The organism is Colwellia hornerae (assembly GCF_007954355.1).
Lineage (GTDB): Bacteria > Pseudomonadota > Gammaproteobacteria > Enterobacterales > Alteromonadaceae > Colwellia_A > Colwellia_A hornerae.
In genome coordinates this window covers 57,672-260,213 of record NZ_VOLR01000003.1, presented here as the reverse complement: position 1 = coordinate 260,213, position 202,542 = coordinate 57,672, and the positions used below count along the sequence as shown (strand labels likewise).

Genomic DNA, 202,542 nt, shown 5'->3' with positions numbered 1-202,542 from the left:
AAACGCTTTTGGGTTTTTTACGTACCAACCATTTGAACCAACAACCGTGTGCTGGCTGTTGATATCGTAACCAACAATTGAGGATAATAGCTGCTTAGCTGCCTTACATTCAACTTCTTGAGTGAGTGAAACGCTCCATTTCCCATGCGATAACTGGACGGTTACTGTTTTGATTTTACTCGCTAATTTACGATGCTGAACAATGTTGACTTTGCCAACTTTCGGAATGCTGATAGCGCCATTTTCGATGCGGATGCAGTTTGAATTATTTACACATCTAAAGCTGTCATTGTGCAATTTTTTCTGTTTAAAACTGACCTTAAAAGTCGGGAATTTCTGCAACCGACCTTTAGTAAAAGCGTTCTTTAAAGCGGTTTCTAAATCTCGCGCTACTTGTTGTGCCGCCGCAGAATCAAAGGCTTTCAACCAAGAAAACTCGTCGAATTTCTTTAAGTCCTTAATCAATTTTGCCATTTCAGCATAAAACAAAAAAGTTTTATCGTACTGATATCGACGCATATTTTCAGACAACAATAAGTTCCACAGCCCACGAGCATAAGAGCCAAACTCAATAAGTTTAGCTTCCTGTTCCTGCGAGGGCTTTACCCTAAAATTGTATCTGAGCGTTTTTTTCATATACTGTATAGACTACTGTGCAAGTAGATTTTGTCAAATGGAATATCAAACTAATTCTCACTGCAAGTATCTAATAGTCCTCCATTTAATTCTTGTGGTTAAATATCGAAAACAATGACTACAAGGGGAAGTTGGCGATTTTGTAAAGCTTAAAATTATTGAAATTGCATCGCGCTCAGAGTTTGATGTGGAGGAAAGTGAAGTAGACAAAGATCATATTCATATTTTGTTGACGATATCGCCGACCATTTGTGCAGCCAGCTATATTCGCAGAATTAAGCAGTCCCCCCCCCAAAGTCTTTGTGGTAAGTTCGCTTGGCTTAAAAAGCAATTTTGGAGCGAAAAAACCTGTTGGTCTGACGGATACTTTGTTTGTTCAGTCGGCAACGCATCAGCAGAAACAGTTCGTAAATACATTCAAGAACAAGGTTAGTTTATCGATTCATCCCACCGACGCCGCTCCGCGTCGATCAGCGGGTTTTCTCGACAGATTCGATAATTGTGAAGCTAGATACTTTGAAGTTAAATATTGTGAAGTTAAGAACTGACAGCTACTGATGAATTTAAAGTACCTATATTGTTGTTCACTCCTGTAATTTATCAAGCACTAGCTATATTCGATTGTGTTAAATTAGGCTACCCTGTTAACTGTTATGACAGAAAATAAACCGTGGATTAATGGACATCAACGATTAATAGTCATTAACATATTTTCTACTTTGGTTAAAAAAGTAACTATGGCAAGGGAGCCTAAGTGCGATTTCTTAAATTTATCTTAATTGCTGTTATCACCTTACTGATTATTTTCACTATCACTTATAGTGCTAGAGTTTCAGTCATCAATCACTTCATAAAGACGCAACTCAATTCAGACAAGATAGCGGTGACTTGCCTAGATCTAAGTCTTGCCAGTAATATCGCCATCAGTGTCAACAAGCTATGTTTACAAACCCCAAAGGCTAATATTCAAATTGTAGACATGAGAGTGGAATGGCAACTTTCCCCTGCCCTTAAAATAACCGATATTGATATAAGGTTGGCAGAGGTTAAAGCTATAGAGCATTTATTTTTAAAGAAAGATGATGCTTTTTCAAGTGATGAGGAAAAAAACCAAAGCTTAGGCCAATTTTTGACCTTAAGTTTACAGCCTTATCTAAAGCAACTTAAGCAGTTACATTTACCGATAAAAACAAATATCGCCAAACTATCCTACTTACCCTTTACTGCCAGCAACCAAGCTAAAACAGTATATATTGCGAATGTATCAACATTAGCTAACAGCTTGTCTTTTTCATTAAAAACACCTGACAACATAGAGTTTATTAGTGCAAGTTTGAACCAAGAAAAAGAAGGTTTTTCAATTGCGTTCTCAAGTAAATTAAATTTACTAAAAAGCTTTGTTAGCGATCACCAATTACCGATAACACCCGCCTTAGAAAATGACTTATTAGCTAGCGAGGTTTCAGGTAATCTCAATGCGCTAATCAAATATCAAGCCAATTCAATTAGTCTACAAAATCAAATGACTGACGTTTCAATAAGTTCTGATAACGGCATTGGCAATAGCGGCGCGTTTAAGCTGTCAGGTGCACTGAATTTCAACAGTCAATTTGATTTAACCGACAACGACAAGATAAAAGTCGCACTAACATTTTTTAAAAAAAATGAAATCTTATTGGAATATAGTCAATCACTGCTATTAGCAAAGTTAACCAAAGCAGGACTACCGTCAACAATACTAGCAACATTTGAAAATAACCCGTTAACGCACTTAATTGTAAAGCCACAAGGGGAGCTATTAATAACCTTGAACGATAATAAGGGCTACCTTAGTGAACTTGAAATAAGCGCTTTTAGCGGTGCACGACCTCATCAAATAAAACTTGATAATATTACCTTTACCTTACCTACCCCCAAAATACCTTACACATTAGCAGTAGAAAGTTTTTTAATTGATAGTCAGCTGAAGTTAGTTAATATAGCGAAATTTACCCCTGAGCCTGTTGTTTTACACTTAGTCGGTTCACTAAATAAAGCCAAACAAACCACCACGATTAATTTAACAGCAGACTCTTCTATTACCTTAAATACTATTACTGTCCTTACGAAAAAGACTGCGGATAAAAAGAACAATCAACAGAACAAAAACATTACCACAATAGCGCCAACTACACAGAAAGCTAAAACACTGTTGACCTTAAAAAAATTAACAACAAAGTTGAAGGGTAGCGTAGAGTTATTAGAGGACAACCATCTAAACATTAAACTAAAAGTCGATAACCAAGCTTCACAACTGAATATTCCTAAAAAAATCAAGATAACTTCGTTTAATCTTTTTAGTGAAATCAACGGCAGCTTTGACAATATTCAGCTTCATGCTCAAGCCATTGCTGACGGAGTGAACCTGGGCAGCATTGTTTTTACTGGCTCAGTCAAGTCACCTAAAGTAGTCATTGCCGCCAAAAATTTACAACTCACCGATTTATTAGCGTTGAATATTCAATTGCCAACTGAAGTTGAATTGATTGATGGCCTATTAGATTACAATATTTCGGGTCAAATAAACGCTTTAAACAACATTGAAAACACGCCATTTAACGTTTCGGTGGCAATTACCTCACTCAGTGGTGAAATCAATGGCATTTGGTTGCAGGAGCTCAATTGGCAACAACATTTTTCCTTAATCGCAGGAAAAATAACGACTCAACCCAGTGCTAAAGAAAACCTAACAGTTGAGTTAATTGAAACTGTCACCCCTATTTCAAAGCTATCAATTAACACCAACTGGACATTCAATAAAAGCTTTAAGCTTTCAGCCAAAAAACTTAAAGCTAATGTTTTAGGAGGCAGTTTCTTTATTCCAAATATACAATGGCCTGTTACACATGGTCATTCAGTTAATGTTCAGCTAAGTAGTATAGACTTAGAGCAAGTATTAGCATTAGATGAGAAACAAGGGATTGTTGTAACGGGTCACATATCAGGCCAACTTCCCGTTACTTTTGATGGCGATAAATATATTATTGAAAAAGGTGAGTTACATAATACGAGCAACGGACTGATACAGGTCATTGACAACCCAGCCGTAGCAGAGCTTAAAGCAAACAATAGTCAACTAAAACTAGCGTTTGATGCACTACAAAACTTGCATTATCATCAGCTTTCTTCTGCAGTATCAATGGCAGACGACGGTTACATGCAGTTAAATACGGTAATAAAAGGTCGCAATCCAGATATTGATAACGATGTAAATTTAAATTTGAATTTGAGTTATGACTTGCTTGGTTTACTTGAATCATTATCAATAACACAACGTTTTGAAGAAAGTCTTATCAAAGGTTTACAAAAAAATAAGGAGTAAGTATGAGTAAAGTACTAATCGTAGTATGCACTGTTTTCATCATAAGTGCCTGCACACATAAAATAGAAGTTAGCGCAAAAGAGCCAATCACCATTAATTTGAATTTAAAAATTGATCATGAAATAAAGGTGAAGGTAGATAAAGAACTAGACGACATATTCAGTGCTGAAAGCGACATATTTTAGGGAGATACCATGAAAAATTTAACGAAGAAATTTATAAAGAAATTAAGCTGTGCTCTATTGGTCTCTACTATGGCCTTTTCCGCTTGGGCTATTTCACTTGACGATGCAAAGCAACAAGGCTTAGTTGGTGAAATGTCTAATGGTTACTTAGGTCTGGTTATAGATAGCCCCGACGCTAAAAACTTAGTCACCAGTGTTAACGAAAAGCGCAAAAGTATTTATATGAATTTAGCACGCGCTAATAAAATCACCATGCAACAAGTTACCGCATTAGCGGGTAAAAAAGCTTATGATAAAACTCAACCAGGCCACTTTATCCAAAATAGCGCAGGGCTATGGGTTAAAAAATAGATAGAATAAAACCTAAAACTAGTATTGCCCGTGGATAAATAGCGGAGACCAATATTTTTAATTAAGAACATTTTTATGTGCCACAAAGTTAATCAATTAAAGTTCTGTTACTGATGGTAATTAGACATTGCCTTATCTTGAAAAATAAAAAACCTTAACAGCAATGTTAAGGTTTTTTATTCTATATTTTACAGTAACCGCCATAAAAACAAAAAAAACACACAAAAAACACAATGACACTCACTTTAAATTACACAGCCAAAAAACACAGACACTCACTTTAATTCACACAACATAGATATTTTAATAAATGAGCTGCTATCGAAACTCATATCGATTTTTAATAGTTTGAAAATGTACTAAAAACAGTTTTTCAACTTCATTTTCCTTGAATCATCGATATTTAGGCAATATTCATCAGCAGCAAGAACCTGATTAATAATCTGAAGATATTTTGATAGGTTAACTATTTAAGAAAATAGTTGGTTACAATGACTCAAGTTTTGTCGTCGCTTTAACTGTTTATGCTCACAGTAGTCACTCAGTGCAATTTCATGACCAATGGCACCGTGGAACTGGGTATTAAATTCAGTGGTGATTATTAACCAATTTTCAGCGGATATGTTTAATCGATTGAGAATTGCAGGTTGGCTTTCTTCTATGAAACCACATGTACCTTCTCTCATGCATCGACCTGTTAACTCAATTAATTTAAGATAATCTTTGAGTTCAAAAGGTAAACCTTTTGGCATACCCTTTATTGGATTACCAATAAAGGGTAATAGCGTGCTCGGTTGTTTGCTTTTTATTGCCTGCTCACATCGATGTTTGACACTCGTATGTTCTGAATTTTCTGGTGTTTCTGCTGCATTAGCTCGAATAGGATTTAAATCAACATATGCCATACAAGACGCAAGAGCAGCTTCGTCTAATAGCGCTTGTGATTTAAATCTACCTTCCCAGAATCTACCTGTGCAGTTATCTTCTTGATTAGCGGCCCTGGCAATACCCTCGTTAATATAACCCATAAACCAACTAATTTTCATGAGCCGTTTTCGATAAACTTCAGCTGTTGACTTAACTATATCAAGTAATGGCTTTGCTAAAGCTTCACCTTGACAATATTGCTTGGTCAGTAAAGTCCCTTTGTATAGAGTATGCCAACGTTCAAGCACTTCTATCATGCTCCATTGCTTAGCTTTGGCCTCATCAATAAATACTACTACATGATAATGGTTACTCATTACAGCATAAGCACAGACATCGATAGCGAATACTTGCGTAAGAAAATGAAGTTTGTCTTCTACCCAGCTTCGACGGTGCTCATAGCTTTGGCCTGAATATTTATCTTCACCACACAAGAAAGCCCGACGAACACAACGAGCTACACAATGATAATAAGGGGTGTCTTCTAAGCTAATTTGTTGCTTCCTTGGCGTTGCCATCATTCATCCTAAATAACAGAGCTACGTTATTTTAGTTTAGTGCAGAGACTGTTATTGTTCAATTTTAGGTGGATTTCAATTTTAAGTGAGTGTCTGCTTAGGTATTTATTTCAAGTGAGCTTCAACTTTAAGTGAGTGTCTTTGTTCTGATTTAAAGTGAGTGTCTTTGTTCTGGATTATATTAGGTGGATTTCAATTTTAAGTGAGTGTCTACCTAGGTAGTGATTTTAAGTGAGTGCCTGCCTAGGTATTTGGGTGAGTGTCTTTGTTCTGATTTTTTTTAATATGCTTGTATAAGTTTATTTTTTGGTATACAAATCACAATAATCGTCTTTTTGCACTCTACGATGAGAGAAAAGTATGATTAATACCAATATTAATTAGGAATATAAATGGAAGCAAATAGCGTTACCGTCCGTCATTTAACATTACAAGATATGACAGAACTTCGCCAGGCGAGTGAATCAGTTTACCTTAACAAAGAATTAGCAACTTGGAATGAACCCACGGTTAAAGCCTTATTAACTAAATTTCCAGAGGGGCAAATCTGTGTAGTTGTTGATGGCATTGTGGTCGGTTGTGCCTTTTCATTAATCATTGAATATGCTGATTTTGGTGATGAACATACTTATTCTGAAATAACTAGCAATATGACCTTTGATAATCATGATCCTAAAGGTGATTCTTTATATGGAATAGAGGTCTTTATTCACCCTGATTATCGCGGTTTACGATTGGCTAGACGCTTGTATGATGCTCGTAAGGAGCTTTGTGAAAACTTGAATTTACGCGCTATTGTAGCGGGTGGTCGTATGCCAAACTATGCGCAACATTCAGATAAAATGAGCGCTAAACAGTATATTGAAAAAGTAAAAATCAAAGAATTATATGATCCAGTCTTAAGTTTTCAGCTTGCCAATGATTTTTATGTCCGCAAGTTATTGACCGGTTACTTATCGGGCGATAGAGAATCAATGGAGTATGCCACGTTACTTGAATGGCCTAATATTTTTTATACTAAATCGGTAAAACTGATCAACGCCCCACGCTCAGAGGTTCGTTTAGGTTTAGTGCAATGGCAAATGCGTTCAATGAAAAGCATTGATGATTTATTTGAACAAATGGAATTTTATGTTGATGCAGTATCCGATTATAAAAGTGATTTCGTGCTGTTTCCTGAGTTGTTCAATGCGCCTTTGATGGCTGAATTTAACCATTTGCGTTTAACCGAGAGTATTCGCAGACTATCGGAATATACCGAACAAATTCGCGATAAGTTTATCGAATTTGCCATTAGTTACAATATTAATATAATTACCGGTAGTATGCCGTTTTTTGTTGATGGCAGTCTTTATAACTCAGGTTTCTTGTGTCGTCGTGATGGTTCATGGGAACGTTATGACAAAATTCATTTAACGCCAGCAGAAGTGCGTAGTTGGTCTATGGTCGGTGGTAAAAACCTGAAAGTGTTTGATACTGACTGTGGCAAAATTGGCATTATGATTTGTTATGATGTTGAATTCCCAGAGTACTCGAGAATACTTGCCGACCAAGGGATGAATATCTTGTTTGTACCGTTCTTAACCGACACCCAGAATGGCTACACGCGTGTACGTCACTGTGCTATGGCAAGAGCGATTGAAAATGAATGTTATGTGGCTATTGCTGGCGCGGTAGGTAATTTGCCGAAAGTGAATAATATGGATATTCAATATGCCCAATCGGCGGTCTTTACGCCGTCTGATTTTGCTTTTCCAACAACGGGGATTAAAGCAGAAGCGACACCTAACTCAGAAATGACTGTTATCGTAGACGTAAATCTAGATTTATTAAAACAGTTACATAGTCATGGCGCTGTGCATACCATGCGTGATAGACGCCATGATTTGTATAGTATTACCCAACATAAAAAAGAGTAGTAGGTCATTTTTATAAACAATTAAATATATATACCTGCTAAGAATTTGCGGGGTCGGCGCACCGAAATCGAATATCGACATCAGTGCACTAGCCCCGCAAATTAAATCCCCCTACCAATTGCTAACACTAATTTGTCTGCTGAGTTGAATTATTAACGCCACTCATCAATAATAATTGTTACCTATCATTATTTTTTTTGTTGGACATTAAGCGGCTGTTAAATTCTAATTCGCCCTAATTACCCATGAAGAATTGCCATTCTATTATTAAGTAGAATAAGTAAAGGAAAATCAATGAACAAAGATAATCTTGCTCACGCTCGCGCGCACTATAACGTACGTCATTGGAGTCAGGGCTATTTCGGTATTAATGATGCTGGAAATGTATATGTTGCGCCAAAATTTGAGCGTCAAGATCACACAGTAGATTTAATCAATATCGCTAAAATGATTGAAGATAAAGGCTTAACACTACCTGCATTAGTGCGTTTCCCGCAAATAATTCATCATCGCATTCACAGTTTATGTGAAGCCTTCAATAAAGCGATAGAAGACTATGATTATCAGGAAAAATATTTATTAGTTTATCCTATTAAAGTCAATCAACAGCGTGAAGTTGTTGATGAAATTTTGGCGAGCCAAAATAATAAAGAGTCCACACAACTTGGTCTTGAAGCAGGCAGTAAAGCAGAATTATTAGCTGTTTTAGCTATGGCGCAAAAAGTTTCATCGGTTATTGTTTGTAACGGCTATAAAGACCGAGAATATGTGCGCTTAGCGTTAATTGGCGAAAAGTTAGGCCATAAAGTTCATATCGTTTTAGAAAAAATGTCTGAATTAGAAATGATTTTAACCGAAGCAAAAAAACTCAATGTAGAGCCTCGCTTGGGCATACGTGTGCGTTTAGCCTCTCAAGGCAAAGGTAAATGGCAAGCCAGTGGTGGTGAAAAATCAAAGTTTGGTTTGTCAGCTTCACAAGTCCTTAACGTTGTAAAAGTCCTTAAAGCAGAAAACATGCTTGACGCGTTAAAACTTGTGCATTTTCACTTAGGCTCGCAAATAGCTAATATAAGAGACGTTAGGTTAGGCGTTAGTGAAGCCTCGAGGTTTTATTGTGAGCTGCGCAATCTTGGCGCAGGTATTTTATGCATGGATGTAGGTGGTGGTTTGGCGATTGACTATGATGGTACACGTAGCCAATCACATAATTCAATGAACTACAGCGTTGCTGAGTACGCTAATAACATCGTCCATACTATTGGTGATATTTGTAAAAGTTATCATCAACCTATGCCAATGATTATTTCGGAATCAGGTCGAGCATTAACCGCACATCATGCGGTACTTATCTCTAATGTTATTGGCACTGAGTCTTATGAACCAGAAAACATCATCGCGCCGACGCCTGATGAATCTATTTTATTAAGTAATATGTGGCGTTCGTTAGCGCAATTAAATGATCGTAATGATGATCGCGCCCTTATTGAAATTTATCATGACACCCAAAGTGATTTAGCTGAAGTACACAACCAGTTTTCGATGGGGTTATTAAATTTAACGCAACGTGCTTGGGCTGAGCAAATTAACTTACGGGTTTGTTATGAATTAAATCAGTTAATGGATGGTAAGAATCGTTTTCATCGCCCAATAATGGATGATTTAACAGAAAAACTTGCCGATAAATTTTTTGTTAACTTTTCTTTATTTCAATCATTACCGGATGCATGGGGTATTGATCAGGTTTTTCCTGTTTTACCCTTAAGTAACTTGGAAAAGTCACATGAAAAACGAGCAGTGTTATTAGACATTACTTGTGATTCAGATGGCACTATCGACCACTATGTTGACGGACAAGGTATTGAAAGCACATTACCGGTGCCGGCATGGACAGAAGATGAGCCTTATTTACTGGGATTTTTCTTAGTCGGTGCTTATCAAGAAATTTTGGGTGATATGCATAATTTGTTCGGTGATACCCACAGTGCAGTTGTGTTTATCAATGACGACGGTGAAGCAGAAATAACGGAAATTAATGAAGGTGATACGGTCGAAGATATGCTGAACTATGTGCATTTAGATGCCGAATTATTTAAAAAAACCTATGCCGAGCTTATCGATGCTAGATTATCAAAAAGCGAAGGTGAAGCAATTTTTAAAGAGTTAGTTGATGGCTTACAAGGCTACACCTACCTTGAAGATTTGTAGAGATTAAGCACAATGAAAAATATTTTCAATCAAGTTGATGAGTCAATTTACTCAAATGCGATGACATTTTTACGTCAGCCTTTGGTGCAAAACCCCATTGAGTCGGCTGCTGATATTGTTGTTTTAGGCTTACCATATGACATGGCCACCACCGGGCGCTCAGGCGCTCGTATGGGTCCTACTGCTATTAGACAAGCTTCTATTAATTTAGCTTGGGAAGGTAAGCGATTCCCTTGGCCTTTTAGCTTATTAAAACACTGTAAAATCATTGATGCTGGCGACTTGGTGTTTTCTCCTGGAGACTCTGCACATTTTTGTACGCAAGTTGAAACGGCTGTAGGTCAGTTACTTGATGCAGACAAAACCATTTTATCGCTAGGCGGCGATCATTTTGTTACTTTGCCGATACTGCGGGCTTATGCGAAAAAATTTGGCACCATGGCACTGATACATTTCGATGCGCATACCGATACTTATAGCAATGGCAGTTGTTATGACCATGGCACTATGTTTTATCATGCGCCTAAAGAAAACCTGATAGATAAAGAAAAATCTATTCAGGTGGGTATTCGCACAAATTACAAAGAAAAAGATCATGGTTTTTCTGTCATTAATGCCATGCAAGCTAATGATATGAGTGTCATTGAGATCATCACATTAATTAAAGATAGGGTTGGCGATACGCCTGTTTACCTGACCTTTGATATTGATTGCTTAGATCCCGCCTTTGCTCCTGGTACTGGCACGCCGGTATGTGGCGGTTTAACCACGGATAAAGTATTGAAAATATTGCGAGGTTTAGAGGGTATTAATCTAGTTGGTATGGACGTAGTTGAAGTCGCTCCGTCTTATGATCACAGTGAAGTAACCGCATTAGCCGCTGCAACAATAGCGTTAGAATTGGCACATATTTGGACCGCTAAGCATAAGCTTGTATAACAAAGCACTTAAAGTTACTTTTACTCAATAACTTAAGTGCTTACTAACTTAAAACCAACATTAAAAAATTAAATATTAACAATAAAAATTGGCGAGTTAGCTCGCCAAACTTTTCAACTCTTGAACAACAAACAAAACAATTTCAATAGCAATTAACACAATAATAATCCATTCTAAAAATGATGAATGTTGATGCTTTTGTTCAGCCGCTAACATTTCAAATAGTTCATGAATGGTCGATAGCTTTTTAGACAATAACTCCACGCGTTGATGAATATCCATATAACGCGCCATACGTTCATAAGTCGCTTCATATTCAGGGTATTCCCAAATAAAATCTGGGGTATCAAGTAATCCATAATGTAAAATAATATCGCTTTTAGTACTCAGTAGCGTACCTCTAATTTTAGCTATGTCTTTTTGGCTAATCGATATTTTACCCAACTTAGCCAATTCTTCAGGAATATGAGAATAATCCATTATTTTATTTTGCGCTTGCAGTTCAAATTCCATCAACTTGTTAGATTGCGCTAACGCATGGCTTATCGCCAGACGTGTCAACGGATCGTTATCCGGTAGTACTATGGTATCTTTTTTAATGATCAGTTCATTAGAAAAAGTAAAGCGTAAATGTTCTTCAATATTTTCAATATAGGTGGTGTTGTCACTCTTGAGTCGATTGATTAACGCTTGGCGTTCACCTGCGGCTACCGCCCAAAAAACCACTACACCATAGTCAAATATCCAATACTCTCCTGTTGCCACGATTATTTGTACAGCGTCTCTATAACGAGTGCCGCCTTCAAAAAATCGTTTATCTATATTCGACTTTTCTGATAAAAAATTATCGCCAAAGTTATAAACTGATAATTTATCATCACTAAAAGTGATTTTATTATCTGCCATTAAGTTACCCATGATGACCTTAATAAGTGGTTGTGTTGCATTGTTTTATACGATTTAAATTTTATTAAAAAAATGTAGTAGCAACCGTTCAACAGAAACTGTAGTCATGAACAGTTAACTTACTAAATTTGCTAGATTCTGCGCTGTTAATAGAAATACTCAATATCAATTTTTTAATCAGCCTGATAAAAAAATTGATATCGTTTAGTTGTTGATAGCCGCATATAATAGCGACAATCCTTACCCCGTTTTAGTTTGTATTTTAGCTTCACAACAGATAAAAAAGGCTTAAAACTAAGCAGAAGACGCTAGCGTAATGAATATCGCGACTTGGCCGTTTTATAAGGATGGTTAACGCTGGAAATATTATTGCACTTGAAGAAAGAGAGATTTTACTTAGGCTTGAATGTAGCAGCAACCCTATTGCTACTGCACTTTATAAAAAATTAAATTTGAACGTTTACTTGTAGAGAAATGACTATACACCGGCATTATTCTTTAACTTATTTAAGTCTTCCCCTTGTGCCTCTGATTTCATTTTTGCTCATTTTTTTTAAAATTTCATTTTCAATATCAATCCCTTGCCAATGAGAAATGTCTAGCACTCTTAGGATGATATCGGCAAGTTCTTCACCAAAAGCATCACTAGGTTTTTCGTGCCGACATTCATTTATCGCTTCACCCACTTCAGATGCAACAAGTGCCAGCGCTTCTAACGTTGTTTTATTATGCCAGCCCATTTTTTCTACCCAAAGATAGTTCTTTTCTGCTATTTCGTTAATCTTCATTTTGTTCACTTAAGATGTTTCATTGATAGCTAATTTACTATGATATCTAACAGTGTGCATTGTAAAAATAAATATTTTTATTATTAATAAAAATCCATAGCCGAAATAACTAAGATAATTGGGGACGTTCATTTTTCCACAAAACCTAAATATCATACTAAACTTATTTTTCTTTGCTCGTGCTCATCTAAAAAATTAATCGCTCGCTACTCTTTAGCATAGCTATTATTGTTTAAGTATTAAAACAAAAATCAAACCATAGCGACAAGAGAGATAATAAAGTTTACTGGTATTATCGCTCAGTTAAGAAAGCCATTAATGCCCTTATCCTTTAACGATATCTTTGGCCTTGTTCGGCGATTTACAGCGATTGGGCAACTTTTTTTATTATGTCATTACATCTTATTCGCAAGTCAATTGCTATCCGATGCGGGCACATCACACACTCGTATGGCTTTGGCTATGGCATAACTTGGTGTAAAATAACAGCTAGATTACTAGCTGTGATGCTTTTTAAGCCCAATATTATAAGTAAAGAGTTATGTTTTTAGCTTTGCTTGCTCTTGATAGTGCTTAAGTATCGGTAGCCAATAGCCCAAGCCCCACAGCATAGTTTGTCGAAAATTCATTTCTGACTTAGTGTGATTTTTAAAGTTAGCTCTCATCGTAAAAAACTCAATAAAGTGCACTAAAAGAACAATAATAGCTAAGGCCAGCAGATAAAACTGATATTCTGCAGGCAGAGGTGATAGCGATAATAGACCTAGCAAGGCTAATATCCATAAAGCTGTAAGTGACATTTTAAGCATAACTATAATGGTGCTGAGCATTTTTATCCCCTTCATTAACTGATTAACATCATCTCTGCCGCTTTTTCTGCGATAGCCATGGTCGGTGCATTGGTATTACCACTGATAAGCGTTGGCATAATAGAGGCATCAATAACCCTAAGGTTAGCAATACCGTGAACTTTCAATTCATTATTAACCACAGCCATTTCATCGTTCCCCATTTTACAGGTACCCACCGGATGATAAACTAAACCTAAGCGCTCTTTGGTTTTAGCAAAAATTTGTTCATCACTTTCAAAAGCATTTCCTGGATGCATTTCATTATCATAATGCTCTGCTAATGCCGGTGCGGTTAATATTTTACGCAATTGACGCATACCATTAATTAATACCGCTTTGTCTTTACCGTTCACATCAGAGAAAAAGTTAAAATCTATCTCTGGCGCATCTTGATAGTTAGCTGACAATAACGATACGGTTCCGGTACTTTCTGGGCGCAAAATACAAACATGACATGAAAAGCCATGTTGTGATAACAACCTCAAGTCTCTGCCATTATCATCAAATAACAAAGGCAACATATGTAATTGAATATCAGGTCTGTCTTCATTGTTATTCGATTTAATAAAGCCGCCCGCTTCTAGAATGCTATTAGCAAGTTTACCTTTTTTACTGGTGATATATTTAAGGGTATCTGGGAGCATTTTTAGCAAACCAGTAACTGACAGTGTAAAACCGTCTGTTTTTTTACTTTTAACTAAGACACAGGCGTCAACATGCTCTCGTAAGTTTTTGCCAACACCTTTCAATTGATGCAAACACGCTATACCGTGCTGGGCAAGTTCACTTTTATCACCGATGCCTGATAACATTAATAGCTGTGGTGAAGCGATACTACCGCCACTTAACACTACTTCTTTGTTAGCGGTTAATACTCTTTTTATACCTTTAATATAAACTTCAACGCCATAGGCTGCTTTACCTTTTAGCAGCACTTTGCTTACCTGGGCACCAGTGAATACCGTAAGGTTAGGTCGAGACATGACCGGCAGTAAATACGCATGAGCGGCAGAGCATCGTTTACCATTTTTTATTGTGCACTGGTAATAGCCAACTCCTTCTTGGTCACTGCCATTAAAGTCATCGGTCACTTTAAAACCAGCCTGTTGGCTTGCTGTGATATAACGCTTACTAATCTCATAAAAAACTGGCCGTGAAGTAACGTGTAAGGGTCCTTTACTACCATGAAACTCACTTTCGCCAAGACTATTGCTTTCTGATTTTTTAAAATAAGGCAAGATATCACTAAATGCCCAGCCCTCATTACCGAGTGCGGCCCAATGATCATAGTCTTGCTTTTGTCCGCGTATATAAAGCATGGCATTGGTCGCTGAGCTGCCGCCTAAACCTCTACCACGTGGAACAAAAAGGGGTTTGCCATGACGAATATCATTCTTAGCTTTGGCATTAAAGCTCCAATTGAATTTTTTCAAAAACATAAAGGCTGAAAATGCCCCCGGCGTATTGACTAACATACTATTGTTATCGGTGCCGGCTTCTAATAAACAAACAGTGAACTTACCATTTTCAGTTAATCGATTCGCTAGTACGCAACCTGCTGAGCCTCCACCAACAATAATATAGTCAAATTCATTGCCGATATTTTTTTGAATATTCATAATAAAGCGCTCTTAATTTATTTTTATATTATTACGGAGTAACAATATTGAACCAAAAAGGAAAGTCATCCATCATCATCAACAATTGACCAAATACTTTGCCATTTCCATCGAGCTGCATCTTGCCTGATTTAACCAGTTGCCCAAATGATTGTTGCTTTAACAACAAAAGATTTAAGTCTTTGCGATTGATAGTAACGGTTAAGTCGGCTTGTACCGCTTGAATATTTTCAATGTTATTCAAATGAGCATTGCTCAACTCAACTAAGAATTTTTCATTACGGTCGGGGAAGACAAAATTAATTTTAAAGTGGTGCTCCAATGCTTTATCGGTGTTTAAACGCACCCCCAGAAAATCAAAAATTAATTCACTGCTCATCGATTTGATCATATCAGGGCCAGCTTTTGTAGCTTTGGCTGTTTTAGGTATGCCGTGGCGCAGTTCAAAGGCAGCAGCCAAATAACTATTACGCCAACCGGCATTCTCAGCTTGATAACCCAATTGCTCTAACGTGTCAGCTTGAAGATGTTTTGCTTGTTCATTTTCTGGCTGAGCAAAAATCAAATGATTAAGCAATTCAGCCACCCAGCGATATTCACCATTATTAAAGGCTTTATTCGCTTGAGATAATACCGGTTGTGCGCCGCCCATTAATTCAATATATTTGACGGAAGACTCTCCCGGACTCAATTTATTAAGGTTGGCGGGATTTGCATCATAAAAGCCTAAGTATTTATTAATAATACCTCTGACATTATGAGAGTAAGAACCATGGTAACCACGGTTATACCATTGATGCGCTAAGACATCCGGAACCGCTAGTTGGTTATGTATCTCATTAATGGTGACACCCTTATTAGCAAGATTTAAGGTTTTATCATGTAAGTATCCATACATATCACGCTGTTTTTCTAAGACTTCAATAATGTATTCTTTGCCCCACCTTGGCCAAGAATGCGAAGCAAACATCACTTCACTGTCATAAGCAAAACGGTATATCACTTTATTGATAAACTTACTCCACGCTTGTGAATCACGTACTTCAGCACCACGTAAGGTATAAATATTATGTAATGTGCCGGTGACATTTTCAGCCAACCAAAGGGTTTTAAACTGTGGAAAATAGGTATTCATTTCTGCCGGTGACTCTGTGCCTGGCGTGTTTTGCATGACCATTTCAATACCATCAATAATCAGGGTCTCTTCATCGGCCAATATTTCTCTACTCGGTGCAATTAAATCGATATAACCTGTCGATAGCCCTTTACCAATCGCGGCGTCGACTTGGCCTTTAGCCCCTTTAGCAAGGGCATTACCATATTGATAAGTAGCACGGCGGGTCATCGCATTACCCGCTAATATATTCTCTTTAATGGCATGTTCCATAAAGCCTCGGGGGGCGATAATTTGCACTTGCCCGGAATCAACTTGCGCTTGACTGACAACGCCTTTAATACCACCAAAGTGATCGGCATGGGCGTGACTATAAATAACCGCCTTTACCGGGAATTGGCCCAGCTCTGCCGTTACTAATTTAAAGGCCGCTTTAGAGGTCGCCGCAGTAAGTAAGGGATCAAAAATAATCCAACCGCTGTCACCTTTAATAAAGGTAATGTTGGCAAGGTCATAACCTCTAACTTGATAAATACGTTCGGTAACTTTATATAAGCCATAAGCCATATTTAGCTTAGCTTGACGTAATAAACTGGGATTAACGGTATTGATATTATTGTTATCAAGTAAAAATTGATAATTACCTAGCTCCCAAACAACATTGCCCTGTTCATCTTTGATGAGTAATTTTTCTGGTCGTTTGATTAAGCCTTTTTCAGCTAAAGAGAAATCGAGTTTATCGCTAAAAGGTAGGTTTTCTAATAATTTATTTTGGTGAGCAAGAGTATATTTACTGGCGGGTTTTAACGCAGTATCGGCATAAGTAGAACCTATCGAAATGAACAGCAAGCAATATAAAAATCCAAAAAATGATAGACGTCGCTTTAACATGCGTTTTCTTCCTTAACATTTAACTAAAAAGCTGATTAATATTTACTAACATTGATGAAAAACAATGCATTAAAACATATTAACCAGCTAGCTTTACTTTAGATGAATTAACGACCTAAGCGTCTTAATGCTGAAGTAGAAAAATCTTTTCTTTTAACTTTTTCTCCCCAGACCATAAAGGTTGGCTCTTCATTACTTAAACCGGTAACTAAGTATCGTCCAGAGTTTAAGTCATGTAAGGTTTCAGCAACCATCCACGGTGTATCAACATCATAAAATTGAATGTTATGTGCTTCCGATAATTTCCATAACTCGCCGCGGCCATCATATTGATCAATAACAGATGCGCCCCAAGTATCTTCATCAATAAAGAAGGTACGTTTTGCATAAATATGTCTAGCACCTTCTTTTAATGTCGCCTCTACTTGCCAAACACGGTGTAGCTCATATCTTAAGTGCGCGGCATTCAGGTGACCTTTTTCTATGATGTCTTCATATTTGGCGTTTGTATCAAGTAAGTTATAAGAGTTGTATGGAATATAAAGCTCTTTTTTACCGATTAATTTCCAGTTATAACGATCTGGTGCACCATTGTACATATCGTAGTTATCGGTCGCTCTTAAGCCGTCCGTTCCAGCACCTGGTCCGTCATAGGCCACATTAGGTGCACGACGCACACGACGTTGACCTGCGTTGTAAACCCAAGCTTTACGGGCTTCTTTAACTTGATCGATTGTTTCATGAACCAATAATGCTGTGCCCGTTAAGCGCGATGGTGCGGTAATTTGTTGTAAATAATAAAACAAAATATTGGCATCTTTATTATCATCACGACCACCTTGTAAAAATTCTGGCCACACTAATTGATCATTCATTTTAACCGGTACAAATGAACCATTGGCTTGCACTGGAATAGTCGTTAAAAAGCGTTTAGCCGTGCCGCCTCGATAACGGGTTATATGGTTCCAAATAACCTCGGAACCATTTTCAGCAAGCGGAAAAGGGATGGTTGTTTTAAAATTAGCAATACCATTGCCTGACTGCACTAATTCAGCTGTAGTGGCATTTTTCTTAACAATGTCATAAAGCTCATTTGAGTAGGCTGCGGTTCTTCTCGTTTTATAAATAGGCATTTTATAGTCTGCATATTTTTCAAACATATTGATTTGACCCGCGCTTAAATTAGCTTGGTAATCGCTAAAGTTCGCGCTAGTAATTTCAAACAAAACTTTATCTTCAGTAAAAGGGTTAGCCGGACGGCCTGAATCTGCACTTTTTGTGGTATTTTTACTGTTTAACCCTCCGGTCCATGCGGGAATCGTTCCGGCAGCATTTGCCGCCATTTCAGCACCTAAAGGTGTTAAAGTTTTACCTAATTGCTCTGCTTTTTCTGAAGTTACTTTTGCAAATACAGCGCTGGTGGCTAGTGATAACATCAGTAAACTTGCTGTTGTAATATATTTTTTCATCATAATTCTCTTAATGTTTTGTAATATAATTAATATGAAATGCCAAATGACAGCGAGACGAGATCTTTATCTTCTAAATTACTGTGACTACCACCTGAATAGTTGTTGTAACCTAACGTCATGGTATATTTTTGTTGATAGGAAGCTTCTAAAGAAAAGCCTAAGTTTTTACGACCTTCATGGAATTGCTGGCCCGGGTCTGGCGAATAACCACTGACATCATGCGCCCAAAAAACGCTAGGTTTTAATGATATACCGGCATAAACATCGCTATAATTAAATATCGCTTTCATTCGATAGCCCCATGCATTGTCACTCACAAAACCATCAGCTCGACAATCACCTGACAAGGCACCGGCAGCCACTAAGTTAGTACAATTAAAACCACCACCGACATCAAAGTCACCTAAACCAAACACTGAATTACGGCCATAATGTTGGTCTGAATCTTCAACACCATCGGTTAAAATCACCCCGACTTCGGCTATAACGGTAATACGAGAAGCACCCAAGGTATTTTCAAAAAATTGAATAGCCGTCATTTGCAATTGAGTAACATCAAATTCATCCCAACCTTTTACTTGTTCGCCATAGCCAACAGCAGTAACCCTTGGGCTAAAGCGTAACACTGGTGATTCAGATAACGCGCCATTTAAGATCTCAGGACCACTAATTTGAATAGGCGTATCCGGCTTATAAGAAATTTCACCTGATAAGGCCACGCCGCCAACATTAGTGGCAAAGCTGAGCCCATAAAACTTTAAATCTTCAGGAAACTCAATATTGTAACCGGGATTGAGTGCGGCTAAAGCCCCCCCTGTTGGGTCTAATACTTTAGGAACAAAAACCGGTGTTGGGCTTCCCGTTGCTAAAGGCACACGGGTACGAATAGCATTAATAAGAGGGACACGTGAGTGAATGTTCATGTAGTAAAAGCCAAACTCGGTGTCATTTAACTCTTCTGCATAATAACGCGCCGCAACACCATATTGACCACCATCATCGGGCTCTACATCAGCTTGTCGTTCTGCAGCAAAACCAGCTGACAAACCCGCTTGATCTCCAAAGGGTCCAACAGAAACAAAGTCACAGCCACTTGCCGCAAAGTCTGCGCCAGAGAAATAAGTACCACAGCCATCAATTTGGGTTTTTTCCCATTCATATTGATAAAAGGCTTCGATACTTAATTTTTCGGTTAAACCTAAATTACCGTACAGCATACCAACCGGTAAAATACCTTCTTTTAAGGTTGCTCCTGGGCGACGTAATGCGGGAACATCAAAAGGATTAGATGAGTTCATTCCCCCTTGAATAAAGGTACTTTCACCCCAGCTTACCACTTGACGACCCAAACGAACGTCGAGTGGAGATTCGCCTAAATCAAATGAACCATAGATATAAGCATCAAGTAAGGTGATCCCCGAAAATTTAGTATTGTTTTCGAAGCCATCATCGCTAAGTGGAGTATTGGGCGTGTAGCCATTATTAGAATTACCATGAAGAACGTCGCCATCCTTAAGCGCATAATCATACCAATATTTAAAACGTACAAAAGCGCCAAAATCACCTTGGCTTAACTGTAGATCATGCACGCCTTTAATTATTTTTGAATACGCATCATGCTTAGCGTAATTTAAATTGCCATCATCTGTGGTTGATGTAAAACCAGTACCACCATTAGTTTTACCAATAAAACGAGGGTCGGCATCCCCTAACCGCCAACTTGCACCAATATCTAGTTGTGAGTTGATTTGCAGTAGGATGTCATTGTCTTCACCAAAGTTAAAGTCTGCGGCGTGCGAAGATGATGCACCCAGCGCCATAGCAACAACCAGAGCTATTGGTTTGATTTTACGGTTATTATTTAGCATATTATTCGCCTGTTATTATCGTTGTAATAGGTAATGTAATATTTCTTCCACGATCACATTACGCCAATCAATAGATTAATATTTCGCTAAATGTGCCAACCTATTGTCATTTCGTGCAAAACCCGTACAGTGGTACAACTTCAAGAGGTTAGGCAACGCAATGCAAGATTATTATTCAACATTAACCGGCTGGATGATCCCTATATCAAGGGCTATGGAGGCACATGGCATTGATGCCGTTCAGGCATTAGATGAATGTAATATTTCTTTAGACGCTGTAAGTGATCAAGAATCTCGTATTGCTGCAGAGAAATTCTCTTTACTCATTGAGTACTGTAATAAAAAACTAGCTCGTCATGATTTTTCTATTTTAGTTGCTAAGCAATTTCACCCAGGAATATTTCATGCTCTGGGTTATGCCATGATGTCTTCGAATACTTTACACGATGCATTAGAGCGTATAGCCCATTACAAAAGAGTTGTTTCAAACTCTTGTCAACTCATTAACCATGAGGTCAATGAACAATTGGTCTTTGAAATGAACATTTTTACTTATGAGTCAACCAACAGACCGGTTTTATCACAAGAAATCGTTGAGACTTTTTTAGCCACTATTGTTCGCTTTTCCCGGGAACTTGTTACATTAAAATTTGCGCCTGAAAAGGTCTGTTTTGCTTACCCTAAGCCGAGCTATGACTTATCTTATCTAGCAGTTTTCTTTAATTGTGAAATAGAATTTGATAGTCACCACACCGCCATTATATTTAATCTTAAACAAACAAAAGAAAAATTAATGTGCGGTAATCCCTTGATAACCCATAGCCATGAGAAAATGCTCGATGAGTTTATGGCAAGAGTCGATAAGAGTGATTTAACTCATGTTATCAAAAATAAAATTTTTGAATTATTACCCCTTGGTGCGCCATCACAAACTGAAATAGCCGAATATCTAGGGATGAGCTTACGTAATTTGCAGCGTAAGTTACATGACCAAGGCACAAGTTATAAAGAAATATTAGAGAGTACTCGCAAAAAATTAGCCATGAATTACATTGTTCAGAAACATTTAAGTCTCAGTGAAATTGGCTATTTGGTTGGTTTTTCAAGTGTTGGCAACTTTAATCGCGCTTTTAAACGATGGACAAATCAAACACCTGGTGATTACCGACACAAGAACAAAGCATAATAAAGGCGTATTTACTCTCCTTTATTCGCCTTTAAATCAATAACAAAACATCCCGTGTTGCAAAGATAATCATTTGGCACGTTTAACACCTCTCAAGTCAGCATTGTTCATTAATACTAATAAGCATAACTTTTTACTTATTAGGTTTTCTATGCGCACACCTTATATTGCCTTTCGCATAACAAGTGTAATGCTTGTTACTTTGCTTGGTTCATTACTGACTCTGGCTCAAGCAAAAAACTCCGCAGATTTATTAGCATTACCCGCCCAAAAAAGCGCTTTGGCAAGTCAAAGTGTATTAATGGCGATGACGCCAAACAATGGCAGTGTGCTGGTGGTTGGTGAACGTGGCCATATTATCAATTGGCAAAGTAGCAGCAGTTGGCAACAGCAACAGTCTCCTGTCAGTGTTGCTATCACTGGGGTAACAATATTATCTGACGGCAGTAAAATAGCCGTGGGCCATGATGGTGTTATTCTCAAAGCCAAGAGCGACAGCACGAATTGGCAGAAAGTATTTACCGGTGTTGAATTAACCAAACTCAAAATAGAACAAGTAAAACAACAATATCAAGACTTACAACAGTTGATAAAGCAAACGCAAGATGAAGATGAACTTGAGGAATTAACTTACCAACTAGAAGATTTAGCCTTTGCGATTGAAGATAACCAGTTAGAATTAACATCCGGGCCAAATAAACCCCTGCTTTCTGTTACTCAAACCTCAAACGATATCTTATTTGCCTGTGGCGCCTACGGTACTCTCCTCACGAGTACAGACAAAGGAGAAACGTGGCAGTTAATCAATAATCAACTTGATAATCCTGACAATTATCACCTTAATGCGGTAATAGCGACAGTAGATAATGAACTCTATATTGTTGGTGAAAATGGCCTCGGCTTTAAATCTAATGATTTGGGACAAACTTGGTCAGTAATGACACTCCCCTATTCTGGTAGCTTATTTGGCATTATCGCTAACACCCGTAATCTTGATAAAAGAGCAGCTAACGGTAGTCATTTCATTGATAGCCAAACACAACTTGTCGCGTTTGGCTTGCAAGGAAACTTGATGATATCCCTTGATGGTGGCGCACATTGGCAGCATGAAAAATTACCTAATGGTATCAGCTTACTTGGCGGTAACTTCTCTAAACAGGGCAGCGCTTACTTAGTGGGACATGGCGGTTTAATTGTTAGTTTTTTGCCGGAAAACCTAGCGTTATTAAACATTAAAAAGCACCCTTCAGGCGCGGCATTCTCTAGTATTTTAGTTAAAGAAAACTCATTAATTCTTGCTGGTCAATTCGGCATTACCCAATGGCCAATTAAGGAATAGGGAACAACTTATGTCTACTGATAAATCGACACATACACCGAGCAAGTTAGCACAAAAAATAGAGCACTTTGTTTTTAGTCATCGCGCACTCTTGATGACGATAATCGTTATTTGTATCACCTTGTTAACCCTGCAAGCAATTAAAGTTAAACCTGAAGCTAGCTTCACTAAAATGATCCCTGGCTCGCACACTTATGTTAATAATTTTTTAACCTACAAAAAAGAACTCGCTGATTTAGGTAATGTCATTCGAATTGTGGTTGAAAACAAAAAAGGAGATATTTTCAACGCTGACTTTCAACAAACCTTAAAGCAAGTAACCGATGAAGTTTTCTATATCCCGGGGATCAGCCGAGATGGTTTAAAGTCATTATGGACACCCAATGTTCGCTGGCAAGAAGTCACTGAAGAAGGCTTTGTCGGCGGTGCGGTAATTCCTGATGGCTATAATGGCTCAACAAAAATGATTGACCGCGTTAAAGCTAACGTTTTTAAGTCGGGACAAATTGGTGTACTGGTCGCTAATAACTTTCAATCCGCTATTATTTTAGCACCATTACAAGACATTAATCCTGAAACAGGCTTACCACTGGACTACCGAGAGTTATCAAGCGTTTTAGAAGAGAAAATAAGAGACAAATACAGTAGTGACGATGTCACGATACGCATTGTTGGCTTTGCAAAAGTTGTTGGTGATTTAATCGATGGCGCCTTACAAGTTGTTGCTTTTTTTGTCTTGGCCGTTGTTATTACTTTTGTACTACTTTGGCTTTATTCGCGTTGTTTACGTAGCACAATATCTGTGCTGGTATTTTCAATATTTGCCGTGTTTTGTCAATTAGGTATTTTAAATTTACTGGGCTTTGGCATTAATCCTTATTCTATGTTGGTGCCTTTTTTAGTGTTTGCTATTGGTGTCAGTCATGGCGTACAGATTATTAATTCTATTATTCACCATAGCGTAACCGGCGCAGGCAAAATTGACGCTGCCAAGCTTGCTTTTCGCTCACTCTATATTGCTGGCATTACCGCTTTAGTCAGTGATGCTATCGGTTTTACCACCTTAATGGTCATTGACATAGAGGTGATACGAGAGTTAGCCATCGCTGCCAGTATTGGTGTTGCAATCATTATTGTTACTAATTTAATCGCCTTGCCGATATTAATGAGTTATATCGGCGTTTCTCCAGCGGGCCTAAAATATGCACAAAAGTCAGCTCACAAAACCGGTATAGTTGAAAGTTTATTTAAAAACTTTGCTAAGCCTCCATTAGCAAAAGTAGCTTTAGCGGTTGGGCTAGGCTGTTTAATACTTGGTTTGTATTTTTCACAATCAATGAAAATTGGTGATTTAGATGCCGGCGCTCCAGAGTTAAGACCTGATTCTCGCTATAACCTTGATAATGCTTATATTGTTGATAATTACAGCACCAGCACAGACTTATTTGTCATTATGGTCAAAACAGAGATCGAGCAGTGTGCTCAATATCAAACCTTGGTTTGGGTCGATCAATTCCAATGGCAATTACGCAATGTCGCGGGTGTTCAAGCGGTTAAGTCCGTCGCCGATGTTTCAAAATTTGGACTGTTTGGCATGAATGAAGGTTCTTTAAAATGGTATGGCTTAAACCGTAATCAATTAATGACCAATGCTTCATTGTCTAAAACACCACAAGGATTGATGAATAAAGACTGCTCTATGGTGCCAGTGCTGGTTTTTCTCAAAGACCATAAAGCACAAACTCTTGATAATGTTGTTAAAGCAGTAGAAAAGTTTAATCAAGAAAATCAAATTGATGGTATAGAATTTTTAATGGCTGCAGGCAATGCTGGCATAGAATCAGCGACCAATATGGTTATCGAAGAAGCACAAACTGAAATGCTCGTTTGGGTCTATGCCATTGTTATTATTATCTGTTTAATTACTTTTAGAAGTGGTCGCATTGTAATTTGTATCATTACTCCACTGATATTAACTAGCATTATGAGCCAAGGTTTAATGGGCGTATTAGGCATTGGCGTAAAAGTAGCCACTTTACCCGTTATTGCTTTAGGTGTCGGTATCGGTGTTGATTACGGTATTTATATATTTAGTAAAGTTAAAGAAGCGCTCGGCCAAGGTAAGTCATTATACATGACCTATCGCTACGCCTTAAATCAAACCGGTAAAGCCGTTGCCTTTACAGGGATAACCTTAGCTATTGGTGTTGCTACTTGGGTATTTTCACCGATAAAATTTCAGGCAGATATGGGTATATTACTGACCTTTATGTTTATTTTTAACATGTTAGGCGCTCTAACGCTGATCCCCGCAATTGCATGGTTACTCAATATAGGCTCTCACAGGAGTAAGAAATAATGACAACAATAACAACACAACTAGCACTAGAAGATGCATTTTTACAGCAAAAGCAATATTTTGCTAACCACACTTACCCAAGCTATGACCAGCGTGTGAGTGACTTGAAAAAATTAAAAGCCTTGATGATAAATAATCAACAAGCCTTTATTGATGCTATGAGTGATGATTTTGGTCATCGCAGTACCGAAGATACAAAGATTGGCGATATTCTCACCACTGTCATGGGTATTAATTACAGTATTAAACACCTAAAGCAATGGATGAAACCTGAAAAAAAGCATATTGGTATATTATTTCAACCGGCAAAGGGTGAAGTGGTTTATCAACCTAAAGGTGTTATTGGTATTATAGCGCCATGGAATTATCCAGTTTTTCTAGCCTTTGGCCCCTTAACGGCTGCCTTAGCTGCCGGTGATACCGCAATGATAAAAATGAGTGAGTACACCCCAAAAACGAATCACTTATTAGCAAAGCTGATCACCGAAACCTTTCCTGTTGAACAAGTCGCCATTGTTTGCGGCGAAGCTGCCATGGCTGCGTCATTTTCAAAGTTAGTTTTTGATCATTTATTTTTCACCGGCTCTACCGGCGTTGGTAAATTAGTGATGAAAGCCGCTGCTGAAAATTTAGTCCCAGTCACCTTAGAGTTAGGTGGTAAATCACCGACGATTATTGATGACGATATAGATATAAAAACCGCTGTCAGTCGATTGATTCTTGGAAAAACCCTCAATTCTGGACAAACCTGTGTCGCCCCTGATTATGTATTCTGCCCAGAAAATAAAGTAGCTGAATTGACCCAGGCTTTTCAAATGTACTATCAAAGTATGTACCCTAAAGTTCAAGGTAATGAAGACTGCACCGCTATAATTAACCCGGCCCAAAAGGCCCGCATTGATGGTTTACTCGCTAATGCTAGTGAGCAAGGCGCTACTGTTACGTCCTTACAACCAGAAAGTGATCAGACTCAATCAAGAAAAATGCCGTTAACCTTATTGACTAATGTCAGCGACGATATGACCGTAATGCAGCAAGAAATTTTCGGCCCGCTACTACCAATAATAGGTTATAAAGACGTAAGCGAAGCGATAGACTATATTAACAGTAAGCCTCGTCCACTTGCCTTATATATTTGTAGTTTTAACAAGTCATTTCAGCAACAAATTTTATTAAATACCCATGCAGGTGGCGTTTGCATTAATGATGCAGCATTCCATGTTGCTATTGATGATCTACCTTTTGGAGGCATAGGTGCATCGGGTATGGGGCAATACCATGGTAGTGAAGGTTTTAAAACTTTTTCTCATGGGAAGTCAGTATTATCGCGAGGAAAAATAAGCTTAGGATCGTTATTATTTCCACCTTTTGGTAAGAGAATTCATAAGATTTTATTTGCGTTATTTATACGCTAATTAATTAAAATTAATTTTACAATGTTAATCGCTTTACTTGTGTTAACTATTACTTTTTAAACTCAAAACAACGCGTTACTTAAGGAAATCACATGACTAAACCTTGGCTGATAAATTATCCAAAAAACGTCGCTCAGCAAGTTGATTTAAATCGCTATAGCTCTTTATTAGCGTTATTTCACCAGACCACCGCTAAATATAAGCGACAAACCGCTTTTAGTAATTTTGATGCTGAACTCACTTTTGAGCAAGTCGATAAACTGTCTCGCGACTTTGCTGCTTTTTTACAAAGTAAATTAAACATAGCTAAAGGCGAACGTGTCGCGCTGATGTGCCCAAATACTTTAGCTTTTCCAATTGCAATGTGGGGCATTATTCGTGTTGGCGGGGTGCAGGTAAATGTTAATCCTATGTACACCGCACGAGAACTTAAGCACCAACTTAATGATGCACAAGTCGACACTATTATTATATTTTCACCCTCAACAAAAATGCTCGCTGATATTATTGATACTACCGACATTAAAAATGTAATTACGGTTAACTTAGACGATCTCGTTAATAAAGGCTTACCTTGTCAACCGGTTGATCCGCGTTTAACGCCAACAGTTCGCTTTACTGATGCCTTAACTCAAGGAGAAAACCTCGCCTTGGCTGAACCGACACTCTGCCAAGCTGATTTATTATTCTTACAGTATACCGGCGGAACTACTGGCTTATCTAAAGGCGCTATGCTTAGCCATGGCAATTTAATTGCTAATATTTTACAATTCGAAGAGTTTGCTAAAAATCATATTCATTACGGTAACGACGTTGTTATTACCGCCATCCCGATGTACCACATCTTTGCGTTGATGGCGAATACACTCAGCTACTTTTACTTTGGCGCCAAAAACGTTTTAGTGACTAATCCTCGAGATATGGTCAGTTTTGTAGACATATGGAAAAACACCGACGCAACCATGTTTACCGGAGTAAATACCTTATTTAATGGTTTATTACATACACCGGGCTTTGATCAAGTTGATTTTTCAGCATTAAAACTTTCTTTGGGCGGTGGCGCAGCAGTGCAACAAGCCGTTGCCGATAAATGGCAGCAAGTTACCGGCGCTAGGTTGCATGAAGGCTATGGTTTATCTGAGACTTCACCTGTTTTATCATTAAACTTTGGCACTACTATTGATAACGAAACCGTCTATATACCAGGGATTGGCGTGCCGTTACCTAATACAGATATTTCTATTCGAGACGATGATGGCAATATAGTATCGCAAGGCGAATCGGGTGAACTATGTGCTAAGGGTCCACAAGTTATGCAAGGTTATTGGAACAATGCGCAAGCAAGCGATGAATGTATGACCCAAGATGGTTATTTTAAAACGGGCGATGTCGGTATACTTGACGACAAAGGTTTCTTTCATATTGTTGACCGTAAAAAAGATATGATTAATGTCTCTGGTTTTAATGTTTATCCTAATGAAATTGAAGCTGAAGTGGCTAAAATGGCTGGCATAGTAGAATCAGCTTGTATTGGCGTAGACGATGATAAAACTGGCGAAGCGGTTAAGCTTTTTGTTGTAAAAGAAGATGAAAAAATCACCGAACAAGATGTTATTAATTTCTGTCGCCAAGGACTAACGGCCTATAAAACCCCTAAACATGTCATTTTTATCAATGAAATTCCTAAATCAAGTGTCGGCAAGTTATTACGCAGAGAGTTAAGATAAGATTGAGCATAGAATACCGTTTTATGTTCAGCACAAATTTATCACAACCACTGTAATAAATGATTTTTGAGTTAAATCTAGTTTGGGTATTAACAAAAATAAATGCTTAATACCCAATTTTTACAAAAAACGGCTAATGATGTGAATAGACTATGTTGAACATATTGCGAAAATTATAAGTAGTCAAATTAAGGACTTTTTTACACAACAAGTATGCAAAGTCATTAATTTATAGTTAAAGAAAGTCAACTCTCGGCGAGCAAAATTACAACTAGATTTCCCCCGATAAATTCAGCTTGGTTAGTCTGCTAAAAATGCTCGAATCAGCCTGCTATCTATTTAATCTATTGGCTTTAAAGCCAGCTTAATAGACGTATTAACTCACAGCCCCATCGAAATTTTAAAGTGAATCCTTCCCCCAAAAACGAGCCTAAATAAAAGCGATACTTAGAGAAAATATTTTTTAAAATAATAATACTCATTGACCTGTGAAATAAATCATGTCGAATTTCGCCCAGATAATCCATTGATTAAAATAAATAATTATGTATTATGTGTTTTGAAAGAAGCAAGGAATGCTCAAAGACTAGTTATGTTGATGGCCCCCCCTTGTCATAATTTGTTAATTAAATGGAGTTTCAAATGTTAAGAAAAAGTCTTACTGCGGCTGTAATAGCCCTGTCTCTTATTGCTGGTTGTAGCAGCTTATCTAATGAACAAAAAGCCAACGTAGATCGCGATGTCGAAGTCGAGCGTATTATTGCTGAGATTGATACTGTTGGTTATGAAGTTGTCCAAGTGTCTCCTGGTATTGATGAGTTTTTAAATGGCTTATCAGCTTTCGTAAAACAGCAAAGAAATGTTTCAGTGCAATATCGTGAAGTTGTCAAACAACATCGCGATGTCACCAGTTTTCTAGCTGCAAATGAAGGTAAAACTGATGAGGAGCTATTAGCTGAAGCTAAAATATTTGATCTTGGCACTAAAACTGATGAAGACAAAATCGGCAATAAATTAGCCGCCTACACTTCGGCTACTGAAACGATTTCAGAAGAAAATTCTCAATTGACTATTGAACTCGTTAAGCAAAGTGTTCAATTGGGTTATTTAGTTACCCAATACGGTACTCAAATAGCACAAGCTGCTGCTATCAATGCCACTATGGGTTATTTTAAAGATGATGATGATGACGAAGAGCTAACTGTTGCCACTGCAGTTATTCGGGCTAAAGATCAAATTTCATTGCTTAATGAAATTAATGGTTTGATTCAAGCCGATCAAGAAGTTGCTGATAGCCTTAATAAACTACAAGAGCAGTTGGATGCGCGCGGTTAATTTATTACTGCTACTAGTAATATTCTCAATTTCGGCTAAGGCAGCAGTCTGGCCGAGTTGGGTCTATCAATCTAACTGTAGTGAAGAATATTTTTGCGGTGTAGGTATTGCTGAAAATGAAGTAATGGCAAAAAAGTTTGCTTTTGACGATTTAAGCCAGCAACTCCAAGCAAATGTTAGTTCACAATCGATTGTTTCTATTCAAAAGAAAGACAATAGAAATAGCTACACATTGTCGCAGCAAATTAAATTGACCACCGAGTCTATTCCATTAAATTTAGTTTCGATAGCTGAAAAAACATTTAAAAATAATCAAACAGCATTGTTAATTAAACTATCTAAGCAGCAGTTTTATAATAACTTAGCTTCTCGGGTTAGCACGTTTTTTGACAATATCACTACATCTTCTCAATTGCACCTACAACCTTTATGGCAACAGCGGGTGTGGGCTGTAAGACAATTAGCTCAACAATCAAGCGTTGAAAACAACCTTATTTTACTCAGTTCAATAAATGAAGAAAAAACCCTCTCGTCTGGTATCTGGCAGAAGTTTAAACAATGGCAGCAATTAATTTCAGCATTAAAAAATAAAGCGATCATTGAAGTACAAGCCCCTATCGAACTTGGCGTTATAAATACGAGTATCAACTTAAGTTTAACGGGTGGCGCGGGTACAGTTTATTGGTTACAACCCTCGATTAAAAGCAAGTCAGCAAGAGACGGTAATGAGTACGTCGTTGAGGTTGTGCTTTCTGTAGAGCTACTCGAAAGCGAACCTCCTTATCGTGTTTTATTTACCAATAGGCTTAAAAATCAACATCGTGCCTCTTCACCTAACATAGCAAAACAGCGAGCAATTGAAGCTATTGCACAATTAATTGAATCCTCAAAAGGTCAGGTTTTGTTCAGCAAAAGTGGCCAACAGAGTACAAAGGAATACCTATAACATGTTAAAAAAGATCCTAGTTAGTGCCATAGTCACAACATTAATTGTCGGCTGTCAAAGCACAGGACCAAGTAATCAAACCAACAAAGTAACAGTCAAAAATAAAGCATCAAATGCCAGTATTGCCAAAAGTGCTTATGATTTCGCTGATGATGATATTACCGTGCCTGCCTATTTTGATACTCAAGGATTGGAGCGATGCACTTTTGATATTCAAAAAGAAAGTGATGGCTGTCCATTAAAAAAACCCATTGTAAGAATTTATTTTGATAACAATGATGTTGCAGGGCAAGGGAAAGGTGTAGAGCATTTAAAGGAGGTTAACAATCTAAAGTTAGTACAAATGCTTGAAAATCAATTAGCTGGATTAAGTCGTTTTAGAATTATTACCCGTGACGACCAAGTAATAGGACAAGAGCAAGAAACATATTTAGCTGAGCAAGGCGCGTCGGCTTATGCAAAACGAGCGGCTAGTCAAAGAATTTTAGCACCTGATTTTGTCGTAAAAATTGATACGACTAAGACAGTTGACACTTTTTATGCTCAATCTTCAGGTGTTATGGATTATACCCTTGAAATGACTGCAGCGGTAATTGACCCCTTCACTAAAGAGAAAATGTCACATCCAAATATTGGTAAAATTCGGGTTAAATCAGCTGATGTTGTTAAAAGTAAAGATGAGTTAAATGTGGTTATTGTTAGTGGTCGCTATTATAGCGGTTTTAACTTTGCTGACCCCCAAGTAGTACAGGCAATGATGTCCGATATGGCAAGCCGTGGTTTTGATATTTTTTTAACCCGAATGTTAAGTGAAATGCCAGCAACAGCTCAAGTGTTAGGGATAAAAGGCGACCGACTTAGCTTAGACCGTGGCCAAAATGCAGGCGTGTTAGTTGATGAAACTATGATTGTGTTTCAATATGAAGCAGGTTTTGTTGAACCGATTGGTGTTGCAACTGTAACGCCATCAAAGCAAAGCGCTAGTGGTAAGATTGTTAAATGGAAAAATAGTAAATTAGCTGATTCAATTAAAAAACAAGCTGGGTCTGGTATTTTCAGACCAGGTAATGGTGTGAAAATTTTTGCTGTATCTGTTGGTACTCCAGCAAACTTTCTTGAGAATAGAACGTGAGAAAACTAATTCTATCATCTCTGTTACTTAGCTTTGCCAGTTATGGTGACGTTATGGTTTTAGATAACGGTGATATTAGCACCTCTGCTTGTGCATATGGGCGAGGACAAGCCGCGATAACACAAGCTCAAAATTCTGCGGCAGCTGAACTTAGCCGATTTATTAAAGGCAATAAAACACTTGAGTTTGGTGATGACAGTGAAAGTTTTGAGTCAAGCCTTGCACAAGTGTATAGCAACTCACGCGACACCATACTCGAAGGTCTGAATAGTGGCAGAATGCAATTTACTATTGGCCAGCCATATTTACAAGGTAGTGATACCTGCTTAGTAGTAGCTGTTAACGTAAAAAAATCGCTGAGTAGTTCAAATACTCCCGACTCATTAGAGTGGCAAGATGATAGTTCAACTGTCACGGTAACCGTTATTGGTGAAGGTTGGTCTAAGGCAGGCGACTCTGCTCGACAACGTGCTGAACAAGATGCGCTGCGCAGAGCTATTTCTCGTGTAGTTGGCATCTACCTTAGCCAAAACTCAGTTCAATCATCTCAAACCATTATGCAAATTAGTAACAATGAGGAACATAATGCATTAAGAGATTTAATGAGTCAGCAAATGTCTAGCCGAAGCGCCGGTCTGGTTAAGTCATGGCAACCTTTAGCATCAAAGAAACTTTCAAAAGATGGCTTGCAAGTGACCTTACAGGTAGTCGTTGAAAAGTCACCATTGATCGCGCAATCAAATGATTTTCTTGATCAAATCGGTTCGCCAAGAGTTAAGGTAATTGCCGACGATAACTTTGAACCTATTTTAAAAACTTGGCTTTCAGAGCAAGGCATTGAAACAGGCTCTGGCGCTAGTTTACAGGTTATTGCTAAACATAAGTTACGAGGCCCTGCTAACAGTAAACGTTTGTCATTAACCATTGAGGTGCGCGATTTAGCAAATAATCTTTATGGTAAATGGGATAATGATCCAAGTTTGGTTGCTTTACCCGACTCAGAACATCTCTTAGATGATTTAACCCGAGTGACTTTTGAAATGCCTGAACAGTTGAAAACTCTGCAACAGGCAATGAGTAAAGCCTTCATCAACGTCGTAAGTCAAGGTGGTTTGGTTCGTGAAATAAAAATTCGTTCAAGCTATCTCTCTCAGCCAGAAAAATTACACGCGGTTATTTCCACCATAGGTGGGGTAAAGGATGTTGCGATTTTCACGAAAAATAAATACTTAGTTGCTAGTCTTCGTTACCCAGGAGACACCAGAGAATTAGCTTTAATACTGCAAAATTCTTTAGCGGCTATTAGCACACCATCATTTCCAAATGGACAGGTCATAGATGACCAAACAATATTATTTAATTAAAGGAATATTATGAAATTTACAATACTTACTTTGGCATTAGCTTTATCTCTACCCACTTTAGCTAGCGATGATTTTGATTTAACAGACCTTATTCCAGCAAAACCGGGACAAAGTATTCCAAATGCGGATACGGTAACGGTGAAAGGCGATGTAGTGGTTGGCACTGATGACGTCGCTGCGGTTGCCGTCGCGTATCAGGCATTGATCGAAGAGGAAGAAGATGGCATAAAAATGATTAAAGTCGGCTCTGGGATGGGCATTCTTTCAGTGGGAAGTGCAAGTTACCAAACTTTTAATAATAATAATGCCAGCTTACTTTCAAAACGTGGTGCTTATAACAAAGCCTTTTTAATTGCCAAAAAACAGTTTGTTGCCAATATGAAAGGCGTTTCTCTAGCTTGTTCTAATATGGTTTCAGTAAGTATGGACGTTATTGACAGTGGTAATGAAAGTATGGCGAACACTGCGGACGCTCAGCAAGAAGCTTGTGTTGAAAGTGTTTCTGGCTCTTTAGCTGGCTATGTTACTTTTGATGTAGACGATAATATTGAAGAGAATTTGGTACGTGTTAGCTTAATTTCTACGCCAAAAACGCGTGCTCAAATTAGACATCAAGCAGGAGCTGTTGCAGTAACTACAGCACCAAATGAAATTTTCAAGCATATTATCAGTGATCTAAAAAGTGGTATTTTACCGCCAGTAGGTGCCAAGGTTTTAACTAATCCTGAAACTAATGAAAATTATGTTATGGGTTTTGGCTCTGCCATTGTCAGAAGTAACAAAAATAAGTCAGTTGCCAGGAAGCTTAAAACGGTTGCAAAACGCCAATCTGAGACGCGTGCTCGTGCAGCGTTGCTAGGTACTTTAAAAGGAGAGCAAGTTTATTGGGATGGCAGCTTTGATGAAAAGCAAATAGATAAAAACACTCAATTTGATTACGACCCTGAAACGTTAGACCCATCACAAGTATCCGTCCTTGATGAAGAGCAATCAACATTTATTAACCAACTTAAAACAACAGATGATTATAAAACGCTAACAGCAGGAACACTTCCTCCTGGTGTTTCAACCAAAAGTTTTGTTTCTACTGACGGTAATTGGCAATACACTGTGGCAATTTACGCACCTAGCCTAGAAAAAACCGCTCGTGAGGCAAATAAAGAAATGAATGCAACGAGTAGAAACCGAGTTAAGTCAACTCACAAAATCAATGCTAATGGTGGCCTTAATGAAAAGGGTAAAAATACCAAAGCAGCGTCTGGCCAGGTAAGTAAATCAGGCGATTTATAATGCTCTTTGCAGCAATGCTGTCGGTATCAGTTGTGGCGACTTCCGCCGCAACTGTTCACCACACTCCCTCTTTTAAAGTGGTAAATCAAGCCGAGAGTGCTCAAGTATTTCCATTAAACACCGAGCTGCCTTTTCGGCTGTGGAAGAAAGCCTGTCATAGGGCTTTATCATATCCTCTGAGGGTTGAAAAACAGCAGCAATTAGCTAAACAATTAAACTTAACGTTACCCGATAAAATTAATTACGCCACGAGTCATTTAAGTAATTACCAAGAAAAAAGAATTGAGGGAGGCTTAAGCTGTAGTGGTCTGGTAACAGAAACTAAGCCTGACTTGAATAAGGCAATGTTAGCACTGATCAACGCTTGGTGGGCTCTAGAGCAAGGTGAGACTAAATTTTTAAAACCTTTATTACAGCTTTCAATGGCGAACTTGGCCACTAGAAATGACTCTATCATATTAATAGCGAGCCAAACCGGTGGTAAAAAAGGAAAAGAAATTTTCGAGCAACAAGCTAATGATATAAATTTATTGTTAAATGCAAGCAAAGCCGCACTTGCAAGCTTTTGGCTTGAGCAGGGCAATTATCAACCGGCAATCGATATGCTGGCAAATTGTGATAGTAAGACCTGCTATCAACTACAACGTAAAGTAAATATGCAAAAGGAATTAAAAGATGAACAAACAGCTGACGATTTGGCTAGCTATTTTTAGTTTACTACCGCAGTTATCTTTTGCCCGCGATAACGAAGCGTCATTAGAATTTAAGCGATACTTAGCAAAGCAAGAGCAAGATTTTTCTGATTATAAAAAAACAATAGACAAAGAATTCGCGCAATTTGTTGAAGTATGGAAATCAGCTGAAGATGAGTATCGAGAAAAAATTTCAAAAAAATGGCACAAGCCATTATTACCAGGAAAAAAACAATGGGTCGATTATTCTGATGACTTAAACCAACGTACCACGGTTAATTTTGATTCAGGTGCTATAACAGTCGAAGTTCGTCAATCTTTAACGTCGCAACAGATCACTGTATTAGCGAATAAAACCATCTCAAATCTCACTAATATATCACTATCTGATACATTAGCCCGAGATCCGATCGTGCAATCGGTTAATAAAAAATTAACTAAAGATAATAAGAAATTAGCTATCGCCAAAAAGTCTCCTCCCTTATTAGCTAAAAAATATATTGGTGAATTGGGCACAATTTCGAGTAAAAGTGATCAAGATATAACCACCATCACTATTCCATTAAAACCAAGCTTACTTAATGATAATGCTCAACGTTATTATCCATTAGCACAACAGCAGGCTATAAAATGGAAAATACCAGCCTCATTGATCCTTGCTATTATCCACACAGAGTCGAGTTTTAATCCTCTCGCTCGCTCACACGTCCCCGCTTTTGGCTTAATGCAAATTGTGCCTGGGAGTGCAGGTAAAGATGTTACTGAGTTTTTAAATGGAAAAACAACGCTACTGCGACCTGAATATTTATATAGCGCCGAACAAAATATTGAAGCTGGCAGTGTCTACCTTCATTTACTGATGTCTCGCTATTTTAAAGGGGTAAAAGACAATAAAAACAGACTCTACATGGCAATTGCTGGTTACAACACCGGGCCGGGTAATGTAGCAAAAGCACTTAGTAATACCACCTCGTTGAAAAGAGCAACTCAATCAGCTAATCAACAATCATCACAACAATTATATTTTAATTTAATTGATAATTTGCCACATCAAGAAACGGTTAACTATTTAAAAAAAGTACTTAAAAGAACTTCTTATTACAACAATTTACTTGCCAAGGAATCAATATGAAAAAAACATCAATAGTGGCCATTTGCTTATTAATAGGCGCTTGTAGTAGTACCAATGAGTCAACGTCTATTATGCTAGAATCAACAGATTCTGTGCCAGCTTGGGTCTTAAATCCTAATGTCGATAATGCCTTAGCTGCGGCATCTTGTGTGCCATGGTCGGGCAACTTATCAATTGATAAAGCTCAAAGCTTAGCGATGGGACGTGCGGAAATATCACAACAAATTAATCTCAAAGTCAGTGTTCTTGATAAAATGTATCAGCGCAAGCTAGAAACAGATGGTAAGCAAAATACTGGTGGCACATTTGAGCAAGTATCTAAGCAAATTTCACAGCAAACGCTTGTGAATACTAAAGCGGACAAAGTAGAGTTTGCAAAAATAGATGGTAAAAAACAATTGTGTACTTTAGTGACATTGTCTGAGGCTAAAAGTGATTTGTTATTTGAAAAACTAGTCAGTAAGTCAGGGAATAATATTGACCCCACCTCTAAAGCGGCTCTTTATGAGGAGTTTAGAGCAAAAAAGGCATCTGAGGAACTTGAGGTCGAGTTACAAAAATTAAACGCTCAAGGCTAATTTTGTAAAAAAAACAGCCTAATTAGCTAATAATTAGGCTGTTATTCTTAATGATGATGTAAGGTATTTAAACTCGTTAACATTATTCTCCCTCGACATCAGATACTTGAACATTAACTTTTTATCTAAATCAATTTCAAACAATCAATACGTTTATGACTTAAGGCGTCGTGCTGCTAATCCTATTATACCTAAAGCAAAAATAGCTAAACTGGTCGGCTCTGGCACTCTATTCATCACGACATTATCCATTATGCCGAAAAGACGACTGGTACTTAACATCGAGATGCTAATTTTATCAACCATGATCCCCTTTAAGTTCATTGCTTCTTCTGTTGATAATTGTTTATTCCATTTTGAGGTAGTCGTTTTGTAATTGTCCTCTGCTTGAAAGACATTACCTAGCCAACCTGTAACAATGACATAGTCACCCTGATTATAGAATGAGCCAATATCAAGCTGTTCAAACGTAAATAAGCCGTTAGTTGAGAAATACCAAGTTGATGGTACTAGTGAGCCGCCATCAGAAAAAGCGGTATTCCCAGTATTTAATCCTTGGTTTACAATCTTTGTATCGACCCCCATAGCACTTATATTAAAGCCGTTTTCACTACCTTGACTAAAATTACGTTCAGGGAAACTTTCAAAATCAATAGTAATTAACGATGCCGAGGCAACATTAACTAAACAACTACACGCGAAGATAAAGCTTGTGATGCTGGATATTATAAATTTAGTTTTCATCTGATATTCCTATTTAATCCCAAAAAATAATATTAATGAGTAATGCTAAAAAAGATAATTCATCAAGGTATTGTGCTACTAAAAAATGCCAATCTAATACTTGTATCTATTTTGATAATAGTCGGTAATTAAAGCCTATCTGATGCTAGCCGATAGGCTTTATTTACCTTAATACTCAGTCTATAGGTAGTTATTAAAAAAACGTGTCGCGGCTACCGCGTAATCAGCGCGGCTGACGTGTTGATTACCGTTAAAGCTCGCCGTTATAGTCGGGGCTAAATCATAAGTACCCTGTTCAACGTCAAAGCTTGCAGCTAGTATCCCTAAGTCTAAGGCTAATTGTACGTAACCTTTCATTTCATCTGGAATATCAGCTTGGTCTGCTATCGCTATACGTTGTTCGCCATAAATAGCGGTAATCTCACCGGTAAAGCTTGTTGCAACCGATTGTAAAGCCAGTGACTGTACAAAAGAATAAGCTAACTCGTTGCGATTAACTAAGCCTTGTGGATTAAAATGAGTACCATTCGTCAACATTACTGCCTGTTGATCTTGTGCACCATTTCGTAAAGCGGCACCCTTTTCACTAGCCGCGTTAATAGCAGCAGTGTAAGTAGTATTTCCTGTGACATCAGCAAATGAGCTTGTTGTTGCCAAATTTGATTGACGAATACCGGCACCTAAGCTTAAAAAATCAGCTAGGTCTTGACGGGTAAGGTTATTATCTGGTTCAAAACCTGCCGTATTGGCATCGACTAATTCTTCACTAACAGCGAATTCAATAAACGCTTTAGCCGGGTGGTTGGTTAAGTCATCAAGACCGACATAACCATCAGTTTTTATAATCTTAATCGTTACGTCAATATCACCCGGTACCGCATAACCATTAGTTAATCCGCTAGGGTCAAGTGCAACACCAGAAAGGCTACCAATACCCCCTGCTTTAAGTATCCAATCACCTGCTTCAGCTGGCGCTGTCACTGCAATGTTTTGACCTAAAACGGGTAAAGCGATACTTGAACCATAACGTTTGCCAGAAGGACTAGTCAAGGTAAGTGCTACTGTATTATCATCAATGTTTGCTCGAACCATTACCATAGAAGCTTCGGCACTGACGGGCACAATAACACCGTTATTATCGCCAACAGGACTAAACGGCACAGTCTCAGCATATTCTGCCTGTACTGAGGTTAACGCTTTAGCATTAAAATCTCGGTTGAGTTTCGTTGTTTTGCCAAAAGCTAAACGTTCATCAACGATTGATTGCACTGCCGCGTAGGCATTGACATAACCGGCGCCGGCTTCCCATGTTTCTCGACCAGGCATATTGGTTGCTGTATCTTGAAGAATTAACTTAACTTCACGCCATGTAAGGCTGGGGTCAGCTTCTAACATTAAGGCAACAACACCAGCAACATGTGGCGCTGACATTGATGTACCACTCATAGAAGTATAATAAGGCACGTGATTTGCTGCCATTACATCGCTATCATCGCCAACACTCAAGGCACTTAAGCTTGATAATGAAGCACGAGTTGAAATAATATCAACACCCGGCGCAGTAACAGTAGGACGGTCTTCCCACTGAAAGAGCTCATCATCAACCGTAACTTCGCCGCCTTTACCTTTAACACCACGTGAACTAAAGTCAGCTAACTTACCGTCTTTATCACCTGCTGCTACGGTAATAACCCAAGGTGCTTTTTTAAAGTTACCGGTGATTGTCGCTTCGCCGCTACCCGAATTACCGGCAGAGAAAACAACAATAATACCCGCATCTGATAACGATTTAGTCACTACGTTAGTTGGATGATCAGGGTTAAAGTCAGTACCTGTATCACTGGTACTTCCAAAAGAGTTTGAAATAACGCGAATGTTGTAATCATGTTTATGCGTCATAGCGTAATCAAAGCCACCGATCGTGTCTAAAATAAATAAACCCGCACCTGAGCCATAACCAATAATTTTTGCGCCAGGTGCAACACCTTGATATTTACCGCTCGACATCGCACCATTGCCGCCAATAATACCCGCTACATGAGAACCATGACCGCCAGCAATATCACTGTTCGCAGTATCTTCTTGGTAAGTTATCGGTAAAATATCTGATAACGAGTGTAGGTTAGTTTGTGCTAATACGTTTTGAACAACATGGTTAGGAAACTTAATGTCGCTGTGTGTGCCATCGACACCAGAGTCATTAACCACAACCCCGATACCACGTCCTGAATATGGCATACCGTTACTGCGTAAAGAACGGTCATCACGTAAACGGTCAACACCGGTAATTTGTGTTGCGCGTTCATTTTCGAATGATAAAGGCGCGTTGTAGTAAACAGAGCGTACTTCATTTGATTTATAAATAGCTTCTATTTGCGCCTTCGTTGCCGTTATGCCGACAATTGGAAACTGCTTAAAGCTTACGCCGCCAATAACACCCGTTGATTCAATAACATTTAGCTGTTGTGCATTAATAGCACCTTTACCTTCGAACGTAACGATGACATTAAAAACATCATGTACTTCAGCCGTGGCCATAAAACCTTTTAATTCAGGTCCAATAGATTTAGCGGCAATATTGAGTGACATGAAAGTTAAGCCAGCACCGATAAGGCCAGCGATTAATATTTTATTTTTTAATGGTGTTTTTAGCATGGGAATAAACCTTATATGTTTTGATACATCGAGCATGCCAAACATTAAGGTTTAAAATAATCAGGTAAAACCCCTACAAGGAAGAGGTAAATATACCTTGTTTATAGCAGTAGGTTGTTTTTGGCCGCATAACGGACCAATTCAGCTGCGTTAGCAACGTTTAATTTATCGAGCACTTTACCGCGATGGTTTTCTGCTGTTTTAACACTTATATCTAATGAACGGGCAATTTCTTTGGTGGTTTTACCTTCGATAATCAAATGAAATACTTCACGTTCACGATTTGTCAGGTTTTTGTAGGGGTCTTGCCAATTTTCTGCCGGTTGGTTGTATTGTGACGCCAACACACTTGCCGCATATTGGCTGTAATAGGTTTTTCCAGCCGCTAATGCTTTTACCGCATCAATGAGTTCGTCACTCGCACTGTCTTTTAATAAGTAACCAGAAGCACCCGCTCTAACCATATGAATGACATACTCTTGCTCTTCATGCATAGTTAGCACTAACACTTTTGTGTCTGGCAGTTGACCATTTAAGCGTTTAACCGCTTCCATACCGTTTAATCCTGGCATGCTAATATCGATAACGATGACGGTGGGTTTTAATTCCAGCGCTTTACTCACCGCTTCAAGTCCGTCGGCTGCTTCGGCAACCACTTGAATGCAATCATCTTTACTAAGTAAACTGACCAGACCATGACGTAAAATTGTATGATCGTCTGCAATAAGAACACGGATCATCAGCCATTCCTCCCCGTTACCAAAATCTTTATTTCACAGCCTTGTCCTGGCTGCGATATTATCGTTAATTGACCGCCAAAAGCACTTATTCTATCGCGCATTGCTCCTAAGCCAAAGCCCTCAGGACTAGCTTCTTGATCGGCTTTCATCCCGATACCGTCATCTTTTATTTTAATCATTAACAGATTATCAGTTGCAATTAAATTAAGAGTAATGGTTTGTGCTTGTGCATGCTTAATCGCGTTGGTCAACGCTTCTTGTATCACTCGAAACGCCAGCGTTTGGGTATCACTATCTAAAATACTGTCAACTTGATGATGAAAATCAATGGTGGCTTTTTCGGGTTCGGCCATAATACGCACTAACCAATCAAGGGCAGGAATAAGCCCAAGATCATCTAAAATTCTTGGTCGCATTAAGCGAGAAATCACTCGGGTATCTGATAAAGCTTGGCGAGCAAGATCAATACTTTCATCAAGCGCTATACTCTCATCCCCTTTTTTAACTTGCTTAAGCTGATTAATCAAAGCGGTCAGCAGCTGTCCGACCCCATCATGTAATTCTCGAGCGATATGCTTGCGTTCATCTTCTTGCACTCGCCAAACGCGTTTTGCCAAACCACGCATTTGTTCATTACCTGAATAAAGCTGTTGTGAAATTTGTTTTTGCTTTTCATTAAGTTGGTCAACCATTTTAGCAATATTGGCATTATTGGTCATGGCGTGATAACTCCATTAATGAATCATTTAGTTCAAAATAATCTTGAGTTTCTATGAATTTACCGGAGAATTCCGGAGGTAAATTAGCCTTAAGATGCGTCAATTTTTTAGTCACTTTTTTATAATATTTTGTTGGGTCTTGTTTATTAACAATTGCCAATTGGGCACGCAAACGATCAAATTGAAAACTACGCCAATAATCCCCCATTTTTCTTAATAGAATATCGGCTGATCGTAAGGTGCCTTTTAAATCAAGCCAAGCACCGGCAAAATATTGCTGTATAGCTAAAAGCTCTAAATATTCAATATACTGATATTGCTGAAGGCTAAAATCAACGTTAGCTAGTGGTGTTAAATAAACATTAATATCCTTTTTTCCTAAGCGTAATGCTTGCTTTGCTTCATACATTAACTGACGAATATAGATAGATTGATGGGCGTGATCTAAGACCAAATTGTTTTCATTACGAATTAAAGAGGCTGAGACACTATTTTTGGTATGACTCTTTAAGAATTGAAATTTTGCTTGGTGTTCTTTATTACCATTTGTCGAGACGATATCACTAATGTTAGCCAAATGCTTAATAGCTTGCTCTTGATCGCCAAGCTGTAATGACCAATCGGCTAACCATAGACCAAATTCAGCCATAGCTCTAACGTCATTAGCTTTTACCGCCGCTTGATAAGTTGCCGTTAACTCTTCAATGCTTGCATAAAAGTTACCTTGTAAAAAAGCCAGTTTCGTTAAGTAGCTGCGCGACACGATCGACTCTTCGGTAATGTTGAGCTTTTCAGCATCGGTTAAGGTATTGTTAAATAGGTGATAGGCATTACGCCAGTTTCCCTTGGCTAACTCCATCTGACCCAAGTTTTGTCGCACATGGATAATGCCAATGGGAAATTGTATTTGCTGGTACAACTGCTCTGATTGACGCCAATAAACTAAGGCATGTTCTGGGTCAAGCAACATAAAATAAGTAAAGCCAATATTATTCATGCTCTCGGCCTGGAGCATTAAGTTATTGAGTTCAACGCGAATATTTAACGCATGACGATAGTTTTCTAGGGCAGTTTGATAGGAAGCTTGCTCTTCAGCCAATTTTCCTAACTCATTATAGGTATTAGATAGCCCCTCTTGATCGTCTAACGTCTGATAGATAGCTAAACTTTCTGTTAAGTACTGTTCAGTCTGTTGGTATTGACCAACCGCTAAATGCATAGCGGCTAAGTTAGTCATGGTGGTTGCTGCATCGGCTAAGTTACTCAGCTGCTTTCTAATTTTTAACGATTGTTGATAATAATCAAAGGCAAGTTCCGTTTCTCCTAGCTGTTCATAAACCACACCAAAGGCATTGAGAGCCTCGCCTTCTTGAACGCGATTTTTTAGCTTTTTAGCGGTGACCAGTGCCTTAACAAAATATTCATTTAACGCTTTTTCGAAGTCACCTTGTAAAAATGCCACTCGACCTAACATAAACCATGCACTAGGATGGTTGGGATCAATTTTTACCACGTCTTGTAATAAGGCTTCCATTTTCTTATGTTGTTCAATAAAAAAATAAAACTCTGATAGCATCATCTTAAGTTCAGTGTTGTAAGGAAATGCATTTACTAGGGTTAAATAATCGGCTTGCGCTTGCTCGACTTTACCCGCTAAGTCATTTAAGCGGGCACTCGCTAGCTTTGCCGTATAAGAATTAGCGGCGCTTAATGCTATCGCCTGGCTATAAGCCTGTTCTGCTTCCATAAATAAACCTATTGTTAGGTTTAATTCGCCTTGTTGCAGCCAGGTTTGCGCCGAACTCGGTTCTCGCGCTAATATTTGTTTTAACGCTTGCTGCGCTTGTTCAAATTCACCCTTTAAAATAAGTGCTTTAATAGGAAATAAATCAACCAGAGGATTTTCTTCAATATCAATGGTTTTATCGGCATTGACTTCTATGTCTAAACGCTGCGTAAATTTATCGACAAAATGACGAGTAACTTCTTGCCAATCTTTCTCGTTATAAGGCTCTTTTATTAGGGTTTCACGTTGAATGTTATAACCGTCGACAGAAACCAATTGAAACTGAATTTCTTTAGCCTCAGAGCCGGCAATGAATGTTTGTGGGCTAATCAGCACGTCAATTTGCAGTAAGTCAGATATCAACTCCATATTAGCGTCGTCAATGGGTGGCGTAATACCTAGTTGTGCTAACAGCTGGCTTAATCTCGCTTGCTCAATCACCCGTAAGTTTTTAATATCGGTTAATTGGTAATTCAAATAGTTAGCGAAAGTTTGATCAAATACGCCCGTTTGTGTCTGCAAAGGTAATATCGCCACTGCGTAATGATCTACCGCATTGGCTTTAATCGGCGTTTGTCGACTGGTAAACAAAACAACAGCGATGATAAAAAATAAGATCATCGACGTAACCGTCACAATTAAACGCTGCTTGCTGATAGGTTGGTTATCTTTTTCTGCTAATAGACTAATATATTTATTCTGCGCTTGGGCAATATTATCGGGTCGGGATGCTGGATGCGGAGAGATTAAGGTCAATAACCAGGGTTTTAAAAAGTTAAACTCTTCTTTAACAGCCTTAAATTTTGGTTTATCTAACAACTTAGTCTGTAAAATCTCATCAATCGAATGGCCACTAAACGGTAAGCAATGACAACATAACTGAAAGATCACCACACCTGCGGCATACAAATCAGTGGTTAAATTTATTTTACCGGTTTGTAAATACTCAGGCGGCGCATAATAAGGTGTACCTGAAACACGATCAGCGTTACTTTCTTTATTAAAAGCAGATAAGCCAAAATCAGCAATAAAGAGCCGACCTGATTCATCTAACATGATATTTTCAGGCTTAATATCTTTATGAGTAACCCCCGCTTTTTCAGCAAAGGCTAAGCCATCTAATAATTGCTCAATAATTTGATAGGTTTGGTCAATAGTGAGTGATTTCGATGCGATAGCTTCTTCTAAACTGCTGCCCGAAATCCAATCCATGGTTAAGAAATGAACGTCTTCGTCTTGGTAGTATTCATGAACACGGATAATATTGGGGTGACTTAGTTGACGAACCAATAATAATTCTTTTTTAAAATCAGCAATGGTTTGCTTATCTTGACTCAGCGATTTATTAAGGACTTTGATGGCGATAAAGGTGTCAAGCTGCTTATCATAGGCACGGTAAACAAAGCCGTAACGGCCTTGTCCTTGTAGACTTTCAATTTCAAAACGACCAACAAGGCATTCTCCAGCAGCGAGCGGCTTAGACAATGGTATTATTTGGGTCGCATTTAGCTGATCATCATCGCTATTTATTAACTTGGGTGCTTTAGGATCGCTCATACAGCCTTTTTACTAATGATGTGGTATTAGTGGCACAAATTAAGCAAACTATAATCTTTATCGCTAGATGTCCGTATCGAGTTGTCATTAAGAATTAGTTGCAATGAATCAATAGATTGTTGCAGCAACATCGCCTGAACGGTTGCTTCGAGTTGTTGGCTCATACTGCTTAAAATTTCTATATCCAACTCGGTGAGCACTTTATCAGACATTTTGCTGTCGGTATAAACAATTCCCACTACTTTCTTATCATAAAATAATGGAATGCAGGCTAATGCAGCAATTTGTTTCAGTTCGATGCTTTTACGAGCACTTAACAGCTCATGACATGAAACATCCATGGCAACAACGTTTTGTCCGCTTTCAAAACAACGAGTTATCGCGCCAACACTGCCTTCAAATTGTGATAGTTTAAAATCATCTCGTTGCATACCATGGGCAATACTGACATTGAGTGATGCTAGCGTATCGCCAAGCAAGACAATACCGCGTTGAGTACCGGTTAACATGATGATATTTTGCAACTGTTCAGAGAGATTTTGTTTTAAATGCTCGGTCAACGGGATTGCAGTGGGCGCTTGGCTGCTCGACAACCGCCAGGCATTATGAGTCATTATCGCATCAACTTGTTTTGACGACTTAGTTTCAAAGAGGCAGTCAAGCTCACCAATAGAAATAATCGCGTCATCATTTAAAGTGGAATGGGTTATCGCTATGCCATTAACTTTAGTGCCATTGCGACTGCGCTCATCATCAAGCTGCCAAATTTCGTTCAAGTGCGCAACTTTGGCATGCTGACGAGATACAGTTGGGTGATCGAGCAACAGCTCACATTCGTGAGAACGTCCTAAACGGTAACCATTATCTTCATAAAGAAAACTTTCCATCGCTGGTTGGTCCGGATAACAAATCGTAATTTTAGCTGGCATGAGATCACCCTTAATTGAACACTATTTTGTCGACGTTATTTGATTAATCGCAAGCTGAATCGTAAGGTATTGGCATAAGCCATTAGCTCACCAGCAACGTTATGAATATCACGACTTGAACGCCAAACATCGGGAATATTTATGCCTTTATTATCATTAATACGGCGATTAAAGTCATTAATTTTGCTACTCGCCATATGATAATTAGTCGACAAGATAAGTTGATTAATTTCATTTACATCTTGCAATAGCATGGCGTGAACCGCGGCATTTATTTTTGGTGAAAAGTTATTGAGTGCCATTTGTAAATCGTTAAATTTTTGGCTAATTACAACTAACGGTGCACGTAAGTCGGCAACAATAATAAATTGTGAGAAACGCCCCGTTGAACCACGTGTTCTGTAGCTACCTGCCCCCATAGTCATGGTGATATCTTTAAATTCACCATTAAGTGGTGCCTTAAAGAATCGTAGTGGTGTGCCAGCGGTATATTCTAAGTTATGAGTGTGTAAATCCACAGTCGCTAAGCCTGAAAATGAAAAACCACTGTTTGCCAATGGCTCAATCGTGATCATCATTGGAAATGCTGCTGATGGGGAAATATTTAAGTCATCGGGTAAACGATCAATAAAATCTAATGAGGTAACGTCGATAATTTCTGCTGTTAGCCCTAAACTCTCTTTCGTTAGGCCAACTGCATTTTCAAATTGTAAGGTCATATCGGCAGAAATGTTGCCCGGCAAGTGGATAACGGCTTCAACCTTATTACCTTGAACATTGACTGACACCGGTTCAGAAGCGAATGATACCGTACTCACCAATATAGCTGTTGATGTTAGTACTAAAGTAAGTAGCTTTTTTATATGTAACATATTTTTTCCTCTGGGTAGTAACCTGACAATGTCATCAAATTATTTTTACATTTCTTTACATTTTTTTACTTTACAATCTTTTACATTTTTTTACATATCAGACTTAACTAGAACCTACGTTGATCTACACAAATTAGCAAGTTGTATGGCTTTTTAATAACAACAAAACCAAGCCTGGTCGGGTTGGTTTTGTTATCAATGTTAAAAATACAAATATTAAGTGTTAACAGTTATTTACGTAAGTAACTGTCATATAATCGACTAATGATAACGGCATAGTCACCACGTTTAACAGCACTTGCTGGTTCAAAGTAAGCAACAACAGTTGGCGATAGGTCATAAGGTCCTTGTTCAATCGCGAAACGAACCCCGATTAATGACATATCTATTGCAGCCTGCACGTAACCTTTTAGCTCAGTAGCAACCTCGCTTGAGTCCATAATAGCAATACGCTCACCGTTATATTCGACGGTTATTTCACCACTAAAGTCTTTTACTTGTGTTGCTAATCCCAGCGCCTGTACCAGTGAATAAGCTAACTCTTGTTTATTCACCTTAGCATGTGGTTGAAAACTATCACCATTAGAGATCATCACCGGTGCTTGGTTTTGTACTCGGTCCTTAAGTGCAGACCCCGTTTCAGTGACAGCGTCAACAAAAGGCGCATATCTCGCATTAACATCAGTAAAGACGGTTTTATTATCATTTAAAAAGCCACGTTGTTGTCTAATTGACATCCCCATGACTAAATATTGCGCCAGCTCTTTGCGTCTTAATTTAGCATCCGGGCGATAAGTCTGATCATTTTTACTATCAACTAAGCGCTCACTGACCGCAAATTCAATTGCTTTTTCTGCCGGATGACCGGCAATGTCGTTTAACCCTTCGTAGCCACCTGAGGTTAAAATCGAAATTTCACCTTCGATATATTCAGGGATACCAGGACCATTAGTGGTACCTGTTGGATCAGCTTGTACACCTGATAAAGAAGTGATACCAAAGGCAGATAATTTCCATTCTCCGGTTTGTGCTGGTGCAGAAACTCGCATGGTGCTGCTCAGCACAGGCGTTGTTAAGTTACCAAAATAGACGGTACCGTCTGGAGCTTCCAATTTAAGTTTAACCAGATTGGCCAGTGTTTCAGAGGAAGCACTTATCCATGCTGCATCATCTTGAACGTTAAATACATGGACTTCAGGTTCACCTGCTGGGGTAAATAAAACGCTAAATGGCTCAGGCGCTTCATCATCGATGATTATCGCATTGGCATTAAAAGTATTAAGGTTATTAACCGTCACTCTATTTTGCTCATCATAAGCTAAGGCACCCGCTACTGCAGCATAAGCATTGACATGGCCCGCGCCTACTTCCCAAGATTGGTAACCTGGCATATTAGTGGCTGTTTCTTGGAGGATAGTTTTTATTTGTAAATTGGTTAAATCGGGATTAGCTTCCCACATCAAGGCAATAATACCGGCAACATGTGGCGCTGCCATCGAAGTACCAGAAATTCTTGTGTAAAAAGGTAAGTATTCGTTTTCAATCACGCCAACATCGTCGGCACCACCATTAGAAGCAAGATTAGTTTTAGCACGAGTCGAAATAATATCAACACCGGGTGCAACGATAGTGACTTCGTTCTTATAAGTCCAAGTTGAGCCATCAGGCATAGTAAAATCGCCTGTTTCGCCACGTTTACCGCGCGATGAAAAGTCGATTAAATCGCCTTGCTTAGTGCTAGCTCCTACCGACATACCCCATGGGATTTGTGCGTATGGGTTGTGCGTGTCTTCGCCTGAGCCACTATTACCGGCAGCAAATACTGAAATAACACCCAATCTGTGAGCTTTATATGACGCTAAAGATATTGGACCTGCAGGGGCGTATTTACCGCTAGAACCCCAAGAGTTACTCATCACTCGAATAGGGGAGTTAAAGTCAAAAACATGGGTAGTGGCATAGTCATAACCGCCCAACGCATCTAAAATAGAAAGGCCCGCACCTGAGCCATAACCGATGATGTCTGCACCGGGTGCTGCACCTTGGTATTTACCGTCAGAGTGAGTGCCCCAACCGCCAACAGTACCGGCACAATGGGTACCATGACCAACATTTAAATCGGTGTTACGTTGACCTTCTAGCCACATACCATCGACGCCGGTTAATGACAGCGCCTGCGCATGGGTAACGCCCTGCACATTTTCTATAACTTTAACGCCGTACTCCAAATCATCTAATGTTGCATCAATACCCGAGTCATTAACAATAACAGTAACGCCCTTGCCGGTGTATTTTATGCCATTTTTGCTATCGAATGTGCTAGATTGCAGCTTTTCTACACCGGTTATCTGACGTGCTTCAGCGTTGTAATATTCTAATGAACGGTTAGCGAAGACCGAACGAACACCTGGCATTGTTGCCAAGTGATTAATTTGATTTGCGTTTGCCATCACACCAATAATAGGCAGTGATTTAAACTGTACACCTTGCGTTAAACCAAGGTTTAATAAGCTTTGCAACTGGGTAGTTGTTAATGCATCAAGTTGATCATAGGAAACAACCACCATAGCGCTGTCGGTTACGGTCATATTTTGTAATTGTTGCTCTAATTGAGAGCCAATGACTGCCGCTGCGGTTGCACTTAGACTGATACCTGCGATTGACATGGTTAATGCCATGTTCTTTATTATTGTCTTCATACTTTGTATCTACCCGTCTTTAAAAGTGTATTTTATTTACCCTTTCATTTGACGGGAATTTAACCACTAAAACCATCAGGATCAGCCCCTAGTTTATACAGGGGAAAACCCCTAGATATAAATTTACCCAGATAACTAATCAAGGAGATTTAAGCCAATATTGTTATTTAAAAACAGCCTTTTTATACACTATTATCAATCCTAACTGACCCGGTAATAACTTACTTAATAGCGCGTCTTATGTTTTAGACAACAAACCACTGCGCCTGAAATAACAATCGCTTTTTATGGTTGATAGCATCGATGTGATGTTTGGTTCAAGCCTTGTACTGATAAGGAGCCTAATATCATGACTGTTTTATTGACTCTTTGTTAAAGGTGGATGCTAAATATGAGTGCCCATTAATGATGCACTAATGACTTACTCTTTTTTTGCACTCTATGGGTGCGTAATCGTCATTGTGTTGTGCACTAAAAATAATCGACACAAGATAAATAACAATAAAAGCTTTTAAAACAATGCGCTATATAAATTAATAATGATGGCATTACATTTGCTCTAGATAACTCAATCAATTATCAGTATTAAATAAGTTTGCTTATTTAATAGGAAAAATTTTAGGAGTTGTTACATGAGCGGACAAGAAAGTCTCAATATATTTTCATTCAAAGGTAAGATGAAAGCGTTACATATGAGTTGGATAGCGTTTTTCATTACCTTTGCTGTTTGGTTTAACTTTGCTCCCTTAGTATCAGTTATTGCTGATTCATTAGGGCTAACAAAAGCTGAAATAAAAACATTAATGTTATTAAACGTAGCGTTAACCATTCCAGCGCGTGTTGTTATTGGTATGCTCACCGATAAATACGGTCCGCGCTTAACATTCGCGGTGTTGCTTGGCGTGTGTAGTATTCCTTGTTTTATGTTTGCGCTTGCAGATACCTTTGAACAAGCGGCACTTTCGCGCTTCTTAATAGGTTTTATTGGTGCAGGTTTTGTTATCGGTATCCGTATGGTGTCTGAATGGTTTCCCGCCAACGAATTAGGCATGGCTGAAGGCATTTATGGTGGTTGGGGTAACTTTGGTTCAGCGGCGGCTGCCATGTCATTACCTACACTCGCGTTGGCCTTTGGTGGTGAAGACGGCTGGAGGTACGCGGTTGCTTTTACCGGTGCATTAAGCTTGATTTTCAGTGTTATCTGGTATCAAAACGTAACCGATACACCTAAGGGGTCAACGTACTTTAAGCCTAAGCAAACAGGGGCAATGGAAGTTACCTCAACGGGCGATTTCTTCTTATTACTCATTATGAAAATTCCTATGTATGGCGCTTTAGCTTTACTCACCTGGAAATTATCACCTGCTGGTGTCAGTTTATTAACAGAACAAAGTGCCGTCATTGCCTACATTAGCTTAGTGGTTTTATTTGCCATTGAATTAAAACAAACCATTAAAGTAAATGGTCACTTATTTTCAACACCGGTTGAAGAAATTCATCGTTACCCGTTCAAACAAGTGGCGGTATTAAATGTACTTTATTTTGCAACTTTCGGTTCAGAGTTAGCCGTTGTTTCGATGTTACCGTTATTCTTCGCCGAAACATTCGAATTAAACATGGTTTACGCCGCGATGTTAGCCTCAACTTATGCATTTATGAATTTAATGTCTCGCCCCGGTGGCGGTTGGTTATCAGACAAATTTGGCCGAAAGAAAACCTTATTAATTTTAACAGCGGGTTTAGCCGCAGGTTATTATGCCATGTCAGAAATTACTGGAGAATGGCCATTAGCCTTAGCGGTAGTAACGGCAATGGCTTGTTCATTCTTCGTACAAGCGGGTGAAGGTGCCGTATTTGCAGCAGTTCCATTAATTAAACGTCGTTTAACCGGGCAAATTGCTGGTATGACTGGCGCTTATGGTAACGTGGGGGCAGTGGTTTACTTAACTGTATTAACCATGGTTGATTACTCGACATTCTTTATGGTGATTGCCGCTACCGCTGTGGTAGGCTTTATTACATTACTCTTTATGAAAGAGCCCAAAGGCACCATGACTGAAGTACATGAAGATGGCACGATTGAACTAATTAATGTCGGTCACTAAGCTAAGATGACTACCGAACAGCAAACGGCCCAAAGCGCAGTTGTAGATTTACAATTGTGTTTTGGTGGTTTTTCTTATAAAGGTTTAAAAGCAGAAAACCAAGATGCTTTCGCTGCTATTATTCCGACACAACAAGAACTACGTGCTAAAGGTGCGGTTGTTGCCATTGCTGATGGAGTATCAAGCGCGAGTAAAGCCGCTGAAGCTTCACAGCTGGCGGTCACTCAATTTATTCAAGAGTATCTTGCTACGCCCGAAACATGGTCGACACAAAAATCTGCCGCTAAAGTATTAACCAGTTTAAATAACTGGTTGTATTCACAAAGCGGATTTGTTGATGCTTTAGTTAATCAAGACTCTCCCCAATGGCTAACGACTTTTTCAGCACTTATTGCAAAATCAACCACAGCTTATATCTTTCATGTTGGCGATACCCGTATAACAAAATATCGCCATCAACAATTAGAAGTGATAACCCGTGATCATAATCGTAAACAAATAGGACAACGGGATTTATTAACCCGCGCATTAGGTGCTGATAGCCATTTAGAAGTTGATGTCTATCAAGTAGATTTACAGGCAGGTGATTTATTTATGCTGAGTTGTGATGGTATTCATGACTATGTCAGCAAAGCTATTTTTAAAACACTTTTTGATGGATTACCGTTATCACCAGCTAAGTCTGACTTAGAAGCACTTTCTGAAAAAATTGTTGAAACCGCACTTGAGCGTGGTAGTCATGACAATGTTACCTGTTTGCTGGTTTATATTGACGCGGTACCCAATCGTAAACTCGCGGAAATTGAACGCGACTTGAGTTCAAAAGCTATTCCGCCGGCATTAAAAGTTGGGCAACAGCTTGATGATTACCTTGTTAAAAAAGTGATACACGCCAGCATTCGTTCACACTTGTATTTAGTCATCGATGTAAAAACAAGCAAACCTTATGTGTTAAAAGCCCCGTCTACTAATTTTTCAGACGACGCCATTTATTTGCAAGGTTTTATGCGCGAAGCTTGGGTCGGTGAACGCATTAAGCACGTTAACGTTATGCGTGTATTACCCGGTAAACAAGACAGCCAGTTTTTATACCATGTCTGTGAATATATTAAAGGACAAACCTTAGGTGAATGGTTACATGACAATCCTAAACCTAGCATTGCACAAGTCCGCGATATAATGAAACAAGTGATCGGTGCATTACGATCCTTTCAACGTTTAGATTTAGTGCACCGCGACTTAAAACCCGACAACATTATGATCGATGAATATGGTCAAATTAAATTGATTGATTACGGCACTGTATTTGTCGCTTCGCTTGATGAAAACCAAGAAACAATAAAAGAACAAGTGCCGCACGGTTCTTTAAATTATATTGCGCCTGAAACCTTATTGCATATGCAAGCTGACTATCAAAGTGACCTATTTTCATTGGGGGTTATTTGTTATGAAATGTTATCAGGTGAACTTCCTTACAAGCCGATGCAGCGCGCTGAAGTCACTATTAAAAATTATAGCGATATGCAGTATCGTAGCATTAAACAGTTCCGAGCAGAGTTACCCTTGTGGTTAGATCTAAGCCTTCAAAAAGCAACAGCGGCAGACCCAAAACAGCGTTATCGAGCCTTTTCAGAATTTTTTAGTGATTTAAATAAACCTAGCGCATCTGCCGTTGAAGCATACAATAATCAACCTTGGTTACAACGTGACCCGGTATTGTTTTGGCAATCAATAGCAGCGTTATTGTTTATTGGGCTCGTGGTATCTTTAGTTAATTAACGCGTTACACAGTAACACTGTTAATTCATTAGCTTGCTACTCATCAGCTTGCTATTCATCAGCTTGACGCACACCCGTGGTGCGTTAACGTCGTCACTGTAGTGCAAACCCTCTAACTTCATCTTTATCAAAAACGCTATCCAATTGAATTTATTGTGAAAATTCAATTGGTTCGTTTTTTGCAAATAACAAAGCATTATCTAATTCTGCTAATACAGCAGTAATTTAAAGAAGTAGGATTGCAAAAAAATGAGCAGACAACCTCAGAAGATCGTCGTCGTTGGTAATGGCATGGTTGGCCATCACTTTGTTGATGAAATGGCTAAACATGCTGGCTATGAAATTACCGTATTATCAGCTGAAGATCGTTTAGCTTATGACCGTGTTCACTTATCAGAGTACTTTTCTGGAAAAACTGCTGATGATTTAGCCATGACTACGCCAGCATATTACAACGAAATAGGCGTTAAGTTTTTCACTAACGCGAAAGTCACTGATATTGATAAAGCGGCAAAAATCGTTACCACTGAAACCGGTGACACTTTCGCTTACGACAAATTAGTTATGGCAACCGGTTCATACCCCTTTGTTCCACCTATTCCTGGTAAAGAGCGCGACCATTGTTTGGTTTACCGAACTATTCAAGATTTAGAAGATATTCAAGCGTCAGCTAAAGCCGGTAAAGTTGGTGTGGTGGTTGGTGGTGGTTTGTTAGGTTTAGAAGCCGCTAACGCCCTTAAAGAACTCGGCTTGCAGACACACGTAGTAGAGTTTGCGCCACAATTGATGGGCGTGCAATTAGACAAAGACGGCGGCGCTTTACTTCGTTCAATGATCGAGGGCATTGGTGTTCAAGTCCATACACAAAAAGCCACCAATGAAATTGTCGACGGTGAAACATGTGTTCACCGGATGAATTTTGCCGATGGAACCCATTTAGAAACTGACGTTATCTTATTCTCAGCGGGTATTCGCCCCTATGATAATTTAGCACGTGAGTTTGATTTAGCGGTTGGCGAGCGTGGCGGTATTGTCGTTGATAACAATTGTAAAACCTCTGACAAAAATATTTACGCTATTGGTGAGTGTGCTTTGTGGAATAACTTTATTTTTGGTTTAGTGGCGCCAGGTTACACTATGGCTAAAGTAACTGCCGATAATATTATTGGCGGTGAGCAGCAATTTACCGGTGCGGATATGAGCACTAAATTAAAGTTAATGGGCATGGACGTAGGTTCAATCGGCGACGCTCATGGACGTACTCAAGGTTGTAAAAGCTACGTCTATTCAAACCAACCTGACCAAATTTATAAAAAAATAGTGGTCAGTGCAAATGGTAAAGAATTAATAGGCGCTGTTTTAGTCGGTGATACCAGTGAATACGATACCTTATTGCAATACGCATTAAATGGCATTGAATTACCAGAGAACCCCGACGGTTTAATTTTACCCACTTCAGGTGAAAAACCCACTTTAGGCGTCGACGCTTTACCTAATACCGCCACTATCTGTTCATGTTTGAATGTCACCAAAGGCGATATTATTGCTGCTATTGATTGTGGCGCCGTTGATGTCGGTGAAGTTAAGTCTTCAACAAAAGCAGGAACAGGCTGTGGTGGTTGTGCCGCCTTATTGAAAAAAGTAACAGACCACGAATTAGAAAAACGTGGTGTTGAAATCAACACTGACCTTTGTGAACATTTTGCTTACAGCCGTGTTGAGCTATTTCACATTGTTAAAGCAGAGCAAATAAAAACCTTTGACGTATTAATAGAAAAGCATGGTTCAGGCTTAGGTTGTGAAATTTGTAAACCTGCAGCAGCGTCTATTCTCGCTTCGGTATGGAACGATTATATATTAAAAGCAGACCATGTATCACTGCAAGACACCAACGATGTCTTCCTAGGTAACATGCAAAAAGATGGCACTTATTCTGTCGTTCCCCGTATGCCTGGCGGTGAAGTAACCCCAGATAAATTAATTGTTATTGGTGAAGTCGCTAAAGAATATAAGCTCTATACCAAAGTCACGGGGGGCCAACGTATCGATTTATTTGGCGCGCGTGTTGATCAATTACCAGCAATTTGGAAACGCTTAATTGATGCTGGCATGGAAACAGGTCACGCTTACGGTAAATCGTTACGTACGGTTAAATCTTGTGTTGGCAGCACTTGGTGTCGTTATGGCCAACAAGATAGCATGGCTATGGCCATTTTCTTAGAAGACCGTTATAAGGGTTTGCGTTCTCCTCATAAAATTAAGTTTGCTGTTTCGGGTTGTACACGTGAATGTGCTGAAGCACAAAGTAAAGACATTGGTATTATTGCCACTGAAAACGGCTGGAACTTATACGTTAGCGGCAATGGCGGGATGAAGCCTCGCCACGGTGACTTATTCGCGACTGATTTAGATGATGAAACTTTAGTAAAATATATTGATCGTTACTTAATGTTTTATGTACGCACCGCAGATCGGCTAACGCGCACATCCGTGTGGTTAGAGAACTTAGCAGGTGGTTTAGCCTACATGGAAAAAATAGTGAAAGACGATCACTTAGGTATTAATGCTGAATTAGAAAAGCAAATGCAAAATGTCGTTGATACCTATCAATGTGAGTGGAAAACAACCATCGAAAGTACCGAACAATTGAAACGTTTCCGTCAGTTTGTTAACTCAGACACTGTCGATGGCAATATCGAGTTTGTTACTGAGCGTGATCAAATTCGACCTGCTCAAGGTGATGAGAAAAAATACGGTGTTCAAATTCAAGCCGTTGATTTAACACTTGCATAAGAAACGTTTACCCATAAGGAAAGTAAAATGACCACAGAAAATACCTGGCAAACCATCTGCCCAACCAGTGACTTAATTAAAAATTCAGGTGTTTGTGCCATATTAGCCAATCAAGAGCAAGTAGCCCTATTTCAAGTCGGTGACGATACCATTTATGCGGTTGCTAACTTTGATCCTTTTGGCAAAGCGAATGTTTTATATCGTGGTTTAATTGGTGAAACTAAAGGTGATGTCTACGTTGCCTCCCCCTTATTAAAACAGCGCTTTGTTTTAAATACCGGAGCCTGTTTAGATGATGGTACCTTAGCGATTAAAACCTATCAAACACGCATTACTGATGGAAAATTAGAAATATTCGGTTAAGTCTTTACTCTTATCGATTTTACCATCCCAGCTTAAGTGACTAAGCTGGGATTTTTGTTTTTAGTGATGTCGAGATACGCGTATCAAGGGATTTGATCACGTTAATCACTCCGAAAGTTTTATCGAGAGTCCGATTTTAAGCGCTGCTCAACAATGGCTTTATTGATCGTGTTTTTTGTAATAAGAGGCGCGCATAAAAGCTAAATTGAAAACCATCAATCATACGCTAGTGATCAATGTAGCGTGCTTGAAGCTGATGACGATAAATAAAAATCAGTGCGCTCAATATTGAATACCAAAGGGGATGACTTTATTGATACTTAGACTCTATTCGTTATTTTTATTTTGGTGCAAGCGTGCATCATAATCTAACAAAAAATAGTTTTAAGAAATCGATAAAAAACCTAAGCCACTGATATAAAATAACTTTATATACTGGCATAAAACCTGCTGTATCGTTCAATAAGATAATATTTTATTTCTTTGATTAAATAAAATTAACAGAACACACCTTATTGTTATTGAACAGGCACGAATATCACTCACTATTCATAGCAATATTTAACAAATAACAACCATAAATGTAGCCGACGTTTAAAAAAATCAAGGAATAAACCATGCCATCAGTTCGTCAACTTTCAACATTTACTGCATTGATTTTAATCGCAGCTTCAAGTGTTTCAGCTAGTGCAAATAGTGAGAGTGACAATGAAGCTAAAACCAGCATCGATTTTAACTTGCGCTACGAAGCAGTTGCCCAAGACAACGCTTTAAAAGATGCCGGCGCATTAACGTTAAGAACCCGATTAAATTACACCAGTGCTAACTACCATGGTTTTACCGGCGTGGTTGAATTTGAAGACTCACGCCAAGTAGCTGGTATTAAAAACTATAACGATACCTTAGGTAACAATACGCCGTATGCGGTTGTTGCCGATCCAGAAACTACGGAACTAGACCAGGCGTTTGTGCAATACCAACAAGATAAAATTATCGCTAAAGTCGGTCGACAAGTTATCACCTTAGATAACCATCGTTATCTTGGTCATGTTGGCTGGCGTCAAGATAGACAAACATTTGATGCAGTAACACTAGATTATACGCCAGTAGATCATCTAAAAATAAGCTATAGCTACATTAATAAACGCAACCGTATTTTTGCACAAATAAAAGATCTGCACTCAAAAGATCATCTACTTAATATTGCTTATAAAACAGACTATGGGCTGCTAACCGCTTACAGCTATCTTTTAGACGTTGATGAAGGCGCGACCAAGGGGGTAGATACTTTTGGACTGCGTTTAAACGCTAATAAGAATAAATTTACATACTTTGCTGAATATGCCAGACAAAGTGCTGACACTAGTTCCACTAACTATTCGACAAGCTATATGGCCATAGAAGGCGGTTATAGCTTTGATGCTGTAGCCGTTAAATTAGGCGCTGAAGTACTGGGTAGTGATGAGGCAATGTATGGTTTTTCAACACCGCTAGCGACACTGCATAAATTCAATGGTTGGGCCGATCAGTTTTTACTCACCCCAAAAGAGGGCTTGGTTGATATATATGCCTCTATTGCCGGTAAAGTCTTTAATGGTAGTTGGACCCTTGCCGTACATGATTACTCTGCTGATAAAGCCACTGACACAGTTGACGATTTAGGTCGTGAAGTCAATGTGGTTTACACCAAGAAATTCGCTAAAAATTATACAGCCGGCATAAAGTACGCGACTTACTCTGCAGGCGATTCAGCGATAGGTAAAGTCGACACAGATAAATTTTGGCTATGGCTTAGTGCTAAGTTTTAGCTCACCAAAGATAACTTATGATGATAACGCTCAGCATATTAGTTAAGCATTATCAAAAATTACAACCCGATATACCCGCGCCACTTCAAGGTGCAGGTTTCAGCAGGTAAATAAAATTAGCTCAAGTAATCAAAAAAATATAGCAAAACAAAAAGTGGTCGTGGTTGGTAACGGCATGGTAGGTCACCATTTTGTTGAGCAATTAGTTCAACTCAGCGCGGCCGACCCAGCCATAGAGATAACTGTTTTGTCGGCAGAGTCACGCCTTGCTTATGACCGTGTTCACCTTTCAGCATACTTTAGCGGTAAAACAGCTGAAGATCTCGCCATGACTGACGAAAAAACCTATCAAGATTGGCGAGTAAATTTTCAAACTCATGCCAAAGTCGTAGACATCGATCGGGTCAGTAAGCATGTTGTTACACAAAACGGTCAAGTGATCGCTTATGACAAACTTATTTTAGCAACGGGCTCTTATCCTTTTGTACCGCCTATACCTGGAAAAGATCGCGAGCATTGTTTAGTTTATCGCACCATAGATGACTTAGATAAGATTCAAGCCAGCGCAAAGGTCAGTAAAGTAGGAGTCGTTATTGGCGGTGGTTTACTTGGCCTTGAAGCTGCAAATGCGCTAAGTCACTTAGGCTTAAAAACCCATGTGGTTGAATTTACGCCACAATTAATGGCAGTGCAAATTGATGCTGGTGGCGGTCGGTTATTAAAAGAAAAAATTGAAGCCTTGGGTGTTGAGGTGCATACATCAAAAGCCACCAGCGTAATTGAAGACGGCGAAACCTGTCATTACAAGCTGTGTTTTAGTGATAATACTGTGCTAGAAACTGACCTTATTTTATTCTCCGCAGGTATTCGCCCTTATGACAATCTAGCTAAATCATTCGCGCTTGAAATGGGTGAAAGAGGCGGTATTGTCATTAATAACCACTGTCAGACCTCTGATGAAAATATCTATGCGATTGGCGAATGTGCGCTTTGGAACAACTTTATTTTTGGTTTAGTTGCTCCGGGTTACCAGATGGCTAAAGTGGCGGCACAACAGATCATCGGTGAACAAGCGATGTTTACTGGTGCTGATATGAGTACCAAGTTAAAACTCATGGGTGTTGAGGTAGGTTCAATAGGTGACGCACATGGAAAAACACCTGGGGCAATAACCTATACCTATCAAAACCAACCGGCGGGCGTTTACAAGAAAATGGTTATCTCTAGTGACAAAAGAAAAATGCTTGGCGCGGTATTAATTGGTGATACCCGTGAATACGACACGTTATTGCAATATATGCTTAATGCCATAGATTTACCTGCATCACCCGAAACGCTGATATTACCTTCATCAGGAGAAAAGCCTACCTTAGATGTTGGTGCACTGCCCAATACGGCTATTATTTGCTTATGTCATCACGTAACTAAAGGCGACATTATCGACTCAATTGATCAAGGAGCGAGTACTGTTGACGATATTAAAGCCTGTACTAAAGCCAGTACAGGCTGTGGTAGCTGTAGTGTTTTATTGAAGCGTGTCGCTGACCTAGCGTTTGAAAAACTTGGTGTTGAAGCGAAAATAGACATAGGTGAAAGTGTCTTTTAATACCATGTAAAAATAAATAAAACTGTCCAAACACCCAATATAAAGCGGGTTACACCTAGCATCATTCTCTGTTTTAAAGGTAAATTTTATGAGTTGTTCTCAATCGCCATATATAGTTCAATCGACTTGTGCATACTGTGGTGTAGGTTGTGGTATTGATATTACCGTTAACAATGGCAAGGCCAGCGCATTAGTCGGCACAGTAGAGCACCCAGCCAACTTTGGACAACTGTGCGTTAAAGGCACCAATTTATTAGCCACCACCGATTTAACCAACCGCCTGCTTGAACCACAAATAAATAACCAAACGGTTGATTGGCCAACGGCGACCCAGCATGTTGCCGATAAATTTGCACAAATAATCAAAGAACATGGCCCTGACGCTGTCGCTTTTTATGTCTCAGGACAACTGCTGACTGAAGATTATTATATCGCGAATAAATTAATGAAAGGCTATATCGGCTCTGCCAACATTGATACCAATTCACGCCTTTGCATGTCTTCGGCGGTTGCCGCTTATAAACGCAGTTTTGGTGAAGACGTTGTGCCCTGTAGCTATGACGATTTAGACAGTACAGAACTGTTATTAATTACTGGCTCTAATGCCGCTTGGACTCATCCGGTATTATTTCAACGCATTGAACGTGCTAAAAAACGTAACCCCGCAATGAAAATTGTGGTTATTGACCCGCGTAAAACCGCAACCTGTCAAATTGCAGATTACTTTTTACCGATAAAACCAGGCACTGATGTTGCATTTTTTAACGGCCTGTTAAATTATTTAAGCGATAATAATGGCTTAAACCGCGACTATATTACAAAACATACTCAAGGTTTCGAACAAGCCGCCTTGGCGGCAAAAAAATGGTCACTGGCTGAAGTATCAGCGTACTGTGATGTGGATCAAAAAACCCTTGCACGTGTCTATCAACTATTTGCCCGCACTGAAAAAGTACTGAGCTTTTATTCAATGGGCATTAATCAGTCAAATTCAGGTACTGATAAATGCCAAAGCATTATTAATTGTCATTTAGCCACAGGTAAAATAGCCAAAGACGGTTGTGGGCCTTTTTCTATTACAGGTCAACCCAATGCCATGGGCGGGAGAGAGGTCGGTGGTTTATCTAATCAATTAGCCTCACATATGGATATTGAAAACCCTGAACACCGCTCAACCGTACAAGGTTTTTGGCAATCGCCTACTATCGCTAATAAAGCAGGCTATAAAGCGATTGATCTGTTTGACGCTATCGATGACGGTAAAGTAAAAGCGGTCTGGATAATGGCGACTAATCCGATGGTAAGCTTGCCCGATGGTAACAAAATAGCACGAGCATTAAATAAATGTGAATTTGTTGTGGTCTCTGACTGTGCTGAAAACAATGATACTTTAGATTTTGCCGATGTAAAACTACCGGCAACGCCATGGCTAGAAAAAAACGGTACAGTAACCAACTCAGAACGCCGAATTTCGCGTCAAACTAATGCCATCGCCCCGAGCGGAGCAGCAAAGCACGACTGGAAAATTATTGCAGACGTTGCCAAGGCCATGGGTTTTTCAGGCTTTGACTATTCACACGTTAGTGAGATTTTTAGAGAGTTCGCTCAATTGTCAGGTTTTGAAAATAATGGCAAACGTGTTTTTGATATCTCTGCATTCTCAGCCATTACTCCACGACAATATGACCGTTTAAAGCCTCTACAATGGCCCGTTAACGACACTTACCCTGAAGGTAAAAAACGTGTTTATGAAGACGGACAGTTTTCTACCCCTTCTGGTAAGGCACTCTTTTTTCCTATTACACCGCGCCAGCCCACTCAAAAATTATCCGCTAAATTCCCCTTGAGGTTAAACAGTGGTCGATTAAGAGATCAATGGCATACGATGTCCCGCACCGGTAAATCCGCTCAGCTCACCGCTCATACCGATAAATGTTACCTCTATATTAATCCTGATGACGCGGCACGATTAAACATAGTTAACGATGAAATAGTCAATATTACTTCAAGTGTTGGACAAGCAGCGGTGCATGCAAAGTTAGATAAAAACCAGCGCCTTAATGAATGCTTTATGCCGATTCATTGGAATAAACAATTTGCGTCTAGTGCAAATGTGAGTAACTTATATGCGAGCATTACCGACCCTCTTTCTGGTCAAGCTGAAATTAAACACGGGGCTATTGCATTAAGCAAAACAGACTTTACCCAGTTTGGCCAACTTCATCTGAGTGAAGAGTTTATCGTACAAAGCCAAATGGATAATGACTTTTGGAGCAAAGCACGCACCCATTATGGTATCAGCTATCAATTTGCAAACTCTCAACGTGAGAATGATCTTTTAAATTGGTGCCAAACAAGTAGCCATATATCCGGTGAGTGGTACCAATTTAGCCAAGGAGACACCTCTTACGTTATCTGTTTACAAGCCAATAAATTAGTTTTTTTATGTTATGTCTCAACAACACAGCCCAAGATCGAAAGCGCATGGCTTAACTATGTTTTTAGTCAGTCATCTCTAAGTGAAGCCGATATTAAATCTTTATTAGCTGGGACTTCAAGTGAAGAGTTCGCCAAAGGTAAACAAATTTGTAGCTGTTTTAATATTGGTGAAAAAGACATTGAAGGCGCAATTAAAGGCGGCTGTAGTTCTGTTGAACAATTAGGAGAGACATTAAAATGTGGCACAAACTGTGGTTCATGTAAATCAGAGTTAGCGGCATTACTCAGTGAACATCACATCGATAAAGCCAGCTTAATTAACAGCACTTGGGTAGAATAATGGATAGCGCTTGCCAGTAAATGTAAAGCTTGCGAGCATTGGCAGATTATAATATGACATTTTAGCTATTATTAGATAAAATGTCGGCAGACTAAAATAAACTGGCGATGGTCAGTTGTGCCTAAATATGAAATATAATGTCAATTCAAACACCTGCTAAACGCCCTAATACCTTTTTAGAGCTCCTTTATAACATTGCTATTCCATCGATTATTTTAATGAAATTTTCGGCAGATGAATATTTAGGCACTGTACCTGCATTAATTATCGCCTTATTATTTCCACTCGGTTATGGCTTGTATGATTTTATTAAAAACAAGTCGATGAATTTTATTTCATTGTTGGGATTTTTCAGTACCTTGTTAACCGGTGGCATAGGGTTATTTGAACTGGACGTAGAATGGTTAGCTATCAAAGAAGCCGCCATCCCATCTGTTATCGGCTTAGTTGTACTGGTATCTGGCTTTTGGGGAAAACCCTTAATTGCCAAAATATTATTAAACCCGCTGTTGTTTAATTTAGATTTGATCTATCAAACGCTAGCAAGCAAAAACAAAACTGATGAATTTAAAGCAAGAATTCAGTGGGCAAATCACCTTTTATCTTCGACCTTTGTTTTTTCTGCCACGATGAATTACCTCTTGGCTAAATGGATTGTCGTTAGTCCGGCAGGTACAGTAGCGTTTAATGAGCAGCTTGGCGAAATGACCCTGTTAAGTTATCCGGTCATTGCGATACCTTCAATGGTGATGCTGATTGCGATTATGTTTTATGTGGTCAGAAGTACCATGAAATTAACTGAGTTAAAGCTAGATAAAATATTGAATGGTGAGAACTAATCATAAAATTTTCCCTTCGTTACTAAAGTGGTTAGTCCGGTATAAATCGTTAAAATTTATATCGGTAACCTGCCCTTAAAGCAAATATATCAAATGATTTGCCCGTCAACACTTAGATCTTTTCTTTTATTATTAATCCTTAAGACAACTAGGTAGCAGTTCAAACCACCGCCCTCATCAATACTACTGATATTTTACTCACTTAAAAGAAGTCAGTCACTGGCGTTACTCAGAGCAACTTCATTGGTAAAATGATGTTATTTCACTATATTTACCGCCCTATAAGCGTTTATACTTTGTCATTCTTAAAGCTTTATTTGGATTTAACATGATTGATTTTCGCTCTGACACCGTAACTAGACCTTCTTTAAAAATGCGTGAGGCCATGTCTCAGGCTGAGGTCGGTGATGATGTTTATGGTGATGACCCAACAGTTAACGAGTTAGAGCTATGGTCAGCGAAACGTCATGGCTTTGAAGCAGCACTCTTTTGTAGCTCAGGAACACAAGCAAATCTACTCGCCTTAATGGCACACTGTCAGCGTGGCGACGAGTATTTATGTGGCCAACAAGCCCATAACTACAAATTTGAAGGTGGCGGCGCGGCGGTACTTGGTTCGATTCAACCACAACCAATAGAGAATGAGAAAGATGGCAGTCTTTGCTTAACTAAGCTTGCTCAGGCAATTAAGCCAGATGATTCACATTTTGCTCGCACAAAACTGGTCAGCATTGAAAATACCATTAATGGCAAAGTACTGCCGTTACACTATTTAGCAGAGCTGCGCGAGTTTGTTAACAAGCATCAGTTGAGTTTGCATTTAGACGGCGCACGAGTATATAACGCTGCGACCGCATTAAACGTAGATATTACTGAGATAGCCCAATACTTTGATACCATGTCAGTCTGTTTATCTAAAGGCTTAGGCGCCCCTATTGGCTCATTATTACTAGGCTCCACGCAAGTGATAAAGCAGGCGAGAAGATGGCGAAAAGTACTGGGTGGCGGTATGCGTCAAGCCGGGATCCTCTGCGCTGCAGCTAAAATTGCGTTAACTGAAAATGTTGAAAAACTTAGCATTGACCACGAAAATGCTTATTACTTGGCACAGCAACTTAATAGTATTACCGGCTTTAGTGTTAACGTTGAGCAAGTCACCACTAATATGGTTTTTGTAAAAGTCGATAGTTCAATCGATATTAATGCCGTTGCTCGCGCGTTAAAAACACAAGACATTATAATATCTCCCAGTCAAAACATGCGCTTGGTGACCCATTTAGATATTAGTAAAACCGATATTGATATCTTTATTTCAACATTAAAATATCAATTAATTAACATAAAGTAAGTTTTTTATCTAAAAAGTAAATATTGTGCGATCCGCATTAGATTATTTTGCTTAATTATCTATACTCGAAATATCAAATAAATTATATGCGAAAAATCAAATGGATAAGTCTCGTAGAAGCGTGATTAAAAAAATTGCCTTAGGCGGCGCGGCAACGATAGCGATTGCCAAAGCGCCCTATGTCTTTGCCCGTAATAAAGTGACCTTACGCATATTAGGTACGCATGTAACATTACAAGAAGAGTTACGACAAAAAGCCATGGAAGACCTAGGGATCAATTTGATATTTGAGCCTAAAGGCAGCGCTGCCGTTTTACAAAAAGCATCTATGTTTCCGCAGTCATTTGATCTCTATGAACAATGGTCAAATAGTATTAATGTGCTTTGGCGCTCTGGTGCTATTCAATCGATAGACAAAAGAAGAATTACCCACTGGGATGAAATCAATAACTTAAGCAAAACGGGTAAAATAACCCAGTCGGCGAAACTGGGCGACGGCGATGCTCCTTATAAAATATTACATGTGCAAAAAAACAACCAATTAGGTGAAAACCATACTAACGATATAAGTTTCTTACCTTATGTGCATAATGTTGACTCTTTTGGCTACAACACTGATTTTATTAAAAAAGGTATACCTTATGAAACCGAAAGTTGGGGCTGGCTATTAGATGAAAAATACAGTGGTCGTGTCGGTATTATCAACGCACCTACCATAGGTCTTTTTGACTTAGCACTTGCCGCACAAGCTAAGAACCTGATGTCATTTAATAATATTGGCGCGATGACCAAACCAGAATTAGACAAGCTATTTGGCATATTAATAAGCTTGAAACAAGCGGGACATTTTAGTGGTTTATGGACTTCGGTGCCTGAGTCGATTCAATTTATGAAGTCGGGTCGTGTGGTAATAGAGAGTATGTTTTCTCCTGCGGTAGCATCATTAAACGGGATGAATGTCCCCGTAACTTACGCATCTCCTAAAGAGGGTTACCGCGGTTGGCACGGAGTTATGTGTTTATCTAAGGCAACAACCGGCAAGGTAAAAGACGCAGCATATGATTACATGAATTGGTGGCTGTCTGGTTGGCCAGGCGCTTACATTGCCAGACAAGGCTATTATATTTCAAACCCCGATCGTGCTGCTCGCTATCTTTCTCCGCAAGAGTGGGATTATTGGTATGACGGAAAACCCGCCGCAATCGATTTAAGAGGTACTGATAATAAAGTATCTGTTTATAAAGGAAATATTCGTCGTGGCGGCAGTTATGAAAAAAGATTTAGCAATGTAGCTGTTTGGAATACCGTGATGCCAACCTATGATTATAGCCTGCAAAAGTGGTATGAGTTTATCAATGCCTAAACAATCAAACTTTCATGCCAATGTAATAAGTATTGAAACTCAATGGTGTCAGCAATGTTTCGCAGCTTAAAAGCACAATTAATTTTTTCACTCACCATTATTATTTTACTTTTTATTGGTCAAGAGACTGTTTCGTATCAAAGCCAAAAACTTTTTGTCACTGGCTTAACCTCTAATCAGGAGATAGTTGATACTGTCGTTCAAGTTAAAACATTAGAAAAAGATGTCTTAGATTTGCAGCGAAATGTGCTTATTTACAAAGAAAATCAAGCGCCATCAGTGTTAAAACGATTAAATGATATTATGAGTTCGGTCACGCGTAAATTAGATATAACGTCACTCTTTATCAATAGATATAACATTGGCACCAATCAACAAGTCGCGATAGAGAGTATGCGTAATCACTTAAAAGCTTACCGAGAAAACTTTGATTCTGTTGTCTTACTCATCGACAAAAAAAGTGAATTATTTAATAAAACCATAGTGACCCAGCTAAACCATCTGACTAGCATTACCGCTGAAGCCTCTAATGGTATACACCTTAATCAATCTATTCAAAACGCTGACCTGACAACCAAAAGACTTGGTGATCTAACCTCAGCCTTACAACTTGCTGCTTATCAATACTTTATACTACCTAATACTGAAAATATTATGAATTTTCAGCACATTTTTAGCCAAGTAGAAAGTACCGCAGCACCACTAAATATCAATGGCTTTACTTCAACATTAACCACTTTATCTAGTGACTTTAAGTTATTGACACAAGTAACCCGAAATTATAATTACTTAGTCAATGTGGTTATGTCTGGCTCTGCCAACGAATTTTTATATTTAGCAAAAAATTTAAGTGAAGTTGCCTTAACACATCTCAACTCAAGTAACGCCCACCTTAATACTCTAGTTGACGAGTCTATTGTTCGTGGCAATATTATGTTTATTCTTGGGATTTTTCTCACCAGTCTTATCACTGTCTATATTTTAAAAAGACTTATATTTCCAATAGAAAAAGTGACCCAAGTTTTTGATGCGCTTGCCGAAAACAAAATAATTAATGAACAGTTTGAACTTAACGTTAATCGAGCAGATGAAATAGGTCATTTAATGAAGTCGGCGTCGATATTTCAATTAAAAAATCAGCAAACCAATGACTTATTAATACAATCACAACAATTAAATCAACAGCTGGTTTTATCACAAAAAAAGGCTGAACAGGCAACCAAAGCAAAAAGTATGTTTTTAGCTAATATGAGCCACGAAATTAGAACGCCAATGAATGGCGTGGTCGGTATGCTCAGTTTATTATCTAACACGCCGTTAAACGATGAACAAAAAGAATATATTAATCTGGTAAATTCGAGTTCTGAATCCTTATTGACCTTAATTAATAGTATTTTAGACTACTCAAAAATTGAATCAGGCAAACTAGAAATAGAAAGTATTCATTTTAATATTGCTGACATTATTAACGAAGTCGTCATAATAATGAATGCGCTTGCCGAAAAAAAATCATTAGCACTCAACATTAAATCGATGTCGCTCTGTCAAGAGACAGTCATTGGCGATCCTACTCGGCTTAAACAAATACTGATTAATCTTATTAGTAATGCTATTAAGTTTACCGAGCAAGGCAGTATTGACCTTGAAGTTGAACTGATAGTTATAGACAAAGAAAAACTCAACTTTTCCTGTAAAGTCAGTGATAGCGGCATAGGTCTTTCCAAGGAGCAGCAACAAAATATTTTTACTCCCTTTTCTCAGGCCGATAATTCAACCACCCGAAAATATGGTGGTACCGGTTTAGGTTTAACGATTGTAAAACAGTTATGTGAATTGATGTCTGGAGATATAAAAATAAATAGCACATTAGATAAAGGCAGCTGCTTTGCCTTTAATTTAGTTTATGGTAAACCTGAAAATGATATTGCTGATAGTACTGATAAAAACGTAGCGATTAAAAACGTTAACTTATCTTTTAAAAAAATACTCTTGGTGGAAGACAACAGAATTAATCAAATCGTTGCGACTAAAATTCTCAGTAAATTAAAGTTAACCGCTGATATAGCAGTAAACGGGATTAACGCGCTAGAAAAACTCAACTCAACTAGCTACGACTTAATTTTGATGGATTGCCAGATGCCTGAAATGGATGGCTATCAAACAACTGAGGCTATCCGAGCCGGTCAGGCAGGGAAAGAGCACCAAGATATCGCTATTATTGCTATGACGGCTAATGCCATGAAAGGCGATAAAGAAAAGTGTCTCAGTGCCGGTATGAACGACTATTTAGCCAAGCCGATAGACATTATTAAATTACAGCAAAAACTTACCAATTGGATACCAAGCTAACTGCCATAAAAGCGATATCGGCACGCGTTAGCTTAAATAAATGATTTTAAGCTAACGCCATAGCTGTCGAAGAATTGTATTTTATTGATTAGAGAAGTCGCTGAATTTTCGAACCGAAACCCTTTATGTAAATTAGTCCGTTTTAAGACTACATCTCAACTTTATTTTGTGCATAATAGCGCCTCTGCCCTTTTAACATCCAAACCATTATATGAAAAAAAACATTGTTGATTTACAAGGTAAGCTCAACGCATTGCTGCATTCTTACCGTGATAGCTTTGTCGAGGGTGCAGTAGCCGATTATATTCCTGCTCTTGCCAGTGTAGAACCTGACTTTGCCGGCATAGCAGTCGCTACCATTGACGGAAAAACAGTTGGCGCTGGTGATTATCAGCACGCTTTTTCTATTCAAAGTATTTCAAAAATATTTGGTTTAGTGATGGCCATGAATCGCCTAGGTGATTCTTTGTGGCAACGGGTAAGAATGGAGCCTTCTGGTCAACCTTTCAATTCTATTATTCAGTTGGAGTGGGAAAAAGGTATTCCCAGAAACCCGGTAATAAATGCCGGTGCTTTATTAGTGGCTGACGTATTAACCAGCCATTATTCGGCAAGTAAGTTAGCTTTCTTAGGCTTTGTCAGGAAGCTGGCAAATAACGAAGATATTCGTGTTGATCTCGACGTTTATCAATCTGAGTTCACTCATGGTAATCGTAATGCCGCCCTAGCCTACTTAATGAAAAGCTTTGGTAATATTGAAGCCGAGATTCCTGATGTACTCAGCCATTATTTTACCCAATGTTCAATCGCCATGAGCTGCGAGCAGCTCGCACAGAGTTTACTTTTTTTAGCTAATAAAGGTATCGACCCATTAACAAAACAGGTTATCTGTAGCCCGAAAGATGCCCACCGCGTTAATGCGATATTATCAACCAGTGGTATGTATGATCAATCTGGTGAGTTCGCTTTTTCTGTTGGTTTACCGGCTAAAAGTGGTGTAGGTGGTGGTTTAATTGCTATTGTGCCAAATTATGGCGTGATCTGTACATGGAGCCCACCGTTAAACAGTTTTGGTAATTCGGTGGTTGGTATGAAGTTAGTAGAAGGTATTGCAGAAGAATTAGGCTTGTCTATTTACCATTAATCGCTGACATCAGCTATTTGTGTCTTAACTACCGACATTAACTAAAAGCAGCACGTTTCTAGTTAAAAACGCCTGCTCAAAAGTAACTTGTTTTGCCAGTATTTAATTATTGTTGAAAACGATAAACAGCACCTAAAGATAAAATTTGTGAAAGTTCATCTAATGCCGTGCGTGACTCAATAATTAATTGTGGGTCTCGTAAATCATCTATCACTAGTTTGTCACGATAATGACGATTAACCCAAGTCACTAGTCGGTTATACAATGCTGGTGTTAGCAAGCAGTCAGGATTAACCCCAAGTAACTCCTGCTCGGTGAGCGCAACTCTTAAGCGTAAACATGCTGGACCTCCACCATTTTTCATACTTTCATTTACATCAAAAAATTCAAGATGATTTATTGGGTTATCACCGGCAATTAATGTTTGTAGATAATCATTAACCTGACTATTTTCCTGACAATGCCTAGGGGCAATAATAGCCATAGAATTATCAGCTAAGGTGACAATTTGAGTATTAAACAAATAAGTATTAACCGCGGCTTCAATCGACACTTGCTCGGTTGAAACTTCAAGAAAGTGCAGTTTTTCACCACTATACTTTCGAGTAACTTCGGCTTTGAATGCTGCCGTATTTAAATAGGCTTGTTCATGGTAAAGAAAAACATTCTGGTTACCGACCGCAATCACGTCATTATGAAAAACACCTTGATCGATAATAGCGGGGTTTTGTTGAACAAAAACAGCTTTATCTTCACAAAGACCATGTAATCTTGCGATCGCCTGACTCGCCTCCAACGTTTGACGAGCAGGAAACTTAACGGGTGCTGGTTTATTTCGATTAAAAGCATAACGACCATAAGTAAAGATCTCTATACCAGCATCTCCATAGCCTTCGCATAATCGCGTATGGTTAGCAGCGCCTTCATCACCAAAGTGTTCATTATCGTTAAGGTGCTGATGATGCTGAAAATACTTATCATCGTTGAACATAGCTTTAAGGATTTTACTGGTCGTTTCAGGTTCGAGGGAGCGATGAAACTTATTGGCTAAATTAGCTGAGGTAAAATGTACTTTTTTATCAATGGTATCGGCTGATGGTGAAACGGTTGCTGCATTGGCTGTCCACATCGTTGATGCAGAGCAACAAGCGGCGAGTAGTGTTGGCGAAGCTTTATAAGCTGCTGACAATATTTGCGCATCGCTGCCGTGAAAGCCCAATCTTTTAAGCGTATAGAGGTCAGGACGTTCTTGAGGGGCAAATACCCCTTGTTTTAAGCCCATATCATGCAACGCTTTCATTTTTTTCAAACCTTGCAAGGCTGCTTCTTTAGGGTTTGAGCTGTTATTCGTATTTGATAATGAGGCAACATTCCCCTCAGAAAGCCCCGCATAATTATGAGTTGGGCCCACTAAACCATCGAAATTCACTTCAAAACTTTTCATTATTACCTCAACCTTTTAATCGTTTTTTTAATTTTTTTAACAATATAATAAGATACGCACCAATCAAAATATTGATCATCAATATGTAAAGTTTTTATACTAACGTTTAATTTATCGATAGTAACGGCGGTATTAACTGAACATACCCTGCAACGATATATAATGTAAGTGAAGCGCGTAAGTTATAAACATCAAAAGGGCTTATAAACCTAGTAACACTTATTAATTGTATAAAAATTGATAGATGAAAAAAGTTAATCTATCAGATGAATTTATCTCGCTTGCTGTGACTGACCAATCAATTTACCATTCATTTGTATTTTGAATCTTCCCCGATTCTTAAATAGTACTGCTTATATTGTTTCATTTTAAGGACATCATTTGATGTCCTTTTTTTTTAGCTTTTTTTAGCTAAGCAATAAAATAAGCAGACTTTCCTTTAATGGCTTTTACTTACTGTACCTAACGAATAAATGTCCAACGAATGAGCAGTATTATCTCATTTTATTTTACAGGTGAAAAAAATTGCTCCATCGAATGAATTTATCTCATTTGCTGTGCCTGAGAAATAAATTTACGATGCAGTTGTTTGTTGAGTCGCTCTAATAATAATTTATAGATTCTTTAAAAACACCTGTTTGTATTGGTAAACTGCTATATTTAAGGACATCATTGATGTCCTTTTTTTCTGCTTTAAACTCTATAAATAGATTGTTCTTATCGTGCAAATGATCCAAAGTGGTGCATTTTAAAAATAGCCACTATTTTACTAAAGCAATATAATTAATATTATCAAGTAGTTAAGTTTCGGCATAACTATTGCTGTTGCCATTTGTCTTCATCAATTTATTTTACTCACATGCCTATTCAAACACCCATACGTGGTTTACGGTCATTCTGCGTGGCTTCAAAATGTTTAAGCTTCAAACATGCCGCCGCACAATTGTTTTTAACGCCTTCAGCGGTTAGCCATCAAATAAAACAGCTAGAGGAACAATTAGGTTTTGACCTCTTTAAAAGAGGAACACGTTCAATAGAACTAACCAGTTCAGGGAAACAGTTTTATCAGTCTATTCAACCGATAATTCATCAGCTTGAATCAACAATTTCGGAGTTCACTCACAATCAACAAAATAAAACTATTGTCATTAGTTTGCCTGAATTTTTTGCCAGTGAGTTATTTATTCCCCAGTTAAGTACATGGTCTGAAAAAAACCCAGAAATAAACTTACAATTAGAAACGATAAAATCAGGCAGCGAACCCTCGCAACTCGCTGACTTATCTATAGTCTTAGCGAATGGCAAGCCAAATGCGAGTATTGTTCATGAATTATTCCCTGTGCGTTATACCCCAGCTTGTAATAAAAGACTTTATAAAAAACTTAAAAGCATGGGGACTTTGGCATTAAAAAATACTCCACTGATTTTACATCGCTCTCGTCCTTGGTCATGGCATCAATGGGCCGACAACGTCAATATTGATGATTTTGATCCAAAACAAATTATACAGTTTGACAGTATGTTTGGCGTTGCACGAGCCGCTCAACAAGGAATGGGCATAGCATTAGTGCCTCTTCCGATCAGTAAAACATGGTTTACTGAGCAGTTATTAGTCAAACTCTTCGATGAAGAGCTCAACACTAATGACAAATACTATCTAATCCAACATGAAAATATGGAAAATAAAACTGAGCTAACTTTATTTGCTAATTGGGTGAAAGAAACCTTCGCCAATGACAACGAATAACGAATAACGATGCTAATGACAGATGAAATTTATTCACTCAATACGTTGATTTTAATCGTTTGTCTGGCGAGATGAAAATTTCTATAGTAGACCTGCATCAACCAGATGCGCTTTTAAATAGAGAGAAAAAAATGAAAACTACATTAGCTTTATTAACCCCGTTATTGATAACTTTACTAATAAGTAATCCTGTATCAGCCTTTGAAAGTGACATCGCATTAAAAGTTGCGGTAGTTAAAGATGCCGCAGGTACTCAAGACATTGTTAAAGGCAACTTTAATAAAAGCATTAACAAACTCACCAAACGCCATCAAGATGAAAGTTCGTATAATAGTCATATGAGTTTATGTGTTGCCTATTTGCAAGCTGATAATGCAAAGCAGTCAGAGTCAGCATGCACTGCTGCAATCGACAGCATTGAAGCCATGAACTTAACTAACACCAATGGACTTTACCTTAAGTCATTAAGTTACAGTAATCGTGGTATTTCAAGGTACAAGAACAATAATATTAGCGGTGCCCTAGCAGATTTAAACCAAGCGATATTAATTGATAAAAACACAATTACCTTAGGTAACTTAAAAATTATCAAGCAAAAAGCATATCGGTTAGCATCACTTTCAGAAACCTCACCACTGATTGCAGATTAATCAATAACTTAACACTATTTTTTAGGAAATATATTATGATCAAACGAATGCTAGACAGCGTTTCATCTTTTGCGACTTTAATTGTTAACATCAAACACTTATCTGTGAGTCAGTGGGATATTGAAGAAACAGAAAACAGCCAAGATTTTAACGAAATTCGACAACCAAGGTAAATGAATGGCTTATTTAATAAACGGTAGCAGCGCAACCATAAATCGCTAAATATTTAAGGATATCAATAGCGTTGCTACTTTTACACCCAGCTTACTAATAATATAAACACCAGTAGCTTAACCCTATTCGACTGACTACTCCCCCTGAATAATATTTATCATCAAAGTAGAGTTTAATGAATTATATAAGTGTAATAGATAGATATCATGAATATCACAATGCTATTCATGAATTGATGGCGTCAATCGTTGCCGGTGCATTTGATGAAAACTTTTTTAAAGACGAAATCCTCCTAAAAAATTCAATGAACTGGCTAACTAAACATTACCCTTTTATTGAGTTGATGTTTACTTTAGATCGCGATGGCGTTCAAAGTAGTCAAAATATTGCTAAGCATAATAATATCAATAAAAGTATGGCCGAAGGCCTTGGCATAGACCGCTCTTATCGCCCCTATTATATAAAGGCAGATAAAAATAATACCATCATAGTTACTGAACCTTACTTATCAACCTCTAGCCATAATCTCTGTATTTCTACCTCAATGAAATATGCTAATAAAAATGGCGATGTTATTGGTGTATTGGTGATTGATATTAACTTAGCGCAAGCCATTGAATTTTTAATGGGTGATGTAAAAAGAAAAAAATTCCATCCTTTTTTCGTCAGTGTCTATTCATGTATTGTCGTTGGACTATTCTTTATTGTCGGTATTCTTTTATATTCTGCTGGTAGCGAAATAGTTAATTTATTACTCTCACCAACCCCTGAAGATCTACAAATAAAACCTTTTGGTATTATTATTTTTCTGACCTTAGCACTGGCCATTTTTGATTTAGGCAAAACAACGATAGAAGAAGAAGTGTTAATGCAAAAAGATATATTACGGCATAGTTCAACAAGACGAACAATAACTCGATTTATTGCCACTATCTTAATTGCCGTTTCAATAGAAGCTTTATTGCTGATGTTTAAATCAGTACTCGGCTCACCTGAATACTTAGTTAATGCTGTTGCTATGATGGCAACTTCAGTTGGTTTACTTGTCGGCTTAGGCATTTATGTTTACCTTGGCGCAAAAGCAGAAACCCTCCTAAAAAAATAACGTTTAATCCAGCAAACAAAATAAATATCAAACAAGGTACAGCATAAAATTTAGTTGTTGAAAATAGACAATAACGACGACCACATTTGAAAATTTCGAGGAACTTTCGCCCTTAACAATTTACATCTATCTAACGGCATCTTACGACACTAAGCCACGACTAGTTCAGCAGCTTTCATTATTATTTAATAAGAATAAATAGAAAATATTGATGATTAATGCACTACAGGCTAGTCAAAATTGACTTCAGCGGGTAGAATCTAGCCCATCAATTTATTAAGAACTACGAGATGCATTCAGATGGGCAGAGCATACCAAAATCGCAAATTATCAATGGCGAAAACAGCAGGCGCAAAAACTAAAGTTTATTCAAAATACGGTAAAGCAATTTATGTAAGTGCCAAAGAAGGCGGCGTTGACCCAGACGGTAACCTAACACTACGTGGCTTAATCGAGAGAGCTAAAAAAGATCAAGTACCTACTCACGTCATTGAAAATGCGATAAAGAAAGCATCGGGTGCCGGTGGCGAAGATTTTGTTGCCGCACGATATGAAGGTTTTGGTCCTGGCAACTGTATGGTTATTATTGATTGTTTAACCGATAACGGTAATAGAACGATTAAAGATGTTCGTCAATGTTTTACCAAGACCTATTCTAAAATTGGTTCATCGGGCACCGTTTCTCACATGTTTAATCATCAAGCTGTCTTTGCTTTTCAAGGCGAAGATGATGAAACTGTTTTAGAAACCTTAATGATGGCTGACATTGATGTAACAGATGTTGAACTTGAAGACGGTATCATTACTGTTTATGCACCACATACTGAGTTTTTCAAAATTAAAACTGAATTTGCTAATTCAATGCCAGAATTTGATTTAGAAGTTGAAGAAATCACTTGGGTACCGCAAACGTACACTGAAATTACTGGTGAAGATGACACCGCAAACTTTGAGAAATTTATCGCTATGCTAGATGATTGTGATGATGTACAAAACGTTTATCATAATGCAGATATTGCAGAGTCGTAAAACGAGCAAAGCATAATAAATAAGAGTAAAGCACCTGTTGCAAGGTGCTTAAACTTTATTTAGCCAGTTTTTCCAACATCACATTTACCGCGTCTAAATGATCAGGGTTGTTATGACACATGCCTTGAAACACCGCACAAATATCAAGAAAATCGGGTAAGTCAGTGCGTTGTGCCATTTTCATTAGCCGCTTAGTTAAACGCATTGCCGCCGTTGGTTTACTGGCAATTTCGTTTGCTAGAGTCATCACGTTATCCATTAATAACTCAGCTTCAACAACATTTAACACCACCCCCAGTTCTTTCGCTTCATCAGCATTGATGATTCGGCCGGTAAAAGTTAACTCTGCGGCTTTTTGATAACCGATAACACGTTGCATAAACCATGCACCACCATCACCTGGGATCAGCCCTAAATTAGCAAAGGTTTCGCCAAATTTAGCTTTTGTTGACGCTATGCGGATATCACACATATTAGCGACATCAAAACCTGCACCGATTGCTGCACCATTAACAGCAGCAATTATAGGGACTTCACACTTATGTATTGCCAACGGAATGCGTTGTATTCCTTGACGATAACGTGCTTCAAGCTCTTGAACGTCACCAGCAAAATCACCAGCACGTTCAGCCATATCTTTAATGTTTCCACCCGATGAAAACGCAGAGCCAGCGCCAGTAATAACCAGCACAGCCACATCAGCCGTTTTATTAATCCACTCGACGGTGCTAACAATATCATCAGCAATGGCGGTACTCGTTAACGCATTACGTACGTCATGGCGATTAAAGGTTAGCGTAGCAATATTATTCTCTAGCACGAGTAAACAGTCAGCTAATTGGGGAATACTATCGTTCATCGTTTTTTCTCATCAAGCTTGACTTGCTGCCAATATTCTTCAAGTTTTTCTAGCGAATGTTGTTCAAATTCAACGCCAGAATTTGCTACTTGTTTTTCAACACCATGAAATCGTTTTGTAAATTTATGATTCGCTTGACGCAATAACTGCTCTGGATCTTGTTTGGCATGACGGCAAAGATTAACAACAGCAAACATTAAATCACCCAATTCTTCAGCAAGCGCTTCGGGATTATCTTGCTCAATTTCAACGTGAACTTCTTCGACTTCTTCGACGACTTTAGCAAAGACATCTTCAATGTTATGCCAATCAAAACCGGCATGTGCGCAGCGTTTTTGAATCTTAGCCGCTTGAGAAAGTGCCGGTAAATTTCGCGGAATATCGGCTAAAATACTGATGGGTTCATTGGCGTTTTTTTGTTGTCTTTCTTGCGCTTTTTCATTTTCCCAATTGGCATTGATATCCGCATCAGATGTTAAATTTTTATCGCCAAAAACATGGGGATGTCGACGAATGATTTTCTCACAAATAGCCGCGACGACACTGTCAAAATCAAATTGCTTTTGTTCTTGCCCGAGCTGACTATAGAAAACAATTTGAAATAACAAATCCCCTAATTCTTTTTCTAATTCTGAGAAGTCTTGCTGCTCAACAGCGTCAATGACCGCATCAGCCACTTCATAGGCTTCTTCGATTGTGTGGGGAACTATCGAAGCAAAGTCTTGTTTAATGTCCCACGGGCAGCCTGTTTTAGGATCGCGTAATTGGGTCATGATCCAGCGTAGTTTATTCATTGAAGCTTGTTCAGTTAACATATTTATACGTTTTCCATAAAATAGATAAAATAAAACTAGAGTCGTTTAACCTCTAATACATCATCAAGTTGTAGTAACTTACCAATTAAACGTCCTAATATTTCATTGTTAACAATTTCAATATTTAACAACATAGCCACCGTTTGCTTATTCGGGTCAGAGCGGCTTTCCATGCCAACAATGCTGACGCGTTCATTGGAAACAATTGTAGAGATATCACGCACTAAACCTTGACGGTCACTCGCTATAACTTTCACTGTTGCTAGATAGCTCTGTTGATTTTGCTCACCCCATTGAACTTCTACTTCACGTTCGGGTTGCTGAGTTAACGCATTTGCCAATTGGTCACAATCATTGCGGTGCACCGAAATACCTCGTCCCTGCGTAATAAAACCAGCAATATTGTCGCCTGGCACCGGATGACAACATTTAGCCATATGGGTTAATAAATTACCGACACCAGATACCGTAATGCCATTTGCATCAGCTTGATATTTTTGTTGTGCCTGTTGAGGTTTTACCAAGCTTTGTGGATCAAGCTCTACCGGTGCTTTGTTTCTTTCATCGTGATATTGCAAATGATTAATCACTTGCATTAAACGGGCATTACCTGAACCAATAGCGGCATATAAATCATCAATCGATTTTATATTAAAACGCCTACTCGCTGACATTAAGTCAGTTTCGGTTAAATCGATTTTAGATAATTCTGTCTCTAACTGTTCTTTACCTATGGCAATATGTTTGTCACGGTCGAGTAATCTAAAAAAATGTTGAATTTTTGACCGCGTTCTTGGTGCATGAGTATAATGCAGATTAGGGTTTAACCAATCACGACTCGGGTTAGGTGTTTTACTGGTTAGTACTTCGACTTGATCGCCTGTTTTTAAGCGGTAAGTAAAAGGTACAATACGTCCAGAAACTTTCGCTCCGATGCAACAATGACCTACATTTGAATGAATATAGTAAGCAAAATCTAAGGGTGTAGAGCCAGCAGGTAAATCAATAACATCGCCGTTGGGGGTAAATACATAGATACGGTCTTCAAAGACCTGACTCCTTAATTCATCGAGTAAATCGCCACTTTCGCTAACGTCATCTTGCCATTGTAAAATTTTTCTTAACCAGCTAACTTTTTCATCAAAACCAGTTTTTTTATCATTGTTCTTACTGCCAGTGCTGCCTTCTTTATAACGCCAATGAGCTGCAACCCCCATTTCTGCATCATCGTGCATTTGCTGAGTTCTTATTTGTACTTCTACTGATTTTCCCTCTGGGCCTAATACAACCGTATGAATCGATTGATAACCATTAGGTTTTGGCGTCGCGACATAATCATCAAATTCGTTAGGTAAATGCTGCCAACTGGTATGAACTATACCTAATGCGCCATAACAATCTTGAAGTTTATCGACAACAACCCTCACGGCTCTAACATCAAAAAGTTGTTCAAAATCAAGCGATTTTTGCTGCATTTTTTTCCAAATGCTAAAAATATGCTTGGGGCGACCATACACTTCCCCGGCAATATTTAAATCTTTTAATTGCCCACTAAGATTACTAACAAAATTAGCCATATATTGTTCACGGTCTAAGCGTTTTTCATCTAATTGTTGAGCTATATTTTTATATACAAGGGGATGAAGATAGCGAAAGGAAATATCTTCGAGTTCCCACTTTAATTGACCAATGCCTAATCTATTCGCGAGTGGTGCATAAATATTGGCGGTTTCTTTAGCAGCTAAAACTCGTGTTTCTTCATCAGCATTTTTTACCAGCCGTAAATAACAGACTCGCTCGGCAAGCTTAATAACGACCGCCCGAACATCGTCAACCATGGCAACTAACATTTTGCGAATATTATCGACTTGGTTAGCCGATACTTGATTAGACTGACCTTGCTGTAATGTCTTTATCGCTTGCATTTGGCTAACGCCATTACATAAATCGAGTATTTTCTTAGAGAAATTTTCTTCAATATATTCTAATGAGATACATTGGTATTCGTATAACGGCAGCAAAAATGCCGCGCACAAAGAATCACGGTCTAAATTCAAACTGGCAAGGATTTCGACCATCTCTAAAGACTTAGTCTGACATTCTTGCTGGTCAAGATAAAAGTCACTGACTTGCTGCCAAAGCTTTTCAAGTGCTTGATGCTTTTGTTCGCTAAGCTCCAATGAGCTTAACCACTGCTCAAAGTTTATTTCCGATATTTGATGAGATTTACGTACCGAAACCATAAGAATAACCTACTGAATTTTAGAAAAAACAAGATAAATGTCTACTTCACAAACAATACCATAGTCTCAATATGCTTTGTTTGAGAAAACATATCCATTAAGGATATTTTTTCAATACGGTAACCCTGCGCTAGTAATAATTCACTATCTTTGGCTAAGGTTGTCGGATCACAACTGACATATAGTACGCTGTTAATATTTAAATGTACCAATTGTTGTAACGCTTGATATGCGCCTGCACGTGCCGGGTCTAATAGCAGTTTGGTATATTTTTTATTTGCCCAAACTTCATCTTTCCAATGACTATTTAAGTCAGCTTGATAAAACTCACAATTGCTTAAACCATTTTGCAAAGCGTTTTTATGCGCGTTGCTGACCATAAGTTCAACACCTTCAATACCGACCACTTGTGCAACGTTTTTAGCTATTGGTAAGCTAAAATTACCTAAACCACAAAACAAATCTAAAACAATATCTTGCTTGGTTAAGTTTAACCACTCAATGGCTTGGCTTATCATACTTTTATTGACTTGATGATTGACCTGAATAAAATTATCGCTACTAAAAGAAATAGCAATATTGTCCGCTAATAGATATTGCAAACTTGCTGAAATCGCTTCATCGAGCGGCACTATCTCTTTACCTAAGTCAAAGAGTACATCACAAGAAAAATCCTCACTGAATGCTTGCCAATGACTTTTATCTTGCTTGGTTAGTTGCTCTAATTGGCGCACGACTACCGTCACTTTTTCTGTGGCAATAACTTCAATATGACCGATAGCATTTTTACCTGATAATTTTTTTAGTAAGGCTCTTAGAGGTAAAAATATATTATTTACTGGCTCGATGAGCACAGGGCAACTTTTAATATTAATTAGCTGATTGCTGCCCCGCTGCCTAAAACCAATAATGGCTTGGCCTGCTTTATTATATTGCACACCAATACGGGCCTTGCGGCGATAATGCCAAGGCTGGCTAACGATAGGCGCTTGCCAAGGAAGTGACTGCTCGTGGTTGCTACGCGAAAATAAATCACTGACCTTCTGTTGCTTAAAATCAAGCTGAGCGCTTGCTGATAAATGCTGTAAATCACAGCCGCCACAACTGAGAAAGTGCTGGCACTTAGCGGCAATACGTTGTTTATTAGCAACAGAGACGTCAATTAACTTGCCACGGCTATATTTATTTTTTTGCTCTATAACCTTCACTTTTACAACTTCATCAGGCAAAGCGCCATCAATAAATATAGGCTTTTTATTATACAAACCAACACCACAACCGTTGATATCAAGGCGTGTTACCTTAATGTTAACTTCTTGACCTAATTCTTGTTTTTTAGTCGTTGCTTTAAAAAAGTTCGCCATAACGAAATATACCTGTTAAGTGCTATAAATTTATATGACGATATGCCATTATAAGGTTATTCAAAGTCATGATTTTACACTAAAGTTCAGCAGATAATGCATAAAATAAGTCTGAAAGATTGGGTAATTTTACTTACCATAGTACCAACCACGCTGATCGCTTTCTCGATAGCCAGCTATTTTTCGTATAGCCGTTATAATGAATTAAATACTTTTTTAACACAGCGCTCTGCAAGTATTATTGAACCCTTAGCAATTGCCAGTTCTTTAGGTATGTTAAATAAAGATCGGGTTCAACTGCGTAATTTAATGAATTTCACCCATCGCAGCCAGTCATCTATTATCAAAAGCATTGCTGTTTTCACCAAAGACAACCAAATATTTGTTACCAGCTCTTATCATGGTGACGCCAATTTATTACGCCTTAAAGCGGGGCAAGTTATTCCCAACAGCACTATTTTTTCTAAAAATGGCGATGACTTCATTTTTCACAGCCCTATTATTAATGAAACCGTGATAAATGACGCAACTCGCTCAATGTCTCAAGACAATATTGGCTATATTGCCATGCAAATTGATAGCAGTAATATACGTTTAAAACAACAAGACCAAATGATATTTTCTTTTCTGATTGTCTTACTTGGCAGTGCTTTTAGTGCCTTTTTTTCTTACCGGCTAATTAAAAACTTCACTCGTCCGATAGGCGCGATGGTGCTTGCCGTTGATCGGATCAGAGAAGGTAAATTAGAGAGCCGGGTAACTGGACAGTTAATAGGTGAATTAAACTTTTTGAAAAACGGTGTCAACGCTATGGCACAATCATTAGGTGATTACCAAGAAGAAATGCAAGGCAGTATAGATCAAGCCACTACTGATTTACGAGAAAGTTTAGAACAATTTGAAATACAAAACGTTGAACTTGATATTGCTAAACGAAAAGCACAAGAAGCCAATAGAGTTAAATCAGAATTTTTAGCCAATATGAGTCACGAACTGCGCACACCACTTAATGGTGTTATTGGCTTTACTCGCCAGGTATTGAAGACGCCTTTAACGATTACCCAGCGCGACTATTTACAAACCATAGAGCGTTCGTCAGCTAATTTACTGGCAATTATTAATGATATTTTAGATTTTTCTAAATTAGACGCCGGAAAAATGGTTATCGAAAACATTCCTTTTTCGATGCGAGAAGCGGTTGAGGAAACATTAACATTACTTGCACCAACATCTCACAAAAAAAATATTGAGTTATCTTTACGGGTTAATCCACAGTTACCCGATGCTCTCATTGGTGATGCCATGCGAATTAAGCAGGTCTTGATTAACCTGACCAGCAATGCCATGAAGTTCACTGATAAAGGTTCTGTTGATATTGATGTCGACAGCGAGCGTATTGAAAATAATATTGCGATTTTAAAAGTAACGATTAAAGATACCGGTATTGGTATGAACCATGAGCAACAGAAAACTATTTTCGAGGCTTTTGGTCAAGCAGATAAAAGCGTTACCCGGCTTTATGGTGGTACGGGATTAGGCTTAGTTATTTCGCAACGCTTAGTCACTGAAATGAACGGTAATATGGGATTTTCTACCGAACAAGGTCAAGGTTCAACATTTTGGTTTACTTTTCGTTGTGAAGTAAACCCTATCTCTATTGATAATATTTTTGATAACCACGAATTAGCAGGAAAAAGTGTCCTTTATTTTGAACCTCATACCCACAGTCGCATTGCGACCAGTGAAATTCTTACCGATTGGAACTTGGCTGTTCATCCAGCGCAAAATTTACTACAAGTTAACAATTTACTGAATGAAAAAGCACATTTTGACTTTGCCCTGATAAGTCATGATATAACGCCAACGGCATTAATTGAGTTAAAAGAGCTTATCGCGACATTGTCGAGCAGCGTGACTCAAATTCATTTAGCGATCAACAGTAACTCACCTAATTTACAAGAGGCGTTAATCGCTTGTGGGGCGAAAAGCTGTTTAAGTAAACCTATTACGCCAGAACGATTAAATAAGGTGTTATTACCACGAAATCACCTACTAGACATTATAAGATCAACGTCAGAAGAGAATAAAATTCCAGTTAAAATATTGGCGGTTGATGACAACGAAGCAAATTTAAAGCTCATCAATGAACTTTTACTCGAACAAGTCAATGAAGTTACCACTGTGGTTAATGGTCAAGAAGCGGTAGATATTTGTAAACATGAAAAATTTGCAATGATATTTATGGATATTCAAATGCCTGTCATGGATGGCATATCTGCCCTAAAAAGTATTAAAGCGATCACTTTTAATGACAATACCCCCGTCATTGCCGTAACGGCACATGCCCTTAAAGAAGAGAAAGATAAACTGTTAAAAATGGGCTTTGACTCTTACATGACTAAACCTATTGATGAAGCTATGTTGCGCCATTGTATTTATGAATATTGTGATTTAACACAGCCACAAAATATTAGAAAAATGAAAAACAAAAGTGTCGATAATACATTTTTAAATCAACAAGTCATTGATCCTAACAACGCAACGATTATGCACAGACGAAACCATCAAGTAATTGACTGGCCTTTAGCATTAAAGCGAGCAGGCAATAAAGAAGAACTCGCCCAAGAGATGTTTAAAGGTTTAGTGCAAAGCCTACCTGATACAAAGCTGAACATTTCTGAAGCATTGACTTCACAAGATGTCGAGCAATTGAAAGTACTTATGCATAAGCTCAATGGCGCTTGTTGTTACTCGGGTGTACCAAGCCTAGGACGTGTCGTTCATCAGATAGAAACCGAGCTAAAAGGTGGTGTCACCATTGATGACTTAGAGCCTGAATTTTTTGAATTCTTTGAACACATTGATAATGTGATCAATCAAGCAGCGAAAATTTTTAATCAAAATTCTCAGCCTGATCACTGATAATTATTGATGGTTGGTCTTAGCTAATGAATGGTGTCACTCAGCTTATAGATTTAATAAGCTCCATGACTTAATAAGGCTTGGATAAAGGTGTTAGTGTTTCAGTAAAGTGATGCGGTTTACTCCTATGACAGCGCCTAAGAATCTGTCAAGATTCAAAGGCTGATCAAAGTAATAACTGATTAATATCGGCAACTAAGCTGGTATTGGGTCTTTCAATAACTCGCCCGAGCTCTACTGTTTTACTTTCATCTTGATAAATAATGATGGTTGGCGTGTATTTAACATTATTTGCTTTGGCTAATTGCTGTGGATCTTCTTTTTGGTAATCAAGTGCAATAAGCGTGGCACTAATTTGCTTATTACCTTGCAGCAATTTAAGTAACTTAGGCACTTCACGTTCACTGTCATGACACCAAGTCGCAAAATAAATGTCTATTTTTAACGATTCAGGCCACTGAGCAATAATTTCTTTTTCTTGCTCACTTAATAAAAACTCGTTAAAGTTTTTATTAAAAGCGCTAAAGTCACTCAACAGTTCAGCTTCACTGATCACACCCAGTGCAAAGCCATCGGTATTCTCAGCGTGAACAGATAACGACAGTAGATTACAAAAGACTATGGTGAATACTGTTAATAATAGTTTTTTCATTAGGACTCTGCTTATTTTATCGCCGTCATACTTCAACTTACCTTTTCAGCACTGTTTTGATAGAACGGAGAAATTTAATGTTTTTTTAATTCGTTAGCCTTTAATAACATGGCTTTGCTTTCTTGTAAAAAAATATCTGCATAATCACCAAACCAATCGGAAACTTGGGCAAACATAGTAACAAAAGCATCTTTATCACCCATTTCAACATCTTCTAACAACTCTAAAAACCGATAAGCGAAACGCTTCATCATCGCAACATTATCATGATTTGAAAAAATGATATCGGTATAGAGCACGGGATCTTGGGCAAATAAACGTCCAACCATAATTAACTCTAAACGATAAATAGGCGAACTCATTTCAACGAGTTGCGATATATCAGCCCCTTCAGTCATCAAATGATACCCGTAGGCTATTGTTGAAAAATGTCTCATCACTTGTACCATAGACATTGCTTGATCGTGCGCCAACGCATCGACGGGATAAATCTTTGCTCCCCAGACCTGAAATTGTTTCAGCAACCAATTATATTGCTCGGGTAAACGCCCTTCGCAGGTAATAATTGTTTGTTTAATTAACCCTGACACATCAGGTCCAAACATTGGATGTAAACCAACAACGGGTCCTTGATGTACTTTCATCATTTCATAAAGTGGCATTTCTTTTACACTCGTCACATCAGCTAAAATGCATGTTTTAGGTAAACAAGAGAGCTTTTGAATGATCATTGATGTTAAGCGAATAGGTACTGCCACAATAACGACACCTGCTTGTGCAAGGATATTATCACTATTTGGCCAATCGGCTTGTTCAAGAACGGCTACCTGATAGCCAGAGCGCTCAAATAAATCAACAAACACTTTACCTAACTGACCGTTACCACCGATAACGACTATTTTTCCACTGTCGGTATTGACACATTGATAGCCACTGGCATCTTGACTGATGTAAGAGTCACTCATTAGCCGTCTTAAAATATCTTCAATTAATTCTGGAGACACGCCTGCGTCCATCGCCTGTTGGCGTCGCATAGTCAGTAATTGAGCTTCTCGGTCTGGTGCATAAATCGGCATACCAACCCGACTTTTCAACTCGCCCACTTTAGTAGTAACTCTGCGGCGCTTGGCTAATAGCTCGACTAATTGAGTATCTATTTCATCAATTTCATTTCTCAATGTTGTCAACTGAGGAGCTATGCTTTTCTTATCCATTAATTTACTCATTTACGTTTAGCGTACTCGCCTTCATGCTAATTTAAGATAAACGCTTCTTTAAAACATCATCAAGTTTATCGGTCGCATTTGCGAATAAAAGTGCAGTATCATTAAAATCAATACAGGCATCCGTCACTGAAACACCATACTTTAATAACTCTTTTGGCCCATCAGAACTCTGGTTTCCCGCGTTAAGATGACTTTCTAACATTATACCAATAATTGATTTATTACCTGCAATGATTTGATTAAATACATTTTCTGCCACCAATGGCTGACGACGGTAATCTTTATTTGAGTTGCCATGCGAACAATCGATAACAATACCAGGTTCTAACGCTTGTGCACTCAATTCTTTCTCGCATAACGCGACATTATCGGCATCGTAATTTGGTTTTGTGCCACCGCGCAAAATAACATGGCCATCAGGATTTCCAGAAGTTTTAATCAATGATACTTGTCCTTGACGATTTATCCCCATAAAACGATGTGATGACGCAGCCGACTGCAGAGCATTAATAGCAACATCTAGGCTACCATTGGTGCCGTTTTTAAAGCCGATAGGCATAGAGAGTCCTGAAGCCATTTCTCTGTGTGTTTGCGACTCAGTTGTTCTAGCACCAATCGCCGACCAACTAAAAAGTTCAGCCAAGTATTGCGGGCTGATCGGATCAAGCGCTTCGGTGGCTAATGGCAAGCCTAAATCTGTTAAATAAATCAATAACTCTCGTGCTTTACGTAAACCAGTCTCGACATCAAAGGTACCGTCCATATGCGGATCGTTTATTAAACCTTTCCAACCGACTGTGGTACGCGGCTTTTCAAAGTAAACACGCATAACAATATAAAGACTGTCTTGATGCTTATCATGTAAGGCTTTTAGCTTTTGCGCATATTCTTTAGCGGCATCGAGATCATGCACAGAACAAGGACCTGAAATAACAAGTAAACGATGATCTTTTTTATGAATGATATCAGCGATCACCTTACGGGCAGCTTTAACAAAATTACGTCCACTTTCAGACAGAGGTAATTCATTTCTTAGTTGATCAGGTGTTATTAATACATCTTCTGAATTGACATGAATATCATTAAGGGTTTTTACGTGAGGGCCTTTACTGGGTTGAGCGTTCGGTAATGAGTTAGACATTGTATTTTCCATTTATCGCAAGATTATTTATTAAGGTAAATATAGAACAAAAGAACTAAGTGTGACTTAGCAAAAGAAGGGCTAGTAATAATATCGATGTTGTTGATTTTGCATGACAGTTCCACTGCTTTACATTGTAAAGAATTATTTACTCTGTTTGTACACAATATCTTACAGGGGTTTTTTTTGAAGGTACAGTAGTTTTAGTGTTTTTATTCTAGGTTATGTTCAGGATGAACGGTATAACGTGGTGCCATGGATGGCAAGGAACGTATATGTTCAGGATGAACGGTATAACGTGGTGCCATGGATGGCAAGGAACGTATATGTTCAGGATGAACGGTATAACGTGGTGCCATGGATGGCAAGGAACGTATATGTTCAGGACTGCATGGATGCAGAAAATAGAACGAAGCACGCACGCCAGAGCGGAGGATGCCCTTTCGCAGAGAACTTCTCTTGACGGCATTAGTGCACGTCACGATCCGCTTTTCCAACAAAAATATAAAAAGCGCCCTAAGGCGCTTTTTATTAAGTCATCGTTAGCAACTAACCGCCATGAACAATACGATTACTGATCAAGTTTTCTACCACGCTAGGGTCTGCCAAAGTCGATGTATCACCTAAGGTATCGATATCATTTTCAGCAATTTTACGTAAAATACGACGCATGATTTTACCAGAACGTGTTTTTGGCAAGCCAGGCGCATACTGAATGTAATCAGGTTTTGCAAAACGGCCTAATTCTTTAGCAACAAACTCAGTTAACGCTTTCAGTAACTCCGGTGATTCACTCGCATTAGCCATTAAAGTCACATAAGCATAAACGCCTTGGCCTTTAATTTCATGCGGATAACCAACAACAGCAGCTTCTGCTACAGCAGGGTGAAGCACTAAAGCGCTTTCAATCTCAGCAGTACCTAAACGATGACCCGAAACATTAAGGACATCATCAACACGCCCGGTGATCCAATAAAATCCATCTTCATCACGACGTGCACCATCACCAGTAAAGTAATTACCAGGATATTGGCTTAAATAGGTTTGATAAAAACGGTCATGATCACCATAAACTGTACGTAATTGCCCTGGCCAACTCCCGGTGATTATTAACAAACCTTGGTCAGCACCTGTAAGTGTATTACCTTCTTTATCAAACAATGCTGGCTGGACGCCGAAAAATGGCTTGCCTGCAGCACCCGGTTTCATATCAACAGCACCGGGTAATGAAGTAATTAAAATACCACCCGTTTCTGTTTGCCACCAAGTATCAACGATTGGGCAGTTAGACTTGCCGACAACTTCATAATACCAATGCCAAGCTTCAGGGTTAATGGGCTCGCCAACAGTGCCGAGCAAACGTAACGACGAAAGATCTGACTGATGAACGAGATCGTCACCAATACTCATCAAGGCTCTTATCGCAGTAGGTGCAGTATAAAAAATATTAACTTTGTGTTTTTCACATATTTGCCAAAAACGTCCAGCATCAGGGTAAGTGGGTACGCCTTCAAAAACCAGTGTAGTTGCGCCGTTAGCTAACGGGCCATAAAAAATATAAGAGTGGCCGGTGATCCAACCTGCATCGGCAGTACACCAATAAATTTCGCCATCTTTATAGTCAAAAACATATTTATGAGTCATTGCTGCGTAAAGCGAATAACCACCACAGGTATGTAAAACACCTTTTGGTGTGCCTGTTGAACCTGAAGTATAAAGAATAAACAACGGATCTTCTGCGTCCATAACTTCTGGTTCACAGACGGCTGATTGTTTGGCGACTTCTTCTTCATAACTAATGTCGATTTTGTCATTCCAAGCAACATCACCGCCGGTGCGCGCAACTACAATCACCGTATGGACATTTGGACATTCTGCAACCGCTTCATCTACATTCACTTTCAGTGGAATAACGCGACCACCACGTAAACTTTCATCAGAGGTAATGATAACTTGGCAATCAGCATCCGCGACACGCGAACGGATAGCCTCGGTTGAGAAACCACCAAATACAACTGAATGTACCGCGCCGATGCGAGCACAAGCTAACATCGCATAACCGACTTCAGGGATCATTGGCATATATATACAAACCCGATCTCCTTTTTTAACGCCACGTGCTTTCAATAAATTCGCTAAACGACAAACGTGATCATGTAACTCTTGATAAGTAATTTTTTTATCATCACTGGGATCATCGCCTTCCCAAATGATAGCAGTATCATTTGCTTTTGTGGCCAAGTGACGATCAATACAGTTATAACTTACATTTAATTTACCACCAGAAAACCATTTAATATCAGCCGTTTTCAAGTCAACATCACTGACACTGTCCCAGGGTTTATACCAATCAAGAAATTTTTCAGCTTGCTCACCCCAAAATACATCAGGTTGCTCAATTGATTGCTTGTACATCGCATCATATGTTGCACTATCAATATGTGTGTGTGCTTTGGCTTGCTCTAAAACTGGATAACAGCTTTTCAATTCGTTCATGTTGAGTCCTTCATTGCTGACTTGATGTTGTACCAAGTTGATTATTGCTTAAATGGTATGTAGATCCATCTAAACGCTAATAGATTTTGAGTTTATTTTTAAAACAGTGACAACATCATATAGGAAGTTAATTAGTGCGACTACTCAACTAAAGTCGAATACGGCTGATTAAATTTAGATTAAATTGAAAAAAGATAATTTCCTGCCAATAACATTAACATCTAAGTCACCAATGACCAGGCTGTCATAATTAACTTAAAAAAAAAGCAAAATAAATTGCTTTTAGTGGTCTAAGGAGAATTTAAATGGGTACGTTAACGAATAATGATATCGGGTGAACCGTTAATTTCGCCATCTTCAGTTATGATAACGCTACCACTGTTATTCGATAACACGGCGATACTACGACCATTTTCATTACGTATAAAAAGTAATTCATAACCAAATTTACCTAGACTACCCGCTGAAAATTTTTGGGCAAGTGACAGTTTTTTCCACCAAACTGAATGCTCAGGGGACTCTTGTCTTCTATCATTAAAAGGTTGCTTTTGTAATTGCATAACTTACCCCCCGTTAAATAAATACCAACTTCATTGTATCGATATAGCGCAGAAAAACAGCAGTAGCTATTATTAGTATAGAACAGATTTTATCAACCACGATTTTTTATTTGTTTAACTATCGAGAAAGTACCACGAAAGCGGTAGCATATAGCGCTTCATCAGAGAGTGAAATATGCCAAGTTTCAGCGCCTAATGCCCTTGCTAACTCTTCAGCACGACCACTTAATAGTAGTTGTGGTTGGCCAGAAGCTAATGATTTTATTTCAAAATTTTGAAAAGAAACACCATTAGCTATACCGGTACCAAGTGCTTTGGACGCTGCTTCTTTTCCCGCCCAACGCTTTGCTAAATATAAGGCGGGGGTTTTTAACGATTGATATTTTTCATATTCTGTTGGCGTTAGCACGCGCAGTGCTAAACGGTCTCGTACTTTAATCGCCATTTTCTCTATACGGCTTATTTCAATAATATCAGTACCGATACCCACCACAGACATAATAAATCTCTTGTTTTACGCTAAGTGTTGTCATAACATTTATCTTAGCTTCACTTGGTTAAATAAGGCAGAATTTTATCAATTCTACCGGTTAGCTGCTAATAGCGATGAACTAAAGAGTTAACTACGCGCTTCTCTCATAAGCTGTTTCATATCACGAATAGCCTTATCTAATCCATCAATCACCGCTCGAGCAATAATAGCATGACCGATGTTGAGTTCGATTATCTCTTCGATTGCCGCAATAGGTTTAACGTTAAAGTAATTTAAACCGTGTCCGGCATTAACTTTTAAACCATTTGCGTGCGCATATTTGATACCTTCAATTAGCCGGATCAATTCAATCTTTTGATCTTGTTCATTTTTAGCATCAGCATAATGGCCAGTGTGAATTTCAATATAAGGGGCTTTGCTTGCTATAGCAGCATCAATTTGGCTTTTATCTGCATCAATAAACAAACTTGTTTCTATGCCCGCCGCCGTTAATTGTGCCACTGCGCGGCTAATTTTATCTAAATGACCAACCACGTCTAAGCCGCCTTCAGTCGTCAGCTCAGCACGTTTTTCAGGAACAAGACAACAAAATGCCGGTTTAACCTCACAAGCGATAGCCAACATTTCATCAGTGACCGCCATTTCAAAATTCATTCGGGTATGAAGTGTTTGTTTTAGTACATAAATGTCTCGGTCTTGGATATGACGACGGTCTTCACGTAAATGGACAGTAATACCATCGGCACCAGCATGTTCTGCTACTGATGCAGCATAAACGGGATCAGGATAATTTGTGCCCCTTGCTTCTCGTAAGGTAGCAATATGGTCAACATTTACGCCTAAGAATAGTTCGCTCATTTTATTATCTCTTAAATTTATGAATTTTTTGTAAATAGTTTTCGGCTATTTAATGGTTTACCATCAAGTAAATGATTAATAATTTGTCGCATCAGTACTTTATACGTTTGCATTACGTCTTTAGATGATAAATCTTCTTGGGCAATCGCTTTTAAATGCACTGCATTATAACCAGTCTGTACCTGTTTGCTTACTACTGGGACAAAACCCTGCTCAGGAAAATAATGATAACGATGAATTTTTTCTGGAAATATCGGAGAATAATCAATCGTTAGCCCTAATTCTTCTAGTAACCTATTTTCAAAATTTCTCAATATAAACTCAATTGAACGTTGTTCCGATAATTGTTCAATGCTTTGTTGATATTGACCAAAAAGTTCGTCGTAGGGGATATGTTCGCCTAGTAGACGTACTTGTAACTCATTAAGGTAAAAGCCACTGTAGAGGTAATTACCACTGAGCTGGTAGGATTTTCTTTCGGGTTCGACACGTTGTAAATACTTGAGGTTTCCTTGACCTTTCAAAACGATTTTTAGTGGCGAAAAAGGTTGTAGTAAAGCTTTCTTATTAGATTTTAAAGACTTACCTAAATAAGAAATGGCAGACACTTTTCCTTGATGAGCGGTTAAGAATTCAAGCAATATTTGATTTTCACGATAGGGTCGTGAATGCAACAAAAATGCACTTTGCTCAAATTCTTCCATTATTTTTAGTCCAGTAGACGGGTCAAAGTCTAACCTGAATATTCATCCCCGTAGCCTAAACTACGAAGTGCACGTTCATCATCAGCCCAACCAGATTTCACTTTTACCCAGGTTTCAAGAAACACTTTTTGCTCAAAAAGCGCTTCCATATCACGGCGAGCTTCTTGACCAATAGTTTTAAGTCGCTCTCCACCATTACCGATAACCATACGCTTCTGGCTTTTTCTTTCCACTAAGATGAGCGCATTAATATGGATGATACCCTTTTCGTCCATTTTAAATTGCTCAACTTCAACAGTCGTTGAGTACGGTAATTCATCACCGGTGAAACGAATAAGTTTTTCACGAATGATTTCAGAGGCCATAAAACGACTTGAACGGTCAGTAACATAATCATCTGGGAACCAGAAGTCACCTGCGGGAAGTGAACTAAGACAAAGTTGACGAATAGTATCGACGTTATCGCCTTTCGCTGCAGAGATAGGTACGATATCGCTAAAGTCGTGCTTCTCGCCTAATTTTTGCAAGTGAGGTAATAATGATTCTTTATCTTGGACATTATCAATTTTATTAATCACTAAAATACATCGTGCGCCCGATTTTTTTATCTTACTAAGCACAAGTTCATCGTCAGTTGTCCAATGTGTTCCTTCAACCAGAAAAACCACTAATTCTACTTCTGCGATTGAACTACTTGCTGCGCGATTCATTAAGCGATTAATTGCACGTTTTTCATCAGAGTGTAAACCAGGTGTATCAACTAATACCGCTTGTTTATTTTCTTCTGTTAAAATTCCTAAAATACGATGGCGTGTCGTTTGTGGCTTGCGTGAGGTGATACTAATTTTTTGGCCTAACAAGCTGTTAAGCAATGTTGATTTACCAACATTAGGACGACCGACAATAGCAATTAAGCCACAATGTTTATTTTCACTTGTCATGATAATATTTCGCTGAGTTATTTTTTATCAAAAATGAGCGCGAGTACTTGTTGCGCTGCGGCTTGTTCGGCTTTACGACGGCTAGTGCCTTTAGTGATCACTTCGGTGTTTATCACATTGGTTGTACATCGCACAGTAAACTGTTGATTATGAGACTGACCACTGGTGTGAATGACTTCATAAAGTGGTAAAGCAATTTTACGTGCTTGTAAATATTCTTGTAAACGTGTTTTAGGATCTTTTTGTTCGTTACCGGGTCTAATAATATCTAATCGTTCAGCAAACCAGCTAAGCACTAACGCTTTAGTGGTGTCGTTATCTGAATCTAAATAGACAGCGCCGATAATTGCTTCAACGGCATCTTCTAAAATGGAATCTCGACGATGACCACCACTTTTTAATTCACCTGGGCCTAAAATTAAGTATTCGCCTAAATTAAAGCCTCGGCCAATTTCAGCTAAGGTAACACCTCGCACAAGGCTAGAGCGCATACGTGTTAAATCACCTTCGTCATGAGAAGGAAATTGCTGATAAAGTACTTCAGCAATGACAAAACCAAGTATAGAGTCGCCCAGAAACTCTAAACGTTCGTTATGAGTTCCTTTAGCACTTCGGTGTGTTAATGCTTGAAGCAATAAGTCATTATCATTAAAGGTATATCCTAACTTTTTACTGAGTCTAGTTAGTGCGACTGCTGAGCTTTTCACGATTAGTTTATTCCACCTAAACGTGAAAACCTGACATTAGTCGGTATCCACTTAGGTAAAAAACTATCTTCGTCACGATCAAAATCAAAACTCATCCAAATTGCTACGGCTTCGCCAACAAGATTTTCTTCGGGCACAAAGCCCCAAAAACGTCCATCAAGACTATTGTCACGATTGTCACCCATAACATAATAATGACCTTCAGGGACCAAGAATTCATCACGTTGAGTATTATTTTGTTGATAATAATGCTGAGTACGCGGCAATATTTGATTATCCATTAAAATATCATGTGTTTTATTTGGCATATCAGCCGTGTAACGACTTAGACCATATGAACCGTCTGGTGACTCGTTATCTTTCTTAAAGGTGTTTACTACTTGCTCAAAGTCTGGACATTTAACGTCACTTTCTTGACAAGCAGGTTTAATATATATCGATTTGTTACGATAGATAATTCTGTCGCCTGGCAAACCAATAACACGTTTAATATAGTCAATTTGTGGGTCGCGAGGGTATTTAAAAACAATAACATCACCGCGCTCAGGTAGCCCTACTTCAAAAAATTTATTACGTGCGACTGGATCGCGTAAGCCATAATTGAACTTATTCACTAAGATAAAGTCGCCATCAAGTAATGTTGGCATCATAGAGCCCGAAGGTATTTGAAACGGTTCCCATAAAAATGAACGTAAAATCAATACAAAGGCGATAACTGGAAATATTTGTACCGAAGTATCAACAAATACTGAAGGCTCTACTAAGTTAGCGATAACGTCATCTGACAACGCTTCTTTGCATTGAGCCTGAGCGTCCACTAATTTTAATTGACGTTGCGCGGCTAAATAAAACTTATCAGCCAACCAAACAACGCCAGTGATACTAGTAATAATAACGAGAAATATTGAAAAATAAACAGCCATAACTTCCCTACTAACTTTCTAATTTAAGTACAGCTAAAAACGCTTCTTGAGGTACTTCAACGTTGCCAACTTGCTTCATACGTTTTTTACCATCTTTTTGTTTTTGTAGTAATTTTTTCTTACGAGAAATATCACCACCATAACATTTTGCGGTAACATTTTTTCGTAATTGCTTAACGGTAGTACGGGCAATTACGTTATTACCTATGGCCGCCTGAATAGCAATATCAAACATCTGACGATGGATAAGTTCTTTTAATTTATCCACGAGCATACGACCACGTGCAACAGAGTTTCCTCGGTGCGTTATCATCGCTAATGCATCAACACGATCGCCATTAATCATCACATCAACACGCACCATGTCGGCAGCTTCAAAGCGGATAAAATTATAATCAAGTGAAGCATAACCACGACTGGTTGATTTTAACTTATCAAAAAAGTCCATCACCACTTCAGCCATGGGCAGCTCATATCTGACTGCTACTTGTTTTCCATGATAGATAATATCTTTTTGTACACCACGTTTTTCGATACATAAAGTAATAACATTACCTAAATGTTCTTGGGGCACTAAAATATTAGCTTCAACGATAGGTTCACGAATTTCTTCAATACTATTAATAGCCGGTAAATCACCCGGGTTATCGATAGATATAACGTCGCCATTAGTACAAGCAATTTCATAGTTAACCGTAGGTGCGGTTGTGATCAGGTCAAGATCATATTCACGCGCTAAACGCTCTTGAACAATCTCCATATGCAGCATACCGAGGAAACCAATACGAAAGCCAAAGCCAAGCGCAGATGAATTTTCTGGTTCAAAAAACAATGAAGCATCGTTTAGGCTTAACTTGTTCAAAGCATCACGGAAATTTTCGTAATCATCAGAACTTATAGGGAATATTCCGGCATAAACTTGTGGTTGAACTTTTTTGAAACCGGCAAGCGCTTTGGCAGCTTCTTTTTTACTGATGGTGATAGTATCGCCTACTGGCGCACCATGAATTTCTTTAATACCGGCAATAATAAAACCAACTTCACCGGTTCTCAAAATACCCGTTTCTTTTTGTTTCGGTGTAAATATTCCGACTTTATCAATTTGGTGAACTTGTCCTGTAGACATGACCACCATTTTATCGCCTTTTTTCACTTCACCATTCATCACACGTACTAATGAAACAACACCTTGATAGTTATCAAACCAAGAATCAATGATCAAGGCTTGTAAGTTACCGGTAGGATCACCAGTAGGTGCAGGAATATTGGCAACTATGGTTTCTAAAACATCTTCGATACCTAAGCCTGTTTTTGCAGAGCACTGCACAGCGCCTGTTGCATCAATACCAATGATATCTTCAATTTCTTCACTCACACGATCAGGATCCGCTTGCGGTAAATCAATTTTATTTAAAATTGGAATAACTTCTAGATCCATTTCAAGAGCGGTATAACAGTTAGCAACAGTTTGTGCTTCAACACCTTGTCCGGCATCGACAACAAGTAAAGCACCTTCACAAGAAGCAAGTGAGCGCGAAACTTCATAAGAAAAATCAACATGACCCGGCGTATCGATAAAGTTAAGCTGATACGTTTCACCATTTTTGGCTAGGTAATCAAGCGTAACACTTTGTGCTTTGATAGTGATGCCACGCTCGCGCTCAATGTCCATAGAATCTAGGACTTGTGCTTCCATTTCACGTTCTTGTAAGCCACCACAATGTTGGATCAAGCGATCAGAAAGTGTAGATTTACCATGATCGATGTGGGCGATAATTGAAAAGTTACGTATATTTTTCATAAATGGAAGTTCAAATAATGCTGTGGTTAATTCAATAGTGATGAGATTTTAGCGAATTTAGCGCTCTGCGGCTATCTTTATGTTGTGTTAACTTGTGTATATAGCCGTTCCACTTCAAGATAGGGGTTTCAGCAAGTCGAGAATGGAGAAGTTACTCGACATTAATTGCAGATAAGAGTAAATATATTGCTAAAACCTATTAGACATAAGTGCTTATTTAGCCTTTGCCCTGAGCATGGAAGTTATCGAAGAGGTTTAATCGCTAATTTCGACGATATTTATTGCCGAGTTATTTATACGAAGAATTTTTGGGATTAACAAATTACAATATTTACCACGTTTTTGCTGGTGTCTCGCGAGCGTAAAACCTATGTACCCGCCCAAAACACCTAACGCTATCGCAAATAGCTCATGGCTAAATACGTTATTTTCAACCAGCCACTGGCCAAATACTGACGCTATAACTAACCCCAACAATGGCCATAGATAAACCTGCCAAGCGGTTAATAATAAATGCTTATCCGATAAGCCCAACACCACAGTATCACCAACTTTTACGGCTAATTCAGTTTCTAGTGCCAAGCTAAGTTTAGCTTGCGGGAAAGCTTTAGCCACTTGGCCACTGCCGCAGTTATCAACCTGTTTACAGCCGCTGCAACTTGATTTAATTTGGCTTTCTACTGTCACTTTATGCATAGCGCTTAGACCGGCATTTAGCTCCGCCGCTGATTCGATTGCAACAACGGTAGCATTTTCTTCGATCATGGTTTTTGCGGTGGTTTTATGGTGATAGCGTCGGCAATAGCTTTCGCTGTTTTAGAAGGAATTTTTCCGACAACACTCACTTCAATGCCATCGTTCACTTGGTTTAACACCAACGTTGCTCCATCCATAACAAAGTCAGCATTACGCTGTTTTTCTTGACTACTGTTAACATAAATTGAAATATCTACCAGACCATCACTCAACAGCATAAACTCAACGGGTTGTTTTGTTAGTGATATTTTATGTCGATTCGCATTAATTTTCGTAAAACCTTCGGGCAGCCAATTAACATCCCATTGTAGTTCTTGCTGTTGATATTCTTCAGGAATATCAACTAGCACAGGAAGTTCGGTCTCATTTAGCTGTAAGACACTTTCTGAAGGTTTATCTGTGATCTCTAGATGCGTGAACTGAATTTGTTCTAATTGTTGCCCTTGTTTCGTCACAATAGACAACTTTAATAGCATGCTTGATTGTTGATCCAACCAAAGCCAATAGGCATAACGGTGGTTATTCTTTGCTTCTATTCTGATTAATTGTGCGGGGCGGCCTAAAACACGACTCCGGCCAACAGAAATAAAATCATAGATATTTTCTAATTGAGAAATATCACCCGCTAAAATAGCAGGAATGGGGCCACTAATTTGTTGAGAAGTCACTGAATAAGGAGGCAGTTCAGGCTCGATATAACTTACTACGTTGCCTTTGCGTAAAATATCGCGACGTGGTCCATTAAGTAAAGAAAGTATCTCAAGTTCTTTACCGCTTTCATCGACGCCATGAAACCAGTGATATGGCTGCGCTTGATTATTTTTTACAACAACAAAAGAGGTGCTAAAATTAAGTTTATTTAATGCGCTAGATAAACGTTCGAGCCAAACTTTTGCGGGCTCACTTTCTTCACCAACCGCTGAAAAACTGATGCTTAACAGCAGTAAAACATAGCTTAAGAATTTCATTAATTACTTTTATTAGCCTTTTTGTTGTCAATACTTGTTGTTTCACTTTCATTATCTGTATTCGTACTATCAACAGTCAGTGAACCTAATTTAATTTGTTGTTGATGATCAGACAGCAAAGCATGAAAACGACGTTGTTGGTCAATAAAAGCTTGCTTTTGTGAAGCTCTGTCTGGTTCTTGAAAGTTCAAACTTACCGGTTCAGCAATACCCGCCATAGGAATAGTTTTCACTATTTGGCTAGGTAAAATAGTTTCATTATTCTGTGCAACATTACTTTGCACACCTAAAACCATTAAACCTGCCGCTGAAGCAGCAATCGCTAATTGACCAACAGGTTTAGCAAACTCGACTACTTTAGCTTTTAACTTAAGCATAAAAACATTAGTCGTTTTCGGGGCTAAGACGGTTGGCTCAGCGGCAATAGCTTTTGCTATTTCGGCAGATAAATCAAGTTGTAAAACATCAGGAGTGTCATTACGTAAAACATCTCCAATTAAATGATAACGATCCCAAGTAGTCGACAAATGTTCATCGTTGATAATATTATCAAACGTTTGCTCATCATGTTGAAAATTATCAACACAAGATGACACTGTCTCAAACTTACCTTCACTCATATATACACCTTAAAAATTAACACTTACATTCGTGTGAATTAAATTAATTTTATCTTTTATACCGCAAAGCTAATGTTAAAAACTAGCTTTGTAGTAGTGGCCTAATTTTTTTATCTACCGCGTCTCGAGCTCTAAATATTCTCGAACGCACAGTCCCTACAGGACAATCCATGATATGTGCTATTTCTTCGTAACTTAACCCTTCTAACTCTCGAAGGTTAATTGCCGTTCGCAAATCATTGGGCAGTTGCTCAATGGTATCAAAAATAACTTTTTTGATTTCATTGGTTAATAATAACTTCTCAGGAGAAGCATTTTCTCGCAAAGCTTCACCTGAATCATAAATCTCGGCATCTTCTACTTCTATATCCGAACCTGGTGGTTTTCGATTGCTCGCCACCATATGGTTCTTTGCGCAATTAACGGCTATACGATAAAGCCAAGTATAAAAAGCACTATCTCCTCTAAAATTAGGTAAAGCTCTATAGGCTTTAATAAATGCTTCTTGAACTATATCGGGTACATCACTGTGATTTTTTACATAACGCGACACTAAATTTGCTACTTTATGCTGATACTTTGTCACCAAAAGGTTAAAAGCATTTTTATCTCCGCGCTGTACTCGTTCAACCAATTTTTGGTCAACGTTTATTTCGCTCATCTGAGCCAATACTCCTAATTATCACTTACTTCTAAAATCCGGTTCAACATTTGGCTCATGGCAAACACATCAAGTAGGACTACACTCGTTTGAAAAAGTTCGAAAAAAATTAAAATAATTAATAAAACTATCAAATTTACTGTTTATTTCTAAATACAGCCCATTTTATCTGTTCCCACAGCTGAATAACCGTTAAGATTCCTGCTATATGTAGAATACATTAAAATCATAACTTTATGAACAAACAACACAACTGTGATGTATTAATTATTGGTAGTGGTGCAGCAGGTTTAACGCTTGCATTACATTTAGCAAATAATGCCGATATCGTCGTGCTCAGCAAAGCTTTGGTTAATGAAGGTTCGACCTTTTATGCCCAAGGAGGTATCGCTGCTGTTTTTGATGAGAATGATAGTGTTGCCGATCATGTTAATGACACTTTAATTGCCGGTGCTGGTTTGTGCGACCAAGACATAGTGCAGTTTACCGCTGAAAATGCGCGAGCATGTCTAGAGTGGCTGATTGGCCAAGGTGTTAACTTTGACCAAGAAGAAGATGAAAAAGGTGAGTTACGTTATCATCTAACCCGTGAAGGTGGGCATAGTCATCGCAGAATTCTTCACTCTGCTGACGCCACAGGTCAAGCCATTCAAACCACGTTAGTCGATCAAGTTAAAAATCACCCACGTATTCGAATTTTTGAACGCTACAATGCTGTTGATTTAGTTTGTGAACAGCCAAGCGAAGATAATCATCAGCAAAAACGCTGTATTGGTGCCTACATCTGGAACCGAAATAGCGAATGTGTTGAACGTATTTTTGCCCGAAAAACAATTTTAGCTACAGGTGGCGCCAGTAAGGTTTACCAATATACTTCAAATCCTGATGTTGCCAGCGGCGACGGTATAGCCATGGCCTGGCGAGCAGGATGCCGTGTCGCCAATATGGAGTTTAACCAATTCCACCCGACATGCTTATTTCATCCTGATGCCGGAAATTTTTTATTAACGGAAGCATTACGTGGTGAAGGGGCAATTTTACGTCGTCCTGATGGCAGCCGATTTATGCCAAGCTTCGATGAGCGCGCCGAGCTTGCACCACGAGATATTGTTGCCCGTGCCATTGATTTTGAAATGAAACGCCTTGGTGCTGATTGTATGTATTTAGATATTAGCCACAAGCCTGCTGATTTCATTAAGCAACATTTCCCTAATATCTATGAAAAGACACAATCTTTAGGCATAGATATTACCAAGCAACCTATGCCCGTCGTACCTGCTGCTCATTACACCTGTGGTGGTGTCATGATTAACAAGCAAGGTAAGACTGATATTGAGAGCTTATATGCTATTGGAGAAGTCGCTTATACCGGTTTACACGGCGCTAATCGTATGGCAAGTAATTCGTTATTAGAATGTTTAGTGTTTGCCCGCGCAGCGGCTTTAGACATAGAACAAAAAATTGACCTTCAGCAAAGCATTGTCGCGTTACCCGCTTGGGATGAAAGTCGCGTTACAAATTCTGATGAAGAAGTGGTTATACAGCATAACTGGCATGAACTACGGTTATTTATGTGGGATTATGTCGGTATTGTTAGAACAACAAAACGTTTAGAAAGAGCATTGCACCGTGTTGAATTGTTGCAGAGAGAAATAGACGATTACTATCAAAACTTTAGAGTCAGTAATAATTTATTAGAATTAAGAAATTTAGTGCAAGTGGCTGAATTAATTATTAGATGTGCGATGGAACGTAAAGAAAGTAGAGGCTTACACTACACGCTTGACTATCCTGAGTTGAGTGAGATAGCAACCTCAACCGTTTTAAGCCCCTAATATGAAGTGTTATGCTGAGTTATCAAGGTATTAGTTACCCTAGTTTGGGTTATTCAACTTAATAATAACGCGGCATAATCTTGAATATTGTTTAGCTGATAAGCTTGTTTTGAAAATAAAATAGCTGGGTAACATTCGTTGTGTTAGCCACCTTTTCAAAAAATTATCTTTCAGGGGGCTAAGCTCTGCCGATAAATTATCTTCAAAAACCAACCAACACCCCCAAAAACCAATGCGACTGCTCGCGCTTAATTGCCTTTTATCTTCAGCCGAAAACTGGCATTCACCCATGATATTAAGGGTAAAGCTATCGGGTTCGGTATAGAAGATCCGCATAAAATTGAATTTTTTATGCGGATGCTCAACAGTTATATTAAACTTTAACTCGTTTGAGGATAAGCTGTACCATGGCGTTAAGTTCTTTGTCTTCACACACTTGATGCCCCATAAACCAAGCAAATAATTCAGGGTCTTGCTCTTCAAGTAAACGTTCAAAAACTTGCTTCTCTTTTTCTGAAAGCAAATCATAAGCCTCTTCAACAAAAGGCATAAAAAGTATATCTAATTCAAGCATTCCACGACGGCAAGCCCATCTTAAACGCGGTTTATTATCGGTTAAAGACATATAACTCTCAGTAAAATAAAATTTAGGCTTATTCTAACAAAGTCATTTGCCATTACAATATTGTTTATCCGATCTATAAAAATAAACTAACGAATATCATATACACCTTGAATTTCACAAGAAAGTCCTCATTATTTAAGCTATCGATAAAATAAAAATGCTAATTTAATTATGACAATTTCTGTTGAAAATACCTTACCAAATTACGATAACCTTCCCGATGCTTGTATCATTAGTTTAGCTGAATATGGTGCAATTGCTGTACATGGAACAGAACAAAGTAAATATCTACAAGGACAAGTGACTTGTGATGTAAATACTCTGACAGATAACAACTTATTATTGGGTGGTCATTGCGACGCTAAAGGGAAAGTATTTTCAGTTTTTCGATTGATTAATCGTCAAAATATCCATTTACTTTTACAACCTATAACCAGCATTAACCAGTCATTAGCAGAACTAAAAAAGTTTGGCGTATTTGCCAAAGTAACTATTGAACAAACAACAGATCTAGCCTTTTATGCCGTTGCAGGAAAGAAGGCAACAGCGGTGCTACATCAGAAATTTGTTGAATTGCCCAATAGCTTAACTCCGGTTTTACAAGTCGGTAGTACCACTATTGTCTACCTAGCAGGAAAGTTAACACGTTATCTTATTATTGACGAGGCGAAGGCTGCTGAACAAATGATTAATGACTTTGCCTTGGTCACGTATTCTCAAGCGTTGTGGAATTTAATCGAAATTAACGAAGGTTTCCCCTTGCTAGCACCAGAAACGGTTACTACTTATGTGCCGCAAATGCTCAATTTACAAGCGATTCACGGCATAAGTTTTACTAAAGGTTGTTACTTAGGACAGGAAACTGTTGCTCGCATGCAATATTTAGGAAAAAACAAACGGGCTTTATTTTCGTTAAAAAGTAAATCTGCAAATAATGAGTTAATAACCTTGCAAGCAGGTGATATTATTGAGCAACAGTTAGGTGAAAACTGGCGTAAAGCCGGTGACATTTTAGCAAGCTATATTAGTGATGATGGTATTTATTATCTCCAGGCTGTTTTAGCCAGTGATATAGATAGCACCACAAATTTACGGATTAAAAACCACGAAAACTCGGCATTAAGCTTAGTAGAATTACCATATAACTTAGCGGAATAGTCGCTAGTTACATTTATTTAAAATTTAGGACATATAATGAAAATTTCAGAAAACAAAGTTGTCGTTTTACACTATGCCGTATCTGACAGCGAAGACACCCTCATTGACAGCTCTTATGATCACAGCCCTTTATCTATTATTCACGGCACAGGTTATCTCATTCCGGGCTTAGAAGATGCCTTAACGGATCATGTTGTTGATGATAAATTCGAAGTCGAAGTCAGTGCCGAAAATGCTTATGGTGATCGCCATGATGAGTTTGTACAAACCGTTCCAAAAAGTATGTTTGAAAGCGTTGAAGATCTAGCAGTTGGTTCACAATTACGTGCAACCACTGATGATGGTGAGCAAACAGTTATTGTTATTGATGTCACCGAGGATGAAATCACCGTTGACGGAAATCACCCTTTAGCCGGTATTGATTTAAAATTTGATGTGGAAATTTTAGAAGTCCGTGATGCCACAGAAGATGAATTGAAGCATGGACACGTCCATGGTGAAGGTGGTTGTGGCCACAACCACGACTAATATTGATAAATACTTAATTCGAAAAAATAACAAGGCGAAATATAAATGACATTATATTTCGCCTTTTTCATTCATTAATCGCCGTTAATTCTTCATAACCGCGATAACTTTTTCACGCACTTCTTGATAACGAATATTTTCACAACAGCCAAAGCCAGATAGCTGCTTTACTTTATTGCGGCTAAAAAGCGGTACGGTTAATCCAGTTAAAAATCGACACATTGTTTCCAAAGATAAAACACCTTTGTGCTTGGTCGACATATGTTCGATAAGTGCGGTTAGCATGTGAGCTATTAAGGCGTCATCTGGCAGAGCACTTTCTTGTGAATAACTTAGCTTAGCGACTTCTCCACGACATACCGAACAATGCCCACAATTTTCAGGGCTATTTTTATCATTAAAATACAGAGATAAGTTTCGACTCAAACAAGTTTTCAACTCAAAAAAACGCACCAATGTCGCAATACGTTTTATTTCTTTTTCTTCTTTTTCGACAAAATAATCATGTAGTGACTTAGCAAGAATCTCGGCCGACAATAGCGCTTTATTAACACTAAACACTTCAGTGATTTTTTTTGTTTCCAAGGTGATTAATTGTTGCTCTTGCAGGTATTCCAAGGCAATAATCACTCGACCACGGTCACAGCCATAATGCTGAAATAGTGCCTCAAAGTCTGGCTCTCCCCATACTTTCTTAAAGCCGCTGTATTTAAAAATAGTGGCAAGGAAGTCTTTGCGTTCACCTTCAAAACAATTTAACACTTCGTCTTTATTGGTGGTAAATTTATATTTGAAATCGGCAAAATATGAAAATAACGGTTTAATAATACCCTGTAGCTCTAACTGAACGAGTAAGGTTCTCATCGGTAACTGGCGAATATTACTGGTATTTGACAGTGATAAGCCTTGTAATTCCCAACGATCATTTTGACATTCTTGTTGAATGTTTTGTATAACACATTCAATACCACTCAGTTCAGGCGTATCACCAAAAACAAAATTTTCAACGGTATTTAACCCATCTAAATTTGCTAGGGTAATGCAATTTGACGCTAAGCCATCGCGCCCTGCTCGGCCAATCTCCTGACTGTAGTTTTCTATTGATTTTGGTAAATCATAATGAATAACAAAACGAATATCGGCTTTATCAATCCCCATACCAAAAGCAATAGTAGCAACGATGATTTGTACTTTTCCCGACATAAAGTCTTCTTGGATTTTCTGTCGTTTTTCACTAATAAATCCGGCGTGATAAGGCTGAGCATTCAAACCTTGTTGCGCCAAAAAGTTCGCCACGTACTCAGCACTTTGCTGTAAAGTCACATAAACAATGCCACAACCTGTTTGACCAGCGATGCTTGTTAGCAATTGTTGATTTTTATCTTTAGTTGAAACCGCTAATACTGATAAATCTAAATTTTGACGATAAAAGCCGGTTTGCACGATATGTTCGGGCAAAATAGCGAATTTAGTCGCCATATCTTGTTTTACTTTTTTGGTCGCGGTTGCGGTCAACAAAAGTACCAGCGGGATATTGAGTTCTTGGCGATAGTTAGGTAATTTTAAATAGTCAGGGCGAAAGTTATGCCCCCATTCAGAAATACAATGTGCCTCATCAACAACCAACATAGAGACATTCACTGACTCAATAAATTGGCGAAAGCGTTCATTTTTAAAACGTTCAACTGACACCATAAGAATCTTTATTTTGCCTGAACGCGTATCCGCCATGACTTGCTGGTTTTGCTGTGGCGTTAGTGTTGAGTCGATACTTGCCGCTGCTATACCTTTGGTCGCTAAAAAGGCTAATTGGTCTTTCATTAGCGCCAGCAAAGGAGAAACAACAATAGTTAAGTGAGGAAGTTCTATTGCGGCTAACTGATAGCATAATGATTTACCTGAGCCAGTAGGAAATATCGCTAAAGAAGATTGGCCATTAAGGAGCTGTTCAATCGTTTGTTGCTGTCCATCACGAAAGGCATCAAAGCCAAAGATTTGCTTGAGTGAGTTAACCAGAGATGACACAAAAAATACCTATTAAATAAATGAGTTAAAAAAAACGAATACCAACAGTCAATTGAAAATCACTGTTGATACACGTTTTATGATAACAGAGTTACTTAAAGGTTTTAATGACTTTAACTTTGTCACTGACATTAGCGGCATCGATATAACCGATAGCATCAGGGTTAGCAGCAACAAAATTTAAAACATCTGCATCACTATCAAATTCGGCTAAAGGTTTGGCCTTACCTGAAAAAATGAGCTTCGCCCAATAAGATTTAACTTGGTAGCTCGTTTTTTTCAACACTTTACTCTCAAACTCTTCTCGAGCAGCACTTTCATCCTTTAAATTTGCCGCCATAACGGATGCACCATTAGCAAACGTTTTATTTTTACCTAAAAAAATTCGTGATATTTCTCTATCAGTTAACGCACTAGAGTTTGCAGGGTTAACAATCACAGCAACCTCTGCAATCGCAGTAAAACTAAGGGCTGTAGAGAGTAAGATCGCATTGATTTTTATATATTTCATCATCAATCTCCTAAAAAATCGTGACAAGTGAGGTACGGAATAAGCCCGCGTCATTGGAGCTATTAATATCATCACTAAAATCGGTATATTCAAACTTTAATGATGCTGAGTTGTGAAAATCCCAGCGTAAACCAACAGTTACATAGCTCTGTTCAGCTTTTCTTGAAGCAATGATCCCTTGAGTTGGTAATTTTAAAGCGTCAAGTGGCGTCCCTGTTGGCAGTCCACGGGTAAAGTCGTTAATAGATGTTTCATCAACACCGTAGGTAATATGTATTAAGTAATTGTCGAACCGTTTACTGAACATCAGATAATAAGATTCTTCATCTCCAAGCAGGGTATTATCTATTTCAAGGCTAGTGTATTCACCGATAACCATAACGCCGTCAAAATCCATTTGAAAACCGAGCTCCCAAAAAGTGCCTTTGTCTTCAAAAATACGAGTGTTATCACCATAGGCTTGGTAGCCAACAGCATTCCAATTACCGGCAAGTGTATCTAAACTCATTAATGGTATTGATACGTCGGCTGAAAAGTAAGCCGCTCTTAATGTTAGCCAATCGCGGGTAAATGTAGCGGCTCCCCCCATTAAATTATCCATACTCGGCTTAGTCGTTTCACCAAAAGCTTCAATTTCATCAGAATTATTACCGACAATAAAATGATAGGTGCTGTCAAACTCTCCAAGAGTAGTGCTGTATATGCCGCTGAGGCCGTCAAAAGTATTAAATATTAAGTCATAAACACCTTGAGGAGGTGTTATCCAGGGATACGCATAAGAGACATCTAAAAAGTCTGAGTACATATAGAAAGGGGCTCGTTGACGCCCCGCTAAAAGTCTCAGTTTATCATTAACATTATAACTAACGTAGGCCCACTCAAATTTAGTATCCCAGTCATTTTCGCCCCGAGAAACAATTTGTGCAGTAATATCAAGCCCTTCACCGATATTACTTGATGCTTGAATGGCCAGTAAAGAACCATTTTTAAAGTCAAAGGTATCGTTAAAACCATACAAAGCTTCATCACTCGATGTAGTGATTCCGCCCGTTATTGAAGCAAAACCACTTAAATTAATCTCTGCTTGAACTGCATAGGAAATAAAGCTACTAGCAAGCGCCAGTACCGCTATTTTACTTTTCATATTATCCACCTTAGAGTTTATAATTTTATGTACTTATATTTTATGTGTTTATATTTTGTTAAAAATTAAGTCGCTTACAGGTAAGCTAACAGGATGAAGTATAGATGAATATTTGAAAAGCGTTATCAGATGACAAAATAGGAACAAAATAAAGAGTAAAGTTAACAGCTTAATTAAAATAACCCTACAAAAATACCTTCACTATTTATCCCTATAGCTACGAGTAAATTTAAGGTCTTATCTAGATAAATATAATACCCACCTCGCTAACCTTTGAATAATAATTATCATTTTGAAAAAATCACCGATATTTCAATTAGTAGCGAATAAAGTCGTATTGAAGCCTAAGAATAAACGATCAATGGATGTAAATTGATGAGTTGTGCTGTGAATAAACTTTAACCTATCAAAGATAAAATCGCTCTTATTAACTTAATGTTGCAATTAATCATTCACAAATAGCACAATTAAAGATAAAGTATTTATTAGATGTAATACTACTAAAAAGGATAACTGATGAACATTAATCAGTGGGTTGACGAATTATTTGAATTTTTTGATGAAGATAAAGACGGAGCTATTAGCCGTAGTGAATTTGTTGAATTAATTGACTGCCTTTTGCAAGATAAGGGTATCCGTATGTGTGAGAGTATTTTTAATAAATTTGATGTCAATCATAATAATTCTATTTCCAAAGAAGAACTCAAAGCTATGGTCATTGAATTAGCTTTATAGCGTCTCACGTTAAAATTTACTGTACAAAAAATATTTGTTGTGAAAGATATAATTAATATTTTTCATTTAATCAAGAGCTTATAAAAGCTCTTTTTTTATATCTTAAATTCATTGGTCTGACCTCTTGTTTCAATTGTTTTTTCTGTTACTATTTCAGTGTACACGTGTACACTGAAATACATACAAAAGTAATGATTAAAAATAACAGGATACTAAATGACCAGCCAAGCTAGCTACAGTACTAATGAAGAAATAGCCAACACCTTGACCCACGCCTTGGGCGCAATATTGTCTGTTATTGCCTGTTACATGCTGCTCACCTCAGCTTTTACTGATAATTCCTTAGTAAAAATAATTAGTTATGCCGTGTACGGTGCCAGTTTGGTCTTACTATTTACCGCTTCAACTTTTTACCATGCATTTCAAGACCCTGATAAAAAAAAGCTTTTTAAATTACTCGACCATTGTGCTATTTACCTGTTGATCGCAGGAACATATACACCTTTAATGATGATCGCCTTGGACGACCAACTCGGTAAGATTATGCTAACGGTTATTTGGAGTATGGCTATATTAGGGGTGTTTTTTAAAATGAAGTTTGGTCATCGCTATAAAAAAACATCGCTGATCACCTATCTAGGTATGGGACTTATCTCTATAACCATTATTGAACAGCTAAATGACAAACTATCGAATCAAGCCTTAACACTACTTGCTCTCGGCGGTATTATTTATTGTTTAGGGGTTATTTTTTATGTTCAAAAGCGTATACATTTCAACCACGCTATTTGGCATTTATTTGTCTTGGGTGGCGCAGCCTGTCACTTTTTTATGATCTATTTTTACTTGTAAGCGCTCATTCACCTTAGCACTAGCCAAATCAAGTGAGCCAATAATTGCTCAGATAGATTCGATAAATTTTATAGACATTTCAGCCATTAAAACTTAATGGCTATTGCACGCTTTCAAGCTTAATTATCACCTTGCTTAGCAATAACGATTAGTAACGGTCAACAAAACCTTGTAATGAGTCTAGTGTCATTGGAAAGTTTTTTGCACCTAGCCCTAAACGAAAATATGGTCCAGTAAGCCCAAATAGGCAAGAGGGATAAACGAATATACCCACTTGTTCAGCGAGCTGCTCAGCCCATTTAAGCATAGGTAAATCGCTATGACATTTCACTAAGGTAAGTAAGCCGGCCTGGGGTGGAAACCAACTAAAGTGTGACTGGTTTTTGTCAATGAATTGCTGAAATAACGCAATATTATCTTTAATAATAATATTGTTTTCACTGATGATTTTGACGTGGTTTTCTAAGGCAAGTTCTGCCAGTTTCTCATCAACAATTGAACTACAAATTGAGCCTTGGGCTTTTACTGCTAATAATTTTTTCAGCAATAACTTATCCTTAGATACTGCCCAGCCAATACGTAAACCTGCCAAACCAAAACTCTTCGATAATACCGAAACAACAATGGTGCGCTCATAGTCTAAATAGTGATGGGCTAAGTCAAGATTATTATAATTGCTTGCTTGTGATACATCATCGGCTAACAGGTAGCAATTGAACTGTTTTGCGACGGCTAATATTTGCTCAGCAAATTGAGTGTCTATTATGCTACCACTGGGATTATGGGGAGAATTCAAGACAATTAGTCGGGTATTTTCGTTTACTAGGGCTAAAAGTGCTGCTTGGTTAATTTGCCAGTTTTGTTGAAAATCAACGGTAAGGCATCTTACTTTTATCCCCATTTGCTCGGCCATTGTCACTAAAGATGGGTAACATGGCGTGATAACAACAATTTCAATCGCTGCATGTTGCTCAGGCTTATTACATTGAGTTATTTCTTCTTCGCCAAGCACCGTTTGGTAAATGGCTGACAACGCCTCTTGTGCGCCGCAAAAGGTTAAAACATTCTCAGCCGTTAACTTAACTTTATGATGATTGTGGTCTTGGTGAAAATCGGCAATAAGTGTTCGTAAATAATGGCTGCCACTTAGCGACGCATAGGATAACGCTTGCTCGGCCAGAAGGTTATCAAGGCTAATATTGCCCAGACGACACAACTGCGCCACGGATAATGTCTGACCGCAAGAGTTGCTCAAATTGTGCGCGATGGTCACCTTTTGATTTTCTGCAAGCCGTTGACCAAAGGCAATATGCGCCGGTAAAGTATTGCTCATCGTCTACTAGCTTTTCCGCTGCCAAACTGACATTTCTGTCGTTGTGACTGTGAAAGTGCATTGATTTTGCTTAATCACTCGCGTTAAAGGTTGTGCTTCTAGAAAAGTGAACTCTTCTGCTAATTTTTCATGTAAGCCATCCAAACCAATAACATTTTCACCGTTGACTTTAAGACCACCTAACCAGTTTTCTTTCTCTGTGTGTTGTGCTGAATACTGATGATCTGTTAATACAAAAAGTAATCCTTGTTTATTAAGTCGCTGCGACAGTGTGGCTAACAACTGTTTAGGCTGATAACTCTTTTCTAGCGCATGCTCAACTAAAATAGCATCATAACCATTAAACATTGGTTTTAAATTACTGGCATCACCCTGACTAAATACGATATGGTCAGCGTTATCATTCAGCGCTAACGCCTTAAGAGATACTTCGTGAAAACTCTGTATGTCACCTGAAATAACGTTGGTGTAACGGAGTGTTTTCTGTTGTTGAAGCTGTACACCAAATTGAATATAGCGCGCAGAAAAGTCTACCGCATCAATATGCTGAAAATATTCAGATAACTCATAAGCAGTTCGTCCAACACTGCAACCTAAATTCAGTAATTTATCGGTATTAGCACCTAGCGCTTTTACTTTACTGAACAATAGTTGGCTAACTTGTTGTGAATAGTTTTCAACACTTAAATGTTGCTCACCATAATGGCTTTCAAGTTGCTGGCACACTTCAACGTCGGTTTCATATCGGTTAACCGGCGTTAATGGTATTTTGCCATCAAGGTTTTCAACATAGCGAAAACCGGCATGCTGAGTAAAATGACGACGAAAAGCATAACGAGACGACGCAAGGGTTTCGTTGCCAGTAGAGATCCATGAGCCACCTTTAATTAAGTTATGCTTACCATCAAAGGTTGGCGTCGAGAAATCGTCATAGAGTGGATGAACTTTAAAGCCCTCATAACCATCTATTGCTGACTCATTCCATTGCCATACGTTGCCAGTAACATCATAAAAATCTCCCGTTGAAAACTCGTCAACCGGACATGATGAAGCATAGCGAGCTAAATTTATATTGGCTGGTGCTTGTTCTTCATTATCGCTGACATTATTTACTAAACAATGCCACTGTGCTTCAGTGGGCATAGCGATATTTGTCTTAGTTTGCTCGCTTTTCCAATGGCAGAAAGCTTTCGCTTCTAAGTAATTCACTTCTGCAGGCCAATTTAAAGGTAAAGGCATTTCGTTAAGCAAGTTTCGCTGCACATATTCACCATTATTATTGCGCCAAAAACGGGGCATTTCAGCTTTAGTGAAACTTAGCCAATTTTGCCCTTCTTCGCTCCAATAATGTGGTTTTTTATAACCACCAGCGTCGATAAAAGCTAAAAACTCTTGATTGGAAACCAAATATTTAGATGCCGAAAAGGCGCTAACATCAACTGATAACTCGCCATATTCATTATCCCAGCCGTAAGTTTCGTCGGTCGATTTTTTACCTAATACGATAGGTTGTTCAGCAACGGCTAGTAATTGATTTTCTGGAGCTACTGAAAAATGAGTACAGCTGGTCCATTGCTCATCTACTGCTGATGGCTGCGTTAAACAAGCTAACGGTAACATACGCATAATCACCGATGACGTTTCTAAATGAATACGTTCATGCTCACAGCCCATTAATATCACCCAAGCTAACGAGTCTTGTTTGATAGGTAAACTGATTTCCATAGTATCGATAAGATTATTAACCAAAGCGAAAACTTGATGACGGTACTCTCTTACTTCATCAACATTAGGCCAGTCGTAATGTTCACTATTGAGGTCGTCCCAACTCATTTCATCGACACCAACCGCGCAAACAGCCTCTAATTTAGTATTTACGCGCTTATTAATGTACTTACCTAAAAGTAATTTGTTGATGAAAAAAGTAGCCGTATGGCCAAAATAAAAAATCAGTGGGTGCCGTAAAGTCTCAGGCCGTAAGTAATAGGCTTCATCGTTATTGATTAGAGCAAATAACGATTCATATGTTGTCCAAGTATTGTGGAAATAGCTTTTCAGCTCTGCACGTTTTTCATCTACAGATAAGCCATTAAGCTGTGGGGTAACATTTTGATTATTGATAAGATTCATATTATATTTATTAAATTAATGGTCATGAATGAATGAGAATACGTTTTTGTTGATACGGCGCTAAAATCATTTGCTTTAATTTGTCACCTAACAGCAACTGTCCTGATATTTGGTCACCATTTATAAATTGACCCGAGAGCTTATTTAAACTTTCGCTAAACCAGTGATCATTTTCAAATAGTGATATTGCACCCAATTTTTCTTGTACTGTATTATCATACAATGAAAAAGGTAAATCTTGCTGATGAACTTCTTTACGGAGCAATCTGCGACAGTTATCACCCTTATATACTTCAAGCGCGTCAATTAAGTTCAATAAAGAATAAATAATATTAAAATAAGCATTATATTGCACACTTGAAGCACCAATTCTGTGCTCGATACGGGCGGTTTTTTGCCAATTTTGTCGCTTAACTAACACTTCATTTTTATGATTATAAAGTACCGGCTCTTCGCCCATCGCTTGATTATGTTTACCCACTTCTTTGTACAAGGCAATACTGCCTTGGTGCCCGCCTGAAATATCAACCGGTGAACATAACTCTGCCGCTAAACCGTACTTACTTTTTAATGCTAGTCGTTCAAAAGCTTCTTCTTCAGGTAAGTAGACTAAGCAACAATTTAAGCTAGTATCAAGAAAGCATTGCTGTAAGTATTCACCAAACCCGCGTTCGATAATAATATTTTTACCTTCACTATCAAGCGCACTAATATTCATTTGAACAGCATTAGGAATATGCACTGCTCGTGTTTCTGTGGTGAAGATATCACCACTACCATTGGCTAACTTGCCTTTATCACCAGACCAGACAACCGGTTTGATTAATGTTTTACTGATGCCTTGTTCAGCAAATAAGCGAGGTAAAAGATTTAGCGCCTGACTTAAGTTATTAGCTTCTTTTAACGGTGACTGACCATTAAATATAGAAACATACTCCCACTGACTATGCCAATACTCTGGCACTAATTCTCCGTCAATTCCTGCACGGGCTAACTGACGATTAATTCTTTGGTAATCCAATGAGAATCTTTTTATTTTACTGTCGAGCTGATAACAACCTTCTAATTCAAAGTGAATCACAGGAGTAAAGCCAAGCTGTTTTATATAGTTCTGTAATAATATAATAGCTTGAACGGTTAACGGTGTTGTATTATTCATAAGAGGTAATGGCTTTCTATTAATATATAACCACATTATTTTTACCGTTATGCTTCGCCTGATAAAGGGCCGCATCGGCATGTAGGTATAACATTTCACTCGTTGGGCTAAGTTGAGACAAGGTTGCAATACCGATACTTACGGTTATCTGTACCCTTGGCTCTTCTAGAAAAATTTGCTGACTAATTTTTTTCAAAAAACGTTCAGCAATCACTTTACATTGCGTTTCGTCGGTACGAGGTAAAATACATAAGAATTCTTCTCCCCCAACGCGGCCAATGACATCTTCATTACGAAAGACATCATGGCAAAGATCAGCTATTTTTTTAATAACGGTATCACCGACCGGGTGACCAAACTTATCATTGACCGCTTTAAAGTCATCTATATCAAATAAAATAACCGAAAGTTCAGTTTTTTCTATTAAGACATCTTTAAGGTAGTTTGTTAAGTACTCAAAAATATAGCGACGGTTATAGAGGTTTGATAATGGGTCTTTAATCGATAGCGCATACATTTTCTTATTATTTTTATACTGAATTGTCATCACAATAACCACAATCACGCCAGCACATAACATAAATATCAATAGATAGAGGTTCTGTAATTTTTGTTGATGGTATGAATTACTTTCTAAAACGGCTACTTTTTTTCGTTGCAGAGTAAGCGCTTGTTCGATATATTTTCGCTCATTTTCCATCGATGCCCGCGCAGTGGTTAAACGTATGCTGGAATTTTTTACCAGTAACTTATTATATTTTTTATAGTACTGTCGAGATAATTGAAAAGCTTCGCTGTCATTGTTTCTTGCATGAGCAAGCTCTGAGCCAAGCTTTATGACTTCCAGCTGCCATTTAGTACCAACTAATTCAGGTAAAGACATAAATATATTTTCGGCTTTAGTCAACGATGCTTGCGCTTGTTCCAACTTACCCAAGATAATAAAGCAGTGGACCTGCTGCTTATATAGTTCAGCATTATAATCAATTAAGCCATTTAACGTTAGGGCACGATTGATCACATCAATCGCTTTAACACAATCGCCTTTTTCCGCCAGTGTCACGCCTAAGCCATAAGCTGAAAAAAAGGAAATTTCGGTATTAGGCGTATAAGCAATTTTTTCTTGATAAAGCTCAAAATAGCGAATGGCCAAATCATATTTTTGCCAGTAACGATAGGTTATAGCAATGCCGTAAATCGCCTCTGAAATATGGGCTGGATAATTTAGACGCTCATAAGTCTTTAACGCTTTTTGATAATATTCTATCGATTTTTCATAATCGTCCATATAACCATAAATAGCACCGTAGGTTTCATTGATAACAGCAATTAGAAAGTGTGCTTTTAATGAATAGGCGTCTAAATAAGCTTCTTGCATTTCGTTCAATGATAACTCGTAGAGTTCAGTTATACTTTTTGTAAAAGCAAGTTCTTGTTTAGCAATAATAAAAAGGTAAGTTAAATTATTTATCTTTGCCATAGACATAGCTTTTCGAAGAATAAGTACAGAATCAGCATACTGAGCATGGCGACGATAAATTAAACCTTGGTAAATATAAAGTTGACTTTGAATTTGTAACGGGGTTTTTTCGTCAATAAGTGCTATGGCTTGAGCCACTGTTTTATTAAAGTCTTCATAGAAATAAAGCAAATTTTCTGCTTGCGCTTTACGTAATAACCACCAAGATTTTTGTAGCTTTGGCATAGTCGAGAAAGTGTTTTTTACGCTGACTAATTGTTGATAAGACTGCAGAGGCTGTTGATGTATTTCTTCATCCATATTCAATAAGCGACTTAACACATCAGTTTGTTCTGCTGCTAATTGCCCACTGTTACTTGCCTGTGATTGGGTACAGGAAAAGACAGCGATAATAATAACAACCGAAAAAAACCGAAAAAAATCAAGTTTCATTACACATCCGTAATCAATGATCTTGTTAATTCATTCAAGTATTTTAACTTTAGCATAGACCTTTTTTTAAAACGAGTTAAAGCCATAAAATTGTATAATCACCCATGTATCGGCCAATATTAATCCTCGTAAAGCGCTTTAAAAGTATTCACTTTAAAACCTTGCAGATATTGTTCACCAATTTTTATGACAGGTACTGATCTAAAGTTTGCTCTGCGAAACTCTTTTTGCCCCGCTGCTGTCTTCACATTACACAAACGATAAGCTATGTTATTTTTATCTAAGTATGCTTTCGCCGTGTCACAATGTGGGCAGTTACTCATGCTGTATAAAACAATTTTTTTCACGCTAAATTTCCTTGGTTATCGATGCCACGACATTATTTTCAACAAAATATTTTAAAAGAGTGTCGCTGATGCAGATGTTTATTTTATTATTGTGATCGCTAGTTTACAGGAACTCTTCTTAAAAAACGCTGAGACTTACACCGAATTTAATTAAATTAATAGTCAGAACACCAAAATAACGCCGCGTATTTATAAAGACATAAATCAACGTTAAAATATCCCGTTACCATTAATATCCGTAGCCATCACTTAGTGTTAGCGGCAGGTAAACCTTTCGGTTATTATTAAATAATAAGGAAAAGTACTAACCAATAAAAAGAGTAATAATCATGCAAAATAACCAAGTAAATATCACTTCCACTATAGTTAAAACCTTTGTTTGGAGTAGAAATATTCGTTTGTTTCATTGGTTAAATGTATTATCAGTACTACTGCTTATTGTTATTGGCAGTATTATTTATTTCGGTAAAGACCTAGGTATCTCAACGGACGGGAAAATACTGCTTAAAACAATTCATGTCTGTGTGGGATATGTTTTTGCAGCAAATTTAATTTTTAGAATTATCCTTGGTTTTATTGGTAAAGGATACGAGCGTTGGGGACAAACACTGCCTTTTAATAAAGCCTTTAAACAAGAATTCGCCGATTTCAAAAAAGATAAAAATAAAGCATTTAAAGGTCATAGTCCGCTCGGTAAACTTATGGTTGGCGCTTTAATGTTAAGTTTGTCTATTCAAATGGTTTCAGGTTTAGTGATTGCGGGTACCGACATTTATTATCCGCCCTTTGGACAGTATTTTGCTGGCAGCATAGCCCAAGATAAAAGCCAAGTAGCTTTAATTAAGCCTTACAGTAAAGAAAATGTTGATGCGGATGCTTATACAGAAATGCGTAGTTTTAGAAAGCCTTTTATAACAGCTCATGTTTACAGCTTTTACTTTTTGTTGTTATTAATCCCTCTGCATATTTTAGCGGTATTTTTTGCTGAACGACGTGAGAAACATTCTATTGTTTCTTCAATGATCCATGGTTATAAATATTTACCTAAAGACAAGTAAAGCTCATTTTCATCCCAGCGTCCTCGTCGAGATAACGACCCACTCACCATAACAGGTATAAGTGGGTCGTTAACTAAAATTATCATCTTCAATAAAATGAACTCATTATAACCTAGAACAAATACTGTATAAAATACCAGTTACTGTGCTAAGCTTATTCTAATGGTGTGTATTGACCCCTTGGAAATTCTATTGAAACTATATATTGCCGAAAAGCCAAGTTTAGGACGTGCCATTGCGGCAGCGTTACCCAAACCTCATAAAAGCCAACAAGGCTATATAGAGCTAGGCAATGGTGATGTAGTGAGTTGGTGTATTGGTCATATTCTTGAGCAAGCCGATCCCGAAGTTTACAACGATGACTTTAAAAAGTGGCGGATGGAGCATCTGCCTATTATTCCCGAGCAATGGCAACTCACCCCAAAAGCACAAACCCGTTCACAACTGAGTGTGTTACGTAAACTGGTAAAAAATGCCAGTGAAATCATTCACGCTGGCGATCCCGACCGCGAAGGTCAATTACTGGTTGATGAAGTAATTGATTTTTTAAAAGTGTCTAAAACTAAAAAACAGCAAGTTAAACGTTTATTAATCAGCGATTTAAACTTACCAGCGGTAAAAAGGTCACTAAACGCATTAAAGAGTAACCAAGATTTTATGCCTTTATCTATATCAGCACTGGCTCGCTCACGTGCTGATTGGTTATACGGGATAAATCTTACCCGCGCTTATACTTTGCAAGGACAAAAAGTAGGCTTTAATGGTGTGCTTTCTGTCGGTCGAGTGCAAACGCCCTTGTTAGGTTTAGTGGTTGAGAAAGATCGCCAAATCGCAGAATTTGTTCCCCATGATTATTTTGATGTTTATGCTGATATTATTACCCCAGCGGGTGAGAAGTTCATTGCGAAATGGCAGCCAAGCGAGGCTTGTGCTCCCCATATGGATGAAAATAAAAAAATTATTAATAAAGCACTCGCAGAAAATGTTGTTAGTCGCATCACAGATAAGCCCGCTATAGTGACCTTGCTTAACGAACAAGACAAAAAGCAATTTGCCGCACTGCCCTACAATTTGTCAGCATTACAAATTGATGCCGCCAAGCAATTTTCAATGAATGCAAAATTAGTACTGGATGTTTGTCAGGCATTATATGAAAAACATCAATTAATCACCTATCCCAGATCAGACTCTAGGTACTTACCCGTAGAACATCATCAACAAGCTAAGGCTATTATACAAATTTTAGCGGAATCAAATAACAAGTATGCCGAGTTTGCTAAAAATGCCGACAGCACGATTAAAGGTAAAGCGTGGAATAACAGTAAAGTAAGTGCTCACCATGCAATTATTCCTACAGAAAAATCAGCCAGTAATCTTTCTCTCAACTCTTTTGAAAAAAACATTTATCAGCTCATTGTCCGCCAGTATTTAGCCCAATTTTACCCGCCTTATTGTTACCAGCAAACACAAGTAGAATTAGAGATAGCGCAAGGTAAATTCAAGGTTAATGCTAAAGTGCCACAGCAGCTGGGTTGGAAAATAATGTTCCAATCGAGCAAAACAAAAACAACATCCCCTGAAAATAATGAGCAAACAACTTTTACAGAGCAATTATTGCCAAAATTAACTCAAGGCGAAACATTATATTGCCCGCAAGGTTTAATTGCTGAGAAAGTGACACAAGCACCAACTGCCTACAACGATGCAACGCTACTCGGCGCAATGACAGGTATTGCCCGTTTTGTACAAAATAGCGAGATTAAAAAGATCCTCAAAGAAACTGATGGTTTGGGTACCGAAGCGACACGCGCTGGTATTATTGATTTACTTTTTAAACGAGGATTTTTACAACGTATTGGTAAAAATATAACGGCGACAGATATTGGCACTTCACTGATCAACGCTTTACCTAAAATGGCAACAACGCCAGATATGACAGCACAGTGGGAAGCGACACTCAATGATATTAGTGAGCGTAGAAGTAACTATCAAAATTTTATTACGCCATTAACTGCAACGCTAAAAAGTATGGTGGCTCAAGCTGAACAACAGTCTTTTGAGCAATTACCTAAAGTGCCTTTTAAGCGAAAATCAAAAAGAAAGACTCGCTTTAAAAAGGCTGGTTAATAGTTCATTGCTATTGTGACACTTTCACGTAAATACTAACGCTAATGCGAAAGTGTCATATATCGAGGGCTCGACTCAGTACTTGAAAAAGGATGTCACAGCAGTGCCACCCAGAAACTACCAAGCAAGAAATTAATTAAGAATACCCGTTAGTATTAATATCGCGATCACCGCTAGGCATAACAGCAAAGTCCGCTTTGCTAACCTTACTAATAAACAAGGTTCAGCAGTGCAGTCATCAGGGTCAACCATAAAATCTTCAGACTTTTGTGCGACACTGATCAATATTTGGTTAGGTTGCTTGTTAATATCAAATAAATTTTCTAACCATACCGGCATAGCTTTTGAAAAGTGTCCGACCAGCATATAGCCAAAAGCAACCATACGTACTGGCAACCAATCAACCCAAAAGAGCATATCTTTCAATAGCTGAGATTCATTTTTTTCCGTCGAGTCGCTGGTATCAGCATCATTATTCACTTCAACATCCGCTTCATCAAGCTCAGCGTCAACTTCTACTTGTTTGTCTTTACATTCTTCTGCAAGCACTTCAGGACATTCATTCATGGTCACTAGTAGACGATAAAACAATGCGCCCGCGGGTCCAAAAACAACAAATAAAATCATAATGGCAATAAAGTATCGGTAATTTAACCATACTAATAATTGGCCAAAACTCATTGGCGCACTGCAAGTATCTTGTTGCAGTTGGCTATGATGCAATTCGCATGTTGTTGGTTCGCCTCGAAAAGCCGACAATAAATAAGCTTTATAGGTCTGCCGTGTTTTCGTACAACCAAAACAAACAATCAAAATCATGGTTGAAAAAATTAAATAGAGTAAGCCATCATCAACAAGCTCGAACAGTAAGTCACAAACAACAACGGGTATGGCAATAAAGATAAGCTGTGAGACAATTGACGGCTTGGCTAAATGCCTTAATTTAGTGCGTTTAAATAGACTAACATAAGCATGAAAATAGGTTTTAAATTGCCACGCTGTCGTCGACAAGTAACGCTCTGCCGCCAAGGCAATAAGTAAGCTAATAAGACTCATATAGTTTTCCTAATTTATTATCCACTTTTAAAATGAGTATATCGCCGTTGCCATTCAAACACTCTGATACCTGCATTTTGATTGGTAACGAGTATATACCCTTTGCTATTGAATTAACTAGACTTTAAACAATCATGGAAATGTTGCCAATTAAAAGCATTACCCGGATCTGTTTTTCTCCCTGGCGCGATATCACTATGTCCCGTTATATTACTTTTAATGGCGGGATAACTTTGCTGCAATGCTTGGGTTAATTGCGCCAAGGTATGATATTGCGCGGGAGTGTAAGCAATATCATCAGCGCCCTCAAGCTCAATACCAATAGAAAAATCATTACATTTATCCTGTCCTTGGTAGGAAGATACACCCGCATGCCAAGCTTTATCATCAAATGAAACATATTGAATAATTTGCCCTGCTCTAGTGATCAAGCAATGGGCAGAGACTTTTAACTGAGCAATTTCTTCAAAATAGCAATGTGCTTTACTATCTAACTTCCCTAAAAAAAAATCGGTGATATAGCCACCACCAAATTGATTTGGCGGTAATGAGATATTATGTACCACCAATAAATGAACCGTATCATTTTTATCTCGCACACTAAAATGTGGTGATTTTTGTTGTTCTTCGTTAACAAGCCAGCCACTGATAATAGGCATATTGTTATTTTGCTCGGCGGACAATTTATTTTTTAAGTCTTTCGTCATACAATAGCGTTAATATTTAATTTCAAGATATGTATATAGAGTATGACTGAATTTGATCCGACAAACAAAATGGGAAAAGTATTTATTTGGTTAGCCTGGTTATGTGCGTTGGCATTAATGGTGTTTTTCTTTCAAGATGTACTTGATAAACAATGGGATCCTAACAAAGACCCGCAGATTAGTTTAAATACACAGGGTAAAGCGGAAGTCACATTACAACAAAATCGCCAAGGTCATTATGTTGTACATGGTGAAATAAATGAGATGCCGGTAGTTTTTTTACTCGACACTGGAGCAACACAAGTGTCTATTCCCGCTCATATAGCAGAGCAATTACAGCTAAAAGGAAATCGGCCATCGCTTGTTAATACGGCAAATGGCACTACCACTGTTTATCAAACTGAATTACAACAGCTCAGTATTGGTAATATTTATTTGTATGATGTTAGTGCCCACATCAATCCCAGCATGCAGTCTAATGAAATTCTATTGGGCATGAGCGCATTAAAAAGGGTAGAATTCAGCCAGATAGGTAAGGAACTTATTTTACGCGAGCAATGATCTACCTGCTGTGATTTACTGGCGATAAACGACCAACTAAAAACTTACTTAATTATTTACCAAAAAAAGAGAATAAAATTCAATGCTTTCTGTGCAACTACAACACGATATTAAAAAAACAGTAACTTGGGCATTATGTGAAGATTTAGGTGTTGATAACGCCGACGCATTAAAAAATAGCCAAGATATTACAGCTGAGTTAATTCCACTGGAAAATATAGCCGTTGCTAATATCATTACCCGTGAAGCTTGTATTATTTGTGGTGTGGCTTGGGTTAATGAAGTTTTCGCCCAGCTAGATGCTATATATAAGACTAAAACTGATATTACTTGGTTTGTTAACGACGGTGAAAGTGTCAAAGCCAATAGCACCTTATTTGAATTATCTGGAAACGCACGTATTTTACTGACTGGCGAACGCTGTGCTTTAAATTTTTTACAATCACTTTCAGGGACTGCAACGTTAACCAGTCGCTATGTTAAAGAATTATCAGGTAGCAAAACCAAGTTACTTGATACTCGTAAAACAGTGCCTGGCTTGCGTAGTGCGCAAAAATATGCAGTAAAATGTGGTGGTGGTGTTAATCATCGGATTGGTTTATTTGATGCTTTCTTAATTAAAGAAAATCATATTGCTGCCTGTGGGGGTATTGAGAAATCGATTCAGACCGCTCGAAAAAATCATCCAAATAAAACGGTTGAAGTTGAAGTTGAAAGTATCGCTGAACTCACTCAAGCATTAAATGCTGGCAGTGATATTATTATGCTTGATAATTTTAGCCATGAAATGATCGAACAAGCAGTTATAGCAACAATTGAAATATCACAAGGTAAAACCAAATTAGAAGTTTCTGGCAATATGACCATAGAAACACTTAAAAGCTATGCAAAAGCAGGTGTCGATTTTATTTCGGTGGGCGCATTAACTAAAAATATCAATGCTATTGACCTTTCTATGCGCTTTGTTTAACATTTAATAGTGATATATTTAGTTAAAAAGCTATTTGTTATTAACAGTTTTCTAACTATTTTCAAAAAAAACATAAAAAAAGTGTCACAAAATTTTACATTTCCTGAATTTTGTCGCAATATAAATTCAGCCCCCGTAATCATGTATGGATATACCTATTATGAACAATGTTAAATCTTTAAAAAATAAATCTTTAAATAAAGCGAAGGGTTTTACCCTTATTGAATTAATGATCGTTGTTGCGATTATCGGTATTTTAGCCGCGGTAGCATTACCTGCTTACCAGGATTATACGAAGAAAGCTAAATTTGCCGAAGTGGTTTCTATGGTTGGTGCCGCGAGAACTGCGGTCGAACTATGCTTTCAAACTGAAGGTGCATTAACAGCATGTGATGCTGGTTATCAAGGTATTCCAGCTACAGTAGCTACTGGAACCTACGCAAATCTTGATACTATGACTATTGCCGATGGTGTTATAACAGCTGCGTCAACATCAGCAACCGACTCTTCAAATATGATTGCTACCCCTACAGGAAGCCCACTAACTTGGACAATAACTTCAACAACAGCTAGTTGTTTAACAAGCGGTTGGTGTAAAGCAAAATAATATAATTATTTTACATAAGTAAGTTTAGATAAAAAGCTCCTATGGAGCTTTTTTTATATCAATCTATTTTAAAATTTTTTCCTTAATTCGAAAATGAATTCAGCTATACTTACTATTAACATTGTGAGTAAATACATAATATTACCCTTACCGCTAAAAGGTCTCCATGAAAGGTCATCATAAACAATCCAGTGTTTTAACTGCACTTTTAAAGCATGATATTGTTACCAAAGATACTATTGATACCATTAGTGCTGACTTCCTTCAGCAAGCAAAACCTTTCATACGATTTCTTATTGAAGATAAAAATTTAAACGCTAATAGTATCGCGACCATACTGTCTCGTAGTTTTGGCTTTCCGTTAATCGATTTAAACGCTTTCGATAGCACGATGATCCCAGAAGGCATTCGCAACGAAAAACTGATCCGCAAACATAATGCGCTGCCATTATTTTTACGCGGTAAAGTGTTATTCGTCGCTATGTCCGACCCGACCAATTTAGATGCATTAGAAGATATTCAATTTAATACCGGTTTTCCTACTGAGTTAGTATTAACTAATGATCAAAGCTTACAACTGTTTATTGATAAAATTCTTGAAGAAGAAAGTGATGCTTTAGATATCACCGATATTGATGCTGCAGAATTGGCCGGTATAGACGTTGAAGAAGAACGCAAAGAAGATGACAACGCCACCGGCGATAAAGAAGATGCGCCGATTGTTGTCTATATCAATAAAATATTACTCGACGCTATTCGCAAAGGTGCTTCAGATTTGCACTTTGAACCTTACGAAAAATCTTACCGCATTCGCTTTCGTGTCGATGGCATTTTAACTGAAATGGCAAAACCACCGGTATCGCTTGCCTCTCGTATGGCGGCGCGCTTAAAAGTAATGTCAAAACTGGATATCGCTGAACGGCGCGTCCCGCAAGATGGGCGAATAAAATTAGCCTTATCAAAGAAAAAATCCATTGATTTTCGTGTCTCAACGCTACCCACCATGTGGGGTGAAAAAGTTGTAATGCGTATACTTGACTCTTCTAGCGCGATGTTAGGTATTGAAATGCTCGGCTATGAGCCGGCCCAGAAAAAAATATATATGGAAGCCTTAGAGCAGCCACAAGGAATGATATTGGTAACCGGCCCAACCGGCTCAGGTAAAACAGTGTCTCTTTATACTGGTTTAAATATTCTAAATACCGAAGAACGTAATATATCTACGGCAGAAGATCCCGTAGAAATTAATTTAGATGGCGTTAATCAAGTACAAATTAATGTTCGCGCCGGTTTAACCTTTCCTAATGCGCTGCGCTCTTTTCTTCGTCAAGATCCCGATATTGTTATGGTCGGCGAAATTCGTGACCTCGAAACGGCTGAAATAGCGATTAAAGCCGCGCAAACCGGTCACTTAGTGTTATCAACTTTACATACAAACTCCGCCTCAGAAACACTGACTCGACTGTTAAATATGGGCGTTCCTTCATACAATGTTGCCAGTTCAGTGAGTATTATTATTGCTCAGCGTTTAGCCAGACGCTTATGTAATCGCTGCAAAGTTGAAGATGTTGTCCCGACAGCTGAACTGGAAAAACAAGGTTTTACCGCTCTACAACTGAGTAATATACAATTATTTAAACCTGTGGGTTGCGAGCAATGTACCGGCGGTTATAAAGGTCGAGTTGGAGTTTATGAAGTGATAAAAATCAGTGATAAAATGTCTTCTATTATTATGGAAGGTGGTAATTCTATGGATATCGCCCAGCAGTGTCAAAGAGAAGGTTATAATAATTTACGTCAATCGGGTTTAGAAAAAGCCCATCAAGGGGTAACAAGTTTAGCAGAAATAAACCGTGTTACTTCTGCATAATAAGAAACCTCTCACTATTATTTTTAGAGATATTGACTAGTATTAGCAATGACTAATAATTTAACTTTACAGGTAAATAATATATGGCAAGTTCAGGGGCTAAGAAAAAAAAATTACCACAAGCTAAAGCTCTTGATACATTTGTTTGGCAAGGGGTAAACCGTAAAGGCAAAAAAGTAAATGGTGAGCTACCCGCCACCAGTATGTTGGAATTAAAAGCCCAGTTACGTAAACAGGGCATTACCCCTGGAAAAGTTAAAAAGAAAGCCAAATCTCTTTTTGGTAATGCTAATGATAAAAAAATAGTACCGGCAGACATTGCCATTGTTACCCGGCAAATAGCGACCATGCTTGGCGCCGGAGTACCCTTAGTACAAACCGTTGAAATGATAGGTAAAGGTCATAGCAATGGCAATATGCAACGACTTTTAGGCGATATCAGTAATAAATTGCAATCGGGTATTCCTTTGTCTGAATGTTTACGTGACCACCCAAAATATTTTGATGATTTATATTGTGATTTAGTCAGTTCTGGCGAGCAATCGGGGGCACTTGAAACCATTTATGATCGTATTGCTACCTATAAAGAAAAAGCCGAGGCATTAAAGTCGAAAATAAAAAAAGCGATGACTTATCCTATCTCTGTATTGGTGATAGCGCTGATTGTTACCTCGATATTATTAATTTTTGTGGTGCCGGTATTCCAAGATATTTTTAACAGTTTTGGCGCTGAGCTCCCCGCGTTCACTTTATTTGTTATCTCGATATCAGAATTTATGCAAGCTTATTGGTATTTAGGATTGGCCGGATTATTTATCGCCAGTTTCTTTTTTAAAAAAGCTCACCTTAACAGCCAAAGTTTTAGAGACCGTATTGATAGAATAATATTAAAAATTCCGGTTATTGGTGCCTTACTCGAAAAGGCGGCGGTTGCCCGCTACGCAAGAACACTTTCTACTACTTTTGCTGCCGGTGTGCCATTACCAGACGCGTTAGAGTCGGCTGCAGGTGCTTCTGGTAATGCTGTTTTTCGTATCGCTATTCTAGAGATCCGCGCCGAAGTCTCGTCGGGCATGCAAATGAATTTAGCGATGCGTAACTGTAATATTTTCCCTGATATGGTCATACAAATGGTCGCCATTGGCGAAGAGTCTGGCGCTGTGGATGATATGCTTGCCAAAGTTGCTACTATATACGAGCAACAAGTTGATGACGCGGTAGACTCCCTGACCAGTTTATTAGAGCCGATGATAATGGCAGTACTCGGTGTCGTTATTGGTGGATTAATTATCGCCATGTACTTACCAATTTTCGAAATCGGTAAAGTTGTTTGATTTATCACCCGAATAGGTTTTAAAGTACTTTTCAAACTCATTTTAAAAATAATAAAAAGGTTTTATCTTGTCAGAATTTATTCATCTATTAGAAAATAACTCGCTGTTTTTTTATGGCTTTGTTTTTGTTTTTTCGTTAATAATTGGTAGTTTTTTAAACGTAGTTATTTATCGTTTTCCAAAGATGTTAGAACAAGGTTGGTATCAAGAATGTCGAGAATTTCTTGCCGATGAGCTTAAGCCATCATCAACAAAGCAAGTGAGTGCCCTCACCTTATCAACACCCAACTCTAGCTGCCCACATTGTCAACATAGCATACGTTTTTATGAAAACATTCCTGTAATTAGCTGGTTAGTGTTGAAAGGAAAATGTAGCCAATGTAAAAATAAAATTTCTGCGCGTTATCCATTAGTTGAATTAAGCACAGCTTTATTGAGCGTAGTTATAGCCCAACATTTTGGTGTCACTGTTATCACTTGTTATGCTTTGATACTGACGTGGGGCTTAATTGCTTTAACAATGATCGACTTTGATCATATGCTACTCCCCGACCAAATTGTTTTACCTTTAATGTGGTTAGGGTTAATCGTAAATCTATCAAATGGAATTGTGCCTATAGAAGATGCTGTTATCGGCGCCATTGCCGGTTATACCAGCTTGTTTACTATTTTTTGGCTGTTCAAATTAGCCACAGGCAAAGAAGGCATGGGCTTCGGTGATTTCAAACTGTTTGCCCTCTTTGGTGCTTGGCTAGGTTGGCAATTATTACCCTTACTTATTTTAATGGCATCGGTGGTCGGAGCCTTTATTGGCATCAGTTTACTGCTTTTTAAAGATCATCAAAAAGGCCAGGCCATTCCATTTGGTCCTTATCTTGCCGCCGCAGGTTGGATCACACTTTTATGGGGTGAAAATATATGGTCTTGGTACCTATCACAAGTGCTCTAGCAAAATGACAATAGCTAACAAGGTCGTTATTGGTTTAACCGGTGGTATAGGTTGTGGTAAAACCACTATCGCCAACTTTTTTGCCGACTTAGGTATTGATATTATTGATGCCGACATCGCCGCAAGAAAAGTTGTTGCACCTAACAGCAACGCATTACTGCAAATCTCACAGCATTTTGGCAAGCCGTTTATTATGCCCGATGGCACACTTAACCGACCATTGTTACGCAGTCAAATATTCAGTAATGAATTAGACAAACAATGGCTTAACAACTTGCTTCATCCGTTAATAAGACAAACGATGCTCGAAGAAATCCAGCAAAGTCAGTCACCATATTGCTTGCTTGTCGCGCCACTGCTAATCGAAAACAACTTACAGAGTTTAGTTGCACGCATTTTAGTGATTGATATTAGTCAATCAGCACAAATTAAACGCGCTGTTTTACGTGATCCTAGTTCAATAGATGAAATTAAACGTATTATTGCTAGTCAAATATCAAGAGAAGACCGCTTAAAACATGCCGATGATATTATTGATAACAGCGGTGCTGATTTGAATCTGATAAAAACCAGTGTCATTAAGCTAGACCAAAAATATCGAGATTTGGCAGCAAGTTAGTAAACTTGTACAAATTTTACTATTTTTAGTAAAAAAATTCGCCATTTCAGTTGGGTGTCGTTAGTATAGAAAGTTATTCACCAGACTTCATTGATGACAGCAGGTTAATGACTAAAATTTTATATGAACATCCGCTTAACGAACGGACCCGTAACTACCTTAAACTTGAACATTTATTTGCTCAGGCACAAGATTGTCTGCAGCGTAAAATTTCAGTTAGCCATCAAGTTTTCTTTAACGCCTTATTTGCCATTATTGATACCCTAGAGCGAAATGATGTCCGCGGTGATTTAATTAAAGATCTTGAAAAATTAGAACAAAATTTAGTGATATGGTCACAAGCGCCAGAAATAGATGACAGCATTTTAGCTGAAAATCTACAACAAACTGTCGAGCTTATCTGCCTATTAAAACCGAATACTCCTTTATGGGCACAACTCAAACACGACAAATTTCTAGCCACTTTAAAACAACGCTTTGCCATGCAGGGCGGCAGTTCGAGTTTCGATTTACCACAATTACAGTTTTGGTTACACCAAGACAGTGAAATTCTTGCTAAAGATGTCCAAGGTTGGCTTGGCTTGCTCGAACAAATTAAAAGCGCTTTAGATATGATATTAAAGTTTATTCGCCAACGGGCAGAGTTTAAACAGATTGATACTGAGAGTGGTTTTTACCAGGACAATGGTGAAGGAATCTTACTGCTTCGTATTAAAGTTGATGAAAAATCAGCTTATTATCCAACGGTAAGTGGTAATCGTCTGCGCTATTCTATTCGCTTTATGTCTCTTTGTGATAAAACCGGCCGTAAGTATTCAAATAAAGCGACTTCATTTCAATTAGCTCGCTGTTAGCATTAGTGTAATTAATTTCGAAAATACCCTTTAGCCATTCAATATGTAGGTTTCATCTTGGAGAAGGAAGGGTATAATCCTACTACTAAGTCTTTAATTACAAGCACCAACTATGACCTTAAAAGTATCTTGCCCAACTTGTCAAAAAGAAGTTATTTGGCAACCAGAAAGTCAATTTCGCCCCTTCTGTTGCAAACGTTGCCAGCTAATTGATATTGGTGAATGGGCTGATGAAGGGCATAAGATCAGCCAGCCATTACAAGGCGACATTCAGTTAACCGAGGAGATGCTTGACGCGCTTGAAGGTGAGTTTTTACAAAGTAATAAGTTTTTTGTTGAACCAGAATAGTGTTACTTATTAGCGAGTAGCTTTGCAACAATTGCCACATTAGCAGCAGGAAAATCTAACTGGCTTAATTGTGCTAAGGTAAACCAAGCTGATTGCTGCCCTTCTTGGGCAGTAGGTTCATATTGGAAGTTATCAACCACATAAACGTCTAATAACACCTTTTTATCGCCATAATCATGGCTAACTTCAATGAGTGGGTAGCAAGAGAGAACATCTATTGCCACTTCCTCTTGAAGCTCTCTGTGTAGGGCCTGAGCAACTGTTTCATCTTTTTCCACCTTACCACCAGGAAACTCCCATTTACCGCCTTGATGAGCATGTTCAAGACGCTTAGTGAGAAAGTATTGTTGTTCTCGCATAATGACACCCACAGCTACATGAACAATTTTTTGCATGACTCTCTCCTAAAGCTTTAAATTAACCAGCGACTTGGTCGTTAACAGCAAAGATAAACCTATACCTAAACGATAAGCTATCTAATCACATTCTGAACATAGTCTTTCTTGCATGCCTATTTTTACAACATCACCTGCTAAAATTTGGTAGTTAGATGTGTTTGTAACAAAAGTCATCACTGAATATCCTAGACATAAAAAACGCCAGTGAATAACTGGCGTTTTTTTCAAGCTTATCAATAAATAACGATTAAGTTAATTTACCATGACATTGCTTATATTTCTTACCTGAACCACATGGGCAAGCCTCGTTACGACCAACACGTGCTACTTCTGGTTTTGTTTCGGTACTACTAGCTGATTCATGCGTGTATTCTTTTGGAACATCCTCAGCTTTACGATGTTGTTCTTCAACAGCTTCAACGTCAGACTCAGCACGAATTTTAACTTTGCTAAGAATACTGATAACGTCATATTTCAAAGTCTCTAGTAATTCACCAAATAACTCAAAAGATTCACGTTTAAACTCTTGTTTAGGGTTTTTCTGGGCATAGCCACGTAAATGTATACCTTGACGTAAATGATCCATCGCCGCTAAATGTTCTTTCCAATGTGAATCTAAGCTTTGTAACATAACGGCTTTTTCAAACTGGCGGATAACATCGGCACCGACTTGCTCTTCTTTCTCGGTATAGTTAGCTTCAACTTCTGCTAATAATTTTTCGCGTAAGGTTTCTTCATGCAACTTAGTATCTTCTTCAAGCCACTTTGCAATAGGAAACTCTAAAGATAGCTCGCCCTTAAAGCGCTCTTCTAAACCTGAGATATCCCACATTTCTTCCATAGATTGCTGAGGAATATGCTGATTTATAATACCAGTTACGACATCAGTACGAATATTTTTAATAACGTCAGCAATATCAGCTTCGTCCATTAACTCGTTACGTTGTTCATAAATAACTTGGCGTTGATCATTAGAAACATCATCAAACTCAAGTAGTTGTTTACGAATATCAAAATTACGACCTTCCACTTTACGTTGCGCATTTTCAATACTGCGAGTTACCCATGGATGTTCAATGGCTTCGCCATGCTCCATGCCTAACTTGCGCATCATGTTTGAAATACGTTCTGAAGCAAAAATTCGCATCAGGGCATCTTCCATCGATAAGTAAAAGCGTGTTGAACCAGCATCACCTTGACGTCCTGAACGGCCGCGTAATTGATTATCAATACGACGAGACTCATGACGTTCAGTGGCTACTATGTGTAAGCCACCTAGTTCCAAGACTTTATTGTGCTGTATTATCCATTCTTCTTTCGCTTTAGCGATGCTTTCTTTGCTTTGGTCTTTTAACTTAGCAACAATCGCATCAAAGTTTCCGCCTAAGACGATATCGGTACCACGACCTGCCATGTTGGTTGCGATAGTTACCGCGCCAACTTTACCCGCGTCAGCAACAATTTCAGCTTCCTGCTGGTGAAACTTAGCATTCAATACTTTGTGCTTAATTTTTGCTTTCTTTAAGAAGTCAGATAAAAACTCAGAGGTTTCTATACTAATCGTACCAACAAGCACAGGTTGTCCACGTTCAACACAATCTTTAATATCTTCTAAAATCGCTTCAAACTTTTCATCAGCGGTTAAATAGATTAGATCAGCGAGATCTTTACGGATCATCGGTTGATTGGTTGGAATAACTACGGTTTCTAAACCATAAATATGATTAAACTCAAATGCTTCTGTGTCAGCAGTCCCTGTCATTCCTGATAATTTTTCGTAAATACGGAAAAAATTCTGAAAAGTTATCGAAGCTAAGGTTTGATTTTCGTTTTGAATATTCACCCCTTCTTTAGCTTCAACCGCTTGATGTAAACCTTCAGACCAACGACGGCCTTCCATCGTACGACCGGTATGTTCATCAACAATAACGATTTCGTCATCTTTAACAATATAGTCAACATCTTTTTGGAAAAGTTTATGGGCACGTAATGCCGCCATAACATGATGTAACAAGGTAATATTGGTCGCTGAAAACAAAGAATCTCCATCTTGAATAAGACCTTTCTCATTCATGATTTCTTCAATTCTTATTTGGCCATGCTCTGTTAGATAGATTTGCTTAGATTTTTCATCAATGGTGAAATCACCTTCAACAAAATCTTTAGATTGGCCAGTATCTTTATCTTTGTCTTCTTCGTTTTGTAGTACTAATGTCGGCACAACAAGGTTAATTTGACGATAAAGTTCAGAGCTGTCTTCGGCTTGACCCGAAATAATCAATGGTGTTCTAGCTTCATCAATTAAAATTGAATCGACTTCATCAATAACGGCGAAATTCAATGGTTTTTGCGTACGTTCTTCTGGCGAGAAAGCCATATTGTCACGTAAGTAATCAAAACCAAATTCGTTATTAGTGCCGTAGGTAATATCTGAATTATAAGCCGCTTGCTTTTCAGCCGATGCTAATCCGGCAATATTACAACCTACCGTCATATCTAGAAAATCAAATAATGGTCGACACCAGTCAGCATCTCGTGTTGCTAGGTAGTCATTCACCGTTATAACGTGAACACCTTTACCTGTTAATGCGTTAAGGTAAGAAGGAAGTGTCGCTGTTAACGTTTTACCTTCACCGGTACGCATTTCGGCAATTTTACCATCATTTAAGACCATGCCGCCGATCATTTGTACATCAAAGTGGCGCATACCAAAGACACGTTTACTGGCTTCACGTACAACAGCAAATGCTTCTGGTAGGATACTTGATAGAGATTCTTCTTTGGCTAAACGCTCTTTAAATTCTGCGGTTTTTGCTTTTAGTTCTTCGTCAGAAAGAGCTTCCATAACGGGCTCTAAGGCATTTATTTTTAAAACTTCTTTATTCATTTGTTTAATTAATCGATCATTACGACTACCAAACATTTTCGTCATTAACTTTACAAACATCTTGTTAAACCATATTGATATTAGAAGAAATACTTCCGCTGAAAATAACGTGACCAACAAGGGCCACATAAATTGTTTTTATTTTGCTTTTCTATATACGAACTTAATTGGATCTATTTGTGCATTATTACGTAAAATTTCGTAATGGATGTGAGGTCCTGTCGAGCGCCCTGTGCTACCCATACGTGCAATAACTTGTCCTTTGCTAACCACTTCCCCTACTTTAACGAGTAAATTTTTATTATGACCATAACGAGTTTTTAATCCTTTACCATGATTAATCTCGATAAGTTGCCCATAGCCGTAACGATCACTTGCCCAAGTAACCACACCTGAAGCCGTTGCAATTATCGCAGCACCTTCTTTACCAGCAAAGTCTAAACCTTTATGTACCGCTGGTTTGCCGCTAAATGGGTCTTTACGTACACCGTAATATGAAGAAAGCCAACCGCCAATTATTGGTCGACCAGACAAATAACTGCTATTTTCTATATGGTGACCCAAAGTCAAAGATTCAAGCGTAGTCAGTTGATTATCTTCGTGGTGCAAACTTTCTTCTAATATTGATATTTCAGTTAACAACTCTACCAGTGGCTTTTTATACTGGCTTTCGCTTTGCAGCATCGGCCCACCAGATGGTGGTAATTGTTGAAAATTAAATTCATTTTCTGGAATTGAGGCTTCACTTGCTAACCGATCACCTAAGGCATTCAACCGTAACACTTGGCTTTGCAGCTCAGCGAGTTTCATGGTTAATGCGGTTAATTGTGGTTCGCTTAATTGCCGAGGATCTATTTTAGCGGGTGAATTCAAAGCAAAAGGTACAGCTTGAGGTACGTCATCAGCAGAAAAAATCAAATGAACGACAAAGCCTGATATTAGCGCGAATACAGTAATAGCAGACAACCAATGCAACTTATTCAGTGTCATTGAAAATCTAACGTTCTTTCCACGATATAGTAGTGTTAAACTCATAATTACTTAAATACTATTCCAAAGTAGAGTGGTTAATGGCACGCAAAACAAGAAAACCTTCAGATATGTCAGAGCTCTTTCAATCATCGAAAGGCACTTTGGCACAAATAGCAGCAAAAACCAACTCTTTAACTATCTTGTCTGACATTGTACGCCAAACATGCCCTGACCTGCCAGCAGATGTCTGGCATATTGCCAATTTTAAGCAAAATTCTTTAGTGATTGAAGTCACATCTGCTGTTTGGAGCCAGAGATTACAGTTTGAACGAATGAATATTTGCCGTGAACTAGCCATTGCTACCGACAAGGCTTTTGATCAAATTGAAATAAAGGTATCGCCTTATCGCAATAAAGTCGTTTATCAATCTGATGAAAAACCTGCTGAGCCATTACATATTTCACAAAATACCGCGAATCAATTATTGGCTATTGCTAAAAACGCGCCAGAGAGTTTACGTAAAAAATTAGAAAAACTGGCAAAACACGCTGACAAAAACGCCATACGGTAATTTTACCTAGGCATGATTAAGACCACTTATCTTAAAATAAAAAACCAGTCATTAGACTGGTTTTTTTATTGAGTAACATTAACAATATTTTATTAAAATGCCGCAGCAGTTACTTCTTGGTATTGAATTGGAGACGGTGTTTCGTCTTCGTAAGTCACCCATTCCCAGCTTTCTTTTTGCTTAAACACTTCTCTTAACAAGATATTATTTAAGCCATGTCCTGATTTAAAGGCGTTTAACTCACCTAAAATACTGTGACCACACATATACAAGTCGCCAATCGCATCGAGGATTTTGTGTTTAACAAACTCATCATCATAACGAAGCTCGTCTTTATTAAGCATGCGGTATTCATCAAGTACAATAGCATTCTCTAAACTGCCACCTAAAGCTAAATTGTGCGAGCGAAGTAATTCGATATCACTCATAAAACCAAAGGTTCGTGCTCGGCTAATTTCTTTAATAAATGAGCAACTTGATAAGTCCATACTCATCGTTTGACAGGTTTTAGAAATAACGGGGTGTTCAAATTCAATGGCAAAATTTATTTTAAAACCATGGTGAGGTTTTAATTCCGCCCATTTGTCACCTTCTTCTACACGAACTGTTTTCTTTATGCGAATAAAACGTTTTGCTGCTGCTAATGTTTTAATGCCAACCGACTGTATTAAATAAACGAACGGCAATGCACTACCGTCCATAATCGGGATCTCAGGAGAGTCAATTTCAACAATTAAGTTGTCAATGCCTAAACCTGCGGCAGCTGATAACAAGTGCTCGACGGTGGAAATCTTCACACCTTGTTCATTGACTAAGCACGTACACAAAGTTGTCTCGCCCACAGCTTCAGGCGTTGCTGAAATTTCAACAATCGGATCTAAATCTATGCGGCGAAAAACAATACCGGTATTTGCTGGCGCAGGACGGAGAGTCAACTGCACCTTTTCACCTTTGTGTAAACCAACACCAACGGCGGTTACACTGTCTTTTAATGTACGTTGTTTAATCATAAATGCCTTATTAAGCTTTTACTAACCTTGAAATGCACCGTCCTCTTTTGACGGGCGCACAATATAGCAGAAAAACTTAACAAAATCAAAATATCAGCTTTTAGCTTCACATTATTATAAACACAACTGTTCATCCAGCCGTATCCTAGTGACAAATTCATTCGAATAAAATGAGTGATTATCTGCACTCTTTTATTCTATGATGACAAAATTAACAGCTCAAATTAATCAGCTTGTTTACGTAAAAATGCCGGAATATCTAAATAGTTCTCGATATCTGCTGCAGTTTGTACTTGAGCATTACTGTCTTGCATTGTTATCGGAGCCGAATTTACTTCTGCCTGTGGGCTAGCAATAAACTCTTGTCCAACAGCAATAGGTGCCACAGTAGGAGCTGGATTCACTAATGTTATATCTGGCTTGCGATCAGCACCAATACCGGTTGCAACGACAGTTACACGTAATTCATTAGTCATTTCAGGGTCTATAACCGCACCAACCACAACCGTTGCATTTTCAGAAGCAAAGGCCTTTACAGCATTACCCACTGTTTCAAATTCATCGATACTGATATCCATGCCGGCAGTGATGTTTACTAAAATACCGCGAGCACCCGCTAAATCAACATCTTCAAGTAATGGACTCGAAATTGCGGCTTCTGCAGCTTCTTCTGCGCGATCTGGACCCGATGCAATACCAGAACCCATCATTGCTGTGCCCATTTCTGACATAACTGTGCGCACATCTGCGAAATCGACGTTAATCAAGCCTGGACGAGTAATTAGCTCTGCAATACCCTGTACAGCACCTAACAATACGTTATTAGCCGCTTTAAATGCGTCAAGTAACGACGTACCTGGGCCTAAAACTTTTAATAATTTTTCATTAGGTATCGTGATTAAAGAGTCGACACTTTTTGACAATAACTCAATACCTTGATCAGCATAGTTCATGCGTTTTTTGCCTTCAAATGGGAACGGCTTAGTCACAACAGCAACCGTTAATATGCCCATTTCTTTTGCAATTTCAGCAACAACTGGTGCAGCACCAGTTCCGGTACCACCCCCCATACCCGCGGCGATAAAAATCATATCAGCCCCTTGTAAGGTTTCTCTGATTGTTTCTCTGTCTTCTTCAGCGCTGCGACGACCAATTTCAGGGTTAGCGCCTGCACCTAAGCCTTTAGTAACATCTGCACCAAGTTGCAAAGTAACATTGGCTGCTGAATTACGTAATGCTTGTGAATCGGTATTTGCCGTAATAAATTCAACACCTTCAATGGTCTGACAAACCATGTGTTCAACTGCGTTACCGCCACCGCCACCAACACCGATGACTTTGATTACTGCTTCTTCGTTATGATCTTCCATTAATTCAAACATTTTACTCTCTCCGATTTTTATGTTTTGTTCCACCAAAACGCGACTTAACTATTAATTTTCACTTATCCACCATCCACTGAGGCGGGTTATAAAAATTTATTTATTCTTTCTATTATCATGTATTAATGAGGGTTAAAACTCACCTTTAAACCAAGCTAAGATCCGTGCAGTAATACTAGCAATACCCTCACTTTTCTTACTCTCTATACTTTGTTGTTCATTGGCTTGCATACCGTAATGTAGTAAACCAACCACAGTTGAGTAAGTTGAATCATCAACATATTCTTTTAAACCACTCATACCTGTTGGCTTAGCGACACGTACCGGCATTTGAAATACTTCTTCAGCAAACTCAACAACACCTTCCATTTTCGCTGTACCACCGGTTAACACATAACCCGCGGCAATTTGATCTTCTAAGCCGGCTTCACGTAACGCTTCTTGAATAAGTTCAAAAAGCTCTTGGTAACGTGGCTCGACGACTTCCGCTAAAGTGTGACGAGACATTGAGCGCGCAGGACGTCCACCGACACTGGGTACTTCAATGTTCTCTTCCATACTCACCATTTGTCGAAGCGCACAAGCATATTGCACTTTAATGTCTTCTGCATGGCTTAACGGTGTTCTAAATATTTTAGCAATATCGCTGGTGACCTGATTACCCGCCACCGGTATAACCGCAGTGTGTCTTAAAGCACCGCCTGCAAATACCGCAATATCCATCGTGCCTGCACCCATATCTACCACACAAATACCGAGTTCTTTTTCATCATCGGTTAACACGGCATAACTGGATGCTAGCGCTGAAAAAATAAGTTGGTCGGCTTTTACTTCACAGCGCTCGACACATTTAACGATATTTTTAGCCATGTCGTTAGCACAAGTAACAATATGAACTTTGGCCTCCATTCGAACACCTGACATACCAATCGGACTTTTTATCCCATCTTGGCAGTCAATACTAAATTCTTGTGGTAGTACATGTAACATGCGTCGTTCAGCTGAAATCGGTACTGAACGTGCAGTATGTATTACGTTATCAACATCTTCTTGAATCACTTCTTTGTCATTGATTGGCACCATGCCATTTTCATTTTGACAACTAATATGCTTACCTGAAATACCTAAGTAAACCGAGCTAATTTGGCAATCGGCCATTAATTCTGCTTCGTTGATGGCACGCTGAATTGATTGAATAACCAAATTCAAATCATTAACGCCACCTTTATCCATACCTCGTGCCGGCTGATTTCCAACACCAACAATACTTAATTGATTGTCCGGTGTTATTTCACCAACAGCAACAGATATTTTCGACGTTCCTATGTCTAAACCTACTACCAAGTTTCTTTCGTTTACTTTTGACATTAAAGTTAAGCTCTTTGTTTATTCTCTGCGGTTTTCCAACCAACAGCGAGTCCAGTGTCATAACGTAAATCAACATAATCCACTTGCTGATTTTCTTCTTTTGTTTTCATTATTTGCGGGTAAACATCCATAAAGCGTTGCACTCGCTCAATTTTGTTTTCTCTACCTAAATTAAGCGTTATGCCGTTCTTTAGTGTTAACTGCCAAGAATGACGTTCGGTAAGTAGCAACTCATCAATTGATAACTCACTAAATTTCAGTAACTTACTTAAATTAACAAAATTACTTAAGGCAAGATCTTCACTGCCTTCTGGACCAAAAAATGCTGGTAAAGCAGACTGTAAACGAGTAGTGTCTGCCTGAAATGCTTTACCATATTGGTTAATCAAAAAGTCGCCATTCCATAAAGCAATGGGGGTTTGATCAACGACATAAATTTTTAGTTCATTAGGCCACTTTTTTCGTACAGATACCGAGTATACCCAAGGCAGTTCAGCCACTTTCTGTTGTACGTGATTAACATCAACATTAAAAAAATTTCCTAAATTAACATCTTCAATCGCATTTTCTATATCTTGTCTATTGGTAAACGGCATTTCACCGCCAATAACAATCGAGGTAACCGGCATTGACTCTTCAGATGACATTTTATTATTTAAAAACCAACTGAATGAAATAATAGTGACAATCACTAGCACAAAAAAAGTCACACCTAGCCAAAAAGACCAATGTAAATTTTCTTGTTGCTCAGCCATTGATGGTGACAATGACGGTTGATTTTTACTATTTTTTGTCATTATTAATCTGCCAATTGTCCTGTGCTAATAGCGACTATTTTTGTTACCAGTTCACTAAAACTTAAACCATGTACTTTTGCTGCTTTAGGTACCAAGGAAGTTTCAGTCATACCAGGCACGGTATTTACTTCAAGTAATTGCCATTGATTATCGTTGTTGCGCATAACATCTACGCGTCCCCAGCCTTTTGCACCGGTGGCTTTAAAAGCTTTAAGCGCTAATGCTTTAAGGGCATCTTCATCTTCATCACTCAAGCCAGCAGGACAATGATATTGCGTTGTCGTTGATTGATATTTAGCTTCATAGTCGTAGAACTCACGAGGCGTTTCCATATGAATCGCCGGTAACGCTTCTTCGCCTAAAATAGCCACTGTATATTCAGGGCCATTAATCCATGCTTCAACTAAAATTTGCTCATCGTATTCAAAGGCAGTGGTTAATGCTTGGTGTAATTCATTAGCTGTTTTAGCTTTAGCCATGCCAATACTTGAGCCTTCATTGGCAGGCTTAACCATGACCATACCACCGAGCGTCGCCAATATTTTTTCAGCTTGGGTTTCTTGGTAAGCGTCTTTTTCAACAATAGCAAAAGGCGCTGTCGGTAAACCTTGTGCTTGAAATACTTGCTTGCTACGAATTTTGTCCATAGACAACGCAGATCCTAAGACATCAGAACCGGTATAGGGGATGCCCATATATTGTAAAGCCCCCTGCACACAACCATCTTCTCCGCCTCGGCCATGCAAAGCGATAAAAACACGATCGATATTTCGTTTAGTTAAATCAGCTAAACAAAAACCTCGCGTGTCGATGAGTTCAACGTCGAAGCCGGCTTGTTGTAGGCCACTGGCAATCGCTTTTCCTGAATTAAGTGATACTTCACGTTCTGCTGAATCGCCACCATATAAAACAGCTAACCTTTGGTCTGTCAGTGCTTTCACTTTTTAGCCCCTTTAAGGTCAACATTTAGTAACGGGTTTATCATAATTTCACGGGCTATAACGCCAATAGTACCTGCGCCTTGGGTAATAACCATATCGCCATCTTGTAATTGTGCCTGTAATAACTCCGCTAATATTTCAGCGCTACTGACATAAATAGGCTCTATTTGACCACGTTGACGAATACTTCGGGCTAAACTTTTACTGTCTGCACTGCTAATAGGTGCTTCGCCAGCGGCGTAAACATCGAGTAAGAATAGGCAGTCAACTTCAGATAACACTTCAACAAAGTCTTCGTATAGATCGCGCGTACGAGAATAACGGTGCGGTTCAAAGATCATCACCAAACGTTTATCTGGCCAGCCATTTCTCATCGCTTTAATCGTTGCTTTAACTTCACGAGGATGATGTCCGTAATCATCCACTAACACCATCTCGCCTTTTTCGGTCGCTAAATTAGCCAATTGCTCAAAACGTCTACCAATACCAGCAAACTTTTCTAAAGCACTAACAATAGCCGCATCAGCTACACCTTCATCGGTCGCAACCGCAATACTCGCCAAAGCATTAAGCACATTATGTTCACCGGGTAAGTTTACTGACATATCAATATCGGCAAAACCTTCACGTTGCACGGTGAAGTGACTAACACCACCATTTTGTTGAAAGTTTATTGCACGTACATCAGCATCTTCACTAAAACCATAGGTGATCACTTGACGACTCATTCTGGGTATCAGTTCGCGCACAACATCGTTGTCAATACAAACAACGGCTAAGCCGTAAAACGGTAAGTTATGTAAAAATTCAATATAGGTATCTTTAAGTTTTTCAAAATCACCTTGGTAAGTTTCCATGTGATCTTCATCGATATTAGTGATCACTGACACCATAGGTTGCAGGTGTAAAAATGACGCGTCACTCTCATCAGCCTCAGCGATGAGGTAACGACTTGTTCCCAAACGAGCATTAGTGCCAGCACTATTTAATAAGCCGCCAATCACAAATGTTGGGTCTAAGTTATCTTCAGCAAAAATACTGGCAATTAAACTGGTCGTTGTTGTTTTGCCATGAGTCCCTGCAATAGCAACGCCGTGACGAAACCGCATTAATTCAGCTAACATTTCTGCGCGACGTACCACAGGAATACGTAAGGTTTGCGCACTCAGTAATTCGGGGTTATCCGCTTTAATTGCCGTTGAAACAACAATCACACTCGCGCCAACAATATTTTCTGCCGCATGACCAAGGGTAATCTTTGCACCTAACGCCATTAAGCGGGTAACAACTTGGTTTTCACCAATATCAGAGCCAGTAATTTGGTAGCCCTCATTTAACAATACTTCAGCAATACCACCCATACCTGCACCGCCAATACCGACAAAGTGAATACACTTTACACGGCGCATCTCAGGTAATTTAATTGGTGCGGTGTTATTGGCTATTTTGTTTTTCATTATCTTACTCATTAGTTAACTAACTCCGCGCAAGTATTAGCAACACGAAGAGTTGCATCAACGTGAGCAGCATCGTGGGCAGCTTTAACCATCGAGCGTACTACACTGTCGGAAATAAAAAGGCTGTTAAGCATTTGCGCTAAAGTTGTGCCGTTAAATTCTTTTTGTGGTAATAATCTTGCAGCACCACGTGATACTAAATACATCGCATTTTTGGTTTGATGGTCATCAACAGCATGGGGTAAAGGCACAAAAATAGCGGGTTTAGCTGCCATAGCTAACTCTGAAACTGTTAATGCACCCGCTCGACAAACAACGATATCTGCCCATTGATAAGCCGCTGCCATATCTTCAATAAACTCAGTCACTTTAACTTTATCTTCCGACAAGCCAAATTTTTTATAACTAGCCAGAACCGCTGTTTGATTATCACGACCCGTTTGATGCCAAACATCAATATTTTGCAATTGTATTTGCTTTAACGCTTGTGGCACCGTTTCGTTCAAAATTTTTGCGCCAAGACTGCCGCCAACCACCAGTACTTTTTTACTCGTGCTTGGATGTTCAGGGATCACTGGAGTTAACGCCGTTATCTCTTTACGCAACGGGTTTCCTACGACCTTAAAGTCAACATTACCAGTAAAAGCATTTGGGAATGCACTTAACACTTTAGTTGCTATTTTCGCTAAATAACGATTTGTCATGCCAGCAACCGCATTTTGTTCATGTAATACCAAGGGAATACGCATTAACCATGCAGCAAAACCGCCGGGAGCACTCGCATAACCGCCCATGCCTAAGACAACATCGGGTTTGACTTTACGTAATATCGCAATTGATTGTAAAACTGACTGTAATAATTGAAATGGTATTTTAACGCGCTCTAACAAGCTTTTATTACGTACACCAGCAATATTGATAAATGAAATATCAAAGCCATGTTGAGGAACAATTTTTGCTTCCATACGTTTTTCAGTGCCAAGCCAATGTATCGTCCACCCTTGAGCTTTGAGCATTTCTGCCACAGCTATACCCGGGAAAATATGGCCACCAGTGCCACCCGCCATCACTAATAAAGTAGGTGCTTTTTTGCTAGTTTTTTCTTCAAATCCAGTCATATTGTTCGCCCTCCTTATCGTCTTTAGTTTTAAGCTTTACTGGTGTTTTATTCATTGAACTGCTTTTTTTTGTTTTATTGTGCTTTACTTTTTTCTTAGTGGTCGCCTGAATACTTTGTAAGCGGAGCTCATGATCTATTCTCATTAAAATAAATACCGCCATGGTCATAATTAGCATTGAGCTACCGCCGTAACTTAATAGCGGCATTGTTAAACCTTTAGTGGGTACAACACCTGCGCTAGCACCAACATTAACCGCGGCTTGGAAACTTATCCAAATGCCGATAGCGTAAGCAAAAAAGCCTTCAAAATATTTTTCTTTTTGTAAAGCAGCCCTACCAAGCAACAGGGCTTTGAGTACTAAAAACATACTCAGCATTAAGATCACGCTAATACCAACGAAGCCCAGCTCTTCTGCCACAACCGCCATCACAAAATCGGTATGCGCTTCCGGTAAATATTCTAGCTTTTGAATACTGTTTCCTAAACCTTGCCCGAAAATCTCACCACGGCCATAGGCCATTAATGATTGTGTTAATTGATACCCGCTGCCGAAAGGGTCTTCCCAAGGATCTAAAAAGCCAGTAACTCGCGCCCAACGATAAGGAGAAAAATAAGCGAGCGCGGATAATAAACTAATGCCAACGCCAGATACACCAGCAAATTGCCAAAGTTTAGCGCCAGCTAAAAATAACAGGCCAAAAGTGGTAACAAACATCACAATAATGGTACCTAAATCTGGCTGCATTAATAACAAACCGCCAAGTACACCAAAGACAACCAGCGGTTTAGCAAATCCTTTGACGTTTTCCATAACTTCATCACGACGACGAACGAGATAAGCCGATAAATAACAAAAGAAAAACAATTTTGCCGGCTCTGCTGCTTGTAATGTAATAGGGCCAACAACAATCCACCGGGTCGAACCATTAACAGTACGACCAACCACTAATACCACCACTAACAGTAAAGTGCCTAAGAGCAGTAAATGCCCGCTATGTTTTTGCCAAAGACTCATTGGTATGCTCATCGTAATAACAGCTACCACCAGACTTAAACAAATATAAATAAAGTGACGTTCGACAAAATGAAACGGGTCATTAAACAATCGCTCTGCGACTGGCATAGATGAACTGGCGACCATTATTAAGCCAATCATATACATACTAATAGCCAGTAATAAGTAAGTACGATCAAATGTTGCACTGCTTTGACCTTGCTCTGCCGATAACCACTGTGGCAATTTTATATTATCGAGTTTAGAGAGAACGGATGTTGTCATTAGTTCACCTCTCGCAGGCTTGGTGTTTTATTTTCTAAGCTTAGCTTATTAACCGCATTCACAAAAAACTCACCACGTTCAGCAAAGTTTTTAAACATATCTATGCTGGCACAGGCAGGTGAAAGTAACACCACATCGCCTGATTTAACGATATTGCTAAGGGTATTAATCGCGACCTCGATGCTGGAAACTTTACTATTTTTTATCTGCGCTTTATTCGCGATTGCTGCCACTTCATCACCGTCTTTACCTAAAGTAAAAACATGGCTAACGTCTTTAGAAAATACGCTTTCTAAGGGAGAGAAGTCTGCTCCTTTACCATCACCACCGGCAATAACATATAAGTTGTTATCTGCTGACATCATCGCTGCTAAGCCTTCAATCGCCGCGAGGGTTGCACCAACATTGGTTGCTTTAGAGTCGTTAATCCATTGAACATTTCTATACGTTGATATGAGCTGACAACGATGTGCCAAGCCTTTAAATTCAACTAAATGTGTTAACATCTCGTCAAGTGGCCAACCGGCACTATGACCTAATGCCAACACCGCTAAACAGTTCAAGGCATTGTGTAAACCGGCAATAGGTAGTTGATTAACACCAATAAGCGGCATTGAACCAAACATTAATTGTCTTTGTCCATCAATCACCGCCATGCCAAAATCACCTTCGAGCGCTGCATCGCTGCCAAACGAGCGTGACTGTTGCGCGTTGCCGGTAAGTTGAGTATTGACGTCATCACGATTAGTTATAGCCGTTTGACACTGTTGATAAATACCTTGTTTAATCGCGGCATAATTTCCTAAGGTTTTATGTCTGTCTAAATGATCATCGCTAACATTTAAAACAGTTGCTGCTATGGCATTCATACTGCGTAACGTTTCTAACTGGAAACTTGAAAGCTCTAAAACTAAGCAGTCTAATGATTTATGTGATTGTTCAAGCACCGGCACACCAATATTACCGCCTAGCTCAACTTTTTTAGCCAGTTTTTGTCCAATAAAAGCCAATAAAGAAACCACTGTGGATTTACCATTTGACCCGGTAACAGCAAGAATGGCGGTGTGATTATTTTGACAATAAAGCTCAACATCTCCGGCAACAATACAGTGATTGCTTATCTGCTCAGCAATATCAGCAATGCTGGTATCTATACCTGGGCTAACCAGTAAAACATCGGCTGAAGCGATCAATTTTTTATCCCATCGACCTAAAGTTAACGCTGTATTTGGAAAGTCTTGCTGAAACTCATTAATGTTCACTGCATGATCACGACTGTCATTTACCGAACAGCTTAAACCGTTTTTTGCTAAATAACGCACACAAGACAACCCTGTTAACCCTGCACCGAGGACAACAATTTTTTTGGCTGTTAACTGCGCTAAGGCTAGCGGAGCTTGTGAATCTTTTTGCGTCATTTTATGCTATGTACCTATTTTTATTGCTATTATTATTTTTCAACGATTAATCAATAACTCGTCATTAACGAAGTTTTAATGTCGCTAAACCAATCAATACCAGTACTAATGAGATGATCCAAAAACGGACAATAACTCTTGGTTCAGGCCAGCCTTTTAATTCATAATGATGGTGAATAGGCGCCATACGGAAAATACGTTGACCACGTAATTTATAGGAACCGACCTGCAAAATAACTGACACGGTTTCCATCACAAAAACACCGCCCATAATGAATAAGACTAATTCTTGTCGAACTAAAACAGCGATAACACCCAAAGCTGCACCGAGTGATAAAGAACCAACATCGCCCATAAATACTTGTGCAGGGTAAGTGTTAAACCAGAGAAAACCTAAACCTGCACCAACAATAGCGGTGCAAACAATCACTAATTCACTCGCCATCGCAATATGGGGAATATTTAAATATTCAGAGAAGTTTGCGTGACCTGTCATGTAGGCAAAAATAGCAAAAGCACCGGCTACCATTATCGTTGGCACTATCGCTAAGCCATCTAAACCATCAGTTAAATTAACCGCGTTACTAGTACCGACAATAACAAAGTAGGTCATACCAACGTAGAAAATACCCAGTTGAGGTAAGACATCTTTAACGAACGGAATAAGTAAGCTTGTTTCTTCAGGGCTTTGAGCTAGAGAATATAAAAACAAAGCTGTCGCTAGACCGGCAACGGTTTGCCAAAAGTATTTCCAACGCGCAATTAAACCATTAGGGTCTTTGCGAATAACTTTTCGATAATCGTCAACAAAACCTATCAGACCAAAACTGCTAATAACAAAAAGCACCACCCAAACATAGGTATTACCTAAATCTGCCCATAATAAAACACTGACCATGATAGCCGCTAAAATTAACAGCCCACCCATAGTCGGCGTGCCTGATTTTACCAAATGGCTTTCGGGGCCATCATCGCGAACTACCTGACCCACTTGCATATTTTGCAAGAAACGGATCAGTTTAGGACCAAAATACAAAGATATAATTAACGCCGTTAATGTACTTACAATGGCGCGAAATGTTAGGTAAGAAAAAACATTAAAAAAACTGTAATACTGTGTTAAATATTCACTTAACCAAACTAGCATGAGCTTATTCCCGATGATTTATGTTCTAAAGTTGACGAAGAGAGCTCAGCATTTTTATGCCAGTTAATAATATCTTGCACTACATTTTCCATACGGGCACTACGTGACCCTTTCACTAAAATAGAAATCGCTTGTTGCTCATTTTCCAACAAGGATATTAAGCAACGCATTAACGACGCTCTGTCACTAAAATGTTGGCCATTAAAAGCATCGGCTGAGCTTTGACTCAACACACCCAGCGTAAGTAAATCATCAATTTTACATTGTTTAGCATACTCGCCAACTTCATGATGATAACCACGAGCTTGTGCGCCCAATTCGCCCATATCACCAAGGATAAGGATACGTCGACCGGCATAACTAGCCAGTAAATCGCTAGCTGCTTTTATTGATTCAACATTGGCGTTATAAGTATCATCAATTAATTTAAAGGTGGCTGTTAACTGATGTAAATTTAATCGCCCTTTTACCGGTGACATTTCAGCCAAGCCCAAACGAATATCATCAAGGCTGGCACCAAACTCTAAAGCAATCGTTGCTGCAGCAACCGCATTACAGACATTATGTTTACCCGGCACCGTTAATTCGATAGATGTATTGCCGTGGTAGCTATTTAAGGTAAAGCTGGCACAACCACTATCATCAAGTACAACATCACTTGAGAAACAGTCAGCGGTTTGTTCGCAAGAGAAAGTTTTCACTTTTTTGTCGACCAAACGCCATTGCCACTTATTAGCAAATTTACAATCTTGGTTATATAGCGCAACGCCATTACTGCTTAAGCCTTCAAAAATTTCACCTTTAGCGCGAGCAACACCACATAAATCGCCAAAGCCTTCTAAATGAGCCGCCGCAATATTATTGATAATCGCCACATCTGGCCTGACTAATGCTGAGGTATAAGCTATTTCACCGATATGATTTGCACCCAACTCAACAACAGCAAAATCATGTTGTGGCTCAAGGCGCAATAAGGTTAGTGGCACACCAATGTCGTTATTAAAGTTCCCTTGTGTTGCTAATACCTTGCCTATACGCGATAAAATTGCCGCTACCATTTCTTTTACTGTCGTTTTACCGCTACTTCCGGTAATGGCAACCGTTTTAGGAGCAACTTTTTCTTTCACATAAGCGGCTATTTTACCCAAGGCTTTATGGGTATCTTCAACAATAATTTGAGGAATACTCAGTTGACAATCATGTTCGACAATAACGGCTGCACAGCCTAATTCAATGACCTGATTCAAAAAACGATGCGCATCAAAATTTGGGCCCTTGAGCGCAAGAAATAACTCACCTTTTGCTAATGCTCGGCTATCGGTATTAATACTATCAATAGAGATGTTTTTTCCAACAAGCTTGCCATCAACGGCTAAAGCAATGTCAGCTAAGCATAATGGGATCATAGAATTGCTCCGGCAGTGTTACTTTGTTGTTGGTAACCGTCATAAATGGCTTTAACCAATTCACGTTCGTTATAATTAATTTTTTCATTAGCCACTATGATGTAGTCTTCATGGCCTTTACCGGCAAGTAGAACCATGTCATCAGGTTTAGCTTTTGCCAACGTAGCTTTGATCGCGGCTTCTCGGTCAAGTAAAATGGTGACTTTTGCTGGTAAAAGACAACCCACTAGCATATCGGCAACAATATCTTCAGCTTTTTCTGTTCTTGGATTATCGGTAGTAAATACCAGATGATCCGCACCATTTTCTGCTGCTAGCGCCATTAATGGTCGCTTGCCTTTGTCTCTGTCTCCGCCACAACCAAACACCACCCATAACTCACCTTTACAATGGTGGCGACAGGCATGTAATGCACTGACTAATGCATCGGGAGTATGAGCATAGTCAACAATAGTGGTCGCTTTATTATTGGCTTTAAATGTTTCCATACGGCCAACAATAGGCGTTAAGGCTTTAACCGCTAACGCGATATCATTTAATGAAATATTTTTGCTGATCAGTACAGCAATAGCAGCGAGTAAATTTTCAATATTGAAATCGCCCATCAGTGCGCTGTCAATTTCTTGCTGACCAAGATGGGTATTCAAGATGAATTGAACACCACTAACATTGGTTTTAATCTCACTGGCTTGGGCATAAGCTGAAAATTGAGTAACCGTGACCGATTTACCATAAACGATAATAGTTTGCTTATTCGGCCAATGTGCTAGCCACTGTTTACCTTGCTCGTCATCACCATTGATAATGGCTATTTGCTTAGTATCATGACTAAAAATCTTATATTTAGCGTTGGCATAGTTTGCCATGGTTTGATGGTAATCAAGGTGGTCACGGGTCAAATTGGTGAATACAGCAATATCAAGTAAATCTGCAACTACCCGTCGCTGTTCGAGCGCATGAGAAGATATTTCCATAGCAACATTTTTACAATGATCAGCAGAGAATTCCGCCATCAACTGATGCAGCTGCGTTGCCGCCGGCGTGGTATTTTCAACGGTTAGTAGTGATTCAATTTGTCCGGCGCCATTGGTGCCAATAACCGCCGTTCTTTGTTGGCAGCTCGCTAATAATTTTGAGATTATTTGACTAGTACTGGTTTTACCATTGGTGCCGGTAATACCTATCATTGTCATACTGTTTTGTGGATTTTGATAATACGCTTTAGCAAATGAAAATAACTGTTCGTTAAGTTGATAAAAATAAACTTGTGCTATTTTTTTACCTGAATTTTTTGTCGATAAATAAACAATTTCGCCGTGTTGACTGGCAAGGCTGCATTCAGCAATGATTAATCCACACTCTAATGAAACGGCTTGGCTAATAAAGTCATTACCATTTTGCTGATGGCCAATAACTGCACAAAAAACATCACCCGCTTTGACTTTACGGGTATCATTAACTAAGTCACCCAAGTTAAGTGGAAAATTAGCCTGTTCAGCCAATGCGGGTAACGGCAAATCAAACTGTTTAAAAATGTCAAACAATTGTGCTTGGCTCAATGAAAAAGCAACTTTAGGCATCAGCTTGCTCCTGTTTTACTTTCATTGTTGGCTGTTCTTCACTTACCACAGGTCTAACATCAGCAACACGTTTTGCATCTGGGGCAATATTTAATACCCGCAATGCACCTTTCATCACCCTTGAAAAAACAGGAGCAGCAACTTCACCACCATGGTATAAATCGCCGCCAGGTTCATTAATAACCACAACTACCACAATTTCAGGATTAGAAATGGGTGCAATGCCAGCAAACAAGCCAACATATTCGTTACCATACCCACCCGCAAAAGCTTTAATTGCGGTGCCGGTTTTACCACCAACGCGGTAACCTTCTACCTTAGCATTTGGGGTATGTTCATTAACTACATTTTCTAACATACCAACGACTTGCTCACTCGATTGCTCTGAAAAAATCCGAACATCTCGAAGCGGAATAGTATCAAGGGTATCTTTTTTAATAATCGTGAGCGGCTTTTTAATACCGCCATTAGCTAAGGTTGAATAAAAACGTGCCAGTTGAAGTGGAGTCGCCGCGACACCATGTCCCCAAGATAAAGTCGCTAATTCAAATTTCGACCAACGTTGGCGATCATGCATGATACCTGAGCTTTCACCAACTAAACCGACCCCCGTTTCTTCGCCAAAGCCAGCATCAAAGAATTTATTAAGTAAAAATTCTTTCGGTACTGAGAGCGCTAATTTGGTGGTGCCCATATTTGAAGAATTCACCAAAATATCAGTAATACTTAATTTGCCACGATTAATAGGATCGCTTACTCTGCGGCCACCTAAGCGCATCCAACCTGGACTGGTATCAATAATACTATCGGCCTTTACTGAACCAAATTCTAAAGCGGTTATTGCGGTTAAAGGCTTTAAGGTTGAACCCGGTTCATAAAAATCGGTGATCGCACGATTTCGAAAACGATGGATCGCTGTATTTCGACGGTTATTAGGATTATAAGATGGGCTATTTACCAGCGCTAAAATTTCGCCAGTATGAGCATTAGTCACAACGACTGAGCCTGATGTCGCTTTAAATGCTTTTACCGCGCCTTTTAATTCTTTGTAAGCGATGGCTTGAATACGTTGGTCAATACTCAAAACGATATCTTTGGGTTGAGTAGACGCTTGTTCAGACAGTATCTCTATTTTACGGCCCTTAGCATCTTTACGGTATTGTTTCTCACCATCAGTACCGGTGAGTAATTGATCGTAAACGCGTTCAACACCCTCAATACCTTTGTCATCTACATTGGTAAAGCCAACAACATGAGCGCTTATTTCTCCTGAGGGATAAAAGCGTTTTGACTCTTTACGTAAATGAATACCGGGTATTTTTAATTCTTTAATGTATTTAGCCATTGCTGGCGATACTTTTCGTTCGACATAGACGAAGCGTTTACTGGGATTTTTAACAATGCGTGAAGTTAGCTTGTTAACATTACGGCCTAAAACATCAGCAAGTGCTTGCCAATGTTCCTTCATTGCTAGGGCATTATTTTCCATGATGATTTTAGGATCAGCCCACACTGTTTCAACGGGCACACTGATTGCGAGTTCACGACCATTACGGTCGACAATTGAACCACGTTGTACCGTATGAGCAGCAGTACGTAATGAGCGCATATCCCCTTGTTTTTTCAACATGTCGGGCTCAATGATTTGAATATATGCGCTGCGAGCCAACAAACCTGCATAAACAAGCACTATTAGGCCGACCACAACGTAAAAACGCCATGCCACCGAAATTTGCTGTTTATCTATTTGTTTCTTCACTAACTTGCTCATTGTTGAATGATGACTTCCGAATTTATATTCGGTCTTTTCATCTGTAATAATTTTCTAGCTTTGCTTTCTATCGTACTGTGCTCAGCTAGGCTGTTTTGCTCTAACAATAAATTACGCCACTCAATATCTAATTCATCTCGTTCTGTTAATAATATTTCCAAACCACTAGTGGTTTGGCGATTTAAATGGGTAAAGTAAATCACCGAAAATGCCGAAATAACCACCATCATTAACAACAAATATATAAATATATGTCGCTGAATGTCGTACCAAACTGCTAGTGGCAGCGCCATTTTCGAGTTTGCCATAACTATATCAGCCGCATTAAAGCGGTAATCTCATTGCAACCCTCATCACTGAGCTTCGTGAACGTTTATTTTCTTCAACTTCGCTTTCACTGGGTTTTAGTCTTCGACCAACAAGCTCTAGTTTTTTACCTTTATTCAATTCGGCTTCACTGATCGGTAAGCCACGAGGCACTTTTTTACCTTGCGAGTGTTTTTTCATAAACTGTTTAACAAGACGGTCTTCTAAAGAATGAAAGCTAATAACCACTAAACGACCATTTTCAGCAAGTACCGATAGTGATGCCGCAAGCACTTTTTCAATTTGCTCTAATTCACTATTAATATATATGCGGATCGCTTGGAAACTGCGTGTCGCCGGGTGCTTTTTAATTTCGCGTTGTGGTGCCGTCGTTTGAATAATTTTGGCTAACTGACTAGTACGGGTATAAGGGCTTTCTTCACGTGTATCGACAATAGCGTTGGCAATTCGCCACGCATGTTTTTCTTCACCAAAGGTACGTAGCACCCAAGTAATATCTTCAACATCAGCCACAGCTATCCATTGTGCCGCAGTTTGTCCACGCGAAGTATCCATACGCATATCTAATGGGCCGTCATTCATAAAGCTAAAGCCACGTTCAGCTTCATCGAGCTGTGGCGAAGACACGCCAAGGTCAAGAAGAATACCGTCGACTTTGCCAAGTAACTCATGCTTTTCAGCAATATTTTGTAAGTCGGCGAAACCTTCATGTTCGATAGTGAATCGAGCATCGTCAGCAAATTTTTCTGCTGCTTTAATCGCCGTAAGATCTCGGTCAATGGCAATAAGTCGGCCATTTTCAGAGAGTTGAGAAAGTATAAGCGCTGAATGGCCGCCTCGACCAAACGTGCAGTCGATATAGGTACCATCAGGGTTAATTGCGAGTCCGGTCACTGCTTCGTCAAGCAATACCGAGATATGTGAATTATCTAATTTCATTTTGGGTAACACCATGTTACTGAATACCAAGTGATCAATTCGGTATCGGGTTATTAACTATTTTTAGTCTTATTTTTGCTATTTACAGTGATAAGTCTAACAAGCGGTCAGTCAGTTCAATTTCACCCGACTGAATTTGGCTAATGCCTTTTTGCATTTGCGCTTGCCAGGCATTTTCACTCCAAATTTCAAATTTCTTTAATTGTCCTACCAGCATCACACTTTTTTCTAAATTGGCATGTAAACGCAACGGACCATTAATTAATAAGCGACCACTCTTATCAATTTCACAATCAGAAGCATTACCTAAAAGCACTTGCTGTAACAATCGTTCTTGTGGGTTCATACTTGACAAACTACACAATTTTAATTCTATCTCTTCCCATTCAGGAAGCGGGTAAAGTAGTAGGCAGGGGTGTTGAATATCAACGGTACAGACCATTTTTCCTTGGCAATCAGCAAATAGCTCTTCGCGGTACTTGGTTGGTACCGTGATTCGATTTTTACTGTCGAGCGTAATTGCGCTAGTGCCTCTAAACATAATCCTGCTTTATTATTTTAGTAATCCTTTAAGATCCACTAATTCCCACTTATTCCCACATTGATACAGTTTAGTGAGAAAAGTAAAGTCATGTCAAGCAAAGATTGGTATAAATGATCTGGCCGAATGCCAATAAAATTAAGGCTTTGAGCAAAGTTGATGAATTTGTGGGGTTTTGTGGATCCTTGCCCCAGAATATGCGTTAAAATTAATTTTTTAGCTGTTTTTAAAGAAAAGATGAGCGGTTAGCGCCCACTTACTTGATACCAACGAATCTTATTATTAACGACTAAATAACAAAAAAAATTCAACTCGCTTGCTCAAAGATAAGTAACTAAGGTCTTAGCAAAAAAGCACTCAGCCCGACAAGACAACTGAATACCCAAGATTAATGAGCGCCTTCGATGGTTATCGACGACACTGATGCATACTGAGCAAAGGTAGAATAAAGCGTAAAATAAATTGAGCTTTACAGAAACAAAATTAACTCACCAAGATTAACTGTTGTGTTGTTGAAGGTGTTTTTCTGTGAGGAATGTTATCGCTGCTGCCGATAAATTTTTATTGGAAATATAACTGCGCCCTTGCGCGTGTTTTATTAACCAACCCAGTTGGGTACTTTCAATTAATTGCACGTCTGACCACAATAACGTCAAGCTCGCATAAAATGATTTACTGACAATGCCGTGTTCATCAATCGTTAAATCAACATTACCTTTGGCGGCTTTACTCAACATTTGTCGCATCACCCACCACGGTTTTTGGTAATACGTACTGACGGCTTCTAGAATACCTAAAGCGAAAACAAACCAAGCAGCATAGGGATTCATTTCTGTAAACAGTACTAACAACATTCCGGCAACGGTTAAAGCAATTGATTTTTTATAAGCACTGATTGAAGTAACGATGACAACAGATTCGCTAAAACATTCTTGAAAATGGGCTTTGTCTAGTTCGTAGGTTGTAGAGTAGGTAAAAGGCTCTGGCATAAAAATAAGAAACTCAGGTAAAATAATAATGTTATTTTACCTGAGTTTCTTACAAATGATGCAGTAAATAGTGATTAAAAGTTGCTGTTACCTAATCTTCATCATTGGCTGTTGGAATAACAACGTCTTCAATATTACTTTCTTCGGCGATCATACCCACTTCGACACGATCAACGCGTTGTAAACCTCGTGGTAATTTATTGCCACGGCGGCCACGTTCGCCACGATAGTGTTCAACATCACTGGCTTTTAAAGTTAACTTACGTTTACCCGCATGCAATGTTACCGAACTTTCTGCTGAAATAACGTTAAGTATTGAAACAAATTCTTCGCGACTTTTTGCTCTCGCTGCAGAAATATTAATAATTTTATTACCTTTACCTTTACTCAGTACCGGTAAGTCTTTAACTGGAAATACCAGCATTCGACCTTCAGACGTAATGGCAAGCACCAACATATTATCAATATTAGCAATAGGTAATGGCGTATTCACCTTAGCATTTACTGGTACGCTTAATAGTGCTTTACCATTTTTATTACGACTGATCATGTCAGAAAACTTACCAACAAAACCATAGCCAGCATCACTACTCAGTAAGTATTTACTTTCATCACTCGCCATTAAACTGGTGACAAAAGTTTCTCCTGTCGATAGGCTAAAACGGCCACTTAACGGTTCACCTTGGCTTCGTGCTGTTGGTAACGTATGTGCGTCAGTGGTATAAGCACGGCCAGTTGAGTCAATAAAGACCACAGGATTATTGCTTCGCCCTTTTGAAGAACACAGATAACTATCGCCCGATTTATAACTGAGCGCTTCAGGTTCAATATCATGACCTTTCGCGCAACGTGCCCAACCTTTGTGAGAAACAACAACGGTAACAGCTTCACTGGGGACTAAGTCTTTTTCAGAAAGTGCCTTTGCTTCACTACGTTCAATGAGAACAGAACGACGATCGTCACCATATTTTTCAGCGGCTTCTTGAATTTCTTTTTTCATTAGCGTGTTCATTCGCGCTGTTGAGTTTAATATTTTTTCAAGGTATTGACGTTCTATATTAAGCTCTGCTTGCTCTGCTCTTATTTTAATTTCTTCAAGTTTAGCAAGTTGGCGAAGTTTAATTTCTAAAATTGATTCCGCTTGGCGTTCTGATAAATCAAAACGAGAAATAAGTTCTTCTTTGGGCTTATCAAAGTTTCGAATAATTTCGATAACTTCATCAATATTTAAATAGGCGATCAATAAACCGTCTAATAAATGTAAACGAGCTAACACTTTGTCGAGACGATACTGCAAGCGACGGCGCACAGTTTCACGACGATATTCAAGCCATTCAGCTAAAATTACCCGCAAGTCTTTTACCGCAGGTTTATTATTCAAACCAATCATGTTTAAGTTAACACGGTAACTTTTTTCTAAATCGGTACTGGCAAACAAGTGATTCATTAATTGTTCAATATCGACACGATTAGAACGAGGTATAACCACTAGTCGGGTTGGATTTTCATGATCAGACTCGTCACGCAAATCAACCACCATAGGTAATTTTTTCGCATTCATTTGCCCAGCAATTTGTTCGAGTATTTTGCCGCCAGAAGCTTGATGAGGTAGAGCGGTAATAACAATATCACCCTGCACAACCTCATAAATGGCACGCATTTTAATGCTGCCCTTACCGGTACGATATATTTTTTCAATATCGGCTTTAGGCGTAATTATTTCAGCGTCGGTTGGGTAGTCAGGACCTTTGACATACTCAAGTAAATCACTAATTTCCGCTTTAGGTTGTTCAATTAAATGCACACATGCATTAGCCACTTCACGAACGTTATGAGGTGGAATATCGGTAGCCATACCAACGGCAATACCCGTAATACCATTTAAGAGTATATGAGGTAAACGAGCAGGTAAGGTTTTAGGTTCATTCATGGTGCCGTCAAAGTTTGGTGTCCAATCGACGGTACCTTGACCTAATTCGGCTAATAAAACTTCACTAAAACGTGATAAGCGTGACTCGGTATAACGCATAGCAGCGAAAGATTTCGGATCGTCGGGCGCACCCCAGTTTCCTTGTCCATCAACCAGCGGATATCGATATGAAAACGGCTGAGCCATTAATACCATAGCTTCATAACAAGCAGAGTCGCCATGAGGATGGAATTTACCCAGTACATCACCAACAGTACGCGCTGATTTTTTATATTTTGCGTTGGCAGATAAGCCTAATTCAGACATCGCATAGACAATACGTCTTTGTACTGGCTTCAAGCCATCACCGATATGTGGTAAAGCTCGATCCATGATCACGTACATCGAATAGTTTAAATAAGACTCTTCGGTAAATTGTCGAAGTGGTCGCTGTTCAATACCTTCGAGGCTAAAATTAAGCGCGTCTGACATGAATTAATTCCTGAATTGTCACCCTGTTAGGGAGTAGCCCTAGCCGTGACTTTGGTTATTATTTTTAGAGTAAATTTGGCTAGACTCTAGCTTATATGATTATATAGCAGTTGCCAATCAAGATGCACCTTTGACAGTCTATTTTGAATGACAATGGGTAGGCAAGGTAGGAAAACACTTATTGACCAAAACCTGTAAATTAGTCGTTATAATTTTGGCTTTCATCATTAAATTGATAGACACGGTTGCGTCCATTAGCTTTTGCATAATACATGGCTATATCAGCGGCATTAAGTAAAGCATCAAAGTTTGGCTCTACTTGCTCTAAACAAGCGACACCAATACAAACCGTAAGTTGTTCTTTAATATTAAATTCAGACCAGTCTTTGCTGGCCACTTTCTCACGCAAGCGCTCTGCTATTGCCTTAGCTTCTGCACAGCCTACCCCTGGTAATATACCGGCAAATTCTTCACCACCTAATCGGGCAAAAAGATCGCGAGAACGCATAGTTTCACTGCCTAGTTCTGCAATTATTATAATGACTTCATCACCAATATCATGACCATAATTATCATTTATATTTTTGAAAAAATCTATATCTAGTAAAATGACGCTTAGGCTCTGTTTTTCATTAACAGCAATATCAACTGATTCAGCACCTTTTTCAAATAAAGTACGTCGGTTGTATAAGTTAGTTAAACTGTCTACTTTTGCTAAATATTTTAATTTTTTTCTGACCTTTATTTGTCTTAATAGAAGTATAAAGAAAACAATAACAGTAATGACTAAAATTAAAATATTACGTTGTTGAGCAAATTTTTTATTTTCTGCTGCAATAATTTTTAAACGTTTAATTTTATTTTGATTGGCTAGTAACTCATTTTGCTTAATTTTTTGATCGGTTGCATAAGTTATATTAAGCTCTTTAACCTTATCAGCTCGGGTTCCTTCAAAATATTGGTAACCATTCCTTATATATTTTTTCTTATAATCGAACGCTTGCTTAAAGTCACCCAAAGCAGAAAACGAGCGAGCAAAAATCAGATTCACTTCTGAAAACTCAGGTAAATAAAGCTGTTTTTCAGGAATTTCATCGCGTAAGTTTAATGTTTTCTCAAGCCAAGCAATAGCCTGTTTATCTTGTTGAGCGTGGTGTTCAATTAAACCGTGTATCAAAAATATTAAATACTGTTCTGCGGCATTAAAGGTTGAGTTGATTTCTTCTAATTGTAATAAAACACCTGTAACTTGCACGGTGTTTTTTTGATCGTTTTGTTGTACCAGGGATAACAAAGACAAAATACGAGCATTAATTGGCAGCGGTACTTTATTGTTTAAAATGTTTTCTGGCTCAGCGGATGCCTTGACACTATTATTGTTTTGAGCAGCTAACTCGTCGTCAGCCGAATAAGCTTGCACTACTGAAGGAAAAGCTAAACTTGCCAAGTAAAAACCCACGAAGACCCACAATGATATATGAGAAAAAGAGCAAGGTTTCATTAAAAACACACCTTATTTCTACCTAAATTTTTTGCTTGATACATATTAATATCCGCATCTTTTATTAGTTGAGCAAAACTTGTAGTACTTCCTTTTTGGTAAGAAGATATACCAATACTGACGGTAACCCCCGACAGTTTTTTATATGGCCACACTTTATTTTCAATACTCAAACGTAATCGCTCAGCCAGATCGTAAGCATTTTGTGGCGAGGTGTTTGGTAATAAAGAAATAAATTCTTCGCCACCAAAACGTCCAAAACAATCACTTTCACGCATAATATGGTTGGCTAAGTCTGCAATATCTTTAAGTATTTTGTCTCCGATATTATGTCCAAAACTATCATTTATGCTCTTAAAATTATCAACATCAAGCATCAGTATACTAAAACATTCTTGCTGTTTATCTGCTCGAGCAAACATTTGCTCGCCCAACTCTATTAAATGTCGGCGGTTAGCCACACCTGTTAAATCATCAACTTGGCTGATTCGAACAAAATGTTTTTGACTTTGTAACATTTTAAGTAAAAACCAAGCCAGTATTAATATCACCATACCAACAAATATAATCAATGAATGTAAATTTTCTTCATAATAAGTCACATCGTTGAGTTGCATTATTTGAACAGACTTTTCCTGTTCGAGAATTTTGTTCTTTAAGTCTGCTTGTTTACTTTCAAAGCTTAGTCGTAACTCTTCAATTTTTTCCATGTTTGTATTTTCTTGATCTTTAAACAAACGCGTTAAAAATTGAGACTGTTTATCATATGCTTGCTGATATCTTTGCGTTTTATAGTAAATTTCAGACTGTAAATACATCAAGTGGTAATTTGAAATCGTATTTTTAGTCTGACTATTTTGCCCTAATATTTTTTCAGCAATAGCTAAACTGTCAAGCGCTTCATCATATCGTTCCATTGCTTCAAGTACGTATGCTTTATTGACGTTAAAAAATAGTAAGGCATTATGTTGTTGCACACCTTTTAAGTATTGTTCAGCGAGCGTAATATATTGATAGGCAACGTCTAAGTCGGGCTCTTTTTTCTTAGCGTGCGACATAGATAAGCGAGTATAAGCACCACCTATAACTTCATTGTTACTAAACTTATTAGCACTGGCTATCACTTCTTCAAATAACTGGATCGCTTTTTCATATCGGCTTTGATCCATATAGTTTACTGCAATGTTTTGTAAACTATTTAGCGCATAAAGTTCCATACCCGCTTTTTTATAATGTTCGTAAGACGCTTGGTAAAATTTTATCGATTTTTTAGGCTTATACATATAAGAGTATAAAATACCCAGCTCGCTGTTAACCGAACCTTTAAGTTCGTCATTATCTAGAGTATTAGCGATAACCAGCGCATTATTTAGCATAGTCAACGACTTTTCATATTGTTCAGTCAGGTAATAAATAGCACCTAGGTTTATAAAACCATCGGCAATAAATTTTTTAGCATCTAAGGATTCAGCAACTTCCAAACCATTCAAATAGTTCTCAACAGCGCCACTAGCATCACCTAAACTTTCTAAAGAAAAGCCACGTAAGTATGAAAGTTGTGAAATCAAGATAGTGGGGCTAGTTAAATGTTGTGCTATTTTTAACCCTTGCGATGCAGCGCTATGCGCCGATTTATATTGAGAGGCTTCAATATAAATTTCTGCCAGTACTTGGTAATACTTTACCTGGTTTCTAACGGTTAACGCATTGATATTTGTTTGATAAGAATCTAACAACGCAAGTGCATCGGTAATATTAGTATTTTGTAATTTTTCAACACGTTCAACAAAAAAGATAAAGTCACGATTGGTTGTGCCATCATCTGCAAATGTTTGCGTGGTTATCAATAAAGCGCTTAACAGAGACCAAAAAATCAAGGTAACTTGTTTGTAACGTTTTTTTAACAAATTCAACCTCTTATTTATAGTTTTAGCCATAGTTTGATCAACTTCAGTTGCAGTATAAAACGATTTAAAGCGAATGATAAACCGTTATTTCTAATTAATTATTTTTCATCCACGCACAGAGAAAATAAAACTAGAACAACCGCAACTTTTAAGATAAATTAACAATGCTTTTTGCCTTATAATGTCCTTGTAGCTCAGTTGGATAGAGCAAGCGCCTCCTAAGCGCTAGGTCGGACGTTCGAATCGTCTCAGGGACACCAAAATCACTAACACAAGTGGTATGAGCACACAGCCAGCTCGCTTAAAAAGTGATATTTCTTACCGCTAGGTAATCCCTTATAAACGTTCTCAGCTTTATATTTATTATTTTGGTGATAAATACACCATTAATAAAGGTGGTTAGTGGATATTTAAAAACGTTGCCAACAACTAAATAAAATAATGGCTTATTTAGCTGATATTGCTTTAATTCACAAAAGCCATTGATAGGTATTTTAAAAGAGATGAACATTAAAGGTAAAGTTGGCACAAGGGTATATTTAATACTTAGCTAAAGCGCTCAATAAAGGCCATAACCTCAAGAGAATATAAGTCTCTATAGCAGGTAGAGAAAAATATATTTAGGGTATACTTCTATAGTGATCTACCATCACATAATCTACTTTATACATAACATCATAGTATTGGATTCCGTTATGAATAGTCCATGCCACGCATTTAATAGTAGCTACGCATTTATCAATATTCACTTGGTTAATGATTAAGTAATCAATACTTGGTAGGTTAGCTAAATCGTAATAGCTTGATGTTATAAAAGCTAAGCTATAGTCTGATATTGAATTTATATAAACCAAATCACTCACTTTAAATGACGAAAGCACAACATCCACATTATATTGACTAATTATTTGAAGAGATACGTCGATAGCTTCGGACTCTTTAAACTCTAAAAACAAGGTAACATCGTTATTTTGTGCCAGTGCTAACAATTCGGCTAAATGCGTACAATCAGAACACTCAACATCATCATGAAGCAATATAGGCTTCCCTTCTCTTATCCTTATATCTGTTTCAATAAACTTAAAGCCATCATTTATCGCAGCAACAAAACCATCTAACCTGTTTTCGTTATACCCTCTATGTGAAATTTTTTCTGCTTCAGGTGCATTTACATCATCTCCTCCACAAGAAAGAAGTAATAAAGAAAAGAGAGTAACAACAGCGCTTGATTTTAACATCCTGTAATCGCCTAATTAGTTTGAGTTAAAATACAGTGATAAAAATATTTTAATAACCTGAAAAAGTAAAGTAAAACCCTTATCATAATTTTGGGTCTCTCTGAATTTGTTGCGAATGAATGATATTAATACCTGACGTTACATTAAGAAGAGAGCGTAAAGATTAGCGGTGGTTAAAGTGCAAAAAATTTAATCCTCGGTAAATTATAGAAGATGTGGCCCTAAAGACATAAAAAAGACCAGAATAAACTGGCCCTTTATAAAAGCTATTAGCTAGCGAGTTACATACCACTCATCTCTTTGTTAACCTCGATGACCTCTTGCCATTGATTTTTAAAAACTCGGCCATAATTATCGCGAAACGCGGTGTAACTACCTTTACCGTGCAAAGCTTCAAAATGCTTTTCGAACTCCCAGTCATCATCTAACTCCGCCCAATTTTCCATCGATGAAATTGCCATTAAATGACGGCCATTTAAATTACCTTGGATAAATTGATTTCCCATAACTGCCCAATACTTTACTTTACCAATTTTGTTGAGCGTATCTTTGATTTGATTTAATAAGTAGTTGACAACTTTCTCATCTTGGTCTGAATTAACAGTAAGGTATCTAGTGATATACCTCTTTGAATCGCTGGCTTTTTCGTCTATATTATTAATCAATAACCCGTCCATGCTGCGCCAAACCTCACTTTGATTATAAGAGATAATATACGGGTTGATATTATCTGCCCAGTCATCGTCGTGTTTTTTATCATCAGCTCTCGAGTCAAACTCAGCATAACTTACTGGGCCCATGACCCAAATGAATTCATTAGTATTTGCACCATAGGTAATATTATATATTTTGGTTTTAAGCATACCTTGGAGATGGTATTTTTTAATATGATTACGCATATTATCAGTGAGTATCTTGGCGTCTTTATTGTTTATAGTAAATCGAAAGGTGTCGTATTGTGTATAGGCTTTAGTTTCTTCGCCTAGCACAGAAGATGTAAACAAAAGAGCGGCAAATATAGCGAGCATTTTTTTCATAATAGTTCCTTTATATCTCATTATTGAATTATTATTACATCTTTAAATTTTATTATTAAAGATGACATCAATAACAGGTGCTTATTTAAGCAACCAAAGCAGTATAGTAAACGTACGATATATATCCAATCAGTAGCTTTATCGGTAAATATTAGCCATTAACTTAAAAGTGCTATTTTATTATTAGCTACCCCCTCGATAAAATTATTAGTAGATCACCCATCTAGCCTACTAGTAATTAAAAAGACAGACTATAATTATCGGTTCATTAAATATATTTTTAATATGAGTACTAAAAATGGAAAAACATAGATTAAATTTTGCTCAAGTAAATCTTTTAAATGAATCTATTGCCGAAGTAATTTTCGATAAAGGTATTGATATTTCAATTGAGATGATGGAAGAAATAGAAACTATTTTTTGTGCTTTTTTTAAAACTGATTTTGGTGTTATTGTCAATAAAATTTATCCTTACACCTATTCACTAGAGGCTCAATTAAGTATGGGTTCTCTGGTTCATATGAAATCGATAGCCTCAATTAATTATTCCAAAGAAGGTGTTGCTAACACGCAGGATATTATCAACAAGCGTAATAATGATAAGTTAAACGTTAAGCAGTTTAATGGTTTAGAGCTTGGTCGCCAGCAAGCACTTAAATGGCTACAGAAAGAACTAGCTTGATCGCTGGTTCATCCTATATGCCATCCATGGCACCGTGCTATACCGTTCACCCTGAACATATACACTCCTTGCCATCCATGGCACCGTGCTATACCGTTCATCCTGAACATAAAAAAGCCTCGTAAACGAGGCTTTTAAAATATATAAATACGCAACCAGCTATTATTCACTGGTAGCTTTTTCTATTGTAACTTCCTTGTCACCTACCATTGAGATATTACTCAATGCTGCTGAAACAGCTAATACGATTACCGCAAAAATCACTGTTGTCAGCTTAATTCCTCGTGAAGATGACCTGTTCATAAATGTTCCTGTGTCAGGTGTTATTTTTGTTATTTTGACATCTGTACAAAACTCAACCAATCTATACGATTAATATCGGTAATTCAACCATTTAAAAGTAATAAAAACAGATAAAACATCAACCGCCAACTAGTTACATTATATTAACATTAATAGTCTTTTTAGCTATTTGGTCTAACTAATGCCAAAAAAAACACTTATTTGCATAATATCGTTTGCAGTTTAGTGGTGGTCTAGGCGAAAATGGCGTCACTATCACCCTCAAATACTTAGTTCAATTTAAGTATAAATATAATAAAGAATTGGAGTCAATATGCCGTCTCGTCAAGAACTGGCCAATGCAATTAGAGCTTTAAGTATGGATGCCGTGCAAAAAGCGAAATCCGGACACCCTGGAGCCCCAATGGGCATGGCAGATATTGCCGAAGTATTATGGCGCGATTTTCTTAAACATAATCCAACAGACCCAAATTGGACTGACCGCGATCGTTTTGTTTTATCGAACGGTCATGGCTCAATGCTTATATATTCTTTATTACATTTAACCGGTTATGAATTACCGATTGAAGAATTAAAGAACTTCCGTCAATTACATTCTAAAACACCGGGTCACCCAGAATACGGTTACACGCCAGGTGTAGAAACGACGACAGGACCATTAGGTGCCGGTATTTCTAATGCGGTTGGTATGGCAATTGCCGAAAGAACGCTTGCAGCACAATTTAACCGTCCAGGTCACGACATCGTTGATCACTTTACTTATTGTTTCTTAGGTGATGGCTGTTTAATGGAAGGTATTTCGCACGAAGTATGTTCATTAGCCGGCACTTTAGGTTTAGGTAAATTAGTCGCTTTTTGGGATGACAACGGTATTTCAATTGATGGTAAAGTTGAAGGTTGGTTTACAGACGACACACCTGCTCGTTTTGAAGCTTATGGCTGGCACGTAATAAGCGTTGACGGTCACGACTCAGCCGCTATAGCGGCGGCAATTACAGCAGCTAAAGCCGTAACAGATAAACCATCAATGATTTGTTGTAAAACAATTATTGGTTTTGGTTCACCAAATAAAGAAGGCACACATGATTGTCATGGCGCACCATTAGGTGATGATGAGATTGCAGCGACACGTAAAGCGTTAAACTGGCCACATGCTCCTTTTGAAATTCCAAGCGATGTTTACGCGCAATGGGATCAAAAAGAAAAAGGTCAATCAAGTCAAGTTTCTTGGAATGAGCAGTTTTCAGCATATCAACAGGCTCACCCAGCACTCGCAGCAGAATACGAGCGCCGAGTCATTAAAGGTGATTTACCGAGCGACTTTGAAGAAAAAGCCAATGCCTTAGTCCAAGCTTGCCAAGATAAAGGCGAAAATATTGCTTCGCGTAAAGCCTCACAAAATACTATTGAAGCTTTTGGCGCGATCTTACCTGAATTATTAGGTGGCTCTGCCGATTTAGCCGGTTCTAACTTAACATTATGGTCAGGTTCAAAAGGTATTGAAAAAGACGCTGCCGGTAACTACATTTATTACGGCGTACGTGAGTTTGGTATGAGCGGTATTATGAATGGTGTTTCATTGCACGGTGGTTTCATTAACTACGGCGCAACGTTCATGATGTTTATGGAGTATGCGCGTAACGCGGTTCGTATGTCGGCTTTAATGGGTATTCAAAATATTTTTGTCTACACTCACGATTCTATTGGTCAAGGTGAAGATGGTCCAACACATCAGCCGATTGAACAGTTAACGAATTTACGTACGACTCCGAATATGGATACTTGGCGTCCATGTGATGCAACAGAATCTGTTGTTGCTTGGAAATCAGCGATCGAACGTAAAAATGGCCCTACGTCATTAATATTTTCTCGCCAAGGTTTACCCGCAGTAGCGCGTAACAGTGCACAAGTCGCAAACATCGCCAAAGGCGCTTATGTATTGCAAGACTGTGCAGGTGCTGCCGACGTTATATTAATTGCGACTGGTTCTGAAGTTTCGTTAGCACTTGATTCGGCAAAACAATTAACCGCTGAAGGTAAAAAAGTACGCGTAGTTTCTATGCCGTCAACCAATACTTTTGATGTGCAATCAAGCGAGTATAAAGAGTCAGTATTACCTTCATCGGTAATTAAACGTGTTGCTATTGAAGCTGCGCATACTGATTTTTGGTACAAATATGTTGGTTTTTCTGGTGCTGTTGTTGGTATGACAACCTTTGGTGAGTCTGCACCGGGTAACGTGTTACTTGAGCACTTTGGTTTCACCGTGGCAAATGTTGTCAAGACGGTAAACCAGCTTTAGTCATTAACTAAAGTCGATAAGTTAAAGCCCTCAAGTGACATGATGATCATTTGAGGGTATTTTACTTTTATAAATACCGTAAATTAATACCATCAACCTATGCCGATAAACTTATGTCTGTAAACATTGCTATTAATGGCTTTGGCCGAATTGGTCGAAGTGTTGCTCGTGCCCTCTATGAGAATGCTGATAACCAATATTTAAAGCTTGTCGCTATAAATGAACTTGCCGAGCCTAAAGGTATTGCGCATTTATTAAAATATGACACTACCCATGGTCGTTTCCCCTTTTCAGTTGAGTTAGCTGACAATCAGTTAGTTATCGCCGGTGATGTCATACAACTTAGCCATGAAAAGTCCCTCGAAGACATGCCATGGAAAAAACATAACATCGATATCGTTCTTGATTGCACCGGTAAATTTGCGAATCAACGCGATGGAAATATTCACTTGAGCCAAGGTGCCCGTAAAGTACTTTACTCTTATCCTGGTGAACAAGACGTTGATGCCACCATTATTTATGGCATAAATCATCAGCAACTCAGTGAAAAAGATAAAATAGTATCGAATGGTTCATGCACCACAAATTGTATTGTGCCCGTCATAAAAGTGATTGATGAAGCTTTTGGCGTTGAAAGCGGTAGTATTACCACTATTCATTCTTCTATGCATGATCAACAAGTTATCGACGCTTATCATCCAGACTTACGTCTTAGTCGAGCAGCAAGCCAATCGATAATCCCGGTTGACACTAAATTAGCAGCAGGTATCGAAAGAATACTGCCCAAATTTGCTGGACGCTTTGAAGCTATTGCCGTTCGAGTGCCGACCATTAATGTTACCGCAATGGATTTAAGTTTAACCTTGTCGACAGATGTTGACATTAGCGCTATTAACCAAGCGATTATTGGTGCGCAAAACAATGGTTTACAAGGAATTTTAGGCTATACAGAAGAGCCACTGGTTTCTGTAGATTTTAATCATGACCCACATTCTTGCATTGTTGACGGCAATCAAACACGTGTTAGTCACAAGCGTTTAGTGAAAATGCTAGTCTGGTGCGATAACGAATGGGGCTTTGCAAATCGTATGATAGATACAGCAAAAGTCATGGCGAAAGATATTCAGCTTAAAAAACAATAACAGTAAAAAACACCCATAACTTTAAAATTTATCGAATAGGAAACAGTAAATGTCAGTAATTAAAATGACCGACTTGGCACTAGCCAATCAAAGAGTTTTGATCCGTGAAGATCTCAACGTACCTGTTAAAGACGGAAAAATAACCTCTGATGCTCGATTAAGAGCGGCTTTACCTACCCTTAAACTAGCTTTAGAAGCAGGCGCAAAAGTGATGATTATGTCTCACCTTGGCCGTCCAACTGAAGGCGAATACAACGAAGAGTATTCATTAAAACCCGTCGCTGACTACTTAGCAGCAGCATTAAATGTGCCCGTTCGTTTAGCAAAAGATTACTTAGACGGCGTTGATGCAAAAGTAGGTGAATTAGTTGTTTTTGAAAACATTCGCTTTAATGTTGGCGAAAAGAACAATGATGATATTTTATCAAAAAAATTAGCAGCATTGTGTGATGTATTCGTTATGGATGCCTTTGGCACTGCTCACCGCGCGCAAGCTAGTACTCACGGTGTCGCAAAATTTGCACCTATTGCTTGTGCCGGTCCATTATTGTCGGGTGAATTAACAGCGCTTGGTAAAGCACTAGACAACCCTGCCCGTCCATTGGTGGCGATTGTTGGTGGTTCTAAAGTTTCTACAAAATTAACCGTGTTAGAGTCATTAGCGAAAATTGTTGACCAATTAGTGGTTGGCGGTGGCATTGCCAATACTTTTATAGCTGCAAGCGGCCATAATGTTGGTAAATCGTTATACGAAGAAGACTTGCTTGATGAAGCTAACCGCTTAACGCAACAGGCAAGAGCAAATGATGGCGATATTCCTGTACCAACAGATGTAATTACTGGTACAGAGTTTTCAGAAACGGCTGTCGCAACATTAAAGTCGGTTAACGACGTTACCGATGAAGATATGATTTTTGATATCGGACCTGATTCAGCACAAGCACTCGTTGAAATCATTAAAAATGCTGGCACTATAGTTTGGAATGGACCTGTTGGTGTTTTTGAATTTGACCAATTCGGTAGTGGTACAGAAACTATTGCAAAAGCAATTGCCGAAAGCTCAGCCTTTTCAATTGCCGGAGGTGGCGATACCTTAGCTGCTGTTGATAAATATGATATAGCCGATAAAATATCTTATATTTCAACCGGTGGTGGTGCTTTCTTAGAGTTTTTAGAAGGAAAAGTATTACCGGCTGTCGCTATCTTAGAAGAACGCGCTAAAACGTAAAACACTTTAATTAAATCATCAACGTTAAGCCGCTATTTATTTTTTAAATGGCGGTTTTTTTTAGCTTTTTTTATTATTTCTAAAAAACTTCGTAAAAACCATCAACGGCACTTTCATTATATTTCACTGTTTCGTTGTAAACTTACAAAACAAAAGCATGAATATTCGCTATAAACCGAGTTTAACGAGCTTATTGATAGTAATTAAATAACATTATTTAATTACGTTCTGAATAATCAAATAAAAACCTTTGAGGGTGTTATTTTTTCTTTTGCCATGTCAATTTCTTATCTGATATACTTACGATACGAAAGCTTAAATTTCACAATGAAACTTGTTTTTTTGAAATTGGGCAAATAATATATGACATCTTAAACACTTAGGAGTAATTCAATGGCTTTAATTTCTATGCGCCAAATGTTAGATCACGCTGCAGAATACGGATATGGTATTCCCGCTTTTAACGTTAACAACTTAGAGCAAGTTAGAGCAATAATGATCGCTGCAGACAAAACCAATAGCCCGGTTATTTTACAAGGCTCTGCAGGTGCTCGTAAGTATGCTGGCGCTCCTTTTCTGCGTCATTTAATTCTTGCCGCCATTGAAGAGTTTCCTCATATCCCCGTTGTAATGCATCAAGATCACGGTACTTCACCGAGTGTTTGTCAGCGTTCAATTCAAATGGGTTTTTCATCAGTTATGATGGATGGTTCTTTAATGTCTGACGGCAAAACGCCCTCTAGCTATGAATACAATGTTGATGTAACGCGCAGAACAGTTGAAATGGCACATGCTTGTGGTGTTTCTGTTGAAGGTGAATTAGGTTGCCTTGGTTCATTAGAAACGGGTGAAGCCGGTGAAGAAGACGGTATTGGCGCTGTAGGTATATTAACAAAAGAACAAATGTTAACTGACCCAGAAGAAGCGGCTGACTTTGTAAAGAAAACTCAAGTTGATGCTTTAGCGATTGCTTGTGGTACTTCTCATGGTGCTTATAAATTTACCCGTCCACCAACAGGTGATATTTTAGCGATTGACCGTATTAAAGCGATTCATAACCGTATCCCCAATACGCACTTAGTTATGCATGGTTCATCATCAGTACCACAAGAGTGGCTTGCTATTATCAATGAATATGGTGGAAATATTCCTGAAACTTATGGTGTACCGGTAGAGCAAATTCAAGAAGGCATTAAAAATGGTGTTCGTAAAATTAATATCGATACTGATTTACGTTTAGCATCAACGGGGGCAACTCGTCGCTTCTTAGCACACAACCCAAGCGAATTTGACCCACGTAAATTTTTAGCTGAAACCACAAAAGCCATGACTGAAATTTGTATAGCTCGCTATGACTCATTTGGCGCTTCAGGTAATGCAGATAAAATTAAACCTATTTCATTAGATACTATGTTTGATTTATATGATGCGGGCAAACTGAACGCTATTATAAAATAACATCAGCTAGTCATGAGTATTAAGTGGCGCTTCGGGTAATGCAGATAAAATTAAACCTATTTCATTAGATACTATGTTTGATTTATATGATGCGGGCAAACTGAATGCTATTATAAAATAATATCGACTAGTCATGAGTATTAAGTGGCGCTTCGGGTAATGCAGATAAAATTAAACCTATTTCATTAGATACTATGTTTGATTTATATGATGCGGGCAAACTGAACGCTATTATAAAATAACATCGACTAGTCATGAACATTAAGGAGCTTCGGCTCCTTTTTTATCTTGGCAAGATAATAACCGACTATTGGCCAAATAATTGCTTTATCAGCCGATCATCCCCTTCTCCTTTTGATCATTACCCATCGTCTTTTTTTATAAAACATTATTGATAACTCAGCTATTTTGTTGCGGAGGGTTTTTCAATAAAAAAAATTACTGTATAATGGGTCGCATTTTAAAATTAATAACATTAAAAGGAACACTAATATTATGGATATGATCCTTGATTGGTTCGCACAAAACGAAGCTAAATTACTGCAGTATCTGATAGATTTTGGCATTGCAATTGCTATTATTATTGTCGGTAAGTGGGTGGCAAAACTCGTTCGTAAAGGCATAGATAAAATGCTTTCACTTAAAAACATAGATAAAGCAGTGATTAGTTTTGTCGGTAGTATTGCTTATGGCGTAGTGTTCTTTGTTGCTATTATTGCCGCGATATCCCACTTAGGGTTCAACACCTCTTCTTTAGTAGCGATTGTTGGTGCTGCGGGTTTAGCGGTTGGTTTAGCCTTACAAGGTTCTTTATCTAACTTTGCTTCCGGTGTACTACTCATCGTCTTAAAACCCTTTAAAAGTGGTGATTTTATTGATGTAGCCGGTATTGCTGGTATCGTTGAAGAAATTAATATTTTTTCATCGAAGTTAAGAACTGGCGACAATAAAACAGTGATCATTCCAAACGGAAAAATTACTTCTAGCACCATTACCAATTTTTCAACCAAGCCTGAGCGCCGATTAGATTTGGTTATCGGGGTAAGTTACAGCGCTGATCTTGCAAAAACTAAAGCATTACTCACTAAACTGACCACCGAGCACGAATTAGTATTAAAAGAAAAAGAAACTGTTATCGGTGTACAAGAATTAGCCGAAAGCTCAGTAAACTTTGTTGTTCGTCCTTGGGTAAAATCAGACGACTACTGGATACTTCATCGTGACTTGCTTGAAAAAATTAAAATTGCCTTAGACGATGCTGGCATCGAAATACCCTTTCCACAACTTTCTGTACATGTTAATCAAGAGACCAAAAATGAACAATAAATTAGCAATCGTTGCCTTATGTGGCAGCTTATCACTTAATGCTTTTGCCGAAGAAGTAGTCGCTCCAAAAGATCCATTAAGCATGTCAGCTGAATTAGGCGCACTATTTAAAACGGGCGATAATGAAAGCACTGATTTAAAAGCTGGCTTCGATTTAGATCATGAATTAGGTCTATGGCGCAGTACTGTTCGCTTCGACTTACTGGCAAGTAAAGCCGAAATTGAAGATGAGGAGGGTGTTCAACGCTCTCAAACAACAAACCAACAATGGAAAATAGTTGGTCAAACTAACTATACCATTGGCGCTAAAAAAACTAACTACGTCTACGGTAATGTATCTCACGACGATAATCGTTTTGGCGGATTTGAGACTCAAAGCTCTATCTCTGCTGGTTGGGGTCGTCGTTGGTTTGAAAGTAAGACAGGCACATTTGATGCTGATATTGGACCAGGTTATAAAAAAGACGTAGTACGTTTAGCAGATGAAAATGGTAATGAGTATACTGAAAATAAATCTGCTTTTATTATTCAGGCACAAGCCTTGTATACCCGTAATTTAAACGAACATGTTAAATTTAAACAGCGTTTTGTTGCTAAGTATGCGACTAAAAGTGGTGAAAACAGTAATTATCAAGCAGAAAGCTCGATAACGACTAAGCTTATTTCAACGTTACAATTAAAAGTTAGTTTTAAGGTTGATCATAATACTGATGTTGAAGAAGGCAAAGAAAACACCAACACTCAAACGGCGTTAACGCTCGTTTATAGCTTCTAGTTGACCTAAACTAAGCTGCTTGATTTAGCCTTCAACCCTTTTGAAGGCTAAATATATTTCCTTTTCATTGCTAGTGTCTCTCGCTACAGATTGCATTACCTATTACTTCATTACTTCATTACTTCATTACTTCATTACAACAATAATAAGTTAAACAAAACAATAAAAAAAAGCCCTAACATTTAAATGTTAAGGCCATCATTATTTATAAGCGATAAAAGTGGTATTTATTCCCACTCAATCGTTGCGGGTGGCTTACCTGAAATATCATAAACAACACGTGAAATACCATCAATTTCGTTAATGATACGATTAGAGACTAACCCTAAGAAATCATAAGGGAGATGTGACCAACGTGCGGTCATAAAGTCGATAGTTTCGACACAACGTAATGATACAACCCAGTCATATTTACGTGCGTCGCCCATAACCCCTACTGACTTCACCGGTAAGAATACGGTAAAGGCTTGGCTTACTTTGGTATATAAATCATGCTTGTGTAATTCTTCAATGAAAATAGCATCGGCACGACGTAATAGGTCAGCATATTCTTTTTTCACTTCACCTAAAATACGTACACCTAACCCAGGGCCAGGAAACGGATGACGGTAAAGCATGTCATACGGTAAACCAAGCTCTAAGCCAATTTTACGTACTTCATCTTTAAACAATTCACGTAAGGGCTCTACTAAGCCTAATTTCATGTAATCAGGTAAGCCGCCAACATTATGATGCGATTTAATAACATGTGCTTTGCCCGTTGCTGAGGCCGCTGATTCAATGACGTCAGGGTAAATGGTGCCCTGTGCTAACCATTTTGCATTATCTAGCTTATTCGACTCTTCTTCAAAGACATCAATAAAAACATTACCAATAATTTTACGTTTTGCTTCTGGCTCACTTTCACCCGCTAAACGATTTAAAAATCTATCTTCTGCTTCAATTTTAATGATGTTTAAGCCAAAGTGATCACCAAACATATCCATAACTTGCTGGCCTTCGTCTAAACGAAGTAAACCATTGTCAACAAATACACAGGTCAATTTATCGCCGATCGCTCGATGTAATAACATAGCAACCACTGATGAATCGACGCCGCCTGAAAGACCTAAGATAACTTCATCGTCACCAACTTGGGCTTTCATTTTTGCGATAGCATCATCAATGATTGATGATGAAGTCCATAATTTCTCACACTGACAAATTTCAACAACAAAGTTTTCTAAAATACGTAAACCTTGTTTAGTGTGCGTCACTTCAGGATGAAACTGTACCCCGTAGAATTGCTTTTCTTCATTCGCCATTGCGCCATAGGCACAACTTGCTGTTTGTGCAACCGTAACAAAACCTGCTGGAATAGCAGACACTTTATCACCGTGACTCATCCAAACATCAAGTAAAGCATTACCGTTAGCGCCAATACTGTCTTCAACATTGTTGAATAACGCAGATTTAGCAATAAGTTCAACCGCTGCATAACCAAACTCTTTATGCGTTGAGCTTTCAACGCCACCGCCAAGTTGTTCAGCCATTGTTTGCATGCCGTAACAAATACCTAAAACCGGAACTCCGGCGTTATAAACATATTCAGGTGCACGAGGTGAATTTTCAGCAGTGACTGACTCAGGGCCGCCAGCTAAGATAATACCTGTTGGGTTAAAACCTTTAATTTGCTCTTCGGTTACATCCCAAGACCAAAGCTCACAATAAACACCTATTTCACGTACACGACGAGCAATTAACTGAGTGTATTGTGAACCAAAATCTAAAATTAGTATTCGGTGATCATGAATGTCTTTACTCATGTTGTTTTCCTACTTTATTTATTTATAAAATGAACAGGCTGAGTTATTTATTGATAACTCAGCCTGTAGAATTTTTTTACATTGACCAAAAGCAATTAACAATAGTTATGTTCGAAGCTCGTTTGCACAAAAGCAAAGAAGCAGCACGGAGTTGACGATAGTCAGTGAGTACTGCTGATGCCGCTATTGTGTTAACTAGCAAAGAAATAAGCTATTCGGTTACCCCATTCTGTAATTGGGTGCTTCTTTGGTGATGGTTACGTCATGGACATGCGACTCACCCATACCTGCCGAGGTTATTTTCATAAACTCAGGCTTAGTTCGCATGGTCTCAATATCTTTACAGCCAGTTAACCCCATTGATGAGCGCAATCCACCCATCTGCTGGTGGATAATTGCCGAAACAGGTCCTTTATACGCGACACGACCTTCAATACCTTCAGGTACCAATTTGTCAGCTTCACCATCAGATTTTTGGAAATAACGGTCACTTGAACCTTCTTTTTGGCTCATTGCGCCTAAAGATCCCATACCACGATAAGATTTGTAGTAACGACCCTGATAAAGTTCAACTTCACCCGGCGCTTCTTCGGTTCCAGCAAACATACTACCCACCATCACACAGTGCGCACCAGCAACAAGTGCCTTAGCAATATCACCAGAGAAACGAATGCCGCCATCAGCAATAACAGGAATACCTGTGCCTTTAAGCGCTTCTACCGCATTAGAGATAGCCGTTAATTGTGGTACTCCAACACCAGTAACAATACGCGTAGTACAAATTGACCCTGGGCCTATGCCAACTTTAACCGCATCGACGCCAACATCGGCTAATGCTCTTGCACCAGCTCCCGTTGCAACATTACCGGCAACAATTTGTAAATCAGGATATTTTTGACGGGTTTCTTTTACGCGATCAAGCACACCTTGCGAATGGCCATGTGAAGTGTCAATCAGTAAAACATCAACACCCGCGGCAACTAACGCGTCAATCCGTTCATCAGTACCCGCGCCTACACCAACTGCAGCACCAACTCGTAAACGTCCTAATTGATCTTTACAAGCGTTAGGTTTATTTTCAGCTTTTTGATAATCTTTAGCGGTGATCAAACCCACTAACTTGAATGCATCATCAACCACTAAAATTTTCTCAATACGATTGCTGTGCATTAAACCGAGTATTTCTTCACGTGCGGCGCCTTCTTTAACTGTCACTAAATTTTCTCTCGGCGTCATTAATGCAGAGACAGGCTTAGTTAAGTCTGTTTCAAAACGTAAGTCACGGCCAGTAATAATACCAGTAAGATTACCGTTTTCATCAACAACAGGGAAACCTGAAAAGCCAAGATCATCGGCTTTATGCATAACTTCTTCAATGGTGAAGTTAGCATTGACGGTAACGGGGTCTGAAACAATACCACTTTCGTATTTTTTAACTTTTAATACGTTAGCCGCTTGTTCAGCAATGGTCATATTTTTATGAATAAAACCTAAACCACCTTCTTGCGCTAGGGTAATAGCTAAAGGTGCTTCGGTAACTGTATCCATAGATGCAGATACCATAGGTATATTTAAATTAATTTTACGGGTTAATTTAGTTTTTAAATCGGCCGTATGTGGGAGTACTTCTGAATGAGCAGGTACAAGTAATACATCATCAAAAGTTAGTGCTTCTTGGGCAATTCTTAGCATCGCAACATCTCTCTAAAAAGGTTGGTTAGGGAGTGAATATTGCGGCAGAATTTTAACCGTTTTGTGCTTTAAGAACAACTTAAATTTAACGATAAACTAAAATAAATACCCCTAGATAGTTTAAAGAAATATATAATAATGCTTAACATTAAATAAAATAAGTATTTTATGGCTACGCAGCACATTTTACAGGTAAGTGAACTGACCAGAAAAGTTAAGTTCATGCTAGAAAGTGAACTTAATACCGTATGGTTATCTGGTGAAATATCAAATTTCATTGCCGCTAGCTCAGGCCATTGGTATTTATCACTCAAAGACAGTAAATCACAAGTGCGTTGCGCGATGTTTAAAGGTAACAACCGACGAGTTAAGTTAGCGGGTGGTTCAGCGCCTCGCAACGGCCAACAGGTGTTAGTGCGAGCCAAAGTTTCTTTGTATGAGCCGCGTGGTGATTTTCAATTAATTATTGAAATGATGGAAGATGCCGGTGAAGGCTTATTACGACAACAATTTGAGCAATTAAAAAGTAAGTTAAATGCCCAAGGCTTATTTGCTCAACAGTTCAAACAAGCCATTCCTAGAAATATTACCACGGTTGGCATAGTGACTTCGCCAACCGGCGCTGCAGTCAAAGATATTATTTCTGTCTTACAAAGGCGTAACCCCGCTATAACCATAGTTATATACCCAGCACTTGTGCAAGGCGAGCATGCTAAACATGACATTGTTCATGCTATTGATATCGCTAATCAACGCGAAGAATGCCAAGTATTAATTGTTGGTCGTGGTGGTGGCTCTCTAGAAGACTTATGGAGCTTTAATGAAGAAGACGTAGTCAACGCTATTTTTCATAGCCGAATTCCCATTATCAGCGCTGTCGGTCACGAGATAGACACAACCTTAAGTGATCTCGTTGCTGATTTAAGAGCACCAACGCCCTCTGCAGCGGCAGAACTTGTTTCGCAAGACAACAGTGAATTACAAAGTCGCTTACAAGAATGGTCAACACGTGTTCAGCAGTTATTTATTCAAAAAGTTAAACAAGATAACTCAAGCCTACAAAACCTTAATCATCGCTTAACGCAAGTCCATCCTGAAAGGAAACTTCAGCAACACCAGCAAAAGTCAGATGAATTAAATATTCGCTTAGATAGTGCAATAAAGCGTGAATTGGCGCGTTTTAGACAAAAGCCTGAAAAATTAGCTCGGGATTTACAGCATTTTGAACCAACAAAAGTGATTACTCAACATCAAAGTACTTTGCGCCACTTAGATGAAAGATTACAACGAGCATTACAGGTGAACTTAAACAACAAAACTGAACATTTTGTTAACGTTATTGAACAGCTCAATATTGTTAGCCCACTCGCGACTATTGCCCGTGGCTATAGTGTCAGTAGAAATAGTCGTCAGCAAATTATTCGCACAAAAGATCAAGTGGCTCTTGGCGATAAGATATCTATTGAAGTCAGTGATGGACGCATTTTCAGCCAAGTTACCGACAAGGTTTAATTTTCAGCAATAACGGCATGCTGGAGTAACTTTATTACCGAGGCTTTGCTTTTTTCTTCAAACTTTAAACCAATACAAAGACCATTAGCTTGTGATTTATAGCTACAAGTTTCTGCAGAAAACTTTAAGTTTCCTAATCCTTGAAAGTCTTCAACGACTAATTCGACACATTTATCTTTTTCCATCACTAACGACTCACCGTTATTGATCAAAACTTGGCAGCCATTAACCGAAATATCTATGATAGTCGCTTGCCAATATTCTTTGGCAATTTTGATCTTAGCAATAATGTCAGTATCAATGCGCATCGCCGAACGTAAACTTTGTAAACTGACTGAACGCGGGAAATCCAAGACAATTAATCTCGATGGAATCTGTAAGGTTTTTTTAACATTACTCACAAAAGCAACCACAGCGCCTTCATGCCCTTCAATTAAACCTCGCACGGTAATACTAGCCCCTTGTGTAATATATTGAGAAAAATTTCCTAATTTATTTGCATCAGGGAATTGCACTAAAACATAATGCTTAGGGAGATAGCCGATGAAGGTACTGCGAAATTTTGCTTTTTGTCCAGCAGGTGTCGCTATATCGATGGTGATAGTTGAACCTGACTGCAATAAGCCAAGGTTTCTGTCTAAGCGGTTAACCAACGCAATTTTTTTAGGAGTGGCTGTCATAATGTTAACATTTAAGAATAAGGTTTTTAAATGTAGCACTTAGCAAAAAGCCAATCAAATGATTGGCTTCAGTAATATTAACTTATTATTAAAAAGACTTAAATTTTTAGTCCTTTTTGTAACCTTCCGTAGCTCTCGCCATTTTCTTTTGCTCGGTATAAGTCAACTTCTTCTTGCCGGCAAACGGGTTACTTGTTTCTCTAAATTCAATTCTAATCGGTGTACCCATTATTTTTAATGATTTACGGTAATAATTCATCAAATAACGTTTATATGAAACAGGAAGTTTTTTCGCTAAGTTACCATGAATAACAATAATTGGCGGATTATATCCACCCGCATGTGCATACTTAAGCTTAATACGGCGCCCTTGACTCATCGGTGGTTGATGATCAAACGTAGCCATATCTAATATTTTGGTTACCATTGAAGTAGAAATACGTTTCGTGGCAGAAATGAAAGCTTCTTCAACCGACTCGTATAAATGGCCAACACCTGTACCGTGTAAGGCTGAAATAAAATGAATACGCGCAAAATCAATAAAACCTAAGCGACGATCTAGTTCAGTTTTAATACGATCTTTAACATGTTCTTCTAAACCATCCCATTTATTAACCGCTAGCACTAACGAACGACCGGCTTCTAAAATAAAGCCAAGTAAACTTAAGTCTTGATCGGTAATACCTTCGCGAGCATCAATGATTAACAAACAAACGTTGGCATCTTCAATAGCGCGTAGGGTTTTGATAACTGAGTACTTTTCAACAACGTCAGTAACATTTTTACGACGACGAATACCCGCAGTATCAATAAGCGTATATTCACGTCCATCGTGTTCCATCGGGATATAAACACTATCGCGAGTGGTACCCGGCGCATCAAAAACAACAACACGGTCTTCACCTAATATACGGTTAGTCAGTGTTGACTTACCCACATTAGGCTTACCAATAATGGCAAGTTTGATTTTATCATTTTCAAATGGTGCTTCAGCAATTTTTTCTTCATCAGTTTTAGCTGAAAATTCCTGTGTTCCATCAAACTCGTCGTTTTCACGAGCTTCACCAAGCGCTTCTATATGAGGTGTTAATGCCAATGTTAATAATTGTGTAACACCACGGCCATGGGCAGCGGCAATTTTATGAACGGTATCACCCAGTGATAACTCATAAAACTCAGCAACGGCAGAATCAGCATCGATACCATCAACTTTATTCGCCACCAAAAATATTTTTTTATTTTGTTTGCGAAGATAGTCAGCTATACCGATATCCGCTGATGTTAAACCATCACGGGCATCAACCATAAATAAAACGGCATCAGCTTCGGCTATCGCCATCAATGACTGTTCGGCCATTAATGCATCAATACCTTGTTCATTGCCATTAATACCGCCGGTATCAATAACAATAAAAGGGTGGTCTTCTACTTTCGCTTGGCCATATTGGCGATCACGCGTTAAGCCAGGATAATCTGCTACGAGAGCATCACGGCTTCGGGTTAATCGGTTAAATAACGTCGATTTGCCAACATTAGGACGTCCGACAAGTGCAACAACTGGAAGCATGTTTACCTCTATAAATTCATTTGTAGAGTAAACACCGTTATGCAAAATGCAAAACTTTTACTCTATTTAATAACAAACAACGGCTCCAATGCATTCTGCAATGGAGCCGCTTAATTCTAGCTGATAAAAAGACTTATGGAATTTTTATCGCTTGCAAATCACCATTACGTGATTGTGCGTAAATAATATCTTCGTGCACGGTTGGTGCTATATTTAAACCGCTGCTGTCAACTTCGTGACGAGCAAGGATATCACCGGTTGTTTGGTCGATAAAATGAAGATAGCCTTCAAAGTCGCCAACCACAATATAATCACCAATAACAGCAGGACCGGTAACACCACGATTAGTGAGTGCAAGTTGGCTCCACTTTTCAAAACCGTTTAAACGGTCAACCGCATAAACATGCCCTTTAATATCGGTTAAAAATAGGGTGTTTCCACTAATAGCCATATCATGATATGACGAATACTGACGTTCCCAAATCATCCGACCGCTACGTAAATCTATCGCGGTTAAATTGCCTTTTACAGAAATACTGTAAACTTTATCGCCGTAAATAAGTGGCGCAGAGTCAACATCAATAACTCGCTCTAATTGTGTAGAGCCACCAGCTTCACCAACTTCTGCCGTCCAACCTTGCTGACCGGATTCAAGAATATACACGCTCATGGTTCCGTTAGCTGAACCGACCATAACTCCGCCAGAAGAAATCGCCGGCGAACTAACACCACGTAACGTTAATGCTGGCACTTCTTGTTCGACTTGCCATTCATCTTGACCGTTAGAAGCGTTAAAAGCCTTAATGACACCTGAAGCCGTATTGACGACTAAAATACCAGCATCAATGGCGGGAGCTGCAATAACTTCGCCTTTTACTTTTCCTTGCCAATCAAGCTTACCCGTATCGGCATCTAGTGCGAATACTTCGCCATTTTCACTGCCAATAAATATTTTTTGGATACCCGAGATCGGGCCACCATTTAATAAAGCCGATTGTCTGCGATCAAAAAAGCTGCGTTCGCCTTTTATATCACTTAAGTCTGTTGACCAAATCTCTTCACCATTTTCAAGTTCAAGAGCAACAACATCACCATCACGACTGGCACTGTAAATTTTGCCGTAAGCGACATTGGGTTTAATACGCGAAAAATAATCGCTGACACCATTACCGACAGTTGATTCCCAGAGCACATCAGCTTCAAAAGCTTGCTTGATTTCTGTTAATTCAGCAACTTTAGTCGCTTCATCTTCTTCGTCAGTTGAAGAACAAGCTCCAAGCCCTAATGATAATAGCGCTATCGCTAATAATTTTTTATTAAAGCGTAATTTTTTTAACATATTAATGATCAGCCTCTTTATTTAGCAATCGATGATAATTGGGCTAAATCATTTAATTTCATTTGTAAGGCACCATTATTTGTTTGGCCTTCAACATCTAGTGCAGCTTGATAAGCATTACGAGCAAGTTCTACTTTACCTTGCTTGAAATAGGCATCGCCTTTAGTTTCATCAATCGCACTTTTAAACGATTCTGGCAGCGTTACCGATAAAGTTGCTAATGCTTCAGTGTATTGCTCAAGTTGAATTTGCACACGCGCTAACCGAATACTTGCGATAGCTTTAATACCTTGATTGGTAGAGCTTTCAATAGCACTTGCTAAATGAATAGCAACTTGTGGCCAATCTTTATGAGTAGCCGCTTCTTTTGCTAGCGCAAGCGCCGTTAATGAAGCGTAGCTAGAGTCTTTATTCTCAGTAATAAATTTACTCGCACTTGCTGAAAAAAGCTTTCCGTCTACCCCTGCACTTTCCATCACAGTTTGATAAGCATCAGACGTTATAACTTCATTCTCAAGTTGAGTATCTTTATATACGTTAAAGCCAATAAAACCAGCAAAACCTAAAACTAAACCAGCAATAATTGCAGTGCCATTTTCTTTCCAAAAACCTTTAATGGCTTCTACTTGTTGTTCTTCTGTTTGATAAACGTCCACTACTTCACCTTAAATTAAACTGTTTAATAAAGCTGGCACTTGTTCAAGCGACAGTTTCTGTTGTTCGTGTTGACCACGCAAATACTTTATCGTCACGCTTTGCTCAGCAAGTTCATCTTCTCCGATGATAATTGCCACTTGCGCACTCGATTTATCTGCCCGTTTCATTTGTTTTTTCATATTACCACCACCGCAGTGGTTTTGTATGCGAATATCTTTAACTTGATCACGCCATTGTTCACTGAGCAGTGCAGCTTTAATATCAACGCCCTCACCTAAACCAATAACATAAACATCAACTTGTGCGCGAATATTGTTGGCTTTTTCTAAGCTTGTTAACATTAACACTAAGCGTTCAATACCTAAGGCAAAACCAAATGCTGGCGTTGCTTTACCGCCTAATTGCTCGACTAAACCATCATAACGACCACCCGCACAAATAGTACCTTGTGCGCCTAAGCTGTCAGTTACCCATTCAAATACCGTGCGATTATAATAATCTAAACCACGAACTAAGCGGTCATTGATCACATAATTAATACCCGCAGCATCTAAACGCTGGCAAACACCCGCAAAGTGAGCTTTAGATTCTTCATCAAAATAATCACTTAATTTTGGCGCACCAACTAAAGCCGCTTGTACATCTTTATTTTTGCTATCTAAAACGCGTAATGGATTGGTCAGCATTCTACGTTTAGAGTCTTCATCAAGTTGCTCTTCTTTTTCAGTTAAGAAAACAACTAAAGCATCACGATAATTTGCGCGCTCTTCATTTGAACCTAATGAGTTTAGCTCTAGTGTGACAAACTCATTGATGCCAAGTTCCCGCCAAAGACGAGAAGTTAGCATAATAATTTCGGCATCTATGTCTGGTGTTCCAATTCCAAAGGCTTCTAAGCCAAATTGGTGGAACTGACGATAACGACCTTTTTGTGGACGTTCATGCCTAAACATTGGTCCCATGTACCATAAACGCTGTTCTTGGTTATACAGTAAACCATGCTGATTACCTGCACGCACACAAGATGCTGTGCCTTCTGGGCGCAGCGTTAAACTGTCGCCGTTACGGTCGTCAAAAGTGTACATCTCTTTTTCAACGATATCAGTAACTTCACCAATAGAGCGTTTAAAAAGCCCCGTAGATTCGACAATAGGCATACGTATTTCAGCAAAACCATAGCTACTAGCAACTCGGCGTAAAACTGTTTCAACCATTTGCCAAATAGGAGTTTCAGTGGGTAAACAGTCGTTCATCCCTCTGACGGCTTGTAATGTTTTACTCAAAGTAAGGCTCTCTTTGTCTATTGTATAAAATAGATATTTATATAAAACGGGAAAAATTAAGTGCAGCGCGCATTATAGGCAGTTTGAGACGAAACGTAAATAGTACAGCCATGATACCTCAAAATGTAGCTTTCAACTGAACTGTCACTGATATAACGTTTCGCTCTTTTTAAGGTTATTATATTACTCTATTTCTTTAAATTTTATTTTGTAAGCCGCATCAAGAAGTTTCGCTTTAGCACGAATGCGCTCCTCGAGTTGATCCACTAAATTATTATTATCAAAGCGGTCTTTTTGACGGATACCATCTAAATAATAACCACTTTTTCGGCTACTACCGGTTAAACCCAAATCAGAGATAATCGCTTCACCAGGACCGTTAACGATACAACCAATAATGGAGACATCCATCGGCGTTAAAATATCTTCAATACGTTGTTCTAACGCATTAACCGTGGCGATAACATCAAACTCTTGACGAGAACAGCTCGGACAAGCAATAAGGTTAATACCTCGGCTACGCAATTTTAGTGACTTTAAAATATCAAAACCAACTTTAATTTCTTCTATCGGATCTGCCGCCAAAGAAATACGTAAAGTATCGCCAATGCCTTCTGCTAATAACAAGCCTAAACCCACTGAAGATTTTACTGAACCAGAGCGTAAACCACCCGCTTCAGTAATACCAAGGTGAAGTGGGTTATCGATCTGCTTCGCTAATAATCGGTAAGATTCGACCGCAAGAAAAACATCGGAGGCTTTAACACTGACCTTGAATTGATCGAAGTTAAGCCTATCTAGGATATCAACATGACGCATTGCCGATTCAAAGAGTGCCTCAGGCGTTGGCTCAGTATACTTTTCTTGGATATCTTTTTCTAATGATCCGCCATTCACACCAATGCGTATAGGAATATTCAAATCACGTGCACATTCAACTACACTGCGTACTCGGTCTTCACGGCCGATGTTACCAGGATTAATGCGTAAACAATCTGCGCCATATTCAGCAACTTTTAAAGCAATTCGATAATCAAAATGAATATCGGCAACCAATGGTACTTTAACTAATTTCTTAATTTCGCGAAAGGCTTCTGCTGCATCCATGGTCGGTACACTCACCCGAACAATATCAGCACCCACGCCTTCTAATGCTTTGATTTGTGCAACGGTTGCTGCCACATCAGTCGTCAACGTATTGGTCATCGATTGCACAGTTATCGGTGCATCGCCACCAACAGGAACATTACCGACCATAATTTGACGAGATTTACGGCGGATGATTGGAGATTCTTTAAACATAATAATTCACAACTTTGGTGGTTTGTCACGTAAGCGTAACAAACGTTATTTATACAAAATGCTAATGACTAATGGGTAACCGGCAAAGTAAACTTAGCAATATTGCCGATATTAAACTGACTCATATCAATGGCTTCATCGGCAAAATTTATTGCCACCAATTCAGGCCTTCCTAAGGTAACATCAAAAGGTGCTTGCCCAGATATCGTCATAACGTAACCCAATTTTTTTACACCCCAAGCAATTCGCTCACCTGTTGCATCTGAAATATTTACCCAGCAGTCACCAGAAAAGGTAAAGATCACTTCGGTTAAAGCCGCTTCAGTCGACTCTTGCGCCATTATTGAGCGACTTTCAAGTGCGGCAGTATCTGCTTCACTCAGCTGACTACTTTCTATATTAACCGCTGAAGGTGTAATGTCACTACTTTGCTGTTCTGACACTGTAGTAGCGACTAACGGTGCTTTGGTAGTACTTTCAATAACGTTGTCAATTTTAGCTGTCGAAACCTTACTCGCTTGGTTGTCGGTAACATCTTCAACACGTTGAGTTTTTATCTCAATATCTGCAATCGGCGTCTGAGGTTGTTCTTTATTATTTTGCAGCCACCACATCACCGTAGAGCCAATGAGAATAGCTAAAATAATATAACTAACCCACATAATACGATTACTTTCTGCTAACTTTTCCGTCCCTTTAGAAAAGCTTTGTAACTTAGATACCTGTGCTTTTGCAATATTTAGTTGTTGATAGCTCACCAATACATCCTCTTGAGAAACATTAACTAATTTTGCATAGCTACGTAAATAGCCACGATTATAAGTTTCTGGCAAGCTGCTATTAAACAGCTCACTTTCTATTTCATTAACCAAAGTCAGACGGAAATTAAGTTTATTAGCGACATCTTGCTGAGATAAGCCCGCTTTCTTTCTAGCATCACTAAGAATTTGGCCCGGACCAATAAGTTGACTATCTTTAGAAAGCTCTTCTTCAATATTGTTGTGCAGTTCATCTGCTGGTGCAGTAGCTTGTGCCTTATTAATATTATTAGGCTTTTCAACATGGGTCATTGAGTTTTCTCTTGTTCTGCATTATTGGTAGCATTATTGGTTGGTATAACATCCGTATGCGTTGGCAAGGACACATGGAGCTTTTGGCCTAGCTTTAAAATATCGCTACGAGTGATATTATTCCAGCGTTCTAATGTTTTCATATGGGTATTGTACTGTTTTGAGAGGCTAAATAAGCTATCACCTTTGACAACAATATGTATTTTCGCTTCAAGAACAACTTTTTCCTGACTTTGAGTGTGCTTGACTGTTATCTTCTCGACGCTAGAACTTTCAGTGTTCTTTACTTTTTTACTCTCTGGTTTAGGTCGTTTTTTTTGAGCTTTATTCGGTGACAAAACCACGACACGTTTCTGTGGCGAGGTATCAATGGTCGGCATAATTGAAGCTTGATAAACCCTTGCTAAGTCATCCGCTTCAGTATGAGCCAGCGCATTTAAGATATATTGCTTAGCTTGGTAAGAATTTGGGAACATTTTTAACAGCATACTGGCATAATTTTTAGCTATACGATGATTACGTTGCTTTTTAAACACTTTATAAGCCAATGAAAGCGCTTCAGGACTAAAGCGGCGGGTTGCTTTTTCATAGCGCTTTAAATACCTTTGCGCGGTTTTATAGTCGGCAATCACGTACTGTAAACGTACCATTTGTAATAGGGCTGATGCTCGATTGGGACTATGCTGAATAGATTTTGTAAAATACTTTTCTGCTTTAACAAACTCACCGGCTTTTAATTGACAAAGTGCCAGGTTTTCGTAACTTTGTGAAACCATTAAGTACGTTGGGATTGCTATCGCTTTTAAGGTGTATTTTTCAGCATCGGCATACTTTTCATGTCGACAAAGAAAAACACCATAATTATTTAAAGTATCTGGGTTTTTTGCATCAATTGATAACGCTTGTTCATAAGCATTGGTGGCAAGCTGCGATTCACCAACCACATCGTAATAGTGCGCAAATGCCGTGTAAACTTGAGATAAGTTAGGTGAAAAACGCTTTGCTTTTTCTAAGTTTAATTTTGCTTGGCTAGTGTTACCCATTTTCAAATAACCCAGACCTAATGATATCCGAGTCATTGCCATTTCATTATTACTTGAGTCGCTTTCTACCACAGGTATCGTACTGTCATTCTCGTAGTTTTGCGTTACACATCCAGAAAGAACAGTTAACAAAGCGATAACGCTCGTTATAAATAACCACGGCATAAATTTAATCATATTGCGCAATGTCACTTATCATAATGTAATAATTACAGATTATACCTATACCCGATCTACTTCAAGATGCTTATTGAGCTAGCATGCTGTCGAACGGGTATAAATACCTCGAGAATAAAGTGTTAAACCAGTTTAACTGAAATCTCTTGGGCATTAGACACGTCATTTTTTGAAGAGTTCATTGCTGTTCGCTTTGTTCTATCGAAAACATCACCGGCTAATTGCCCACAAGCCGCATCAATATCATCACCACGGGTACGACGAGTAATAACCGTTAAACCATATGACTGTAAAACTTTGTCAAAACGGTCAATACGTGAATTACTTGAACGTTTATAAGGCGAACCTGGGTAAGGATTAAATGGGATCAGATTGATTTTACTGGGTAAATCTTTCAAAGCGATGGCAAGTTCATGTGCTTGGTCAGTACTGTCATTAACATGATCTAACATCACATATTCAATCGTTGCCTGTTTATTGGCTTTAGAACCTTCGATATAACGTCCAGCCGCCGCAATAAACTCTTCTAAAGGATACTTTTTATTAATTGGCACCAATACGTCACGAAGCTCATTGTTACCCGCGTGAATTGAAATAGCTAATGCACAATCTATTTTTTCTTTTAACATATCAAGCGCTGGTACTACACCAGAAGTACTCACTGTTACTCGACGTTTTGAAAGGCCGTAGCCCAAATCGTTTAACATGGTATCAAGCGCCGGAATTAAATTTTTCATATTTAAAAGCGGCTCGCCCATGCCCATCATAACAATGTTAGTAATGGGGCGTTTTCCGGCGATACGAGTCGCACCAATATCATTGGCAACACGCCATACCTGACCAATAATTTCGCTCATTGATAGGTTGCGATTAAAACCTTGCTGCGCCGTTGCACAAAACGTACATTCAAGCGCACAACCGACTTGCGATGATACACATAATGTTGCGCGATCGTTTTCAGGTATCCATACCGTTTCGACTTCTTGACCGCCTTCAAGGCGTAAAGAATATTTTATCGTGCCGTCGGTTGATACTTGCTTTTCAGATATCTCTGGCGCACTAATTTCTGTTTCACGCTGTAATTTTTCACGTAATTTTTTATTCAAATTAGTCATTAATTCAAAATCAGAGTAACCAAAATGATATATCCATTTCATCATTTGATCGGCACGAAATGGCTTTTCGCCAATTGAAGCAAAGTATTCACGCATCCCTTGATGGTCCAAGTTTAATAGATTTACTTTCTTCTTTACCGCAGATACGGTCGGGCTTACAACTTCAGTCACTTCACTCATGATTCACTACTTCTCAAACAACAAAATTACAAAAACAATTGTACAACTTTCATACAAAGCATAACAGTTTACAGATCAAATTATATTAAACCTTAACGCTTTTAATTAAGCTTCTCTTTATGTAAAACAAAGGGTTAGCAAATTAAAAAATTTAAGGTTTATTATAAGTCTAAAAATAACAAAAGGATTTTACTGAAAACAGTAAAACCCTTTCATTTTCTAATCTTTGATTAAACTCAGTAATGATGGATGTTCAAGAAGATAGCGCGGAGCTTACGTTAGTAAATAAACACTTTCTTCAATAAATATCAGCCATTAACGATGTCTAATTAAAATCAACCCAGACTGAACTCAAATTAACGAGTACGTGGGCAAATTTCATCAGCAGAGAAGAAGTAAGCAATTTCACGTGCAGCAGATTCTAAAGCATCAGAACCGTGAGCAGCATTTTCGTCGATGCTATCAGCAAGATCAGCACGGATAGTACCAGCAAGTGCTTCAGCTGGGTTAGTAGCACCCATGATTTCACGGTTTTTAAGAACAGCGTTTTCGCCTTCTAAAACTTGAACCATAACTGGACCAGAAGTCATAAATGAAACTAAAGCGCCAAAGAAAGGACGTTCGCTGTGTTCAGCGTAAAAGCCTTCAGCTTTTTCTTGGCTTAAGTGAATCATTTTAGAAGCAACAATTTTTAAACCAGCAGTTTCAAAACGGTTATAAATTTGACCAATGAAGTTTTTAGCAACTGCGTCTGGTTTTACGATAGAAAAAGTACGTTCGATAGCCATGATAAGCCCTTATATATATTTTAGATAAAATAGGTGTATAATTTTGGCGCGATTATAGACGAAATCTTATAAAAAGACTAATTTTATTAGGTTTAGAAGGATTTCTTCTTTTAAATAAGACCAAGGTGATTTTCTTATTAAGGCGCGGAACATAAAAAAGCCAATCATCAGATTGGCTTAAAAATAGCTAACGGGCTTGTTGCTAGCTTAAGTTAATCAATATTAAACACTGCTTCGACGATACTGTCGATATTCTGGCTGCCAAAAGTTTTGTTCTATTTTCGCCAGTAAACTTTCATCATCAATGCGTAAAGCTAAGTTTTGATCAAAAGCCACTTTTGCCACCGCAAATGCTATTTTTCGGCTTAAACTGGCAATTTCGGTCAGTGGAGGTAAGAGTTCACCTTGTCCGGTATTGGCCAATGGCGAAGCTTTAGCAAGAGTCTCACTGGCAACCATTAACATTTCATCGGTAACACGGTTGATATTTGCTGAGACAATGCCCAAACCTAAACCTGGAAAAATATAACTATTATTACATTGCACGATAGGAAAGGTTTTACCTTGATACTCAACGGGTTTAAATGGACTGCCAGTCGCAACAATCACCTCACCTTGAGTCCAGTTAATCACTTGCGTTGGCGTAGCTTCTACTTGTTTAATAGGATTACTAAGCGGGAAAATAATTGGCATTGGGCAGTGTGATTTCATTGCTCTAATCACTGGTTCGGTAAATAAACCGGGCACGCCTGAAACGCCAATTAAAATATCTGGCTGAGCATGATTCATCACGTCTAATAATGTCGCGTATCTTGCTGAAATAGTCCACGTTGAAATGGCATGAGACGATTGCACAAGTTTTTGCTGAAAGTCTCGTAAATCAGCCATACCATCGGTTAATAGACCAAAACGGTCGACCATAAAAATTTGACTGCGTGCTTGTTTTTCAGAAATACCTTCACTGACCATTTGCGCAATAATTTGTTCGGCAATACCACAACCGGCAGAGCCACTACCAACAAAGACAACTTTTTGCTGTGATAATGTGGTTTCTTTAGCCAGTTTTCGCCCTTTAATACGACATGCCGCTAGTAAAGTGCCGACAGTCACTGAGGCGGTTCCTTGAATATCATCATTGAAACAACAAATTTCATCACGATACTTATTAAGTAATGGTGTGGCATTGGGTTGAGCAAAATCTTCAAATTGTAATAATACATGTGGCCAACGACGTTTCACTGCTTGAATAAACATGTCAACAAACTCGTTGTATTCTTCTTGATTAATACGTTTATGACGACGCCCCATATACATAGGGTCGTTCAATAACTTCTCATTATTCGTACCAACATCGAGCATTACCGGCAAAGTATACGCGGGGCTAATGCCGCCACAAGCGGTATAAAGTGAAAGCTTGCCTATCGGAATACCCATTCCACCTATGCCTTGATCACCCAGACCAAGAATACGCTCGCCATCGGTAACAACAATGACTTTTATCTTATTTTTAGTCGCATTACGAAGAATATCATCCATGTGATGTCTATCTTCATAAGAAATAAATAATCCACGCGAACTTCGATAAATATCTGAAAACTGCTCACACGCATCACCGACTGTCGGCGTATAAATAATCGGCATCATCTCAGCTAAATGCGCCTGAACGAGTCTGAAAAATAAGGTTTCGTTATTATCATGAATGGTACGTAAATAAATGTGCTTGTTTAGGTTGGTTCGAAACTTATTATATTGCATAAAAGCACGTTCAACTTGCTCGTCTATAGTTTCATAACGAGGCGGCAATAAGCCCATTAAGTTAAAGTTGGTGCGCTCTTCTTCATCAAAAGCGCTACCTTTATTTAGTAGTGGGGTTTCTAACAGACTTGGACCCGCATAGTGGATATATAACGGGCGTTTGATATTTATTGTCATAATAATTTTTTATGTAGACCATATGGTTGATGAATAATCAAAATTCATGGTGGTGATATAAGCGGGTAGTATAAGCCAGATGAGGCTTATAAAACAATCAATTACCTGAACAAGATTAAAAATCGCCCTTAAATTTGTCGGCCGTTAATCGACTTCAGAAATCCATGCTAATTGAATGGCTTCTAGGACTCTTTCCCCACAATGCTTAGGGTCATCATCAAAATTATCAAGGGCTATCACCCATTGCATCAATTCTGGAAAATGTAATTTTAGCGGATCAGCATCTGGATGCGCTTCCATTAAGTCTAATGCTAACTCTAATGAGTCTGTCCAACGATATCCCATATATAACTCCAATTTTTTAAAACAAAAGATTAAACCACAATGCATCTATTGCAATCATGATAATTAACCAAATAAACATTCTTCGGTATTTAAGGCAAAATTGACAATCAGTTTGCCACCATTTTTTCAATGTCTCTTTCACTTAAACAACTCACCTTAATGCTTGGTCATAAGTATATACCCATGATACATCAAAGGCGCTAGTTCAGCAGGAATTATAATCGCTTTAGACAAGGCCTCGATTGGAGTATTATGGCTATAATTTAGCAAACACTATTTATCTAAAAAAGCAGAGAAGAAAGATGAGTGAGATTAAGTTTTCATCGGCACAAAAAGAATTACTGGTTCAAAAGCTACAGCGCTACTTTGCAAGCGAACTTGATCAAGACCTCGCTCAGTTTGACGCTGACTTTTTGCTTGATTTTTTTACCAAAGAAATGGGCAATCATTATTATAATCAAGGTATTTATGATGCCCAACAATTATTAACCGAAAAACTTGACTATATTTCTGATGAAATGTACCAATTAGAAAAACCAGCCAACTAATTGCCACTGAGCAAAAATAGATAAAGTAGCCTTAGCTTTATTATTTACCCTTTATCTGCAAGCTTAATTTTAAATTGTATTATCTAGCGTTAATTGTCATAAGAGTTGATTTATCACAACGATTATTATGATAAATACGCTAATATGATGTTACTGATTATTTGAAACACAAACCATGATGCAAATTACTGATTTAAATGAAGAGCAGAAAATTCTGCCAATATTTCGCTTGGGCTTTCGACCCTTTTTTTTAGGTGGTGCTGTTTTTAGTTTAATTGCCATTACTTTATGGTTATTAATCTATAAAGGGACCATTAGCTTTTCACCCTACGGTGGTGGCTATTGGTGGCATATTCATGAAATGATTTTTGGTTTCGGTAGCGCTATTATTGTTGGGTTCTTACTCACCGCTGTGCAAAATTGGACAGGTATTGCCAGTGTTAAAGGCAAACCCCTCGCCGCCTTATTCTTTTTATGGTTATTAGGTCGAGTGGTGATGTTAATGCCTGAGTTATTAGGGGCAACATTAAGTGCTTTAATAGATTTAAGTTTCTTATTAGCCATAGCGTATACACTCGCCAAACCAATATTAGCAATAAAACAGTATCGTAATTTATTTTTTGTACCACTCTTGGTGATGTTTACCATCGCCAATGGCGAAATGCACTTAGCGACCCTTTACCCACAAAGTGTTTCGTTAAGCTACTCCGGTTATGCCGGCGTTTTATTAGTAATATTTTTAATGTCCGTTATGTCTGGACGTGTTGTGCCAATGTTTACCGCTAATGGTACACAAACCACGAAAGCAACGCCTGCCCCTTTACTTGATAAACTTGCCAATGGCAGTTTACTGCTTGCTATGCTGATGCTGTTGTTACATCCATTGGTGGGTTTTGTGCCGATGTTTTTTGGCGTTATATTAATTTTTGCGGGGGTGTTTCAGTTAATTCGTTGGTTGAGATGGCGACCTTGGATAACACTGGGCGTACCACTGTTATGGTCATTACATTTCGCCATTAAATTTATTTGGTTTGGCCTTATCTTACTAGGGTTTAGCTATATTATTGATGAAATCCCCAGTAATCATGTTTGGCATCTATTAACGATTGGCGGCATGGGGGGAATTATTTTAGCGATGATTTCTCGTGTTTCTTTAGGACATTCTGGTCGACCATTAACCCCACCTAAAATGATGTCAGTCGCTTTTGCATCGATTACCCTATCGGCCATGGTTCGAGTATTTGGACCTTGGCTAGTACCAGAAAAAACTTTACTCTTTGTCGATATAAGTGGTTTTTTCTGGTTGCTTGCTTTTGGACTCTTTACCTTTTACTACGGCCCCATGTTGCTAAAAGCACGAGCAGATGGTCGCCCTGGTTAAACGAAGTAACACTAATGCCATAACATAAATATCACATGATAAGACGGCAAACAGAGATATACTCTGATTGCCGTTTTTTTTTATCTTGATTTCTATTAAGCTAACGACATAACTTCTTTTTGACTACTAGCTATGCAAACCGTTTTTTTAGATCAACAAACCTTTAGTGCCAGCATTTCATTGACTCGGATAAAATCTCAAGTCAGTACATTAAGCTGTTATACCACCACCACAGACAGTCAAATTATTGAGCGTTGTAAAACCGCTGAGATTATTATCACCAACAAAGTATTGTTATCTAAAAATATACTCGAGCAATTACCCCAGCTAAAATTAGTGTGCATTGCCGCAACGGGCATGAATAATGTTGACCTGGTTGCCGCTAAAGCACTTAATATTACGGTTAACAACGTCAGTGGTTATTCACAAGCCTCAGTCAGCCAATATGTCTTTGCGCAAATGCTTGAATATTTCAGTCATACCGCACACCACAACAATAATACTCAACAAGGACATTGGCAAAACAGCGCTACTTTTTGTTTTCATGGTAAGGGAAGCCAAGAACTAGCAGGAAAAACAATAGGCATTATTGGCTTTGGGTGCCTAGGCAAGGCAGTGGCAACAATTGCTGAAGCTTTTGGTATGAAAGTGCTTATTGCTGAGCGTTTCAATGCAACAAAAACAAGAGAAAACCGCCATAGTTTCAATGATGTATTAAAAAAATCCGATGTCATCAGCTTGCATTGCCCACAAACCGATGAGACAACAAACTTAATAAACCGTGAAAGTTTAGCGCTGATGAAACCCTCGGCGTTACTGATTAACACAGCTCGAGGCGCACTGGTTAATAGTGCTGATTTACTGCAGGCATTAAAGCATAAGATCATATCTCACGCGGTGCTTGATGTGTTAGAACAAGAGCCTCCGACAGCGAGTCACCCGTTAATTAATGCTTTAATGAAAAAAGAAATCGATAATCTGTCATTAACCGCCCATATTGCTTGGGCCAGTATAGAGTCGCAGCAGCGGTTAATTGATTTAGTTGCTGTAAATATTAAAAACTATAAAGCCCTATAAGGTTTACTTATAAGGCTTTTGATAAGACACACCTGAAAAAATAACGGTCCTATGAGTTCAGGTGTATTAAGTGATGTTGATTAACTTTCTCTAATAAGATAATCGAATGCTGATAATGATGCTTTTGACCCCTCACCCATCGCAATAACAATTTGCTTATAAGGCACGGTAGAAACATCTCCAGCAGCAAAGATACCCGGCTCAGAAGTCTGACATTTTTCGTCAATGATCACTTCGCCATACTTAGTACATTCAACAACACCCTGTAAAAAATCACTGTTGGGTAGTAAGCCTATTTGGATAAATATTCCCGACAAGCTTTGTTGCTTCATCTCACCTGTTGCTCTATCTTCATAAGCCAGCGCAACAACTTTACCATCTTTAGCAATCACTTCTTTAGTTGCAACATTTTTAATGATGGTGATCTTTTTATGCGCTTGCGCTTTTTCTACCAATATTTTATCTGCTTTTAAGCCAGGTAAAAATTCGAAGACGGTAACATGATTAACCATACTTGCTAAATCTAATGCCGCTTCTATTCCTGAGTTACCACCACCAACCACAGCAACATCTTTACCTTTAAAGAATGGGCCATCACAATGTGGACAATAAGCGACACCAGAACCAATATTTTCTTTTTCTCCTGGTATGCCTAGTTCGCGCCATTTAGCCCCAGTAGCAATGATCACCGTTTTAGAATCGATAACTTCGCCGCTAGAAAGATGTAGCTTTTTCGGCGCTTTACTCTCTGGCTCACCTTTATCAATTTTTTCAACACGTACAAACTCTCTTGTCGTGATCTCGTAATCATTTAAGTGCGCTTGCATATTACCGGTTAGTTGTGTGCCGGTCGTTTTAGAGACTGAAATTAAGTTCTCTATACCTACGGTATCTTTGACCTGACCACCAAAACGGTCAGCAATAATAGTCACTTTTAAACCTTTACGAGCGGCATAAATAGCAGCAGCAACACCCGCAGGACCTGCGCCTATAACGGTAATATCTTGTAACGGTAACTGCTCGTTGTCATCGCCACCGACAATATAAGGAAAACGTTCGATAAGTTTATCGACTAATTGACCTGTGTCTATTTTTCCATTCGCAAATAATTCGCCATTAAGGTAAACACTCGGTACACCTTGAATATTACGTTCGTCTATTAGGTTCTTAAATAAGCCACCATCAATCATTTCACTGCTAATACCTTCGTTTAATAAGGCAAACTGATTCAACGATTGCACAACATCAGGACAGTTATGGCAACTTAAGGAAATAAAGACTTCAAAGTGCAAATCTTCTTTGATTTTTTGCACCATTTTAGTCAAGGTGCTGTCTAATTTAAGTTCGGTACCAGATGATTGGAGAATGGCTAATATCAACGAATTAAATTCATGGCCGCTGGGAATACCGGAAAAGTGGATGCCATTATTTTTACCGTCAATTTCTAAGTAGAACGTAATTGGGCTGCGTAAGCCATCATCGCGCTCAACAAGTATTAGATTGTCTGATACCGATGTTAACTGTGTTAAAAATTCTTTTAATTCGTTGCGTTTTTGATGTTCACCCGTTTGTAAAACTAGTGATACTTTGTTGGTCATATTTTGGGTATAAGCTTTTACTGCATTTAAAATATCTTCACTTAACATGGGGTTACCTCATTATTTAGCTTGTTGAATTTGACATAAGAGCTGTCATCTTGTTGGTTGAAATAAGGCGAAAGAAGCCTGGTTAACCAGAATAACTACTTCCACCCATTACGAGACTGCTGTCTTAGATTTTACCGACTAAGTCTAAACTTGGTGTTAAGGTTGCTTCACCTTGTTCCCAAGCCGCTGGACATACTTCACCGTCATTTTCACGTACATATTGTGCAGCTTTTACATTACGCACCATATCTTTTGCACTTCGACCGATACCACCAGCATGAATATGAGCAACTTGGATAACACCATCTGGGTCGACTAAAAATGTACCACGGTGTGCCATATGGTCTTCTTCAATCATCACATCAAAACCACGAGTAATTGTGCCCGTTTGGTCACCAATCATTGGAAATTTAATTTTTCCAATCGCTGCTGATGAGTCGTGCCATGCTTTATGTGAAAAATGGGTATCTGTTGATACTGAGTAAACTTCAACACCAAGACCTTGCAACTCTTCATACTGGTTTGCCATATCTTCTAATTCAGTCGGACAAACAAAGGTAAAATCTGCCGGGTAGAATAAAAATATTGACCATTTTCCTTTAGTACTCTCAGATGTTACTTCAACAAACTCGTCGTTATGAAATGCTTGAGCTTTAAATTCTGGGATAGTTTTGCCTATTTGAGCCATGGGTATTACCTCTGTTATTTAAAAGTTTTTAGTTAAATGGTTTTGTTTTAAAAGCTTGTTTGCTTTCGATGTGGGTATACTAAATTCAATTGAACGATAAATAAATTTGATTAAATTGATTTCAATATTCTAAAAAATAGAATTATCAAATGTTTTATCCTAATAACTAGCTGGGAAATTATGCGACCGTCGACCTTATGTTCTGACTTGATAATATCAAGAGCAGATATACCGCACGCAAAGAAGATGACTAATTCAATAATTTTGATTAAGATATGACTTACGTTCAATAAAAATTATCATTAGAAATATGATCTCAATAAAACAACTGCACTACGCACTCGCTATTGAAAAGACTTTACACTTTAAAAAAGCCGCAGAGGCATGCAATGTTTCTCAATCAGCGTTAAGTACCGCAATTAATGAACTTGAAAAACAATTGGGGATGATGATATTTGAGCGTAATAACAAACAAGTTTTAGTGACTCAAAAGGGACAACTGATCCTTAATAAAGCTCGACAAGTAAAGTTGGAGCTAGACGAATTACTGCAAATATCAAAAAGCGATAATCAGCCTTTCTCTAGTTCGATGTCGATAGGTGTTATCCCAACAATTGGTCCATACCTTTTACCTAAGGTATTGCCAGAAGTAAGGCATCAGTACCCAAACTTCAAATTAAAGATACTAGAAGAGCAATCACATACCCTCGTTGATATGGTGCGAACCGGAGCAATTGATGCCGCGATACTCGCATTACCCTATCCTATAGAAGGCTTAATGAGTTTTAACTTTTGGCAAGAAGACTTTTATTTAGTCTGTCATAAAGATGAATGCCCACAGAAAACCCAAGAAATTACCAGTGCAGAGTTAGCGACTGAAACATTGATGTTGTTAAAAGATGGTCATTGCCTTAAAGAACATGCACTAGCAGCTTGTCAATTACAAAATCCAAAACAAAGTGCTGATTTTGGCTCTGCTAGTTTGCATACACTGATCCAAATGGTTGCCGGTAAACTCGGAACAACACTTGTACCACAAATGGCCTTAGACCAATTGACTTATAACGAATCTGAACTTCGAGCTATTCATTTAAATGAGCCGGGACCGCACAGAACAATTGCCTTAATCATTAGACCTAATTATGTAAGAACCGATGAGTTGACTATCCTCAAAAATATTTTTACCGCACAACTCACTGATAAATGCAGTTAGCATGATTTTAAATAATCGTTTCATTTTATAGAATTATATATTTAATTTTATGAAATTTACTGAATGACAATGTTAGGTGACAATCATATTATCAAAAATAAATTAGGTAATTAAAATGAAAAATATTATTAATAACATCAAGACAATTTTTAATACAACAAATGATAAAAAAGCCAAGGTTAATTGTAACTACTCAAATAATTACTATGGCGATCAATATTGTCAGACGCAGAAAAATTAAAAGTATCAATAAGGTCAGGTGCTAGCAAGTGTTGATAAAAGCTAGCCCTACCCCCTCCTATCGAGCAAAAACACTATAGATTAATTAAAAAATCTCATTAGCGCCATAACGTTACCAAACCAGTAAGTCACTTAACTTAATTATCGTATGGTATTTAAAATTAACTTGGTGTTTATTCAAAAGGACTGAGTAATAAAGTACAGCTTTAAATGTTTTAATACCTTGTCCCCGTATCACTTTTATTTCTGACGGATCCGCCCTATCTTTGGTGAATCCTAAGTAGACCCGACTTTTCGGGACATAGGGCTCTATTGTTTTAACTTTAGAGCCAACCCAGATGTTTAATCCATTGATTAAACATCTGGGTTGAATATAGCCCTATCTATGTGTCTGGTCAGTAGCTGTTTCAATAACATTTCTTCACTTAGTATCAGAGTAACTTACGCCTTGGCCAAGGTAAAATAACTAGAGCCACTCATCTTTAATTTTTCCATAATGAAAATATCCCCACTGGCCAACTCGTCGCAATGGTGCGAATGGAAATTTGGGTAACTGGCAATTATAGAGTGGCAAGTTTTCTATTTTGGGGTCGATAGCTTTTTCAGCTACTTTTTCAGCCAGACGCTTACCTGCTTGCACCGAAAATGAGACGCCAGAGCCACAGTAACCCATACTGTAAAAAACATTTTTCTTAGTGTTTTGATAAATATGAGGCAAGTCGTCTAACGACATACAGATCCAACCTGACCAAGCATACTGGTAATTTAACTTCGCTAACGGTGGAAAACTTGTTTTTAGCACTGCCAACAAGCGCTGTGCGTAATAAGGATCGTCGGCAGACTTACCCGTTATAGCGCCACGGCCACCAAATAGAATACGGTTGTCAGGCAGCTTTCGGTAATAGTATTTTAGCGCACGTGTATCCATGACCACATTAGAGGTTAAAAAATTACAATCGGCTAACTGTTGCTCTGACAAAGGCTCGGTGACAATAATTTGTGAAAGTACCGGCAAAGTTCGATCGGTTGTTAATGAATGAAAACCTTTAGGTGTATATCCGTTGGTGGCAATAACAATCTTTTTAGCCGTAACAACACCTTGAGGTGTTATCAATTTTTGTTGGTGCCCTTCATCTAAAATATCTAACACTGGAGAGCTGGTATGAACCTTAGCGCCTGCTTCACGTGCTAATCGTTGATAGCCCCAGGCTAGTTTTAACGGATTTAAACCAAAACCATCTTGATATCGAATCGCGCCATAAGCATTTTTATCGTCCATGTATTGTTGGCGAACTTCGTTTCTCGTTAAGATCTCCACATCACTATTCTTGATACCTGCGAAGGTTTTTTGTTGCAGTTTTGCTTGGCTAATAAGCTCAGCTAACTTACTGGGTTTATGGGCGACTTTTAAAAAACCACGTGCTTGTACATCACAGTCGATACCTTCAGCGATCAGTGATTTAACCGTTTCAACGCCAGCGCACATTTCATCATAAATGCCGCGCATCACTTCTTCACCCCATTTTTGCGTCATATCACTATAAGACTTGCGCCCTGAAGACTTGAGAATAAAGCCAGCATTTCTACCACTACAACCCCAAGCCGTTTGATTTGCCTCTATAACATGGGCTTTAATACCATGTTCACGCGCTAAATGTAACGCACAAGAAAGCCCAGTATAACCGGCGCCTATGATGGCAACATCAACATCTATATCTTGATTAATTTGTCCGTCACTGGCCGGGGCATTATTATCAATATCAGCATTTTCAGCCCAGTAACTTTTGGGATACGGGGCACCACAACCAGGAGATTTATCGTGTAAAGGATCGTACATTTTTCAAAACTACTTTAAGAAAGAAAACCACAGAAACTTTACCGTATTTATAGGAAATTTGCTAAGATCAATCTTCTAAAAATCACTTTATTTAAACAAATATAAAAAATGAAAAAACAGTTTAATTCAGTAAAGTCTCAAGTGTCGTACCGTGAAATGTTACCCCGCGATTTTTCAGCAATAATTGCCTTAGGCACAGCGGTTCATGGTGCTGGTTATATTGACGATTCAAACATGAGCATTTGGTATAACAAAGGCATATTAAAATCTGCTGACAGTCCCGAAATCAATGCAAATTTTGTCGCTTATTTAGATGACATACTGATAGGTTTTCGCTTAACTTACGCCATTAATCAATGGGAAATTGACGTTTGGTGCAGCCCAGAATTATGGCAACAACCCAGCGAAAAAGTTTGTTATTTCAAATGCAATACGGTTGATGAAAATTACCGTGGTTATGGTGTTGGCAGTCAGCTACTCAAATTATCAACACAAGCCGCGATTAAACAAGGTGCAAGTGCAGGGGTCAGTCATTTATGGAAACAAAGCCCAGGTAATAGTGCAGTAAAATATTTCACTAAATGTGGTGGCGTGTTAATTAAAGAACATCCAGATCGCTGGAATGAACTCAGTAAACAAGGCTATGAGTGTCCTGAATGCGCAGATGAATGTCATTGTGTTGCTGCGGAAATGATCATTCACTTTGAAAAATGATCATTTTCCCACTAATTAATATGACAAATGGGACTAACCAAAGATTTTCTTAAGTAATGAAGATGACGTTTTAATCTCGGTGCTATTATTTTGTTTTATATCAGCCTGATGTTTAGTTTCTGCCACTGCAGTATCAGGTAGCACTAAGGCATTAAAATCACTGAGGCTTGGATATTCGACCGCAGAATTTTTATGTTCAAAATCGCCACTAGCTGGATTAAAACGATATTCTTTTGCCCATTCAACAATATTTTCAGTGACTTGATTAATCGCTTCAACAATATATCTTACTTCCTTATCAGAGGTGGTAGGATGAAACGACGCACGGATCCAGCCAGGTTTTTCAGCATAGTCACCGCTATTAATTTTTTCGGTGATCTTGTTCGACGTATCATGATCAACATTTAATAATATATGGCCATAAGTGCCCGCACATGAACAACCACCACGTGTTTGCACACCAAACTTATCGTTGAGCAAACGCACCACTAAATTATAATGAACATTAGGTAGGTAAAAAGAAACAATCGCTAAACGGTCTTTAACATTCTTTTCTAGCATCACTACCTTGTCATTTTTGGCTAACTCAGTCATAACATAATCAGTAATTTCTTTTTCACGGGCGGTAATTTTATCAACGCCCATAGCGTTCTTTACTTTTATCGCTAAGGCGGTGCGAATACATTGTAAAAATCCGGGCGTGCCACCATCTTCGCGCATTTCAATATTGTTGAAAAAGCTGTGCTCTCCCCATGGGTTTGTCCAAGTGACTGTTCCACCGCCGGGATGATCCGGTACTCTGTTTTTATAGAGTGCTTTATTGAAGATAAGAACACCCGAACTGCCTGGCCCACCAAGAAATTTATGCGGAGAAAAATAAATGGCGTCTAAGCTTTGTTTAGAGTTTGTTGGGTGCATATCGATATCAACATAAGGTGCTGAACAGGCAAAATCGACAAAACATAAGCCGCCATGTTCGTGCATTTTTTCTGCGAGCAAATGGTAAGGGGTTTTAATACCGGTAACATTAGAACACGCGGAAAACGAGCCTATTTTGACTTTTCTAGCTTGGTATTTTTCTAACAAGAGTTGTAAATGTTCAAGTGACGGTAAACCATGGCTGTCAGGGTCAACAATCTCTAATGTGATATCACACTCATACCAAGTGGTTTGGTTTGAATGGTGTTCCATATGGGTAATGAAAACAACGGGTTTATCACAGTCATCAAACTTCACTTGTGCTTGCATCCGTTCAGGAATACGCAAACCTAGAATACGTTGAAACTTATTAATAACACCAGTCATACCTGCTTCTGCTGTGATCAATACGTCATTATCGCAAGCGTTTACATGGCGTTTTATTATTTTTTGCGCATCATGATAAGCATGGGTCATCGCGCAACCCGTTAAATTGGTTTCGGTATGGGTATTAGCAACAAAAGGCCCTAAAGTATCGGTAATGTAGTGTTCAATTGGCGCATAAAGTCGACCACTTGCGGTCCAATCAGCGTAAACAATATCTAATTGCTTACCATTGATTTCATGGTTTAATGATTGACCAATAATATTATTTCTAAAAGGAAGAAAGTGATTTTCAAGTGACATGACTGACGGCTCGTGTGTTGTTTCGATAAATAATTCTAGCAAAACCTGATTAATGAGCAATCAAAAACCAATAAAAACAATCAATACGCAAAAATAATTCAAATAAAAGTAATATAGAGAAAAAAACTCTAAACTTAACGGCTTTTCGTTGAGATAACGAAAATTCAGTTTCGCGTAAATGTTGTACTTGTCAGGCACTTGATCGGATAACAAGAACAATTCGTCGTACAATGCTATTTACTTGGATAAAATTGCGTTACTTTATTGACTGTTTATAACCGTAGGAATTTAATAAAATATGAATTTTTCTTTGTGTAAGTTTCTGGTCATGCCCGCTATTCTTGTTTCACTTAGCGCTTGTCAACTCACCATGAATAGCAAAAACTCGCCACAAAACACCGCTAACGAAAAATTTGATAGTACGGTTAAAGCACTATTAGATCATCGTGCCAGCACAGGTATTTATCAAGAAGGTGGCGAGCCAAACGAGGAAAGCTATTGGCCTGATTTATCACCACAAACATTGGAAAAAAAATACCAACAGCGTCTCACTATCGCGGCAGCATTTGAAAAGATAACTCAAACGTCACTCTCAGACGATAATAAAATTAATTATGCCATTATTAAAGCCCAACTTGATAATAGTATTGCTCAGTATCATTTTAAAGCTCATTACATGCCATTCAATGCTGAGTCAGGTTTTCACTCTAATTTAAGTTTTTTCATCAACAATACCGCATTTAATAAAGAAAAAGATATCGACTTCTATTTAAATAAATTATCAGCGCTTCCGCTATATTTTGATCAAAACATTTATTGGATGCAGCAGGGATTATCGACAGGGATCACCCAACCTCAAGCGGTATTAATAGGCTATGAACAGTCAATACTTGCCTTTATTCCTGAGCATGCTGAAAATTCTGAATTTCTTAAGCCTTTTAACACAGCGTCAAATTTAATTGCCCCTGACGTGCTTGCTGATAAAAAAAGCCAGCTTATTGCGCTATTAAAAACTAAAGTTATTCCTGCTTATCAGCACTATTATCAATTTTTTACCCAAGAGTATTTTCCAAATGCCCGCAAAACTATTGGCGTGTCAGCGACAGCTAACGGTAATGAATTTTATCGTAATAGAGTTAAGCACTACACCACAACAAATATGACACCTGAGCAAATTCATACCTTAGGTTTAAGTGAAGTAAAACGTATTCGTCAAGAAATGGCTGAGATCATTGTAAAAACTGGCTTTAAAGGGACTTTTGCTGAGTTCACTGATTTCTTACGGACTGATGCACAGTTTTATGCAAAAACGCCGTTAGCCTTACTTAAAGAAGCTGCCTATATTGCCAAACAAATGGATGCTAAATTACCCGCACTCTTTAAGCATTTACCTCGCACGCCTTATGGCGTTGCACCTGTACCAGACAGCATCGCCCCTAAATATACTACCGGGCGCTATATTCGAGCGCAAAATGATACTCAGCCCGGCTATTATTGGGTTAATACCTACGCGTTAGACAAACGTCCACTTTATGTTTTACCCGCTTTAACCTTACATGAGGGTGTCCCTGGGCATCATTTGCAAATATCATTGAATAGCGAATTAGATAACTTACCTTCATACCGCAGAAATGCCTACATTTCTGCCTTTGGCGAAGGTTGGGGCTTGTATGCTGAATGGTTAGGTATTGAAGCCGGCATATACCAAGACCACTACAGTAATTTTGGTCGACTGACCTATGAAATGTGGCGGGCAGCCCGACTTGTTGTTGATACAGGTATGCATGTTATGGACTGGTCAAGAGCGCGTGCGATAAACTTTATGACCGATAACACCGCACTTTCATCACACAATGTGCAAACAGAAATTGATCGTTATATATCATGGCCAGGACAAGCGTTATCTTACAAGATTGGTGAGATAACCATCAGAAACCTACGTAAAAAAACAGCAGCTGAATTGGGACAAAACTTTGATGTCCGTGAGTTTCATCATCAAATTTTGAAAAATGGTTCCGTACCGCTACAAGTACTGGAAGACCAAATTAACGCCTATATTGCCACAACGTTATTAACAATCGCAGCTGACGATAAGAAAAAAAGCATCGTAAGTGAGTAAACACGCATCGCTATATGAGGTGACACTTAGTTCATTTAACTAAGTGTCACTAATGCGCATAAGTTGTCTAGCTCGTACTACAGACCGGACAATCGGCCTGTTTATTTAAGGTAAATTGTTGCCATTGATTTGATAAACCATCAAAGAGA

General features: G+C 38.5%; 162 protein-coding genes, 1 tRNA gene and 2 pseudogenes (1 of these 165 cut by a window edge). 70 read left to right on the top strand and 95 right to left on the bottom strand.

What is annotated here, in order from left to right; translation table 11 throughout:
- On the bottom strand, nt 1-636 hold a 636-nt coding region (locus ESZ26_RS03360), incomplete at its 3' end, for an RNA-guided endonuclease InsQ/TnpB family protein (RefSeq protein WP_146797645.1).
- Nucleotides 637-766: 130 nt separating this feature from the next.
- Between ESZ26_RS03360 and tnpA the strand changes: the two are divergent.
- The 4 genes and pseudogenes from tnpA to ESZ26_RS03340 all read left to right on the top strand — a co-directional run.
- A pseudogene (gene tnpA, locus ESZ26_RS03355) lies at nt 767-1,069 on the top strand (IS200/IS605 family transposase); the annotation flags it as partial.
- 321 nt (nt 1,070-1,390) lie between these two features.
- Nucleotides 1,391-3,997 carry an intermembrane phospholipid transport YdbH family protein gene (locus tag ESZ26_RS03350; RefSeq protein ID WP_146797648.1) on the top strand — a complete coding sequence of 869 codons (2,607 nt, stop codon included), beginning with the start codon at nt 1,391-1,393 and terminating at the stop codon, nt 3,995-3,997.
- A 2-nt stretch (nt 3,998-3,999) separates the two neighbouring features.
- The gene (locus ESZ26_RS03345; protein WP_146797651.1) at nt 4,000-4,182 is read left to right on the top strand and encodes a YnbE family lipoprotein; all 183 of its coding nucleotides are present in this window, start codon (nt 4,000-4,002) and stop codon (nt 4,180-4,182) included.
- A gap of 9 nt (nt 4,183-4,191) precedes the next feature.
- Nucleotides 4,192-4,533 (top strand): YdbL family probable chaperone protein, encoded by a 342-nt coding sequence (locus tag ESZ26_RS03340; protein ID WP_146797654.1) that lies wholly within the window; start codon nt 4,192-4,194, stop codon nt 4,531-4,533.
- 470 nt (nt 4,534-5,003) lie between these two features.
- On the opposite strand, the gene ESZ26_RS03335 is transcribed toward ESZ26_RS03340, so the two are convergent.
- The gene (locus ESZ26_RS03335; RefSeq protein WP_146797657.1) at nt 5,004-5,978 is read right to left on the bottom strand and encodes a transposase; all 975 of its coding nucleotides are present in this window, start codon (nt 5,976-5,978) and stop codon (nt 5,004-5,006) included.
- A gap of 392 nt (nt 5,979-6,370) precedes the next feature.
- Here ESZ26_RS03335 and ESZ26_RS03330 point away from each other — a divergent pair, with 392 nt between their 5' ends.
- From ESZ26_RS03330 to speB, 3 genes are all read left to right on the top strand, one after another.
- A complete protein-coding gene (locus ESZ26_RS03330; RefSeq protein ID WP_146797660.1) occupies nt 6,371-7,897 on the top strand; it encodes a carbon-nitrogen hydrolase family protein in 1,527 nt (508 codons plus the stop codon).
- Between the two features lie 294 nt (nt 7,898-8,191).
- Nucleotides 8,192-10,102 (top strand): biosynthetic arginine decarboxylase, encoded by a 1,911-nt coding sequence (speA, locus tag ESZ26_RS03325; RefSeq protein WP_146797663.1) that lies wholly within the window; start codon nt 8,192-8,194, stop codon nt 10,100-10,102.
- A gap of 12 nt (nt 10,103-10,114) precedes the next feature.
- Complete coding sequence (gene speB / locus ESZ26_RS03320) at nt 10,115-11,041, top strand: agmatinase (protein ID WP_146797666.1); 927 nt, start codon at nt 10,115-10,117, stop codon at nt 11,039-11,041.
- A gap of 96 nt (nt 11,042-11,137) precedes the next feature.
- Here speB and ESZ26_RS03315 read toward each other — a convergent pair whose 3' ends face one another.
- The 7 genes from ESZ26_RS03315 to ESZ26_RS03285 form a co-directional block, all read right to left on the bottom strand.
- On the bottom strand, nt 11,138-11,947 hold the full coding sequence (locus ESZ26_RS03315; RefSeq protein WP_146797669.1) for an RMD1 family protein: 810 nt from the start codon (nt 11,945-11,947) through the stop codon (nt 11,138-11,140).
- Between the two features lie 503 nt (nt 11,948-12,450).
- Nucleotides 12,451-12,735 (bottom strand): MazG nucleotide pyrophosphohydrolase domain-containing protein, encoded by a 285-nt coding sequence (locus ESZ26_RS03310; protein ID WP_070374689.1) that lies wholly within the window; start codon nt 12,733-12,735, stop codon nt 12,451-12,453.
- 539 nt (nt 12,736-13,274) lie between these two features.
- Nucleotides 13,275-13,565, bottom strand: coding sequence for a DUF1145 domain-containing protein (locus ESZ26_RS03305; RefSeq protein ID WP_170246296.1), 291 nt, complete (start codon nt 13,563-13,565; stop codon nt 13,275-13,277).
- Between the two features lie 14 nt (nt 13,566-13,579).
- Nucleotides 13,580-15,205, bottom strand: a complete 1,626-nt coding sequence (locus ESZ26_RS03300; protein WP_146797675.1) for a GMC family oxidoreductase — start codon at nt 15,203-15,205, stop codon at nt 13,580-13,582.
- A gap of 31 nt (nt 15,206-15,236) precedes the next feature.
- Nucleotides 15,237-17,210 (bottom strand): alkyl/aryl-sulfatase, encoded by a 1,974-nt coding sequence (locus ESZ26_RS03295; protein ID WP_146797678.1) that lies wholly within the window; start codon nt 17,208-17,210, stop codon nt 15,237-15,239.
- 107 nt (nt 17,211-17,317) lie between these two features.
- Complete coding sequence (locus tag ESZ26_RS03290; RefSeq protein WP_146797681.1) at nt 17,318-18,679, bottom strand: DUF1329 domain-containing protein; 1,362 nt, start codon at nt 18,677-18,679, stop codon at nt 17,318-17,320.
- A 29-nt stretch (nt 18,680-18,708) separates the two neighbouring features.
- Complete coding sequence (locus ESZ26_RS03285) at nt 18,709-20,550, bottom strand: DUF1302 domain-containing protein (RefSeq protein WP_146797684.1); 1,842 nt, start codon at nt 20,548-20,550, stop codon at nt 18,709-18,711.
- A gap of 160 nt (nt 20,551-20,710) precedes the next feature.
- Here ESZ26_RS03285 and ESZ26_RS03280 point away from each other — a divergent pair, with 160 nt between their 5' ends.
- From ESZ26_RS03280 to ESZ26_RS03220, 13 genes are all read left to right on the top strand, one after another.
- A complete protein-coding gene (locus tag ESZ26_RS03280; RefSeq protein ID WP_146797687.1) occupies nt 20,711-21,736 on the top strand; it encodes an AraC family transcriptional regulator in 1,026 nt (341 codons plus the stop codon).
- A gap of 151 nt (nt 21,737-21,887) precedes the next feature.
- Complete coding sequence (locus ESZ26_RS03275) at nt 21,888-23,075, top strand: WD40/YVTN/BNR-like repeat-containing protein (protein ID WP_146797689.1); 1,188 nt, start codon at nt 21,888-21,890, stop codon at nt 23,073-23,075.
- 10 nt (nt 23,076-23,085) lie between these two features.
- Nucleotides 23,086-25,434, top strand: coding sequence for an efflux RND transporter permease subunit (locus tag ESZ26_RS03270; RefSeq protein WP_146797692.1), 2,349 nt, complete (start codon nt 23,086-23,088; stop codon nt 25,432-25,434).
- Entirely contained in the window at nt 25,434-26,849 is a 1,416-nt protein-coding gene (locus ESZ26_RS03265) for a coniferyl aldehyde dehydrogenase (RefSeq protein WP_146797695.1), read from the top strand. The genes ESZ26_RS03270 and ESZ26_RS03265 overlap by 1 nt, the downstream gene beginning before the upstream one ends.
- A 92-nt stretch (nt 26,850-26,941) precedes the next feature.
- Complete coding sequence (locus ESZ26_RS03260) at nt 26,942-28,576, top strand: AMP-binding protein (protein ID WP_146797698.1); 1,635 nt, start codon at nt 26,942-26,944, stop codon at nt 28,574-28,576.
- A 642-nt stretch (nt 28,577-29,218) separates the two neighbouring features.
- The gene (locus ESZ26_RS03255) at nt 29,219-29,911 is read left to right on the top strand and encodes a hypothetical protein (RefSeq protein WP_146797701.1); all 693 of its coding nucleotides are present in this window, start codon (nt 29,219-29,221) and stop codon (nt 29,909-29,911) included.
- The gene (locus ESZ26_RS03250; RefSeq protein WP_146797704.1) at nt 29,898-30,857 is read left to right on the top strand and encodes an LPP20 family lipoprotein; all 960 of its coding nucleotides are present in this window, start codon (nt 29,898-29,900) and stop codon (nt 30,855-30,857) included. Before ESZ26_RS03255 ends, ESZ26_RS03250 begins: the two co-directional genes overlap by 14 nt.
- Nucleotide 30,858: 1 nt before the next feature.
- Complete coding sequence (locus tag ESZ26_RS03245; protein WP_146797707.1) at nt 30,859-31,989, top strand: hypothetical protein; 1,131 nt, start codon at nt 30,859-30,861, stop codon at nt 31,987-31,989.
- The gene (locus ESZ26_RS03240) at nt 31,986-33,353 is read left to right on the top strand and encodes a hypothetical protein (protein ID WP_146797709.1); all 1,368 of its coding nucleotides are present in this window, start codon (nt 31,986-31,988) and stop codon (nt 33,351-33,353) included. The genes ESZ26_RS03245 and ESZ26_RS03240 overlap by 4 nt, the downstream gene beginning before the upstream one ends.
- A gap of 9 nt (nt 33,354-33,362) precedes the next feature.
- On the top strand, nt 33,363-34,643 hold the full coding sequence (locus ESZ26_RS03235; RefSeq protein ID WP_146797712.1) for a hypothetical protein: 1,281 nt from the start codon (nt 33,363-33,365) through the stop codon (nt 34,641-34,643).
- Complete coding sequence (locus ESZ26_RS03230; protein WP_146797715.1) at nt 34,643-35,356, top strand: hypothetical protein; 714 nt, start codon at nt 34,643-34,645, stop codon at nt 35,354-35,356. Before ESZ26_RS03235 ends, ESZ26_RS03230 begins: the two co-directional genes overlap by 1 nt.
- Nucleotides 35,319-36,467 carry a transglycosylase SLT domain-containing protein gene (locus ESZ26_RS03225; RefSeq protein WP_146797717.1) on the top strand — a complete coding sequence of 383 codons (1,149 nt, stop codon included), beginning with the start codon at nt 35,319-35,321 and terminating at the stop codon, nt 36,465-36,467. Before ESZ26_RS03230 ends, ESZ26_RS03225 begins: the two co-directional genes overlap by 38 nt.
- Entirely contained in the window at nt 36,464-37,045 is a 582-nt protein-coding gene (locus ESZ26_RS03220; protein WP_146797720.1) for a hypothetical protein, read from the top strand. Before ESZ26_RS03225 ends, ESZ26_RS03220 begins: the two co-directional genes overlap by 4 nt.
- A gap of 153 nt (nt 37,046-37,198) precedes the next feature.
- Here the strand turns inward: ESZ26_RS03220 and ESZ26_RS03215 are convergent, their stop codons facing one another.
- The 8 genes from ESZ26_RS03215 to ESZ26_RS03180 form a co-directional block, all read right to left on the bottom strand.
- Nucleotides 37,199-37,789 (bottom strand): PEP-CTERM sorting domain-containing protein, encoded by a 591-nt coding sequence (locus tag ESZ26_RS03215; protein WP_146797722.1) that lies wholly within the window; start codon nt 37,787-37,789, stop codon nt 37,199-37,201.
- Between the two features lie 180 nt (nt 37,790-37,969).
- Entirely contained in the window at nt 37,970-40,444 is a 2,475-nt protein-coding gene (locus ESZ26_RS03210) for a S8 family serine peptidase (protein ID WP_146797724.1), read from the bottom strand.
- A 101-nt stretch (nt 40,445-40,545) separates the two neighbouring features.
- The gene (locus ESZ26_RS03205) at nt 40,546-41,184 is read right to left on the bottom strand and encodes a response regulator transcription factor (RefSeq protein WP_146797727.1); all 639 of its coding nucleotides are present in this window, start codon (nt 41,182-41,184) and stop codon (nt 40,546-40,548) included.
- Nucleotides 41,184-41,903 carry a sensor histidine kinase gene (locus tag ESZ26_RS03200; protein ID WP_146797729.1) on the bottom strand — a complete coding sequence of 240 codons (720 nt, stop codon included), beginning with the start codon at nt 41,901-41,903 and terminating at the stop codon, nt 41,184-41,186. Before ESZ26_RS03200 ends, ESZ26_RS03205 begins: the two co-directional genes overlap by 1 nt.
- Nucleotides 41,893-45,246, bottom strand: a complete 3,354-nt coding sequence (locus ESZ26_RS03195; RefSeq protein ID WP_146797731.1) for a serine/threonine-protein kinase — start codon at nt 45,244-45,246, stop codon at nt 41,893-41,895. Before ESZ26_RS03195 ends, ESZ26_RS03200 begins: the two co-directional genes overlap by 11 nt.
- A 26-nt stretch (nt 45,247-45,272) precedes the next feature.
- Nucleotides 45,273-46,175 carry an FHA domain-containing protein gene (locus tag ESZ26_RS03190; RefSeq protein ID WP_146797734.1) on the bottom strand — a complete coding sequence of 301 codons (903 nt, stop codon included), beginning with the start codon at nt 46,173-46,175 and terminating at the stop codon, nt 45,273-45,275.
- 35 nt (nt 46,176-46,210) lie between these two features.
- Nucleotides 46,211-47,047, bottom strand: a complete 837-nt coding sequence (locus tag ESZ26_RS03185) for a DUF6689 family protein (protein ID WP_146797736.1) — start codon at nt 47,045-47,047, stop codon at nt 46,211-46,213.
- A gap of 230 nt (nt 47,048-47,277) precedes the next feature.
- Complete coding sequence (locus ESZ26_RS03180) at nt 47,278-49,746, bottom strand: S8 family peptidase (RefSeq protein ID WP_146797739.1); 2,469 nt, start codon at nt 49,744-49,746, stop codon at nt 47,278-47,280.
- A 632-nt stretch (nt 49,747-50,378) separates the two neighbouring features.
- On the opposite strand from ESZ26_RS03180, the gene ESZ26_RS03175 reads away from it, so the two are divergent.
- The 12 genes and pseudogenes from ESZ26_RS03175 (at nt 50,379) to glsB (ending at nt 70,022) form a co-directional block, all read left to right on the top strand.
- A complete protein-coding gene (locus ESZ26_RS03175) occupies nt 50,379-51,851 on the top strand; it encodes a NarK family nitrate/nitrite MFS transporter (RefSeq protein ID WP_146797741.1) in 1,473 nt (490 codons plus the stop codon).
- Between the two features lie 6 nt (nt 51,852-51,857).
- The gene (locus ESZ26_RS03170) at nt 51,858-53,630 is read left to right on the top strand and encodes a bifunctional protein-serine/threonine kinase/phosphatase (protein ID WP_146797744.1); all 1,773 of its coding nucleotides are present in this window, start codon (nt 51,858-51,860) and stop codon (nt 53,628-53,630) included.
- 249 nt (nt 53,631-53,879) lie between these two features.
- On the top strand, nt 53,880-56,423 hold the full coding sequence (gene nirB / locus ESZ26_RS03165) for a nitrite reductase large subunit NirB (RefSeq protein ID WP_146797746.1): 2,544 nt from the start codon (nt 53,880-53,882) through the stop codon (nt 56,421-56,423).
- A gap of 27 nt (nt 56,424-56,450) precedes the next feature.
- Nucleotides 56,451-56,786: a nitrite reductase small subunit NirD gene (gene nirD / locus ESZ26_RS03160; protein ID WP_146797749.1), complete on the top strand. Its 336-nt coding sequence runs from the start codon at nt 56,451-56,453 to the stop codon at nt 56,784-56,786.
- A gap of 617 nt (nt 56,787-57,403) precedes the next feature.
- A complete protein-coding gene (locus tag ESZ26_RS03155; protein ID WP_146797750.1) occupies nt 57,404-58,594 on the top strand; it encodes an alginate export family protein in 1,191 nt (396 codons plus the stop codon).
- A 139-nt stretch (nt 58,595-58,733) separates the two neighbouring features.
- Nucleotides 58,734-60,188, top strand: a pseudogene (locus ESZ26_RS03150) (FAD-dependent oxidoreductase); the annotation flags it as partial.
- Nucleotides 60,189-60,288: 100 nt separating this feature from the next.
- A complete protein-coding gene (locus ESZ26_RS03145; protein ID WP_146797755.1) occupies nt 60,289-62,979 on the top strand; it encodes a nitrate reductase in 2,691 nt (896 codons plus the stop codon).
- Between the two features lie 137 nt (nt 62,980-63,116).
- Nucleotides 63,117-63,818, top strand: coding sequence for a VC0807 family protein (locus tag ESZ26_RS03140; RefSeq protein WP_146797757.1), 702 nt, complete (start codon nt 63,117-63,119; stop codon nt 63,816-63,818).
- Between the two features lie 328 nt (nt 63,819-64,146).
- A complete protein-coding gene (ltaE, locus tag ESZ26_RS03135) occupies nt 64,147-65,166 on the top strand; it encodes a low-specificity L-threonine aldolase (RefSeq protein ID WP_146797760.1) in 1,020 nt (339 codons plus the stop codon).
- A gap of 100 nt (nt 65,167-65,266) precedes the next feature.
- Nucleotides 65,267-66,529, top strand: a complete 1,263-nt coding sequence (locus ESZ26_RS03130) for an ABC transporter substrate-binding protein (RefSeq protein WP_146797762.1) — start codon at nt 65,267-65,269, stop codon at nt 66,527-66,529.
- A gap of 54 nt (nt 66,530-66,583) precedes the next feature.
- Nucleotides 66,584-68,878 (top strand): ATP-binding protein, encoded by a 2,295-nt coding sequence (locus tag ESZ26_RS03125; protein WP_170246295.1) that lies wholly within the window; start codon nt 66,584-66,586, stop codon nt 68,876-68,878.
- Nucleotides 68,879-69,089: 211 nt separating this feature from the next.
- Nucleotides 69,090-70,022, top strand: coding sequence for a glutaminase B (gene glsB / locus ESZ26_RS03120; RefSeq protein ID WP_146797765.1), 933 nt, complete (start codon nt 69,090-69,092; stop codon nt 70,020-70,022).
- A gap of 106 nt (nt 70,023-70,128) precedes the next feature.
- On the opposite strand, the gene astB is transcribed toward glsB, so the two are convergent.
- Nucleotides 70,129-71,466, bottom strand: coding sequence for an N-succinylarginine dihydrolase (gene astB, locus ESZ26_RS03115; protein ID WP_146797766.1), 1,338 nt, complete (start codon nt 71,464-71,466; stop codon nt 70,129-70,131).
- Between the two features lie 865 nt (nt 71,467-72,331).
- Here astB and ESZ26_RS03110 point away from each other — a divergent pair.
- The 5 genes from ESZ26_RS03110 (at nt 72,332) to ESZ26_RS03095 (ending at nt 76,171) form a co-directional block, all read left to right on the top strand.
- Nucleotides 72,332-73,213, top strand: coding sequence for a LysR family transcriptional regulator (locus ESZ26_RS03110; RefSeq protein ID WP_223271539.1), 882 nt, complete (start codon nt 72,332-72,334; stop codon nt 73,211-73,213).
- Nucleotides 73,214-73,344: 131 nt separating this feature from the next.
- A complete protein-coding gene (locus tag ESZ26_RS03105) occupies nt 73,345-73,863 on the top strand; it encodes a hypothetical protein (protein ID WP_146797768.1) in 519 nt (172 codons plus the stop codon).
- A 35-nt stretch (nt 73,864-73,898) separates the two neighbouring features.
- A complete protein-coding gene (locus ESZ26_RS19160) occupies nt 73,899-74,036 on the top strand; it encodes a hypothetical protein (RefSeq protein ID WP_170246294.1) in 138 nt (45 codons plus the stop codon).
- Between the two features lie 176 nt (nt 74,037-74,212).
- Nucleotides 74,213-75,142, top strand: a complete 930-nt coding sequence (locus tag ESZ26_RS03100; RefSeq protein ID WP_146797770.1) for a PDC sensor domain-containing protein — start codon at nt 74,213-74,215, stop codon at nt 75,140-75,142.
- A gap of 300 nt (nt 75,143-75,442) precedes the next feature.
- Nucleotides 75,443-76,171: a YebC/PmpR family DNA-binding transcriptional regulator gene (locus ESZ26_RS03095; protein ID WP_146797772.1), complete on the top strand. Its 729-nt coding sequence runs from the start codon at nt 75,443-75,445 to the stop codon at nt 76,169-76,171.
- A 55-nt stretch (nt 76,172-76,226) separates the two neighbouring features.
- Here ESZ26_RS03095 and ESZ26_RS03090 read toward each other — a convergent pair whose 3' ends face one another.
- From ESZ26_RS03090 to rlmD, 4 genes are read right to left on the bottom strand one after another with little or no spacing between them, the layout of a single operon-like run.
- Nucleotides 76,227-77,030 carry an enoyl-CoA hydratase-related protein gene (locus ESZ26_RS03090; protein ID WP_146797774.1) on the bottom strand — a complete coding sequence of 268 codons (804 nt, stop codon included), beginning with the start codon at nt 77,028-77,030 and terminating at the stop codon, nt 76,227-76,229.
- Complete coding sequence (gene mazG / locus ESZ26_RS03085) at nt 77,027-77,845, bottom strand: nucleoside triphosphate pyrophosphohydrolase (protein ID WP_146797776.1); 819 nt, start codon at nt 77,843-77,845, stop codon at nt 77,027-77,029. Before mazG ends, ESZ26_RS03090 begins: the two co-directional genes overlap by 4 nt.
- A 35-nt stretch (nt 77,846-77,880) precedes the next feature.
- Nucleotides 77,881-80,088 (bottom strand): GTP diphosphokinase, encoded by a 2,208-nt coding sequence (relA, locus tag ESZ26_RS03080; protein ID WP_146797778.1) that lies wholly within the window; start codon nt 80,086-80,088, stop codon nt 77,881-77,883.
- A gap of 41 nt (nt 80,089-80,129) precedes the next feature.
- Nucleotides 80,130-81,452 carry a 23S rRNA (uracil(1939)-C(5))-methyltransferase RlmD gene (gene rlmD / locus ESZ26_RS03075; protein WP_146797780.1) on the bottom strand — a complete coding sequence of 441 codons (1,323 nt, stop codon included), beginning with the start codon at nt 81,450-81,452 and terminating at the stop codon, nt 80,130-80,132.
- A gap of 96 nt (nt 81,453-81,548) precedes the next feature.
- Here rlmD and barA point away from each other — a divergent pair, with 96 nt between their 5' ends.
- Entirely contained in the window at nt 81,549-84,374 is a 2,826-nt protein-coding gene (gene barA, locus ESZ26_RS03070; protein WP_146797782.1) for a two-component sensor histidine kinase BarA, read from the top strand.
- Nucleotides 84,375-84,540: 166 nt separating this feature from the next.
- Here barA and ESZ26_RS03065 read toward each other — a convergent pair whose 3' ends face one another.
- The 17 genes from ESZ26_RS03065 to rpoE all read right to left on the bottom strand — a co-directional run bounded on the left by ESZ26_RS03065 (nt 84,541) and on the right by rpoE (nt 99,881).
- A complete protein-coding gene (locus ESZ26_RS03065; protein WP_146797784.1) occupies nt 84,541-85,026 on the bottom strand; it encodes a thioredoxin family protein in 486 nt (161 codons plus the stop codon).
- Between the two features lie 74 nt (nt 85,027-85,100).
- Complete coding sequence (tyrA, locus tag ESZ26_RS03060) at nt 85,101-86,240, bottom strand: bifunctional chorismate mutase/prephenate dehydrogenase (RefSeq protein ID WP_146797787.1); 1,140 nt, start codon at nt 86,238-86,240, stop codon at nt 85,101-85,103.
- 43 nt (nt 86,241-86,283) lie between these two features.
- Nucleotides 86,284-87,393, bottom strand: a complete 1,110-nt coding sequence (locus ESZ26_RS03055; RefSeq protein WP_146797789.1) for a 3-deoxy-7-phosphoheptulonate synthase — start codon at nt 87,391-87,393, stop codon at nt 86,284-86,286.
- Between the two features lie 212 nt (nt 87,394-87,605).
- Nucleotides 87,606-87,752 (bottom strand): hypothetical protein, encoded by a 147-nt coding sequence (locus ESZ26_RS19155; RefSeq protein WP_170246293.1) that lies wholly within the window; start codon nt 87,750-87,752, stop codon nt 87,606-87,608.
- A gap of 190 nt (nt 87,753-87,942) precedes the next feature.
- Nucleotides 87,943-89,889, bottom strand: coding sequence for an acetate--CoA ligase (gene acs, locus ESZ26_RS03050; protein ID WP_146797790.1), 1,947 nt, complete (start codon nt 89,887-89,889; stop codon nt 87,943-87,945).
- Nucleotides 89,890-90,203: 314 nt separating this feature from the next.
- Complete coding sequence (locus ESZ26_RS03045; protein WP_146797792.1) at nt 90,204-90,449, bottom strand: hypothetical protein; 246 nt, start codon at nt 90,447-90,449, stop codon at nt 90,204-90,206.
- 118 nt (nt 90,450-90,567) lie between these two features.
- Nucleotides 90,568-90,948: a holo-ACP synthase gene (gene acpS, locus ESZ26_RS03040; RefSeq protein ID WP_146797794.1), complete on the bottom strand. Its 381-nt coding sequence runs from the start codon at nt 90,946-90,948 to the stop codon at nt 90,568-90,570.
- Nucleotides 90,949-91,068: 120 nt separating this feature from the next.
- Complete coding sequence (pdxJ, locus tag ESZ26_RS03035) at nt 91,069-91,800, bottom strand: pyridoxine 5'-phosphate synthase (RefSeq protein WP_146797796.1); 732 nt, start codon at nt 91,798-91,800, stop codon at nt 91,069-91,071.
- Between the two features lie 17 nt (nt 91,801-91,817).
- Nucleotides 91,818-92,504: a DNA repair protein RecO gene (gene recO, locus ESZ26_RS03030; RefSeq protein WP_146797798.1), complete on the bottom strand. Its 687-nt coding sequence runs from the start codon at nt 92,502-92,504 to the stop codon at nt 91,818-91,820.
- A gap of 29 nt (nt 92,505-92,533) precedes the next feature.
- Complete coding sequence (gene era / locus ESZ26_RS03025; protein ID WP_146797800.1) at nt 92,534-93,445, bottom strand: GTPase Era; 912 nt, start codon at nt 93,443-93,445, stop codon at nt 92,534-92,536.
- Between the two features lie 17 nt (nt 93,446-93,462).
- The gene (gene rnc / locus ESZ26_RS03020) at nt 93,463-94,152 is read right to left on the bottom strand and encodes a ribonuclease III (protein WP_070374736.1); all 690 of its coding nucleotides are present in this window, start codon (nt 94,150-94,152) and stop codon (nt 93,463-93,465) included.
- A gap of 2 nt (nt 94,153-94,154) precedes the next feature.
- Nucleotides 94,155-95,075, bottom strand: coding sequence for a signal peptidase I (lepB, locus tag ESZ26_RS03015; RefSeq protein WP_146797802.1), 921 nt, complete (start codon nt 95,073-95,075; stop codon nt 94,155-94,157).
- 10 nt (nt 95,076-95,085) lie between these two features.
- Nucleotides 95,086-96,876, bottom strand: coding sequence for a translation elongation factor 4 (gene lepA / locus ESZ26_RS03010; RefSeq protein WP_146797804.1), 1,791 nt, complete (start codon nt 96,874-96,876; stop codon nt 95,086-95,088).
- A 255-nt stretch (nt 96,877-97,131) separates the two neighbouring features.
- Nucleotides 97,132-97,641, bottom strand: coding sequence for a SoxR reducing system RseC family protein (locus tag ESZ26_RS03005; protein WP_146797806.1), 510 nt, complete (start codon nt 97,639-97,641; stop codon nt 97,132-97,134).
- Nucleotides 97,638-98,600 (bottom strand): MucB/RseB C-terminal domain-containing protein, encoded by a 963-nt coding sequence (locus tag ESZ26_RS03000; protein WP_146797808.1) that lies wholly within the window; start codon nt 98,598-98,600, stop codon nt 97,638-97,640. The genes ESZ26_RS03005 and ESZ26_RS03000 overlap by 4 nt, the downstream gene beginning before the upstream one ends.
- Nucleotides 98,600-99,220: a sigma-E factor negative regulatory protein gene (locus ESZ26_RS02995; RefSeq protein ID WP_146797809.1), complete on the bottom strand. Its 621-nt coding sequence runs from the start codon at nt 99,218-99,220 to the stop codon at nt 98,600-98,602. Before ESZ26_RS02995 ends, ESZ26_RS03000 begins: the two co-directional genes overlap by 1 nt.
- An 82-nt stretch (nt 99,221-99,302) precedes the next feature.
- Complete coding sequence (rpoE, locus tag ESZ26_RS02990; RefSeq protein WP_146797811.1) at nt 99,303-99,881, bottom strand: RNA polymerase sigma factor RpoE; 579 nt, start codon at nt 99,879-99,881, stop codon at nt 99,303-99,305.
- 236 nt (nt 99,882-100,117) lie between these two features.
- On the opposite strand from rpoE, the gene nadB reads away from it, so the two are divergent.
- On the top strand, nt 100,118-101,716 hold the full coding sequence (gene nadB / locus ESZ26_RS02985; protein WP_146797813.1) for an L-aspartate oxidase: 1,599 nt from the start codon (nt 100,118-100,120) through the stop codon (nt 101,714-101,716).
- A gap of 373 nt (nt 101,717-102,089) precedes the next feature.
- On the opposite strand, the gene ESZ26_RS02980 is transcribed toward nadB, so the two are convergent.
- Complete coding sequence (locus ESZ26_RS02980; RefSeq protein ID WP_146797815.1) at nt 102,090-102,341, bottom strand: FAD assembly factor SdhE; 252 nt, start codon at nt 102,339-102,341, stop codon at nt 102,090-102,092.
- Nucleotides 102,342-102,512: 171 nt separating this feature from the next.
- Here ESZ26_RS02980 and ygfZ point away from each other — a divergent pair, with 171 nt between their 5' ends.
- Together ygfZ and ESZ26_RS02970 are read left to right on the top strand one after the other, a co-directional pair.
- Complete coding sequence (gene ygfZ, locus ESZ26_RS02975; RefSeq protein WP_146797816.1) at nt 102,513-103,499, top strand: tRNA-modifying protein YgfZ; 987 nt, start codon at nt 102,513-102,515, stop codon at nt 103,497-103,499.
- 36 nt (nt 103,500-103,535) lie between these two features.
- Nucleotides 103,536-104,027: an FKBP-type peptidyl-prolyl cis-trans isomerase gene (locus tag ESZ26_RS02970; protein WP_146797819.1), complete on the top strand. Its 492-nt coding sequence runs from the start codon at nt 103,536-103,538 to the stop codon at nt 104,025-104,027.
- A gap of 84 nt (nt 104,028-104,111) precedes the next feature.
- Here ESZ26_RS02970 and ESZ26_RS02965 read toward each other — a convergent pair whose 3' ends face one another.
- From ESZ26_RS02965 to ESZ26_RS02955, 3 genes are all read right to left on the bottom strand, one after another.
- Nucleotides 104,112-106,052 carry a RecQ family ATP-dependent DNA helicase gene (locus tag ESZ26_RS02965; RefSeq protein WP_146797821.1) on the bottom strand — a complete coding sequence of 647 codons (1,941 nt, stop codon included), beginning with the start codon at nt 106,050-106,052 and terminating at the stop codon, nt 104,112-104,114.
- Between the two features lie 91 nt (nt 106,053-106,143).
- Nucleotides 106,144-106,566, bottom strand: a complete 423-nt coding sequence (locus ESZ26_RS02960) for a type 2 periplasmic-binding domain-containing protein (RefSeq protein ID WP_223271531.1) — start codon at nt 106,564-106,566, stop codon at nt 106,144-106,146.
- Nucleotides 106,567-106,573: 7 nt separating this feature from the next.
- A complete protein-coding gene (locus ESZ26_RS02955; RefSeq protein WP_146797823.1) occupies nt 106,574-107,707 on the bottom strand; it encodes a porin in 1,134 nt (377 codons plus the stop codon).
- A gap of 516 nt (nt 107,708-108,223) precedes the next feature.
- On the opposite strand from ESZ26_RS02955, the gene ESZ26_RS02950 reads away from it, so the two are divergent.
- Both ESZ26_RS02950 and trhA read left to right on the top strand, forming a co-directional pair.
- A complete protein-coding gene (locus ESZ26_RS02950) occupies nt 108,224-108,442 on the top strand; it encodes an EF-hand domain-containing protein (RefSeq protein WP_146797825.1) in 219 nt (72 codons plus the stop codon).
- A gap of 216 nt (nt 108,443-108,658) precedes the next feature.
- Nucleotides 108,659-109,294, top strand: coding sequence for a PAQR family membrane homeostasis protein TrhA (gene trhA, locus ESZ26_RS02945; RefSeq protein WP_146797827.1), 636 nt, complete (start codon nt 108,659-108,661; stop codon nt 109,292-109,294).
- A 148-nt stretch (nt 109,295-109,442) separates the two neighbouring features.
- On the opposite strand, the gene ESZ26_RS02940 is transcribed toward trhA, so the two are convergent.
- From ESZ26_RS02940 to ESZ26_RS02920, 5 genes are all read right to left on the bottom strand, one after another.
- The gene (locus ESZ26_RS02940; protein WP_146797829.1) at nt 109,443-110,627 is read right to left on the bottom strand and encodes a pyridoxal phosphate-dependent aminotransferase; all 1,185 of its coding nucleotides are present in this window, start codon (nt 110,625-110,627) and stop codon (nt 109,443-109,445) included.
- Nucleotides 110,628-110,633: 6 nt separating this feature from the next.
- The gene (gene ovoA, locus ESZ26_RS02935) at nt 110,634-112,757 is read right to left on the bottom strand and encodes a 5-histidylcysteine sulfoxide synthase (protein ID WP_146797830.1); all 2,124 of its coding nucleotides are present in this window, start codon (nt 112,755-112,757) and stop codon (nt 110,634-110,636) included.
- Between the two features lie 22 nt (nt 112,758-112,779).
- A complete protein-coding gene (locus ESZ26_RS02930; RefSeq protein WP_223271532.1) occupies nt 112,780-113,916 on the bottom strand; it encodes a hypothetical protein in 1,137 nt (378 codons plus the stop codon).
- A 19-nt stretch (nt 113,917-113,935) separates the two neighbouring features.
- Entirely contained in the window at nt 113,936-115,828 is a 1,893-nt protein-coding gene (locus tag ESZ26_RS02925) for a tetratricopeptide repeat-containing diguanylate cyclase (protein WP_146797831.1), read from the bottom strand.
- A 119-nt stretch (nt 115,829-115,947) separates the two neighbouring features.
- Entirely contained in the window at nt 115,948-116,175 is a 228-nt protein-coding gene (locus tag ESZ26_RS02920) for a glutaredoxin family protein (RefSeq protein WP_146797832.1), read from the bottom strand.
- Nucleotides 116,176-116,504: 329 nt separating this feature from the next.
- Here ESZ26_RS02920 and ESZ26_RS02915 point away from each other — a divergent pair, with 329 nt between their 5' ends.
- Together ESZ26_RS02915 and ESZ26_RS02910 are read left to right on the top strand one after the other, a co-directional pair.
- Nucleotides 116,505-117,233, top strand: coding sequence for a cytochrome b/b6 domain-containing protein (locus tag ESZ26_RS02915; protein ID WP_146797833.1), 729 nt, complete (start codon nt 116,505-116,507; stop codon nt 117,231-117,233).
- A gap of 192 nt (nt 117,234-117,425) precedes the next feature.
- Nucleotides 117,426-119,360, top strand: a complete 1,935-nt coding sequence (locus tag ESZ26_RS02910) for a DNA topoisomerase III (RefSeq protein ID WP_146797835.1) — start codon at nt 117,426-117,428, stop codon at nt 119,358-119,360.
- Between the two features lie 132 nt (nt 119,361-119,492).
- On the opposite strand, the gene ampE is transcribed toward ESZ26_RS02910, so the two are convergent.
- Both ampE and ampD read right to left on the bottom strand, forming a co-directional pair.
- Nucleotides 119,493-120,416: a beta-lactamase regulator AmpE gene (ampE, locus tag ESZ26_RS02905; RefSeq protein ID WP_146797837.1), complete on the bottom strand. Its 924-nt coding sequence runs from the start codon at nt 120,414-120,416 to the stop codon at nt 119,493-119,495.
- Nucleotides 120,417-120,529: 113 nt separating this feature from the next.
- Entirely contained in the window at nt 120,530-121,123 is a 594-nt protein-coding gene (gene ampD / locus ESZ26_RS02900) for a 1,6-anhydro-N-acetylmuramyl-L-alanine amidase AmpD (RefSeq protein ID WP_223271533.1), read from the bottom strand.
- A 42-nt stretch (nt 121,124-121,165) separates the two neighbouring features.
- On the opposite strand from ampD, the gene ESZ26_RS02895 reads away from it, so the two are divergent.
- The 9 genes from ESZ26_RS02895 (at nt 121,166) to yacG (ending at nt 129,236) form a co-directional block, all read left to right on the top strand.
- Entirely contained in the window at nt 121,166-121,684 is a 519-nt protein-coding gene (locus tag ESZ26_RS02895) for a retropepsin-like aspartic protease family protein (protein ID WP_146797839.1), read from the top strand.
- 91 nt (nt 121,685-121,775) lie between these two features.
- A complete protein-coding gene (gene nadC, locus ESZ26_RS02890; RefSeq protein WP_395880607.1) occupies nt 121,776-122,654 on the top strand; it encodes a carboxylating nicotinate-nucleotide diphosphorylase in 879 nt (292 codons plus the stop codon).
- Nucleotides 122,655-122,814: 160 nt separating this feature from the next.
- A complete protein-coding gene (locus ESZ26_RS19545) occupies nt 122,815-123,261 on the top strand; it encodes a pilin (protein ID WP_146797843.1) in 447 nt (148 codons plus the stop codon).
- Nucleotides 123,262-123,427: 166 nt separating this feature from the next.
- The gene (pilB, locus tag ESZ26_RS02880; RefSeq protein WP_146797845.1) at nt 123,428-125,131 is read left to right on the top strand and encodes a type IV-A pilus assembly ATPase PilB; all 1,704 of its coding nucleotides are present in this window, start codon (nt 123,428-123,430) and stop codon (nt 125,129-125,131) included.
- Between the two features lie 83 nt (nt 125,132-125,214).
- Nucleotides 125,215-126,465, top strand: coding sequence for a type II secretion system F family protein (locus tag ESZ26_RS02875; RefSeq protein ID WP_146797847.1), 1,251 nt, complete (start codon nt 125,215-125,217; stop codon nt 126,463-126,465).
- Nucleotides 126,466-126,532: 67 nt separating this feature from the next.
- Complete coding sequence (locus tag ESZ26_RS02870; protein ID WP_146797849.1) at nt 126,533-127,414, top strand: prepilin peptidase; 882 nt, start codon at nt 126,533-126,535, stop codon at nt 127,412-127,414.
- A 4-nt stretch (nt 127,415-127,418) separates the two neighbouring features.
- On the top strand, nt 127,419-128,033 hold the full coding sequence (gene coaE, locus ESZ26_RS02865; protein ID WP_146797851.1) for a dephospho-CoA kinase: 615 nt from the start codon (nt 127,419-127,421) through the stop codon (nt 128,031-128,033).
- Nucleotides 128,034-128,140: 107 nt separating this feature from the next.
- Entirely contained in the window at nt 128,141-128,887 is a 747-nt protein-coding gene (zapD, locus tag ESZ26_RS02860; protein WP_146797852.1) for a cell division protein ZapD, read from the top strand.
- A 112-nt stretch (nt 128,888-128,999) separates the two neighbouring features.
- Nucleotides 129,000-129,236, top strand: a complete 237-nt coding sequence (gene yacG, locus ESZ26_RS02855; RefSeq protein WP_070374766.1) for a DNA gyrase inhibitor YacG — start codon at nt 129,000-129,002, stop codon at nt 129,234-129,236.
- 2 nt (nt 129,237-129,238) lie between these two features.
- Here the strand turns inward: yacG and mutT are convergent, their stop codons facing one another.
- The 3 genes from mutT to ESZ26_RS02840 form a co-directional block, all read right to left on the bottom strand.
- On the bottom strand, nt 129,239-129,631 hold the full coding sequence (gene mutT / locus ESZ26_RS02850) for an 8-oxo-dGTP diphosphatase MutT (protein WP_146797854.1): 393 nt from the start codon (nt 129,629-129,631) through the stop codon (nt 129,239-129,241).
- A gap of 250 nt (nt 129,632-129,881) precedes the next feature.
- Nucleotides 129,882-132,581 carry a preprotein translocase subunit SecA gene (gene secA / locus ESZ26_RS02845; protein ID WP_146797856.1) on the bottom strand — a complete coding sequence of 900 codons (2,700 nt, stop codon included), beginning with the start codon at nt 132,579-132,581 and terminating at the stop codon, nt 129,882-129,884.
- Nucleotides 132,582-132,659: 78 nt separating this feature from the next.
- The gene (locus ESZ26_RS02840; protein ID WP_223271534.1) at nt 132,660-133,511 is read right to left on the bottom strand and encodes a M23 family metallopeptidase; all 852 of its coding nucleotides are present in this window, start codon (nt 133,509-133,511) and stop codon (nt 132,660-132,662) included.
- 80 nt (nt 133,512-133,591) lie between these two features.
- Between ESZ26_RS02840 and ESZ26_RS02835 the strand changes: the two genes are divergently transcribed.
- Nucleotides 133,592-134,065, top strand: a complete 474-nt coding sequence (locus ESZ26_RS02835) for a DUF721 domain-containing protein (RefSeq protein WP_146797860.1) — start codon at nt 133,592-133,594, stop codon at nt 134,063-134,065.
- 92 nt (nt 134,066-134,157) lie between these two features.
- On the opposite strand, the gene lpxC is transcribed toward ESZ26_RS02835, so the two are convergent.
- From lpxC to ESZ26_RS02735, 20 genes are all read right to left on the bottom strand, one after another.
- Complete coding sequence (lpxC, locus tag ESZ26_RS02830; RefSeq protein ID WP_146797862.1) at nt 134,158-135,075, bottom strand: UDP-3-O-acyl-N-acetylglucosamine deacetylase; 918 nt, start codon at nt 135,073-135,075, stop codon at nt 134,158-134,160.
- Between the two features lie 224 nt (nt 135,076-135,299).
- On the bottom strand, nt 135,300-136,457 hold the full coding sequence (gene ftsZ, locus ESZ26_RS02825; protein ID WP_146797864.1) for a cell division protein FtsZ: 1,158 nt from the start codon (nt 136,455-136,457) through the stop codon (nt 135,300-135,302).
- A gap of 132 nt (nt 136,458-136,589) precedes the next feature.
- Nucleotides 136,590-137,825 (bottom strand): cell division protein FtsA, encoded by a 1,236-nt coding sequence (ftsA, locus tag ESZ26_RS02820; protein ID WP_146797866.1) that lies wholly within the window; start codon nt 137,823-137,825, stop codon nt 136,590-136,592.
- Nucleotides 137,826-137,830: 5 nt separating this feature from the next.
- Complete coding sequence (locus ESZ26_RS02815; protein WP_223271535.1) at nt 137,831-138,622, bottom strand: cell division protein FtsQ/DivIB; 792 nt, start codon at nt 138,620-138,622, stop codon at nt 137,831-137,833.
- A gap of 2 nt (nt 138,623-138,624) precedes the next feature.
- The gene (locus ESZ26_RS02810) at nt 138,625-139,563 is read right to left on the bottom strand and encodes a D-alanine--D-alanine ligase (RefSeq protein WP_146797868.1); all 939 of its coding nucleotides are present in this window, start codon (nt 139,561-139,563) and stop codon (nt 138,625-138,627) included.
- A complete protein-coding gene (murC, locus tag ESZ26_RS02805; protein ID WP_146797870.1) occupies nt 139,560-141,020 on the bottom strand; it encodes a UDP-N-acetylmuramate--L-alanine ligase in 1,461 nt (486 codons plus the stop codon). Before murC ends, ESZ26_RS02810 begins: the two co-directional genes overlap by 4 nt.
- An 11-nt stretch (nt 141,021-141,031) precedes the next feature.
- Nucleotides 141,032-142,138: an undecaprenyldiphospho-muramoylpentapeptide beta-N-acetylglucosaminyltransferase gene (gene murG, locus ESZ26_RS02800; RefSeq protein WP_146797871.1), complete on the bottom strand. Its 1,107-nt coding sequence runs from the start codon at nt 142,136-142,138 to the stop codon at nt 141,032-141,034.
- Complete coding sequence (ftsW, locus tag ESZ26_RS02795) at nt 142,125-143,420, bottom strand: cell division protein FtsW (protein WP_146797873.1); 1,296 nt, start codon at nt 143,418-143,420, stop codon at nt 142,125-142,127. Before ftsW ends, murG begins: the two co-directional genes overlap by 14 nt.
- Nucleotides 143,420-144,838 (bottom strand): UDP-N-acetylmuramoyl-L-alanine--D-glutamate ligase, encoded by a 1,419-nt coding sequence (gene murD / locus ESZ26_RS02790; protein ID WP_146797875.1) that lies wholly within the window; start codon nt 144,836-144,838, stop codon nt 143,420-143,422. The genes ftsW and murD overlap by 1 nt, the downstream gene beginning before the upstream one ends.
- A 64-nt stretch (nt 144,839-144,902) precedes the next feature.
- Nucleotides 144,903-145,985, bottom strand: coding sequence for a phospho-N-acetylmuramoyl-pentapeptide-transferase (mraY, locus tag ESZ26_RS02785; RefSeq protein WP_146797877.1), 1,083 nt, complete (start codon nt 145,983-145,985; stop codon nt 144,903-144,905).
- The gene (locus ESZ26_RS02780) at nt 145,979-147,391 is read right to left on the bottom strand and encodes a UDP-N-acetylmuramoyl-tripeptide--D-alanyl-D-alanine ligase (protein WP_146797879.1); all 1,413 of its coding nucleotides are present in this window, start codon (nt 147,389-147,391) and stop codon (nt 145,979-145,981) included. The genes mraY and ESZ26_RS02780 overlap by 7 nt, the downstream gene beginning before the upstream one ends.
- Complete coding sequence (locus ESZ26_RS02775; protein ID WP_146797881.1) at nt 147,388-148,971, bottom strand: UDP-N-acetylmuramoyl-L-alanyl-D-glutamate--2,6-diaminopimelate ligase; 1,584 nt, start codon at nt 148,969-148,971, stop codon at nt 147,388-147,390. Before ESZ26_RS02775 ends, ESZ26_RS02780 begins: the two co-directional genes overlap by 4 nt.
- A complete protein-coding gene (locus tag ESZ26_RS02770; protein ID WP_146797883.1) occupies nt 148,964-150,742 on the bottom strand; it encodes a penicillin-binding transpeptidase domain-containing protein in 1,779 nt (592 codons plus the stop codon). The genes ESZ26_RS02775 and ESZ26_RS02770 overlap by 8 nt, the downstream gene beginning before the upstream one ends.
- Nucleotides 150,739-151,050, bottom strand: a complete 312-nt coding sequence (gene ftsL / locus ESZ26_RS02765) for a cell division protein FtsL (RefSeq protein ID WP_223271537.1) — start codon at nt 151,048-151,050, stop codon at nt 150,739-150,741. Before ftsL ends, ESZ26_RS02770 begins: the two co-directional genes overlap by 4 nt.
- Nucleotides 151,051-151,066: 16 nt before the next feature.
- Nucleotides 151,067-152,008, bottom strand: coding sequence for a 16S rRNA (cytosine(1402)-N(4))-methyltransferase RsmH (rsmH, locus tag ESZ26_RS02760; RefSeq protein ID WP_146797885.1), 942 nt, complete (start codon nt 152,006-152,008; stop codon nt 151,067-151,069).
- 82 nt (nt 152,009-152,090) lie between these two features.
- A complete protein-coding gene (gene mraZ / locus ESZ26_RS02755; RefSeq protein WP_146797887.1) occupies nt 152,091-152,549 on the bottom strand; it encodes a division/cell wall cluster transcriptional repressor MraZ in 459 nt (152 codons plus the stop codon).
- Nucleotides 152,550-153,046: 497 nt separating this feature from the next.
- Nucleotides 153,047-153,538 carry a YcxB family protein gene (locus ESZ26_RS02750; RefSeq protein WP_146797889.1) on the bottom strand — a complete coding sequence of 164 codons (492 nt, stop codon included), beginning with the start codon at nt 153,536-153,538 and terminating at the stop codon, nt 153,047-153,049.
- Between the two features lie 91 nt (nt 153,539-153,629).
- The gene (gene parC / locus ESZ26_RS02745) at nt 153,630-155,939 is read right to left on the bottom strand and encodes a DNA topoisomerase IV subunit A (protein ID WP_146797891.1); all 2,310 of its coding nucleotides are present in this window, start codon (nt 155,937-155,939) and stop codon (nt 153,630-153,632) included.
- A gap of 199 nt (nt 155,940-156,138) precedes the next feature.
- The gene (locus tag ESZ26_RS02740) at nt 156,139-157,440 is read right to left on the bottom strand and encodes a GGDEF domain-containing protein (RefSeq protein ID WP_146797893.1); all 1,302 of its coding nucleotides are present in this window, start codon (nt 157,438-157,440) and stop codon (nt 156,139-156,141) included.
- The gene (locus ESZ26_RS02735; protein WP_170246291.1) at nt 157,440-159,347 is read right to left on the bottom strand and encodes a GGDEF domain-containing protein; all 1,908 of its coding nucleotides are present in this window, start codon (nt 159,345-159,347) and stop codon (nt 157,440-157,442) included. Before ESZ26_RS02735 ends, ESZ26_RS02740 begins: the two co-directional genes overlap by 1 nt.
- Before the next feature lie 183 nt (nt 159,348-159,530).
- Between ESZ26_RS02735 and ESZ26_RS02730 the strand changes: the two genes are divergently transcribed.
- Nucleotides 159,531-159,607: transfer RNA gene (locus tag ESZ26_RS02730), tRNA-Arg, on the top strand.
- Nucleotides 159,608-159,967: 360 nt separating this feature from the next.
- On the opposite strand, the gene ESZ26_RS02725 is transcribed toward ESZ26_RS02730, so the two are convergent.
- Both ESZ26_RS02725 and ESZ26_RS02720 read right to left on the bottom strand, forming a co-directional pair.
- Nucleotides 159,968-160,585, bottom strand: coding sequence for a glycerophosphodiester phosphodiesterase (locus ESZ26_RS02725; protein ID WP_146797896.1), 618 nt, complete (start codon nt 160,583-160,585; stop codon nt 159,968-159,970).
- Nucleotides 160,586-160,866: 281 nt separating this feature from the next.
- Nucleotides 160,867-161,622: a hypothetical protein gene (locus ESZ26_RS02720; RefSeq protein ID WP_146797898.1), complete on the bottom strand. Its 756-nt coding sequence runs from the start codon at nt 161,620-161,622 to the stop codon at nt 160,867-160,869.
- A 298-nt stretch (nt 161,623-161,920) separates the two neighbouring features.
- Between ESZ26_RS02720 and ESZ26_RS02715 the strand changes: the two genes are divergently transcribed.
- On the top strand, nt 161,921-162,304 hold the full coding sequence (locus ESZ26_RS02715) for a hypothetical protein (protein WP_146797900.1): 384 nt from the start codon (nt 161,921-161,923) through the stop codon (nt 162,302-162,304).
- 162 nt (nt 162,305-162,466) lie between these two features.
- On the opposite strand, the gene ESZ26_RS19150 is transcribed toward ESZ26_RS02715, so the two are convergent.
- Nucleotides 162,467-162,607, bottom strand: a complete 141-nt coding sequence (locus tag ESZ26_RS19150) for a hypothetical protein (RefSeq protein ID WP_170246290.1) — start codon at nt 162,605-162,607, stop codon at nt 162,467-162,469.
- A 313-nt stretch (nt 162,608-162,920) separates the two neighbouring features.
- On the opposite strand from ESZ26_RS19150, the gene tkt reads away from it, so the two are divergent.
- The 6 genes from tkt (at nt 162,921) to ESZ26_RS02685 (ending at nt 170,838) form a co-directional block, all read left to right on the top strand.
- Entirely contained in the window at nt 162,921-164,909 is a 1,989-nt protein-coding gene (gene tkt, locus ESZ26_RS02710; RefSeq protein WP_146797902.1) for a transketolase, read from the top strand.
- 113 nt (nt 164,910-165,022) lie between these two features.
- Nucleotides 165,023-166,051, top strand: a complete 1,029-nt coding sequence (gene epd, locus ESZ26_RS02705; protein ID WP_146797904.1) for an erythrose-4-phosphate dehydrogenase — start codon at nt 165,023-165,025, stop codon at nt 166,049-166,051.
- Nucleotides 166,052-166,100: 49 nt separating this feature from the next.
- Complete coding sequence (locus ESZ26_RS02700; protein WP_146797906.1) at nt 166,101-167,279, top strand: phosphoglycerate kinase; 1,179 nt, start codon at nt 166,101-166,103, stop codon at nt 167,277-167,279.
- 393 nt (nt 167,280-167,672) lie between these two features.
- Nucleotides 167,673-168,737, top strand: coding sequence for a class II fructose-bisphosphate aldolase (gene fba, locus ESZ26_RS02695; RefSeq protein ID WP_070374794.1), 1,065 nt, complete (start codon nt 167,673-167,675; stop codon nt 168,735-168,737).
- 495 nt (nt 168,738-169,232) lie between these two features.
- Nucleotides 169,233-170,063: a mechanosensitive ion channel family protein gene (locus tag ESZ26_RS02690; RefSeq protein WP_146797908.1), complete on the top strand. Its 831-nt coding sequence runs from the start codon at nt 169,233-169,235 to the stop codon at nt 170,061-170,063.
- Nucleotides 170,053-170,838 (top strand): DUF481 domain-containing protein, encoded by a 786-nt coding sequence (locus ESZ26_RS02685; protein WP_170246289.1) that lies wholly within the window; start codon nt 170,053-170,055, stop codon nt 170,836-170,838. Before ESZ26_RS02690 ends, ESZ26_RS02685 begins: the two co-directional genes overlap by 11 nt.
- A gap of 227 nt (nt 170,839-171,065) precedes the next feature.
- Here the strand turns inward: ESZ26_RS02685 and guaA are convergent, their stop codons facing one another.
- Entirely contained in the window at nt 171,066-172,643 is a 1,578-nt protein-coding gene (gene guaA, locus ESZ26_RS02680; RefSeq protein WP_146797912.1) for a glutamine-hydrolyzing GMP synthase, read from the bottom strand.
- A gap of 219 nt (nt 172,644-172,862) precedes the next feature.
- Nucleotides 172,863-174,335, bottom strand: a complete 1,473-nt coding sequence (gene guaB / locus ESZ26_RS02675; RefSeq protein WP_146797914.1) for an IMP dehydrogenase — start codon at nt 174,333-174,335, stop codon at nt 172,863-172,865.
- A 168-nt stretch (nt 174,336-174,503) separates the two neighbouring features.
- On the opposite strand from guaB, the gene xseA reads away from it, so the two are divergent.
- Nucleotides 174,504-175,847, top strand: coding sequence for an exodeoxyribonuclease VII large subunit (xseA, locus tag ESZ26_RS02670; RefSeq protein WP_146797915.1), 1,344 nt, complete (start codon nt 174,504-174,506; stop codon nt 175,845-175,847).
- On the opposite strand, the gene ESZ26_RS02665 is transcribed toward xseA, so the two are convergent.
- From ESZ26_RS02665 to iscX, 12 genes are all read right to left on the bottom strand, one after another.
- Entirely contained in the window at nt 175,844-176,527 is a 684-nt protein-coding gene (locus tag ESZ26_RS02665; protein WP_146797917.1) for a flagellar brake domain-containing protein, read from the bottom strand. The genes xseA and ESZ26_RS02665 overlap by 4 nt on opposite strands.
- A 106-nt stretch (nt 176,528-176,633) precedes the next feature.
- Nucleotides 176,634-178,094: a ribosome biogenesis GTPase Der gene (gene der, locus ESZ26_RS02660; protein ID WP_070374800.1), complete on the bottom strand. Its 1,461-nt coding sequence runs from the start codon at nt 178,092-178,094 to the stop codon at nt 176,634-176,636.
- A 133-nt stretch (nt 178,095-178,227) separates the two neighbouring features.
- Entirely contained in the window at nt 178,228-179,433 is a 1,206-nt protein-coding gene (gene bamB / locus ESZ26_RS02655; protein WP_146797919.1) for an outer membrane protein assembly factor BamB, read from the bottom strand.
- Nucleotides 179,434-179,450: 17 nt separating this feature from the next.
- On the bottom strand, nt 179,451-180,089 hold the full coding sequence (locus ESZ26_RS02650; RefSeq protein ID WP_146797921.1) for a YfgM family protein: 639 nt from the start codon (nt 180,087-180,089) through the stop codon (nt 179,451-179,453).
- Nucleotides 180,090-180,098: 9 nt separating this feature from the next.
- Entirely contained in the window at nt 180,099-181,373 is a 1,275-nt protein-coding gene (gene hisS / locus ESZ26_RS02645; RefSeq protein WP_146797923.1) for a histidine--tRNA ligase, read from the bottom strand.
- Between the two features lie 183 nt (nt 181,374-181,556).
- Nucleotides 181,557-182,675: a flavodoxin-dependent (E)-4-hydroxy-3-methylbut-2-enyl-diphosphate synthase gene (gene ispG, locus ESZ26_RS02640; protein ID WP_070374804.1), complete on the bottom strand. Its 1,119-nt coding sequence runs from the start codon at nt 182,673-182,675 to the stop codon at nt 181,557-181,559.
- Nucleotides 182,676-182,743: 68 nt separating this feature from the next.
- Nucleotides 182,744-183,745, bottom strand: coding sequence for a RodZ domain-containing protein (locus ESZ26_RS02635; RefSeq protein WP_146797925.1), 1,002 nt, complete (start codon nt 183,743-183,745; stop codon nt 182,744-182,746).
- Nucleotides 183,742-184,953: a type IV pilus biogenesis/stability protein PilW gene (gene pilW / locus ESZ26_RS02630; protein WP_170246288.1), complete on the bottom strand. Its 1,212-nt coding sequence runs from the start codon at nt 184,951-184,953 to the stop codon at nt 183,742-183,744. The genes ESZ26_RS02635 and pilW overlap by 4 nt, the downstream gene beginning before the upstream one ends.
- Before the next feature lie 134 nt (nt 184,954-185,087).
- Entirely contained in the window at nt 185,088-186,260 is a 1,173-nt protein-coding gene (gene rlmN / locus ESZ26_RS02625; protein ID WP_146797928.1) for a dual-specificity RNA methyltransferase RlmN, read from the bottom strand.
- 356 nt (nt 186,261-186,616) lie between these two features.
- On the bottom strand, nt 186,617-187,048 hold the full coding sequence (gene ndk, locus ESZ26_RS02620; protein ID WP_146797930.1) for a nucleoside-diphosphate kinase: 432 nt from the start codon (nt 187,046-187,048) through the stop codon (nt 186,617-186,619).
- Between the two features lie 222 nt (nt 187,049-187,270).
- Entirely contained in the window at nt 187,271-188,980 is a 1,710-nt protein-coding gene (locus tag ESZ26_RS02615) for an NAD-dependent malic enzyme (protein ID WP_146797932.1), read from the bottom strand.
- A 144-nt stretch (nt 188,981-189,124) separates the two neighbouring features.
- Complete coding sequence (gene iscX / locus ESZ26_RS02610; RefSeq protein ID WP_146797934.1) at nt 189,125-189,325, bottom strand: Fe-S cluster assembly protein IscX; 201 nt, start codon at nt 189,323-189,325, stop codon at nt 189,125-189,127.
- A gap of 302 nt (nt 189,326-189,627) precedes the next feature.
- On the opposite strand from iscX, the gene ESZ26_RS02605 reads away from it, so the two are divergent.
- From ESZ26_RS02605 to ESZ26_RS02595, 3 genes are all read left to right on the top strand, one after another.
- Nucleotides 189,628-189,873 (top strand): DUF2164 domain-containing protein, encoded by a 246-nt coding sequence (locus tag ESZ26_RS02605; protein ID WP_146797936.1) that lies wholly within the window; start codon nt 189,628-189,630, stop codon nt 189,871-189,873.
- Between the two features lie 175 nt (nt 189,874-190,048).
- Nucleotides 190,049-191,254 carry an NnrS family protein gene (locus ESZ26_RS02600; RefSeq protein ID WP_146797937.1) on the top strand — a complete coding sequence of 402 codons (1,206 nt, stop codon included), beginning with the start codon at nt 190,049-190,051 and terminating at the stop codon, nt 191,252-191,254.
- A gap of 132 nt (nt 191,255-191,386) precedes the next feature.
- Nucleotides 191,387-192,331, top strand: a complete 945-nt coding sequence (locus ESZ26_RS02595; protein WP_146797938.1) for a D-2-hydroxyacid dehydrogenase — start codon at nt 191,387-191,389, stop codon at nt 192,329-192,331.
- A gap of 80 nt (nt 192,332-192,411) precedes the next feature.
- Here ESZ26_RS02595 and ahpF read toward each other — a convergent pair whose 3' ends face one another.
- Nucleotides 192,412-193,977, bottom strand: a complete 1,566-nt coding sequence (gene ahpF / locus ESZ26_RS02590) for an alkyl hydroperoxide reductase subunit F (RefSeq protein ID WP_146797939.1) — start codon at nt 193,975-193,977, stop codon at nt 192,412-192,414.
- Nucleotides 193,978-194,101: 124 nt separating this feature from the next.
- The gene (gene ahpC / locus ESZ26_RS02585; protein WP_146797941.1) at nt 194,102-194,665 is read right to left on the bottom strand and encodes an alkyl hydroperoxide reductase subunit C; all 564 of its coding nucleotides are present in this window, start codon (nt 194,663-194,665) and stop codon (nt 194,102-194,104) included.
- A gap of 310 nt (nt 194,666-194,975) precedes the next feature.
- On the opposite strand from ahpC, the gene ESZ26_RS02580 reads away from it, so the two are divergent.
- Nucleotides 194,976-195,878 (top strand): hydrogen peroxide-inducible genes activator, encoded by a 903-nt coding sequence (locus ESZ26_RS02580; protein ID WP_146797942.1) that lies wholly within the window; start codon nt 194,976-194,978, stop codon nt 195,876-195,878.
- A 706-nt stretch (nt 195,879-196,584) separates the two neighbouring features.
- On the opposite strand, the gene ESZ26_RS02575 is transcribed toward ESZ26_RS02580, so the two are convergent.
- Nucleotides 196,585-197,955, bottom strand: coding sequence for an NAD(P)/FAD-dependent oxidoreductase (locus ESZ26_RS02575; protein ID WP_146797944.1), 1,371 nt, complete (start codon nt 197,953-197,955; stop codon nt 196,585-196,587).
- A gap of 108 nt (nt 197,956-198,063) precedes the next feature.
- Here ESZ26_RS02575 and ESZ26_RS02570 point away from each other — a divergent pair, with 108 nt between their 5' ends.
- Nucleotides 198,064-198,669 carry a GNAT family N-acetyltransferase gene (locus ESZ26_RS02570; RefSeq protein WP_170246287.1) on the top strand — a complete coding sequence of 202 codons (606 nt, stop codon included), beginning with the start codon at nt 198,064-198,066 and terminating at the stop codon, nt 198,667-198,669.
- Between the two features lie 33 nt (nt 198,670-198,702).
- Here the strand turns inward: ESZ26_RS02570 and ESZ26_RS02565 are convergent, their stop codons facing one another.
- Entirely contained in the window at nt 198,703-200,274 is a 1,572-nt protein-coding gene (locus ESZ26_RS02565; protein WP_146797945.1) for an aminotransferase class V-fold PLP-dependent enzyme, read from the bottom strand.
- 298 nt (nt 200,275-200,572) lie between these two features.
- Here ESZ26_RS02565 and ESZ26_RS02560 point away from each other — a divergent pair, with 298 nt between their 5' ends.
- A complete protein-coding gene (locus ESZ26_RS02560; RefSeq protein WP_146797947.1) occupies nt 200,573-202,393 on the top strand; it encodes a DUF885 domain-containing protein in 1,821 nt (606 codons plus the stop codon).
- Nucleotides 202,394-202,460: 67 nt separating this feature from the next.
- On the opposite strand, the gene ESZ26_RS02555 is transcribed toward ESZ26_RS02560, so the two are convergent.
- On the bottom strand, nt 202,461-202,542 hold the 3' end of the coding sequence (locus ESZ26_RS02555) for a HesA/MoeB/ThiF family protein (RefSeq protein ID WP_146797948.1). 668 nt of this gene lie beyond the right edge of the window; 82 of the gene's 750 nt are visible here — the last part of the coding sequence; the start codon falls outside the window, past its right edge; the stop codon is at nt 202,461-202,463.

Coding starts and splice junctions, on each gene's coding strand:
- ESZ26_RS02930 (WP_223271532.1), bottom strand. CDS start 113,916: ATGAATAATACAACACCGTTAACCGTTCAAGCTATTATATTATTACAG.
- ESZ26_RS02895 (WP_146797839.1), top strand. CDS start 121,166: ATGACTGAATTTGATCCGACAAACAAAATGGGAAAAGTATTTATTTGG.
- ahpF (WP_146797939.1), bottom strand. CDS start 193,977: ATGTTAAGTGAAGATATTTTAAATGCAGTAAAAGCTTATACCCAAAAT.
- mazG (WP_146797776.1), bottom strand. CDS start 77,845: ATGTTAACTGAACAAGCTTCAATGAATAAACTACGCTGGATCATGACC.
- ESZ26_RS02775 (WP_146797881.1), bottom strand. CDS start 148,971: ATGCCTAAAGTTGCTTTTTCATTGAGCCAAGCACAATTGTTTGACATT.
- ESZ26_RS02665 (WP_146797917.1), bottom strand. CDS start 176,527: ATGACAGCCACTCCTAAAAAAATTGCGTTGGTTAACCGCTTAGACAGA.
- ESZ26_RS02980 (WP_146797815.1), bottom strand. CDS start 102,341: ATGTCTTTAACCGATAATAAACCGCGTTTAAGATGGGCTTGCCGTCGT.
- lepB (WP_146797802.1), bottom strand. CDS start 95,075: ATGGCTGTTTATTTTTCAATATTTCTCGTTATTATTACTAGTATCACT.
- ampE (WP_146797837.1), bottom strand. CDS start 120,416: ATGAGTCTTATTAGCTTACTTATTGCCTTGGCGGCAGAGCGTTACTTG.
- guaB (WP_146797914.1), bottom strand. CDS start 174,335: ATGCTAAGAATTGCCCAAGAAGCACTAACTTTTGATGATGTATTACTT.
- ftsZ (WP_146797864.1), bottom strand. CDS start 136,457: ATGTTTGAATTAATGGAAGATCATAACGAAGAAGCAGTAATCAAAGTC.
- ESZ26_RS02960 (WP_223271531.1), bottom strand. CDS start 106,566: ATGATGAAATATATAAAAATCAATGCGATCTTACTCTCTACAGCCCTT.
- ampD (WP_223271533.1), bottom strand. CDS start 121,123: ATGACGAAAGACTTAAAAAATAAATTGTCCGCCGAGCAAAATAACAAT.
- ESZ26_RS02720 (WP_146797898.1), bottom strand. CDS start 161,622: ATGAAAAAAATGCTCGCTATATTTGCCGCTCTTTTGTTTACATCTTCT.
- murG (WP_146797871.1), bottom strand. CDS start 142,138: ATGACTGGATTTGAAGAAAAAACTAGCAAAAAAGCACCTACTTTATTA.
- ESZ26_RS03130 (WP_146797762.1), top strand. CDS start 65,267: ATGGATAAGTCTCGTAGAAGCGTGATTAAAAAAATTGCCTTAGGCGGC.
- ESZ26_RS03300 (WP_146797675.1), bottom strand. CDS start 15,205: ATGAATATTCAAAAAAATATCGGCAATGAATTTGACTATATTATTGTT.
- ESZ26_RS03105 (WP_146797768.1), top strand. CDS start 73,345: ATGAAAACTACATTAGCTTTATTAACCCCGTTATTGATAACTTTACTA.
- ESZ26_RS19545 (WP_146797843.1), top strand. CDS start 122,815: ATGAACAATGTTAAATCTTTAAAAAATAAATCTTTAAATAAAGCGAAG.
- ESZ26_RS03290 (WP_146797681.1), bottom strand. CDS start 18,679: ATGAAAAAATATATTACAACAGCAAGTTTACTGATGTTATCACTAGCC.
- ESZ26_RS02715 (WP_146797900.1), top strand. CDS start 161,921: ATGGAAAAACATAGATTAAATTTTGCTCAAGTAAATCTTTTAAATGAA.
- ESZ26_RS03200 (WP_146797729.1), bottom strand. CDS start 41,903: ATGACCAATAATGCCAATATTGCTAAAATGGTTGACCAACTTAATGAA.
- ESZ26_RS03340 (WP_146797654.1), top strand. CDS start 4,192: ATGAAAAATTTAACGAAGAAATTTATAAAGAAATTAAGCTGTGCTCTA.
- ESZ26_RS02940 (WP_146797829.1), bottom strand. CDS start 110,627: ATGAGCAATACTTTACCGGCGCATATTGCCTTTGGTCAACGGCTTGCA.
- guaA (WP_146797912.1), bottom strand. CDS start 172,643: ATGAGTAAAGACATTCATGATCACCGAATACTAATTTTAGATTTTGGT.
- speA (WP_146797663.1), top strand. CDS start 8,192: ATGAACAAAGATAATCTTGCTCACGCTCGCGCGCACTATAACGTACGT.
- astB (WP_146797766.1), bottom strand. CDS start 71,466: ATGAAAAGTTTTGAAGTGAATTTCGATGGTTTAGTGGGCCCAACTCAT.
- acs (WP_146797790.1), bottom strand. CDS start 89,889: ATGAACGAATTGAAAAGCTGTTATCCAGTTTTAGAGCAAGCCAAAGCA.
- ESZ26_RS02840 (WP_223271534.1), bottom strand. CDS start 133,511: ATGACACTGAATAAGTTGCATTGGTTGTCTGCTATTACTGTATTCGCG.
- ESZ26_RS02815 (WP_223271535.1), bottom strand. CDS start 138,622: ATGACAAAAAATAGTAAAAATCAACCGTCATTGTCACCATCAATGGCT.
- ESZ26_RS03155 (WP_146797750.1), top strand. CDS start 57,404: ATGCCATCAGTTCGTCAACTTTCAACATTTACTGCATTGATTTTAATC.
- murD (WP_146797875.1), bottom strand. CDS start 144,838: ATGACGCAAAAAGATTCACAAGCTCCGCTAGCCTTAGCGCAGTTAACA.
- ESZ26_RS03175 (WP_146797741.1), top strand. CDS start 50,379: ATGAGCGGACAAGAAAGTCTCAATATATTTTCATTCAAAGGTAAGATG.
- zapD (WP_146797852.1), top strand. CDS start 128,141: ATGACTAAAATTTTATATGAACATCCGCTTAACGAACGGACCCGTAAC.
- speB (WP_146797666.1), top strand. CDS start 10,115: ATGAAAAATATTTTCAATCAAGTTGATGAGTCAATTTACTCAAATGCG.
- nirD (WP_146797749.1), top strand. CDS start 56,451: ATGACCACAGAAAATACCTGGCAAACCATCTGCCCAACCAGTGACTTA.
- rpoE (WP_146797811.1), bottom strand. CDS start 99,881: ATGAGCGAAATAAACGTTGACCAAAAATTGGTTGAACGAGTACAGCGC.
- ESZ26_RS02615 (WP_146797932.1), bottom strand. CDS start 188,980: ATGACAATAAATATCAAACGCCCGTTATATATCCACTATGCGGGTCCA.
- ESZ26_RS03270 (WP_146797692.1), top strand. CDS start 23,086: ATGTCTACTGATAAATCGACACATACACCGAGCAAGTTAGCACAAAAA.
- rsmH (WP_146797885.1), bottom strand. CDS start 152,008: ATGAAATTAGATAATTCACATATCTCGGTATTGCTTGACGAAGCAGTG.
- ESZ26_RS02955 (WP_146797823.1), bottom strand. CDS start 107,707: ATGAAAAGTAAAATAGCGGTACTGGCGCTTGCTAGTAGCTTTATTTCC.
- ESZ26_RS03210 (WP_146797724.1), bottom strand. CDS start 40,444: ATGCTAAAAACACCATTAAAAAATAAAATATTAATCGCTGGCCTTATC.
- epd (WP_146797904.1), top strand. CDS start 165,023: ATGTCTGTAAACATTGCTATTAATGGCTTTGGCCGAATTGGTCGAAGT.
- ESZ26_RS03275 (WP_146797689.1), top strand. CDS start 21,888: ATGCGCACACCTTATATTGCCTTTCGCATAACAAGTGTAATGCTTGTT.
- ESZ26_RS03170 (WP_146797744.1), top strand. CDS start 51,858: ATGACTACCGAACAGCAAACGGCCCAAAGCGCAGTTGTAGATTTACAA.
- pdxJ (WP_146797796.1), bottom strand. CDS start 91,800: ATGAGCGAACTATTCTTAGGCGTAAATGTTGACCATATTGCTACCTTA.
- ESZ26_RS03310 (WP_070374689.1), bottom strand. CDS start 12,735: ATGAAGATTAACGAAATAGCAGAAAAGAACTATCTTTGGGTAGAAAAA.
- ESZ26_RS02690 (WP_146797908.1), top strand. CDS start 169,233: ATGGATATGATCCTTGATTGGTTCGCACAAAACGAAGCTAAATTACTG.
- ESZ26_RS02740 (WP_146797893.1), bottom strand. CDS start 157,440: ATGAAACCTTGCTCTTTTTCTCATATATCATTGTGGGTCTTCGTGGGT.
- pilW (WP_170246288.1), bottom strand. CDS start 184,953: ATGCCGTGGTTATTTATAACGAGCGTTATCGCTTTGTTAACTGTTCTT.
- ESZ26_RS03220 (WP_146797720.1), top strand. CDS start 36,464: ATGAAAAAAACATCAATAGTGGCCATTTGCTTATTAATAGGCGCTTGT.
- ESZ26_RS03305 (WP_170246296.1), bottom strand. CDS start 13,565: ATGCTCAGCACCATTATAGTTATGCTTAAAATGTCACTTACAGCTTTA.
- ESZ26_RS03345 (WP_146797651.1), top strand. CDS start 4,000: ATGAGTAAAGTACTAATCGTAGTATGCACTGTTTTCATCATAAGTGCC.
- ESZ26_RS03195 (WP_146797731.1), bottom strand. CDS start 45,246: ATGAGCGATCCTAAAGCACCCAAGTTAATAAATAGCGATGATGATCAG.
- ESZ26_RS03140 (WP_146797757.1), top strand. CDS start 63,117: ATGTCAATTCAAACACCTGCTAAACGCCCTAATACCTTTTTAGAGCTC.
- ESZ26_RS03005 (WP_146797806.1), bottom strand. CDS start 97,641: ATGATCGAAGAAAATGCTACCGTTGTTGCAATCGAATCAGCGGCGGAG.
- ESZ26_RS19160 (WP_170246294.1), top strand. CDS start 73,899: ATGATCAAACGAATGCTAGACAGCGTTTCATCTTTTGCGACTTTAATT.
- nirB (WP_146797746.1), top strand. CDS start 53,880: ATGAGCAGACAACCTCAGAAGATCGTCGTCGTTGGTAATGGCATGGTT.
- ESZ26_RS02560 (WP_146797947.1), top strand. CDS start 200,573: ATGAATTTTTCTTTGTGTAAGTTTCTGGTCATGCCCGCTATTCTTGTT.
- ESZ26_RS03125 (WP_170246295.1), top strand. CDS start 66,584: ATGTTTCGCAGCTTAAAAGCACAATTAATTTTTTCACTCACCATTATT.
- recO (WP_146797798.1), bottom strand. CDS start 92,504: ATGGAAGAATTTGAGCAAAGTGCATTTTTGTTGCATTCACGACCCTAT.
- ESZ26_RS03235 (WP_146797712.1), top strand. CDS start 33,363: ATGAAATTTACAATACTTACTTTGGCATTAGCTTTATCTCTACCCACT.
- ESZ26_RS03255 (WP_146797701.1), top strand. CDS start 29,219: ATGTTAAGAAAAAGTCTTACTGCGGCTGTAATAGCCCTGTCTCTTATT.
- ESZ26_RS19155 (WP_170246293.1), bottom strand. CDS start 87,752: ATGGCACCACGTTATACCGTTCATCCTGAACATATACGTTCCTTGCCA.
- ndk (WP_146797930.1), bottom strand. CDS start 187,048: ATGGCTATCGAACGTACTTTTTCTATCGTAAAACCAGACGCAGTTGCT.
- ESZ26_RS03280 (WP_146797687.1), top strand. CDS start 20,711: ATGCAAGATTATTATTCAACATTAACCGGCTGGATGATCCCTATATCA.
- ESZ26_RS03335 (WP_146797657.1), bottom strand. CDS start 5,978: ATGGCAACGCCAAGGAAGCAACAAATTAGCTTAGAAGACACCCCTTAT.
- trhA (WP_146797827.1), top strand. CDS start 108,659: ATGACCAGCCAAGCTAGCTACAGTACTAATGAAGAAATAGCCAACACC.
- yacG (WP_070374766.1), top strand. CDS start 129,000: ATGACCTTAAAAGTATCTTGCCCAACTTGTCAAAAAGAAGTTATTTGG.
- acpS (WP_146797794.1), bottom strand. CDS start 90,948: ATGTCTGTGGTGGGTATCGGTACTGATATTATTGAAATAAGCCGTATA.
- rlmN (WP_146797928.1), bottom strand. CDS start 186,260: ATGAGTGAAGTGACTGAAGTTGTAAGCCCGACCGTATCTGCGGTAAAG.
- ESZ26_RS02580 (WP_146797942.1), top strand. CDS start 194,976: ATGATCTCAATAAAACAACTGCACTACGCACTCGCTATTGAAAAGACT.
- ESZ26_RS02995 (WP_146797809.1), bottom strand. CDS start 99,220: ATGAGTGAAGGTAAGTTTGAGACAGTGTCATCTTGTGTTGATAATTTT.
- barA (WP_146797782.1), top strand. CDS start 81,549: ATGCATAAAATAAGTCTGAAAGATTGGGTAATTTTACTTACCATAGTA.
- ESZ26_RS03100 (WP_146797770.1), top strand. CDS start 74,213: ATGAATTATATAAGTGTAATAGATAGATATCATGAATATCACAATGCT.
- ispG (WP_070374804.1), bottom strand. CDS start 182,675: ATGTTTAAAGAATCTCCAATCATCCGCCGTAAATCTCGTCAAATTATG.
- ftsL (WP_223271537.1), bottom strand. CDS start 151,050: ATGGCAAACTCGAAAATGGCGCTGCCACTAGCAGTTTGGTACGACATT.
- ESZ26_RS02770 (WP_146797883.1), bottom strand. CDS start 150,742: ATGAGCAAGTTAGTGAAGAAACAAATAGATAAACAGCAAATTTCGGTG.
- ESZ26_RS19150 (WP_170246290.1), bottom strand. CDS start 162,607: ATGAACAGGTCATCTTCACGAGGAATTAAGCTGACAACAGTGATTTTT.
- ESZ26_RS03045 (WP_146797792.1), bottom strand. CDS start 90,449: ATGCAATTACAAAAGCAACCTTTTAATGATAGAAGACAAGAGTCCCCT.
- tkt (WP_146797902.1), top strand. CDS start 162,921: ATGCCGTCTCGTCAAGAACTGGCCAATGCAATTAGAGCTTTAAGTATG.
- ahpC (WP_146797941.1), bottom strand. CDS start 194,665: ATGGCTCAAATAGGCAAAACTATCCCAGAATTTAAAGCTCAAGCATTT.
- xseA (WP_146797915.1), top strand. CDS start 174,504: ATGGCTACGCAGCACATTTTACAGGTAAGTGAACTGACCAGAAAAGTT.
- ESZ26_RS03190 (WP_146797734.1), bottom strand. CDS start 46,175: ATGCCAGCTAAAATTACGATTTGTTATCCGGACCAACCAGCGATGGAA.
- ESZ26_RS02700 (WP_146797906.1), top strand. CDS start 166,101: ATGTCAGTAATTAAAATGACCGACTTGGCACTAGCCAATCAAAGAGTT.
- ESZ26_RS03145 (WP_146797755.1), top strand. CDS start 60,289: ATGAGTTGTTCTCAATCGCCATATATAGTTCAATCGACTTGTGCATAC.
- glsB (WP_146797765.1), top strand. CDS start 69,090: ATGAAAAAAAACATTGTTGATTTACAAGGTAAGCTCAACGCATTGCTG.
- ESZ26_RS02600 (WP_146797937.1), top strand. CDS start 190,049: ATGATGCAAATTACTGATTTAAATGAAGAGCAGAAAATTCTGCCAATA.
- ftsA (WP_146797866.1), bottom strand. CDS start 137,825: ATGTCAAAAGTAAACGAAAGAAACTTGGTAGTAGGTTTAGACATAGGA.
- ESZ26_RS02565 (WP_146797945.1), bottom strand. CDS start 200,274: ATGTCACTTGAAAATCACTTTCTTCCTTTTAGAAATAATATTATTGGT.
- ESZ26_RS03260 (WP_146797698.1), top strand. CDS start 26,942: ATGACTAAACCTTGGCTGATAAATTATCCAAAAAACGTCGCTCAGCAA.
- ESZ26_RS02925 (WP_146797831.1), bottom strand. CDS start 115,828: ATGAAACTTGATTTTTTTCGGTTTTTTTCGGTTGTTATTATTATCGCT.
- ESZ26_RS03205 (WP_146797727.1), bottom strand. CDS start 41,184: ATGATCCGTGTTCTTATTGCAGACGATCATACAATTTTACGTCATGGT.
- ESZ26_RS02835 (WP_146797860.1), top strand. CDS start 133,592: ATGGCACGCAAAACAAGAAAACCTTCAGATATGTCAGAGCTCTTTCAA.
- secA (WP_146797856.1), bottom strand. CDS start 132,581: ATGTTTGTAAAGTTAATGACGAAAATGTTTGGTAGTCGTAATGATCGA.
- ESZ26_RS02970 (WP_146797819.1), top strand. CDS start 103,536: ATGAAAATTTCAGAAAACAAAGTTGTCGTTTTACACTATGCCGTATCT.
- ESZ26_RS03095 (WP_146797772.1), top strand. CDS start 75,443: ATGGGCAGAGCATACCAAAATCGCAAATTATCAATGGCGAAAACAGCA.
- ESZ26_RS03180 (WP_146797739.1), bottom strand. CDS start 49,746: ATGAAGACAATAATAAAGAACATGGCATTAACCATGTCAATCGCAGGT.
- ESZ26_RS02605 (WP_146797936.1), top strand. CDS start 189,628: ATGAGTGAGATTAAGTTTTCATCGGCACAAAAAGAATTACTGGTTCAA.
- ESZ26_RS02575 (WP_146797944.1), bottom strand. CDS start 197,955: ATGTACGATCCTTTACACGATAAATCTCCTGGTTGTGGTGCCCCGTAT.
- ESZ26_RS03245 (WP_146797707.1), top strand. CDS start 30,859: ATGTTAAAAAAGATCCTAGTTAGTGCCATAGTCACAACATTAATTGTC.
- ESZ26_RS02635 (WP_146797925.1), bottom strand. CDS start 183,745: ATGACCCATGTTGAAAAGCCTAATAATATTAATAAGGCACAAGCTACT.
- mraZ (WP_146797887.1), bottom strand. CDS start 152,549: ATGTTTAGAGGCACTAGCGCAATTACGCTCGACAGTAAAAATCGAATC.
- der (WP_070374800.1), bottom strand. CDS start 178,094: ATGCTTCCAGTTGTTGCACTTGTCGGACGTCCTAATGTTGGCAAATCG.
- ESZ26_RS03185 (WP_146797736.1), bottom strand. CDS start 47,047: ATGTTACATATAAAAAAGCTACTTACTTTAGTACTAACATCAACAGCT.
- ftsW (WP_146797873.1), bottom strand. CDS start 143,420: ATGACAACATCCGTTCTCTCTAAACTCGATAATATAAAATTGCCACAG.
- ygfZ (WP_146797816.1), top strand. CDS start 102,513: ATGACAATTTCTGTTGAAAATACCTTACCAAATTACGATAACCTTCCC.
- ovoA (WP_146797830.1), bottom strand. CDS start 112,757: ATGAATCTTATCAATAATCAAAATGTTACCCCACAGCTTAATGGCTTA.
- ESZ26_RS03330 (WP_146797660.1), top strand. CDS start 6,371: ATGGAAGCAAATAGCGTTACCGTCCGTCATTTAACATTACAAGATATG.
- ESZ26_RS02725 (WP_146797896.1), bottom strand. CDS start 160,585: ATGTTAAAATCAAGCGCTGTTGTTACTCTCTTTTCTTTATTACTTCTT.
- ESZ26_RS03215 (WP_146797722.1), bottom strand. CDS start 37,789: ATGAAAACTAAATTTATAATATCCAGCATCACAAGCTTTATCTTCGCG.
- ESZ26_RS02595 (WP_146797938.1), top strand. CDS start 191,387: ATGCAAACCGTTTTTTTAGATCAACAAACCTTTAGTGCCAGCATTTCA.
- ESZ26_RS03295 (WP_146797678.1), bottom strand. CDS start 17,210: ATGTTAAAGCGACGTCTATCATTTTTTGGATTTTTATATTGCTTGCTG.
- bamB (WP_146797919.1), bottom strand. CDS start 179,433: ATGTTAAAAAAATTACGCTTTAATAAAAAATTATTAGCGATAGCGCTA.
- ESZ26_RS02750 (WP_146797889.1), bottom strand. CDS start 153,538: ATGCCAGAGCCTTTTACCTACTCTACAACCTACGAACTAGACAAAGCC.
- ESZ26_RS03315 (WP_146797669.1), bottom strand. CDS start 11,947: ATGGCAGATAATAAAATCACTTTTAGTGATGATAAATTATCAGTTTAT.
- pilB (WP_146797845.1), top strand. CDS start 123,428: ATGAAAGGTCATCATAAACAATCCAGTGTTTTAACTGCACTTTTAAAG.
- murC (WP_146797870.1), bottom strand. CDS start 141,020: ATGAAAAACAAAATAGCCAATAACACCGCACCAATTAAATTACCTGAG.
- ESZ26_RS02875 (WP_146797847.1), top strand. CDS start 125,215: ATGGCAAGTTCAGGGGCTAAGAAAAAAAAATTACCACAAGCTAAAGCT.
- iscX (WP_146797934.1), bottom strand. CDS start 189,325: ATGGGATATCGTTGGACAGACTCATTAGAGTTAGCATTAGACTTAATG.
- ESZ26_RS03265 (WP_146797695.1), top strand. CDS start 25,434: ATGACAACAATAACAACACAACTAGCACTAGAAGATGCATTTTTACAG.
- parC (WP_146797891.1), bottom strand. CDS start 155,939: ATGTCAGACGCGCTTAATTTTAGCCTCGAAGGTATTGAACAGCGACCA.
- ESZ26_RS02780 (WP_146797879.1), bottom strand. CDS start 147,391: ATGATCCCATTATGCTTAGCTGACATTGCTTTAGCCGTTGATGGCAAG.
- era (WP_146797800.1), bottom strand. CDS start 93,445: ATGACAAGTGAAAATAAACATTGTGGCTTAATTGCTATTGTCGGTCGT.
- ESZ26_RS03090 (WP_146797774.1), bottom strand. CDS start 77,030: ATGAACGATAGTATTCCCCAATTAGCTGACTGTTTACTCGTGCTAGAG.
- tyrA (WP_146797787.1), bottom strand. CDS start 86,240: ATGGATAAGAAAAGCATAGCTCCTCAGTTGACAACATTGAGAAATGAA.
- ltaE (WP_146797760.1), top strand. CDS start 64,147: ATGATTGATTTTCGCTCTGACACCGTAACTAGACCTTCTTTAAAAATG.
- mraY (WP_146797877.1), bottom strand. CDS start 145,985: ATGCTAGTTTGGTTAAGTGAATATTTAACACAGTATTACAGTTTTTTT.
- ESZ26_RS02685 (WP_170246289.1), top strand. CDS start 170,053: ATGAACAATAAATTAGCAATCGTTGCCTTATGTGGCAGCTTATCACTT.
- ESZ26_RS02950 (WP_146797825.1), top strand. CDS start 108,224: ATGAACATTAATCAGTGGGTTGACGAATTATTTGAATTTTTTGATGAA.
- ESZ26_RS03065 (WP_146797784.1), bottom strand. CDS start 85,026: ATGAAAAAACTATTATTAACAGTATTCACCATAGTCTTTTGTAATCTA.
- lepA (WP_146797804.1), bottom strand. CDS start 96,876: ATGAAAAATATACGTAACTTTTCAATTATCGCCCACATCGATCATGGT.
- ESZ26_RS03000 (WP_146797808.1), bottom strand. CDS start 98,600: ATGAAATTCTTAAGCTATGTTTTACTGCTGTTAAGCATCAGTTTTTCA.
- ESZ26_RS03055 (WP_146797789.1), bottom strand. CDS start 87,393: ATGTCTAACTCATTACCGAACGCTCAACCCAGTAAAGGCCCTCACGTA.
- ESZ26_RS02570 (WP_170246287.1), top strand. CDS start 198,064: ATGAAAAAACAGTTTAATTCAGTAAAGTCTCAAGTGTCGTACCGTGAA.
- ESZ26_RS03250 (WP_146797704.1), top strand. CDS start 29,898: ATGCGCGCGGTTAATTTATTACTGCTACTAGTAATATTCTCAATTTCG.
- coaE (WP_146797851.1), top strand. CDS start 127,419: ATGACAATAGCTAACAAGGTCGTTATTGGTTTAACCGGTGGTATAGGT.
- ESZ26_RS03285 (WP_146797684.1), bottom strand. CDS start 20,550: ATGCTAAATAATAACCGTAAAATCAAACCAATAGCTCTGGTTGTTGCT.
- ESZ26_RS03225 (WP_146797717.1), top strand. CDS start 35,319: ATGAACAAACAGCTGACGATTTGGCTAGCTATTTTTAGTTTACTACCG.
- fba (WP_070374794.1), top strand. CDS start 167,673: ATGGCTTTAATTTCTATGCGCCAAATGTTAGATCACGCTGCAGAATAC.
- mutT (WP_146797854.1), bottom strand. CDS start 129,631: ATGCAAAAAATTGTTCATGTAGCTGTGGGTGTCATTATGCGAGAACAA.
- nadB (WP_146797813.1), top strand. CDS start 100,118: ATGAACAAACAACACAACTGTGATGTATTAATTATTGGTAGTGGTGCA.
- rlmD (WP_146797780.1), bottom strand. CDS start 81,452: ATGGCGAACTTTTTTAAAGCAACGACTAAAAAACAAGAATTAGGTCAA.
- ESZ26_RS02915 (WP_146797833.1), top strand. CDS start 116,505: ATGCAAAATAACCAAGTAAATATCACTTCCACTATAGTTAAAACCTTT.
- ESZ26_RS03230 (WP_146797715.1), top strand. CDS start 34,643: ATGCTCTTTGCAGCAATGCTGTCGGTATCAGTTGTGGCGACTTCCGCC.
- relA (WP_146797778.1), bottom strand. CDS start 80,088: ATGGTTTCGGTACGTAAATCTCATCAAATATCGGAAATAAACTTTGAG.
- lpxC (WP_146797862.1), bottom strand. CDS start 135,075: ATGATTAAACAACGTACATTAAAAGACAGTGTAACCGCCGTTGGTGTT.